A 226,123-nucleotide genomic window follows, 5' to 3' on the forward strand; every position below is an offset into this window, starting at 1 on the left:
AGCAGGCCACCGGCGAGAGCCCGGCCGACGTCCTGACCCAGAACATCCTGTCCAGCCGCGGCCGCACCATCCGGCCGAAGACGCTGAACCAGAAGCGCTACGTCGACGCCATCGACAAGAACACGATCGTGTTCGGGATCGGCCCGGCCGGTACCGGCAAGACCTACCTGGCGGTGGCCAAGGCGGTCCAGGCGCTGCAGGCCAAGGAGGTCAGCCGGATCATCCTGACCCGGCCGGCCGTCGAGGCCGGCGAGCGGCTCGGCTTCCTGCCCGGCACGCTGTCGGAGAAGATCGACCCGTACCTGCGCCCGCTGTACGACGCCCTGCACGACATGCTCGACCCGGAGTCCATCCCGCGGCTGCTGACCGCCGGCACGATCGAGATCGCGCCGCTGGCCTACATGCGCGGCCGGACGCTGAACGACGCCTACATCATCCTCGACGAGGCGCAGAACACCTCGCCGGAGCAGATGAAGATGTTCCTCACCCGGCTCGGCTTCGGCTCCAAGATGGTCGTCACCGGTGACGTCACCCAGGTCGACCTGCCGACCGGGACGAACTCGGGACTGCGGGTCGTCCAGGACATCCTCACCGGTGTCCAGGACCTGGAGTTCTGCCGGCTCACCGCGCACGACGTGGTCCGGCACAAACTGGTCGGCCGGATCGTGTCGGCGTACGAGAACTACGAAGGACAACGGGGCGCTGAGCACCAAAGATGAACGTTGAAGTGAACAACGAGTCCGGCGTCGAGATCGACGGTGGCGGACTGATGCGGCTGAGCCGGTTCGTGATGTCGTCGCTGCGGCTGCACCCCGAATGCGAGCTGTCGATCAAGCTGGTCGACGAGGACACGATGGCCAGGTACCACGTCGAGTTCCTGGATCTTCCGGGTCCGACCGACGTGATGTCCTGGCCGATGGACGAGCTGCGGCCCGGTTCGGACGGCGGTGACGACGCCGAGCTGCCCCTGGGGCATCTCGGCGACATCGCGTTGTGCCCGACCGTGGCCGCCGCCCAGGGCGCCAAGGCTGGGCACGGCACGTGGGCCGAGCTGGAGCTGCTGACGGTGCACGGCATCCTGCACCTGCTCGGCTACGACCACGCCGAACCGGCCGAGAAGGCCGAGATGTGGGACATCCAGGGCCGCCTGCTCGAGGCCTGGCGCGCGCCGGGAAACAGGTTAGAAGGCGTCTGACGTGAACTCTGACGACCTGATCCTGCTGGTCGTTGCTGCGGTGCTCGTGCTGCTCGCCGGTCTGTTCGCCGGCGTCGAGGCCGCGCTGTCGGCGTACTCGAAGGTGCGGGCGAACGAACAGGTCGAGCTGGGCAACCTGCGGGCGGTCCGGCTGCGCGACCTGCTGTCGGACGCGCCGCGCTACCTGAACTCGCTGCTGCTGCTCCGGCTCAGCTGCGAGATCACCGCGATCGTGCTCGTCACCCAGGCGCTGTCGGAGGTCTTCCAGGTCACCTGGGAGCACATCCTGATCACCGCCGTGGTGATGGTGCTGATCTCGTACGTGATCATCGGCGTCGCGCCGCGGACGCTCGGCCGGCAGCACTCGGACCGGTTCGCGATCGCCGCGGCCGGGCCGGTGATGGCACTGACCCGCATCCTCGGGCCGCTGCCGAAGCTGCTGATCCTGATCGGTAACGCGCTCACCCCCGGCAAGGGATTCGCGGCCGGCCCGTTCGCGACCGAGGCCGAGCTGCGCGCGCTGGTCGACTACGCGGAGAAGTCCGCGGTGATCGAGTCCGGGGAGCGGCAGATGATCCACTCGGTCTTCGAGCTCGGCGACACCATCGTCCGCGAGGTGATGGTGCCGCGGACCGACATGGTCTACATCGAGAAGCACAAGAAGCTCCGCCAGCTGATCTCGCTGGCGCTGCGCTCGGGCTACTCACGGATCCCGGTGATCGGCGAGTCCCTGGACGACATCCTCGGGGTGGTCTACCTCAAGGACGTGATGCGCCGCGTCTACGACAACGCCTCGGCCGAGTCGACCGAGCGGGTCGAGTCGGTGATGCGTCCGTGTATGTACGTCCCGGACTCCAAGCCGGTCGACGAACTGCTGCGCGAGATGCAGGCGGCCCGGATCCATCTGGCGATCGTCGTCGACGAGTACGGCGGCACCGCGGGCCTGGTCGCGATCGAGGACATTCTCGAGGAGATCGTCGGTGAGATCACCGATGAGTACGACGAAGATCCGGACTCGGTGCAGGAGCTGTCCGACGGCGCCTTCCGGGTCTCCAGCCGGTACCCGATCGACGAGCTCGGCGAACTGTTCGGCGTACCGCTGGACGACGACGACGTCGACACCGTCGGCGGTCTGATGGCCAAGCTGCTCGGCAAGGTGCCGATCCCGGGCGCCGAGGTCGAGATCGCCGGGCTGTCGCTCACCGCGGAGCGGCCGTCCGGCCGCCGCAACCAGGTCGGTACTGTGCTCGTGCGCCGCGAGGAACCCGTCGCCGGCCGCACCGACCAGAACCACCAGCACGCGTAGGAGCCATCACCTTGTCAGACCTTTCGGCGGAGGACGCCAAACTCGTCACGCTCGCGCGCGCGGCCCGGGCCCGGACCCGCGCGGCCGAGGGTGCCGCCGTGCGTGACTCCGACGGCCGCACCTACTCGGCGTGCACGGTCGCGCTCGACACCGTCGAGCTGACGGCGTTGCAGCTGGCCGTCGCGATGGCGCTGTCCTCCGGCGTGAAGGGCCTCGAAGCGGCTGCTGTCGTCACCGAGGCGGATACTGCTGACATCAACGTCGTCCGTCACTTCGCCGGCGCCGCCATCCCGGTCGTTCTGGCCGACGCCTCCGGAGAGGTCCGCAATGTCATCAACACCTGAGAGCAAGTCCAAGGGCAAGGGCCGCCCGGGCCAGGCCAAGGACGGCTCCGCCGGCCGGCCGGCTCCCGCCCCGGCTCAGGTCAGCACCCCGGACGGCTTCAAGTCCGGGTTCGCGTGCTTCGTCGGCCGCCCCAACGCGGGCAAGTCCACGCTGACCAACGCGCTCGTCGGGCAGAAGATCGTGATCACCTCGTCGAAGCCGCAGACCACGCGGCACGCCGTACGGGGGATCGTGCACCGGCCGGACGCGCAGCTGATCCTGGTCGACACCCCGGGGCTGCACAAGCCGCGCACGCTGCTCGGTCAGCGGCTGAACGACCTGGTGAAGAGCACCTGGGCCGAGGTCGACGTGATCGGCATCTGCCTGCCGGCCAGCGACAAGATCGGCCCGGGTGACCGTTTCCTGGTCGCCGAGGCGGCGAAGGTCGCGAAGACGCCGAAGGTCGCGCTCGCCACCAAGGCCGACCTGGTCGAGCCCGAGCGGATGATCGAGCACCTGACCGAGATCCAGGAGCTGGGCGAGGCCTCCGGCATCGAGTGGGCCGCGATCATCCCGGTCTCGGCGACCTCCGGCTTCCAGGTCGACCTGGTCACCGACGAGCTGATCCAGCTGCTGCCCGACGGCTTCCCGCTCTACCCCGACGGCGACATCACCGACGAGCCCGAGGAGACCCTGGTCGCGGAGCTGATCCGCGAGGCCGCGCTGGAGGGTGTCCGCGACGAGCTGCCGCACTCGATCGCCGTCACCATCGACGAGATGGGCCTGCGCGAGGACCGTCCCGAGGACAAGCCGCTGCTCGACATCTACGCGAACATCTTCCTCGAGCGCGACAGCCAGAAGGGCATCGTGATCGGCCACAAGGGCGCCCGCCTGCGGGAGGTCGGCGCCGAGGCCCGCCGCCAGATCGAGGCCCTGCTCGGTACGCCGGTCTACCTCGACCTGCACGTGAAGATCGCCAAGAACTGGCAGACCGACGCCAAGCACCTGCGCAAACTCGGGTTCTAGATCAGGACGCCCCGTCTCCAGGAGGGGTGAAGGCGGCGAGCAAGGTCGCGGTGATGTAGCCCGCGGCCTTGCCCGAGCTGAGCCGGCCGGCCTGGATCTCGCCCGCCGCGCCGTGCATCACGTTGTGCATCACGCTGACCAGCCAGGACACCGGCAGGTCCGACCGGAACACACCCTCGGACAGTCCGCGCTCGAGCAGCTTCTCCACCCGGGCCATCGGGTCGGCGTGCAGCTCCCGCACGCGACCGGGCGGCAGCGTGTCATGGGCTGCGACGAGCAATGCGGCGTACCGGTCCACCAAGTGCCAGCTCGACTCGACGAGCCGGGCCAGCGCATCCCGCGGGTCCCCGGTCAGGTCGACCAGCGACAGTGACCCTTCGCCGTCCTCGATCGCGTGCACGAAGACCGCGTCGACCAGCTCGGCCCGCGAGGGGAAGTGACCGTACAGGGTGACTCGCCCGACGCCGGCCGCCTTCGCGATCTCCGACGTACTCGCCGCCGGATCCCGGCTGAGGCAGTCCGTCGCCGCGGTGAGGATCGCGGCGATGCTGCGCTGCGCGTCGGCCCGCTTGGTGCCCGGCATCCGCATCCTCCTCTTGTCGAACACCACTGTACGAGTTACGGTACCAAACCTAACCCGTACAGCACTGTTCAATTTAAGACTGTGCAATGTTCAGGAGGCGTCATGACCGAACCCGACCCCCGGCGGTGGCAGCTGCTGGGGTTGCTTGCCGTCGCGCAGTTCATGCTGATCCTCGACGTCACCGTGGTGGCGATCGCGCTGCCCACCATCGAGACCGACCTCGGCCTTCGCCGGGAGACCCTGACCTGGGTGGTGAGTGCATACACGCTGATGTTCGGCGGCCTGATGCTGCTCGGCGGCCGCGCGGCCGACCTGTTCGGCTCCCGGCGCGTCGTCCTGACCGGCCTGCTGCTGTTCACCGCGGCGTCGCTGGCCACGGGTCTGGCGAACGGCCCCGAATTGCTGATCGCCGGGCGGATCGCGCAGGGCATCGGCGCCGCGCTCCTGTCCCCGGCCGCACTCTCGGTCGTCACCAAGACCTTCGACGGCGCGGAGCGCAACAAGGCCCTCGGCATCTGGTCCGCGATGGGCGGTGCGGGCTCGGCCATCGGCGTACTGCTCGGTGGTCTGCTCACCGCCGGCCCCGGCTGGCCGTGGGTCTTCTACATCAACGTGCCGATCGGCCTGGTCGTTTTCGCGCTGCTGCTCCGGAGGCTGCCGGCGGACCGCCCGACCGCCGAGCAGGGCCGCCTCGACGTACCGGGTGCGTTGCTCGTCACGGCCGGGACCGGCGCGGCCATCTACGCGCTGATCAACGCCGGCGACCGCGGCTGGCTGTCCGCCGCCACCCTCGGCACCCTCGGCGCCGCGATCGTCCTGTACGGCGTCTTTGCCGCGGTGCAGCGGTCGGTCCGGTCACCGCTGATGGACCTGCGCATCCTCACCCGCCGGACCGTCGCCGCGGGTGCCTTCATGATCCTGGTCGCGACCGCGCTGATGATCGCGATGTTCTTCCTCGGCTCGTTCTACCTCCAGCACTTCCAGCAGTACGGCGCCCTCCGGACCGGACTGCTGTTCCTCCCGGTCGCGGTCGCGGCGATCGTCGGCGCGCAGGCCGCCGGCCGGCTGGTGGGAACGACCGGCGCCAGGCCGATCGCGTGCGCCGGGTTCGTGATCGCCGCGCTCGGACTGGCTGCCCCCGCGATCTGGGACGGTGCTGCGGTGATCGTGATCGGTATGACGGTGGGAACGATCGGAGTCGGAGCGGCGTTCGTCGCCGCGTCGACGACGACCTTCGCCCAGGTCGACTATCGCGAGGCCGGCCTGGCCTCGGGGATTCTCAGTACCTTCCACGAGTTCGGCGCCTCGCTCGGTGTCGCCGTGGTGTCCAGCGTGGCGGCGGCCAGCTTGGCCGGGACCGTGAGTACGGGCTTCGCTCGTGGCTTCACGTTCGCCGCGATCACTGCCGTGGTGGCGGCCGTCCTCGCGCTGGTCGTCGTACCGGCGCTCAAGCCTTCGACCGGAGAGGTACACCATGCCCATTGAGATCAGGCGGGCCGCCGTCGCGGACGCCGAGACCGTGCTGACGCTGCTGCTGGAGCTCGCGGCGCACCAGGGCCAGCAGCAGTATGTGCACTCGACCGCAGGGGATTGGCGGCGCTTCTTGGGGCGCGAGGACGTGATCGTGCTGCTCGCCGAAGTCGACGGCGAGTCGGCGGGGTACGTCTCCTCGCTGCGGCGCCCGTATCTGTGGGGCGGCGGTGATCAATTGGCCCTCGATGACCTGTACGTCCGCGCGCAGCACCGCGACAGTGGTCTCGGACGGCGGCTGATGCTCGCGCTGGCCAAGGAAGCGTTGCCCGACCGGCTGCCGATCGCCTGGGGTCTGCAGCTCGAGAACACCGCCGGGTACCGGTTCTACGAGCGGCTCGGCGCCCGGCTGGTCACCAAGACCGCGGCCAGTTGGTCGCCGGATGTCTACGCTGGACTGCTGGAGCAGGACGGGTGATCGCGGCCGATATCCTTGGGTGTCCAGCGATTCGAAGGAGCCCCTGCATGTCGGCATCGGAGCTGCTCTACCCGGGGTACGCCGCCCTCACCGGTCCCAACGCGGTCTTCGCCGAGTCGCGCGGCAACGCCGTACGGTATCTGCCCGAGATCGCGCCGTTCCTGGCGGTCCCGCCGGAGCCGACCGAGCAGGACTGGGCCGACGCGGCCGCCCTGCTCGGCCCCGGTACGTCGGCGGCCCTGATGCGACCGGACTTCGCGCTGCCGGATTTCCTCAAGCTGGACAGGCAGTTCGACCTCGTCCAGTTCGTGGCGCCGGAGGACCTGGCGGCCGCTGACGATGAAGCGGTCGCGCTGACGGTGGACGACGTACCGGAGATGATCGCCCTGGTCGCGCTGACCGACCCGGGCCCGTTCCGGACCCGCACGATCGAGCTCGGCCCGTACCTCGGGATCCGCCGGGACGGCGAGCTGATCGCGATGGCGGGTGTCCGTCAGACGCTTCCGTCGTACGCCGAGATCAGTGCGGTCTGCACTCACCCTGACCGCCGCGGTCAGGGCCTTGCGCGCCGCTTGATCCGTGCGGTCGCGGCAGAGATCACCGCGACCGGCCGGACTCCGTTCCTGCACACGGGCGGCACGAATGTGACCGCCCAGCGCCTCTACACCGCGATGGGCTTCTCCATCAGCAACCGCATGAAGGTCACCATCATCGAGGCCGTCTAAAGCTTTTTCTGGCTAGAGCTTCTTCTGGAAATCCAGGAAGCGGCCGACGATCGTGTAGTTGAGTTGCTCGTTGATGCCGATCATGTGGTTGTTGGACTCGGCGTTCCAGGTGTCGACGCGGGCGAGCTGCGGCTCCTCCTCGCGCAGCCACAGCAGCATGCCGGCCTTGAGCAGCGCGCCGAGGCGGTGACCACGGTGGTCCCGGGAGACCGCGGTGTCGTGCTGCCAACCCTGCTCCGGACGCTCACGCTCGACCGCGATCACGGTGTGACCGGCCAGTGCACCGGTCTCCTTCTGCCGCGCGACCAGACGGTAGATCGTGTTGTCGGACTTCGCCTGCGCCTCTTCGTACGCACGGAACCGCTCGACGCTGTGGACGTCGTCCTCGATCTCGAGATCGTCGGTCGGGGCGTCGTTGATCGACTCGGCGACGGCGATCATGTCTTCGACCAGGTCGTCGGGCAGCGAACCCTTGATCCGGAGGAGTTCGTACTCGGCCGACTTGGCGACAGCGCCGTCGTACAGGCTCTGCACGAGTGACCAGTCGAGGCCCGCGAGGTCCTGCTTGCGGTTCACCTCGACGGCCTTCTGCTCGTAGCCGTGCTCGGCGGCGTGGGCGATGTCCTGCGGGGTGTCGAAGGTGTTCAGGCCCATCATCGTCCGGCCGGCCCCGACCGCCTCGGCCTCGGCGAACGCGGTGAGCTCGGCCCAGACCTTCCCGTCGCGATGGTCGGGATGGACCCAGACGTCGAACCACACCTGATCGGTGTTCTCGTATTTCGGGAAGTGCAGGCCGACGCTACCCACCAGCGTGCCGTCGGAATCGTGCGCCAGGTACTCCAGGCCGGGGTTCAGATCCCATCCGTAGCGCAGGGCGTTCGCCAGTCCCTTGGGCGTCCCCATCACCAGGTCGGGGCAGTCCAGCTTCGCGGCCGCAGTCTTCAGCGCGACGGCGGCGGCTACGCCGGCCTCGTCGTCGGGCGACAGTCTCGTGATGTCCACACCCACAGACTGACGCCCGTAGACCAGTTCGGCGACTGATTTATCGCCGAAGCATTTCTTCGCTCAGTTTCCACAGCCGATGGGCGTTGTCCGGATCGATCGCGTAGGGCATGACACCGAAGGTTCCCGGCGTCAACGCCAGTACGTCGGTGTCCGGCTCCGCGCCGCTGTGGACGACGGCGACCTCGACGTCCTCGCAGTACAGGCCGCCGAGTCCGTCGAGCTGCGGACCGGTCGCGCACCAGACCTGCGTCGCGGCGCCCTGCTCGGGCGTCTTCAGGCCGCGGCTGGGGTCGATGATGGGTTGGTAGTCGTCGTCAAGGAACCCGCCCCGCCGCAGCACTTCGCGGTCGGCGTTCTGCGCGAGGTTGGTCATGATGCTGCCGGGATGGATCGCGAAAGCTCGAATCCCGCTGTCCTGCTCGCGCTTGTCGAGTTCGACCGCGAACAGCACGTTCGCCGTCTTCGACTGCCCGTACGCCGCATAGGGCGCGTACTCGCGGTCCTCGAAGTTCGGGTCGTCGAACACGACCGGGCTGTAGCGATGGCCGCGCGACGACACGGCGACGACCCGCGCTCCCTGCGCGGCCCGCAGCGCGGGCAGGAGTCGAGTGGTGAGCTGGAAGTGCCCAAGGTGGTTGGTGGCGAACTGCGACTCGAAGCCACGCTTGTCACGCGCCAGCGGGGTGGCCATGATCCCGGCGCTGTTCACCAGCAGCTGGAGCGCGCGTCCGGTGGCGAGGAAACGATCGGCGAAGCCGTCGATGCTGCTGGGATCAAGGAGGTCTAGCTCCTCCACCACGACGCCGTCGATCTCGGCGAGCTGCCTGCTCGCCCGGGCGACATCGCGCGCCGGAACGATCACCTCGGCACCGGCCGCTCGGAAGGCCCGAACCGTCTCCAGGCCGAGTCCCGAGTAGCCGCCGGTGACGATCGCGGTCTGACCGGTGAGGTCGATCCCGGCCGTCACCTCGGCGGCGGTCGAGTACGCGGTGAAGCCGGATCCGATGGGTTGCTGTCTGCTCATACGTCGACCGTAAGTCCGCTGCGACGTACGCTGAATAACTGTGAGTCCCGAAAACATGCTCGATCGTACGGATGTGCTGGCCGAGGTGCTGACCCTGACCGAGGCGACCTGCCACGTCTCCCGGAGCTTCGTTGCGGAGGGCGAGTGGGCACTGCGGTATCCGGCGACCCAGCGGCTCAAGTTCTCCGCGCTGGTCGAGGGGACCTGCTGGATCGACTTCGACCACCTCGATCAGCGGATCGAGCTGCAGCCCGGCGACGTGGTGATGTTCGACGGTCGGCACCAGTTCGTGAAGGGCAACTCAGACGCCGTACCGGTCGGTGACGCGGTCGCCGCTTTCGGGGCCGAGGGATCGGTCGCCCGGTTCGGTACCGGGGTCGGGCCGCGGGTGCGCGGAGTCGGCGGCCATGTCTCGGTCAACCGGATCGGCGAGGAGTTGCTGTTCCGCGCGTTGCCGCCGGTGATCCATCTCCGCGGTGACGACGACAGGTCCGCCGTACTGCGGTGGTTGCTGGAACGGCTTGATCGCGAATCGGCCGGGGGTGAGCCAGGTGCCGGATTGGCCGCCGACAAGCTCGCGCATCTGCTGTTCGTGGAGGCGCTGCGGGCCTGCCTGGACGAGGCGACCGCGCTTCCGGTCGGCTGGTTGCGCGCGACCGCCGACGAGCGCATCGCGCCGGTGCTGCGGTTGATGCATGACGAGCCGGGGCGGGCTTGGCAGCTCGAGGAGCTGGCGAAGGCTGCGGCAATGTCGCGGACGACGTTCGCCGAACGGTTCCGCGCAGTGGCCGGCGTGCCGCCGGTGACCTACCTGCTCAACTGGCGAATGCGGCTTGCCGAGCGAGCGTTGCGCGACGAGGACGTTTCGCTCTCCGCCCTCGCGCACTCGCTCGGCTACACCTCTGACAGTGCCTTCAGTACGGCGTTCAAACGCGTGAACGGCCTTGCGCCGAAGCGCTACCGGGAGGCGTCACGCCGGTGAGGGCATGCCGTAGGCGTGGTCTACGGTCATCGAGAAGAGCAGTCGCTTGTCGCGGACCAGCACGGTGCGGTATTCGTCCCAGTCGGGGTGCTCGCCCGAACCCTTGCGGTAGTAGTCGACGAGCGCGTCCACGGTCTCGTCGTTCGGGTCGGCGGCGACCGGGCTGAGCTCCGCCTTGCCTTCCAGGACGATGTAGGCGCGGCCGCCGTTCTCGTTGATGTAGACGCTGGCGCGCGGGTCGCGGCGCAGGTTCTTCGTCTTGGCGCGATCGTCGGTCAGTGAGATGCGGACGTGCTCGCCGTCGTACACATAGGTGATGTTCGACAGCTGCGGCCGGCCGTCACGCTTGAGCGTGACGAGGACGCCGAGGCCGGTACTGCCGATCCGTTCGAGGAGAGAGGTCATGCCAAGAGCCTAGAGATTCAAGTGCTCTTGAAGGCAACAGACGCTGTGGGTTGGCTGAAGATCGGTCGCGCAGCCTGGTCCTGAGCCGTTCGGGTGGAAAGCATCGGGGACATGACCGAGATCAGCGAGCAGGCCGTCGTACGGCGGCTGAACGAGCGACTGGGGTTCGGGCCGCCGCCGGGGGAGCCGGCGGCGGGTTTCGACGAGACGGTACGGCGGTTGCTCGGACCGGCCACGGATGCCGCGGCCGCGGCGATCGCACCGCCGACCGGGCTGACCCCGCCACCGCGGACCGGGACCAAGGCCGACAAGCCGGACAAGGCGGCGAAGAAGGCCGAGCGGCAGGCGCGGACGGCGCAGGAGCGGAAGCTGACCATCTGGTGGCTGGACCGGATGGTGGCGAGCCGGACGGCCTCCGAGCGGCTGACGTGGTTCTGGCACGGGCATTTCGCGACGAGCAATCAGAAGGTCCGCAACGCGGCCTGGATGCTCGCCCAGAACCAGACGCAACGCCGGTACGCCGCGGCCGGCTTCGGCGACCTGGCCGCCGCGATGATCGTGGACAGCGCGACGATCCGCTGGCTCGACGGGCAGAAGAACCGCAAGGGCTCGCCGAACGAGAACCTGGCGCGCGAGTTCCTGGAGTTGTTCACCCTCGGCATCGGCCACTACGAGGAGAAGGATGTCGCCGAGGGCGCGCGCTGCCTGACCGGCTGGGTGCTCGGCAAGGACGGGCCCGGCGATCAAGGGGCGGCCGCGACGTTCAAACGGCAACGGTTCGACTCCGGCAGCAAGACCGTGCTCGGCAAGACGGGCAACTTCGATGCCAAGGCGTACGCCGGACTCGCACTGGCCCGGCCGGAGTCGGCACCGTTCGTCATCGGCCGGCTGTGGTTCCGACTGGTGTCGACCACGCCGCCGGATGCGGCGGCGATGACCCGGCTGGAAACGGCGTACGGGCCTGGACGGAACGTGAAGTCGTTGCTGACAGCAATGGTCGCTGAGGCGGCCTTCCGGGACCCGGCGGCCTCGCTGGTGAAGCAGCCGGTCGAGTGGGTAGTCGGTCTGATGCGCGCGTTGCGGATCACGCCGGGCAAGCTCGCGGAGAAGGAGCAGACCAAGCTGCTGGCCGGTCTGCGCGGGATGGGACAGCTGCCGTTCCGTCCGCCGAGTGTCGGCGGTTGGCCGTCCGGTGCGAGCTGGCTGACCACGTCGGCCGGTCTCACCCGGCTGCAGCTCGCGCAGCACCTGGCCGCGCACGCCGAGCTCAAGGCGATCGGCTCCGCGGACGACGTGGCCGAGCTGCTCGGCGTCGACGGCTGGTCGGCGCGGACCAAGGCCGCGCTCGGTGCAGTGAAGCAGCCGGCGCAACTGGTGGCGATCGCTGCCTGCGCCCCCGAGTACGTCGTGAGCGGATGAGTGGAGGACCGATGGACAACGTGACCAGAAGGCGATTCCTGACGCTGAGTGGCGTGACCGCTGCGGGCGCTCTGGCAGCCGGCGCGACCCAGGTGCACTGGTCCGACCTGCTCGCCGCCGCCGTCAACGATCCGCTGCCGAGCGATGAGTCCGTGCTCGTGGTGATCACCCTGTACGGCGGCAACGACGGCCTGAATACCGTGGTCCCGGCCGCGGACCCGGCGTACCAGCAGGCTCGGCCGGACCTGGCCTACCAGCCGAACGAGGTACTCGACCTGGGCGAAGGTCTCGGCCTCAATCCCGGGCTGAAGGGCTTGAAGGGGCTGTGGGACGACAAGCAACTCGCGATCGTCCGTGGGGTCGGCTATCCACAGCCGGACCGCAGTCACTTCCGATCGATGGCGATCTGGCAGACGGCCTCCCCGAAGTCGCCGATCCCGACCGGCTGGCTCGGTCGCTGGCTGGACGCGACCGGCGCCGACCCGCTGCGCGCGGTCTCCGTCGAGCCGACCCTGCCGCCGCTGCTGGCCGGTGCGAGCACCGCCGCGGCCTCGTTGCCGTTGCGCGGGCTGGCGCTACCGAAAGGCGCGATCGGTACGGCGTACGCCGCTCTCGGGAAGCCGAGTCCGGGGGAGGGGTTGTGGCAGGCGAAAGCAGCCAAGGCGGTCCTGGACCTCCAGGAGGCTACGCGCGTGCTGGGAACCGCCGTGAAGATGGGTCATGACGAGACGCCTGATGAAGACGAGCAGGGGACACAAGGTGCGTCTGCCGGTGGGACTTCGCAGCTCGGGGCGCAGTTGGACCTGATCGCGGGGCTGATCGAGGCCGGCGTACCGACTCGGGCCTACTCGGCGTCGCTCGGTGGGTTCGACACGCATGCGGATGAGCGCGGTACTCAGCAACGGTTGCTGAGCGAGCTGGACGCGGCGTTGACGCCGTTCGCCCAGCGACTGGCGAAGACCGATCGGGGCAAAAATGCGGTGGTGCTCGTCTACTCCGAGTTCGGCCGGCGGGTGCAGGCGAACGGCAGCGAGGGGACCGACCACGGTACGGCGGGTCCGGTGCTTGTCCTGGGCAACAAAGTGGCCGGTGGGTTCCATGGCGAACAGCCGAGTCTGACCGATCTGTCCAACGGCGATCTCAAGGCGACCACCGACTTCCGGGACGTCTACGCGAGTGTCCTGCAGCACGTGCTCGGCACCGACCCAGGGAAGATCCTCGACGGGCACACGACCACGATCGACGGACTGCTGCGTGCGTGAGTGCGAGGATGGCTGAATGGCGGCGCGGGTGCTGGTGGTCGAGGACGCGGAACCGATCCGGACCGCGGTCGGGATCGCGCTGACCGAGGCCGGGCACGAGGTCCGGACCCGCGCCGACGGGGACGGGCTGGAGCGGGAGCTGGCCGGGTTCCGGCCCGACCTGGTTCTGCTGGACGTGATGCTGCCTGGGCGGGACGGCTTCGAGTTGCTGGGCGTGACGCGGGAGACGTCGAACGCCGGCGTGATCCTGCTGACCGCCCGCGACGGCGTGGAGGACCGGCTGCACGGGTTGCGTACCGGTGCCGACGACTATGTGGTGAAGCCCTTCGTGCTGGCCGAGCTGATCGCTCGCGTCGAGGCGGTACTGCGCCGGATGGGGCGACTGCGGACGGTGCTCGAGGTCGGTGACCTGGTGATCGATGTCGAGGCCGGGGTCGCGACACGCGGTGGCGACGTGGTCGAGCTGACCGCGACGGAGTACAAGCTGTTGCTGTTCCTGGCCGGTCGCAGTGGCAAGGTGGTCGGGAAAACGCAGCTGCTGACCGCGGTCTGGGGGTATGACGACTATGCGCCGAACCTGGTCGAGGTCAACATCAGCGCACTGCGCCGCAAGCTCGGTGCAGGGTTGCTGCACACCGTGCGTGGATCGGGATACGTGCTGAAACCGGAGGAGTCGTGAGGCGGTTCCGCGGGGCGTCGCTGCGGATGCGCGTGACGCTGACGGCGATCGCCGTACTGCTCGTCGTGCTGCCGGTTACCGGGCTGGTGGTGAAGGCGGTCTTCGACGCGCAGGCGGAGCGCAGCCTGGACTCGCTGTTGTCGGGCCGCGCGCAGCTGGCTCAGCAGCTCGCCCGCCAAAACGTTGCTCCAGGCAACCTTGTACGGCGGATCGACGCGGATGGGGTCCGGGTCACGCTCATCCTGCGGAACGGTCAGCAGTTCGGCGCGCCGCCGATCGAGGCAGGCGGCACCGTCCGTCAGGTGAAAGCCACCCTGCAAGCCGGTCAACGCACCCGCGACGCAACGCTGCTGCTCACCGCCGACACCGCTCTGCTCGCCGACGCCGGTGCCCGCCTCCGCACTGTTCTCCTGCTCTCCGGTGCAGCCGCGGTCCTGATCACCGCGCTGGCCCTGATCGCCCTGATGCGCTTGGCGCTGAAGCCACTGGACAACATGACCACACTCGCCCGCTCTATCGTCGCGGGCCGCCGTGGTGACCGCCTCCATCTTGAACGCGCCGACACCGAACTCGGCCGCACCGCCGCCGCGTTCGACGAGATGCTCGATGCTCTCGAAGGAGCCGAACACACCGCCCACCGCTCCGAAGACCGGATGCGCGAGTTCGTCGCCGACGCGGCCCACGAACTCCGCACCCCGATCACCGGCATCCAGACCGCCGCCGAAACCCTCATTCACCTGGGCCCCGAAGCAGCGCCTGACCGCCGCGAGGAACTAGAGCTCCTCCTCGTCCGCGAGTCCCACCGAGCCGGTCGCCTGGTCGCCGACCTCCTCGAGCTGAGCCGCCTCGACGCCGGCCTCCAACTTCACCTCACCCCCGTCGACCTCAATGCCTTGGCCCAGACCGAAGCCGCCCACTCCCGTCTCCGCGCCCCCGACTTGGCCATCACCGTCGGCCCCGGCCCGGCCACCGTCGTACAGGGTGATGCCGAGCGGTTGGCGCAGGTGCTGGCCGGGTTGCTGGACAACGCGCGGCAGGCCGGAGCGCGGCGGGCGAACATCGTCGTACGGGCTGACGGGTTCGTGGTCGAGGACGACGGGCCAGGGGTGCCGCCGGGGCAGCGGGAGCGGATCTTCCAGCGGCTCGTGCACGGGCCGCACAGCAAGGGCGCCGGCCTCGGGCTGGCGATCGCCCGCGGGGTGGCGCGCGCGCACGGAGGGGACCTCATCGTCGGCGATCGGCCGGGCGGGCAGCGGGGAGCGTCGTTCCAGCTGCGGTTACCGACCTGAGTCGTCACGCTGCGTGTCTCGCCGAGTGAGACCCCGGGTTCGACGGGTCAAGTGGGTTGTGCATAGACTCTTCGTCACTATGCGGCACCAGCTTCTCCTCCTTCGCTGCCGCGGCGAGGCCTGACAAGGCCGGTTCCCTCGCCGCGGAGTCTCGTCGTATGCCGGTCGTCCTCTACACGACCCCGCTGACATCTCCCGAGGAGAACCCGTGGCACCGCAGAATCAGCCCCAGCCTGTACAGCAGCCGTCCGGCATGCCGATCCACCGCTACTCCGCGTTCCCGCCGATCGACCTGCCGGACCGCACCTGGCCGGCCAGGTCCGTCGCGAAGACCCCGCGCTGGCTGTCCACCGACCTCCGCGACGGCAACCAGGCGCTGGTCGAGCCGATGTCGCCGGCCCGCAAGCGGCGGATGTTCGACCTGCTGGTGAAGATGGGCTACAAGGAGATCGAGGTCGGTTTCCCGAGCGCCAGCCAGTACGACTTCGACTTCGTCCGCAGCCTGATCGAGGGCGACGCGATCCCCGAGGACGTGACGATCTCCGTCCTGACCCAGGCCCGCGAGGAGCTCATCGAGCGGACCGTGCAGTCGCTGCAGGGTTCGCCGAAGGCGACCATCCATCTCTACAACGCGACCGCGCCGCTGTTCCGCCGGGTCGTGTTCAACGTGGACAAGGCCGAGTGCCTGAACATCGCCGTGCGCGGTACCGAGATCGTGATGAAGTACGCCGACGACATCCTCGGCGACTGCCAGTTCGGCTACCAGTACAGCCCGGAGATCTTCACCGGTACCGAGCTGGAGTTCGCGCTCGAGGTCTGCGAGGCCGTCAGCGATGTGTGGCAGCCCGCCGAGGGCCGCGAGATCATCCTGAACCTGCCGGCCACCGTCGAGATGTCCACGCCGAACGTCTACGCCGACCAGATCGAGTGGTTCGGCCGCAACCTGACCCGGCGCGAGCACTCCGCGATCAGCCTGCACCCGCACAACGACCGCGGTACGGCGGTCGCCGCCACCGAACTGGGTCTGATGGCCGGTGCGGACCGGGTCGAGGGCTGCCTGTTCGGCCATGGTGAGCGGACCGGCAACGTCGACCTGGTGACGCTGGGGATGAACCTGTTCAGCCAGGGCATCGACCCGCAGATCGACTTCGCCGACATCGACGAGATCCGCCGGACGGTCGAGTACTGCACCCAGATGCGCGTCCCCGAGCGCCAGCCGTACGCCGGTGACCTCGTCTACACCGCCTTCTCCGGATCGCACCAGGACGCGATCAAGAAGGGCCTGGAGGCGCTGGAGAAGCAGGCTGCCGCCGAGGGGAAGCCGGTCGGCGAGATCCACTGGGAGGCGCCGTACCTGCCGATCGACCCGAAGGACGTCGGCCGCTCCTACGAGGCCGTCATCCGGGTGAACTCGCAGTCCGGCAAGGGCGGCATCGCCTACATGATGAAGTCGGAGCACCGGCTCGACCTGCCGCGCCGGCTGCAGATCGAGTTCAGCCGGGTCGTCCAGCAGCACACCGACGCCGAGGGCGGCGAGGTCGGCCCGCAGCAGCTGTGGGACATCTTCGCGGCCGAGTACCTGGCGCCGGGCAAGCTGTCGCTGCTGACGGTCAACTCGTCGTCCGGCGAGGCGGTCAACGACCAGCTCCGCGTTCAGGTCTATTCCAATGGTGTCCCGCACGAGCTGACCGGTGAGGGCAACGGCCCGGTCTCCGCTTTCGTCGACGCCATCAAGCCGCTGAAGTACGACGTACGGGTGCTGGACTACCACGAGCACGCGCTCTCGGCCGGTGGGGACGCCCTGGCCGCGGCGTACGTCGAGTGCGAGGTCGGCGACGACGTGTTCTGGGGTGTCGGTCGCGACGCCAACATTCTCACTGCTTCGCTGAAGGCGGTCGTCTCCGCGATCAACCGCGCAACGCGCTGACTATCAAACGGCGCCCGTGACCCGGAAGGGTTTGCGGGCGTCGTTTGCGTTGCGGTCCGGAGTGATCCAGCACACACCGTGGCAAGATCAGTGCACACGGCAATCGTCTGCTCACGATTCGGTGTCTCTGACTTCCGAACCTCTGAAACCGTTGACTTGATGCCTGCGGCTGCGCAAACTAGCGCCACTGTGCGCAGATCAATGCAAGAGATCGTGCATTAGGCAGTACTAAGTCCTAGTCAGCTCGTCGGCGGTCCTCGATGGAGGTGAGCAGTGAGCGGTGCGGTCGAGACACCTGCCCCCCAGCTGATCGAAGGGCCGGTGGACGAACCGAAGCCCTCGGCGGCGCGGCGCTTCTTCAGCGCCTGGCTGGTCCGGAGGCTGGCCAAGGCGATCCTGACGATCTTCCTGGTCTCCACCCTGACGTTCTTCCTGGTCCGGCTGCTGCCGGGCAACCCGGTCGACACGTACATCCAGACGCAGATCGCGCAGACCGGCATCTCCTACGCCGACGCGGCCGCGCAGGCGCGGAACCTGTTCTCGCTGGACCCGAACGAGCCGCTGATCCTGCAGTACCTGACCTACATGGGCAACCTGCTGCAGGGTGACTTCGGCACCTCACTGCTCTCGCCCGGTACGACGGTCGCCCAGGTGATCAAGACCTACCTGCCGTGGACGCTGTTCTCGGTCGGTATCGCGCAGATCCTGAGCTTCATCCTGGGGATCGTGGCGGGCATGATCATGGCCTACCGCCGGGAGAGCTGGATCGACCATCTGCTCACCTCGATCGGCTCGCTGCTGCACGCGATCCCGAACTACATCGTGGCGATCCTGATCGTGGTCTTCCTCGGCGTGAAGCTGCAGGTCTTCAACCTGACCGAGGCGCGCGGTTCCTACACGCCCGGTGTCACACCGTCGTTCAGCTTCAACTTCCTGAACGACATCCTGTACCACGCGACGCTGCCGATCCTGGCCTATCTGCTCACCACGGTCGGCTCCTGGGCCCTGGTGATGAAGTCGTCCACGGTCGAGACCCTGGGCGAGGACTACGTCACCGTCGCCCGCGCCCGCGGCCTGACCGACAACCGGATCCGCGCCGGGTACGTCGGCCGCAACGCGGTGCTGCCGTTGTTCAGCCAGCTGGCGGTGTCGCTCGGCTTCGTGGTCGGCGGCTCGATCTTCGTGGAGAAGATCTTCGGCTACCAGGGCATCGGCTTCAGCCTCTACAACGCCGTCTCGGGCCGCGACTACCCGGTCCTGCAAGGCATCTTCCTGGTCGTCACGATCTCCGTGGTGGTGGCCAACCTGCTCGCCGACGTCCTCTACAGCCGGCTGGATCCGCGGATCCGGGTCGGCGGGAAGGCCAAGGGGTAAGCGCGTGGCCACCGAGACTGTGACCAGCGGCGCCGTCGCCGCGATCGGTACGACGGGGGTCTCCCGGTTCGCCGGGATCCTGCGCTCGTTGCGCCGCAGCCCGGCCGGGTTCATCGGCTTCATCATCGTGGCGCTGCTGGTGCTGATCACCGCGATCGGGCCGATCTTCACCCCGACGCTCGAGCCGAACATCAAGGAGATCCTGCTGCCCTTCGGGTCGCCCGGGCATCTGCTCGGGACCGACAACGAGGGCAAGGACGTGCTGATCCAGATGATCGACGGCGGCCGGTCCGTCATCTTCATCGGGTTCGTCGCCGCCGCGATCTCGACCGCGCTCGCGATCGCGCTCGGATCCCTGGCCGCCTACCTCGGCGGCTGGGTGGACTCCGCGGTCGTGACGGCGGCCGACGTCGTCCTGACGGTGCCGCAGATCGTGCTGCTCGCCGTCCTGGGTGCGCTCTTCAAGCTGGACTCGCCGTTGCTGCTCGCGCTGCTGGTCGGTGGACTGTCCTGGCCGGTGCTGACCCGGGCGGTGCGTTCGCAGGTGCTGTCGCTGAAGGAACGGGAGTTCGTCGAAGCGGCCCGGCTGCTCGACCTCGGCACCGCGCGGGTGGTGTTCGTCGAGATCCTGCCGAACATGGCCAGCTTCATCCTGATGAACTTCATGATCGGGGTCACGAACGCGATCTACTCGCTCGTCGGCCTGTACCTGCTCGGCCTCGCGCCGCTGACCGGCTCGAACTGGGGGATCATGCTGAACCGGGCCTGGATCGCCGGCGCGATCTTCAACGACGCCAGCCTGGGGTTCATCCTCAGTCCGGTGGTCGCGATCACGCTGCTCCTGCTCGGTCTGGTGATGATGACCAGGTCGCTCGAGGAGATCCTCAACCCACGTCTCCGGGACCGGTGATCGCGATGACTGTTCCCACGGCAAGCGCGCGTGCGGTGCGCGGTGGTACCGGCAAGCCGCTGCTCTCGATCCGCGACTTCAAGGTCGAGTACCGAACCGGCTCCGGTACGACGGTGCAAGCGGTCCGCGGTGTCGACCTCGACCTGTTCCCGGGCGAGAGCCTGGCCCTGGTGGGGGAGAGCGGTTGCGGCAAGACCACGTTCGGGCTCGGCCTGTTGCGGCTGCTGCCGCGCCTGGGGCACGCGTCCGGCCAGGTCACCTTCAACCGCAGTGACGGCACGGAGATCGACGTACTGGGTCTCGACGGCCGGGACCTGCGCAAGTTCCGCTGGCGGGACGCCGCGATGGTGTTCCAGGGCGCGATGAACGCCTTCAACCCGGTGCTGAAGATCCGCGGCCACATGCACGACACGATGCGGGCGCACACCAAGGCGACCAAGCAGGAGATCGAGGAGCGGGCCGGCGAACTGCTCCGGCTGGTCCGGCTCGAACCCGAGCGGGTGATGGACTCGTACCCGCACGAGCTGTCCGGCGGGATGCGGCAGCGCGTGCTGATCGCGATGAGCCTGCTGCTCGAGCCCGAAGTGCTGATCCTCGACGAGCCGACCACGGCCCTCGACATCCTCACCCAGCGGTCGGTGGTCGACGTCCTGCACGAGGTGCGGGAGCGGCTCGGCTTCTCGATGATCTTCATCTCGCACGACCTGTCGCTGGCCGCCGAGCTGGCCGACCGGGTCGCCACCATGTACGCCGGCCGGATCATCGAGACCGGTGGCGTCCGGGACATGTTCTACCAGCCGCGGCACCCGTACACGCTCGGCCTGATCAAGGCCGTGCCGCCGATCGTCGGCGACCTGCCGGACCTCGAGTCGATCCCGGGCGGACCGCCGAGCCTGGCCAACCTGCCGAAGGGCTGCGCGTTCCACCCGCGCTGCAAGTTCGCCACCGACGAATGCCAGGAGGTGGATCCGCCGTTGATCCCGATCACCGACGAGGCCGGTAGCGCCCACGACGTCGCCTGCATCCACTCCGCCGACGTCCACCTCGAGCGGAAGGAGGCCGCCTCATGACCGCGGTCGACGAGACTCCCGCCGTACAGGAGTCCAGTGGCAAGCCGTTGATGACGCTGGACGGGGTCAGCCAGGTGTTCGACACCAAGGCGGGACCGATCCGCGCGGTCGATCATGCCAACCTGTCGATCAACCCCGGCGAGGTGCTCTGCCTGGTAGGGGAGAGCGGTTCGGGCAAGACGACCGCGGCCCGGATGGCGGCCGGCCTGACTCGCCCGAGTAGCGGGCAGGTGATGTTCGACGGGGCCGACATCTGGTCCCTGAAGAAGAACGAGTTCAAGGACTTCCGGCGCAGCGTGCAGTACGTGCACCAGGACCCGTACGCTTCGCTGAACCCGACCCGGACGATCCAGCAGACGCTCACCGCACCGCTGCTCAAGCACGGCGTGGTGAAGGGCGCCAAGGCCGCCGCCGAACGCGCGACCGAATTGCTGGCGAAGGTCGACCTGACGCCGCCGGAGAACTACCTCTCGAAGTACCCGCACCAGCTGTCCGGTGGCCAACGGCAACGAGTCGCCGTCGCCCGGGCGCTGACGCTGGACCCGAAGATCATCATCGCCGACGAATCGACCTCGATGCTCGACGTGTCGATCCGGATCAGCGTGCTGGCGATGCTCGGCCGGCTGCGCGACGAGCTCGGCGTGGGCTTCCTGTTCATCACCCACGACCTGGCGATCGCGAAGTACTTCGGCTGGCGCGGCCGGACCGCGGTGATGTACCTCGGCCGGATCGTCGAGTTCGGCCCGACCCCGCGGATCATCAACGCGCCGACGCACCCGTACACGCGGGCGCTGATCGACGCGATCCCGGAGCCGGATCCCGACCTGACCCGGACCAAGAACGCGGAATCCCTGCGCAGCCTGGAGATTCCGAGCCTGGCGCACCTGCCACCGGGCTGTGCGTTCCACCCGCGCTGCGGGCGGTTCGAGGACGGGCTGTGCGACGGCGAGGTACCGCAGCTGCTCCAGGTCCGGCCGGGACAGTCGGCCGCGTGTCACGTCGTCCAGCGCGACGGCGCCGATGAGCCGGCGGCCTGATGCCGCCGGAGCTGGGCCGGATGGCACTCGGCTGGGCGGCCTTCCTGGTCCTGGCCGCCGGTGTCCTGCTGCTCACGCTCACCCCCGGTACGCCGGAGTTCGTCGTCACGTTGTTCACCTTGTTCTTGGGCCTGTTCCTGGGCCTGATCGTCGTCGCCGCAGTCGTGTGGACCCGGCGCCGTACGAAGCGAGAAGACGGTCAGTAACACCCTTATCTGAGAAAGGTTAGGACCGAGGATGAGTCCCACCGGCAACAACGAGTCCGGGGCACGGGCCCGGACGAACGAGGTCTCCCGCCGCAACGTGCTCCAGCTGTTCGGCATCGCCGGTCTCGGCGCCGCCGGTCTCGGCTCGGCCGTGGCGTGCTCGCCCAGCAAGCCGAACGCCCAGGGCGGCGGTGGTGGCGGCGACAAGGAGTTCCACGGCGCCTACCCGTACCAGCTGCCCCCGAAGGGCCACTTCAACCTGGCTGCCGGTGTTCTCGACGGCGTGCAGCAGTCCAGCCCGTACCTCGACCTCATCTATCCCAGCTCCGGTCTGTACTACTGGGCCGACAAGAAGTGGGAATACATGATGGCCGAGTCCGGGACCCTGGACGAGAAGGCCAACACGTACACGCTCAAGCTCCGTTCCGGCCTGACCTGGAGCGACGGCTCGCCCGTGACCAGCAAGGACGTCGTCGCGACGTTCAACCTGCGCTGGCTGATGCGTCAGCAGGATTGGACCTTCCTGGCCGATGTCAAGGCGACCGACGACACCACCGCCGTCTTCACGATCGGTACGCCGTCCACGGTGCTCGAGCGCTACATCCTGCGCGCCCCGATCCTGCCCGCGGCCGTGTACGGCGAGTGGGCGACCAAGGCCGAGACGCTCCGCAAGGCGAAGGGCAGCCTCGACGAGGGCGAAGGCAAGACCTTGAACGGGGACTTCCAGAAGTTCCACCCGGAGAACCCGATCGTCTCCGGCCCGTTCAACTACGACGTCAAGAGCATGACGAACTCGCAGATGACGCTGGTCAAGAACGACAAGGGCCTGTTCGCCGACAAGATCGGCTTCACCAAGGTCGTGCTGTACAACGGTGAGACCTCCGACATCACCCCGACGGTGATGAACAAGGATGTCGACTACGCCACCCACGGCTTCGCGGTGGCCAGCGAGAAGACGTTCCAGCAGAACGGGTTCCGGATCCTGCGGCCGCCGGTGTACTCCGGTCCCGCGCTGGTCTTCAACTACACCACGCATCCCGAGTTCGCCGACGTCCGCGTCCGGCAGGCGATCGCCTACATCCTGGACCGCGGCGAGAACGGCACGATCGCGCTCGGCGAGTCCGGCAAGGCCTGCAAGTTCATGGCCGGGTTCTCCGACCAGGCGGTACCGGACTGGGTCTCCGACGCCGACCAGAAGAAGCTGAACGCCTACGACAAGGACTTCGACAAGGCCACCCAGCTGCTCACCGCGGCCGGCTGGAAGAAGGCCGGCGACAAGTGGCAGACGCCGGCCGGCAAGCCCGCGGCGTACGACATCAAGTTCCCGACCGAGTTCGCCGACTGGAACCCGGCCGCCACCAACGCGGCCGACCAGCTGACCAAGTTCGGGTTCAACATCACCAAGCGCGGGATCACCTTCACGCAGCTGAGCCCCGACGTCCTGGCCGGCAAGTTCGACCTGGCGATCCAGAGCTGGGGCGCGTCGTCGCACCCGCACCCGTACTTCTCGTTCGTGCAGGACCTCTACGCGTTCAACTACGTGACGGCCGCGAACTCCGGCGGCAAGGGGATGAACTTCCCGCTCAAGCAGAAGACCTCCGCGGGTGACATCGACCTCAAGTCCGTCGTCGACAAGTCCGCCCAGGGCCTCGACGTGGACGAGCAGAAGAAGAACGTGACCGCGGCCGCGCTCGCGTTCAACGAACTGCTGCCGATCATCCCGCTCTGGGAGCGCTACGGGAACAACCCGGCCCTCGAGGGCAAGCGGGTGGCCAAGTTCCCGGCCGACGACGACCCCATCCTGAAGAACGCCCCGTACGCCGACAACTTCGTCATCATGGGCATGTACGCCGGCAAGGTCGCGCCGGTTTAATCGTTCGCTTCTGACCCGTTTGTTTGGTTGGGTCGGCCGGGTGATCACCGTTCGCGAGATCGATCCGGCCGACCCTGTCCTGTTCGACGCCTGGTACGACGCGCTGCGCGCCGGCGTACTGGCTGGTCGTGAGGCCGCGCTGCTGGGGACCCGGGACGCGTTCGCCGTCTCGCTGCGCAACCCGTCACCGTTGAAGGCGCGGCTCGCCGTTGTGGCGCTCGAGGACGAGCGCGTGGTCGGCGCGATGCTCTTCGAGTACCGGTTGCAGGACAACCTGGACACGGTCGACGTCGAGATCGACGTACCGCCGGAGAACCGGCGCCGTGGTGTCGGTACGGCGTTGTGGCAGTGGGCGGAGACGCGGGCCGCGCAGCTCGGGCGGACGATCTTCCAGACCGAGCTCGGGGTTCCTTCCGAGCCGTGGGCCGGGTCTTTGTTCGCTGCGAAGCTCGGGTTCACGGTCGAGCACGTCGAGGACCACCTCGTCGTACCGCTGCCGTATGACGAGGCGCGGCTGGCCTCGCTGCGCGAGTCGGCGGGAGAGCTGGAGGGGTACACGCTGACGTCGTGGGCGGGTGTGTGTCCGCCGGAACACCAGCAGGCGTACGCCGATCTCCACACGGCGATGGACAACGACGTACCGATCGGCGGGATGACTCGTGAGACGGTGCCGTGGACGGTCGAGCGGCTCGCGGCCGGCGAGGAGCGCGTTGCCCGCAGCTACCTCGCCCTGGTGACGATGGCGCACACCTTGGATGGTGAGCCCGCCGGATACACGTTGCTCTATCTGTCGAAGGACGACCCGGAGTACGCGCAGCAGGATGACACGCTCGTGCTGCGTGATCACCGCGGTCACAACCTCGGCACCCATCTGAAGCTGGCGAACCTCGACCAGCTCGCCAAGCACCGCGTCGCTCAGCCCTACCTGCATACCTGGACGGCGCTGTCCAACACGGCGATGCAGAAGGTCAACGTCCGCTTCGGGTTCACCACCGTCGAGCAGAACCAGGAGCTGGAGCTCACCCGTCCCAACCTCCGCCCGGCGGCTCGGGCGGTGATCCTCGATCCTTCGGACCGCGTCCTGCTGGTCCGCTTCGAATTCGCCGACGGTCCCCTCTGGGCGACGCCGGGTGGTGGCTTGGAGGCCGACGAGTCCCTGCTCGAGGGACTACGCCGCGAGCTGGCCGAAGAGGTCGGCCTGGCAGTGGAGGCGGACCCGCCGCACGTCTGGCACCAGGAGGTAGTTGCCGAAGGCCACGCCACCGGGTACGACGGCGTCCTCAACGACTACTTCCTGATCCGTACGGCGGCCTTCGAGCCTGCAGGCACGATGAGTGTGGCTGAGTTGGCCGCCGAGAACCTGCACGAGCGTCGCTGGTGGACCCTCGACGAACTCCAAGCCCACGAAGGCCGTTTCGCCCCGAGCAACCTGCCTTCGCTGGTCGCGGAGCTGGTACGCACCGGACCACCCGGCATCCCGTTGTCGTTGGGTTTGTGAGAACGCTGTGCGAACCGTGTGAGAAAACCTCCGGCGGGGTCCGGACCGGCCTAACGTCGTTGGTGTGAAGCCTCGACATTGTGATGACTGGTACGTCCCCGTCCACCCCGCCGGCGGCGTCGGCTGCACCCTGCAGACCGGTCACCTCCCCGACGGACGGCGCGTGGGCATCGCCTTCACCACTCTCACCCATCTCCACACCGCCTGCGGCCCGCACCCCGAGTACCTCCGCATGACCGAGGCCGCCCTCCGCGAGTCCCTCCAACCCCTGGGCATCACCCGAATCCAGCTAGACCCGCTCCGCGTAACCCCCGCCCCCCACCTAGCCGCCACCGGCTAGAGGCGGCGGACCCAGGTGAGGTGGCCTTCGTCCATGACGGCGTGGCCGTCGGCGGCGTCGGCGACGGTCGGGTCGTGGGTGGCGATGACGACGGCGGTGCCTTGGTTGGCTTGAGATCGGAGGAGGTCGAGGACGCGCTCGCGGTTGGTGCTGTCGAGTTCGCTGGTGGACTCGTCGGCGAGGATGACACGGCCTTGCTGGGCGATGCCGCGGGCAACGGCTACCCGCTGCTGTTCACCACCGGAGAGTTCCTCGACCAGGTGGTCACCGCTCTCCTCGAGCCCGACCGCCTTCAGCGCGCTCTCCACCACGACGTAGGTCTCATCCGGGTCTTTGCCATTGGCAAGCAGTGGGATCGTCAGGTTCTCCCGAGCTGTCAGTACGCGCGCCAACCCGTTCCCCTGCGGAATCAGTACGACGCCATGCGCAGCGGCAGCGGGACGACCGCCGATCACCAGCCCGTCCACCTCAACCTTCCCGGTCCCTACCTCCACCGCACCAGCGATTGCCCACAGCAACGAGCTCTTCCCGGCTCCCGACGGTCCGCTGACCGCGAGCACGAATCCCGGCGGTACGTCGAACGACACATCGTCCACCGCGATCAGATCGCCGTACGCGACCGTGATGTTCTTGACCTGGATCACCGGGCTCCCTCCTGATCCACCGGACTGAGCCGAACCTGACCGTCCTCGATCGTCACCTGCACGAGCGTCCCCGCCGGCAACAGCTCGGCCACATGCGGTGGCAACGGCAACGACCCGTCGGTGGCCACCACGGCGTACTCCTCACCAGACCGTCCCTCAGCCGCGATCCGCCCGTCCCGAATCGTGATGGTCCGGGGGAGCGCCGCCGCGACCTCAGGGTCATGCGTGATCAGCAGCACCGTCATACCGGTCTGATGGTTGATTGTCCGGATCGCCTCCAGCACCTCGTCGCGCGCGTGGTGATCCAGCTGGCTGGTCGGCTCATCCGCCAGCAACAGCCCCGGCATCGTCGCGATCCCCACCGCGACTGCACACAACTGCACCTGGCCCGGCGTCAACGCACTCAGCGCAGTGGAGGCATGCTCTCGCAGGCCCACCAACTCCAGTACGTCGATCGCCGCCGGCAGCTCGCGATCCCGCGGGGCCGCCTGCTGCGCATACCGCACGTTGTCGAGCGGCGACAGGTAGGGGATGAGGTTGCGCCCAGCCCCTTGCAGCACGATCCCGACATCCCCGGACCGCATCCGATCCAGCTCGGCCTCGGTCATCGTCGCGAGGTTGTGCTCACCGATCTGCAACCGTCCGGCGCTCGGCGTCAGCAACCCGCCGCAGAGCTGTAGCAGCGTCGATTTCCCAGCCCCAGAAGGCCCGAGCAGCCCAACCAACTCACCCGGCCGTACGGTGATCCCGATCCCGGAGAGCGCAGCGACGTCGTGCCCGTGGGCACGATAGATGTGCACGAGCCCCGTCGTACTGATGGCCAGTCCGCTCATGTCAGCTCCTCCCGGATCCGGCTGTACGACGCTCGCCGGTTCACGCCGGTACCGAGCAGCAACGTCACCACCGCGAGCACGATCGTCCCGCCCGCCCACAACCCGAGCGCGACCGGCCAGTTCGTTGCCAGCTCCAACGGATACGGCCCACCGGAGTCGGCGAACAACGGGATCAGCGGCAACGCGATCTGCGCCCCGATCACTCCACACACCGATCCCAGCAACACGGCCAACGCGACCGGCCCGGTCTGCTCCCAGCGTGCAGCCCGCCCAGTCAGCGGAGCCGGTACGCCGGTGATCCGCAGGCTCGCGTAGTCCTGCGCGCGCGACCGCCACGACGTCACCACGGTCAGCAGCAGTACGACGATCGCCAGTGCCCACGACGCGATCCCGACCACCGGCGTCAGTTGCAGCGTCAGCGCACTAGCTGACCGCCCGTACGACGCGATCCGCTCGGACCGCACATCGCTCAGCTCCGCGTTGTATCCGGCCTTGCTGAGCGCCGTGGTGAGTTGATCGACCTGAGCGAGCCCGGCGTCGTTCAGCCACAGCTCGAAGTCCGTGGCGAACTCGTCCAGTCCGCCGCCCAGCCGCCGTACCGTCTCCAGATCGACGACCGCGGTCCGATCGGGGTACCGGTTCACCGGGCCGGTCATGGTGCCGAGCTTGCTGATGAACATCGGCGTACCGTCACTCGCCGGGCTGGTCGTGGTTCCAGCGGCGTACCGGAACTCGGGGGTGACCACGGCGGGGACCGACGCTGGCACGGTCGCGTACTGCATCAGTTGGTCGTCACTGAAGCTCTTCACCGACAACGTGAGCAGACCGCCGGCCTTCGTCGCGATGGTGCCCTGGTCGCCACCGAGGTGCTCGACGCCCTTCCAGTCCGGTGCCGTTCCGAGGGTGATCGATGGCTGGTCGTCGGTGGAGACCTTGCTGATGGCAACGTCCGCCTGGACGCCGCCCTGGTCCAGTACCTCGCGGCCGAAGCCGAGCTGCAGCAGCCGGCAGCCGCCGAGGCAATCGACCGCGGTGGTCAGCGCGACCGGCTGCTTTGTTGTCAACGGCAATGGTGGGAACGAGACCAGGAAGCGGCCGCCGTTGCGCTGGCTGACGAGGTAGGCCCGCAGCACGAGGGAGCGACCCGGCGCGTACTGCGGACCACCCGGGATCGGATTCGCCAGCTGCTTGACCGCACCGACGGCCGCGGTCATGGTCAGCTTCGAGCTGCGGAACTCGATCGGCTTGACCTTCGGTGCGGTCAGCGCCTGCCAGCCGGCCGCATCGGTCAGTTGGTCGCCGCGGAAGGCGATCCGCCGGAAGCTGTCCGGCTCGATCATCATCGTCTTCAGCGAGTCCGGGGCCGGCGGCCGGGACAGCACGACCGGGGTGGACCAGTTCCGCTGCGGGTCGATCTCGTTGATCGTCTTGGTGAAGTCGCCGAGCGAGAGCGCGTTCATCTTCAGCACCGCCTGCGCGCCGACCTCATACCCGGCGCGGGTCTCGCGGTTGTGGTCGCCCACCGACGAGGCCTGCCCGGCGAACGCGAGCAGTCCGCCCGCCACCGCGACAGCGGCCACGATGCGAGTGACGGCGGGCCGCCGGGAGATCTGCAGTGCACCGAGCGCCAGCCCCAGGTGTCCGCGGCGGGCAGCACGACGGCTGATCAACCCGGCAGCCGGGAGGAGTAAGTGAGCGAACGTGAGGCCGACCGCGAGGGAGAGCAACGCCGGCGTGAGCACGGGCAGCGGTCCGCGACCGTCACCGGTCACCGCGGCGGCGAGGCCGGCGACCGCGAACACGATGACGCAGAGGTCGACGATGCCGAGCCGCCAGCCGCGACCACGCGCGGCGACGCGGCGCAGCAGGCTGGAGATCGTCTGCCGGACCCCACCGCGGACCTGGAGGACCACGACCAGCAGGGCGACCACGACGGCCAGGGCCAGCGCCGCCGGGACGGTCCACGGCAGTTCGAGCGGAGCGCCGTACCGGAGCCAGGTCGCGCGGGCGATCAGTAAGAGGGCGAACCCGGTCGCGAGGCCGGCCAGCGTCCCGATCAGGACCGGGATGCCCAGTTCGACGATCAGACTGCGCGCCGTACGGCGGGTGGACGCGCCGCGGAGGCGGGCGAGAGCGATCTCCGGGCGGCGCTGGTCGACGACGGCACCGAGCGCGAGGGCCAGGACGACGACGCCGAAGAGCGCGACCTGGACCATCACCAGCGGGATGATCGTGCGGCCCTGGGAGCGCTGGTTCTGGATCTGGTCGACGACCGTGGCCAGGGACGAGGTGTTCTCGGCGTTGAGGCCGAGCTCGACGGCGTTCCCGTTCACCTTGTTCGAGGCGTCCTGGACGCGGAGCAGGTCCTTGATCCGGGCCACGCCCGGGAGGACGCGGGTGTCGGAGGTGAGCCGCGGTACCCAGGCCGTGCCGGTGAAGGTCGCGCGCTCGGCGTAGAAATCGTCCGTCGCGCCGGGATCCAGGTCGGACGGTGCCCGGGAGTGACCGGTCGGATACTGCCCGAACCAGTACTCGCCGCGCGGCTGGAGCGGCCGGTAGAAGCCGACCACCGTCAGCTGACCGCCGCCGTCAAATTTCTCCGACGGTCGCGCGGTGACCGTCGAACCGACCTTGAAGTCCCAGGTCGTCTTGTCCACGATCGAGGCGATCACCTCGTTCGGGCGCTGCGGGCAACGGCCTTCGAGCACGGTGAGCTGCGCGCAGTAACCGTCGCGCCAGGCCAGGCGTCCGGTGATCGACTTCTCGTCCCTGAGCATGGTCGGCCGCCGCCAGCTCAGAGTGCTGCGCATGCCGTGGACCGGGGGACTGAAGAGCGGCTTCAGATCGGCCGGGACCAGCGCGTCGAGGCTCGCCGGATCGCTGTCCGGGTTGGTGCCGACGCCCTCGACCCCGGTGCGCGACGACAGCTTCCAGGCGGCCGGCAAGGCCTGGCTGGTCAGCGTTTCGGTCATCACCGTTTGCTCGACGGCACGCGAGAACCACGGCGCGAACACCGCACACGTCCCGATCAGCAGACTGATCCCGGCCAGCACCAAGGCCTGGGCCCAGCGATACCGCAGCGCTTCGCGCAGGAACATTCCCCACTCACCCCTCTTACTCGCTGTGAAGATACGGAAAGCGACGGCCGGTACGGCGGATCGCGGCAAAATGTCACAGAGTCGTTGCCTGCGCAGGAATCGGGTCACCAGGTGGCTCGGGCGCCGCGGCTGCGGGGTAGGTTCGGATCATGAGTGAATCCCACCTCGGTGACCTGACCGTCTCCCGCCTCGGCCTCGGCTGCATGGGGATGTCCCAGTCGTACGGCGTGACCTCGGACGAGAACGAATCGATCGCGACCGTGCACGCGGCGATCGACGCCGGCTGCACCTTCCTGGACACCGCCGACATCTACGGCAACGGCGCCAACGAGGAGCTCCTCGGCCGCGCGCTGACCGGTCGGCGCGACGAGGTGGTGCTGGCGACGAAGTTCGGCTTCCGGCCGCAGACCGGCTCGTCGATGCCGAACAACGTCGACGGGAGCCCGGCGTACGCGGTGGAGGCTCTGGATGCGTCGTTGCGGCGGCTCGGGGTCGACCACGTGGACCTCTGGTACCTGCACCGGCGGGACCCGCAGGTGCCGATCGAGGAGACCGTGGGGGCGATGGCTTCCCAGGTGGCCGCCGGGAAGGTGCGTTACCTGGGGTTGTCCGAGGTGAACGGGGACACGGTGCGCGCGGCGCATGCGGTACACCCGATGACCGCCGTACAGAGTGAGTGGTCGTTGTGGACGCGGGACCCGGAGACCGTCGTACTGCCGACGCTGCGGGAGCTCGGGATCGGGTTCGTGCCGTTCAGCCCGCTCGGGCGCGGGTTCCTCACCGGGCAGCTGAAGTCACCGGAGGACTTCGAGCCCGACGACGCGCGGCGCGGCCTGCCGCGGTTCAGCGGCGAGAACTTCCAGCGCAACCTGGACCTGGTGGCGAAGGTCCAGGAGCTGGCCGCCGAGCGTGGCATCACGGCCGGGCAGCTCGCGCTGGCCTGGTTGCTGGCCCAGGGCAACGACATCGTCCCGATCCCGGGAACCAAGCGACGCAAGTACCTGGCCGAGAACCTCGGTGCGCTGGACGTGACCCTGACCGCCGACGAGTTGGCGGCGCTGGACGCGGCCTTCCCGCCGGACCTCGACGTGGCGGGGGAGCGCTACGCGGCTGGCGGTATGGACCTGGTGGGCAAGTGATCGCGCTGACCGGATCCACCGGCCAGCTCGGTTCGCGGATCGCCCGGTTGCTGGCGGACGCCGACGTACCGCAGCGGTTGCTCGTCCGGGACGCATCCCGGGCGCCTTCGTTGCCGGGGGCCTCGGTCGCGGTGGCGGCGTACGGCGAGCATGCCGCGCTGCTGAACGCGCTCGACGGGGTGGCCACCCTGATGTTGCTCAGTGCAACCGAATCCGCCGATCGGGTTTCATTGCACAAGGCAACCATTGATGCCGCGGTCGCGGCCGGTGTGCAGCGGATCGTGTACACGTCCTTCGCCGGTGCCGCTCCGGACGCGACGTTCACGTTCGCCCGGGACCACTGGCACACCGAACAGCACCTCCGTGCCGCGGGCATCGACTTCACCTTCCTGCGCGACAACCTGTACCTCGACTTCATCCCCGGCTTCGTCGGCGAGGACGGCGTCATCCGCGGACCCGCCGGTGATGGCAAGGTCGCCGCGGTCGCTCGTGACGACGTGGCCGCGTCGGCATTCGCCGTACTGACGTCTGATGGGCACGCGGAGGCGACGTACGACCTCACGGGCCCCACCGCGTTCACCATGGCCGATGCCGCCGCCGTACTGTCCGCCGCCTGGGACCGGCCGGTGCGCTATGAGCCCGAGACCCTCGACGAGGCCTACCGCTCCCGCGAGTCGTACGGTGCGCCTTCCTGGGAGGTGGCCGGCTGGGTCACGTCGTACGCCGCCATCGCCTCCGGCGAACTCAGCCACGTCTCCAGCGCCGTCCCCGATCTCACCGGTCGCCCGGCCCGCAGCCTCGAGCAGCTTGTCGGCGGCGAGTGAGACACTGATCAGGTGCCGCTGTACCGGGAAGAGGCGATCGTTCTGCGCACCCACAAACTGGGTGAAGCAGATCGCATCGCCACGCTCCTGACCCGCTCCCGCGGCAAGGTCCGCGCCGTCGTCAAGGGCGTCCGCCGTACGTCGTCCCGGTTCGGCGCCCGCCTCGAACCCTTCAGCCACGTGGATCTCCAGCTGGCCACCGGCCGCACCCTCGACGTCGTCACCCAAGCCGTCTCCATCGCCGCCTACGGCGAAGGCATCGTCAACGACTACGCCCGCTACACCACCGGCACCGTGCTCCTGGAAACCACCGACCGCCTGGTCGTCGAGGAAAAAGAACCCGCCACCCAGCACCACCTCCTCCTGGCCGGCGCCCTCCGGGTCCTCTCCACCGGCGAACGCGAACCCGCCCTGGTCCTGGACTCCTTCCTCCTCCGAGCCCTCGCCATCTCCGGCTACGCCCCCTCCTTCGGCGACTGCGCCCGCTGCGGCGAACCAGGCCCCCACCGAGCCTTCAACCCCGCCGCCGGCGGCGTAGTCTGCCCCACCTGCCGCCCCCCGGCCTCAGCCATGCCCGCCCCCACCACAGTCGCCCACCTGGCCGCCCTCCTCACCGGCGACTGGCCCACCGCCCTCCGCGCCGACCCCCGAACCCGTCGCGAAGCCACCGGCCTCATCTCAGCCTTCTTCACCTACCACCAAGACCACCAGCTCCGCTCCCTCCCCCACCTCGACTTCACCAAGTAGCGCCCTCGCCGGTGGGTGTGAACAGGAAATGGGGGGCCGTGAACAAGGCATAACCTGTTCAAGCCCCCGGGATGTTGTCCACGGACTTCTGGGGCGGACCCGCGCAGTCCTAGCCCCGCTCAGGCCACCCGGTCGGCCCTGCCCGGGCACTCCGCGGCTGCTCCCGCGCGACCGTCGCAGACCCGTCGCCCGACGCGCGCGCCGTACCCACCGCCAGCGGCCGCGACGACCGCAACGGCCGCTGCCCAGCCCACGCATGAGCCACAGCCCGCCGCGCATCCAGCTCCGCCTGGCGCGCCGCGCCGTTCCCGCCAGACACGCTTTCCCGTCCGAACCGATCCAACCCCGGCTGCCGATCGGTCACCTGCCGCCCGAGCCGCGCACAAACATGCGCGTAGACATTGTTGACCCCATGCCGACCCCGAATCGCCAACAGCTCCCGCCGAGCCGGACTACCCGGAACTTCCGGCGCCATCTCCCGGAACACCAACCGGAGATCGGCCTTGCGCTGCGGATCAGAGTGCACGTACTCCGTCACACAATCCCGCAGATCTCCCTTACCAGGCGCGTATCCGAGGGCGTGATGCCCATCCGACCTACCGTTCGCCACATCCAGCATCGCCCGCAGCACCTGCCGCCGCAGCACCGCCTCAGGCCCACCCGGATTCCGCTGCGCGGCCGCATCGATCCGCCGATAGTCGAGATCGAACTCCGGTCCCGCGATCAGCACATACCCGGCGGCGCCACTCACCGACCGTCACGGTCCTCGCGGCGCAACTCCTCCAGAATCTCCTGTGTCTCCGGCCCCATCCGAGCCGCCCACTCGTCCAGATCCAGCGGCCGGCTGCCCGGCAACGGCTCCGTCGCATAAACCCGCACCGTCGGGTCGTCCACCACCCCCGCCGGCGGCTGATCATCCCCCCGCAACTCCCGGTACTGCGCCGTAGACATCACCACCGCCTCCGGCTCCCCGTCCTCCCCCCAAACCACCGGTACGCCGTCCCCCCGCCGTACCGCCTCAACAACCGCCCCCAACCCCCCAGCCAACTCCCCAGGCCCCACCACCACATCCCCCACGACGAACTTGTGCTCACCCCCAAGATCCTCGAACTCGTCATACGTGAGCATCACCGCCTCAGGCCCCCCATCCCCAAAACTGAACGCCCGCGTCCGCCCACCTCGAAACCGCCCCAGCACCCCGACCAGTTCGCCCGCCATCTGCGCCACCGAAGCCATTCCACTCATACCCAGAATCTATTCCCTTCCGCCCCCACCCACCGCACTTATCCACAGGCCATCCGCATTCGCGCCGTTGCGTCAGAAGATTCTCGCGCCATCCCACGCCGTGCCGAACCACGCCGTACGACGTCAGCCGCGCCCGCGGTCCGTCGGATGCACCGGCCGCTCAGCCCCACGCTGAACGACCGCAGGCGCTCCAGCTCCACGTGCTCCATCCCCGAGTTCTGGCTTGAGCCGAGTTGCCTGAGCCGCGGGTGGTGATCCGCTGAGAAACCGGCTGTCATCTCCAGCAGTCGCACGCCCCGAATACTCCCCAGCCGCCCGTCCGACCGGCGGTCCCTCCACCCGACTGCCGGCGCTCGGCGGTGGCAGGCCTGCCAGGTCCAAGTCGCTGCCCTGAGTCGCAGCGCGTTCCTGCGAGTCGCTGAGGGTGCGTACCGCCTCCGCCTCCTGCTCCCTGGCGATCAGGAAGTTGGGTGTCGCCGCCGGGTACGGCGTACCAGGGTCTTGTGCGTAGTGATCCCGAATGTGTTGGGTGGATTGGTCCAGCGCGCGAGCGGTCCGCGCAGCGACCGCACCACCGATGTCGATGCGCGAATCGTCCAGACCCTGCCAACTGTCCGTCGTCATCGCGTTGATCAGCTCCGCACGAGCGGCTTGCTGGTGCTGCGGGCCCAGCGGAACGACGTCGGACAGCTTGTTTCTCACGATCTCGTCGGCGATGACGTCCCATCGCATGGTCACCGGGGCATCGATGGCGCGATCGGCAAGGGCGCTGGCCCCCTCCGGCCCGGCGGCGTACTCAAGCAGCGCCTCCGTCGCTCCGTAGGCCGACGGATAGGCAGGCTTGGGGTCGGGCAGATCGCCGTACCCTGCTCGATCGGCGTACTCCGCGACGTCGGCAACCGAGACCCACTCGGTGAGTCCTTCGTCGAGCGCCTTCGAGTGACTGGACAGGACGGCGTTCGGCTCCTCGAGAGCCTTGATCTCGACCCGCGCATGGTTGGCTTCATGCAGGACCGTTGTGAGTGCTTGGACCTGAGCCTGAGGTTCGGCGTCAGGACCGAGGTGATCGAAGACGAGCTCCTGCGACAGCTGCAGCGACCCGTCCCGTCGCAGACTGCCCCAGTTCTTGCCCTCGCCAACGGTGGCGTAGAGCTCGCCATTCCAGCGATCAAGTTCGCTCGGCCGCATCGATCGTGCGACCTCATACAGCCGGACGAACCGCTTGTACTCCTCCGACGACGGGTCGATCCGGATGAGTGCCATGGTCAGCTGGCGCCGTCGCGCGGCCTCTCCGGATCGTCAGGTCCGTCGAACGGCCAGTACGGATCGCGAAGGGTCTCCTCGAGGTGCTCCAGACCACGCGTCAGGCCCCGGATGCTGGGAGCATCGTCGGCGGGAGCCCGCTCCGCGATCTCGAAGATCCGTCGCCGAGCCTCGGCCATCACCGCAACGCGCTCCTCGGCAGTGCCTCGCGACTCGAATGCTGCACGCTCCACCGCCATCGCCTCGAGCATCAACGCACTCGGAGGCTCGGCCGGTACGGCGTATCGGGGCAGCCGCTTGATCAGGTTCGCACCGACCCGGCGGTCCTCATCGGACTCCAGTTCCGCGAGCATCGCCTGCAATTGCGTCTCGGCGGAACCCACCGCGTCGACACCCTCGCGCTGAATCCGCCGCTTAGCAGTATTGAACGCTGCGCTGAACTCCCTGAACTGCATCAGCCCTCCTCGCCACCCCGCGGGAGCGCCAACTCTGCCACACCGCGAGCGCCTGTCATTTCGCACTGCACCCGGCCTTCGGTGGGACCTTCACGTTGCTGTCCTCGGGATCGACGAGAACGGGAACCGCCTCACCGATCCGCAGTTGCGTGGCGGCGTCCTGTGTGAGGTTGATCTGCCCGGTATCGCCGAGCGTGCTCTGCCAGTTGATCGCCCACTGAGCGGTGGCGGTCACCGGGTACTTGCAGTCCTTGAGCTTGCTGGACGTCTTCGTGTAGCGGTGCCCACAGTCCGGCGAGTCCTTGATCCCCATCGACTTCGAGTACGGCGTACCGGCGGTCGTGCAACGGATGGTCTTTCCGTCACCCATCTTCCAGTCGATCGCCGTGACCTCCGCCTTGGCCGTCACCGTCAGCCCCGGCACACTGGCCTCCCGCTCGATCGGACCCCAGGTGTTCTCCGTCTTCGTAACCCACAACCACACCGGCATATTCACCAACCCCACCTGTCCAGCCCCAGGCGCCGACCTCACCACCGGCGGCGCCAAATGCATCTCCGCCACAGCCCGATAAGCCAACGTCACCGGATCAACCACCACCGTGTCCGGCTCCCCCGGAAGCCACACCCACTCAGTCACCAAATGCCGACCCTCGTCATACCCCTGCTCCCGAACACAAGCCCAGATGCTGCCATCGGTGTGCCCTTGCCAACGCGGATCGGTGAAGGGAGGCGACGGAGTTTCGTGATGCATGTAGCACTGGTGACCGTTGGACCAATTGCCTAATTGCGCGTCGACGCAAGCCTGGGCGGCGCCGTGATAGGTGCAGACCGGTTTGGTTTGGTTGACAGTATCGCCGTCATGTCCAGGCTTGTTCCCGGTCGGCTGCGGCGTCGTATAGCTGCTTGCAATCCACCTGCAGTCACCACGGATGCAGATCCAGTCATAGCCCGGTCCGGGTGGAGGCGGGCGGTTGCCGTCGGCCTGAGCGGTCGTCGCTGATAGCAGTACTGCGACGATCGCCGAGAGGATGATCCAGCGGCGTGTGCGCGGGCGGCTCAGCATTGTCCGGCCGCCTTGTCCGTCACCAGGAACCAGATCTTCTTACCGCCAGGTGCAGGCGGGGCGTAGACGAGCCGTGACGTGAACTTGTGGCGGTTGCCGTTCCCCGGGCCCACCGGAACCGGCTTGCCATCCTTCTGAAATCTGAGTACCAGCTTGGACGTATCGAGGCAGTTGGCGAGGTTGACCTCTGGCTGCTCGCCGTCGAGCTTCACCGAAGTGATCTGGGTGCTCGCGATCCGGGTGCTGCCGGTCTGGTACCAGCCACTTCGGGCGAGAGTTCGAGCCCCGTCGATCACGCTGATGATGAATTCACTGCCTGCGCCCGCCTTTTCGAGAGCAGGGCGGCTCAGCTCCGCGGGACGTCCGTAGGCCAGATCGACCGCTGCCGTAATCGCCGCATATCGCGCTTTCGCTGCGGTGATCGCGGTCTGCTCTTCGGGAGTCCAAGCAGGCGTCGAAGGAGCAGTCGGCGTCGGGCTGACTGACGGCGGGGCGGTGTTGGGGTGACCGGCTTCGGGGGAGCTTTGGCAGGCGGTTAGCGCTAGTAGGGCGCAGAGGGCTGCGGTGGCGGGTCCGAGGGCTGGTCGGCGGGGCATGGGGGCTCCGTTTCTGGGGGTGCGAGTGAGTTAAGGGTGTCATACGGAGGGTGACCGAGGGGTGAGTTATCCACAGGTTGCAGGTTTTGGCGGGCTAGCAGAGGGGGCGGTTGGGGGTGGGCGGTTGGGCGGTGTCGGGGTTGTCGGATTCGGTGGTGAGGGACCAGCCGGTGGGGAGGTGGGCTAGGTGGGCGTCGACTAGGCGGCGGTTGGTGGTGTGGTCGGCTACGGCGGAGTAGTCGAGGCAGGTTTTGAGGACTACTGCGGCGGGAGTGGCGGTGAGGTCCACCCAGATGGGTTCGGTGGAGAGGATCTTGACTGAGCCGACGCGGCGGGTCTTCTGGGTGCGGAGGGCGTCGGCGCGGCTGACGGCTTCGTCCAGCCAGGTGCCGGAGTTGCCGGCGGCCTCGAGGGCGGCTCGGGTGGCGGTTTCGGGGTGTTGGAGGGCGGCGTCGTAGGCGGCGCGGGCCTTCTTGTACTGCGCTGTGGCCTCGGTGACGGCGGTTTGCTCTTCGGGGTTCCATCGCGAGGACGGCGTCGGTTGGACCGGTGGAGAGGTGGGGCTGCAGGCACTGAGAGTGATCGCGACCAGGGCGACGAGGCCCAGCAGACGGGTAGGCATGGGTGGACTCCGGGGTCGGGATGGGGCGTTGTGAGGGTACGGGGTGGGATGGGAGAGGATTTGCGGTATGTCGCCATTGGGTCGTCGCCGGGGTCGTGGGTCGGAGCGGGTGGGGGAGAAGGTGGTGGTGGCTCCGGAGAGGCATCCGAGTGGGGCGGTGCCGCCGGCGGTGCCTCGGGAGTTGGTGCCGGAGCATGTGGCGATCGTGATGGATGGGAACGGGCGGTGGGCCAAGCAGCGGGGGCTGGCGCGGACCGAGGGGCACAAGGCGGGCGAGGCGAGTCTGCTGGATGTGATCAAGGGTGGGATCGAGATCGGGGTGAAGCACATCTCGGCGTACGCGTTCTCGACGGAGAACTGGGCGCGGTCGCCGGAGGAGGTGCGGTTCCTGATGGGGTTCAACCGGGACGTGATCCATCGGCGGCGGGACGAGCTGGACGCGATGGGGGTGCGGGTGGTGTGGTCGGGGCGCCGGCCGCGGTTGTGGAAGAGCGTGATCGACGAGCTGGAGTACGCGCAGGAGCGGACGAAGGACAACGACACGATCACGCTGCAGTTCTGCGTGAACTACGGCGGCCAGGCGGAGATCGCGGACGCGGCGCGGGAGATCGCCAAGGAGGTTGCCGCGGGCAAGCTGAATCCGGACCGGATCAGCGAGAAGACGATCGCGAAGCACCTGTACCACCCGGAGGTGCCGCCGGTGGATCTGTTCGTGCGGTCGTCGGGGGAGCAGCGGACGTCGAACTTCCTGGTCTGGCAGCTCGCGTATGCCGAGATGGTGTTCCTGGACACGCTCTGGCCGGACTTCGACCGGCGCGACCTGTGGCGTGCGATCGAGATCTACGCGCAGCGCGACCGCCGGTACGGCGGCGCCGTACCGAACGAGGTCAGGACCGAGGGTTAGGCAGCAGCCCGAGCTCCATCGCGACCGTGACCGCGCGGGTGCGGTCGTCGACGTCGAGTTTCGTGAACAGGCGCTGGAGATGCGTCTTCACGGTGGCCTCGCCGATGTACAGCTCGCGCCCGATCTCGGCGTTGCTCAACCCGCGCGCCACCGCGGCGAGGACCTGAAGCTCGCGCGGCGAAGGCTGCGCCGCCAGTGACGCAGCGGGCGTCCGCAGCCGCGACATCAGCCGGGCCGCGACGGGCGGCGCCAACACCGTCTCGCCGCGCGCAGCGGCCCGGATCCCGTCCAGGAGTTCAGCGTGCGGAGTGTCCTTCAGCAGATACCCGGTCGCACCCGCCTCAACGGCATGCAGGATGTCGGTGTCGGTGTCGTACGTCGTCAGCACGAGCACCTTCGTCGCCGGATACCCCGACGCGATCGCGCCCGTCGCGGTGACCCCGTCGGTGCGCGGCATCCGCAGATCCATCAGTACGACGTCCGGCCGCGTCGACTCGACCAGCGCCAGCGCCTCGGATCCGTCGCCGGCCTCGCCGACCACCGAGATGTCGTCGGTCACCGACAACATGCCGATCAGCCCGGACCGCACCACCGGGTGATCATCGACGACCAGTACGCGAATCACGAAGTCTCCTGAGTTGGGATCAGAACCTGTACGACGGTGCCGCCGCCGGGCGTGCTCTCGACCTGCACCGAGCCGCCCGACTCCTCGACCCGCCCACGCATCGCGGCGAGCCCGAACCCGGCCGACGGCTCGGTCACCGAGAACCCGGAGCCGTCGTCGCGGATCTCGATCGAGACCCGGCCGGCCGACAGACCGAGCGTGATGAGCACCGAGGTGGCACGTGCATGCTTGCGGACGTTCGCCAACGCCTCCTGCGCGGCCCGGAGCAGAACCACCTGCTGGGACTGGGGAAGCGCGACGACCTCCGACTCGTCCAGGTCCAGCAACACCCGGACGTCCAGGCCGGTCTCGGCGGCGAATCGTTCGCCCTGCCGCCGCAGTACTTCGGTCAATGTTGCCTCTGACAACGCCACCGGGGTGAACGCGGCAACCAGCGCCCGCGCCTCGGCGAGGTTCTCCCGGGCCGTCGCCTCGATCTGCGCGAACCGCGCCGCCACCCCGTCACCACCGCGCGCCAACTCGGCCGCACCGGTCTGCGACAGCATCACGATGCTCGTCATCCCCTGGGCGAGGGTGTCGTGGATCTCGCGCGCCATCCGCTCCCGCTCAGCCATCACGCCGGCGCTGTGGTGCGCCTCGGCGAGCTCGTCGCGGGCCGCATGCAGTTCCTCGATCAGGTGCGCCCGCTGCTGGCTCTGCGCGATGACTCGCTCGATCCAGATCCCGAACAGCAGACTGACGATCAGGCTGACCACCATCCAGGGCAGGATCGTCCAGAACGCGCGCCAGCCCCAGCCGGCGCCCCACAGCTGCGCGGTCCCACACCCGATCACCAGCGCCAGGCTGAACCCGATGCCGTCCCGCAGGTCCCGCGCCAGCAGCCAGACCTGCGCCGAGGCGATAAACATCAGGAACACCGACGCCGGGCTCAGTCCGACGAGGACCATCAGGCACAGGACCAGCACCACCCGGAACACGACCGACGGAACCCAGCGGCGGGACTGGATGGCCGGCATCCCGACGAACAGGTACGTCAACCCGAGCAGCACCGCCGCACCGATCGCGATCCCGCGCTGCGGTGTGGTCAGCGGCTCGGTGAATGACACCGCGAGGCTCATCGCGAGGACGACCCAGAAGACGATGTTCCAGCCGAGCAGGGTGCGGTCACCGATGACTCGGTCCGCCCGGGTGCCAGTCGCCTCCATGGCGACCATCTTCCTCCACACCAGGACCCAGGTACGCGAAGCGGGTCCGGTACGGCGCTCAGCGGTGGCCGGCGCCGTACCGGGGAGCCCCCTGTCGGTGGGCACTGGATCAGCCCGCGTCCCGGCGCGTCCAGCGAAACACCCGCTGGGCGATGACGAGGCCGACAACCAGCCAGACGCTGAGCACGATCGCTCCGGTCCCGAGCTGCCAGGAGCCGCCCGGCTCGGTGACCACGAAGTTGTCCGGCAGGAACACCGACCGCATGCCCTGGGCCAGCCACTTCAGGGGGAAGACCGACGCGATCGTCCGCATCCAGGCCGGCAGGTCGCTGTAGACGAAGTAGACCCCGGACATGAACTGCAGCAGCAGGACGACCGGTGTGACGACCGCCGACGCGGCCTTCCCTGACTTCGGTACGACGGAGAACGCGATCCCGAGGACGGAGCCGGACGCCGTACCGAGGATGAAGATCCAGAGGAACCGCAGCCACTTCTCCGGCTCGGTCGGGATGGCGACGTCGAGCAGCAGACCGGCGATCAGCAGCAGCAGCGCGAACTGGAGGATCGAGGTGGTCAGGACCAGCCCGATCTTCCCGGCGAAGTACGACTGCGGGGACATCGGCGTACCGCGGAGCCGCTTCAGCAGGTCCTGGTCGCGCTCGATCGCGATCGAGATCGCCAGCGACTGGAAGCTGGACAAGAAGATGCCGGAGGCAATCATCCCAGGGGTGAAGTAGGTGGCCGCGGTGACCCCGCCGCCGAAGTTCGAGCCGCCGAAGACGGCCGAGAAGATGCCGAGGAAGATGATCGGGAAGAAGAACGTGAAGATCAGCGCCTCGCGCTCGCGGAAGAACTCCTTCACCTCGAGCCTGGTCCGGGACAACCCGACCTTGAGCGGGGACGGCAGGCTGACCGTGGGGGTGCTCATCGAACCGCTCCTTCCAGCTCGGCGGCCGCGTCGGCCTTGCCGATCAGTTCCAGGTAGATGTCTTCCAGGCTGGGCCGACGGACCTGCAGCTCCGGGACCTCACCGCCGTACTGCGCAAGGAGCCGGGCCACCTCGGCGGTCGGGGTGTCGGTGCGGATCTCGCGCGGGCCGTCCGAGGCCAGCCAGGAGACGCGGGCCGTCCGGGCGCCGCGGCCGCCGAGCGTGTCCGGCGTCGCGACCTCGAGCATCTTGCCGTCGGTGATGACGCCGACCCGGTCGGCCAGCTCCTCGGCCTCGTCGAGGTAGTGGGTGGTGAGCAGGATCGTGGTGCCCTCGGTGCGCAGGTTCCGGATCAGCGTCCAGAACTGTCGCCGTGCCTCGGGGTCGAACCCGGTGGTCGGCTCGTCCAGGAACAGCAGCTCGGGGTTGCCGATCACGCCGAGCGCGACGTCGAGCCGGCGGCGCTGACCGCCGGACAGCTTCCGGGTCCGCGTCTTGCGCTTCTCGTCCAGCCCGACCGCGGCGATCACCTCGTCGGGGTCGCGCGGCGACGGGTAGTACCCGGCGAAGTGGTGGATCAGCTCGGCGACCGTCAGCTCGGCCTCGTCCCGCGAGGACTGCGCCACGATCCCGATCCGCGCCCGCCAGTGCCGGTCGGCGTGGGCCGGGTCGCTCCCCAGTACGGCGATCTCACCTTCGTCGGCGTGGCGATACCCCTCCAGAATCTCCACGCTCGTCGTCTTGCCCGCCCCGTTGGGCCCCAGCAGTGCGAACACCTCACCGCGGAAGATGTCCAGGTCGACACCCGCCACCGCCACCTTGTCCGGGTACCGCTTCACCAGCCCCCGCACCCTCACAGCCTTGTCTGTCTCCATGCCTCAACTCTCGCGGCCGGAGGACCTCCCCGGGGAGCGTCACCCGGCGGACCCCGTGTCCCCCGACCGGTGGACAGGGCCCGCCACGCCCGTCAACGCTGTCGGGACGGGAAAAAGTTGGTTAGCGTCGGGGGATGGGACAGACGGTGCGTGGTGTGGTGGCGATGGCCAAGGGTGCTCCGGTGACGATCGAGGAGATCAACATCCCGGATCCCGGTCCGGGCGAGGCCGTGGTGCAGATCCAGGCGTGCGGGGTCTGCCATACCGACCTGCACTACCGCGAAGGCGGCATCAACGACGAGTTCCCCTTCCTGCTAGGGCACGAGGCGGCCGGCATCGTCGAGAGCGTCGGTGACGGCGTCACCGAGGTGCAGCCCGGCGACTTCGTCGTACTGAACTGGCGGGCGGTCTGCGGCAACTGCCGTGCCTGTCTGCGCGGCCGCCCCTGGTACTGCTTCAACACGCACAACGCCAAGCAGAAGATGACGCTCAAGGACGGCACTGAGCTCAGCCCCGCGCTCGGCATCGGCGCGTTCGCCGAGAAGACCCTGGTCGCCGCCGGTCAGTGCACCAAGGTGGACCCGGCCGCCAAGGCCGAGGTCGCCGGGCTGCTCGGCTGCGGCGTGATGGCCGGCCTCGGCGCCGCCATCAACACCGGGAACGTCGGCCGCGGTGACACCGTCGCCGTGATCGGTTCCGGCGGAGTCGGTACGGCGGCAGTCGTCGGAGCCCGGTTGGCCGGGGCCGCGAAGGTGATCGCGATCGACCTCGACGAGCGCAAGCTCGCGACGGCCCGCGAGCTCGGCGCGACCCACGCGATCAACTCCAAGGACCTCGACCACGACGGGGTGGTCGGGGCGATCCAGGAGCTGACCGGCGGGTTCGGCGCCGATGTGGTGATCGATGCGGTCGGTCGTCCCGAGACCTGGAAGCAGGCCTTCTACGGCCGCGACCTGGCCGGCACGGTCGTCCTGGTCGGCGTACCGACACCGGACATGCGCCTCGACATGCCGCTGCTCGACTTCTTCGGCCGCGGCGGTTCGCTCAAGTCCAGCTGGTACGGCGATTGCCTGCCGAGCCGCGATTTCCCGCTGCTGATCGACCTGCACCTGCAAGGCCGGCTACCGCTCGACCGCTTCGTCTCCGAGACCATCGCCCTCGAAGACGTCGAAGCCGCCTTCACCAAGATGCATCACGGCGACGTACTGCGGTCGGTCGTCCTCTTCTAGACCGTAAACGAGATCCACGTGTCCTGAGGAGCATCCGGCTTGCCCTTGACCGGCCGGTGCTCCTCGGTCCACGCGTCGCCCGACATCTCCGTGGCGACTCGTCGCCAGAAGCTGACCGCGGTCGTGTTGTTGTCCTGGAACGCGACCTCACACGGCCCCGGGTGGTTGGCAAGCACTTCCTGGACCGCCCGCAGCCCGTGGCCGCCGCGACGCATCGGACGCACGATGAAGAAGCTGTTCAGCACATGCACCGGCTGCTGCAGTGCGCGCATCAGGCAGTACCCCACCGGGTGCTCACCGCTGTGGAAGATATACCCCGCCCACTCCGGGTCCCCGGTCAGAGCCGACTCCAGCCAGTCGCTCCGGTAGCTCCCGTCGGCAGCCGGCAACTGCCCTTGGAACTCCGACAGGTCGTGCCGGAACATCAGATACAGCCGCTCCATCACCACTCGGTCGTCGGCACCAAATCGCCGTACCACCAGGTCACTCATAGCTCTCCTCATAAGGCTCGGAACGCAGAAAAGCCTCCCGCCGGAATCGTCCGGTACGGAAGGCTTACTACGGTCAGTATAGCTAACTGAGCTTCTGGCAGTCGGCGCAGGTGCCGAAGATCTCCAGGGTGTGGCTGATGTCGGCGTAGCCGTGCTCGGCCGCGACCTTGTCGGCCCAGCGCTCGACGGCCGGTCCCTCGACCTCGACGGTGCGCCCGCAGTTGCGGCAGACCAGGTGGTGATGGTGACCCTTCGAACAACGCCGGTACGCCGTCTCGCCGTCGGCCGTTCGCAGGACGTCGACCTCGCGGGAATCGGCCAGCGCCTGCAGGGTCCGGTAGACGGTGGTGAGCCCGACGGCCTCCCCGGAGGTACGGAGCTGCGCGTGGATCTCCTGTGCAGTCCGGAAGTCGTCCAGCGTGTCAAGCGCCAAAGCGACCGCAGCGCGCTGACGGGTCGAGCGTGTTCCGATAGCCACCGTTCCTCCTGTCCTCACCGGCTTTTCCGCGGCATCGCCAGTAATTGTCTCAGAACTCAGCAAATCAGTGCTCATCCCAGTGATCCCCGTGCGCGGCGTGCAGGTGCCCGTCGTGGACGTAGTCGACGTGATCACCGTGCTCGACCTTCTTGTGACTGCACTCCTCGCCGTGCGCGTGCGGGTGCCCGGCGCTCACGACGTGCGGCACCGGACCCGGTACGCCGACCTCCGGCTCCTCGTCGTCCAGGGGTGCGACGCGGCCGGAGCGCCGCCGCAGCAGCGTGCCGACGGTCGCGGCCACCACGAACCCGGCCAGCGCCAGGACGACGATGGTCGCGCCCGGAGCGACGTTCGCGTTGTACGACGTGATGATGCCCGCCAGACACGCGGTCACACCGATCGCGCACGCGGTCACGAACGTACTGCGGAAGGACCGCGTGATCTGTTGCGCGGTCGCCACCGGTACCACCATCAGCGCGCTGACCAGCAGCAGGCCGACAGTCCGCATCGCCACGGTCACCGTCACTGCAGCCATCACGGCGATCAGCAGGTTCAGCAGCTGGACCCGCAGCCCGGTGACGCGGGCGAACTCCTCGTCCTGACAGACCGCGAACAGTTGCGGGCCCAGCCCGATCGCGATCACCAGGACAGTGACGGCCAGCCCGACAACGACGTACAGGTCGCTGGTGGAGACGGTGGTGAGTGAGCCGAACAGATAGGTGTTCAGGGTGGCTGCGCCTTGACCAGCTAGGCCGATCAGCAACACACCGCCCGCGATCCCGCCGTAGAAGAGCAGTGCGAGTGCGACATCGCCGGACGCCTTCCCGCGGGCCCGGACGAACTCGATCGCGGTCGCACCGACGATCGAAACGATGATCGCGGTCAGCACCGGCGCCGTACCGGTCAGCAGCCCCAGCGCGACCCCGGTGATCGCGATGTGGCCGATCCCGTCACCCATCAGCGACAGCCGTCGCTGCACCAGGTACGTACCGATGGCCGGCGCGGACAGCCCGGTCAGCAGCCCCGCGATCAACGCGCGCTGCATGAACTCCAGCTGGAACATAGTCATGAGGTCAGCCACCCCGAGTCGTCGGAAGCTTCGTGGGAGTGGTGGACGTGGGCACTGGTTTGCGAGGCGTGCGGGGGACCGTCGTACACGATCCGGCCGCGGCGCAGGATGACCGAACGGTCGATCAGCGCATCCATCGGGCCGAGATCGTGGCTGACCATCACCACGGTGGTTCCGCGCTTGACCCGCTCCCGGATCGCGTCGGCGAAGATCGCCTGACTCGCCAGGTCCACCCCGGCCGTCGGCTCGTCGAGGATCAGCAGCTCCGGATCGGACACCAGAGCCCGCGCGATCAGCACGCGCTGCTGCTGCCCACCGGACAACTCGGCGACCGCGTCCTTGCGCCGGTCAGCCATGTCCACGACCCGCAGCGCGTCCTCGATCGCAGCCTTCCCGGCCGCGCTCAGCGGTGCGAACAACCGCCGCCGCGACAACAGCCCGGACGACACCACTTCATACACAGTCGCCGGTACGCCGCCCGCTGCGGTGATCCGCTGCGGTACGTAACCGATCCGCTTCCACGCGCGGAACCGAGGAACCGGCGTACCGAACAACCGGACCTCACCACGCGCCGCCGGCAGCAGACCGACGACGGTCTTGATCAGGGTGGACTTGCCCGAGCCGTTGGTCCCCAGTACGGCGACCACCTCGCCCTGGCGGATCTGGAGATCGACGCCCCGCAACACCAGGCGACCGCCCAGGTCGACCGAGAGATCGGTGACCTGGACGGCTTTCGCGGCGGTGTCTGGTTCCGCGTTCTTGGGGACTGTCACGCGCAGCTGTTCGCCTTCCGGAGCTCGGAGAGGTTCTCCCGCATCAGGCTCAGGTAGGTCTCGGAGGAGTTGGCGTCCGACAGGCCCTCGATCGGGCTCAGTACGGCGGTCTTGACGCCGACGTCGCGGGCGATCGTCTCGGCCACCTTCGGGCTGACCAGTTCCTCGTAGAAGATCGTGGTGACGTGCTGGTTCTTCACGATCTTCTGCACCTCCTCGATGCGGGTCGGGGTCGGTTCGGCGTCCGGGGTGAATCCGGCGATCCCGACCATCGTCAGACCGTACCGCTTCGCGAGGTAGGCGAACGCCTCGTGACTCGTCACGAACGTCTTCAGTTTGCAGTTGGCCAGCCCGGTCTTGTACTCGGTGTCGAGCTTGCCGACCTCGCCCAGCAGCGTCTTGGCGCGGGCCTTGTAGCCGTCCGCGTTGGCGCTGTCGGCCGCGGCCAGCTTGTCGGTGACCGCGTTCACGACCGCGGTGTAGCGGATCGGGTCCAGCCAGAAGTGCGGGTCGAGCGCGCCGTCGGTGTGTGAAGCCGGCTTGACCGCGCCCTCCTCGTGCTCCTCGAAGTCCGCGCCGGTGGCCTCCAGCTGAGCGGCCGGAGCGACGTCGAACCCGGCGTCCTTCGCGTTCTGCTCGACGGCCTCGTCGACGGCCGGCTGCAGGCTCTTCTCGTAGACGACCAGCTTCGCGCTCGCGATCTGGCCGACCTGCTTCGGCGTCAGTTCGAGGTCGTGCGGCTCCACGCCCGGTGCGGTCAGTGTGGTGACATTGACCGCGTCACCCCCCACTGTGCGGGCGATGAACTCGAGCGGGTAGAACGAAGCAACGACGTCGAGCTTGCCACCGGAGCCACCGGCGGCCGGCGACCCGCCGCATCCGGCCAGGGCGACGGCCGCCAGGACGGCGGCACCGGCAACGACAGCGCGAGCACTAGATCTCATGACAATCATTTTCATTTAAGTGGAGATGATTGTCAAAACAGGGAGTTCAACCGATGAGCAGCCGACCCGTGGGGCGCCGCCGCGCCGACCGCCGGGGGACCCGTCGCCGTACCTTGGAAACACCGTCAGGACACGGCCACGGGCATGGTCACGGCCATGGCGATCACGTCGTCGACACCTCGGTGGTCGACCAGGATGCGGTCGTCGCCCGTCGGGTCCGGATCGTGGTCGCGGCGGTCCTGGCGCCGCTCATCACGGCTGCGGTGATCGCGATGATCGTGATGTGGCCGGGCGGCGGGGTCAAGGTCTCGACGTACCAGACCGACACGGCCCGGGGTTCGGTCACCAAGCTCGCGCCCTGCCCGGACAAGCGCGACCAGTGCGATCTCGCGACGATCAAGCTGTCGACCGGCCCGGACAAGGGCAAGGAGGCGCCGGTCCAGGTGCCGCAGGCGGGCAAGGTCCCGATCGCGGTCGAGGTCGGTCAGTCCCTCATGCTCGGCGTCCAGAGCGACGCCAAGGACATCGCGAGTCGCTATCAGTACGTCGATCATGACCGCACCAAGCCGCTGTTGATCCTGGCCCTGGTGTTCGCGGTCGCGGTGGTCGCGCTGTCCCGCTGGCGGGGCTTCGCGGCGCTGATCGCGCTGGCGGTGACCGCGGTGATGCTGACGCAGTTCATCCTGCCGGCGATTCTGAAGGGCTCGAATCCGCTACTGGTGGCCGTGGTCGGCGGCACGGTGATCATGGCGATCGCGCTCTTCCTGACCCATGGGATCAATGCCGAGAGTTCGATCGCGTTGTCCGGGACGATCGCCGCGCTCGGCATGACCGTCGTACTGGGGTGGTTCTTCACCAAGTTCTGCCAGTTGACCGGGCTTGCGTCGGATGGGGCGTCGGCGGCCAAGCAGTTCGCGCCGAACCTGAGTCTGACCGGCCTGCTGGTCGCCGGCATGGTGATCGGTGCGCTGGGCGTGCTCGACGACGTCACGGTCACCCAGGCGGCCGCGGTCTGGGAGTTGTCGGCCGCCAATCCGTCCGCTTCCCGCGCCGAGCTGATCAGCGCCGGGCTCCGGATCGGCCGGACTCACGTCGCCTCGGTCGTGAACACACTGGTTCTCGCGTACGCCGGTGCTGCGATGCCGGTGCTGATCACCTTCGCGATCCAGGGACTGCCCGGGCAGTACGTGCTGTCGACGGAAATGGTCGCGATGGAGGTCGTCCGCGGCCTGGTCGGCAGCCTCGGAATCATCGCCGCCGTACCGCTCACCACGACGCTGGCCGCGCTCGCGGTGGCCGACCGCAGCCGGGACCTGGTCAGCGCCCAGTAACCGCGACGGCAACAACTGACAACAACTGAAAATCAGCCCTTCCCCCGGGCGGCCAAGCCTCCTACAGTGCAATTAGGTCACGGAGAGTCCGCCCACGACTACCTTCTGTGGCCAATACGGGGTGAGGAGCGCTGATGAGATTCCGCCATCGGGACGGATCGATCGTCCACCTGGGGTACTCCGCCACAGTTCTGCCTGCCACCGACCTGGATGAGCTGATCAAGTGGCTGGACGGCTGCGCGGGCGTCGCCCGGGCCGAGCTCGGCGTACCGACGCTCGGCATCGGGCTGTGGCTGGTGAGTCCGCTCGCGGACCGGCTGGCCAACTCGCCGGTCGCGTTGCGCAAGCTGCAGCGGGCGCTGGCCAAACAGCAGTTGGAGGTCGTTTCGCTGAACGGCGTCGCCCACTCGGCGTTCGTCGACAAGGTCGTCGGTTCCAAGGTCTATTGCCCGGACTGGACCGACACCGAACGCCTTCGCTACACGGTCGACCTGGTCGACATTCTGGCCGAGTTGATGCCGCCGGACGCGTCGTACGGGTCGATCTCGACGCTGCCGTTGGCCTGGCGCGAGCCGTGGTCGAAACAGCGCAACGAGGCGACGCGGGTGGCCTTCGATCGGCTGGAATTCCACCTCGACCGGACTGAACGCCGTACCGGCCGGCGGATCCGGATCGCGGTCGAACCCGAGCCTGGCTGTGTGCTGGAGATGGTCGGGCAGGCGGCGGGCTGGCTGAGCAAGTACGTCAGCCCGGACGCCGGGAAATCGCGCATCGGGCTCGGGCTGGACACGTGCCATCTCGCCGTCCAGTTCGAGGAGCCGGCGCCGGCGTTCGAAACGCTCTGGCGTGCAGGTGTTGACGTGGTGAAGGGTCAGTTGTCGGTGGCGCCGCAGTTGGTCGACCCATCTGACGGATTGGGCCGGCAGGTGCTGAGCGACATCAGTGACCCGAGGTTTCTGCGGCAGGTGCGCGAGTGGTGTGGGCCTGGCGTCGACGACATCGACCTGGCGTACCAGCTGTCCGGTCACGCCTGCTGGCGGATGCATGCGCACATTGCTGCCCATGAGCCGCCGCCTCCGCCGCTCACCGCGACTACCGCCGTACTGGATGAGTGTCTGAACCGCTTGGTCGGCGGTGGGCATCCGATGACGCACCACCTGGAGTCGGAGACCTACACGTGGACGCGCCAGCCGCGGACCCGGGCGCAGCTCGCCAAGCGGATCGTCGGGGAGTTGCAGTGGCTCCGGGATCGCCTTACTGGACTGGGTTTGCGGGAGATACTGACCTGAGGAACTGCTCGACGAGTGGATTCGGATTGTCGCGACGCCACACCAGATACATGCGTGTCGACGTGCCTTTGATCGTTCGCGGTACGACGCCGTACCGGCCGAGCGCGCGGAAGGAGTCGGCCAGGATCGCGGCGCCGAATCCAGCCGAGGCGAGGGCGAGCAGGGTCTGCACGGTGCGTGCCTCGGCGCCGATCACCGGGGTCGCGTCGGCGGTCCGGAAGATCATCATGATCTCGTCGTAGGACTGCGACGACTCCTCGCGCGGCCAGATCACCAGCGGTACCTGGCCGAGCTCGGCGGCCTTGATCTCGCCGGTGGACTGGGCCAGCGCGTGGCCGGCCGGGAGGAAGGCGGTCATCGGCTCGTGCCACCACAAGCGAGTGACGAGCTGTACGTCGGCGGCGGGGAGCCGCTGTACGGCGATGTCCGCCTCCCCGTCGAGTACGGCGGTCGACATGGCGGCGTCGTTGAAACTCTCGACCAGGTTGAGGGTGACGTCGGGGAGCGTCGCGCGGAAGGCGGCGAGCGCGCCCGCCAGCGGGCCGTTGATGCCGGAGCCGGCGAAGGTCAGTGTGAGCCGGCCGCGGCGACCTGCAGCGATGTCGCGAACCTGCTGCTCGGCGGCGGCTGCGTTGGCTAGCAGGACGCGGGCTCGCTCGACGAGTGCTGCGCCGGCGGCTGTCGGGACGGTCCGGCGGTTCTCGCGGGTGAAGAGCTTCGCGCCGAGTCGACGCTCCAAGTCGCGCAGTTGCCGGCTCAGCGTGGGTTGGGTGATGTGTAGCGCGTCGGCGGCCTGAGCGACCGAACCGGCCTCAGCCACGGCAACGACGTACGAGAGTAACCGCAGTTCCATGTATGCCTTCCGGGCATGTCGAGTGAGCCTAAGAATGCCTTGAAGGCTACTCGATCCGCGACCATGCTTTTCGTATGACCAACAACGCCACGACTCGCCAGCAGCAGTTCGACCACGGCATGACCGTCCTGGATGCCGTCGACGGCGAGGGCGGCCAGCGCGTGATCGACGCGCTGGCCGACGTCTCGCCGGAACTCGGCCACCAGGTCGTCGCCTGGGCCTTCGGCCAGATGTACACGCGCACCGAGCTCACCCCGCGCGACCGCCAGCTCGTCACGCTCGGCATCCTGACCGCCCTGGGCGGCTGCGAACCGCAGCTCGACGTCCACGTCAACGCCTCGCTGAACGTCGGCCTCACCCGCTCCGAGATCGTCGAGGCGTTGCTGCACGCGTCCGTCTACTGCGGAATGCCGCGCGCGCTCAACGCCACGTTCGCCGCGAAGAAGGTCTTCATCGAGCGCGGCCTGATCCCCTCGGCTTGACCACACCTTTGTGGAGCGTCGTGGGCGTCGGATGGCACTTACCCTCCACAAAGCTGCTACCGCACAGGGCAGCACGGACCACAGGGCTTGGCGCTCACTGTTGGTCGGGCGCGACGAAGAACGCTCAGGACCTGTACGGCGGCCTCGCACGGCCGGCTCATGATGTCGAACCAGCCGTAGCGCAGCGTGGATTCGGCCCGCAAGGTGGCTCGGTTGTCCCGGTCGACATCTCGCAGGTGCCGAAGCTCCAGCAGCGAGTGCGAGCCGGCCGCAACGTCGTTCAGGATCGGGAGAAGTGCTCGTCGGTGGCGTAGCCGCGGATGATCGGTGAGCGCCTTCAGGATGTCCGCAGGCGTCACGCGGCCGCTTTGGCACGCTTGGGCGATTACCGCGGCCGCCTCATCCGGTGTACGGCTGATGCCGACGATGTCCAGTACGGCGTCCGCCGCGGTCCGCCGGGGCGGCACCACCGTGGCGAGCCGGTGGAGCCAATGCTCGTCGCGGACAATGACGAGTCCGGGTTGAGGATTCACCCGGCGCCGTTTCGGGATCACCACGTAGATGGGCCGGCTGCTGTCCGGCTTGAGTAAGCCAAGTTGCTCCGCAGCGGTGTAGTGACTCCACGCCGCCTCGGGTCCGGCGTAAAGGAGTGCGGCCAGCCGGCGCTCGTCGTACCCGATCGGTCCGATGTGTGTCGCATAGACAGTCGGGTGGACGGTTTGCCAGCGACGACTGCGCAATCCGCGGCGGATCTGGGAGGCGGACCAACCGGCTGCCTGTAGTTGGGCACGCGAAACGATCAGATTCTGGTCGTGGATCAGCGCCTCGATGCCGTTGTCCGCGAGGTGCCGCTGCCACCACCAATCCATCGCCTAAGCCTGACGGAATCGCGCGCTAGCCGTCCGAAGGCCTGTGGATAACCGCCACCTCGCGGTCGACCGCCATCTTTGTGGAACCGGAAGGCCACCCCGCGGCCACGACCTTCCACAAAGGCATCAGGCTGATTCGCGGAGCACTAGTTCGGTGGGGAGGGTGACCGGGTCGGCGGTGCCTTGGGTGAGGAGGTTGAGGAGGAGCTGGGTGGTGTGGACTGCTTGGTCGGTCATGGGGGAGCGGATGGTGGTGAGGGCGGGGGAGGTGTAGAGGGCGGCTTCGATGTCGTCGAAGCCGATGACCGCGACATCGTCGGGGACGCGACGACCGGCTTGGCGCAGGGTGCGGAGGGCGCCGATCGCCATCAGGTCGTTGGCGGCGAAGACGGCGTCGAGGTCGGGATCGTCGTCGAGGAGCTGGCGCATCGACTCGGCGCCGGAGATGCGGGTGAAGTCGCCGAGGGCAACGATCGAGCGGCGGCCGGTGTCCTTCAGGGCTTCGCGGTACGCCGCTAGTCGCTCCTGCGCGGCGGTCATGTCGAGGGGGCCGGAGATGGTGGCGATCCGGCGCCGGCCTTGGGCGAGCAGATGCTGGACGGCCTGGGTGGCGCCGCCGTGGTTGTCGTTGTCGACCCACGGCATCAGGCCGGGGGTGGCGAGGCGGCCGTGCGACACGATCGGGAGTCCGGTTCGCGACAGTACGGCGGGGAGTGGGTCGGAACCGTCCATCGAGACCAGGATCGCGCCGTCGACGTGACCTGCGGCGAGTGACTTCTCGACCCGGAGGCGGCTCTCGTCGGAGCCGGCCAGCATCAGGGAGACCTGCTTGCCCGCGCGCTCCAGTTCACGGCTCGCGGCGCGGACGACCATCGCGAACATCGGGTCGTCGGAGACCAGCCCGGCCGGGGGATCGGAGACGATGATCGCGATCGTGTTCGTCCGCTGGGTGACCAGGTTGCGGGCGGCGCCGTTCGGCACGTAGCCGAGCTCGGCGACCGCGGCCATCACGATCTCCCGGATCGCGGGCGCGACCGTCGGCTCCCCGTTGATGACGCGGGACACGCTCGACTTCGACACCCCGGCCCGGGCCGCCACGGCATGCAAGGTCGGCCGTCTCATGGTCTGAGGATGCCACGGTTCCGGAACCTGTCAACCCTTGACACCGTTCCCTCACGGGCACCAGTCTCCCTCTCAGGGAACGTTCCCTGATGTGCATAATCCGACTGCCCCGGAGACGCCCATGCCACATCTCACCCGCCCGAGATTTGCGGCGGCCCTCGCCGTACTCTCCCTCCTGATCGGCACGCTGGTCGCGCTCCCCGCGCGCGCCGCCGACGTACTGCTGTCCCAAGGCAAGACCGCCACCGCCTCCTCCTCCGAGAACGCCGTCTTCGGCGCCGCCTCCGCCGTCGACGGCGACCCCGGCACTCGTTGGTCGAGTGCGTTCGGCGACCCGCAATGGCTGCAGGTCGACCTCGGTACCTCGGCCACCATCAGTCAAGTGCAGCTGTCCTGGGAGGCCGCGTACGCGACCGCCTTCCAGATCCAGGTCTCCGCCGACGCGTCCAACTGGACGACCGTCAACACCACCACGAATGGTGCTGGAGGCAACCAAACTCTGAATGTCAGTGGTACCGGTCGCTACGTCCGCCTGGTGGGCACGCAGCGAGCGACGCAGTGGGGTTACTCGCTGTGGGAGTTCAAGGTCTTCGGCGCCGGTGGTACGGGCCCTGGCCCCGGCTCCGGTCTGCTGTCCTACAACAAGCCGGGCTTCGCCTCCACGCAGCAGAGTGACGGCAACTGCTTCGAGTGCACGCCGGCGCGCGCGTTCGACCTCGACCCGGCCAGCCGCTGGGCGACTGCGACCGACTCCGGTTGGGTCGACCCGGGCTGGATCTACGTCGACCTCGGCGCGACCGCGCAGATCGACAAGGTCGTCCTGCAATGGGATCCGGCCTCGGCCAAGTCCTACCAGCTGCAGGTCTCGAACGACGCCAACAACTGGACCACGATCTACTCGACCACGACCGGCCCCGGCTTCAAGCAGACGCTGACCGTGTCCGGCAGCGGTCGCTACGTCCGGATGTACGGTACGCAGCGCAACTCGCCGTACGGGTATTCGCTGTGGGAGTTCCAGGTCTACGGCACCGGGGGAGCGCCGAACACGCCGCCGACCCCGCCGGCCGACCCGGCGAACCCGCCGCAGCTGATCTTCCAGGACAACTTCGACACCCCGGCCGGCACCAAGCCCGACGCGAGCAAGTGGCGCGCCGACCCCGGCATCGGCCAGAACAACGAGTTGCAGGTGTACACCAACAACGACAACGTCCAGACCGACGGCCAAGGCCACCTCGTGATCGAGGCCCGTCGCCAGGAAACCCCCGGTACGGCGTGCCCGATCGACCCGGTCAGCGGTAAGGGGACGTGTCAGTACACGTCCGGCCGGATCAACACCGGCACGAAGTTCGACACGACGTACGGCAAGGTCGAGGCGCGGATCAAGGTGCCGAAGGGCAATGGTCTGTGGCCCGCGTTCTGGATGATGGGGAGCGACTTCCTCACCGGCCGGCCGTGGCCGTACAACGGCGAGATCGACATCATGGAGATCCTCGGCCGGGAGACCACCAAGGGTTACTCGACGTTGCACGCCCCGGCCTACAACGGCGCCGGCGGGTACGGCGGTTCCTACGGCCTACCGGGTGGCGCGGACTTCGCCAATGACTTCCACACCTGGACGATGCTCTGGAACTCCACCGGCATCACCTACCAGGTCGACGGCACCACGGTGTTCACGGTCGACAAGGCTCAACTCGAGGCGACACGCGGGCCGTGGATCTACGACCACCCGTTCTACCTGATCCTGAATCTGGCTGTGGGCGGCGACTTCCCCGGTCCGCCGAACGCGGCCACGCCGTTCCCGTCCCGGATGCTCGTCGACTACGTCCGCGTCTACCACTGAGAGGAGTCCGCTGATGAGAAGAGCTCTACTGACTGTGCTCGCCGTACTCGGCGCCTTCCTGGTGACCTCGGGCAACGCACAAGCCGCTGAAACCCTTTTGTCCCAAGGGCGTCCAGCCCTCGCCTCGTCGGTCGAGAACGCCGGTACGCCGGCTGCCGCGGCCGTCGACGGCGACAACGGCACCCGCTGGGCGAGCGCCTTCGCCGACAACCAGTGGCTGCGGATCGACCTCGGGTCCACCCAGTCGTTCAGTCGCGTGCTGCTGCGCTGGGAGGCGGCGTACGCGCGCGGGTTCCAGATCCAGACGTCCAACACCGGCAACGAATGGGTCACCGTCCAGACGACCACCAACGGCACCGGTGGTGAGCAGAGCCTCGCCGTGACCGGCTCCGGCCGTTATGTGCGAGTCCTGGTCACTGAGCGCGCAACCCAGTGGGGAGCGTCGCTCTGGGAGTTCCAGGTGTACGGCGGAACCGCCGGTGGGCCAATCGTCCGGGTCGCGGAGTTCCTCGCGGACTGCGCGTACACGCACCGGCTGCCGGACGACCCGATCGTGTTCCCGAACATGCCGGGTGCGTCACACATGCACAGCTTCTTCGGTGCCACGGTGACGAACGCGAACACAACCGTGGACGACCTCGCCACCTCACCAACCAGTTGCAATCCGTCGGTCGACAGGTCGTCGTACTGGGTGCCGACGTTCTACTCGAACAACCAGCCCGTCGAGCCCACCGGTACGACGTTCTATTACCTGGGGGAAGGTGTTCGGGACGATGTCATCGCGCGCACCCAACCGCTGCCTTACGGGCTGCGGATCGTGGCCGGCAACGCGAAAGCCACCGGGCCGAACGACAACACCATCTCGCGGTGGTCATGTCTGCACGCGGGTGACGCGGGTGCCGGTCACGACTTCATCAACTGTCCGGCGGGGTCGATGCTGGAGTCGTACCTCGATTTCCCGCAGTGCTGGAACGGTCGCGACCTCGACTCACCGGATCACAAGAGCCACATGGCGTACCCGGTGAACGGCGACTGCCCGGCGACGCATCCGATCCCGGTACCGAAACTGCGGCAGGTACTGCGCTACCCGGTGAACGGCCCGACCGCGGGCTTCCGGTTGGCAAGCGGCGGTGGGTTCACCATGCACGGCGACTTCTTCAACGCCTGGCCGGTGGACGAGATGGCTCGCCGCGTCAACGACTGCATCCGCCCGATCATCAAGTGCGGGGCGGACGGTCACCCGTGAGGCTGTTCCCCCTACTGGCGTTGGTCGCCGGAGTGCTCGGAGGGTGTGGCGCCCAGCCCCAGCCACAACCCCCAGCTCCGGCGGCCTCCGTCGACCCCGCCTTCAACCCCACGGACGCCGCCTGGCTCGGACTGATGATCCCGATGGACGAACAGTTCCTCAAGATCCTCGCCTTCGCGCCCACCAACTCCACAGACCCCGCCGTACGGCGCCTGGCCGCCAACCTGACCGTCAGCCACCAAGCGGAACTCAAACAACTGATCGCCCTCCGCGACCGCGCCCACCTACCCACCGAAAACGCCCACTTCGGCCACGACATGCCCGGCATGATGACCGAGGACGAGGTAACCGCACTACAGCAGCTACGCGGCCCCGCCTTCGACAAGGTCCTCCGCCGCGAGATCAAAGACCACCTCGACCAGTCCGCCCTCGTAACCCGCAGCGAAAAAGCCGCCGGCCAAGAGCCCGCCGTCAAACAGCTAGCCACCACAATCGAGAAAACCCGCACCACCCAATCCGCCCACCTCCGCTAGCTAGCCGCTGCACCCCGTTGAACGAGCCCGGGCTGGCCCGGTACGGCGGTGCGTGAGCTGGCCCGGTACGGCGGCTGGTTGGGAGTGCTTTGGGTGGTCGGGCGTGGCGGTTGGCGCGCGGGGTGGTCCGGTGCAGCGGTTGGTCGGGCGAGCTGGGGCTCGTCCGGCACGGCGGTTGGTTGGGCGTGCTGGGGTTGGTTCGGCACGGCGGTTGGTTGGGCGTGCTGGGGTTGGTTCGGCACGGCGGTTGGTTGGGCGTGCTGGGGTGGTCCGGCGTGGGTTTGGTTCGAGGTGCGTAGGTGGTTCGGCGCGGGGGTGGTTTGAGGGGGTGTGCGTTGATGGAGGGTGGTGAATGTCGAGGGGGTTGTCTGGTCGGGGTGGGGTGATGGCGTGCGGCGGCCTTGGGGAGGGTGGGTGGGGTAGCTTCGTGGTGTGCCAGCTGACGTGTTCGAACCGCCTGCCCATCGGGGTCTGCTCACCGAGAGCATCGCCCGGCGGCTGCAGAACGAGATCCGCTCCGGCGCGATCCCGGTCGGCGCGAAGTTGCCGTCGGAACGCGAACTCGCCGTACAGTTCGGCGCGAGCCGCAACGTCCTGCGCGAGGTACTCCGCCGCCTCGAAGCCCAGCACCTGATCGAGGTCGCGCCCGGCCGAGGCTCCTTCGTCATCGACCAGTCGACCGCCGACGCACGCAGCTATGACGCGCTCTACCGCGCCGGCCGCCCCACTGTCCGCCAACTGATCGAGGCCCGCATCCCGATCGAGGTCGAGATCGTCGGCCTCGCCACCGAACGCGCCACCGACGTGCAGATCGAAGCGATGCGAACCGCCAACGCCGCGATGATCGCCGCCACCGACCCGGTCGTGAAGTCCCGCGCCGACCTCGAGTTCCACGACACCATCGCGGCCGCCGCCGGCAACCCTGTCCTCCGCATCATGCTCTCGTCCATCGGCGGCATGATGTTCGAGATGATGCTCCGCTCCAACTCGGACCCCTCCATCGCCGAACCCGGCGTACCCCACCACCCCGAGATCCTCGAAGCCATCACCGCCCGCGACCCCGACCGCGCCCGCCACCACATGCGCGAACACCTGTCGCTGGCCCTCCGCACCTACGGCCCCGACCTGGACCTAAGCCTCGACGTCATGGCCGCCAACCACATAGAAACCCTCCTCCACCGCCGCCCCACCCCCTAACCCCTGGCCACCCCCAGCGGCAGGACAAACGAAGCGCTAGCCCGAGACCCATCACCAGAAGTACTCACCCCCGCACGCCGGCTCCGCCCCGCGCACCCGCACCCGCGCCCGCGCCCCGACGCCCGACGCCCGACGCCCGCGCCTGACGCCCGACGCCCCGCGCCCCGCACCCGCACCCGCACCCCGCGCAGCCTGTCCCCGGCCCCCGTCGGCTGCCTCCGCCCCGGTACCGCGGCCTGTCTCCGCCCCCGGGTACCGCGGCCCACTACCCCGCGCATTTCACTGGCTATCCCCTGAAGTTGCTGGTTCTCCCCTCAAATTTCGAGGGGAGAAGGGACAAGTTCAGGGGAGATCCGGTCAAATGGCCCTGGGGTGAGGCGGTACGGCGAGGCGGCGGTGAGGTTGACGAGAGGGCCGTGATCGGGCGACTGGCTGCCGCCGGCGGTGATGAGGCTTGCCAGCTGACCCCGGTAGTGGGTTTCGGCGAGTGGTTGATAAGGCTCGGCGTCTGGCCCGAGGTGGTGGGTTCCGCGCCGGGGTGATGAGGCTCGGCATCTGGCTCGAGGTGGTGGGCTCCGCTCCGGGGGTGATGAGGCTCGATAGCTGACCCGGCGTTGTGGGTTCGGCTGGGGTGGTGAGTGGGTTCAGTGGGTGGTTGACGAGGGCTGGCCGGTGACCCGGTGCACGCGTCGTACTGGCTTGGGTTTTGGGGCGCGGTGGGCGGAGGTCGGCGTAGGGGAACGGGTTGGGGCGCGAAACTGACCGGAATTGACCAGTTATGCGCCCCAGCCCGGCGACTCCGGTGGGAACCACAGTCCGCCGAGCGCACGGGCCACCAGATCGGCTCATCCCGAGGCTCCACCCCACGGCGGCGGTCGGGGCATTTGGTGGGTTGACCCATGAGGTGGTGGGTTCTGGACCCGCATGAGGGTGCGGAACCCACAAGCGGATGGGTCAACCCACCAGATGGCGTGAGGGTGGACCTGGGAAGAGGGGTTTGGTACGGTCCGACTGGTAGGACCAGTTGGACCGGAGGTGGTTGGGTGTGGATGGGGTGATCAGCCGGCGGGCGTTCGGGCGGTTGGGGGTGGGGGTTGCAGGCGGGTTGTTGGTTGGTGGGTGTTCGGCGGGGGCGCCTGGTGGGGACACGCGGTTGCGGGTGGCGGCCGTGAATCATGTGTGGACCCGGGCGATCCAGAAGCGGTTGCCGGAGTTCGAGGAGCGGATCGGGCGGCGGGTGTCGATGTCGCTGCTGACCGGCGACCAGCTGTCGAGTAGTTACAACGTGAAGCTGAACGCGTCGGCGACTGACATCGACGTGATGATGGTGCGGCCGTTGCAGGAGCAGTTGCTGTTCGCTCACAACAACTGGCTCGCTGACCTGTCCGGCCGCGCACAGGGTGACACCGCGTTCAACTGGGGTGACTTCCAGGCCGCACCTCGCGAAGCGTCGACCACGGCGGGCAAGGTGTTGAGCGTGCCGGTGGTGACTGAGCGACCGGTTCTCTATTACCGCAAGGATCTCGTCAACACGCCGCCGCGCACGCTCGACGAGCTGCAGCAGGCCGCCGCGCGCCTGACCACCAAAGACCACTTCGGGTACGTCGGCCGCGGCCAGCGCAGCGGCGCGGTGACCCAATGGTCGAGCTTCCTTTACTCGTACGGCGGTGACTTCACCCGCGACGGCCGTTCCGCGATCGCGACGCCGGAAGCGATCGCGGCGTACCAGTACTACGGCGATCTGCTGGGCAAGTCCGGTCCGCCGGGAGCGACCAACATGAGCCTTGAGCAGGCGATGCCGATCTTCGCGCAAGGCAAGGCGGCGTTCTACATCGACGCCGACGCGATCTACACCAGCCTGGTCGATCCGAAGGTCTCCACGATCGGGAAGACCATCGGGTACGCGCCGTTCCCCAGTGGTCCGGCCGGCTCGAAGCCGTACAACATCCCGTCCTGGAGCCTCGGCATCAACCGGTTCTCGAAACTCCAGGACCACGCGTGGGAGTTCATCCGCTGGGCCGCGAGCAGCGAGACTGTGACCGCGCTCCAGACAGCCGGCATCCCGGGTGCCCGCGAGTCGGTGTGGGCGGATGCCAACGCGGCAAAAGGTTTCCCGGCCGAGCTCGCTGCAGCGATGAAGGTCAATGCTCGCAACGGCGTTGGACACGATCGACCTGAGGTACTGCAGGTCGGCCGGGCGCGCGACATCGTCGGCCGGCCGCTGGTGTCCGCCGTACTGCAGGAGGACGTTGCTCCGGTCGCGCGGGACGCGGACCAAGAGTTCGAAGACTTCCTTGTTCGCGACAACCGGCACCGGGAGTCCTGATGGACAACCGTCACCTCAAATGGCTGATGCTGTCGCCCGCCCTGCTCTTCGTCGGCGCGATGATCATCTTCCCGTTGCTGTTCACGCTGAACCTCAGCACCACGGACGCATTCGGTGCTGTGAACGCCGGCGCCAAACACATCGGCCTGCAGAACTTCGCGGATGCGTTCAGCGACAACAGAAGGTTCTGGCCGGCTGTCTGGCGAACGATCGGGTTCACCGTCGGTGCCGTCGCGCTGGAGACCGTGTTCGGGCTGGCGTTGGCGATGCTGATGCGTAGGGCCTTCCGCGGCATCCGTTGGGTGCGGACCGTCCTGATCATCCCGCTGCTGGCGACGCCGGTCGCGATCGGCATCCTGTGGTTGCTCATCCTCGACCCAACCAACGGCGTCGCGAACCACCTGCTCGCCGTCGTCGGTATCCCGCCGCAAGAATTCCTCGGCTCGGTCTCCGGATCCCTTCCCACACTGGTGTTGATCGACGTCTGGCAGTGGACGCCGATGATGACGCTGCTGTTGCTGGCCGGCCTGTCGACACTGTCCGACGAGCCGGAAGAGGCCGCCAGCATGGACGGCGCCAACGCCTGGCAACGCTTCCGGTACGTCGTTCTGCCGATGCTCGGCCCGACCCTCACGACCGCGCTTGTCCTCCGAGCCGTCGACGGGCTGAAGACGTTCGACATCATCTACGCCACCAAGGGCGCAGGCGGTGGTTCGTCGTTCGAGGCGGAGACGCTCAACGTGTACGCGTACGGACTCACGTTCGACTACCAGGAGTACGGCCTCGCTGCCGCGGTACTGGTCCTGTTCACGCTGTTCATCATCGGCGTGGTCATGCTGCTTCGTCGGAGGACCGCATGAAGACACTCCGCGGAATCGCGATCACACTGGTGGCGCTGTTCTTCAGTCTGCCGATCGTCTGGATGTTCGCCGCCGCGTTCAAAACCAACGTGCAGGTCACCGACCCGTCCATCGGGCTGATCTTCGCCCCCACATTGGACAACTTCCGCGCGGTCCTGGCCGACGACCGGATCCTGCCGTCGATGCTGAACTCGCTGATCGTCGGCGTGACGTCCACGGTGCTATCGGCGATCATCGCCGTACCGGCTGCTTGGGCGGTCGGGCGGTTCCGGATGCACCGAGCCGGTTCGCTGGTACTGGTGGCGCGGATCGTGCCGGCCATCTCGCTGCTCGTGCCCTGGTACTACCTCTTCGCGCGGGCTGGGCTCGTCGGCAGCTACACCGTGCTGATCCTCAGCCACATGTTCGTCTCGGTGCCGTTGATCCTGTGGATCATGATCGGGTTCTTCGAAGGGCTGCCGATCGAGCTCGAGGAGGCGGCCCGCGTCGACGGACTCACCGCGTTCGGAGCGTTCCGCCGGATCGCGTTGCCGCTCGCAGCACCCGGTACGGCGACCGCTGCCGTACTGGCGTTCGTCGCGAGCTGGAACAACTTCATGTTCGCGTTGATCCTGTCCGACGAGCACACGATGACCGTGCCGGTCGCGTTGTTCTCGTTCATCTCGTACGCCGGGACGGACTGGGGCGGCCTGATGGCCGCCTCGACCGTGATGACCGTTCCGGTCGTTGTGGTCGCCGTACTGGCACAGAAACATCTCGTTGCCGGCCTCACGGCCGGCGCCACGAAAGGCTAAGCACATGAAGATCGTCGATGCGTCCGTCGTCGTCACCAGCCCGGGCCGCAACTTCGTCACGTTGCGGATCACCACCGACGACGGCGTGACCGGGCTGGGCGACGCGACCCTCAACGGTCGCGAGCTCGCCGTGGTCAGCTACCTGCGCGACCACGTCGCGCCGCTGCTGATCGGCCTCGATCCACACAAGATCGAGGACACCTGGCAGTCGCTCTATCGCGGTGCGTACTGGCGGCGCGGCCCGGTCACGATGGCGGCGATCGCGGCCGTGGACGTGGCGCTGTGGGACATCAAGGCCAAGGTGGCGAACCTGCCGCTCTACCAACTGCTCGGTGGCGCGAGCCGTGATCGCGTCCGCACGTACGGTCACGCGAACGGCCGCGACCTACCTGAGCTGTTCGACTCGGTCCGCGAGCGGATGGAGCAGGGATACCAGTCGATCCGGATCCAGACCGGCGTACCGGGATTGAAGCGCGTGTACGGCGTCCATGGCGAACCCGAGGTGAGTCCGGACGGGCACCCGCGGCCGCTCGTCGAGGACTGGGACACGGGCGCGTACCTGCGCCACATGCCGACCGTCTTCGAGGCCGTGCGGAACGAGTTCGGCCCCGACCTGCCGCTGCTGCACGACTCGCACCACCGGCTGACGCCGATTCAGGCGGCCCGGTTGGGTAAGGACCTGGAGCCGTATGACTTGTTCTGGCTGGAGGATTGCACCCCGGCCGAGAACCAGGAGGGTCTGCGGCTGGTCCGTAGCAAGACCACGACCCCGCTCGCGATCGGCGAGGTCTTCAACACCGTGTTCGATTTCCGCACGCTCGTCAACGAGCAGCTGATCGACTACGTCCGTGCCGCCGTCACACACTTCGGGGGCGTTTCACCCCTGAAGAAGCTGTTCGACTTCGCAGCGCAGCAACAGATCAAGAGCGCGATTCACGGACCGGAAGACATTTCGCCGGTTGGCATGGCGGCCGCGATCCACCTCGACCTGGCGATTCACAACTTCGGCATCCAGGAGTACGCCGGATACACCGCCGCGACCGAGGACGTGTTCCGGCATGCGTTCACGTTCGCGGACGGGCACCTGCACCCGGGCGACGCACCGGGCATCGGTGTGGAGCTGGACGACGAGCTGGCCGCCGCCCACCCCTACGCACCGGCCTACCTGCCGGTCAACCGGCTCGCGGACGGAACCGTCCACGACTGGTGAGCGCTTAGGCTCCCGCGATCCGGGAGACGGCGAACAGCAGGATCACCAGGATCGAGAAGATCCGCAGGAACTTCGGGCCGGTCGTGACGGCCGGCCAGGACAGGAACGCCAGCCAGCCGAGCACCAGGGCCAGCAGGATCAGGGCCGGTACGGCGGCCGGGACCGGAGCGAAGACTCCGACCAGCGCCAGCACACCGGTGATGATCGGCAGGGTCAGCTTCGGCATCCCGTGCAGCCGCGCGACGTACGGGTAACTGATCTTGGTGATCCGCTGCCGGAGCGGGCTCACCGGCTGACTGCTGGGGGAACTCATGGGCCCATTGTTCCAGGTCCGGCGAACTGCTCAGTACCGTGGAACCGATGATCCACCTGGTGCGCGTGTTCCCGGCCGGACCCGGCGGCGGCAACCCGGCCCCGATCGTGGTCGACGCCGACGAGATGTCCGACGACGAGATGCAGGCGGTCGCCCGATCCTCCGGGCACGAGAGCGGCTTCGTCGTCGGTACGCCGGAAGGCTTCGACCTCGGACTGCGGTTCTGGGTACCGAACCACGAGATGGAGATGTGCGGTCACGCCACGGTCGGCGCCGTCTGGCTGCTCGACCGCCTGGGCCGGCTGCCGCGTGACGAGGTGAGGGTGTGGACCCGCAGCGGCCCGGTCACCGCACGAGTGAGCGGGCCGAGCGACGACCGCCTGGTGGAGGTCACGCAGGACGAGGGCGTGGTCGAGCCAGTCCAGTACGACGGAGTGGCCGCCGTACTGGACGTCTTGGGCCTGTCGGCAGAGCAGCTCGCGGCCGCTCCGGTGCGGAATGCGCGGACCAGCCGGGTGAAGACGCTGGTGCCGGTCAGCAGCGTGGAGATCCTCGACGGCCTGCAGCCGGACTTCAGCCGGGTGGAGGAGGTCTGCAAACTGATCGGGTCGACCGGGCTCTACCCGTACGCCGTTGAATCCGCCGCCGGACAGGTGTTCCGGGCGCGGCAGTTCCCGCGGTCGTCGGGCTACCCCGAAGACGCGGCCACCGGGATCGCCGCGGCCGCGTTATGTTTCGGGCTGCGGGAGAACGGCTGGGTGGGGGACGGGCCGATCCGGGTCAAGCAGGGGCAGGCGATGGGGAGTCCGTCGGAGATCGTGTTGCGGTTCTCCGACGAGGGCGGGATCTGGCTGGGCGGGCGCGTGGACATAGGGTGAGCGCGTGTTCGTCGTGATCAGGTTCCGGGTGCCGGAGACCGAACAGGTGGAGTTCGCGGTCCGGCTGGACGCGGCCGTCGAGGTGCTGAGCCGGCAGAAGGGGTTCGTGGCGGCGCAGACTGGTCGGAACCTCGATGACCCGGAGCTGCTGGCGCTGAACCTGGAGTTCGTGAACGTCGGGAGTTACCGGCGCGCGCTCTCGCCGTACGAGGTGAAGCTGACCGCCGTACCGCTGCTGTCGCAGGCAATCGACGAGCCCACCGCCTACGAGGACCTGGCCGTCGACCGGACCGGGTTGCTGCCGTAGCAGTCACGCATCCACTGAATGCGACTTTGGCCACCCCGGACCGATAGCCTGGTCCTTTCCGTACCCGACCTGTGCCCGTTTCTGGAGTTCAAAAGTGCCCGTGGAAACCGTCGATGCCGTCGTCAGCCTCAGCAAGCGCAGAGGCTTCGTGTACCCCTGCGGCGAGATCTACGGTGGAACCAAGTCGGCCTGGGACTACGGTCCGCTCGGTGTCGAGCTGAAGAACAACGTCCGCACCCAGTGGTGGCGCTCGATGGTGACGAGCCGCGACGACATCGTCGGCCTGGACTCCTCGGTGATCCTGCCGACCAAGGTCTGGGAGGCCTCCGGTCACCTGCAGGAGTTCGTCGATCCGCTGACCGAGTGCCAGTCGTGTCACAAGCGGTTCCGTGACGACCACCTGCGCGAGGACTACGCCCGGCGCAAGAACAAGGATCCCGAGACCGTCGAGCTGGCCGAGATCGCCTGCCCGAACTGCGGGAACAAGGGCACCTTCACCGCGCCGCGGATGTTCAACGGCCTGCTGAAGACCTACCTCGGCCCGGTCGAGTCCGAGGAGGGCCTGCACTACCTGCGCCCGGAGACCGCCCAGGGCATCTTCGTGAACTTCGCCAACGTGATGGGCACCGCGCGCAAGAAGCCGCCGTTCGGCATCGCCCAGATCGGCAAGAGCTTCCGCAACGAGATCACCCCGGGCAACTTCATCTTCCGGACCCGCGAGTTCGAGCAGATGGAGATGGAGTTCTTCGTCGCGCCGGGCGCCGACGAGGAGTGGCACGAGTACTGGCTGAAGGCGCGCTGGGACTGGTACACCGGCCTCGGGCTGAACCCGGACAACATGCGCTTCTACGAGCACCCGAAGGAGAAGCTCAGCCACTACTCGAAGCGCACCGTCGACATCGAGTACCGGTTCAACTTCGGCGGCAAGGAGTTCGACGAGCTCGAGGGCATCGCGAACCGCACCGACTTCGACCTGTCCACGCACTCCAAGCACTCCGGCGCCGACCTGTCGTACTTCGACCAGGAGAAGGGCGAGCGCTGGACGCCGTACGTGATCGAGCCCGCGGCCGGCCTGACCCGCAACGTGCTCGCGTTCCTGCTCGACGCCTACACCGAGGACGAGGCGCCGAACGCGAAGGGCGGCGTCGACAAGCGGACCGTACTGCGCTTCGACCCGCGGATCGCGCCGGTCAAGGCCGCCGTGCTGCCGCTGTCGCGCAACACCGACCTGTCGCCGAAGGCTCGCGATCTGGCCACCGAGCTGCGGAAGAACTGGAACGTCGACTTCGACGACGCCGGTGCGATCGGCCGCCGTTACCGCCGCCAGGACGAGATCGGTACGCCGTACTGCATCACCGTGGACTTCGACACGCTCGAGGACCACGCGGTCACGATCCGTGAGCGCGACTCGATGAAGCAGGAGCGGGTCGCCCTGAGCGAGGTCACCGGGTACCTGGCCCAGGCGCTGGTGGGTTGCTGACGTGAAGGTGATGGGCGAGCGTCTGCGGTTCGGTCTGGCTGTGTTCGGGGTGTCGGCGCTGGCCGTCTTCCTGCTGGCCGCCTGCTCCGACACTGATCCCAAGGCGGGCTCGAACCCGTCCGCGCCGAACAGCTCCGGTCCTTCGGTGCCGTCGTCGGCGCCGATCCCGACCGCGTCGACGCCGACCCTCAAGCCGCTGCCGACGCCCTCGAAGCCGTGGCCGGCCCCGGTGGTCACGGGGGCGCCGGCTGACGACGCGCCGCTGGCCAACCGGATCCGCTTCGCGATCGCCAAGCAGACCCAGATCACCGCGGGCAAGGCGGCCAAGACCACCGTCAACTGCCCTGGCCTGGACGCCGCGGACAAGCCCGGGAAGCACACGCTGAAATGCACGGTCACGTACGCCGGTCAGTCGTTCACCGGCACGTTGACCGTCGACGCCGAGCCGTACAACGCGTCGTACAAGTTCACCTCCGAACAAGTTGCCGTGGTCAAGGAGAAGGTCGTCGACGCGGTGCTGCGCGCGGTCCCGGACGCCTCGAAGATCACCTGCACGATGAACCCGGTGGCCGTCGTACCATCGAGTGGTGACGGCATCCGCTGCGATGTCACCACCACCGCGAACGCGGTCGTACCCCACAACGCTCGAATCTCTGGCGACGGCAAGATCCTCGTCGCGAAGGCCTGAATCATGTTGAAGCTCGGCAATCTGACCATCGATACGCCCGTGGTGCTCGCGCCGATGGCCGGGATCACCAACGCGGCGTACCGGCGGTTGTGCGCTGAGCAGGGTGCCGGGCTGTACGTGTGCGAGATGATCACGTCGCGCGGGATCGTCGAGGGCGACCCCAAGTCGCTGGACATGCTCACGTTCGACGAGCGCGAGACGGTTCGGTCGGTGCAGCTGTACGGCGTCGATCCGGTCTACATCGGCAAGGCCGTGCAGCTGTTGTGTGACCAGTACGGCGTCGCTCACATCGACCTGAATTTCGGCTGCCCGGTTCCGAAGGTCACCCGCAAGGGTGGCGGCGGAGCGCTGCCGTGGAAGCGCAATCTGCTCGGCGCGATCCTGAAAGCGGCGGTCCAGGCGGCCACGCCGTACGGGATCCCGGTGACCATGAAGACCCGGATCGGCATCGACAGCGACCACCAGACCTACCTCGACGCCGGCCGGATCGCCGAGGAGTCGGGGGCGGCGGCGATCGGTCTGCACGGCCGGACGGTGGCGCAGGCGTACTCGGGTCAGGCGGACTGGACGAAGATCGCCGAGCTGGTCGAGCACGTGAACATCCCGGTCCTCGGCAACGGCGACATCTGGGAGGCCGGTGACGCGCTCCGGATGGTCGCCGAGACCGGCTGTGCAGGCGTGATCGTCGGCCGCGGCTGCCTCGGGCGCCCGTGGTTGTTCCGCGATCTCGCGGTGGCCTTCGCCGGTGGCGAGACGCTCAACCTGCCGAGCCTCGGTGAGGTCGCGACCGTCATGCGCCGGCACGGCGAGCTACTCGCCAGCCTGATGGGGGAGCAGCGTGGTCTGCGCGACTTCCGCAAGCACGTGCCCTGGTACCTCAAGGGCTTCCCGGCCGGCGGCGAGCTGCGCGCAGCCCTCGGCATGGTCGATACGCTCGCCCGCCTGGACGAGCTACTCGGTCAGCTCGATCCGACCGTTCCGTTCCCGACCGCGGAGCTCGGTGCTCCGCGCGGCCGCCAGGGCAGCCCGCGCGAGCGCGTCATCCTCCCGCACGGCTGGCTCGACAACACCGACGGCCTCACCGAGGATCTGGCCGACGCCGAGATCGGCGTCTCCGGCGGCTAAACCCCGCTGAGCTCGGCGCGCAGCCGTGCCGTGAACTCCGCACGCTGCGCGTCGCCGTTGGGGAGTTGGTCGCCAAGCTCCCATCGCCAGGCGATGATGATCGCGAGCATCAGCAGTCGGCACTGCCGCACCAGATCGCGATCGATTCCGGGATAGTGGTTCGCGATCTCTTCCGGTGCATGAGCGATGTCGAACTCGACCGGCCCACGGCACACCGTCTCCCAGTCGATGAACAGCGGGCCGTCCGTCGTACTGAGCAGGTTCCCCGGATGCGGTTCGCCGTGCAGCAGTTGCTCCGGGGCACCCGCCTTAAGGACCGCCTGGCTGGCTTTGGTCAGCGTCGTCACGAGAAACTCGCGATCGGCGTCAGGCGCGTTCGGCGAGAGGGCCGGATTCGCCAGCACATACGTCGCTTCCACCACCCGATCCATGAAATGCGGCGCCGGTACGTCGACCTCGCGCAGCCCCTCGTGGAGTCGGTGCAACGCGGCCGCGAACTCGTCTGGCGGAACGGGCGCCTGCGGTTCGTAGTACCGCCAGAAGCAGACCGAAATGCCGTCCTGCTCATAAACCTTCGGGTCAGCCGGCGCGACCGCCGGATAACCACCCATCGCCAGCCGCCGGCCGAGCTCCAACTCCCGCTCGAACCCGTGCTCATCCGCCAACGCGACCCGCGCAACCACGTCCTGCGGCAGCAACCGCAGGACCACCTTGTTCGACGCATTGAGCACGATCGCGTCATCCGCCGCCGCGATCGCCTTGGCCACTCTTACCGCCGGTTCAACCTCCACCCGCCGACCGTATCCGGCGAATCCCGGGCGAGCGACTCCTTAATCGTGTACCGACGAACGGGTAGAGGTGCCCCCATCCCTCGTCCCGCGAGCCTCCGCACGGCCCCTGACGACCCGTCGACCACCACCACTACCCGTCCTCCGGTACACAACCGACCCCACCACCGAGCCTCGCCCTCCACCCCAACCACCTCCCGCCACCGAAGCCACCGTGCCGCGCCACCGAAGCCACCGTGCGGGTGAAGGGGGTTGGCTGGGCGAGTGTGAGCAGTCGTCCGCCGAGTGTGAGGAGTGTGTTGTCGGCAAACGGTTGCGGGCGACCTGGTTGTCACACTCGGCGATCGAAGCCACCGTGTGGGACTTGCCCGGCGACCGAAGCCACCGTGCCTCGGCACTCGGGTTGGGGTTCGGGCTAGGGGGATGCTGCGTTGGGCGGGCTTGGCGAGTGTCGCGGGGCATTTGGGGCTGGCCTGAGGTGGGTGGGTGGGGTCAGCGGGGGTTGGTGGTGCGCCAGGTGACGTAGTCGGCTACGGCGGCGGGGATGTCGTAGGAGGGGGTGTAGCCGGTTTCGGCGGTGAGGCGGGAGATGTCCAGGTAGGGGTCTTCGCCGGGGCCGGATTGGCGGCCGGGGATGAGGTCGAGGTGGAGGCCGGGGGTGATGGCCTGTAGGGCTTCGGCGATCTGGCGGTTGGTGGAGCGGCTACCGCTGGAGACGTTGTAGATGCGGTGGTTCAGGGTCTTGGCGGTGGTCAGGAGTGCGATCGCGCGACCCGCGTCGGCCGCGTAACAGAAGTCGCCGCCGTCATCGGCGTACCGGGCCTCGGGGGTCTCGCCGCGCAGGATCGCGCTGACGTACGGCGCGATGGTGATGATCGGTGACTCCGGATCCATCAGGGGTCCCCAGATGCTGCCGATCCGGAGCAGGACGGGTTCGATCCCGGTGCCTTGCAGGCTTTGGGTGGTGATCGGTTCGACGGCCTTCTTGAGGGCGATGATCGCCAGCGGCAGGTCCGCGTCCGGGATGGCAAGCTCTTCGTGCCAAGGGATTTCGGGCCGGCCGATGTAGTTCCCGAGGCTGCTCGCCACTGCGAACCGGCGCACTCCCCAGGCGCGCGCCGCGTCGAGGGCGTTCAGCAGACCGGCGAGATCGTGACGGAAGAACGCGACCGGGTCATCGGCCGGAATGCTTCCGGCCAGGTGAACGATCTCGGTGATCTGATGTAGTTTGCCCAGGGCAAGGAAGGCGTCCCGGTCGGTGACGTCCAGGGACTCGACCGTGACCCGGCCGGCCAGGAACGACGGGGCTTCGCTGCGACGGTGTGCGGTGACGACCACCTCGTGGCCGAGGTCGACGAGGGCGCGGGCGGTCGCGGCGCCGATCATGCCCAGTCCGCCGGTGACGAGGATCATCGGATCACCTCGTAGTGCAGGTGTGTCACGCCCGGAGCCGGAACGGCGTCGATCAGCCGCAGCGAGATGTGTTCGGGAAGCTCCTGGAAGAACCGGCGACCGCCGCCGAGCAGGATCGGCACCTGATGCAGTACGAGCTCATCGACGAGTCCGGCCGCGAGCGCGGACGTCACAGCCCCGCCGCCCATGATCCCGACATCCTTGCCGTCGGCAAGTTTCCGCGCGACCTCGACCGCTTCCTCGATGCTCGAGGCAAGCGTCTGTTTTGGTCCGACCTCAAGAGGTTCGTGACTCAGCACCACCAGCGGTGCGGACGGATGCGGACTCCCACCACCGAAGTCGCTGGAGTGCGTGTACGTCGCGTGCCCGCAGATGACCGCACCATCTCGCGCGGCGAGTTCGTCGAAGATGCGTGCACTCGGCGCGCTCAGCTTGAACCCGTCGCCGAACACCTGGCTCGGGGTATCGCCGTTGAAGTACCAGTCGAACAGCATCCCGGCGTCGCCGAGCCCACGCCCGAACTCGTCCGCGCCGTCCGGTGTCCGGCCACTGATGTAGCCGTCCACCGAGACCGCGAGGGCAACGATGACCTTGCTCATGAAACGTCCTCTCACACTGCCTGGGGAAAATCGAAGAACCGATCCGGGTCATAGACCTGCTTGACCGCGCGCAGCCGGGCGAGATTCACGCCGTGGTACGCCGTCGGCCCGTCGGCCAACGTCAGATCGGGGAAATTCGGATACACATGGCCGGGGCCGTTCGCCAACGCGGTCGGCGCCTCCAGCAGGAACCGTTCGTTGCGATGGGCGAACGCCGTCGCCTCCGTGGCGACTCGGTTGTAGGCGCCACCCATCGCGGTGAACGCCATCCGCCCGGCAAGCTCGCCGGTGAACGGCTGGTCGAAGAACTCCGAATGGATCTCCACGGTCTCGGACGGCGTCTCGTCGGCGAAGCTCGCCTTGATCTCGGACAGCGGCACATCCGCGCGCAGCTCGAACGGAACCGCCGTACCGGCCAGGGATGTGAATTCGGCCAGCAGAGCGCGGGTCGGTTCGAGAGGGAGAAGGCTTGCGCCGATCAGCACGGCTTGCACCCCGTCGACGGTGAGGTTCAGCGTGAGCTCGTCGGGAGCATCCGGCGCCCACGCCTGCCAGGCCGTGACGAGGGCTTCTATCTCGGCGGCATACCAGTCAGCCGCGATGCGCGTCATCATCGGCTCCGCAATGGTGTCGAAGCGGAACTCCGTCACCACTCCGAACTGTCCACCACCCGCACCACGCAGCGCCCAGAACAGGTCAGGCTCGCGATCGGCATCGCACTCGACGACACTGCCGTCGGCGAGCACGACCTGCGCGCCGATCAGCCGATCGCACGTCAGCCCGTACTTGCGCCCGACCAGCCCGATCCCACCACCCAACGTCAGCCCGGCGATCCCGACCGTCGGTCCGCATCCGGCCGGCAGCGCCCGCCCGACGTCGTGCAGTTCGCGATAAACCTGCCCCAGCAACGCACCGGCACCGATCGTCGCGACTCCATCATGTGCGACCGCAACCGTGCGAAGCCCGCTCAGATCCAGCACCACCTCCGCGGCCGAGGTCCGGTCCACGAAGCAATGCCCACCGCCTCGCGGTACGAGTCGACGGCCGCTCTTGACCGCGCCAACCACGTCCGCGACCGAACGACAGTGCAGAAGCTCCATGCCGTCGAGACTAGGAGCGCCGTACCGGCTAGCTCTTGAACAAAACGTGCATCTTCAGGAAGGGCTGGTACGACGCCGTGTGGTCGTGGCCGCAGGCGCACCGGTCGAGTTCACCGCCGAGCAACTGAGTCGGCGTGACCCCCGTCAGCCGGAGGCACTCGCGACTGAGATGCGCCTGATCGGCGTAGCCGGCGTCGATCGCGAGGCTCGCCGTACCGTCGATTCCCCGACGACCAGACGGTGTTGCGCCGGCCTGAGCCAGCGCCAGGAACCCCTGAAAACGCAGCGTTCGCTGCAGCACCTTCGGGGTGGTCCCCACTGCCTGCAGACAGCGGCGGCGGAGCTGGCTCGGGGACAGCGCTAGCTCTGACGCCAGCCCGTCGATCGACGTCGACCGCCAAGGCATCAACGCCAGCACGGCCTCCTGAACGAGCGAATCCACGCGGGCGGTACGGCGGAACTCACGCAACAGATGCGCTTGCAGATAACGCAACGCGAGCTCAGGCGTCGCGGACTTCGCCATGGCCTCGACCAAGCGATCGGCCGTGTGCCCCCAGAGGTCGTTGAGGCTCAGGTGCTGGTCGATCAGTTCATCCAGTACGGCGGGCAGCGGTGGCGCCGTACCGGGATGGAACCGCACGCCGACGAGCGTCGTGTGCGCCGGGATCACCTCGATCGTCGGCCCGGTCAACGGTCCGAGCAGCCGCGGCCGGCCGCCGAGCGGGAAGTGAATCTCGACCCCGCCGGTCGGCAGATGGCGGTGGACATGGTCGGTCGCGCCGGTGCGCTGGATCCAGACCGTCCGGACCACACCAGCCAGTCCGGGGACCGGTAGCTGCTCGACGTACGACACCGGCTCAACGTAGCAACCCGGCGTGTTACCAGCAGATTTTCTTTGCTCCCATCCCTTGACCTGACCTGGCTGGACAGGGGACGTTGGTCCGCATCGGACTTACGAGTTACTTCCGAACATGGTTCGTAAAAGGAGTTCTGTGGCCATCGTGATCGGGGTTGTCACCCATGCGACGCACGGAGTGCTGTTCCGCGAGGCGGCCAGCACGTTGCGCGGCGTCGACCTGGAGTGGGTCAGCTACGACCACGAGGAGGACGTCCGCGAGAAGGTCGCGGAGTTCCTGAGCACGACCCGGCTCGACGGGTTTCTAGCCGGGCCGGTGCCGTACACGGCCAGCCGCGAGCTGCTGCCGCCCGGGCTGCCGGTCGGCGTGATCCGGCCGTCGGCGCTTGACCTGACGCTGGCGCTCTACCGGGCGCAGCAGCAGGGATGGGGCCGTACACCGGTCAGCATCGACACCTTCCCGGCCGAGGCGGTCGAGGCGGTGGCGAGTGCGCTCGAGCTCGATCAGGACCAGATCGCCTCCCTGCCGTATTCGCCGACCCAGTCGGTCGAGCAGATCCTCGACTTCCACCGGACGGCGTTCCACCGGTTCGGCGATCGCGGCTACGTGATCAGCGTGCGCGCCGCCGTACGGGAGCAGTTGGCCGACGACGCGATCGGGATCATGAGCGGAATGCCGGTGCCGACCACGATCCGGACCGAGCTGCACGAGCTCGCGCTGCGGATCGAGTCGGACCGGGCGAGTGCCCAGCGGTTCGCGGCCGGGGTTTTCCTGATCTCGCAGGCGGCCGACGAGGAGCGCGCCCGGGTCGGCCTGATGAACCTGTTGCTGAACACCCCCGAGTTCGCCGGCGCGTGGATCGAGGACCGGGGTCGCCGTGGCGTCGTCGTCTTCGCCCACAAGGCCCTGTTCGAACGCGTGACCCGCAACTGGGTCGCCGTGCCGGCTCTCGCCGAAGCCGGTACGGCGCTCGGTGCGCAGGTGTCGGCCGGATTCGGGGTCGGCGTCTCCGCCCGCAACTGCGTGCTGCTCGCCGAGCAGGCCGCGGCCCGGGCGGAGCAGGAGAACGAGCCGTGCGCCTACCTGATCGAGGACAGCGGGGTGATCATCGGGCCGATGGGTCCGCTGACCACCACTGACCGCGAGGCGCTCAGCTTCTCCTACCGCGAGCACGGCGAACACGTCGAGCAGCTCGCGAAGACCGTCGGTCTCAGCGCGGCCACCGTGTCGCGGCTGGCGGCACTCGACCACGAGCTGGAAGGCCGCGCGATCTCGCCTGGAGAGCTCGCCGACCGGCTCGGCATCACGGATCAGTCCGGACGCCGGCTGATCCGCACCCTCGACGCCGGCGGCCTGGTCAGCGACGAAGGAACCGCGCAGCACCACCCCAAAGGACGTCCCACACGTCTTTATCGGCTTCGCATCGCCCAAGAGTTAGCGAAGGGAACCACATCATGGAGCTCAACCGCCGCCAGGTCCTGAAGCTCGCAGGTCTCGCCACTGCGGGTCCCGCCCTGCTCGCCGCCTGTTCGAACGACAAGCAGGCAGCCGGAGACGGCAGTGTGAAGTTCGAAGGCTGGGACTACGAGGCGACTCTCGTCCAGCAGAACCTCGACCGCTTCACCCAGGCCAGCAACATCAAGGTGAACTACACGCCGATCACGAGCGCGCAGTACGTGCAGAAGGTCGTGGCCGAGTTCACCGGTGGCGGTGGGCCGGACGCCCTGTACGTCTATGACGACTCGCTCGCCGCCTGGGTCGAGGGCGAGTATCTGCAACCGATCGATGGGCTGCCCGGCGTCGACGAGGTGTACGCCTCGATCTTCCCCGGCAACGCGGAGGCGATGACGTACCAGGGCAAGCGCTATGGCCTGCCGTACTACACCGACTCGAACTGCCTGATCTACAACGCGGAGATCCTCTCCAAGGCCGGCTTCAGCAAGCCGCCGGCCAACCTGGAAGAGCTCGAGGCGCAGGCGGCCAAGATCAAGAGCCAAGGTCTGCTGGAGCACCCGATCGGGTTGCCGGCCCAGCTGTCCGACACCTGGTGGGCCTGGGTGTGGGGGCTCGTCTTCGCCAGTAACGGCAACCTGTTCGACGACCAGCAGGCGCCCATCATGAACACCACTGACACGGTGACGAAAGATGTGCTGACCTGGCTGCAGAACGCGGCGAACAAGTCGAAGGTGCTCGACCCGGCGTCGCTGCAGCTGCTGCCGGTTCCGGTCGACAACGCGATGAAGGCGAACCGGTACGCGTTCACGATCGGTGCCCGCTACGCGCTGCGTGACTACAACGACCCGCAGAAGTCCAAGGCCGCGGGCAAGATGAAGATGGCGCTGGTGCCGAGCCTGGACGGCAAGGTGCACGGGACCATCAGCAACACCCGGATGTACGGGCTGGCCAAGGACACCGAGGTCAAGGACGACGCGTTCAAGCTGCTGACCTACCTCGGCGGGCTGGACGCGAACAAGCAGCCGAACACGGCCAAGTTCTGGTTCCAGGAACGGGGACTCGGGTTCGCCTACAAGGACATGGCCAAGGATGCGGAGGTCAACGCCTCCCTGAAGAAGTTCGCCGACCCGGCGATCTACGCCCACCTGGCCGAGATCGCCCGGCCGCGCAACGTGCTGGGCGTTGCCTGGTACACCGAGTTCGAGACCGAGATGCACAAGGTGGTCCAGGGCGTGCTGAGCAACCAGGTTCAGCCTCCTGCCGCTGTGGCGAGCCTGGCGCAGACCGCCGAGACCCTCAAGAAGAAGTACTCCTGACGTGAGTGTCCTGACCGAACGACGGCCGCTCGGCGACACCGGGAAGGCCTGGGCACTGAACGCCCCGGCCATCACGGTGATCGCCCTGCTGGTCGCGTACCCGATCGGCTACTCGTTCTACGTCAGCCTGCAGCGCAACAACCTCAAGCGCCCGCGGGCGAAACGGTTCATCGGACTGGACAACTACAAGGCCCTGTTCAGCGACGACGCCTTCCTGTCGGCGCTGAAGGTGTCCGCGTTGTTCGTGCTGGTCGTCCTGGGCCTGACCGTGATCCTGGCGCTCATCCTGGCTCTGGTCCTGAACGAACGCTTCCGCGGTCGTGGCCTGCTGCTCAGCCTCGCCTTGTTGCCCTGGGCAATGCCCGGCGTCGTGAACGGCCTGATGTGGCGCACGATCTTCGACGCCAAGACCGGCGCTCTCAACGGCCTGATGATGCAACTGGGCCTGATCGACAGCTACCAGGCCTGGCTCACCTCGGGCACCGGTGCCTTCCTCTTCACCGCCCTGGCACAAGTCTGGAACACCCTGCCCTTCTCGGTGATCATCCTCCTGGCGGGCCTGTCCACCATCCCTTCTGAGCTGTACGACGCCGCAACCGTCGACCGCGCCGGAGCCTTCCGAAGGTTCACCCAGGTGACCGTCCCCTGGCTCCTGCACCCGCTCCTCATCGTGTTGATCCTCGAGACCATGAACGCCTTCCGTGCCTTCGACACGATCTACGTCCTCACCGGCGGCGGTCCCGGCGACGCGACCACCACGATCGCCCTGCTCGACGTCCAGACCGTGCTGACCTTCACCGACTTCGGCCTCGGCAGCGCCTACGCCTGGGTCATCACCGCGATCACCCTGATCATCTCCGTCGGCTACATCGGCCTCCTCTACCGGAAAGGCAATTTCGAGGTATGAGCACCGTCGTGCAAATTCCGCTCCGGTACCGGATTCCGTGGAAGAAGATCGCGTTGTATGTGCTGGCGATCGCGTTCGGGTTGTATCTGGTGCTGCCGTTCTACTGGATCGTGGCGATGAGCTTCATGCACGAGGCCGACGCGATCGCCGTACCGCCGCATTGGGTGCCGGTGCATCCGACGCTGGAGAACTATCTGGGGTTCGTGAATCCGGATGCGGCGCAGCAACTCGTCGGTGGGCGCGCGGTGTCGGAGACGCCGTACTCGTTGCGGAACAGCCTGATCGTGGCGTCGGCGACCGCCGTCCTGAATCTGGCGCTGGCGACGTTCGCGGCGTACTCGTTCAGCCGGCTGAAGTTCAAGGGCAGTCAGGTGTTGCTGGTGCTGTATCTGCTGACGCGGATGGTGCCGGGCATCGCGATCATCATCCCGTTCTATCTGCTGATGCGGCAGTTCGGGTTGCTGGACACGTATCTGGCGCTGATCCTGTCGTACACGACGTTCGCGCTGCCGATCACGATCTGGATCCTGAAGGACTTCTTCCGGTCGGTTCCGCGGGAGCTGGAGGAGGCGGCGCGGGTCGATCGGTGCGGCTGGTTCCGGACGATGTGGTCGGTGTTCCTGCCGGTCGCGGCGCCGGGGCTGGTCGCGGCGGCGGTGTTCGCGTTCATGACGGCGTGGAACGAGTTCATGTTCGCGTTGTTCCTGACCAGCACCAAGGCCGCGAAGACGATCCCCGTGGTGGCGGCGAACTTCGCCACCGACTTCAACACCCAGTTCACGGTGATGGCCGCAGCCGGGGTGCTGGCGGTCGTCCCACCACTCGTACTGGCCCTGCTCTTCCAGCGCAAGCTGGTTCAGGGGATGGCCGCCGGATCTGTGAAGGGCTGAGACGATGGCAGAGGTACGACTCGAAGGCATCACCAAGTCGTTCGGCAGCAAGCTGGTCGTCGACGACCTGAACCTGACCATCGAGGACCAGGAGTTCCTGACGCTCGTCGGTCCGTCCGGCTGCGGGAAGTCCACCACCCTGCGGATGATCTGCGGGCTGGAGCGCGCCACGAGTGGGAACGTGTTCTTCGACGGGAAGCCGGTCAGCTGGCTGCCGGCGAACAAGCGGGACGTCGCGATGGTGTTCCAGAGCTACGCGCTCTACCCGCACAAGACGGTCCGGCAGAACATCGGGTTCGCGCTGAAGATGATGCGGGTGCCCAAGGCAAAGATCGATGAGCAGGTCCTGCAGGCCGCGCGCACCCTCGACATCGAGGACCTGCTGGAACGGAAGCCGCGCGAGCTGTCCGGCGGGCAGCGGCAGCGGGTGGCGCTCGGCCGGGCGATCGTTCGCGATGCCGGCGCGTATCTGCTGGATGAACCGCTGTCCAACCTGGACGCGCAACTGCGGGTGCTGATGCGTGCGGAGATCAAGCGGCTGCATGTGGATGTCGCGCGGACGTTCATCTACGTGACGCACGACCAGGTCGAGGCGATGACGATGTCGGACCGGATCGCGGTGATGCGGGACGGCATCATCCAGCAGTGCGCGACCCCGGAGGAGATCTACGAGCGGCCGGCCAACCGGTTCGTCGCGTCGTTCATGGGCTCACCGCCGATGAACTTCATCAGCGGCTCACTGGCCGATGTCGACGGCGTCCGGATGTTCCGCAGCGAGGCGCTGACCCAGGAGATCACCCTGTACGGCGATCAGCCGGCTGATCCCGCGGTCGTCCTCGGGATCCGGCCCGAGGACGTGTCGCTGTCGCCGACCCCGGTCGCCGGGTATCGCCAGGGCCGGGTCTTCGTGTCCGAGCCGCTCGGTCCCGACGTACTGGTGACCGTGCGGATCGAGGGTGAGTTGCTGAAGGCACGCGTTCCCACGCCGTTCCGGCTCGGCCACGATGCGCCGGTCTACGTGGGATTCAATCCGCAGCGTCTGCACTTGTTCGGGGCTTCGGATGGCGCCGCCGTGCAGGCGCCGAGACAGGAGGTTGCGTCTTGAGAGACCTGGAGAACACACCCGTTCCGGTCGAACGGCCGGCCGACTTCGACGAGTTCTGGGCGGCCGGGCTGGCCGACTGCGCGTCGTACCCGCTGGATCCGGTGCTCGTCGAGATGCCGACGCTGTCCACCGAGCGCGTGGTCGTGTACGACGTTTCCTACGTGAGCTTCGGTGGGCTGCGGGTCAGCGGCTGGTACGCCGTCCCGCGGGCCGGCGCGGTGCCGTACCCGGGGCTGATCACGATCCCTGGGTATATCTCCGAGCCGACGATCCCGAAGGAATGGGCCGAGCTCGGGTACGCCGCGCTCGCGGTCGCGCCGCGCGGGAAGCTGCGGTCGAACGCGGTCTTCAACCCGGGCTACCCAGGCCTGCTGACGAACAACATCGTGGATCACAACACGTATGGGTATCGCGGCTTCTACCTGGACGTCGTTCGCGCGGTTGACCTTCTGCTGGAACGACCTGAGGTCGACGGCGAGCGGATCGGGCTGGCGGGGTCGAGTCAGGGTGGCGGACTCGGAATCAGTACGGCGGCACTCCGGCCCGACGTGATCAAGGCGGTCGCCTGCGGAGCGCCGTACCTGTGCGGGATCATGACGGCGCCGACCCTCACGCGTTCGTATCCGTATGAGGAGATCAACGAGTACCTGCGGCTGCATCCCAAGGACGTGGATCGCGTTCGGGAAACGGTCGCGTACTACGACGGGCTGAACTTTGCCCCGGCCGTGAAAGCGCCCACGATGATCTACCTCGGGCTGGAGGATGACGTCTGTCCACCGGAGACCGGGTTCGCACTCCATCGGGTGCTGACCTGCTCGAAGAGCCTGCACACCTATCCGAACTGCGCGCATCATGCCGGGTTGCCGGGAGTGATGCGGGTGGTCGAGAACTTCCTGGCCGACCACTTGAAGCCGGTGATCTGAATGGACTTCTCCGCCTATTGGCAAGCCCTCGACGACGAGCTGGCCGCGATCCCGGCTCGCCCGGTGCTCGACCTGGTCCCGCAGCGGACGAATGACGAGGCGACGACGTACGCGGTGCGGTTGACCAGCGTCGGGCCTTATCGCGTGTTCGGTTCGCTGAGCATCCCGGTGGGGGAGGGGCCGTTCCCGGCCCTGCTGCAGGTCCCGCGGTACGGGAGTGTCAACAACATGGCGCATCCCAACGACCGCAGCCGGTACGTCGTACTGACCCTGATGCATCGTGGTCAGCGGCTGGCCGACGAGTTCTTCCAGGCGGCGTATCCCGGGCTGTTGACGTTGGGGATCGATGATCCGGCGACGTACATCTACCGCGGGATCGCGGCCGACTGCGTGCGGGCGGCCGAGTTCCTGCTCGGGCTGTCCGAGGTTGATCCGGCCCGGGTCGCGGTGGTCGGGAACGAGCTGGCGATTCTGACCGCGGCACGGCGGCCGGCCATCCACGCAGTACGGGTTTCGGACCTGGTGCTGTACCGGGCGATGGAGGCGCGGCAGTTCTCCAGCCACTACCCGCTGGAAGAGTTGAACGATCACCTGCGGGCGGGGTCGTCGGCCGAGGTCGTGGGGCGGACGCTGTCCTACTTCGACCCGATCCGGCACGCGCCGGCGGTGACTGCGCGGACATTGGTCGGCGTCGAGGACGCGGACTGGTACGCGCCGTTGGTTGATGCGCTTCCGTTCGGTGAGCCGTACGCGGTGACGCATTTCGACGGGACCGACGCCGACTTCTACGACGCGTGGCTCGCGGGGTTGTCCGGCGTACCGGCGATGTCGAAGTTCATCCGATGAAGATCCGCCCGGTGATCAACGCGAACGCCACGGTCACGGTGCTCGGCGGTTCGGTGATGCCGCCGCCCGTCGTACAGGCGATGGTCGAGGCGGCGGCGCATTTCGTCGATCTGCCCGAGCTCTACGAGCAGGTCGGCGACCGCTTGGCCTCGTTGACCCGCAACGAAGCCGCGTGCGTGACGGCTGGAGCGGCCGCCGCGATCACGCTCGTGGTCGCGTCCTGCATCGGTGAGCCCGCGCAGGCGTTCCCGGTCGACGCCGAGGTGGTCATGTTCGCCTCCCAACGCAACGGCTACGACTACTCGGCCCGCCTCACCGGCGCACGCGTGATCGAGGTCGGCGCGGATGCGGCGGAGCTGGAGGCCGCGCTGGTACGGCGTCCTGCGTGTGTGCTGTGGTTCGCCGGCGCGCACTACGCGGCTGGCGCGCTCCCGATCGAGGACGTGGTGCGGATCGGTCGGGCGGCCGGTGTGCCGGTGATCGTGGACGCGGCCGCGCAGATTCCGCGGGTCGCCTCGCTGTGGCAGTTCACCACCGAGGTCGGCGCTGATGCGGTGATCGTGAGTGGTGGAAAGGGGCTGCGCGGCCCACAGACGACCGGCCTGGTACTGGGGAAACAATGGTTGGTAGATCGTTGCCGACAGCATGCATCGCCGCACCAGGAGATCGGTCGCGGGATGAAGGTGGGCAAGGAGGATCTCGCCGGCCTCCTGGCCGCAGTCGAATGGACCCTGGAGCAAGACGAGGACGCGATCATCGCCGGCTACGAACGCTCGGTGGACCTCTGGCTCACCGGGCTCCGAGGCGTGCCCGGCATCACGGCGTACCGGGGCTATCCGAGCGAGGCCGGCCAACCCCACGGCCGCTGCGTGATCCGGCTGCCCGATCGCCAACGCGTGATCGACGCCCTCTGGGACGGCGACCCCCGGATCGCCGTCGGTACCTTCCGCCTCCGCGACGACGAGATCGCCCTCAACCCCCAAACCCTCCAACCCGGAGAGGACCAGTTGGTCCTCGACGCGCTCCTCAGGATTCTCTGACTCGGTACACCTCGGCCGACGTAAGGTCGGGGGATGGCGAGCAAGGTGGATGAGACGCGGGACGGCGTTGATCTGACCAGTCTGGATCAGCCGTTGTTCGATGGGGCGGAGGCGACCAAGCGGGATCTGGTCGACTACCTGGACGCGGTGCGGGAGTGGATGCTGCCCGAGTTGCGGGAGCGGCCGTTGTCGGTGATGCGGATCCGGCCGGGGCAGCCGGCGTTCATGCAGAAGAACGTGCCCAAGTACACGCCGGAGTGGGTGAAGACGACCACGGTGTGGGCGGAGGCTTCGAAGCGCGAGGTGTCGTACGCGTTGTGCGACGACCGCCGCACGCTCTTGTGGTTCGCCAATCAGCGGGCGGTGGAGTACCACCCGACCTTGCGGCGCATCGACCGTCCTGACCACGTCACGCACCTGGTGCTGGATCTGGATCCGCCCGAAGGTGATGACACCTTCGCCAAGGCGGTGCAGGCGGCCTTCCTGGTGCGGCAGGCGCTGGCCGATGCCGGGCTGACCGGCGCGGTGAAGACGAGCGGGGCGAAGGGCGTGCACGTGATCGTCCCGATCGACGACGCGGTGTCGATCGAGGACGCGGCCGCGGCGACCCGAGCGATCGCCGCGCGAGCTGAGCGGATCGACCCCGAGGTGGCAACGACGGCGTACATCAAGGAGGACCGGCACGGGAAGGTGTTCGTCGACTCGACGCGGGCCGGCGGCGCGACCGTGGTCGCCGCCTACAGCCCGCGGATCAGGCCCGGTACGACGGTGTCGTTCCCGGTCGGCTGGGACGACCTCGACCGGGTGACGCCCCGCGACTTCACCGTCAAGACCGCGGTCGACCAGCTCGCCGGCACCGACCGCTGGGCCAGCCAACTCCCTGCACCGCAGTCCCTCCCCGAGGACGTACTGGAGGAAGGCCGCGCGATCCCGATCGCCCGCGTCGTTGCCATGCACGAAGGCAAGCGCCGCAAACGCGCCGCCCAGCAGCAAGCCGAGAAGAACGAGAGCTAGTCCTCTGTCGCAGTCACCGTCTCCAAGGCCGCCTGCCGTACGTCGGCCTCCGGGTGGTTGCGCAGGGCAACCAGCAACTCACGCCACACGGGAGCCCAGCCGGTACGGCGGCCGGCGTTGCCGATGATCGTCGCGGCGAGCAGACCGCCCATCAGCGTGTCGGAGTGCACTAGCTCGCGAGCCGTTGGTTCGAGCTGGTCCGGGGTCCAGTGCGGATGGGACTGGCCGAGCCGGGCGCCGAGCCGGAACGCGGTGTTGTAGGCAACGATCGGCCGACCGGCGACGGCGTCGATCAGGGTGGGGAGTTCGGCGGTGAGCTGGTCCCAGGCGATGTCGCGGACCAGCAGGTCCAGGCGCAGGTCAAGGAGCTCCGGGGTGTCCAGCTCGGCCGCGATCACCTTGAGCGCCTGCCGGGATTCCGCGGGCTTGTTCTGCAGCACCCCGATGAGGCGTTGGCCGAGCATGGCCAGGCGTTGGCGCGCCGGGTGATCACGGTCGGGCGTGGCGTTCGGCAGGTGGGGGTCGTTCTCGGCGCGGACGAGCAGCCGCACGGCCGATTGCAGATCGTCCAGACCGAGACCCGGATTGGTGGCCACGATGGAGACGAGTGCGAAGGTCGCCGCACTCCAGACCTTGGAGTTCAGGTCGGCGATGAAGCCGGCGCAGACGGGTGCCACCGACGGACTCCACGGGGCCCACCGCGGCAGCGCGAGCAGAGCACTCCGCACCACCTCGGTCTCGGGCCGGTTGGTGACCGCGACCACCAACTCGGCGTACCGGGTCCGGTACTTCGTCGCCATTCCGTACGCCGGTCGTTGCGTCAACACGGTCGCGGTGGCGTCGCTGTCGTGGACCGCGTCCTGGAGCAGCGCCCAGCTCGCGGGCTCGTGCAGCAGGTAAAGCGACGCGGCACCGGTGATCGCGGCTCGCACGTCCCGATGCGCCCCGGCCCAAGCATCAGCCAGTACGGCGCTCGCTCCGGGCGCGCGCAGTGAGCCAAGCAGTCGCGCGGCCTCCTTACGCGAGGTCACCTTCGCGCCATCACTGCTCAGGATCGGATGCAGCACGCCGGGCAACACGCTCGGCCGGACGAACCGAGCCGCCCGGCTGACGGTGTACATCGCCACCCGTGCGCGATCGTCACCGGCATGGGCGAGCAGGATGGGCAAGGCGTCCTGCGGTGAATCGGTCCAGGCCAAGCCGGCCAGTGCGGCTTCCTGGAGCAGGACATTGTCGTGCTCGAGGAACGGTTCGAGCGCGGCGCGACCGGCGCCGGGGATGCGACTGAGTGTGGACACGGCTTTCACCCGCACCCACTCGGGCATGCGCTGATCGGCGGCCGCTTGGGCGACAAGTTCGGCGTACCGGGTGCGTTGGCGGGGGAGCCAAGCCTGCAGCGCGCGACCGGGAACCTCCCAGCTGGGGTCATTGCGGTCGAAGCGATGGATGCGGTGCGGCGAGGCGAGAACTGCGTCGAGGAGGTCGGTGCGTAGTTCGGTGACGGCGCCCCACACGTGCGGCCACTGCGCCATGCCGACGTCCCGACTGATGATCTGTTCAACGCGTTCAGCGCGGGTGTCGCGGCGCCACAGCCAGAGTTCACACGCCTCGCCGACGGTGTACTCCTGGTTGGACCAGACGCCTTTCTCGAGTGCGTCCTGCAGGTGGTCAATCGTCCAGCCGCGCTTGTCGAACGCACGGGCGATCGCGAACGGCAGGCGGAACTCGTTGCGGGCCACGGCATCGTCGACGTACTTGCGCAGTACGTCGTACACCGGGAGTTCCTCGCCGCGAGGGAGGCCGTCGATCACGCCGTAGAGCATGAACGCGCCTTGGTTCTCGGTGATCCGGGCGTGGGCCTGCAGACCCCATTCGAGCAGCGCCGTTTGGTTGCGCGCGGCCCCTTGTTTGATCGCGGTCAAGGCGACCTTGGCGAACTCGTGGCGGGTGCCGTACGACGTGTCGCGGGCTTCCATGACTGCGGTCAACAGAGTCTGCAGCGGCTCGACGGCCTGGTCGGTCAAGATCGACGGCGGTATCCGACCAGCTGCCCACACCACCGCCTCGCGCACCGGATCACGGTCGTTGCGAACCCTGGTTGCCCAGGACAACGCGGAGACGACGGCGTCGGCCCGACGTGAGTAGCCTGCCGCGGCGAGCACCGAGCGGTACACCTCGGCGCGGTCGTTGGCCTCGGGGCGACGGATGTCCGGTTCGAGCAGGGCGAAGGCCTCGTCGTACGGGAGGAACGCGATGGTCTCCCAGCGCCTTCGGTCGTCGTCGGCGATGGGGCGCAGGGTGAGCATCCGGCGGGCCTGCTCGGACCGCACCTGGTGCGGGAGGAAATGGAGGAGCCAGGGAGGGAGGATGACTTGGCTCAGGTCGACGGACTTGGTGATGCCCGTGAAGACGGTGGCGCGGCGGCTTGGTGGCAGGTCCTTGAGAAGGTCAGTGGGGTTCGGCCACATCAGCTCGCCGAGGGCGATCAGGTCGTCGTCGGGGTAGCGATTGAGCCGACGACGGACGGCAGGGGTCAGCGCGTGCTGAAGGACAGACGCTCGCTCGGGCTCGAGGAGCAGTTCGAGGACGAGCGGGTCGATGTCGATCAGCCGGCCGAGGACACTGGTGATTGCCGTCGGCAACTGGTCGTCCGGGAGGGCGCGGATCAGCAGGTTGGTGGCCCGCTGCGGGTCCTCGTCGAGCATGCCGGCGAGGCCGAAGGCGGGTCCTTGCCACCACTCGTCTCGGTCCGGGCCGGTCGGGAGAGTGCTCAGCGCATAGTCGTAGACGGGCTTTGGCCGCCTTCCGCCCAACCGACGCCACTCGCCGCTGCCAAGGCAGTAGGCGAGTTCGGGGAGGAGGCGTGTGACGGTCTCGTCGTCGGTGGCGATGAGGAGGGACGCAGCGGCCTGGTCACCCCAGCGTTCGCGGTGCTCGTCGATCAGGCGGGTGGCGAGCAGGGTCCGGCCGGTCTTGCGGACCACCTGCAGGAGCTGACCGCGGAGGGATGCGGGAGTATCGTCGTACAGGATGCGGAGTTCGTCGTCCGAGACCGGTACGCCGTTGCCGACCGCGGCGAGGGCGCGGGACTGGACGGCCGGGATCGGGTCGTTGAGGAGCCGCGTCACGTAGGCGACGTCGCGAGTCGCTTGCGCGATGGTCAGGCCGAGGGTGCGTTCGAACGGGGTGCCGGTGGCGAGTTCATCGAGGAGGGACTGCCGATCAGCGGGGCTCAGGCCGCGGGACTCGGTGACGACTCGGCGCTGGCGCTCGCCGTACGGGAGGTTGTCGATCGACCGGAGCAGATCCTGGGCACGCATGCGGCCATCCTGCCAAACTCCGGGGCCGGAGCTCGGTGCGGGAGAGAGGCGTCCAGGATCATCGTCGCCGCTTCGCGGGCACGGACGGCGGGGTCGGAGCCGCCGGAGATGGCTGAGCGGGTGATCTCGACCGTGCGGAAGGCCCTCAACTGACGTGCTCGAGCTCGGCGAACGCGGCGGCGAGCTTCGGCAGGGTGTAGTGCGCGTTGAGTCCGCTCGGGTTGGGCAGGATCCAGACCCGAGTGGACCCGATGCGTCGTTCCTGAAGCCCCATCTTCGCGTCGCGCTCGGCGAAGGCGTCCCGGTAGGCCGTCACTCCGACGACGGCTAGCCACTCGGGCGCATACTCCAGCACCTTTTCGGTCAGCCGCTCGCCGCCGGCGACCAGCTCGGCTCGGCTCAACTCGTCAGCCTTGGCCGACGGCCGCTCGACCACGTTGGTGATCCCGAGCCGCCAATTGAGGAGCTCGTGCTGTTCCTCCGGCTTCAACTGCCGGGGCGTGAACCCACCCTGATGAAGCGCCGGCCAGAACCGGTTCCCCGGCCGGGCGAAGTGATGGCCGGTCTGTGCCGACATCAAGCCCGGATTGATCCCGCAGAACAAGACCCGCAGCCCGGGCGCGATCACATCCGGCAGAGGTTGCATGGGGGAGACCGTACCCAAGCATGCGCAAGGACAGGACGTACAGGTCTGATCCGGTCGCGGGAGCTCGGGGCGGAGGCTCCCGGCGGCGGGTAGCAGACGTATACGTCCTGTCCGTCGGCAGGTGGTTCAGTCGTTGTCGTTGTTGAGACCAGCGGGGAGCTGGGAGGCGATGCAGGAGCGGGCCACGAAGAGCCAGATGGTTTCGCCGAGGGCGTCGACGCGGATCATCGAGGCGCCGAGGTCGTTGGTGGAGTAGCGGTAGCCGCCGGTGGTGGGGAGGGCGAAGCCCACCGCATCGTGGAGACGGCCGGAGCTGTAGTTGCTGTCGACGAAGTAGTTGTAGTAGCCGGTGCAGGCCGACGGGTTGATCCGGACGATGATCGCGCCGTTGCCGGTGTGGGGTGCGGCGTCGAAGTCGCGGCCGAAGGAACGGCGGTGCGACAGCCGATCGCTGGTGTCGTCGCTGCAACTGGCCGCGACGGAGGTGGAGCTTGACGTGTCGAGGGCTCCAGGGACCAGGAAGGCGCAGAAGTTCGAGCCGTCACCGGCCCGCCAGCGGCCGAAGTGGAAGTTGTTCGCCGTCGTCGTGTGGACGTCGAAGCGGGTGCCCGCGATCGCCGTCCCCATGACGTATCCGCACGACTTGTTGGCCAGCCAACCGCCGGCGGGCATGATCCCGCTGTTGTTGCAGGCCGCGGGCTTGGTGACGTTCCCTTTGGTGACGTACTGATTGACCGCGTACGCCGGTGACGCCAGCGCGCACAGGACGGCGACGATGAGGGCGGCAAGAAGGCGCCTCATCAACAGAACCAGCCGTCTTGGACCCAGCCGTCGTGGTTGATGTCGCCGTAGGCGAAGCCGAAGACCCACTCGCCACTGATCTCCTTGACCAGGAAGGTCTGCGGCTTGTGCAGCGTGCCCATCCGGGCGCCGCCGGGCTTCACTCGCAGTTCGAGGTCGACGGCGCAGACGGTTTCGCGGACGCCGACGTGACCGTTGGCGGCGTTCGCCGGTACGGCGGTCAGTACCGCACCCGCGACGAGCAGTGCACCGGCCAGCGCGGTGCCGCGGACCATCTGCCGCGCGCTCACCAGCTGCCCCATCCGCCGAGGCACTCATAGCGGACGAAACCCCAATCGTTCGGGCCGAAGTCCTGGATCGAGGCCCAGCCGTTGTAGACCGGGTGCTTGCCACGCGTGTGGCCGACCTTGTTGCCGTACTCCAGGGTGCGCAGGGCGTGCACCGGACCCGGGATCGAGAAGTCGTAGTTCTCGTACATCGTCGCGTCCTGGCAAATGATCACCGCGTGCTCGGGGACCTCGACGGCGGCCGCGGCCTGGGTACCGACGAGCAGTACGGCGGTGCTCACCGCCGCTGCGGTCAAGAGGAAGGGGGCGGGCTTCCTTGTCATCAGAACCTCCAGAAGGTTGTTATCTGAGATGACGGTAAAACGTGTCATCCAAGATGGCAATACCTGTCATCAGTGGATACAGTGAGCCGATGGGAGCGGAGCGCAAGGCTTTCTACGGCATCGCCGAGATCGCGGACGCGCTCGGCCTGAACCGCCAGCTGGTCACGGCCTGGCGCCGCCGCCGCAGTCACGGCATCCCCGAACCTGACGGCGAGCTGTCGTCCGGGCCGATCTGGCGCGGTACGACGATCGAGCCCTGGATCGATGTGGTCCGGTCCCAACGGGATTCGCCGGCCGAGCCGATCAGCCCCGAACTCGCGCTGAAGGCGGGCCGGCGGATGTTGCGGGTCGCCGCGTTGTTGCTGGAGGAGCCGATCCGGCTCAAGCTGCTCAGCCAGTCGCTGGCCGAGGCGCGTGAGCTGCTCCCGGTTGTCGAGGATGCGGCCGACGATTCGCTCGGCCGCGCCGTCCGGCAACTGATGTCGCCACTGCGCACAACTGGTGATGATCCGGGCAATCTGCACCGTTTCCGTCGCAAAGTTCTCGCCGAGGTGGCACAGCTGGAGCCTCTCGTGGACCTGGCAGCAGAATCCCTTCCGGAAGCAGACAGTGCGGGTTAGTGTGCGTGCCGTGATCGTCGAAGTACCTGGCTACCGCCTGGCGGAGCCACTGGGTGCGGGTGCGACAGGGGTGGTGTACGCGGGGGTGCGGCTGGCCGATGGGGGGTCTGTCGCGGTCAAAGTCGTGCATCCGGAGCTGGTCGACCCGCAGTACCGAGACCGGCTGCGCCGTGAGGCCCGGCTGGCTGCTTCGGTTGTGCATCCGGGCGTTGTCCGGGTGTGCGAGGTGGGCGGTGAGCGCGACCAGGCGTGGCTGGTGATGGACCGGCTGAGTGGGCCGGATCTCCAGCAATTACTGGACTCTGAGGGTCCGTTAACGGTTGAGCGAGCGGTCGAACTCCTGGCCGACGTGGCCGACGCGGTCGACGCTGTTCATCGGGCTGGGGTCATCCATCGCGACCTGAAGCCGGCGAACATCATCCTGGATGAGGGTCGGCCGATGGTTGCCGACTTCGGGGTCGCGCGGCAGTTGGCGAGTCTGGAGTCGACCACTGGGCTGGATCTCAGTGGGGATGCCTGGTTGCACAGCGGTACGCCGTCCGGCCCGTCGCTCGGGTCGATGGCTGGAACCGTTGCCTACATGGCGCCTGAGCAATGGCGAGGCGATCCGGTCTCACCTGCCACGGATGTCTACGCCCTCGGTGGCACGCTCTGTGGGTTGCTCACCGGTCGCCGCCCCTACGAAGGTCGCACACTCCCCGAACTCGCGTATGCCGTCGCCATGCTCCCGCCGCCGACCACCTCCACGCCGTACGACGAGGTGATCGCCCGAGCAATGGCCAAATCACCGGCCGACCGCTACCCCACCGCCGCCGCCTTCGCCACCGCCCTCCGTGCGGTTGCGCAGGAAGGCGATGTGGGCGCAGACGGTGGGCGCCCGGGGCTGCGCGGTCGTTGGGGGCGCGGAGTGGGCGGCGCGCGGAGTGGCTGGGGCGCCGCGCAGGTGGATCCCGGGAGTGGGACTGGGCTTGGAGTCTCCGCCCCGAGGGCCGGCTGGAGCCGGCGGCGGGTTGTGGGGGTGGTGGCTGCTGGTGTTGTGGTGGTGGGGGTTGGGGTCGCTGGGGTGTTGGTGCAGGGGCGGTCGGGGGCTACTGAGCAGCTGACGGTTTGTGCTCAGGACGCGACGGTGCGGGATGCGCCGCGGAGCAAGACGGTGGTGGCGACCGTTTATCGGGGGGATCGGTTGACGCCGATTGCGGAGCGGGACGGGGAGCGGTGGGTGCATGTGCGGTTGCCGGACGGGCGGACCGGGTGGTCGTTGACGGACTACGTGCGGCACAACTGCTGATCGTCAACCCAGGGTTGACGAGACGAGGCTGTCAACCTACGGTTGACGCATGACTCCTGGACCTGACCTTCAGCAACTCATCAACACCATCAAGGACGACGCCGGTAGTGACGACGAGCTGGTTCAGCTCGGTACGGCGGCGTCCACCATCAACGAATTGACCAGTACCGGTGACGCGGCGCTCGGGTTCTTCGTGGACCGCGCTCGCGGGGCCGGCAAGTCGTGGGTCGAGATCAGCGCGGTGCTCGGCGTGAGCAAGCAGGCGGCGCACAAGCGGTTCGCGGACTCGTGGAGTGCGTCGCCGCAGTTCGACCGCTTCACCCAGCGCGCGGCGCACGTCGTACAGGCGGCGACCGAGGTTGCTCGCGCGCGTCACCACAACTTCGTCGGTACCGAGCACCTGCTGCTCGGGCTCTTCGCCGAGCCGGAGTCGATCGCGACCAAGGTTCTCGTCGGACACGGCATCACCGAGGAGACCGTGCGCGCGGCGGTCGACGAGCTGAGCCTGGCCGCCGAGCCGACCGACGAGGCCGCGCCGGAGGAGCCGCCGTACACGCGCCGGGCTGCCCATGTTCTTCACGGCGCTGTCGCGGAGGCGCTGACCCTCGGCCACAACTACGTCGGTACCGAACACCTGCTGCTTGCCTTCTATCGCGATGCCGGCACGGTCGCGGCCAAGGTGCTGCTCGGGCACGGCCTCGAGGAGCAGACCGCCTGGCAGGACGTTCGGACTTTGCTGGACCAGTACTCGAAGTAAGTTGGGCCGCATGCCTGACTGGTCTGCGCGATTGAGTGAGTTGGCGGCTTCGGCCCAGGTGCCGGGCGCGGTGCTCGGGATCTGGCACGACGGCGAGGTGACGATCACGCCGTACGGCGTTCTGAACGCGGCGACCGGGGTCGAGGCCACCGCCGACTCACTGTTCCACCTCGGGTCGATCAGCAAGGCGTGGACCGCGACGATGATCGTCCAGCTGGCCGACGAGGGCCGGCTGGACCTCGACGACGCCGTCGTCGAGTTGTTGCCAGAGGCACCGATCGACCGGCGGATCACCGTCCGTCACCTGCTCACGCACGCGAGCGGGATCGACGGCGACGTCTTCACCGACACCGGTCGCGGGGACGACTGCGTCGAGCGGTACGTCGCCCTCCTCGCCGAGGTGGAACTCCTCTTCGAGCCCGGTACGGCGTACTCCTACTGCAACGCCGGTTTCGTCGTACTCGGCCGCATCATCGAGGTCCTCGACGACCGCAGCTGGGACGAGTCACTGCGCGCCCGGCTGATCGAACCGCTCGAGCTGACCAAGACCGTCACGCTCCCCGAAGAGGCGATCCTGCACCGCGCGGCCGTCGGTCACCTCGACACGACCGGTGCGCCGGTCAAGACCTGGCAGCTCCCGCGCAGCCTCGGCCCGGCCGGCCTGATCGCCGCCAGCGCCGCCGACCTGATCACCTTTGCCCGCGAGCACCTGAGCCGGTACGAGTTGATGCGGGAACCGCAGGGCATCAGTACGGGGGACTCCGGCGGATTCGCGGACGTCGGTCTGACCTGGCGCCTGTACGACTGGGACGGCCACAAGTTGTTCGGCCACGACGGCGCGACCATCTCGCAGCTCGCCTACCTCCGCATCGACCCGGAGGCCGGCGTCATCATGTGCCTGCTGACCAACTCCGGCAACGGCAACGCACTCTTCGAGCCACTCGCCACCGAGGTCTTCACGCACTACACCGGCGCTGCCCATCCCGCTGCGCCGCAACCGATCGACGTACCGGTCGACGACCGGCACCTCGGCCGGTACGAACGAGCCTCGGTCCGGCTGGACGTCGTACGACGTGCCGACGGGCTGTGGGTGCAGTATCAGGCGACCGGTGACCGGCTCGCGTTCGCCGAACAGCCGGTGCTCGAGTACGAACTGCGACCGACCGAGCCTGCCGACGGCAACCATTTCGTGGTCCGGGACTCGCCGGACCATCCGTGGGTGCCGATGACGTTCACCGAGTCTCACGTTCTGACCTCGGGCCGGATTACTCCTCGACTTGTGGGCTCGACTTTTGGGATGGGCGAGCTAACGTCGTGACGTGACCAGTGCACCTGCTGAACTTCCTCGTACGGCTGGTGACCTTCGGGCCGCCGGCTATCTGCCTCGGTCAGTCAAGACCGAGCTTCGTGACAACCTGCTGAAAGAGCTCCGGGCGGGACGTGATCCCTGGCCCGGCATCGTCGGATTCACCCGGACGGTGATTCCGCAATTGGAGCGTGCCCTGATCGCGGGGCACGACGTCGTACTGCTGGGTGAGCGCGGCCAGGGCAAGACCCGGCTGCTGCGCACCATGGTGGGACTGCTGGACGAGTGGACCCCGGTGATCGAGGGGGCCGAGCTGCCCGAGCATCCGCTCGAGCCGATCACGCCTGCCTCGATCCGGCGCGCGGCCGAGCTCGGTGACGAGCTGCCGGTCGCGTGGCTGCACCGCAGCCTCCGGTACGCCGAGAAGCTGGCGACCCCCGACACGTCGGTGGGCGACCTGATCGGTGACGTGGACCCGGTGAAGGTTGCCGAGGGCCGCAGTCTCGGTGACCCGGAGACCATTCACTTCGGCCTGGTACCGCGGGCGCACCGCGGGATCGTGGCGATCAACGAGTTGCCGGACCTGGTCGAGCGCATCCAGGTCGCGTTGCTGAACGTGATGGAGGAGCGCGACATCCAGGTCCGTGGGTACACGCTGCGGCTGCCGCTGGACGTGTTGCTGGTGGCAACGGCCAACCCGGAGGACTACACCAACCGGGGCCGGATCATCACGCCGCTGAAGGACCGGTTCGGCGCGGAGGTGCGGACGCACTACCCGCTCGACATCGAGGCCGAGGTCGACGTGATCCGGCAGGAGGCCGAGCTCACGGCAGAGGTCGGGGAGCCGCTGCTCGAGGTGCTGGCGCGGTTCGTCCGGCACCTGCGCGAGTCGCCGGCCATCGACCAGCGGTCGGGGGTTTCGGCCCGGTTCGCGGTGGCGGCGGCGGAGACGATCGCCGCGGCGGCGCTGCGGCGGAGTGCGATCACCGGTGAGGATCCGGCGGTTGCCCGTCCGGTCGACCTCGACGCGGTTCCCGCCGTACTGCGGGGCAAGCTGGAGTTCGAGCCGGGTGAGGAGGGGCGCGAGATCGAGCTGCTCGAATACCTGATGCGCCGCTCGGTCGCCGACACGGCCCGGGAGCGGTTCGCCGGTCTCGACCTGGCTCCACTGGCCGATGCTGTTGCCAACGGCAACCTTGTCACCACGGGTGAGCGAGTGCCCGGCAAGGACGTCCTGGCCGCGCTGCCGGAGCTTCCGGTGCTGCACGATGTCGCGGCCCGGGCCGGAGTACACGCCGACGAGTCGCCAGGCCGGATCGCGGCTGCGGTCGAGCTCGCGCTGGAGGCGCTCTACCTGTCCAAGCGAGTGGCCAAGGACGCCGACGACGACACCACCATCTACGGAGTCTGATGACCGCTTCGATCCCGGAAGGCTGGTCCTACGGGCCGTGGCACGACGGGCCGGATCCACTGGCGGCGCCGGTGGACTTGCGTGACGCGCTCGACGAGATCGGCCGCGACGTGATGAACGGGTCCTCGCCGCGGTCCGCGCTGGAGGAGTTGCTCCGGCGCGGCACGCAGCGGACGCAGGGCCTGGATGATCTGACCCGCCGGTTGTGGGAGCGCCGGCGGGAGATCCAGCGACGGCACAACCTGGACGGCACCTTGCGTGACGTGCAGCGGCTGCTGGATGAGGCGTTGGAGGCCGAGCGGCGCGACCTGTTCCCCAACCCTTCCGACGATGCGCGGTTCCGCGAAGCACAGTTGGACGCACTTCCTTCGGGTACGGCGGCCGCCGTACGGGAGCTGGCGTCGTACGACTGGCAGTCGTCGGAGGGGCGCGCGAAGTACGAAGAGATCCGCGAACTGCTCGGGCGGGAGTTGCTCGGGTCGCGGTTCGAGGGCCTGAAGGATGCCTTGCAGCAGACGACGCCGGAGGACGTCGAGCGGATCAACGAGATGCTCGGCGATCTGAACGCGCTGCTGGCCGCGCACGCGCAAGGCCGGCCCGAGGTGCCTCAGTTGTTCGACCAGTTCATGGCCAAGCACGGGGAGTTCTTTCCGGAGAATCCGCGCACGGTCGAGGAGCTGATCGACGTACTGGCTGCCCGGGCGGCCGCGGCGCAGCGGATGATGAATTCGATGACGCCTGAGCAGCGGGCCGAGTTGGCCGAGTTGTCGCAGCAGGCGTTCGGGAGTCCGCAGCTGGCTCAGCAGTTGGCGCAGCTGGACTCCCAGCTGCAGTCGTTGCGGCCGGGTGAGGACTGGTCCGGGTCGGCGCAGATGAGTGGTGATGATCCGCTCGGTCTCGCCGAGGGTGCGCGGGCGATGTCGGATCTGGCCGAGCTGGATGCGCTGGCCGAGCAGTTGTCCCAGTCCTATCCGGGAGCTCGGCTGGAGGACATCGATCTGGATGCCTTAACCCGGCAGCTGGGTGATGAGGCGACGGTTGATGCTCGACGGTTGAGTGAGCTCGAACGGCAGCTTCGAGACCAGGGGCTGTTGGAGCGGGCGCCGGATGGTTCGCTGCAGTTGTCGCCGAAGGCGCTGCGGCAGTTGGGTCAGACGGCGTTGGCCGACGTACTGCGTTCGGCGCGTGGAAACGGTGAGCGGGACGCGGCGAATGCGGGTGCCGCTGGTGAGTTGAGTGGGTCGACGCGACCGTGGCAGTTCGGCGACACCCAGTCGTGGGACGTGTCGCGGACGGTGCGGAACGCCGTACTGCGGACTGCTGGTAGCTCTAGGCGTGGTTCGGTGCGGCTGGACGTGGCGGATGTGGAGATCGCCGAGACCGAACACCGGGCGCGTGCTGCTGTTGCGTTGCTGGTCGACACCTCGTGGTCGATGGTGCAGGAGAATCGCTGGCTGCCGATGAAGCGGACGGCACTCGCGTTGCACCAGCTGATCTCGACGCGGTACCGCAATGACGCGCTGCAGCTGATCACGTTCGGCCGGTACGCCGGGGTGGTCGAGTTGCCGCAGTTGATCGGCCTCGAAGGCACGTGGGAGCAAGGCACCAACGCCCACCACGCGCTGCTGCTGGCCGGTCGGCATCTCCGCCGGCATCCCGACGCCCAACCGGTCGTCCTGATGGTCACCGACGGCGAACCGACCGCTCACCTGGAACCAGACGGCACGGCGGAGTTCTCCTACCCGCCCGAACCGGCCACCCTCCGCAAGACGATCTTCGAGGTCGACCGGCTGGCCAAGCTCGGCGCCACCGTCAGCATCTTCCGCCTCGGCGACGACCCGCGCCTCAACGCCTTCGTCGACCTACTGGCCCGCCGCAGCGGCGGCCGAGTCCTGGCCCCCGACACCGACGGCCTAGGCGCCGCCGTAGTCGGCGACTACCTCCGAACCCGCCGCAAGCTCTAGCCCTCACCACCAACTGCGCCCGCCTCCCCAGGCGGGCGCAGCCATGGGGCATTCGGGCGATCAGCGCAGGCGGCGGGCTTGGGTGGGTTTGGGGGTGTGGCCGGCGAGGATGTCGGCTAGCAGTTCGATGCCGTCGACGAGTCGGGGGCCGGGGCGGGCGAAGTAGCTGTTGGAGTCGACGGCCCACACCTCGGCGTCCGGCGGCAGCTGATCGAGTTCCTTGGCCAGCTCGTACGACGCTTGTACGTCGAACCCGCAGGGTGCCACCACAACCACCTCGGCGCCGGCCAGCGCTGACCACTCCACGGGGTGCGACCGCGCTCCCGCCGTACCGAGGACGTTGACTCCGCCCGCCAGCTCCACCTGCTCGGGTAGCCAATGCCCAGGTGTATAAGGCGGATCCGTCCACTCCAGCAACCCCACGCGCCGACCGGTGGGTTCGCGCTTCGCGAGGTTCTGGAGACGATCGCGGAGGTCGTTCAGGAGGGGAGTGGGGTCTCGGTCGAGTGCTTTGGCGATCTGCTCGATGGAGGTGAGGACGTCGTACAGGGTGTGGGGATTCGTCGTGACTACCTCGGCTGTGCAGCCCAGGTAGTCCAGCGCGGACTCGACATCGGCGACGTCGAGGGCGCAGACCGCGCAGAGGTCTTGGGTGATGACGTGGGTCGGGTTGAGGTCGCGGAGGGCGCCGGCGTCCAACTTGTAGAGGTCTTCGCCGGCGGCAACGCGGGCGCGGACGACAGCGTCGATCTCGCCCGGAGTGAGGCCGTCCGGCAATGCCGAGGTGGAGACGATGCGGCGGGTACGGGCCGCGGCGGGGTGGTCGCACTCGAAGGTGACGCCGACTACTTCGTCACCGGCACCCAGCGCGAAGCAGATCTCGGTCGCGGACGGGAGCAGCGAGACGATGCGCACGCGGCCGACTGTAGCTGGAAACGTGGCAGGTACCCCGCGGAAACGTCATCGACACCTGTGGGCTGCGATTCATCGTTGAACAGGCCGATTGTCCTGCGTTGTCAAGCAGGTAAGGGCTTTCCGTCCGGAGGTCTGTGGGCAGCGTCACGTCAGCATTGTGAGACCAGTGTTCAACTGGACTGGTTTTCTGGCTTACTCTGAAGGAACGCCCACGCCAGTGAAGTCGAGGGGCCAGCGGGCCACCGCACCGCGTCTGAGCAGCATCACCCGCACCCCAGGGAGTGAACGTGCCGAAACTCGTCTACGACTTCGCCGAAGGCAACAAGACCATGAAGGAGCTCCTCGGCGGCAAGGGTGCGAACCTCGCCGAGATGACGAACCTCGGTCTGCCGGTGCCGCCCGGATTCACGATCAGCACCGAGGCGTGCAAGGCGTACCTGAGCACCGGCTCGGTCCCGCCGGAACTGGCCGACGAGATCGACCACCACGTCGACGTACTGCAGCAGAAGATGGGCAAGAAGCTCGGCCAGGCCGACGACCCGCTGCTGGTCTCGGTTCGCTCCGGTGCCGCGGTCTCGATGCCGGGCATGATGGAGACGGTCCTGAACGTCGGCCTGAACGACGACTCGGTCAACGGTCTCGCGCACCAGTCGGGTAACCCCCGCTTCGCGTGGGACGCCTACCGCCGGTTGATCCAGATGTTCGGCAAGACCGTGCTCGGCATGGAGGGCGATGTCTTCGATGACGCGATCGAGGCGGCCAAGCAGGCCAAGGGCACCCGCAACGACCTGGACCTCGACGCCGACGACCTGAAGGCGATCGTCGAGACCTTCAAGCAGGCGGTGCTCGACCACACCGGCCGCGAGTTCCCGCAGGACCCGCGGACCCAGATGGACCTCGCGATCGAGGCCGTCTTCGGCTCGTGGAACTCGGAGCGCGCGATCCTCTACCGCCGGCAGGAGCGGATCGCCACCGACCTCGGTACGGCGGTCAACATCTGCTCGATGGTCTTCGGCAACCTCGGCATGGACTCGGGAACGGGTGTCTGCTTCACCCGCGACCCCTCCACCGGCCAGCCCGGTGTGTACGGCGACTACCTGCAGAACGCGCAGGGCGAGGACGTCGTGGCCGGCATCCGCAACACGGTTCCGCTGGCTGATCTCGAGCAGATCGACAAGACGTCGTACGACGAGCTGCTGGCGATCATGGCCAAGCTCGAGGGGCACTACCGCGACCTGTGTGACATCGAGTTCACGGTCGAGCGCGGCAAGCTGTGGATGCTGCAGACTCGGGTCGGCAAGCGCACCGCGGCGGCTGCGTTCCGGATCGCGACCAGCCTGATCGACGAAGGTGTCATCGACACCGACGAGGCGCTGAAGCGGGTCAAGGGTGCGCAGCTCGCGCAGCTGATGTTCCCGCGGTTCGACGCGGACGCGGACACGGAGCTGCTCACCAAGGCGATCGGTGCATCGCCGGGTGCGGCCTCGGGCAGGGTCGTGCTGACCTCGGCCGCTGCGGTGGCGGCGGCCGAGAAGGGCGAGAAGGTCATCCTGGTCCGCCGCGAGACGAACCCGGACGACCTGCACGGCATGATCGCGGCGCAGGGCATCCTGACCAGCCGCGGCGGCAAGACGTCACACGCGGCCGTGGTAGCGCGCGGGATGGGCAAGACCTGTGTCTGCGGAGCCGAGGAGCTCGAGGTGAACGTTGCCGAGGGCACCATTTCGGTCAACGGCAAGGTGCTCGACGCCGACGCGACGATCTCGATCGACGGCACCACCGGCGAGGTCTTCGCCGGTGAGGTGCCGGTGGTCGCGTCGCCGGTCGTCCAGTACTTCGAGGGTTCGCTGGACGCCGAGGCCGGCGACGAACTGGTCGCCTCGGTCCACCGCCTGATCACGCACGCAGATGAGGTACGGCGTCTTGGTGTCCGCACCAACGCGGACACCGCAGACGACGCGGCCCGGGCCCGGCGGTTCGGTGCCGAGGGGATCGGGCTGTGCCGGACCGAGCACATGTTCCTCGGTGAGCGACGCGAGGCGGTCGAGCGGCTGATCCTCGCCGATGACGACGCCGAGCGTGAAGCCGCCCTGGCCGAGCTGGAGCCGCTGCAGCGCGGCGACTTCCTCGAGCTGCTGGGCGCGATGGACGGTCTGCCGGTGACGATCCGGCTGATCGACCCGCCGCTGCACGAGTTCCTGCCGTCGATGGAGGACCTCGCGGTCAAGGTCGCCCTCGCGAACGAGCGCGGTCAGGACCCCGGTCGCGACGCGACGCTGCTCGCCGCGGTCCAGCGGTTGCACGAACAGAACCCGATGCTCGGCCTGCGCGGTGTGCGGCTCGGTCTGGTCATCCCGGGCCTGTTCGCGATGCAGGTGCGCGCGATCGCGAGTGCGGCGGTCGAGTTGAAGCGCCAAGGCAAGGACCCGCAGCCCGAGATCATGATCCCGCTGGTCGGCGCCGTCCAGGAGCTGCACCTGGCGCGCGACGAGGTGACCAAGGTGCTGGCCGAGGTCGGCGTCGAGTGGAGCATCCCGATCGGCACGATGATCGAGCTGCCGCGCGCCGCGGTGATCGCGGACCAGATCGCCGAGGCGGCCGACTTCTTCTCGTTCGGTACCAACGACCTGACCCAGACCACCTGGGGCTTCAGCCGCGACGACGTCGAGGGCTCGTTCTTCTCGCGCTACCTGGAGAAGGGCATCTTCGCGGTCTCGCCGTTCGAGTCGATCGACGTCGAGGGTGTCGGCGCCCTCGTCCGGACGGGTGTCGATCGCGGCCGCGCCACCAAGCCCGATCTCAAACTCGGCATCTGCGGCGAGCACGGCGGCGACCCCGACAGCGTCCACTTCTTCCACGAGGCCGGCCTGGACTACGTCTCCTGCTCGCCCTTCCGGATCCCGATCGCTCGCCTCGAAGCGGGCCGCGCGGCGCTCGACTGAAACTCGGCTGACCGCGGTTCATCCCCGTACTACGGTGCGGGGATGAGCCGCGAGACGCTGCGCCTGACCTTCACCGAGGACGCCGAGCTGTACGACCGCGTGCGTCCGCACTATCCGCCGAGCCTGTACGACGAGCTCGGCGAACTGTTGACCGTCGCCAAGCCGAGGGTGCTGGAGATCGGGCCCGGGACCGGTCAGGCCACTCGGCCGATGATCGAGCGCGGGTGGTCGGTGCGTGCGGTCGAGCTGGGGGCGGAGCTAGCGGCCGTGGCCCAGCGGAACTTGCCGGCGGCCGAGATCACCGTCGCGGACTTCGACACGTGGGAGCTGCCGGAGCCGACGTTCGATCTCGTCCTGTCGGCGACCGCGTTCCACTGGCTCGACCCGGAGACGCGGGTACGGCGGTGTGCTCAGGTACTGCGGCCGGGTGGCGTGCTGGCGGTGGTGTCGACGCATCACGTGGCCGGCGGGAGTGAACAGTTCTTCGGCGATGTGCAGGACTGCTACGACCGGTTCACCGACGATCCGGAGAAGGGCGGGTTGCCGGCGGAGAGCGCCGTACCGGAGGACTCGACGGAGATCGACGCATCGGGTCTGTTCGGGCCGGTGACGTTCCGGCGGTACGGATGGGAAGTGGTCTACTCGGCCGACGAGTACCTCGAACTTCTGGCGTCGTATTCGGGGCACCGGGCCTTGACAGCACAGCGGCGTGACCGACTGTACGGCTGTGTCCGCGCTCTCATCAGGGCAAACGGTGGCGCGGTCACGAAGCGTTACCTCACTCAACTTTCTGCTGCAGTTTCTCTTAACCAACCCCTTGCGTAGCGGGTCTCCAGGTGGTGAAAATAGCCGGGCGGGAAGGGAGTGCACCGTCGACTTTCGGGTCTGACTCGAACCAGCCGCTGTGGCGGCTCGTGGCTCCCTCTCCCGCACCAAAACTTGTTGTGGACAAGGCCGTACCGCACCCTCGATGTAGGGTTTGGGGTATGGCCTTCTTCGTGGTGCAGCTGCAGTTCGACCTCGCCGAGACCGATGAGCGGCTGGCGGTTCGTCCGGCCCATCGGGAGTACCTGGACGAGCTCAAACAAGCCGGCAAGTTGGTAGCCGCCGGACCCTTCACCGACCAGACCGGCGCACTCCTGGTGTACAACGTCGCCGACGAGGCAGAGCTGCGCGACATCCTCGCCAAGGACCCCTACACCCCGGCCGACGTCTACCAGCTGGCACTCCTGACCGAGTGGCAGCCGGTGCACGGATTCCCTGAGGCCTAGACCTCAGCGCCTTCCAGGTTCAGGTGGTCGACGTAGGCCCAGAGCCAGACCAGCGGGGCGAGGACGAGCTCCGGATCGCCGTCCTCGTCACCGATGAAGATCATCGAGGCGTCGCCGTTCGCGATGTCTTGCAGAACCGCCTCGCAGGCCGCGACCGCGGCCTCGAAGATCAGCACCTCGGGCCCGTTCTCCCAGCGCGGCTGGGGGAGCGGGAGCACGGGAGCCTCGTCGGTGCCGTCGAGGTCGACCGAGACCTGCTGCAGCTCCTCGTACAGGTCGAAGGTGATCAGGCCGGCCAGCGGGCGTCCGTCGTACCCGATCAGGTAGGGGTCCTCGACGCCGCTGCGGAAGTTGTCGCGCAGCTCCGGTAGTGCGGCCGGCAGGTCTGGTGCTTCCAGGTACGGCGCTTCGTCCAGCTCGTCGTCTTCCTCGACCTCGGCCTGGCCGCTGCGCATCTCGTCGAACTGGTGCAGTAGTCCGTTCAGCTCGTCGTACGCGTCACTGCTGGGCGACTTCTGCGCCATCCCCTCCAGGGTGCGCAGGTGGTCGATCAGGTCGTCCTCGAAGTGCAGTTCGTACTTCGGCAGGCCGGGCTCGCGGCCGGCGTTGATCTGCGCGACGAGCTGGGTCGAGATCGGGCCGAGCCGCTCGGCCAGCACCTCGAGCGGGGTGGTCGGCCTCTCCTCGTCGTCGTGCGCGCAGGAGTCGTCCTCGACCGTGGTGCCGCCGTCCATCGCGAGCAGCACCTGGAACGCCGGGAACGCGAGCAGCGCCGCGGTCGCCATCATCCCGTCGCCGATCAGCATCAGCGGGTTCCCGCCGGCCTCGGTACGGCGCAGATGGTCCGGCATCAGGACCGCGGCCTGCTCGACGTTGACCTGGCTGGCAAGGGACGACAGGCCGTGGTCGGAGTCGACGCCGAGCAGCTCGATAAGCCGCTCCGAGCTCATGTCGAAGTTCGAGCGCAGGTAGTAGCGCAGCCAGCCCGCGTCCACCGGGTTGCCGAGCAGCTCGGCGATCCGGGAGCGGAAGTCGGCGAGGTCGGCGATCGCGAGCACGACCAGCACCGGCTGGTCGCCGTCGCCGATCACCAGCGGCCGGGTGTCGCCGTCCTGAAAACCGTCGATGACCTGGTGCAGACTGTCGGCCGCCGCATCCAGCGGCCAGGCCTCCGCCTCGAATTCGTTCACCACCGCGGAGGTGTCGTCATGCATGTGCTGGTCCTCTCCAGTGGCGGCGGGAGTTGGGCAAGTGTAGGCGGCGCGAGTGCCAGCGCGGGCGCGGGGGCGGCGAGCTGCTGTCGAGTGACATTGGCTACCCTGGCCACGGCGGGTCGGTGAAGGGGTATCTCACATGTGAGATATGGTCCGGCGCATGACTGATGACTACCTGAGCCGGATCGGCAATCTCATCCGGGACGCCCGCAAGCACCGCGGCTGGACCCAGTCGCAGCTCGCGGAAGTACTGAACACCAGCCAGAGCGCGGTGAACAGGATCGAAAAGGGTCATCAGAACCTCACCCTCGAGATGCTCGCCCGGATCGGCGAGGCCCTCGACTCCGAAATTGTCTCTCTCGGTGGCGGTCCGGTCCACCTCCGTGTCGTCGGTGGCCGCAGATTGTCGGGATCGATCGACGTCAAGTCGTCCAAGAACGCCGGGGTCGCACTTTTGTGCGCGAGTCTGCTCAACAAGGGACGCACCACGCTGCGCAAGGTGGCCCGGATCGAGGAGGTCAACCGGCTCCTCGAGGTACTGAACTCGATCGGTGTGAAGACCACCTGGCTGAACGACGCCGGTGACCTGGAGATCGTGCCGCCGGCCCATCTCGACCTCGGGGCGATGGATGCGGAAGCGGCACGCCGTACCCGCTCGATCATCATGTTCCTCGGCCCGCTGCTGCACCGCGAGGACACCTTCCAGCTCCCGTACGCCGGTGGTTGCGACCTCGGCACGCGGACCGTCGAACCGCACATGACCGCGCTGCGGCCGTTCGGCCTCGAGGTCAAGGCGACCGCCGGTGAGTACCACGCGATCGTGAACCGGGCGGTCACGCCGGCCAAGCCGATCGTGCTGACCGAACGTGGCGACACCGTCACCGAGAACGCGCTGATGGCGGCGGCCCGGATCGACGGCGTCACCGTGATCCGGAACGCGAGCTCGAACTACATGGTCCAGGACCTCTGCTTCTACCTCGAGCTGCTCGGCGTCCAGGTCGACGGCGTCGGCTCCACCACGCTGACCGTGCACGGCAAGGCCAACATCGACGTGGACGTCGACTACGCGCCGTCCGAGGATCCGATCGAGGCGATGAGCCTGCTCACCGCGGCGATCGTGACCGGCTCGGAGGTGACGATCCGGCGGGCGCCGATCGAGTTCCTCGAGATCGAGCTCGCGCTGCTCGAGGAGATGGGGCTGGACTACAGCCGCACCGACGAGTACCTGGCCGAGAACGGCCGGACCCGGCTGGTCGACCTGACCACCCGGCCGTCACAGCTGCACGCACCGATCGACAAGATCCACCCGATGCCGTTCCCGGGCCTGAACATCGACAACCTGCCGTTCTTCGCGGTCATCGCGGCGACGGCGACCGGTCAGACGCTGATCCACGACTGGGTCTACGAGAACCGCGCGATCTACCTGACCGACCTGAACAAGCTCGGTGGCCGGGTCAAGCTGCTCGACCCGCACCGGGTGATGGTCGAGGGCCCGACTCACTTCTCCGGCGCCGAGATCATGTGTCCGCCGGCGCTGCGGCCGGCAGTCGTCACGCTGATCGCGATGATGGCGGCCAAGGGCACGTCGGTGATGCGCAGCGTCTACGTGATCAACCGCGGCTACGAGGAGCTCGCGACCCGGCTCAACTCGCTGGGCGCGCAGATCGAGACGTTCCGCGACATCTGATCGGTCGGTAGGTCCCGCCGGTGCCGGATCGGTGAGAAGTAGAGCACCGATGCGGCCAGCGGGACCCCGGCCGTGGTGATCCAGAGCGCTGCCTCGATGCCGAGCCAGGAGGCGAGGCTGCCGCCCAGGAGCGCGCCGAGCGGGATCGTTCCGTAGTTCACGAACGACGCCGTCGCGCTCAGCCGGCCGCGCAGGTCGGGCGGGCAGTAGGCCTGCAGGAAGGTCGACTTGACCACGTTGCCGCCGACGACACCCGCGCCGACGCCGAAGCCGCCGATCACGTAGAGCGCGGGGCTGAGCTGGGCAAGCGGGATGAGCAGGGCGAGCGTCGGCAGGCCGAGCTCGCAGAGCAGTAGCGCCCGCGCGTCACCGAAGCGGGCGGCCAGGCGGCGGCCGACGAAGGCGCCGACGACTCCACCGCTTGCCGCAGCCGCGATCAGTACGCCGACGGTGCCGGGGGTCAGGCCGACCGTGCGGACCAGGAAGACCACGACGATCGCCTGGTAGCCCATCAGGGCCAGGTTCGAGATCGCGCCGAAGAGCGTGAGGGTTCGCAGCCAGACATCGTGCGCGACCAGGCGGATCCCCTCGCGAATCGCCCCGGGCTGTCGAGCGGTGGTCGGATGGTGTTCGCGGAATCGGATCGCGGTCAGGCAGAGAGCGGCGAGTGCGAAGGTCGCCGCGTCGACGTACAGGGCGTTGGTCGCGCCGGCGAACTGAACGATCAGACCGCCGCATCCCAGACCGACGATCTGCGCTGCGGACGCGCTGCCCTGCAGCTTCGCATTGCCTTCCGCGTGATCGGCGGGGTCGAGCAGCGTCGGGAGGTAAGCCCCGTAGGCGGTCTGGAAGACGACGCTGGATGCGCCGGTCAGCAGCGCGACCGTGAGTAGCAACTGCACCGACAGTAGGCCGGCGGAGGACGCGACCGGTACGGCGGCCAACAACATGAGCGAGATGACCGACGTACCGATCATGAGCGGGCGGCGGTGGCGGCGGTCGATCCAGGCGCCGACCGGCAACCCGATCAGCAGCCACGGTGCCCAGGCTGCCGCGGTCAGTACGCCGACCTCGAACGTGCTCGCCTCCAGCTCCGAGATCGCGATCAACGGGATCGCCACGCCCGAGATCGCCGTACCGAAGCGGTTGATCGTCTCGCCGGTCCAGAACAGGCGGAAGTCGCGGTGAGTGCGCAGCAGGCTCATGGCTTCTCCGGGCGTTGAGGGAAGGACTGGAACTGGATCAGGACGCGTTCGGCGTCGGGAGCCGGCTCCAGCTCCCGGTAGCGGTTGATGACGTCGCTGAGCTCGTCGTTGAGGTTCTGGAGCTGCGCCGGTGTGAGTTGCAGGTTGCGCCAGGCGGAGAGCGATGCGGCGGTCTGCCACTCGGCTGACCAGTCCTCGTCGAGGTACTTGCGGACGTGCCGGTGGTAGGTCTCGGCCAGGTGGCTCAGGTAGACGCGGAGCGCGCCTTTGGTCTCGGGGTCGGCGCTGAACTCGGCCGGGTCGAGGGTGGTGGTGCCCTTGGGGACGCGCCACCAGCGTTCGCGCTTGTTGCCGCGGGCGGTGTCCTCCTCGAGGTAGCCGTGCTCGGCGAGCAGGCGCAGATGCCAGCTGATCGTGCCGGTGCTCTCGCCCAGCCGGGCGGCGAGCGTGGTCGAGGTGGCCGGTCCGTCCACCTCGATCGCGTCGAGGATGTCCATCCGCAAGGGATGGGCGAGTCCGCGCAGGCTCTTGGCGTCGATGCGTCGCATGATTGCAGAGTAACCTTTGCAGAGAGTTCTCTGCAATCCTCGGAACTGTCGGTGGTGAGCTCTAGCGTTCGGGGTATGCGGCCTCATGTGGTGGCTCAGGTGGCGGTCTCGCTGGACGGGCGGACCGCCGGATTCGACGCGGACTTCGCCCGGTACTACGCGATGGCGACGCTCTGGCAGGAGGACGTCACGCTGGTTGGTGCGGACACCGTGCTGGCGCAGGAGAGCGTCGTACGGGCTGCTGAGTGTGTTGGGTCGCGTGAGGCTGGGCCGCTGCTGGCAGTGGTGGACAGCCGGGCGCGCGTGCGGGAGTGGGATGCGTTGCGGGCGCTCGGTCATTGGTCCGACGTGCTTGCCCTGTACGCCGATCAGACGCCGGCCCGACCGCCCGACGCGACCACTCGCGAACTCGTTACGGGGTATGAGCAGGTGGACTTCGACGAGGTGCTCGACGTGCTGGGGGAGCGCGGTGCGCGGGTGGTTCGGGTCGAGTCCGGTGGCGCGCTGATCGCCGTACTGCTGGAGCTTGGATTGGTCGACGAGTTGGCGCTTCTCGTGCATCCCGTGATCGTCGGTGCGGGCGCTCCCTGGTGCGGCACGACAGGGGTCCGGCTGGAGCATGCAGGCACCGAGGTGTTCAAGGGCGGGGTGGTCTGGTCGCGGTACTGCGTTACCTCTTGATCGAACTGGGTACACTGTACGAAGTTTCTTCGAGAGGGGAGTTCCGGCTTGTCCGAGGCGAGTGTGCGGGAGTGGTTCGAGCGGTACGACGCGTTGGCGGCGGCGTGCGACTACGAGGGGATGGCGGACCTGGCGCTGTTCCCGCTGAATGAGGTGACCGACGACGGCAAGGGGAACGGGAGCGCGACGCAGCTCGACCGGGCGGCGTACCTGGCGCAGATGGAACAGGTGATGGGCGGCGGTGGTGACGTCACCTTCGAGACGACGCGGACGCCGCACTTCCTGTCCGACGACCTGGTCTTCGTGATCACCGACGGCACGATGACCTACGACGGCAACACCCAACCGGTCCGGTACGGCGACCTGCTCGTGAAGGTGGGTGGGGACTGGAAGTTCCAGTCGATGGTGCAGGGCGGTTGGGGCTAGAACTGTCGGTGGCCGCCGTTACTGTGAGCGGTGATGAGGAAGCAGCACGAGTGGTATGACGAGCACGACGCCGAGCGGTGGGTCGCGGAACCGGTGAAGCGGCCGGGCCGGACGGCGTTCGCGCGCGACCGTGCCCGGGTGCTGCACAGTGCCGCGCTGCGGCGGTTGGCGGCCAAGACCCAGGTCGCCACCGCCGGCAGTGACGACTTCGTCCGGAACCGGCTGACGCACAGTCTCGAGGTCGCGCAGATCGGCCGTGAGTTGGCGTCGACGCTGGGCTGTGATCCCGACATCGTGGACGCGGCCTGCCTGGCGCACGACCTCGGGCATCCGCCGTTCGGGCACAACGGTGAGCGGGCGCTGGACACGCTGGCCGCCGACATCGGTGGCTTCGAGGGGAACGCGCAGACGCTGCGGTTGCTGACCCGGCTCGAGTCGAAGACGTTCTCCGCAGGACGCAGTGTCGGACTGAACCTGAGCCGGGCAACGCTCGACGCGTCCACCAAGTACCCGTGGCCCCGCCGCGCGGGCGTGCGCAAGTTCGGGGTGTACGACGACGATCTCGCCGTCTTCGAGTGGTTGCGGCAGGGCGTCGGTGAACGGCAGTGTCTCGAGGCGCAGGTGATGGACTTCGCCGACGACGTCGCCTACTCGGTGCACGACGTCGAGGACGGGATCGTCGCGCACCACATCGACCTGGCCGCGGTCGACGCGGACCGAGCGCCGTACTGGGAGACCGTCCGGCAGATGTACTTGCCGGAGGCAACCGATGCCGAGCTGGACGAGGGCTGGCGACGGCTGACCGGGCTGCACTACTGGCCGGGTGGCGCGTTCGACGACAGCCGGCGGGCGCTGGGTGGGTTGAAGGATCTGACCAGTCAGTTGATCGGCCGGTTCGTGACGTCGGCCGAGCAGGCGACGCATGCGGTCTTCGGGCGGTCCCGGCTGATTCGGTACGAGGCGGATCTCGTCGTACCGGATGGGGTTCGGGTGGAGATCGGGCTGCTCAAGGGGGTCGGCATGTTCCACGTGCTGAACTCACCCGAGCGGCAGGCCCGCCGAGCCATCCAGCGCGAGCTGCTCACCGAGCTCGCCGACGCCTTGTGGAAGACCGGGCCCACCCATCTCGACCCTGCGCTGCGAGCGGATTGGCACGAAGCGCCGGACGACAACGCACGTCTGCGCGTGATCGTCGACCAGGTCGCGTCGCTCACCGACCCGTCGGCCCTGGCCTGGCACGCGGAGTTCGTGACGCAGGGCTAAGGTCGGTGGCATGACTGCTGCAGAGCCCATCGTCATCGTTGGTGCGAGCCTCGCGGGAGCAACCGCGGCCAAGACCCTGCGAGAGGAGGGCTGGACCGGCGGGATCGTGCTGATCGGCAGTGAGACCGAACTGCCGTACGAGCGGCCTCCGCTGTCCAAGGACGTCCTGCTCGCCAAGAAGGGGCCGGAGTCCGCGCAGCTGCATGACCAGCAGTGGTACGACGACAACACCGTCGAGCTCCGGCTCGGGACGACCGTGACCGCGATCGACAGCGCGGCGCACACGGTCACGCTGGAAGACGGTTCGACGCAGTCCTACGCGAAGCTGCTGATCGCGACCGGGAGCAGGGTCCGGCGCCTCGACGTACCGGGCGGTGACCTGCCTGGGGTGCACTATCTGCGGACCGCGGCCGAGTCGCAGGCGCTGACCGAGGCGTACGCCGCCAAGCCGCGCGTGGTCGTGGTCGGCGCCGGCTGGATCGGACTGGAGGCCGCTTCGGCCGCCAAGGAACGCGGCTGCGAGGTGACCGTGGTCGAGCCGCAGTCGACCGCGCTGGCCTCGGTCATGGGTGAGCAGGTCGGCGAGCTGTACGCCGAGTTCCACCGTCAGCACGGAGTGGTGTTCCGCTTCAACACGACCGTCGAGGGTTTCGAGGGCACCGACAAGGTGACCGGCGTGCGCATCTCCGGCGACGAGGTGCTGCCGGCTGATCTCGTCGTGGTCGGCGTCGGCGTGCAGCCGAACTCGGAGCTCGCCTCGGACGCCGGGATCGAGGTCGCCACTCGCGAGGCCGGCTCGGGCATCGTCACCGGCGCCGACCTGAAGACCTCCGCCGACGACGTGTACGCGGCCGGTGACGTCGTACGGTGGGATCACCCGCTCTTCGGTCGTCCGGTCCGCGTCGAGCACTGGCAGAACGCGAAGGACACCGGCGCGGACGCCGCCAAGGCGATGCTCGGCCAGGACGTCTCCCACGACGCGATCCCATACTTCTTCACCGACCAGTTCGACCTCGGCATGGAGTACGTCGGCGACATCCCCCACGGCACGTCGTACCAGGTCGTCCTCCGCGGCGACCCCACGTCCGGCGCCTACTTCGCGTTCTGGCTGGACGACGACAACCACGTCCTCGCCGGCATGCACGTGAACATGTGGGACGACGGCGTCGGCGCCATCCGAGACCTCATCAAGTCCGGCAACCCAGTAGACCCCGCCAAGCTAGCCGACGCATCAATCCCGCTCACCGACGTCTAGGGCGCTCGAACCTCGCTAGCGTCCGAAAACACGCCGACTGTGTACGCGGATGCTTCGGACGTTAGGGGAGGGGGTAGGCGACGTAGGCGAAGGCGGTGCTGTCGGGGGACCAGCTGGGGACGTTCATGGTGCCTTGGCCGCCGAAGAGGGTGGTGAGGTCGCGGATGCCTTCGTCGGTGAGGAGGCGGATGCGGACGTCGTCGATGTCGGCGGGGTGGCCCTCGGTGCCGGGTGGGAAGCTGACGTAGGCGATCGACGAGCCGTCGGGGGCTGGGTGCGGGAACCAGTTCACGCGCTCGTCGTCGGTCAGCTGCTCGATCTCGCCGTCGCGGATTCGGAAGAGCTGGGCGTGACCGGCGCGCTCGGAGTTGATGTAGATCCACTGGCCGTCCGGTCCGTACTCCGAACCGTCGTCGGCGTGCTCGTCGTTCGTGATCTGTACGTCGGTCCCACCGGTGACCGGGATCGTCCACACGTTGGTGATCCCGGGCTCGAGGCCGATGTACGCCAGCGTCGCACCGTCGGGTGAAACGCCGTGCAGGTAGTGGTGGAAGCCGGGGCCGCGATCGTTCGTGACGCGACGACCAGGCCCGCCGGCGAGCGGTACGGCGTACAGGTGGCCGTCGTCGGCGGAGACGTAGACGGTGGTGCCGTCGGGGCTGACGACGTGGTCGTTGTTGATGTCCGGTACGCCGCCGAGCTCGATCTCGATCAGTCCGTCGGAGACGCGGAACAGCTTGCCGTTGCCGTTGACGATCAGGTCGCCGTCGGGGGTCCAGTTGGGTGCCTCGAAGAGCACCTCGTCCGAGGTGAACACCAAGCGGTGCTCACCGGTGCGGAGGTCGACGACGTACAGCTCGGAACGTTGGCCGGGGCGCAGGGTTCGGGGCACGCAGCCAACTTAGCTGGTGCAGCCCGGGGCCTGGAGGGCTAGTTCAGCCTGCAGGATGTCGAGGTAGCGGCAACCGTCGCGTTCGTTCGGCTCGATGATGCCGCCCTCGTGCCACTCGTTCCACGCGTAGAGGAAGAGGTAGTTGTCGACTGTGGACGGGCGAGTGGAGGCGGCCATGTCGGCGGTGGCGTTGCGGACCGCTTGGCGGAAGCCGTCGAAGGACTGGTCGGGCATCCAGCGGATCTTGCTCACGTCGGTGTTCTCGATCGGGTACCGCGGCCGCTCGTCGAAGTCGGACAGCACGCACCGGCCGTACGCTCCGGTCGGCGCCTGGTTGTAGAACTTGCGCTGATCCCGCAGGTACGTCGCGTACGAGCGCGCCTCGATACTCGGTCCGTCGGTCGTGCAGTACGGCGAGTTGGCGCCGGCGTTCGTGACCTGCTTGGGGTCGAATCCGGCTTGGTTGATCATCACGTACAGGTCCTGACCGGACTTCGCTCGGACCGCGTCGATGAACTGCTTGACCTGCGTGTTGCTGCCGTCGCCGAGTCCACGGGCGTCGCAGATGTTCAGGATCTTCCGGCCGTCGTTCGTGCGCAGCGTGTTGTCCTGCTGCAGGTACCGCGCCACGCTGGTCGCGACCGCGTCGTACTGGGTGGTCGGGATGTTGAGCGGTGCGTACGGGTGGGCGCAGACGCCGACGGCGAAGTCGATGCTGTCCTTGTTACCGGCCTGCAGAAACGCATCCAGCGCCTTGTCGGTGAGGTCCTGGCGCTGCTTGGTGTTGTCCCAGTAGTAGTAGAAGTTGAAGAAGCTCAGCCCGGCCGAGGTCGCCTGGGTGATCTGCTTCTCCAGCGTCGCCGGCTGCGAGTCGTCGTAGTACCCGATGGAGGGCTTGAGGTTCGACCAGTCCTCGCCCGGCCAGTTGTCGGTCGCGTAGTGCGTGCCGTCGTGGAAGTCGCGGACGCCGCCCCACCAGTCGTTGTCGCGGCCGTAGATCTCCTTGGTGCGCTGGATGATCGTCGGGTGACCGCCGGTGTGGAACATGCCGAAGTAGACCGCTCCGGCGCGGACATAGTTCTGGCGGACATAGCCGACCGGGCCGTCGAGGGTGTAGCCCGCGTTCAGCAGCTCGGTGGTGCGTGGTTCGAGCGCGAGCCGCCACTCGGATCCGTTGGTGAAGCGGCGGAGCTGGACCAGGCCGGCGCCGGGCTGCGTCGCGACGTATCCGGCCGTGCCTTCGCTGACCCAGCCCTGCTTGACCAGCGCGTCGCGCTCCTGGGTGGACGCGGTGAAGAGCCACTTCGAGGCGGTCGCGGACGGCTTCAGCCGGAACAACGGCGTCGAGCCGGAGGTCGCCGTACGGTCGATGAAACCCGTCGTACCGGGCTGGCGGCGGTAGCCCGCGGCCGTCGCGGCGTCGAGCTCGCGGGGGTCGGCGGTGTAGAGGCGGCCGACGCCGCTGGGGGAGACGAGCTCGACGAAGGGCACCGGCGGGACCGGCTTGTCGGCGGCCTGGCTTGGGCTTGCGGTGAGCAGAGCCGCGACGGTGGCCGCGCTCAGCGCGAGCAGCCCGATGATTCTTCTTCGCACGAGTTATCCCCAGATCGTCGTCCCGCGGGCAGAAGCACTTGCCGGAGATCGTAGACTCGCGGGGTGGCAGGCAGGATCAAGGACGAGGACATCGCGCTGGTGCGCGAGCGCGCGCGGATCGACGAGATCGTCGGCTCCTACGTGACCTTGAAGAACGCCGGGGGCGGCTCGCTGAAGGGGCTGTGCCCGTTCCACGACGAGAAGTCGCCGTCGTTCAACGTCACCCCGGCCCGCGGCTTCTTCTACTGCTTCGGCTGCCAAGAGGGCGGCGACGTGATCGACTTCATCCAGAAGATCGATCAGATCAGCTTCCACGAGGCGGTCGAGACACTCGCCTCGAAGGTCGGCATCCAGCTCCGGTACGACGAGTCCGGCGCCCCGATCCAGCGTGGTCCCGGCAACCAGCGGCCGCGGCTGGTCGAGGTGCACAAGGTCGCCGCCGAGTACTACGTCGAGCAGCTGTTCGGTGCGCCCGAGGCGGCGCCGGGCCGGCAGTTCCTGGACAAGCGCGGGTTCGACCGCGATGCCGCGGTGATGTTCGGGGTCGGGTTCTCGCCGCGCGGAGGTGAGGCGCTGACCAACCACCTGCGCCAACGCGGCTTCACCAACGCCGAGCTGGTCGCGGCCGGCGTCTCCGCCGAGGGGCAGCGCGGGCTGTACGACCGCTTCCGCGGCCGCCTGATGTGGCCGATCCGGGACGCGTCGTCGGACGTGATCGGCTTCGGCGCCCGGCGGCTCTTCGACGACGACAAGATCGAAGCGAAGTACCTGAACACCCCCGAGACCCCGATCTACAAGAAGTCCAAGGTCCTGTACGGCGTGGATCTCGCCCGCCGTGAGATCGCCAAGGGCCACCAGGCGGTGGTCGTCGAGGGCTATACCGACGTGATGGCCTGTCACCTGGCCGGTGTGCAGACCGCGGTTGCGACCTGTGGGACGTCGTTCGGTGACGACCACGCCCGGGTGCTGCGGCAGTTGCTACTCGACCACGACCAGTTCCGCGGCGAGGTGATCTTCACCTTCGACGGTGACGAGGCCGGTCAGCGGGCGGCGCTCAAGGCGTTCGCCGGGGACCAGGCGTTCGCCGCGCAGACCTATGTAGCCGTTGAGCCGGACGGGCTGGACCCGTGTGATGTGCGGCTGCAGAAGGGTGATGCGGCGGTCCGTGAGCTGATCGGGCGCCGGGTTCCGCTGTACCGCTTCGTCCTCGGGAACGTGCTGTCGAAGTACGACCTGGACCGGGCCGACACCCGGATCGACGCGCTGCGCGACGCGGCGAAGCTGGTGGTCAGCATTCGCGACCGCTCGAAGGTGGACGCGTTCACCCGCGAGCTGGCCGGGTTGCTCGGCATGGAGGTCGACCAGGTTCGGCCCGAGGTGCACCGCGCCGCGTCCCGGCCGGCCACGCCCGCGCAGACGCCGCAGGGCCGGACGCCGGTCACCACGACGACCGAGGCGCCGGCGCCACCACCACGCCAGGACCTGCCGTCGCCGCGTGATCAGCGGTTCGTGATCGAGTGGGACGTGCTGAAGATCGCGATGCAGCACCCGAACCTGGTCGGGGCCGCCTTCGACGAGTTGGACGACCAGGACTTCACGCATCCGTGGCTGGCCGCGGTCCGCGCCGGGATGGCGAAGATCGGTGGACCGGCCGCTGCGGCACCGGGCGAGGCCTGGGTGGTCGGCGTCCGCGATGCCATCGGCAACGATCCGGCCGCGGCCGTGGTCGGTGCGCTCGCGGTCGACCCGCTGCGGCTGGGCCGCGAGCCCGACGAGCTGTACGCGCTGGCCCTGGTGGCGCGGGTGCAGGAGCTGACCTGCGCGCGGCGGATCATGGACCTGAAGTCGAAGCTGCAGCGCACCAACCCGATCGACAAGGCCGACGACTACAACAAGATGTTCGGCGAGCTGATCGCCCTCGAGGCCTACCGCGCCGACCTCCGCAAGAAGGCGATCACCGGCGCGATCTGAGCCGGGTGATGTTCGGCGGGCCGGTCGCCTTGTGGGCTCACCGGGTTGACCTGCGCGAGAAGGCGATCACGGGCGCGATCTGAGGTGGGACACCAGTACGGCGGCCTGGTCGGCGTACTGGGTGGGGAAGTCGGGGTTGTCCGGGTCGAGGCCGAGGGCGCGGGCGATCTGGGGGAAGACGACCGGCGCCGCGGAGATGCCGAACAGGGCGAGGGCGGCGTACGCGGGATCAACGGTGTCGGGGAGTTCGCCTTCGGACTTGCGGCGGGCGAAGTCGGCGAGCATGCCCTGGAAGCGCTGGTACTGCGCCTCTTCGTCACCTCCGCCGTCGCGGTCGATGCCTTCGCGCACCAGGAGGCGGAGCAGGTCGGGCTGCTCCATCGTGGCGCGGGCGTAGGCGCCGACGACCTCTCCGAGGGTGCCCGCGTTCTCGGTGAGGGTGGGTTCGCCGGCTCGCCAGCGGTCGGCGACGGCTTGGTAGAGACCCTCCTTGCCGCCGAAGTAGTACGAGATCAGCTGCTTGTTGACCCCGGCCCGGTCGGCGATCGCACTGACCCGCGCGCCGCTGAACCCGTGCGCGCCGAACTCGGTCACGGCCGCGTCCAGCAACTGCTGCTTGGTCCGCTCGGCGTCGCGCTGCCGCTCGTCGGGCCCCGGTGATCTCCGCATGGCGTCGAGTCTACCCGTGTGCTACTTTAGTCATCCAGATGGATGATTAAAGTCGACGAGAGGGTGATTATGATGAAGGTGGCGATTGTCGGAGCCGGGATCGGCGGGCTGGCGCTGGCTCAGGGACTGCTGAAGGCAGGGATCGAGGTGCAGGTGTACGAGCGCGATCCGTCGCCGGCGTTCCGGCGCCAGGGGTACCGGATCCACATCAGCCCGGCGGGGGAGGAGGCGCTCGCGGCTGTCCTTCCGGCAGCGGTCCGGAGGCGGGTGATCGAGACGGCGACCCGGCCGGGAGATCTGCTCGCGGGGTTCGACACCCAGCTGAACAAGCAGTTCGAGCAGACCTTCCCGATCGGCGGCCCGGACAGCGTCACCTCGATCGACCGCTACGCGTTCCGGCGGGCGATGATGACCGGACTCGACGAGGTGATTGCCTTCGGCAAGGAGTTCGGCGCGTACGACGTTGCCGGTGACGGCGTGGAGATCCGGTTCACCGACGGTACGACGGAGCAGGCCGACGTACTGGTGGCTGCTGATGGGGTCGGGTCGCGCGTGCGGGCGCAGTTGCTGCCGGAGTTCGAGGTCCACGACAGCGGGATTCGGTGTATCTACGGGAAGATTCCGCTGACCGAAGGGCTCTCGGTCCCGCCGGAGTTCCTGCGGGGGTTCTGCTTCCTGAACGACGGTGCCGGGGTGGGCGCGGCCTTCGCGCCGGTGTTGTTCCGGACGCCGCCCGAGGAGTACGGCGACTATCTGATGGCGGTCATGACCGGGACGGAGGAACAGCTGGGGCGGACCGATGACGAGCTGTTCACCATGCCGGCCGAGGAGCTGTGGGCCCTTGTGGGCAAGCAGGTTGCCGACTGGAGCCCGGCCGTCCGCGAGCTGGTGGCTGCCGCGGACGCCTCGGCCGCATTCCCGATCACCTTGCGCACGTGTACGTCGGTGATGCCGTGGCCCGAGGGCCCGGTTGCGCTGCTGGGTGACGCCGTCCATCCCATGCTGCCGTCAGCCGGCGCTGGTGCGAACACCGCCCTGTGGGACGCGGCGCGGCTGACCGATGCGCTCACGGGCGGGAGCTCGCTGGCGTCGTACCAGGCGGACATGCTCGAGCACGGGATGGCGGCCGTGACCGAGTCGTTGGAGAACGGGAAGCGGATGATCGATCTGCGGCTTATGTGACCTTGTGCGGGTAGTCGGCGGAGCGGCCCTGGAAGTCGAGGATCGCCGGATTCTGAATCACTCCGTCGCTGATCTCGATCGCCCTGCGGACAGTCTCGTTCTCCTGCCAGGCCTTCGGCCCGGCGAGCAGGGTGGACAGGTACGGGATCAGGGCCTCGCTGATCTCCCAGGTCGCCGAGTCCCATAGGTATGACGGGCTGTGGTCGACGCCGTAGTACAGGATGTTGTCGCCGACGACGAACGTCGGATCGGTGAAGGTGGTCGGCTTCGCCCAGCTGAAGCCCATGCCCTCGTCGCACGAGACGTCGATGATCACACTGCCCGGACTGAACTGGTCGAGGTCTTCGTCGACCAGGAAGGTCAAGGGCGCGGCGGTGTCCTGGAGCACGCAGTTCACGACGATGTCGTGCTCGGCGAGGAAGCCGGCGAGCGGTACCCGGCCCTCCTCGGTCGAGGCGTAGCTGCGGCTGCGATCGGACTCGTCGGTCTCGCCGGGTTCGTCATGGTCGAGCTGCACGATCCGCGCGGAGTGGATCGGCGACGCGACCGCGGCCACCTCGCGATTCGTGAGGACGTCGACGTCGTGCACGCCCAGCGCACCCAGTGCGGTGACCGCACCCCGCGCCGACGCCCCGAAGCCGATCACGGCGGCAGTCATCCGGCGGCCGTAGTCGCCGGTCACCCCGGCGAGCGACAGCGCGTGCAGCACCGACGCATATCCGGCCAGCTCGTTGTTCTTGTGGAACACATGGAGGCTGAACGAGCCCTCCGCGGTCCAGTGGTTCATCGCCTCGAACGCGATCAGCGTCAGCTTCTTGTCGATCGCCAACTGGGTGAGCGCGTCGTCCTGCACACAGTGCGGCCACCCCCACAACACCTGACCGGTCCGCAGCTCCTCGAGATCTCGCGCGAGCGGCTTGGTCAGCAGGATCACGTCGCACTCCTCGATCAACTCCGCCCGCGAGCGCAGCCCACCGACCAACGGAGCGAGCTCGGCATCGGGAACCCCGAAGCGATCGCCGTACCCCTGCTCGAGAAAGATGCTCGACCTGAGCTCCGGTTCGATCCGCTCGAAGTGCCGAGGATGGATCGGCAGCCGGTGTTCGTTCTCTTTGTTCGTGTGCGCGATGATGCCGAGACTGAGCTGTTCCACAGGACCCCTTCGGTTTGGTCCCCCTGTCTAGCACACCCCAGTTGAGTAGTTCAGCGCATGCCGGGACGGCCCGCAGTCGCGACGATCTCGGTATGACGAAACCGATCCAGCCCTCGCAGACCACCGCCTACTACGTCCAGGCCGTCGTGTCGTTCGGCATCGCGCTGACCGCCATGACCGTCGCGGTCATCTACCTCCCCGCCGCCGGCTGGGTCCGCGCCTTCCTCGCCCTCGGCCTGATCTACCTGGTCACCTCCACCGTCACCCTCTCGAAGGTCGTCCGGGACCGCCAAGAGATGTCCGAGGTCAGCACCCGCGTCGACCAGGCCCGCCTCGACAAGCTCCTGTCCGAACACGACCCCTTCCGCGTCGACAGCTGAGGCCTGTCAAGGCTCCTCGTCGGCAATCGTCTAGTCCATTCGGTCCAGCTGGAAAACCTGGCCGTCGCATCCGCCGCAGCGAACCCTGAGCCTCGAACCGACCTTCATCTCAAGGGAGCTCCGATGAATCGCCTGCGCCGTATCGTCCTTGTCCTGGCCGCCACGGCTGCGCTGTGCTCGGCGCAGTCCATGGCCCACGGGGCCGACAAGTCACCGTTCGCCGAACAAGCAGCAAAGGCCGGCTACACCGGCGTTCAGACCGCAGCCCTGCAGGCGCAGGTGGATGATGTGGTGGCGCAGACCGGCGGGACACAGGTCGCGTTGAACCAGGTCGCCTGGAAAGGCGGGGTGACGACGCTGGTCCTTCCCGGGGAGACACGAGCCCGGCGGCTGGACCAGTCACCGGCTCAGGTGGAGGCCTGGCCGTACGGGTGCAGCTACCTGTACTTCTGCACCTATGCAAACCGCGACTACAGCGGCGCCCAGACCTTCCTCTACGACTGCGTGAGTACGGCGGTCCTGCCGTTCCGCTCGTATGTGAACAACCAGACGAGGGGCACCATCGCTCGCTGGGGTGGTCACGTCGTCGGCCAGAGCAAGCCGGCACCGTCAGGGTCGCCGTTCGACACGATCACCGACTACATCACGGTCAAACCCTGCTGAATTGATGTATTCCTTGACAAGAATATTCTCTGTGGGGAATACTTCGGGTCATGGAGCAGATCGCGGCGGTGCTGGGGGACGGGGCGCGGTGGCGGATCGTCGAGTTGCTGGCGGCGCGACCGCGCTCGGTCGGTGAGCTGGCCGAGCTGACCGGGCTGCGGCAGCCGCAGGCGTCGAAGCATCTGCAGACGCTGGCCAAGGCTGGCCTGGTGACGGTGTTTCCGCTGGGGCAGCGGCGGGTGTACGCACTCGAGGTCGGTCCGCTGGTCGCATTCGAGGGTCGGCTGCGTGGACTGGTCGAAACCGCCGAGGCGCATGCGGGGGAGCGGGATGTGCTGGCCCGCTACCGCGACGCGATCTCCTCGGAGACGGCGCTCGCGGAGAGCGATCACTGGGCTGACGGTCGAACGTTCTCGTTCGAGCGGTTGCTGCCGGCAACCACTGAGGTCGTCTGGCGGCATTGGGTCGAACCAGCCCTGCTCGCCTCGTGGTGGGTGCCGCCGTCGATGAGTGTCAGCGAGGCGTTGCTCGAACCGCGGTCGGGTGGTCGGGCGGTGCTCGAATACCGCTCTGCCGACGGCCGGTACCGGTCCGAAGGGACGGTTCGCGAGGCAACGCCGTACGGGCGCCTGGTCTTTGATCTCGCGGTGGTCGGCGAGTCCTTCCGTGCGAGCTATGACCTCACGCTGAAGGCCGTTGCCGAAGGCACCCAACTTCTGCTCCAGCTGCGGATCGACGACACCACCGTCGCTGCCGCGCCGTCCATTGCCGGCATCGAGCTCGGCTGGAACCAGGTACTCGACAATCTCACCCACGCGATCGACAAGGACTCCCCGACATGACCAACCGTTTGGTGACCGCCAACCTCGCCCTCAGCCTCGACGGGCACTACCACGGCGCAGGTGGCCCACAAGACTTCGCGCCGTTCATTCCCTTCGTCACAACGGATGTCGCCCGCGACCAGATGACCCGCGCCTGGGAGAACGCCACCACGGCGCTCCTCGGTCGCAACAGCGCCGAAGGCTTCATCGGCTTCTGGTCCACCGTCGTCGACAACGAAGAAGCCGACCCCCGCGACCGCGGCTACGCCAAGTGGCTCGTCGACGTCGAGAAGGTGGTCCTCTCCACCACTCTGAAAGACGCCCCCTGGGACCACGCCCGCATCGTCAACGCCCCCGCGGCCTCCGTCGTCGCCGACCTCAAGGCCACCGGTGAGGGCGAGATCCTCGTCAACAGCGCCCCCACCGTCATCAAAGCCCTCCTCGCCGAAGACCTCATCGACCGCCTCTACCTCACGGTCGTCCCCGTCGTCACCGGCGGCGGCTCCCGCCTCTTCGACACCGGAATCCCCAGCACCACCTGGACCCTGACCCACCAACAAGCCGGCCCCACCGGCGAACTCGCCCTCGTCTACACCCGGGTTCGCTGAACTGAGAATCTGTTCTACCAGTAAGTAAGAAAACTGATTGTGACCTGTTGACTACCTTTGGTGAGGGCTTTAGCGTCGGTGGCGGCAGCTGCTGCGACTCTAAACCGCCCCCCTCCCATGGAGGTCGCCATGCGCTTGCGTAACTCCGTCCTGTCCGCTCTCCTGGTGGCGTCGACCGTCGGCCTGGCCGCGGGTCCGGCGTACGCCCGGCCTGATGCGACCGGCTCCGGCACGATCACGTTCCAGGGCACGTCGTGCGCGTTCACGTTCACCTATGCCGGTGGTCCGCCGCCGGCCGCCGTACAGATCCAGTCGATCGACATCGCCGACAGTTGCTCCGCCGACGGTACGGCGTCCGGCACGCTGACCTTCGGTCCCGGCAACGCGGCCAGCCTCACACTGAACGTCTCCGTCACCAAGCCGATCGGCTGCGGCTACTCCGGCACGCTGGCGGGCACGTACTCCGGCAATGCCGGCACGTTCCCCGAGCAGAGCGTGCCCAAGAAGAGCGGTAGCTTCCTCTGCCCGAACCCGGCCAAGATCGCGATCACCGCAACTCTCTGATCGCACTCCGGGGAACACCATGACCGCCTTGGTGTTCCCCGGACCCTGCGACTAATTGCAGGTTGGTGCAAAGACACTTACATCTCCCGGCGCACACCCTCAAGCTGGGGTCCGTTGTCTTCTTCCCACCCGCCTGTGGAGGACCTGTGCGCCGCGGATTCCGCCTGCTCTCGTTATCGCTTGTGCTCTCCCTGCTCGTGCCAACTCAACTCGCCGGCGAGGCGAATGCGGCTCCCGCTTCGGCCGGCGCCGTACCGGCTGCTGCTGTTGCTCCGGGCGACGGCGGTGGGTTGTACGTACCGCTGGCGACCCAAGCCCGCCTGCTCGACACCGGTACGACGCCTGTTGCGGCCAACACGTCAGTGACCTCGACCCTCACCGGGCGCAGCGGTATTCCGGCGACCGGGGTCGCCGCGGTGTCGGTCAACATCATCGCTGTCAGTCCGACCGCCAACGGCAGCGTGGTTTCGTGGCCTGCCGGGCAGACCCGGCCCAGCGTCTCCGGCGTCCTGTTCGCGGCCGGTCAGACCTATGCCAGCGGTTCGTCCATCCTGCGGCTCAACGCCAGTGGTCAAGCGACCTTCGTCAACGCCAGCACTGGTACGGTGCACATCCTCGTCGACGTAGCCGGCTACTACACGACCGATGCCGCGACGACCGGTGGCTCGCGGTACGTGTCCTTGAAGCAGACCCGAATCCTCAACGACACAAAGGTCGCAGCGAAGACTCCGACCACCTTCACCGCAGCCGGTGTCGGCGGCCTGCCGGCGGCCAGCGCCATCACCTCGGTCGCACTCAGCCTGACCGCCGTCGTGCCGGCATCACCAGCTGGGCCGGCGGGCGGAATGATCGTCTATCCGGCAGGCGCGACCCAGCCCGGAGTCTCGCACGGCAGCTGGCCTGCCGGCCGCTCCAAGACCAGCACCGTGGTGACGCGCGTGGCGGCGAACGGGCAGGTGACGCTGCTGAACGCCTCGACCGGCCAGGTCACCTTCCGCGTCGACGTCGTCGGCTACTACACGCCCGCGACCAACAGCGCCGTGGCGTCGTCCCGGATCACTACGCTGCCGGTCGCTGCGCGCGTTCTCGATACCGGCGGTACGACGCTGATCCCGGCCGGCGGTAATCGGACCTTCAAGGTGGCGGGCCTCGGCGGTCTGCCGGCGACTGATCTGGCGGCCGTCTCGGCCAACCTGATCGTGGCCGGTGCAGCCACTACCGGCGACGTCGTCGCCTATCCGGCCGGTGATGCCGCGCCGACGGCCACCGACACGATCACGCTGCCGACGCACTACACGTTCAACCAGATCCTGGTCCGTCCCAACGCGGCCGGCGAGATCACCATCCTGAACCGCAGCAACGCCGGGCTGCGCTTCTATCTCGACGTGTCCGGTTACGCGCTCAAGGCGAAGCCTCCGGCCGCGCCCACCGACGTACAGGCGATCCCGGCCGACCAGAGCGTCAACCTGTCGTGGATCGCGCCGCAGGACACCGGCGACCTGGCGGTGAAGAACTACGAGATCACCAGGATGCCGGGCAACGTGGTCACCACCGCTACCGGTACGAGTACGACAATCACCGGCCTCACCAACGACACGACGTACACCTTCAAGATCGCCGCGGTGAACGCCGTCGGGCGCTCGGCCACCGTCCTCAGTCCGCCGGTGAGTCCGACGCCCCCAGCCCCTCCGGGCCCGCCGTTCATCACCTCGGTGACGTCGCGCGACAGTGCGGCCTACGTCTCGTGGGACGCACCCGCCGGGCTGCCCGAATCGATTACCGGCTACACCGTGACCGCGACCCCCGGTGGCACCACGACGACCGTGCCGGGTACGGCTCGCGAGGTGGTTCTGAAGGGCCTCACCAACGGTACGACGTACGCCATCACCGTGAAGGCCACCAACGCCAACGGCTCGGGAACCTCCGACCCGCGCCCGGCGAAACCAGTGCTCGCGAAGGTGCCGCTGGCGCCGCCGTTCAGCGCGGTGACCGCAGTGAACGCACGCGTCGACGTGCAGTGGGTCCGTCCCGCGGACGGCGGTGCGGAGATCGACAACTACGAGGTGACCGCGGATCCCGGCGGTATCACCCAGACCATCGCTGCCGATACGACAGTGACGGCCCTGACCGGGCTGACCAACGGGCAGAAGTACACGATCAAGATCCGTGCTCACAACAAGGCCGGCTACAGCGCGGTCACCACCACCACGAGCACTCCGCTGGCGGCTCGCGCACCGGCCGCGCCTGACGACGTACAGGCTGCTTCGTCGGCCAACGGCGTCGTGCAGCTCATGTGGAAGGCGCCGACCGATGTCGGCACCTCCGCGGTGACCGGCTATCGCGTGACCGTGACGCCGGGCGGTCAGATCCTCGACGTCACCAGCCCGTCGGCGACTGTGAGCGGTCTCGACAAGGCAACCGAGTACAGCTTCGCGGTTGCCGCGAAGAACGCTGCCGGTACTGGTGTCGCCAGCACTCCGACCACCGGGATCAAGCCCGCGCTGACCGAGAAGGTGGCGCCGATCGTCCTGACCCCGGCCTCGCTGCAGCAGATCAACTCGGTGACTCCGACCGCTGTCGTCGCGGCGACGCCTACCGCCCAGCTGTCCGGCTTACAGGCTGGGCAAACTGTCGTCGCCGATGCCAGCACGGCCACACCACAAGGCTTCCTGCGCAAGATCACCAAGGTTCAGACCGTCAGCGGCATGCTGGTGCTGAGCACCCAGGACGTCGCGCTGACCGACCTGTACGACGACAGCGCACTGGCCACGCGGTTCCGGCCCAAGGCCGATGAGGTGGAGTTCGTTCCGGCCGGACCAGGGATCCGGGTGGTGGAGCCCACGCTCGGCGGGAAGACTCGCAAACAAGGCGCTGCCGCCGACGACGAGCCCGGCGGCGGAACAGAAGGCAAGGTGTACCTGGACAGCGACGGCAAGCTCGTGGTCGAGGTGGAGAAGGAGCTCGCGCTCGGTCAGCGGGTCAGCGGCTCGGTGACCTTCGATCCGACGATCGACGCCAAGATCGGGGCCGGCCTGTTCTCCACCACCGAGTTCCGGCTCGCATCCGACACCGAGTTCGCGTTCCGGTACGACATGACGCTGGGCAAGACCTTCGAGTACCGCAAGCCGCTGGGCAAGGTACGGCTCGGGTGCCGCACCGTCATGGTCGGGGGACGGATCCCGGTGGTGATCTGTTTCGACGTGGACTTCGAGCTCGTCCTCGGGGCGGACGGCCGGGCGGGCCTGTCCTTCAACGTGAAGTACAAGCGCCGGCTCGGGCTCAAGATCAAGAGCGTGGGCCTGAATCCGGTACCGGAGTTCACTGGCATCAACGAGCCGCTGCCCGATGACTTCACGTTCGACCACGCCCAGCTGACCGGCGACATCGCGGCGTCGGTGGGAGTCGCCGCGAAGTTCATCGGGTCCGTCTACGGTCAGGGCGGGCCCGAGGCCGAGCTCACTCCCTATCTCGAGCACGAGGTCGACACCGCCGCGAACCCGGCGGAGAAGCTGGTCTTCGGGGTCGGGATCGGAGGCGGTCTGGAGCTCAAGTTCCTCGGCTCGAAGTCGCGGAAGTTCGTCGAGCCCGCTGTCCTCAAGACCGAGATCATCCTGTGGGACTCGGGCGGCCCGTTCATCGGAGTGCTGGTCGATCCGGGCTCGGCCGAACTCGGCCCCGGCGGATCGCAGCAGTTCACCGCCAAGCTGGTCGGATTTCCCGACGAGCCGGCCACCTGGCGAGTCGCCGAAGGCCCCGGGACCATCGATCAGACCACCGGCCTGTACCGGGCCACCGGCGACGGTGTGGCGACGATCGAGGCGGTCATCCCGCCGCTGCATCACGAGGAGCTGAAGAACAAGGCGACCGTCACCGTCGGCGGCTTCCGGCCGTCGGAGCCGCGCAACATCCGGGCGTCGGCCGGGATCCGGACCGCTGAGGTCACCTGGGATGCTCCGGAGCGGACCGGGCTGAAGCCGGTCACGCACTACGTCGTCACTACGTCACCGGCTACCGGGGCGAATATCGTCACGGTTGCTGACGGCAACCGGTTCACCTTGCGGGGACTCACGCCAGGCACCACGTACGTCGTACAGGTGACTGCTGTGAACGGTGACGGCGTCGGCGCGACGGGGTCGTCGGCCGAGATCACACCGCAGACGTCGATGTTGAGTGATCCCGGTGGTGGCACTCGCCTCCTCGACGGGATCGACGGCACGGATCCGGGGATCGACGGGGCCGTGTTCTCCGACTCCGGCCGCTACGTGTTCTTCGCCGCGGAGCGGGTCGACGCGCAGTACTACCTGATCCGCCGCGACCTGGCCGACGGTTCGGATCGCAACGTGTCGATCGACGCCGACGGTACGACGCCCGAGCCCGTCGCCAGAGGGTTCCGGTTGAACTCCGTCCTCACGGCGCCCAACTATGCGACAGCCGGCGAGGGCCGGTACATCGCCTACCGAACGGCAGCCGGCTCGGTCCGTGGCAGCGACCGGATCGCCGTCCGCGACCTCGAGACCGGCGAACGCTGGAGCACCCCGGCGACGCCGAGCAAGGTGAGCACCTTCCGGCTGTCGCAGGACGGGACCAAACTCACCTACATCACCGGTGATCCGTCGGCGCAGGACCGCCAGGTGTGGCAGGCGACGAAGGGCAGCCCGACCCCGGTCCGGCTGGACGGTTGTGTCGCCACGATTACTTGTGGCGCGGGATCGGCGACCAGCCTCGGAGTGTCACCCGACGGCAACGTGGTGATGTACGAATTCGACAGCCAGGATCCGGCCAGTCCCTACTACGCGGCGACCAACCGGACGATCTCGCTCGATGTCCGCACGGGCGTCGCATCGATGCCGTACCTGAACAAGGGCCTGTCGTACTTCGAACCGGTCTACAGCGAGGACGGGACCTGGATGGCGGTCAGTACCCGCATCGGCACCCAGGACGCACTCGCCGCGCGGCGGGTCGGCAGCGGTCCGTTCGCCACCACCGATGTCTTCGTCCGGGGCAAGGCCCGCCCCAAGGACATCAGCAACGACGGCCTTCGGATCGCGTGGCGCCCCACCGATGCCTACCCGGATCCCGCGCGGCTGTCGGTCTATTCACGCTCGACCAAGACCAACTGGACCGCCCCGGGTAATCCGCTGCCTGGCTACTACCAGGACGAGCACGTCGATCTGGCGCCCTCGGGAGGCGCCGTCACCTGGCACGAGACGGGTGAGGACGGTCACCCGTTCCTAACCAAACCCTGGGGTGCTGCACTGTCGTAGGACGGGAATCAGCTGTCGGCGGCGGTCACGTCGATCTCGACCATCAGGCCTGGTGCGAAGAGTCTTTGCACCTCGACGGTGGTCGAGGTCGGGAACGGGCCGTCGCCGTACATGCTTTTGCGGTAGGCCAGGTGCGGAAGCAGCGCTTCGATCGAGGTGACGGACATGTTCTCGCGGACGACGTTGCCGAAGCCAGCGCTCGATGGATCCGGGCGTGCAGCCCCATCAACTCACCCCACGACGGCGCGAGATCGGCCCCGCTGCCCGCAGTACAGGTCGTACTAAGGGCTGAAGGTGGGGCGGGTGGGGCTCGAACCCACGACCCAAGGATTATGAGAGCCACGCCACCTGCAACGCGGGTCAACTCCAGACTCCAGCGGTACCTGTACCGGAGGTTTCTAGAGGACTCTGGCATCTCTGCTAGACGCCACTTCATTGCACCAGCCATGGCACGCGGCGCACGCGCAACCTGCGAGGAACTGCGTCGTGGCAGCGCGGTGGCGGACCGCCTAACCCACGCCGGCGTTAGTCCTACAGCTGGGCAGTATCAGTCTCGACTGGGTCGGCGAAGCAGTCTGGTGATCGCGCTGTGGTACGTGGCCTGAACGTCAGGCAGAGCTGAAAGGTCAACCGATTCGTCGGTCCCATGGAGCCCGTAGATGGGCAAACCAAAGCCTGCGATAGCAGGTATTCCACGCGTCGCGAAAAGGTTGCCGATGTTCGACGGTCCGGCAACACGATTCGACGGTCCGGCAACACGAGGAGTGGGGTGCAGGCCAACCATGTCTGCACCTGCAAGTAGAGCGGCGGCAGGCTCGTCGGCAGGATCCAGACGGTACGGCGGCCACCGCAGAGCGGGCGTGACCCTAGTGGGCGCCGGGCCTGGCAGACGGGAGTCCAGGTCAGCCGCGGCTTGCTGGATCAGGCTTGCCGCCTCGTCGGCTTCGAGGACGTCTGTCAGCCGAACGTCTATTGCGACTTCGGCGCGATCCGGGACGGTTGTGTATCCCTCACCAGACGTGATCGCAGTCACGGTGATCTTGGCGGGAAGCGGGAAGCCTCCAGCTTTCACCGGCGGCAGCTCAATCGCGTCGAGTAGGGCAATCAGTGCGCAGCCCGGCTCGCAGCGTTCACTGTGTGTGCACGCGACGAGCCAGAATGCCCGCCTATGCCGTGAACGGTCAGCGAGGCGCGATAGACGCCTCGGCCCCCGACCACCAGCTCGTCCAGACCGGGATAGCCGATCATGACGCCGCCGACTTCTGCAAGGTCGAACTCGCGCATGAAGGCTTCCGCACCGCCGAAATTCCCGGTGTGCTCGTCTACGTCCAGAAGGAGTACTAGACGGCCGGCGAACTCGTCGTCGTCCTCGGCGATCGCAGCCGTGGTGTGGCTGAACACCGAAGCGGCTGTCTTGGAGTCGGCCGCCCCCGATCTCGCAGGCGGTTGCTGACCACGTCGCCAGCAGTCGGTGAGAAACTCCACGCGGTATCATTCCCAAACGGAGCCGTGTCTAGGCACGCATCGAGAACCCACGTTTTTCCGGGATGGCGGCTGACCACCTCAACCGCCAGACCGACAGAGTCTCCCGACGGTGAGGCCAGCCGGCGTGCCTGAGGGTGGTGCTCGCGAAGCCACTCCTCTTCGACCGACAGCACGGGTTCGTAGTCATCGATCCCCCCCGCGAGACTGGACCTGAATCATCTTGGCGGCGAGCGCGATGACGGACTCGGTCTCGCTTCTCGCGCGGCGAAGGCTCTCGGTAGTCACTCCACTGGTGGTGCCAGACAGCGTTGTGACGAGGGTGCAGCGGCCGACGCCTGCCGGAAGCCTATGAAATGCCGGCGGTCGCGAGCACGTAGAGTACCGCTACGTAGGTAGCGGTAGATGTACCGCAACGCCGAGTCGATCGACCAGGAGGACACGTAGTGTCAAGTCTTGAGCGCACCCTCGTGCTCTTCAAGCCGGATGCAGTCGCACGCGGACTGGTGGGCCGCCTCACGCAGCGGTTCGAGGATGCTGGCCTGAAGATCGTCGGTGTCAAGATGCAGCAGATCGACGCCGATCTGGCCCGGCGGCACTACTTCGACCTGGAAGAGCGGCATGGCAAGTCGGTCTTCGATGCGATCTCTGGGTTTATGCAGCAGGGACCCGTAATCGCCCTCGCTCTCGAAGGTGCGGAAGCCGTTGCCAACGTACGGCGCATCGTCGGACCGACGTTCCCCGATCAAGCGTCGCCCGGCACGATCCGTGGAGACTTCGCGCACCACTCGAAGGCGTATACCGAGGCGAACCACAAGGCAGTCGCTAACCTGGTGCATGCCTCCGGGAATCCCGAAGAGGCCAAGTATGAGGTCGAGCTGTGGTTCTCCGAGAGCGAGCTGTTCGACTACCAGACTCTCGCTGAAAGGTTCACGTTCTGATGTCGACCGCCGAAGATCTCCAGGTCTTTCCGTCGGACATGCAGCCGCCTGTTGACGAGGTCGTCGCGGTGTTCGAGCGCGAGTTCGTGGCAGGTCGCTCACGCGAGGCTGCTGAACTGGCCTACGCAGCCGCAACGCGTCTCCAGGCTCGTGGCCGGGTGGGCGACGCAAGTGTTTACGCCAGGCACGCGTTTGCGTTACTCGAGCAGCTTCCCGACTCCACGATTGAGCAGGTTACGTCGACCCGATCCAAGGTCGGCGGTGTGAACATCCCCGAGCTGCTTCACGTCGGTGTAATCAAGGCACGGTTAGGGCACCTGCTCGACTGACTGCGAGTCGGCGCGCCGCGTTAACCGTTCGTCCAGATACCGCTGCACCGGTTCGAAGAATCGTAGGGGACGTACTCCGCAAGCTCGCTGAGGTCGCATCACGCAACCTCAGCGAGTTCTTCTTTGTCAGCGACGTACGCCGAGCCGCTAAGCAGCTCGCAGCCGACGTATTGCATCGTCCTGCCGGTGGACGGATGTACCCGCTCGCCGAGTAACGCGGACGCTCGGACCCGCAGGCCAACCTCTTCCTGCGTCTCGCGGACCGCCGCCTCTTCGGCTGACTCGCCTTCTTCGACTGCGCCAGACGGGAATTGCCAACTCAGCGTGCCCTCCCCGACGCGCCGTCGCACCACTAAGGCGCGCTCGTCATGCGTGATCACTGCCGCGGCGATCGCCGGATTCTCGTCAGCTGACTGCTGAAACGGCGTTTCCACTCCATGCCGCGCTCGGCATTGAGCTGACCCAGACGCTCTTCGTAGGTCCAGACGTTCTACTTGTCGAGGGCCCCGCCGAGCTTGCGTACCTAGAGGTGCTCTCCAGCACACTCAAGGCGGCGGGGCGAACGGGTCTCCACGAACGGTGGGTCATCACGCCAGCTGGCGGGGCCGGGAGCTACCGGCATTCGTTACGTTGCTTGGGGCTAACAAGCTGAACACCGTTGTACTCGCAGATAGCTCCTTGAAGGACACGGCAACTGTCGAGCGCCTCCGGTTAGCCGGACAACTCGGTAGCGGCGGCCTCGTCTTGATCGGTGATCTGCTCGGCGTTCCTGAAGCCGACATAGAAGATCTGTTCCAGCCCGGGTTCTACGTCGACTTTGGTGAATAGGGCTTATACGGGCCTGCTAGCCGGCCAAAAACTCACTGTGAAGGAGTTGCCTGCTGATGCCCGACTCGTACGCCGGGTCGAGCGAGCCTTCGACGCTCGCGGTCTGATCAGCGGCAGGATGAATCACTACTCTCCAGCGAAGGCCCTGCTGCGACACCCTGAACTTCACGACAAGATCGCCGAGAGCACGCTAGCAAGCGCCGAAATCTTATTTACCCGGATCAACGCTTTCCATACCGGTGCCTAGCATGGCGAGGCAGCGTAGGCGTAGCCCTGAGTTCCCTCGCCATCCGATCCAGGCGTGGACTTTGCACTCCAATGACCGGCTCGCTGGTGCCTTGCTGGGAGCCCGCCGGGTGGCCTTTTCATGTGCGCACCCCGCAACTGGTTTCGCGGTGGCATGACGGGCGCTGCGCGAGTAGCCGTTGCTCGGAGGTCCCACTTCAGGATGCACGGAATCATCCAGGCGCCGTGGAAGTTATCCATAGGCCGTCAGTACGGCGGCTGGTGGCCGTTCTGCGGGCTTCAAACTTCAACCGACACGCCGTGTGCGCCCTACTGCTTCGAACGGCATGGCAGTCTCAGAAAATGAGAGTTGGTGGGCGATGAACCGCTTAATCGGGATTTGGCAGACGGCATTCGCGAGTTTCCGAAGTCGTCACTCACACGCACGACATGAGCGGAAGCTTATGCGATGCGACCGATGACTCGTGGCGCTACGGTCTGGCTGACCGGCTTGCCTAGCGCCGGCAAGTCGACGGTGGCAAATCACACGGCTGCGTGGCTGCGATCGGGAGGCTACAAGGTGGAGATCCTCGATGGCGACGAACTCCGAGCGAGGTTCGGCACAACCGGGCAGTTCGCCCGCGCCGACCGTGAGGCGCATGTCCTGCGGGTCGGTTGGTTGGCTCGACTCCTAGCGCGCAATGGCGTACTCGTGCTGGTACCTGTGATCGCGCCCTACGCCGACGTTCGCGCCGCGGTCCGAAAAGAGCACATCGAAGCTGCCTTGCCGTACCTAGAGGTTCACGTTGACGCGTCCCTGGAGGTCTGCGCCGCCCGCGACGTCAAGGGCCTGTACGCGAGACAGCGCGCGGGCCTACTCAGTGGCCTCACCGGCGTAGACGACCCGTATGAGGTTCCGACCCAGCCCGAGCTGCGGCTCGCCACCGAAGGCCGCAGCATCGCGGAGTCGGTCGACGAGTTGGTCGGTCTGCTGACCGCCCGGCGGCTCATATGAGCGGGCATCGACTTAGCCGGCTACGGCTGCTCAAGACTAAGGCGGTGCACGTCGCTCGGGAAGTGGCAGCAGTGCTTGAGTGGCCGGTTTTAGTCTTCTCTGGCGGCGGGCCTCTGCGGTGCTGCAGCACGTAGCGCAGGCACCTACAGCCGGAGCGGGTCTGCTAGGAGGGGAGCTGGTACAAGACGTCCAAATGGGATTCGAAAATGCAGATGGCATCCACGTTTCGACATTGCCGAAAGTACACTTTTGTAAGCCTGTCAACCTTGTATTCTGCGCCCGTCTGGACCTGGAGCGCATCCTTCAACTTCTTGGTGAGAAACTGGTTTGCCCAGAACGTTTCACCTGTTCGCTCGCGCAGCACAAGCGGGTGATGCGGTTGATTTGGCCTGGTATTTATGATTGCGGGATTAGGGTGGTAGAGCAACCGACCCGTATAATCCATCACCATTACGGCGACATCCCAGGGAAACCTCGTTCGCGCACCGTCTTCGAGTTCGCCTGCCATCAGCTTAGTCTGCTTTCTCTCAACCTCCAGCAGTAAGCTTGCAACATCAGTGGCAGCCGTGCACTCCTCGAGGAACGCTCTGACTGCGGTTTCCCGTTCTTTCCAGCGAAACTGGAGTTGGCTGATTATCTTGATGCTTACATTGTCCGCGCCTAGCGCGCGTACGATCTCATCGCGCTGCTTCTGAGACGCTTCGCTGAATGCATCCTGCAGCCTGCTCCCGTCGAAATAGAAACTGGATGCTATTAAACACATCGCCAATAGCGTCATTACTGGAATTCGATCTTTCAGCCACTGCACAGAGTCGAGCGCTCCCGAGAAATCTGCAATTGTGACCGCAATCGACAAGACTAGTACAGCCAGGACGATGACTCGATCTAAGGTCCAACGAATATTCATATCCTAGCTTCCCTACGCTTTCGTTCGACCGCCAAAGTCGCTCATTGTCGAATGCATCCTATCCAGTTCGGGCCACAAATCGACTCCGGGTGGGTCAACCGTTAAGTCGCCAATACGGCTTGACTTCAGCAACTTCCGATGAATCATCTGGCGGTGCGGATCGTCAATAGGGCGGCGAATACCATCCACGACGTTCGGTGCAGGCACTCCGAATGGATGCACCCATTCGATCATGTCTTCCGTGAAACTCAATCCGACAGAGCTGCAAATTTCTTGCATACGGCACGCGGCGAGATCGCGATCTACGATTTCATCGTAAAGAATCACGCGCGTTGATTCTGGAGCGATCTTACTTACATATAGGAAAGTCTGGTAAAAGTAGCGAAATGCAAGGTCGAAGAGCCCCGCATTTCCCCAATCGATATCGAATCCCTTATCTCGCTGGAGTTGGCGCCATGCTCGACGCATTTCTAGATCGTCGGATGTGTGGACCAACCTTGACATCGTCTGCCAGGACTGCCAAATATCACTTGGCCGACGAAGAAGAAAAACGTGGTGCACCTTTCGAATGAAGTCTGGACGTCGCTCCATCATCGGGTAGATAGGGATCGTGCAAAGCTCGGCAGTGTACTGGCCGATACTTTGCTTGATCACCCGAAGTTTTGAGGTTTCCCGAAGCCGTGGAGTGAAATAGTGTGAAAAGTCGACTATTCCCGTGGCCTCAAAAACATGCTTCCCCGGGTCTTTGAATACCTCGACCGCCGGGTGGTTCGAGAAACTGTGAGACAACGCGGTTGTGCCGCTGCGATTTAAGCCCACGATTACTAACGTAGGATCGACCGCAGGGAGCCTGAATGTCGAAGTCAAGTCTTTAACCATTTTTCCACCCGTGCGCTCAAGGCGATCAAGAAAATTCGACTGTTGCCGGTGAGTCGGGCGCGTGCCCTGCGAAGCCGGCCCGATCGGCCCACTTCAAGTGTGCGCCATCAAATGGCGCCTGTTGGGTTCGCATTTGACTGTAGATGCGGAGGCAAGTTTCCAAGGCGACGGCCGCGACGTCTGGCGGATATTGGAGATCGTCGCGGTTAGAAAAAAATTCTTCGACGTCATCTATTCGGATCTTGCCGTCCACTTGCCCAATGACATCGAGGTCAAGGTCGACAACTGAGAAAGTGCCACTCGCTTCATTCCACGGTGTCGAGATGTCGGCATAGGTGTAGTGCCTCGGCGGCTTCCCTGTGTCACTCTTTCCAAAATAGTGAACATACCACGGCTTCTTGCCGTTGGGCAGCAAGATGACCTGCGGAAAACCCGAATGAAATTCGTGATCAGGACGCCAGAAGTGTGTTCCCTGCGGAGCGCTCAGCCATGCTCCGTACTCGTCAACCCCAAGGAAGGTGGCATCATACTCGTAATGCCGCTTATTCCCCCATTTGGATGTTAGAACCCGACAGTTATCTCCTGCTGAGATCGAAGGCATTTCCATTTCCTTATGATATCGTGTGCGTAAATTGCATGCAATATGATATTGCGTCTTCGGCCGGAGCTCTTCTCTGCGTGAATGCGGGCTGGGTCGTTCAGCATTCCCGAACCAGATTCGTGCAGCGGAGGCAAATCATGACCTTCATTCTTCGGTTAGCCTAGCAATGCGCTCGCACCTTTACCTCGTCTGAGCGCATTGTTGCGACAATGTACGGCCGCCAAACCAACTTAGCGTATAAGTGACATCACCTCGCGCTGCTGCGATTGCTGTACTCGAATCGTGTTTGCTGTTGGCAGAAATGTCTCCTGACGGTTGGCGACGCCCGGAATCGGGCGGTCGTGCCATCGACCGTGGGGCGTCGTCCTTCTGGCCGATGCAGACGCAGGAAGTTGAGCTCGTGATGTCGACACAGCGAGCGGCGAGCTCGACGCATCCAATTGTTCATACTCATGAGCTTCCCCCCACAGGAATCGGCGCGACGGCAAGCGCTCAGCTCACCGGCCATCCAGGCACTATCCACTGATCACGCTCTGTTGCCAAGATCTCAATTGCGGTTTTTGACGAGATACCGGGAACCAAGACACCGCTACGACGTCCGCTCAACGCGGGGGAAGCCTGTGAATCTCTGCCACGACCATCTGTGCGAGCAAACCTGATCCCGTGCCCGCTACGCCCCCAGTAACGCAGATCCACCCGACGACCGGAGAGGTGCAAGTCCAGCCAGGATGGAGAGCTCACCGGCGGGCCTGGAACGCGAAGTCGACGGCAATCTAAATCGATTTAGAGAGTCCGGGCGATCAGGTCCCAACCCTCGCCAGCGGGCTCCTGACGTAGGACGCAGGCTTACTGGTGAGGTGAGTCTCGTCCGGGGGACCGACGTTCGCCCGGTGAGAACGGGTCCTGACAGCGATCCGGGGCGCGCGTGCTGACACCTGCATCCTCGGGGCTTCCCGCCCGCCAAATCTGATTGGGCGGAACCGGTGCTCCCGTGTCATCGTCTGACTGAGATAACTACTCGCAGGACCCGGTGACACATGGCCAGCAAGAAGCTCATCGAGGCGCGAATTGCCGAGACGGTCGCGCAGAAGCGCTACGACGCGAGTACGGTCATCGCATCGGCGTTCATCACGTTCGTCGCGATCGCCGTCCCGCTGCTCGCTGCGATCTTCGTGTACTACGACACGAAGGAGGATGAGCGGATCAAGGAGGCGCAACAGCGCTTCGATGCCTCGATGGCGGAGTTCAACACCTCGCTTCAGCTGTGCCTACAAGCTCCCTGAGAAGTCGGCGCTCGCGACGTTCTATTGCGGCAGAAGCGACTCATTCGAGGATCTGAAGAAGAAGGCCAAGCTCGCCGATGACCTCAGAGCGGATGACGCCGATCCCGTAATCCCCTACCTCGGAATCGGCATCATTGCCCTGAGCTCGGTGGGGGCGATCAGCTCTCTGGTCAAGCTCAAGTCGTACAACCTCGAGGTGGCCCCAGGCGATCCGCATCAAGCTGGAGTCCGACGCGGAGGAGGCGGCCAAGCCTCGGCCTCCCCGCCCTTCACGCCGGCTCGCTGGTCGACCGCGCTAGCCAGTGAACTAAGGAATCTGACGGGACCGAAACGTGAAGCGACTGCTCGAGCTCGCGCCCTACCTCGCACCCGCCGTAGTCACCGTTCTGCTCGGTGTCTTCGGGCCATCCATCCGGACGGCAGTTCGGCTCCGGCGAGACCTGAGCAGCGACGCCGAGGTTGTTGAGGCGTTGCCTGAGGACGCCAAAAACGCGATGCGGGAGGACATGGGCCGACGTGCCTTGGTTCTGATCGGCTACAGCCGTTACCCGGTCATGACGCTGTCAGACATCTTCGCCGGGATCGGCCTTTTACTCTGTTCGGGCTTCTGGTCCTACGCCTGCTGGGAGTATGTCCATCGCGGCTTCAATCCGGAGACGACCTACTTCTCTTTCGGCATGTCGGCGTTCGGTATCGCTCTCACCTACTCCACCGGTCATGCTCGCTGGACCGACCGGGCCGGCCATCGCATCCGGCACCTCGAACATACGGTCGATAGGGCGCAGGCGGTCGAGGCGGCCCGCCTTGCGCGAATCGCCCGGCACGCCTCCGGCGGCGTGGGGTTCCTGCTGTCCAGTGGCCTGCCGTTTTCCCTCGCCAGCACGATCATGAAGCGTCACAACATCGATCCGCTCACGGACAACAGGACCTGGTACTTCCTCCTGGGAACCCTTGCCGTAGCGGGCCTCAGCTTGTTCTTGCTCGCCCAAGTAGGCCGAGGATCTGAGCTGGACAGCGTGTTCTTCGACTACTTCCGGAAGGAAGAGTCCGACCGGATGACAGCGGTTGAGAAGATGCGGGCGGAGAAAAAGGCCGCACGTCAGGCGGCGCGAGCCGCCAAGAAGCAGCCCCGTACGCCGGACCCGTCTACGGAAGCGCAGCCTGATCCTCATGCAGACGCCTAGTTCAGCCGTTGTTGCCGCCGAGTCAGCGGCAGTCGGCTAACGCCCATCTGTTGCGATGGCCGTTACCGAGGCGAGCGAATCGCTGCCGCTCGCGTTAGTGTCCGTAACTCGCACCCAGTGCCCCAGGGTCGCGGTCGCGATGCCGGCTGACACGAGTAGCGCGATCGCACGATGGGCCGTGCTGGGTGCTACGCCGTAGCGTCTGGCGAGGGCCTTTTCGGTCGGCAGAGTGTCTCCTGGCGCCAGTACGCCGCAGTTGATGGCGCCGCGCAGATCTGCGGCGATCCGCTGGTAAAGCGTCAGATCCTCGTCCATCGGCGACGGAACGCGGACGGATTCGATATCCGCGGCGAGATGACTCTCAGGTTTCGCAGGCACCCGTGTGGGTGTGGCGCCGGCGGCTTTCTGTTCGGCCTCGGACCACCAGGCCGTGTAGACGCGCAGCGTTGTCGTTCCACCGCCGGAATGGCCAAGTTGGCCGGCCGCGGCCCGAACGTTGTATCCGGCGTTGATCAGTTCGGTCGCGTTGTAGTGCCGGTGATTCTTGAGGTTTGTGGTGATACCTAGCCGCTTCACGAGCTTCGCGTATTGCTTGGTCACCGTGTCAGGGTGCCGGGGGAGGCTCCCGTCAGGCAGCGGAGAATAGATGAAGCCGTTTGGGTCAAAGGGAATGCTGGCACACTCTGCTCGCGCCCTGGCGCGCTGTTCTTGATCGGCGAGGATCGCGTCCTCTTCAGGTTCCAGCACGACGTGCCGCTTTTGATGGGTTTTGGTGTCCTTCTCTTCGAGCCCGCCTCCGTGAAGAACGAAGATCGATCGTGCGATGCTCAGTACTGACTTCTCACCCGTCCGGCGGATCCAGTCACTCCAGCGAAGCGCGCACATTTCACCACGGCGAGCTCCCGTGGTGGTCTTCTGTGTGAGGAAGGAAACCCCAGCCTTCATCCTCCTCCCATGCAGCAGCAAGGATCCTCGCGACCTCGGCCACGGAGGGTGGCTGTGGATTCGGAGGGGGCAGGCTGGGCTTGTCTGCATGCTCGGCTGGATTGACAGCGATCCATTTCCAGACCACTGCCCGGTCGAGTGCACCACTGACGATCCAGTGAATTTGGCGGACGGTTGAGTCGGCGAGGCCCTTGCATACATGGACCTTGCACATCCGTCGGCAGCGCTGGCATCCGTTGGGGTTGTTGCGTGGGCACCGGTCGCCCTCATGCTCATCGCACTTGTGAGGTCGACTCGTGCGGTGCTCGATGTCCTTCTTTCGCCCGCGGCAGTGGATGCGACACCGGCGCAGCTCGGAGTAGAACGTGTCCAAGGTTTCGGTATCGAGTCGCGCAAGCTGCGTGTCCCCGATCAGCGGTTCGATGTGCGTTTTGTACTTCGACAGGTAGTTCCGCATCGTCAGTGCGTCGACGTCGAGCACATCGAAGTACTTCACCATCAGCTGGCTGACGGTTGCGCGAGTTTTCGGATTCGCTTCTCGTCTACTTGGCTAAGCAGCCGAGTGCGGACCTTCTCAGCGTCCTTGCCTGCCGCGGTCTCCGACTGGAACGATCTCGCTGAGGTACAGATCGTCCTTCGTTACAGGGTCGACGCCGACGTACACCCGTACCTGGAGAGAGCCGGACGGCAGCTTGCGGATGGAGCCCCGCGCCCGCTTGGCCTTCGTAGTTCGCGCCACCATGCCTAGACGGTAGCACTCGTCTCGTGGCACGAACCATGGCACGGCGTGAAAGAATCAGAGCCGGATGCCGAGCTAACCTCGCTCTGACCTGCACGTTCTTGTGTGGGGCGGGTGGGGCTCGAACCCACGACCCAAGGATTATGAGTCCTCTGCTCTGACCGGCTGAGCTACCGCCCCGTGCGGGGTGATCGTACCGGGTGTGGGGGTGGGGTGGGGGAAACCAGGGGTGGGTCAGGGGTTTGACGGAGTGGTTGCCGGCGTGGAGCGGGCATGATGGAGGTCAGGTCCGGAGAAGGCGGACCCGACGAAGGGAACGGCGATGGGCTGGTTCATTTTCCTGGTGCTCGTGGTCGGGGCGGTGGCGGCGTACAAGTACCGGGTGCCGCTGATCGCCAAGCTGACCGGGCAGCCGCAGCAGCGGATTCAGCGGGCGATCGACAAGCGCAAGCAGAAGTAGCTGCCGCGGCGGTGACGAGGAGGCGGGCCTCGGGTGAGGTCCGCCTTCGGTGTCGGCGGAGACCTCTGGGTACGACGAAGGCCGGTTCCTGGTGGAACCGGCCTTTGGTGGTGAAGCTCCCGCAACTGGACTCGAACCAGTAACCTGCCGATTAACAGTCGGCTGCTCTGCCAATTGAGCTATGCGGGATCGTATTTTTCTGTCCTCGATCCCCTGAGGACTTGAGTAGGTTAGCAGGCCTGGGGCGTCCTGCAAAAACGGGATTCCACCGGTGGGATTCCCCCTTCTGAGTCAGCTTTGCGGCGGCCGTGGGGTCAGAGGCCGAACTCGTCGCGGACCGCTGCCAGGGCCGCCTCGGCGGCGTCGACGATGCCGGGCTGGGTGGGCTCAAGGCCCTTGTCCAGCACGAAGTTCCAGGTGATCGGCGCCTCGGTGCTGGACGGGTTCCGGCGGCCGACGATCCGGACGCCGCGTTTGCCGGCCAGGGGGACGTGCCGCTGGACGACGATGCTCGCGTCGACGCGCTCGCGCAGGAGCTGCCCGAAACGGCCGGGGTCCTCCAGCTTCAGGTCGGTCGCGCGCAACGGCGTACCGAAGTCGGTGGTCTCGTAGACGTGCAGGACCGACGCCTCCGAATCCCATCCGGCACGCTCGATCCGCTCCCACCCAACGCGTCGTACCGACTCTGGTGTGGGCTTGCCCGGGGTGTCGGTCGGGACGTCCGCCGGGAGGTAGACGGCCGCTCGGGTGCCCGCGACCCAGTTTCCGTCGGCGAGCTGGGCTGCGGCCAGGATCGACTCCTTCCGCCCAGGGGTGGATCCACCCACGGCATCGGAAAGCTCACGGGGCCAGCTACTGCGCCTGAATCTCACCTCTCCATCATCCCAGCCCTACCAACCCGCCTCCTCTCCGCACCCCCGCGTGGTCAGGCGGCGTAGTCACGGAGCTGGTGAGTGGCTCGGCGGCGGAGGTGGCGGAGGGCTTCGCGTTCGAGGCTGCGGATGCGGTCGGGGGTGAGGCCCAGGTGGGCAGCGGTCTCTTCGATGGTGGCGGGGGAGTGGCCGTGCAGGCCGTAACGGTGGCGGATGACTTGCTCGTGGAGCTCGTCGAGGAACTGGAGTTGGTGGGCGATGTCACGGCGGAGTGCTGCTTGGAGGACGACGGCTTCGTCGTCGACCAGGGGTTCGGAGTCGCCGAACTCGAGGGCTTCGGGATGGACCTGCCAAGCCTGGGCGCGCTCCAGCCGGGCGATGGTGAGGGTCGTGTCGGCAGCGAGCTCGGTCGGGGTGGGCTCGCGGCCCAGGCGTTGCGTGAGCTCGTGACGGGCGGCTGCGACCCGGCAGGCGTCGGCGTACGCCTGGGCGGGCATCCGGATCAGCCGGGACCGGTCGGAGATCGCGCGCCCGAGCGACTGACGGATCCACCAGATCGCGTACGTCGAGAAGCGGTGCCCGAGGCGGTGATCGAACCGCTCGATCGCGCGGATCAGACCGATGTTGCCCTCCTGGATGAGGTCCAGGAGGGAGATGCCCTTGCCCGTGTAGCGGCGCGCGATCGTCACCACGAGCCGCAGATTGCTCTCGATCATCCGCCGCCACGAGCGTCGGCCGAGCCGGACGATCTCGTGCAGCTCGCTCGCGTCGGCCGGCGACGGGTCCGCGGCCAGCCGGTCGGCGGCCAGCACGCCGGCCTCGATCCACTGTGAGTGTTCGTTGACCTCCTCCAGCGTGAGTAGTTCGTGCCGCCCGATCTCGCGCAGGTACGCCACCAGCGCGGTCACGTCGGCCGGTTCGCAGTCCAGGTGTTCAGCCATCCGCTCCCTCTCTCCTGACAAGAGGATGCAGTCAAAGTCACCCCGCGTGACCGACCAATTTCAGATCGGTGGATAACTCGCTGACGCCGCAGGTAGTTCGCCGGAAAGCAGGCGGCGGAGAGGCGGGACGGATGGACTGGTGACGGGTACCTTTGGGCGGTGCGAGTCGCTACGTGGAACGTGAATTCGGTGAAGCAGCGGATGTCTCGGCTTCTGGACTGGCTGGACGAGCGGCAGCCCGACGTCGTGTGCCTGCAGGAGACCAAACTGGCCGACGACGCGTTCACCGCGTTGCTCGGTGGTGAGTTGACCGGCCGCGGCTACGAGACCGCCTTGTACGGCGAGGTGCAGTGGAACGGGGTCGCCATCCTGAGCAAGGTCGGGCTCGAGGACGTGGTGACCGGGGTGGCCGGTGCGCCGGGGTTCCCGCATCCGGAGGCGAGGGCGGTGGCGGCGACCTGTGGCGGGATTCGGATCCACGGGCTCTACGTGCCGAACGGCCGCACTCCTGACTCGGACCACTATCAGTACAAACTCGCCTGGCTGAAGGCACTCACCGACGTGGTCGCCAACGGCCCGGCGGACCAGATCGTCTGCGGTGACATGAACATCGCGCCGACCGACGTGGACGTCTTCGACCCCGCCGCGTACGTCGGTTCCACGCATGTGACACCGCCTGAGCGCGAGGCGCTCGCTGAGTTGATGGCGGCGAAGGGACTGCACGATGTGGTCCGCGAGCGCTGGCCGGACGACCAGGTGTTCAGCTACTGGGACTACCGCGCCGGCATGTTCCACCAGAACCTGGGGATGCGGATCGACCTGATGCTCGCGACGGAAGCCGTCACCAGCAGGGTGAAGGCGACCTGGATCGATCGGAAGGCCCGTAAGGGCACCGGACCGAGTGACCACGCCCCGGTGATCGTCGACCTCGACGTCGCACCGGACGGAGACATCGGGCCGATGGTGCCGCCGCCTTCGGCGCCGCGGGCGAAGAAGCGGCCCACGACCCTTCCGCAGAACCGCTGATGCGGCGGGTCATCGCGGCCACCATCGTGGCCGCCTCCGCTCTGACCGCCTGCAGCAGCAAGAACGACGACCAGCCGGCTCAACCGCAGGCCGTGAACTGGGAGAAGGTCGATGTCGGCGCCGAGCCGGTTGCCCTGGCCGAGCACGACGGTCAGATCCTGGTCGGCACCAAGCAGAAGGGGAAGGTCGTCCCCGGACTCGTGTTGCTGAACGGCTCCGAGCGGAAGACCGTCATCGCCAAGCCCTCCGCCGCCAGCCCGTACTCCTTCGAAGCGATCTGGCGCTCGATCGCCTGGGACGGCAAGCGGGTGCTCGGCCTCGGCGGTGCCTCGGGTGGCGCGCACGGCAACGTGCGGTGGACTGTCTGGACCGGCTCAACAGAGGCTGGTCTGCAGGAACACCCGCAGTCGTTCGACACCTTCAACGGCTTGTCCGCCGGTGAGATGAGCTCGGCCGTGCTGACCCCCGCCGGCGAGGCGCTCACCGGTTCGTGGGAAGGCGTCGTGACCGGGCTCGACGCTGCGGTCTGGTTGCCGCAGGCCAACAATAAGTGGCTCAGGCAGAACTCCGCGAAGACCCCGCTGCAGAACACGAAGAACCTGTTGGTCGGCACCGGCTATGCGACCGCGTACGGCGATGGTCTGTTGCTGGCCGGCTCGCAGGTCCGCCTCGAACCCAACGTCGTCCAGCAGGGTGCCGCCGTCTGGCGGTCGCAGAAGCTCGCCCAAGGCTGGACCCGCGTCGAGCTTCCGGACCCCGGCGACCGCAGCCAGGCGAACACCGCAACCTGTACGACGACCTGCGTGATCTCCGGGTTCGTGGAGAACAAGCTCGCGATCTGGCGGTACGACGGAACCAAGGCGCAGCGGCTGAGCGGCGTACCGGCAATCCCGGTCGGAGACAAGGACGTGCTGCCGCCACCGCTGTCCGATGGCACCCCGGATGGCAAGGTCACCCAGGTGATTGCCCAGGACAACAAAGTCAAGGTCGTCAACGGCCGGGACGGCAGCTGGCAGGTGTCCGAATCGACCGGTGGACTCCAGGGACCAGTGACCGCCCTGGTCCGGACCGCGGACCAGGAGGCCTACTTGATCGCCGGCGGCGCATTGTGGAAGGCGAAGCTCCCTAGCTGAGCAACCCCTTCAGGTACGCCGCCTGGCCGATGTGCTGGGCATCGTCGTCGACCACGCTGACCAGCCGCACGCCCAGCGTGACCGGCGGATCCCAGCGCTTGTCGACGACACGGTCGAAGTCCGCGTCGTCCAGTGTCTGCAGGAACTCCAGCGTCTTGGCATGCACGGCGTCGTAGTACCCGATCAGCAACTCCGCGGACACCTGCACCTGCCCGACCTGCTCGGCGGTGTGCGAGTAGCCGGTGTCAGCCGCGTCGAACGGTAGCCCGAGGCGCTCGTGCCATCCGTCCGCGGTGTGGGTCTGCTCGTGTCCGGCGACCTCCGAGACGTGGTCGTCCTGGATGCGTGTCAGATGCCAGACCAGCCAAGCTATCGAGTTCGCCGTGTCGGACGGTCGCGTGGTGAGGACCTTGTCGTCCAGCCCCTCCAGCACTGCGTGCACCTGCTCCTGCACCCGGCTGAAGCCGTCAATGAGAATCTCGTTGGCCTTCATGACAATCACCATAAACCCGGCCGCCGACAGAAAAATCAGCTCGGCAGGACGCCCGACCAGATCACGCCGAGCGCGAGGCAGGCCAGCGCCACCAGACCGAACACGCCCACCCACATCACGGCCGGTACGCCGGTCAGCCGCCGCAGCTGATCAGCGTCCGAACTCCGGCCCTGTCCGCCCCGCCGCGAGTGCTGCAGTTCGATCACCGCGCGTGGTGCGGCGAGCAGGAGGAACCAGGTCAGCAGATGCGCGAAGGACGACTGCACCGACGGTGAGCCCCACCAGGTGACCCCGAAGACCAGCGCACCGAACACGAGCACCGACCACAGCCCGTACAGGTTCCGGATCTGCAACAGCAGGATGACCAACGCGACCAACAATCCCCAGAGCAACGCAACGGCGTACCCGCGGCTGAGGACGAAAGCGGCGGCGAGCCCGAAGAGCGCCGGCCCGGGATAACCAGCCAGCAGTACGGCGATCATCCCCGCACCGGTCGGTTTCCCGCGGGACACGGTCACTCCGGACGTGTCGGAGTGCAGACGGATCCCAGCCAGCTGGCGACCCACCAGCAAGGCGATCAGACCATGCGCACCTTCATGCGCGATCGTCACCACGTTGCGGGTGAGCTTCCACAGTGGCCGCCACGCGATCAGGAGCAGCGCGACCACGCCGGTCCCGATGACTACGCGGATCGACGGCTCGGGCTGTGCTGACGTGATGCTGTCCCAGAACTCACTCACCCGCCCATCCTTGCAGTACTACGGAAACGCTACGTGCACGGTCACCCGTTCGCGCAGTTGCTCGTTCATCAGCCAGAGCTCGTTGGTCGCCGGCCAGTAGGACAGGTTCTCGGTGCTCTTGGGCGCTTTCGTCCACAGCGACGTGGAGACGCCACCAGTACCGCGGTGCAGACAGCTGGGGTAGTCGACGCCGTCACCGATGTTGTCGGCGTACTCGGGACAGACTCCGGTGATCACAAAGCTGTTGTTGTAGGACACCGCCCCCTGCATGCCCCACACCGGCGAGTTGAAGGCCTCCACGGCTCGCACCACGCCGTCGGTGCCGGCGGCAGGCAGACCGGTCGTCTTGTCGAGCGGCCAGCGCACGATCCGGCCGCCGCCCTTCGTGGTGTGCTCAGCCGCGACAAACGAGCCAGTGCCGGCGTGGTCGAGCGCGAGGCTGGCAAAACACGGCCGTACGCCGGTAGTCGACGCGCACCCGCCTCCGGCGTACCAATAGGCCCCGACCTGCGGCAGCGCGAAGGAATGCCAGAGCGCGTGGTACTTGCCGTCAGTACCGAGTCCTACCTCGCCAGTGCTCGTGTCGGTGCGCCAGATGTGTCGCAGGTCGAACACCCGCAGTACGGCGCCGCCCGTCGCGACCACGAGCATGTTGCCGGACCAGTACAGCCCGTGGCCGTGCCCGGCGATCGCCTGGAAGTTTCCGTCCGCAGTCGGCTCCACCAGCAGCACGTGCCGGTACTTGTTGGTCGCCACGTCCAGGAACGACACCCGGATCGCAGTGTCGCCACTGTTGTGCCAGCTCGCGACCACGACCCGTCGCGCACCACCTGCCGGCTGAGCGTCGCCAGAACCCGACAGGCCCTGAGGGATCCACACGTTCTCGTCGTCGTCCTCACCGTCCTGCCAGCAGAACCCCTGCGGGTTCAGAGAGGCTGTCAGGTACGTCGAATGGCACAGCGCGCGCCCGGTCCGGTTGGACGCGGCGAGGACCTCGGTGACCCCAACTGGTGCGAGGGCCGGCTTGGTCTCCAGTTGAGCCACGCGAGCGCCGTACGTGGCGAAGGTGTCGCCCGAGACGAGCTGGAACCCGCTCGCGTCGATGCGTGGGAAGGTGGCAGCGGCCTGCGCCTGCGGGGCGGTGAGCGTGGTGATCAGCAGGGCGGCGGTAAACAACATTCGACTGATCCGCATGGGACCGATAATCCTTGACATCATCTGCGTCCGCACCCCGAGCGTGGCGCGTCGTGGCAGCTTCCTGCAGCTCCCAGGTCGGGGAGCCGGTCGCCCCTACAGTCGTGCGCGTGAAGATCGTCGCTGCGGTGTGCGCAGCCCTGCTGCTGACGGGTTGTACGGCGAAGCCGGCCGAGGACCCTGCCGCCGCAGCTGCGTCGGAAGCAGCCAAGGCGCGACAGGCCGTGCCGACGACCGCGCCGTCAGCGGCCCCGCCGGGCAAGGTCACGGCACCGCCGCAGCCCGCCGAGCTCACCAAGAACCCGATCTACCACGTCGGCAAGCTGACCGCGCACTGTCAGGAACCAAAGATCAAGCCAACCTCGGTGGCGAACGTCCGCGCTTACTACACACATCTGACGGCCTGCCTGAATGCGGCCTGGGCGCCGGTGATCCGCAAGGCGGGCTTCACCTTCACCCCGCCGAAGCTGGATGTCGTGGCCGGTAAGTCGGCAGACCTGCCCTGCGACGAGGACGCCTACGGCATCTACTGCGGTGACACGATCTACATCAACGCGCAGATCGACCTGGACTACTTCCGCGAGGATCCCGAGCCGGCGGTGGGAACGATGGCCTTCGTGATCGGTCACGAGTACGGGCATCACGTGCAGGCACTCGCCGGGATCTCGGAGGCGGCCTATCAGCGGGGGCTCAAGCTCAACGGCGTGGATCTGGCACTCGAGGAGACCCGCCGCCACGAACTACAGGCGTCCTGCTTCGGTGGGGTGTACTTCGGTGCGAACCATGACTTCCGCAAGGGCCCGGACTGGCCGAAGACCTTCGGTGAGATCGTCGCATCGACCTCCGACCCGCAGTACGACCACGGAAGCGCCAAGAACCACGCTCGCTGGTCCATGGCCGGATTCGCGGCCGCGGATCCGGCGGCCTGCAATACCTACGCCGCGCCTTCGGGCCAGGTCGGCTGATGTGGCCCGGTGCCACCTGAGCTGGCGGCACCGGGCCGGGAGTCAGCGGATCGAACGACGGCCCGCGGTGGCGAGCTCCTCGTCGGCTCGCACCAGGTAGGGCTCGCGATCGAGCACCAACCGGGCCGCGGCCGCACCGATGTCGAACCACAGCCCGATCAGCTCGAGGCGACCTTCCGCCTCGGCCTTGCGAACGCACGGGAAGCTGCGCAGGTTCGACAGCTGTTCGCCGACATTGGCGACCGACAGTTTGTCCGCCGGAGACAGCTTCAGCCCGGTGGCCGGATCGACGATGTCGGGCATCCCGACCGCCCGTCGTACCGATGGCTCGAAGTGACGCAGCCAGTTCTGCAGGCCGGTGCCGGCCGGGGCGTTCGCCTCGAGCGTGGCCGCGGCCGCGCCACAGTGCGAATGACCGCAGACGACGATCGACCGGACGCCGAGCACCTCGACCGCGTACTCGATCGCGGCATCGACCGAGTTGCTGCCGGAACCGTTGGGCGGGACGAGGTTGCCGACGTTCCGCACGCAGAACTGATCGCCCGGACCGGTGGTGGTGATCATGTTCGGCACGATCCGCGAGTCGGCACAGGTGATGAACAGCTGCGTCGGCTTCTGGCCGTCCGCCGCGAGTTTGGCGAGGATCGGCCGGATCTGATCGGCCGACTCCTCGAAGGCACGGATGCCGTCGAGCACTCGCTCATCCGGCGCGGCGACTGCCTGGGGTTGCCAGGGCAGCAGTCGTCGGGTCGGCGTGGACTGCAGGGCAGCCCGGAAGGCCAACCTGTTCAGCTCGACCGAGCCGCCGCGCGCGACGTGACCGCGCCGCCAGTCCTCGATCGCCTCGTACGCCGCGTGGTCGAGATGATCGACCGAAAGATCCACCCGGACGCGAGCACCGGTCGGGATCGACCGCAGGGTCTTGATCAGTGACGAGACGCCCAGGAAGACGAGCGTGCCGCGGATCTGCACGGTCCACAGCCCGGCCTCCTCGGTCGCGGTGACCGTTGCCCTCGACAACCGATAGAGCACCCGCACGAGAGCGAGCACCAGACCGATCAGCACGCCTTCGGCCAGTCCCAGTACGGCGACGCCCGCCGCGGTGACGACGTACACGAGAAGTTCGTCGTGCCGTCGTAACGTGCGGATGTGGGCGAGCTGCACGAGACGCAGTCCGGTGACCAGCAGGACACCGGCCAGCGCGGCCATCGGGATCAGCTCGAGCATCGAGCCGGCCGCGAGGACGAACGCCGCGATCCAGAGCCCGTGCATGATCGCGGAGGCCCGGGATTTGGCGCCCGCGGCAACGTTCGTCGAACTGCGCACGATCACGCCGGTCACCGGCATCCCACCGAGAGCGCCGGAGATCGCGTTGGCCGCGCCCTGCCCGATCAGCTCTCGATCGAGGTTGCTGCGCCTGCCGTTGTGAAGCTTGTCGACGGCAACGGCCGAGAGCAAGGACTCGACGCTCGCGACCAGGGCAACGGTCAGCACGGCCGCGATGATCTGCCCCGGGGTGCCCTCGGGGATGGCCGGCAGGATGAGCTCCTGCAGCGGCTGGTCGGGCAGGTTCACCCGGGTCACATCGGGCATCCAGACAGCGGCCAGCGCCGTCGCGAAGACGACCGCGACCAGCGGCGCCGGAACCACTTTGACTTTGGGCAGGCGCGGCCAGGCGAGCAGGATCGCAACGGTCAGCACGCCGACCAGCACCGAGTGCGGATGATGAGCGACCAGGCGGCCGGGAAGCGCTGCCACGTTGGCGATCAGCGAACTCTGCGCCTGACCACCGAGCACCACATGAAGTTGCTGGACGGCGATGGTGACGCCGATCCCCGCGAGCATGCCGTGCACGACAGCGGGGGACAGCGAGAGGGCGAGCCGCCCGATCCGAGTGACTCCCAACAGGATCTGGACCACACCGGCAGCGCAGGTGATGCCGGCCGTGGCGGCCCACCCGAACTGGCCGACGAGGCCCGCGACGACAACGGTCAGGCCCGCGGCGGGGCCGCTGACCTGGAGTGCGGAACCGCCGAGCGCGCCGGCGACCACACCACCGACGACCGCGGCCACGAGGCCCGCGATCAAGGGAGCGCCCGATGCCGCGGCGATCCCCAGGGAGAGCGGTATTGCGATCAGGAAGACCACCAGCGAGGCCGGTAGGTCATGGTGAAGGATGGACCTCAAGGACGAAGCTCTTGAGGCCGGTGGTGAATGAGAGGTTGACATGGTCGGCACGGGTCCCTCCGGCGTCTGGTGCTCACGGCATCTGGCGTCGAAACAAAGAGTGTCGATCTAGTCACTTACTGTACGGGGCCGTTCAAGCCGACCCAAGCGAAAAGATCAATTCGTTGCCAGAAGCATCGAGGAGGAATGCAGTGGATCTGCAACTGTCCGGGAAAGTTGCCGTCGTCACCGGAGCGAGCAAGGGGATCGGCCTGGCCTGTGCCGAGGCGCTGGCGTGGGAAGGCGCCACGGTCTTCGGGATCTCGCGCAGTCCGGTCAACCTCGGGGTGGCCCGGGAGGAGCTCGCGGCCAAAGGGCTTGAGCTCCTCCCGGAGCTCGCCGACCTGACCGACGCGGACGCGACCGCCGAGGTGTTCGCGAAGATCGGCGTACCGGACATCCTGATCAACTGTGCGGGTGCCGCGCGGCAGATCCCGGTCGACGAACTCAGCAGTACGACGTTGCATGCGGCCATGGAAGCGAAGTACTTCACCTACATGCACGCCACCGAGGCGGTCATCCGCGGGATGGCCGAGCGCGGCAGCGGCTCAGTGGTGAACGTCGTCGGTTCGGGCGGCAAGGCAGCCAACCCGCTGCACATCGGCGGCGGGGCTGCGAATGCGGCGCTGATGCTCGCCTCGGTCGGCTATGCCAAGGCGTACGCCGGGCAGGGCGTCCGGGTGAACGTGATCAACCCGGGGCTGACGCTGACCGGTCGGGTGGACGACCGGCTCGACGCCGCGACCCGGGCCAGTGGCCGGCCGCGGGACGAACTGCTGACCGAGATGGTGGCCGACATCCCGCTGGGCCGCCCGGCCGATCCGGCCGAGGTCGCCAACGTCGCCGTCTTCCTCGCGTCGGCGAAGGCCAGCTATGTGACGGGTGCCGTCATCACGATGGACGGCGGCACCGCGTCGATCATCTGAACTACTTGACGGCCAGGGCCCGCTTCATTGTGTAAAAGAGGTCGGTCTGGTTGGTGACGCCGAGGACGTTGGCGGCCTGCGGGCCGCCGGCGGCGATCCGGACCTCGGTCCCGGTGTGCTGCTGGTCGGAGCCCAGCGGCGAGGTGGCGTAGCTGATCGTCATGTCCGCGCCGTCGTGCGTGCGCAGGGTGGCCGTGGCTCCGGTGGTGGTGGAGCCGGCGGCAACGATCTGGCTGGTGTGACCGTGGTCGGCGGTGACGACGACCAGGGTATCCGGGTGCGCCTTCTGGTATTTCAGTGCCTCCTTGACCGCGGCGTCGAAGCCGACGGTCTCACCGATCTGGCCGCACGGGTTCGCGGCGTGGTCCTGCTTGTCGATCGAGGCGCCCTCGATCTGCAGGAAGAAGCCCTGCTTGCTGTTCCGGGTCTGCTTGTCCAGGACGGTGATGGCCTTGGTGGCCATGTCGACCAGGTGCGGCTGGTTGCCGTCCCGGGCGATGTTCGGCTGGCAGGTGGTGGACGGCGTGTTCTGCGGCGTCGGCTTCGGACCGACCCACTCCAGGTCCATGTTGTTCTTCGCGAACGTGCCGAGGATCGGCTTGTTCGCCGGCGCCGCCGCGAGCCCGGCCGCGTCGGTGACGATGTGGTAGCCGCTGACCTGCGCCTGCTGCAGCACGGTCAGGGACTTGAACCGGCCCGCCTGCACGGTCTGGTCGAAGTACTGCTTGCCACCACCGAGCAGGACGTCGGGCTTGGTCTGCACGAGCTGCTCGGCGATCGAGCCGAGGCCGCCGTTCTCCTTGGCGTTGACCGGGCACGGCGTCATCGACTGCGGACCCTTGCAGTCGCGGCTGACCACGTGCGACCCCAGGACGGCCGGAGTCGCGTCCTGGAGCTCGGCCGTCGTCACGTCACCGGTCCGGTAGCCGGCCTTCTTGGCCAGCTCGAGGATCGTCGGCTGCGGCTTGCCGTTCGGCAGCACCGAGATCGCGCCGTTGTACGTCTTCTGGCCGGTCGCCCAGCCGGAACCGGAAGCAGCCGAGTCCGTCACGTAGTCCGGCAGCTTCGGGTTGCTCTTCTGTACGGCGTAGGTCGTGTACGCACCGGTCAGGGGCAGCGTGTCCATCGCCAGCCGGCCGGCCGCGCCGACCTGGTAGTTGCGCGCGATCGTGATCTCGCTGTCGCCCATGCCGTCACCGATCAGCAGGATGACGTTGCGGGCCTTACCGCCGACGACCGCCTTCTTCGCGGCCTGCGTCTTGTCCTCGTGCCCGTTCGTGGCGGTCGCCAGGGCCGGAACGCCGACCACCAGCGCGGCGGCGAGACCCGCCGCGGCGATCCGGCGCTTGGGTGTGAACTTCATACAGCACTGCCCCCATCTGATTGATCTGTCAGCGGGAGTATTGGCGGCAGAGGTGGATTTTCCCCGTCCTGCCGGTGAATTCCAGGGTCAGGCCGAGAAGGGTGTGACGGGTCTCTCAACCGGTACGCCGTCGAGGGTGAGGTCGACGTGTTCGTTGAGGAAGGCAACTAGTCCGGCGATCGGGAGGAGCGGCGCGGTCGGGAAGTCGTAGGACCATGCCAGATCGCGGCCGTCGATCGACCAGTAGCCGGTGGTGCGGCCCTTGTAGGGACAGGCAGTCCGGGTGTCGCTGGGGATGAGGTGTTCGAGGTTCACCGCGAGCCGCGGGAAGTAGTAGCGCGGTGGCAGTCCGGTCTCGAACACGATCACGGTCGAGGACGACTCGGCGAGCACCACGCCGTCCCGGGACACCTGGACGTGACGGTCCGAACGGATCGCGTCACACCGTGAGTACGGGTTGCGGGGATGGACGAAGACCTCCTCGTCCTCCTCGAACCAGTTGTCGAAAGCATCCCATTGGAAACGGGCTCGACCGAGCTCGTCGTACACCCAGGCCTTGCCGCGACCGGCGGTGTGCACGCGGGCGACGCCGTGCTCGAAGACCTTCGTGTCCCCGGTGTCGACCAGTACGCCGTCGGTCACGTCCCCGAGCGGGATGTAGTACTGCGGGTACGGCGGGAACTCCCACAGGTAGATGGCGTTCTGGGTGTCGACGACGACCTGGCCGTCGAGCAGCGCGCGGATCCGGCGGGGGACCGGCGCGCTGCCGCCAGGCGGAACGAAAGGCAGGGGGTAGTCGGTCATACCCCCAGTAAAGCTTGGTCAGACGGTGATCCAGTCGATGTCCGCGATATAGCCGGACGGATTGCTGATCTTGAGGGCATTGGAGCCGGCAGCGAGCTTCACCGGCAGGTACACCACCTGCGGCGTACCCCAGTCGTTGTCGCCGAGGCCGTGATAGTTCACCCAGTAGCTGTCATCGCCGTTCACGGTGAGCATGCTCTGCCGGCTGGTGTCCCCATCGGTGTAGGCGATCTTCACCAGGTAGGTCCCGGTCGTCGGCACGGTGATGCCGTTCAGGGTGACCGAGGCGTCGTACCCGATGTTGCCGATCTTCTTCCCGCCCGAGCACAGCGTGCAGTCGTTCGCACTCGCGTTGCCGGTGAGGGTGCTGGTCGCGGCCTCGGCTTCGTACCGCACCGGCCCGCCGTTCTTCGCCGTCGACATGGTGATCGGTGCGCTGGCGTCCGACGTACGGGCGCCGTTGACGCCCTTCACAGTGAACGTGTACTGCGTCTGCGGCAGTAGCCCAGTGACCACAGCACTCGTGGACGTGCTCGTCGCCACCTGCTTGCCGTTGGCAAAGATCTTGTACGACGCCGCGCCGGTGCTCGGCCTCCAGGTGAGCGAGGTGGTCGTGCGGCTGACGTCCGTCGCGGTCAGGTCGGCCGGGATGCCCACCGATGGGCGGTTGTTCGGAGTGATCTTGTACAGCTTCGACCCGTGCGCAGGCAGCGCCGCGCTGACCGAGCCGGCGACGTTCGTGGTGTTCTGGTTCGCCCAGATGTCGCGGACGGTCGCCTTGCCGTTGATGCCGAGCTGACCGAAGTCACCGGTCACCGTGGCCGGAGTCTCGGCCAGGTTGAACAGACCGACCGTGACGCTGCCGTCCGCGTTCTTCGCGTACCAGGTCTGCTGCAACTGGTCCTGGTTCAGCGGGCGGGCCGGGTTGCCGGACTGGTTGATCGCGATGACCTCGCGGTTGGTGAGCAGTTTCAGGCCGTAGGCGTCCAGCTTGGTCAGGTCGTCACCGGCGAACAGCGGCGCGGAGTTGATCGCCCAGAACGTCATGTAGCTCTGCCGCTCGGCCTCGGTGAGACCGTCCATCGCGCCGACGCCGACGTTGATCGCGTCGAGGTTGTTCCAGTGCCCGGGGCCGGCGTCGTCGATCCACTGCGCCACGTCCCACCAGCGCTGCTTCACCGAGCCGTCCCAGCGGACGATCGTGTCGCAGTAGCACTCGACATCGGTGTCGATCCGCCAGCCGTTCGAGTTCTGCTTCCACACCTCGGCGTACCGATGGCTGAGCGACCACGACAGCGTGTACTGCATCGGGCGGCCGGCGTTCTGCACCGAACGCCACCACGCCTCGACGTCCTCGGTGTTGTTGTGGTTCGGGTCGTCCGGAGCACCCTTCCAGGAGCCGGGGCCGACGCCGTCCATCTTGATGAAGTCGACGCCCCAGCTCGCGAAGAGCTTGGTGATCGAGTCGGCGTACTTCTGCGCGCAGGGGCTCGCGTAGTTGATCTTGTACGCCGCGTCCCAGCCGTTCGTCTTGCGCAGGTCCGGGTAGACGATGTCGCGGGTGAAGCAGCCGGGCGCGTTGTAGATCGGCGTGTTGCCGTCGCGGTAGACGTCCAGGCCGAGGCCGACCACGGTGTAGATGCCGAACTTCAGCCCGAGCTTGTGGATGTCGTCGCCGACCGCCTTCATCCCGCGCGGGAACCGCTTCGCGCTGGCGACCGGCCGGCCGTACTCGTCGCCACCGTCCTGCCAGCCCGCGTCCACGTTGATGTACTCGTAGCCGTACGGCTTGAGCTTGGTGGCCATCGCGTTGGCCTGGGCGAGGATGTTCTTCTCGCTGATGAAGCTGCCAGGACCATCCGGGTTCACACCGGGGTAGTTGGTCGACTGCAGGCTCCAGGAGCTCCAGCCCATGTACGGCGTGGCTGCGACCTGCCGGTACGTAGGGGGGACGGGCCGGGGGTGGGTTTGGGCAGCGGGGGGCTGGACGGCGTCGGCGGGGGCGTTCACGGCTGTCGTCGTCACCAGAGCGACGGCAGCCAGGACAGTGGTGACACGGCGTCTGTTCACCTGGCCGAGCGTAGGGTCGCTTAATTTACATCGTCAAGTATCAAGGCGCGATGACCGTCTGTGACGTGACTGGGACGTTAGCGTGATCAACCTTCTCCGTGGGCCGGGAGTCCTTAGACCTAGAGGCCGGTTCGTGAGGACCCGGCCCGATGTGGAGGGGGTTCCATCATCATTACGCCGAACAGAACCGTGCGAACGGCGATCGCAGCGGCTGGCGCCGCTGGTCTGGTCGTCTCGATGGCAGCGGTGAGTGCGTCAGCAGGAACGGCGGCGCCCGCCAGGCCCGCGCTGGCCCTGGTGTCGCCGGTCACCGATGTGACGGTGACGTCTGACGAGGACCGCGGTACCGACCTGAACCTCGGTGCCTACGTGGTCGCGGGCAACGCACCGATCGAGGTGCGCGCGACGCGGGCGAACTACAACTCGCCGGTGGTCGCCAAGCAGATCGTGAACGGCAAGGCCGTCGCACTGCCCAAGGGTCTGGTCACGGACTTCTCCGGCCTGGGGAAGTTCCTGCACGTGACCCTGACCGACGCGAGTGGCAAGAAGGCGCTCGACATCGACCAGTCCCTCTGCCTGAACGGCGAGGGATCACGCACCCGGCCGGACGCGCCGGCCACGTCGCCGTACCCGGACGGCTGCACCGCGAACCCGTTCACCCAGGGTGCGGTCTGGGGGCTGCAGACCGGCTGGTCTGCCAGCACCTACTCCTACGACCAGGCGCCGATCAAGCAGCTTGCCGATGGCAAGTACAAGGCCACGGTCACGGTGAACAAGGCCTACCGCGACTTCTTCAAGATCCCGGCCGCGCAGTCGACGCTCTCGCTGAACGTCACGGTCGTGAAGGGTGAGGGGTGCGACCCCGGGCACGGTATCCGGGGATGTTTCGCGGCCAAGGACGCGAAGAAGCCGGCACTGAAGGGCAAGGCGCTGGTGCCGCACGCCGCGCGGCCGACCGGCAAGGCGACGACGCCGAAGGGCCCGAAGCCGGACCTGGTCTCGGTGCCCGCATGGGGGATCCAGGTCGCCCCGGGCGAGGAAGGCACGCCGGACGCCGGCAAGGACTTCCTGGCGTTCTCCGCGACCGTGTGGAACGCCGGTCCGTCGCCGCTGGTACTGGACGGTTTCCGCCGTCAGGGCAAGGACCTGATGGACGCGTACCAGTACTTCTACGACGACAAGGGCAAGGAGATCGGGTACCAGAACACCGGCACGATGGAGTGGGACCCGCGCGAAGGCCACACCCACTGGCACTTCACCGACTTCGCCCGCTACAGCCTGCTGAACGCCAAGCAGTCCGAGGTCGTCCGCAGCCAGAAGGAAGCCTTCTGCCTGGCCGCGACCGACTCGATCGACTACACGGTGAAGAACGCCAACTGGCACCCGTTCAACACCGACCTGCACACCGCCTGCGGCGACCACACGTCGCTGTCGGTGCGTGAGGTTCTGGATGTCGGATCCGGCGACACCTACGAGCAGTTCCGGCCGGGTCAGTCCTTCGACATCACCAACCTGCCGAACGGCGAGTACTTCGTCGAGGTGAAGGCCAACCCGGAGGGCAAGCTGTTCGAGGGCAACACCAAGAACAACGTTGCCCTGCGCAAGGTGATCCTCGGTGGCGTCAAGGGCGCCCGGACCGTCAAGGTTCCGGCCGTCGGCGTGATCAACGTTCCGTAACAGCGTTACGGGTCCCGAAGACCGCCCTCGCCGGCGGTCTTCGGGACCTTTCGCTAGCTCCGGGTCGGGCGCAACCGCGATCGCCGCGGCCTGGCCCCCGTCGTACAGCGGGGTGGGCCTTGTGCACCGCTCGACCACTTTTCGTGCGATGTCGTGGTTGGCGGGTGCTCAACGTGGCTCGGCGTCGACAGTTGGATGGTCTGCTGCTGGAGCGTGAGCCGGATCGGGACCTGATGCCACGGGGATCGGGTGCGAATCAGTACGACGCGGAACCGGCCGTCGCGGCGCAGTCGGAGCCCGATCGCGATGGTGGCGATCGCCGGGACCAGGCCGGCCAGGGACAGGCTGACCCGGGCACCGAAGTGTTGCGCGATCAGTCCGACCAGCGGACCGCCGATCGCGCCACCGCCGATGAAGACCAGGTTGTAGAGCCCGGACACGCGGCCGCGCAGGCCGTCCGGAGTGGTCAGTTGCACCATCGACTGGCACGCGGTCAGGAACATCAGCGTGGCCATGCCCATCGCGGCGAGCACCGGGATGAAGGTCCACAGCGAGGGCTGGATCGCCGCGAGTACCTCAGTGATCGTCAGCAGACTCGCGATGCCCACCAGGTTGCGCAGCCGAGTCGGCCGCACCCTGCGCGCCGACAGCAACGCGCCGACCAGCGCCCCGACCGCGACCACCGAGTTCAGTACGCCGTACCCGGTGGCGCCGGTGTGGAAGACACGGTCGGCAAACGCCGTGAGCGTGACGGGCAGGCTGATCGCGAACATGCCGTAGATGCCGACCAGCGCGATCGCCCAGCGGACGGCCGGCTCGTGGAACGCGTACTGCAGGCCGTCGCGGAGTCCGTCGCGAAGGCGTAGGCCGGCTTGCCGCGCGGCCTTGCGGGCGGGCATCTCGCTCTCACGCATTCTGAGGAGTGCAGTGATCGAGGCGAAGAACGTGCAGGCGTTGATCGCGAACGCCCAGCCGGCGCCGAGCGTGCCGAGCAGTACGCCGCCGAGCGCCGGACCGATCATGCTGCCGAGCTGGAAGGTCGACGAGACCATGCTGATCGCGTTCCGGACGCGCTCGCGGCCGACGAGTTCGGTGACGAACGACTGCCGGGTCGGATTGTCGACGGCGGTGGCCAGTCCGAGGAACAGGGCCATCGCGTAGACCTGCCACACCTGCACCTGACCGGTGAAGGCGAGCAGTGCGAGGACGCCGGCGGCCGCACCCATCGTGAGTTGGGTGACGAGCAGGATCTTCCGCTTCGGGAAACGGTCGGCGATCACACCGCCGTACAGGCCGAGGAGGAGGGTGGGGAGGAACTGCAGGGCGGTGGTGATTCCGACCGCGGTGGCGCTGCCGGTGATCGTCAGCACCAGCCAGTCCTGGGCGATGCGCTGGATCCAGCCGCCGGTCGAACTGACCAGCAGGCCGCTGACCAGGAGGCGGAAGTTGCGCACCTGCAGGGCACTGAAAGTTTCGCGGAACCCTGGGCGGCGGAGGGTTTCGCCTTGTTTTGTTGGGGTGTGGGTGTGGTTGTCGGCTTCTCGGACAGGACCGCTGGTCCGGGTGGTCACAAGAGTTCCCTACGCGAGTGGGGTTGTCAGGGGAGGACAGGTCCATCCTTGTCTTTGGCCCTGAATTCCGACAGCGAATTACTCCTATTACTCTTATTGCGTCCCGTGATAGGAGGTCCATCGATGTACGACCCGGACCAGCTCCGGACGTTCCTCGCGGTCGCGCAGTCGCTGAGCTTCACCCAGGCGGCCGAGCGGCTCGGCATCCGGCAGCCGACGGTCAGCCAGCACGTCCGCAAGCTCGAGGCCGCGGTGGGGAGGCCGTTGTTCTTGCGCGACACCCGCACCGTGACCCTGACCGCCGACGGCGACGCCATGGCCGGCTTCGCGCGAACCATCCTGGCGGCGCATGAAGAGGCGGCCGGCTACTTCACCGGCTCCGAGCTCCGCGGCCGGCTGCGCTTCGGCGTCACCGACGACCTTGCGCTGACTCCGCTGCCTCGGATCCTGCGCGACTTCCGTCAGCTCTACCCGCGGATCGACCTGGAGCTGACCGTGGCCCAGAGCCCCAACCTGCTCCGCCGCGTCGAGTCCGGCCACCTGGACCTCGCCTACGTCAAACACTCAGTAGGCACGAGCTACGAACCTGACGGCCGCCTGGTCCGCCGCGACCCGCTGGTCTGGGCCGGCATCGCAGGCACCCGCATCGCGCCCGACGGGCCTGTCCCGCTGGTCGCGTACCAAGCCCCCAGCCTGAGCCGCTCACTCGGTGTGCAGACTCTGGAGCAGGCGGGTCGCTCCTGCCGGATCACCTGCATCGTCCGCGGCGTCAACGGCGTACTGGCTGCAGTTCGGGCCGGCCTCGGCATAGCCATCTTCGCGCGGTCCCTGATGCCTGTGGACCTCGTAGAGCCACCACCGAGCGCAGGCCTCCCAGAACTGCCCGCTATCGACCTGGTCCTCATTACCAACCCACGGGCTGCCAAAGAGCCTGCCGAAGCCCTGACCGCCGCAATCCTCGGTAGCAACGCCCCACTGAAGCCGGACGCTGCTTAGAGCGCGTCTCCCCGGAAGATGAGTGCGACCACGCTCACGCCGGCTATGGCGATCGTGACGAGGAACGGTGCCTCTTTCCACGCCACGATCACTACGAGGAGTCCGGCGACGACGGCGAGTGCGATCCACCCGATGACGCCTAGTGGTCCAGCCGGTGCGATCACCAGGGGCGCTGTGGCTGCGGCCAGGGGGAGTGGGGCGAGCAGTCTCGCGTTGGCGCCCAGCCGTTGCGGCCAGCCGCGTACACCCGTCGCTAGGTCGTCCTGAAGGTCCGGTACGACGTTTGCCAGGTGGGCACCGACTCCGAGGAGAGCGGTGGCTGTGGTGGCCCACCACGGCGCCCACGTGTGGGTGGTCCCGAGCGTCACGAACGAGGGCAGCCCGCCGAAGGCGACGGCGTACGGGAGCCAGGAGATGACGGTCGACTTCAAACCGAGGTTGTAGCCCCAGGCGCACGCCACGAAGAGCAGGTGAACCAGACCGGCCGCGATTCCGTTGGCCAGTGAGACGGGGATGGTGACCACCAGCATGAGACCGGCCGCGATCGCCAGCGTGCGGCGACTCACCAGTCCGCGCACCACAGGTTTGTCTTTCCGGTTCACAATGGTGTCCCGGGCGGCATCTATCGCGTCATTGCTCCAGCCGATCGAGAGGTGGCCGGTGAGGATCGTTGCTGCGACCAGGAGACACCCAGCCGGACTACGCCCTGCCGACCACGCCACGGCGGTCACCAGCGCCGTGACCGCGACAGTCGGTCCGAGATGGCAGGCGAGTACCAGTCCCTTCAGCGCTCTCACCGAGCCCACGATGCCACGATGACGCGGATATCAGCGGTCCGGCCCGCGTTGCCGCCGTACCGGTATCAGCAGGAGGAGCTCACCGACGCCTTCGCTGCGATCTGTCTGCCCGACGGTCGCGGCAATGCGCTGCTGCGGAGACTGCACGCCAACGCGGGCGTCTCCTCACGTCACTTGGCGCTTCCACTGGAGCAGTACGCCGAGCTGAAGGACTTCGGCGCCGCGAATGACGCGTGGATCGCCACTGCGGTCGATCTGGGCGCAGAGGCCGTCGCTGGTGCGGTAGCGGACGCGGGACTCGAGCTGTCCGACGTCGACGTACTGATGTTCACCACGGTGACCGGAGTGGCCGCCCCGTCCATCGATGCGCGCGTTGCGATGCGGCTGGGCCTGCGGGAAGACGTGAAGCGGCTACCGCTCTTCGGACTCGGCTGTGTGGGTGGTGCGGCCGGCATAGCCCGTCTGCACGACTACCTACTGGCCTGGCCGAAGCAGGTCGCCGTACTGCTGTCTGTGGAGCTCTGCTCGCTCACTCTGCAGCGCGACGACTCCTCCCTGCCCAATCTGGTCGGAGGAGCACTTTTCGGTGACGGTGCGGCCGCAGTGGTGCTGACCGGGTCCGAACACCCAGCCGCCGCCGGTCCGTCGGTGCTGGCGACCCGGAGCCGTCTCTACCCGGAATCCGAGCGCGTCATGGGCTGGGACGTCGGGTCAGGTGGTTTCCGGATCGTGCTGGGGGCGGATGTGCCGGAGGTGGTGCGGAAGTACCTCGGTGGCGACGTACGGGGCTTCCTGGACGACCATGGCCTGACTGTGCCCGAGATCGGTACGTGGGTGAGTCACCCCGGCGGACCGAAGGTTCTGGAGGCAGTGGCCGAAACACTCGAGCTGCGGCCCGGTGCGCTCGACCTGACCTGGAAGTCGCTCGATGCGGTCGGCAACTTGTCCTCGTCGTCGGTACTGCACGTGCTCGGTGACACGCTCGACCTGCATCCTTCGGGGATGGGCCTGCTCCTCGCCATGGGCCCGGGATTCTGTTCCGAGCTCGTCCTCCTGGAGTGGCAATGAACTGGTACATCGTTCTCGTGGTGCTCGTAGGACTCGAACGCGTGGCCGAGCTGGTGGTGTCGCTGCGCAACGCCAAGTGGAGCTTCGCCCAGGGCGGAGTGGAGTCCGGCAAGGGGCACTACCCGTTCATGGTGGTCCTGCACACCGGACTGCTGTTCGGGTGTCTGGCGGAGTCGTTCCACCGTTCGTTCATCCCAGCACTCGGCTGGCCCATGCTCGCGCTGGTGATCCTGTCGCAGGGATTGCGCTGGTGGTGCATCAGCGTGCTGGGACAACAGTGGAACACCCGGGTGATCGTCGTACCGGGTCTGCATCTCGTGGCGCGCGGACCGTACAAGTTCATCAAGCACCCGAACTATGTGGCCGTGGTGGTTGAGGGGATCGCACTGCCGCTCGTCCACACCGGCTGGATCACCGCTGTCGTCTTCACGCTGCTGAACATCCCGCTGCTCGCCGTACGCATCCGCTCCGAGGAAGCCGCGCTGAACGCAGCCCTGGTCAAGTGATCGACCTCCTGGTGGCCGGCTGCGGCCCTGCTGGAGCCGCGACCGCTATCCGGGCCGCTCTGGCCGGTCTGTCCGTTGTGGTGATCGAGCCTCGCCAGGGCCCGATCGACAAGGCCTGTGGCGAGGGGATCGCCCACAGCGCTGTCGACTACCTGGAACGCCTCGGCGTCACACTGCACGGACGTCCCTTCCACGGCATCCGCTACCTCGATGCAGACCACTGCGTCGACGCCCGCTTCACCGCCGGCCCCGGCCTAGGCGTCCGCCGTACAACTCTCCACCAAGCCCTGCTCGACCGCCTGGCGGACCTGAACGTTCCCATCGACCACACTCGTGTCGGACCGATCACCCAGAACGACACCTCCGTCAGCGCCGCCGGACACACCGCCCGCTATCTGGCCGCCGCCGACGGCCTCCACTCACCCATTCGCCGCCAACTGGACCTGGGCGGTACGACGGGAGCCGCGCGTCGGGGACTCCGGCAGCACTTCCACGTGTCTCCCTGGACAGAGCTGGTGGAGGTGTACTGGTCGGAGCTGGGCGAGGCCTATGTGACGCCGGTGGCCGAGGACCTCGTCGGCGTAGCCATCCTCACCACCGCCCGCGGCACCTTCGACTCACACCTGGACGCGTTCCCCGCACTCAAGCGCCGCCTCTCCGGAGCCACACCCGCATCGGCCGTCATGGGAGCCGGACCGCTCCGCCAGCACGTCCACCGTCGGGTGTCCGGCCGAGTGCTCCTCGTCGGCGACGCAGCCGGCTACATCGACGCGCTCACCGGCGAAGGCATCGCTGTAGCCCTCCGGACCTCAGCTGAACTCGTCGACTGCCTCAGCGACGACAGACCGGCCGACTACGAGGTCGCCTGGCGGCGGGTGTCGCGTGAGTGCCGTCTGCTGACCGCATCGTTGCTCTGGGCCCGCAATCGCCGCCTGCTCGCGCCGCGCATCGTCCCGGCCGCAGCGCGGCTTCCCGGCGTCTACGCGCAGATCGTCAATCGGCTGGCCTGAGCTGTCGGCTTTCCGCCACCCTCTGTACCTCCTCGACCACGCTCGGTACCCTCGCGGCAACCGCCCCCTCCTTCGCTTTCGAGGAGTCCGCCCATGAAAGCTCTCCCTGTCCTTGCCCTGCTGGCCGCCCTCACCGGTTGCGGATCCTCGGTCGCGGCCTCACCTCCTGCGCCGGCACCTAGCGCGTCCGCACCTAGCGCGTCCGCACCTAGCGCGTCCGCACCCAGCGCGTCCGCTCCCAGCGCGTCCGCGACCGAGTGGAAGATCGATCCGTCGTTCAACTCCGACGACCTGGCCTGGATCGAGCTGATGATCCCGATGGACGACCAGCTCCTGCGGGTGCTGGCCATGGCGGAGAAGCAGGCCGCCGACCCGGCCGTGCGGGCGTTCGCGACCGCGGTGGCCGCCGGACACCGCACCGAGGTGGCGCGGTTCAAGGCGACCCGGACCCGCTCGGGCCTGCCGGTCCGCAACCCGCACGAGGGCCACGACATGCCCGGCATGATGACCGAACCCGAGATCGTTGCCCTCGGCAAGACCTCCGGACCTGCCTTCGACCAGCTCTTCGTGACGAACCTGAAGGAGCATCTCGACGAATCGATCCTGCTGGCCGAGAACATCACCAAGACCGGCAAGGACGCCGCGACGAAGAAGCTGGCCGTTTCGATCATGAGCAGCCGGGCGGCACAGCTCAAACAGCTCGCGGCACTCTAGAAACATGTGTAGGCCCGGCGGTCGCTCAGACAACCGCCGGGCCCAGTGGGTTTGAGCTCCCTGGTGAAGAGCTCAACCCCGGTCACTCCTCGAGCTCCCTGGTGAAGAGCTCGATCAGCGACAAGGAAGACTCTGTCAGCCGGATGTTGCTCAACCATTGCCGGTAAATGAAGCCTTGTTACATGAGCCTGTGGCATAGATCTCAGTGCTCAATGCTCGGTGCGGACCGCCGCGATCTGCAATTGCAAGGCCAGTCGTGCTACTGGATCACCCAGATCGAGCGCGGTGATCTCGCCGATCCGCTTCATCCGGTGCCGCAAGGTGTTGGTGTGCAGGTGCAGCTCGCGGGCCGCGCGCTGCGGCTGCCCCGGAAACTCCAGCCACGCTTGCAAGGTTTCGACGAATCCGGTGTCGTGCTGGATGTCGTGCCGGAGCAGTGTCGCGAGCGGACCGTCCATCTTGTTCACGTCCAACGACATGACCGCTCGGTGAACAGTCAGCACGTGCCACGCCTCCTCCACCCGCAATACCGGTCCGGACGCGACCCCACGCCGTACAAGGCCTAGCAGTTCGACCGCCTCGGCCCGTGAGCTCGGAAGGTCGGCAGGACCGCGCGCAGGACCGCCGGCCGCAGCTATAGAGCCCTTCGCGTGGTCAGCCACCAGCTTGGCCAGCCACGTCCACGAACCAGGGCCTTCTCCATCCGTCACGACAGCTAGGACAGTCCCGTCCAGGTCGGCAAGGTGCGGGTCGCTCCAGCCGTGCCGCCGCCCGGTCGACTCCCACAGGTCGAGCTGCTGCGGTACGTCGTACCCCTCCGGCGACGCGAGCGCGACAACCCGCCAGGGCTGAGGTGGCAGCCGTACGTCGACCGGGTTGTCCGGAGAGAACTGGCGGAGCAGCGTCCGCAGCCGATCGATCGCACTGCGCCGCGCCACGTCGGCCTGAGCCCGCAGCCGCAGCATGTGTAGTGCCAGCACCGACGCGGCGTTGCTGAGCTCGGTCATCACCTCAGTACTCACCGCACCGTCCACCACAGCCCAGATGGACCCCAGCCACTCACCACCAGCCCGCACCGGTACGACGAGGCGCGGGCGGATGCCGTTGGGTCCGGCTGGAACCAGGAACGGCTCACTCGACCGGGCCAGCCGCCGGAAGATCCCTCTGGCCCGGAAGTGCGCGATCACCTCAGGCGGTACCCGGCGACCGACGATGGTGGAGACGCGGGCCGGGTCGGTGAAGTCCTGACCGGAGGAGTACGCCAGAACGCGCGACTGGTTGTCTTCGATCGTCACCGGCGCATCCACGATCGCCCGGGCGGCATCGGCCAGTGCGAAGAGTTCCTGGTGCACACCGGCGTCACCAGCGACGGGGGAGTCCGGGGCGGCCGCTCTGTCGATCACACCGCGCAGCAGCCAGACCACGTGGGCCCAGGTCACGCTCGGCTGCAGTGCGACCAGCGTGAGCAGCCACCGCTCGGCTGCTGCGACCACGGCCGGTTCGCGGGCGAGCGTCGTACGGAGGACGACTCCAGAGGCGTTGCCGGCCGCGCAGCGCTCCACGAGCTCCACTGCGTCCTCAGCGTCGCGTAGGCCGAGTCCGAGGACCAGATCGCCCGGGTGGCCGGTCGCAGGCTCCTGCGGGTCGGCGAGGAAGACATCCCGCACTTCGCTGTCGCCTTTGCCCGGCACCACCACCTCGAACAGGGCAGGACCGACAGCGGCGACCAGGTCAGGCGCGGTGATCATGAGGTTATTGTGCGCTGAGCACAGTCATTTGTCCCGCGAATGGTGTGATCGCACCATGACAGCCGTCTCCGGCGGACGCACCATCAATACATGGTCGCTGCAGACTCCACACACATCGTCCCCGATCGCGTCGCCGTCGTCGGCGCGGGCATGGTTGGTCTGGCCACCGCCTGGTTCCTCCAGGAGGCCGGCGTCGAGGTCACCGTGCTCGACCGCGAGGGTGTCGCCGCAGGTGCGTCCTGGGGCAACGCCGGCTGGCTGACGCCCGGCCTGGCCACCCCGCTGCCGGAGCCTGCCGTCCTCAAGTACGGCGTCCGTGCGGTGCTGAGCCCCTCCTCACCGGTGTATGTCCCACCGACCGCGAGCCCGCGGCTCCTCAATTTCCTCACCCGCTTCGCTCGCAACAGCACCGCCGGACGCTGGAAGACCGCGATGGAGTCGCTGGTCGGCATCAACCGGCAGGCCCTGCCGGCCTTCGACTTCCTGGCCAAGGCCGGGGTCGAGGCGCAGACCTACGAGGCCAAGTCCTTCCTGGCCGCCTACCGGACCGAGGCCGAGCGCAGTGTGCTGCTCGAGGAGATCGAGCAGATCCACGCCGCCGGCCAGGGCATCGAGTTCGAGGCGATCACCGGTGACGACGCCCGCGAGATCGAGCCCTCGCTGTCCGACGAGATCGGTGCCGCGATCCGGCTGCACGGTCAGCGCTTCATCAACCCCGGTGAGTACGTCCAGTTGCTGGCCGACTCCGTCGTCGCCCGCGGTGGGCAGATCATCACCGGCGTCGTGGTGAAGGACATCGTGGACGAGATCCGCGGCGTCCGCCTGGTCACCGGTGACGGTGAGACCGATCCGTTCGACGCAGTCGTGATGGCGACTGGCGCCTGGCTGACCGATCTGGCCAAGCGGTTCGGCGTACGGACCGTCGTACAGGCTGGTCGTGGCTACAGCTTCAGCGTGCCGATCGCGCACGTACCTGCCGGTCCGGTCTACTTCCCGGCCCAGCGCGTCGCCTGTACGCCGCTCGGCGACCGCCTGCGCGTGGCCGGGATGATGGAGTTCCGCAAGCCAGAGGCGAAGCTCGACCCGCGCCGGATCGACGCCATCGTGGAGGCGGCCCGGCCGCTGCTGCGCGACGCCGACCTGGACGCCCGCACCTTCGAGTGGGTCGGCCCGCGGCCCTGCACTCCGGACGGCCTGCCGATCATCGGTGCCACCGCGTCGCCGCGGGTGTTCGCCGCCGGCGGTCACGGCATGTGGGGCATCACGCTCGGCCCGATCACCGGCCAGTTGCTGGCCGAGGCCATCACCACCGGCCGTACCCCGGCCGAGCTCGCCCCGTTCGACCCCTTGCGCTGAATTCTTTCCAAGGAGGGACTGGCGTCGACCGGTCCCTCCGCCCGGTCCTGACCAAGCGGTCGAGTGAACCACCTCCGGACGGCAACCTCACCCGCCCGGCAACCACCAGGTTTCACTCCACCGCCACGGTCAGCACCCGGAGCGGGCCCTGGCGATGATCTCCTGCCCAGGGCCCGCTCCCATCAACGAAGAAGCCCCCGACATGCGCCGGGGGCTTCTTTGCGGTGTATCAGTGCGTGTGCGGCTCAGTGCCGTGCTCGGCCTCGTGCGCCGCGATCTGCGCCCGGACCTCTTCCATGTCCACGGCGCGCAGCTGCTTGATCAGGTCCTCGAGTGCGGCGCTCGGCAGGGCGCCCGGCTGCGAGTACAGGACGACGCCGTCGCGGACGGCCATCAGGGTCGGGATCGAGCGGATCTCGAACGCCTGGGCCAACTCGACCTGGGCTTCGGTGTCCACCTTCGCGAACTTGATGTCCGTGTGCTCCTCGGACGACTTCTCGAACACGGGCCCGAACATCTTGCACGGACCACACCACTCCGCCCAGAAGTCGACCAGGACGAGGCCTTCGCCCCCGACGACCGTGTCGAAGTTCTCCTGGGACAGCTCGACCGTTGCCACTACGACCTCCGAAGTTAGACGACTACACGCGCTTCAACACCGAACCACCCGCGAGTGTTCCCGGCGCTCAGATCGGCATGTCGATGAACGGGGAAGCGTAGTCCCGGACCTCCTGGAGGATCGACGCCGCGTCCTCGGCGGACAGCTCGGCCCGCTCCTGTTCGGCGGTGATCATCTGTTTGAGCAGCCGCGTCTCGCCGGCCGTGGCCAGTCCGGTGATCTCCGGATGCCCGTTCAGCAGCCAGGCTGTGGCCGCCGTCACATAGCGCTGTTCATCGAACGGGCGGTACCACGTGTCGTACGTCTTCTCCTCGCCGTCCCGCCAACCTCGCCGGGCGATCATCTTGATCGTCATCAGCGCGGCATCCGAGGCCTGTACGGCGTCCACCAGCTCGGCGTAGTCCGCGGCGTACTGGGGATCCGTGGAGAGGTGGTAGTTCAGCGGCGTGAGCACACTGTCGAAGTCGAACCGGCGCAGACCCTCACGGTGTACGGCGGGCGCCTGCGCGGTGTGGCCGGTGATCCCGATGGCCGAGACGAGGCCCTCCTCCTTGGCCCGGATCGCGGCCTCGAGCGAGCCGCCCTTGCCGGTCACGAGGTCGAGGTTCTCCAGATCACAGACCGCATGCATCTGGATCAGGTCGACGTGGTCGGTCTGCAACCGCTCCAGCGAACGATTGATCTCGCTCCAGGCCTCCTCGAAGGTCCGGCGGCCGGTCTTGGTGGCGAGGAAGATCCGGTCCCGGATCTCCGGCATCCGCGGGCCGAGCCGCAGCTCCGCGTCGCCGTAGTCGGCCGCGACGTCGAAGTGGTTGATCCCGGCGTCGAGCGCCTCCTGGATCGAGGCGTCGGCCCGGTCCTGGTCGACGCCGCCGAGCGAGGCCGCGCCGAAGATCAGCACCGAGCTCTGGTGGCCGAGCCGGCCGAGTCGGCGAGTTTCCATCCTGGTCCTCCAGGGGTAGCAGGGGGTACTGCGACCCTATGCCCGGTGCGGAGGGTTTTGACCCCTCGCCACGGGGAGAGTTTTCCACAGGGGAGTTCGCGGATCGGTTACTATGCGTGATCAGTTGGTGTGATCTTCTACCCTGTTGTTCGCACGGATTTTCGAATCTGTCCGCGGCGTGTGGCAGGGTGTGCGCTGCCCGATCGACACGGCGGGAATGAGAGAGGAGCTATGGCGACGGTACCGAAGGTGTCACGCTTGCGGTTCGAGGGTGATACTGCCCGCGAGTGGGGTAACAGTATGGCTGCGGGGAGCGATGGAGCATCCGGATCCTGGTCTCAGGTCTCCCGGTGGACAGTCGCTTGCCGTATTCTCCCGGCTACTGTCCGCGTAACTGCTGTCTGAGGGGCGGGTAGCGATGAGTTGGTGGCGAACGGTTCTGAATCTGCCGCCAAAAGGTGAACACTGGTCGGACCAGCGGCGGCCCAAGAAGGCCGCCCGGGGACGCCCACAGAACACCGCACCGGAGTGGTGGGCCCACCCCGATGGTCCGGTGTCACCCACCCCTCGCCAGGCACAGGGGGTAGCTGCGCAGTACGCGGCACCTCAGACTCCTCCGCCGCCTGGCGGAGTGATGGCTCCGCCTCGCCGTCCCGGTGCGCGTCCGCCCGAGCAGCCCGGTCCGCCGGTGCAAGGTCACCCGCAACCGGGTCAGCCGGTTCCGGGGGAGCAGGTCGGTCCTGGTCCCGGTCAGCGCCAGCCGGAGCGGTTGCGGCAGCGATCGCCGCATGGCGCCCACGCGGCACCCGGTCCGGCTCGGCAGGTGCTGGAGCCCGGTCAGACCCCGTGGGCGACCGAGCCCGAGTCGTCGTTCTCGACGTGGGCCCGGCGGTTCTTCCGCGGCCTGGTGGTCGCTGTTCTGCTGCTCGCGGCGATCAGCGGTATCCGGTCCTGGATCAGCCCGAACCGGACTCCCCAGACAGTGGTCGGCGGCCAGACCAGCTTCCCGGTCGACGAGGCGCGGGCCATCGCGACGCGGTACTCGATCTCGTACCTGACCTGGGACGAGGCGAACCCGGATGCCCGCCCGGCACAGGTCGGCCTCGACCTGGCCGCCGGTCTCGACGGTCGCGCCGGCTGGAACGGGCGCGGCAAGCAGGTCGCGCTGATCGCCTATCCGGGTGAGGTCAAGGTCGATCCCGGTGGTGTGGCCGCGACGGTCGACGTCCGCGTGCGCGTCCAGCAGTACTACCTCAAGGGTCGCGCCATGACTCCTGGGGCGATGGCCTGGCAGCGGGTGTCCGTGCCGGTCGCGCGGACGGCCGCGCGGGCGGTGGCCAGCGGGCCGCCGACGTTCGTCCCGGACGGCCGTGCACCGCTGCCGGACAACATGCCGGGAGCCGGCGTACCGGACGATGATCTGGCCGCTGCAACGATCAAGGACGCCGAAGCGTTCTTCAGCGCGTATGCGGAGTCCGACGACAAGGTGTCGGCGGTGGCTTCGCCCGGCTCGAGCATCCGCAGCCTGAACGGCGCCGTGAAGTTCGGGGAACTGAAGGACTGGCAGGTCTACACCGGTAACGACAACGAGCGGCGGGCGACCGCCGCCGTCACCTGGAAGGGCGTGGGAGACACCACGCTGGACCAGACGTACACGCTCACGTTGCGGCGTACTGTCGCGACGGACGGAGCACAGCGATGGCAAGTGGCTGCCGTCGGATGACCACAGCAACCCGCCGTCGGATGACCGAAGCACCAAGGGAGACACCGCAATGACGACGCACGAACTGGCTGCGAGCGTGGTTCAGCTCGTCGCGCCACTGGCCGACCCCAATGTCCCGACCGGCGCGGATTTCAAGGACTGGGTCCTGGTCATCGCGGGCAACATCTTCATCGCGATCCTGGTGCTGCGCGCGATCGGCCACTACTTCAAGCGCGAGTGGGGCGAGCTGTTCGGCCACATCGCCGCCGGTGTCCTGGTCGGGGGGCTGATCTATGCGAACAACCAGACCATCAATGTCCTGAAGGGCTTCTGGGGACTGCTCTCCGGGGGTAATTGATGCGCGTCGGCCGTACCCTTACCCACCACTTCGAGATCGAGACCCGGCAGTACGACCTGCTCGGGATCGACCTCGGTGAAGGCGCGCGCCGCCGGATGATCATCTTCGGTGCGGTGATCATCCTGGCCTGGATCGCGCTGCTGTTCCCGTTCGTCGGGGTGCCCCAGAAGGGCACCGTCAGCCTGTACGTCGTCCCGCCGTTCGTGATCACCGCGTTCGGCTGGCGGCCGGGCAAGTTCCACGAACGCCGCCGCCGCGTGACCGAATGGGCGCTCGCCGTCCGCTACGCGTTGCGCGCCCACCGCCCGATCATCGGACTCGGCGCGCGGGCCGCCGACAAGACGGAGTACCTGCCGTGGCGTGAGCGCGTCGCCACCCAGAAGGTGGCCAACCTGGCGAAGGCCCGGGTGACGCCGGAATGGGAACGCGAGGTCGTGGTGGAGCTGGATCCGATGGTCCGCGCGGGTGCGGACATCACCGTGAACCAGCGTGCCCGCCTGCTCGGGGCGGACCACGTGCAGAGGGTCAGTCGCAGGAATTCGTCAGGGAAGACGAGGCACGAATGAAGATCGCTGACAAGCTCCTGAACCTGGTCGGGGTCGGCCGCGAGCGCGGCCTGCCGCCGCCCCGGCTGGTGGCCATCGCCGACGGTCTGCTCGTCACCGAACGCAGCGCCGAGGCGTGGTTCCTGATCTCGGTGGCGAACACCGACCTGGCCACCGAGGCCGAGCAGGACGCCGCTCTGGACGCCGCGGTCAGCGCCGCCGCGACCATCCTCGGCGACCGGCTCAGCCACCTGAAGGTGGTCTGGGGCCGCTCGACCGGCCAGGACTACATCGACTCCGTGGCGGGCCACTACCGGCTCGGCGACCACGAGGCCTGGGCGCAGACCCGGGCCGACCGGATCGACGAGATGCGGATGCCCGAGCGGTACGTTGCTCTCGGCGTCCACCTCAGCGACCGCGACCCCCGTGCGACCGCCCAGGTCCGCGGGTCGATCAGCGACGCCCTCGGCACCACCTCCTGGCGTGTCAGCGCGCGCGAGCTCGCGCACCTGGACGAGCGGGTCCGCAAGCTCGGCCGACAGCTCGGTTCGACCGTCTGGCGTGCCCACACCGCCCCGGCCGAGGTCATCTCCTGGCTGATCAGCCGGGAAATGCACCGCGGCGCAGTGGCCGCCCCGCGCCGTGGCCTGATCACCGGCGCCTCGCTGGCCCGGCTCACCTCCGGCCGCGTCGTGCCCTACACCGATCACCTGCGCATCTATGACTCGCGCGGCCAGATCGCGGCGTACACGACCGTTCTCGCAATGACCGACTTCCCCGAAGAGCTCGAGACCCCGGGCCCGGGGGAGTGGCTGCGGACGCTGTCGGAGATCAAGGCGATCGACGACGACGGCGACGAGATCGACGTAACCGTCGAGGCCTCGGTCCGCTTCCGCGTCCTCACCAAGAAGACAGCGCGGCACCTCGTCGACGAGACCCGCAAGAGCGCCAAGGAACAGCGCCGCTCGGCCGCCAAGGGCACCGCGGAGGAGACCGCCGACGAGATCGTCGAGACCGAGCGCGTGATGCGGGAGGTCAAGCGCGACATCAACCGCAGCGGCCTCACCCTGGTCGAGGACCACCCCCGCCTGCTGGTCAGCGCGGACACCCGCGAAGACCTCGAGGCGTACGTCGACGCCGTCATCGCGCACTACGCCGACCGCGGCATCACCGTCGCCCCCGGCGCGGACGAGCAGCGCGACCTGTGGCTCGAGTCCCTGCCCGGCGACCAGCTCCGCGTCCCGGACCTCGGGCACGTCCGCGAGTCGACCGCCTTCTTCGGTTCCTGGTTCTGGGGCGGCGCCTCGATCGGCGACGCCACCGGTCCCGCCATCGGCTACCTGACCGGCTCGACCCCCGGCCTCGTCCGTTTCGACGCGGCCGCCGGTTCGGCCCTCGGTGACGCGACCACGACCCTCTTCCTCGGCCGTTCCGGTCGAGGCAAGACGACCGCCGCCATGCTCGGCGGCCTCGACTCCGCCTTCGCCGGCGCCTGGGTACCACTCCTCGACCTCAAAGGTGACGCCGCCGGTGTCTCCGCGGTCGCCGCGGAGTACGGCGTACCGACCGCTGTCATCGAGATCACCGCGCAGTTCTCCGGTGCCGCGGACCTGCTCCGCGTCCTCCCGGTCGACGACGCTCTCCTGCAGGCGCCGTCCCAGCTGATGCTCCTGCTCCCGCCGCACCTGCGCGGCGCGGCCGAGGCCCCGGTGATGGCCGCCACCCGCGCCGAGATCCAGTCACCCGACCCCTCGTCGTGGGGCGTCATCCAGCGCCTCTGCAACTCCGAGTCCGAAACCATCCGGACCGTCGGCTTCGCCCTCCGCGACCTCGTCGAAACCGGCCTCGGCTCCGTCGTCGCCGGCCCACCCTCCGGCCTGTCCTCCCTCACCACCAACCCGGGCCTCTGGGTCGTCCAGATGCCAGGCCTCACCCTGCCGTCCCCCGAGTCGGCCCCCGAGTCCTGGTCCCCGATCGAACGCGTCGGCATGGCCTGTCTCCGCGGCTGCCTCGCCTGGATGGTCCGCACCACCGGCCGCCGCGAGTTCCGCGGCCGCTCCAAGGTCGTCATCGTCCCCGAGGTCCACCTGCTGACGAAGACCCCCGACGGCGCCTCCTTCCTCGACTACATCGCCCGCGTCGGCCGCGCCCTCGGCGCCTCCCTGGTCCTCGACACCCAGGACCCCGCCTCGATCCTCAAGCTCCCCGGCCTCGTCGAGCAGATCACCACCCTCTTCGCCTTCAGCCTCCGCTCCCGCGAACAGGTCGACTCCCTCCTCGAACTCCTCGGCCGCCCGCAGACCCCGCCGTACCAAACCCTCGTCCGCGGCATCAACACCGCAGCCAACGGCAAGTCCATCCGCCACGGCCACTGCATCATGCGCGACCGCTGGGACGAAGTAGCCACCGTCCAGATCGACATCCCCAGCCAGCGCGTAGCCGCCCTCCTCCGCACCACCCCAGAATCCGAACACGCCAACACCCCGGCCCCGGCCCTCCCCGCCGACCCCACCCCCGCCGACCCCTTCGCCGACGACGAAGACCCCCAAGACCTCATCGAACCCGCCGCCACCGCCACCGCCCAATCCGAAGCCCACACCACCCACCCCCCCATCGACACCCCCGCCCCCACCCCACCCCCCGCCCCCACCAACGGCCACCACCCCCCAACCCGCCACGAGGCCCCCATCGGCCCCGACGACGTCTACGACCAAGAAGCCGACGCCCCCGACTACAACGAAGCCATGTACCCCGCCTACGCCGACTCCGAAGCCGACCCCCAGCACCCCCCCAAAGGCAACAAGGAGCACGTCGCATGACCTGGGCCCGCCGCCTCCGCACGGCGGTCACAGTCCTGTGCGTCTCCTTCGTGGTGACGGCTCAGCTAGCCCTGGCAGCAGACCCGGCCCCAGGCCCGACGAACCCCACCGGCTTCGGCGACCTCCTCCCCACCCCCGACCTGACCCACGGCGACACCAGAACCCTCTTCGAGCAGTACAGCCCCACCGTTTACGGCCTTGACTTCGAGACCAGCCTGCGCGACCCGATGGAGGCAGTCTTCAACGGCTACGCGCACATGGTGATGCTGTACATAGTCGCGATTACCCGCGCGGCGATCTCCGTTGGCTGGTGGCTGTTTTCATTCACCGACATCAAACCGCTAACCGACACTGCGTCGTCGGCGATCGGTCTGGTGAATACGCAGCTTGCAGGCTGGCTGCTGCCTTCGGCTCTTGCGTTCGGTGCGATTGCGGCGTACGCACAGCGGAAGGCAAGCGGCAGTGCACTGGGGCAACTGGTCTGGGTCTTCGCAGCTGGCCTCTTGGCGATCAGCTTTGCTGTGTCGCCGAACGTTTGGCTGAACGGTGTCGACGGCGCTCGGCAGGTTGGATCCGATGCCGTGGTGGGAACCTCGACCGAGGTGCTCGGAGGAACGTCGAAGGTACCGATCGAGTGGACTGAGCCCGCATTTTCGGGCACGAAGCGCGACACGCTCTTGCGGAAATCAGGTGACGCAACCTGGCGCGCATTTGCGGCGACACCGTGGTGCGTTGCCGAGTTCGGATCCCTTGCTGCCTGTCAGCGTTACGGTAAGGCCATCCTGGACAAGGGGACGGACGGCGATGCGCGCAAGAGTTACATCGACAATGAGATCAGCAAGGCCGAAGGCGGAGGCGATGCGCCGACGGTCAAATGGGCAAAGGGTGACAATCCGTTCGGCAGAGTCGGGGTACTTACCCTCGGGGCGATAGCCGCCACATTGTTTGCATTCCTCACTATCTCGCTGGCCTTTACGGCGCTGATGGCGTTCATCGGATGCATGATCCTCCTTGTCGTCGGAGTCCTTTTCACCTGTCTGTGGGCCATTCCCGGACGTACCCGGCAGTGGGGGATGAACTGGTTCGAGGCACTTCTGGGGCTGGTTCTTCAGTCGATTCTCGCGCTGCTGGTCTTCTCGACGTCCCTCGCTCTGGTCACAGCTGTCTTCAGCCTGACCGACACCCTTGGCTGGCTCCCTGTGAGCGGCCTTGCGATCGCGGTTCTCATCGCAGGATTCCGGCTGCGTCGAATGTTCGAGAGCATGAGTTCGATGATGCGCCCAGGAATGGGGAGTCTGGTCATGGGCGGGCTAGCTCGTCGAGGCGCGATGGGCGCCGTACGGCGCATCATGGGCGCAGTGGGAAGCCGAGCGGCAAGTCCGTCTCTCGGCGAGCGGGCAGGTCGGAGCGGAGCGCAGGAGGCGCAATCTCAGCGCGTGGCTTCTGTTCGGCTCTTCCGTCAGGCGCCGGCGCTCGGTTCCAATCTTCGAGAAATCGCCTCTAGGCAAGCCCCTGCTCATTCAATCGGTTCTTCCGAACGACGCGCCATCGAGCCTGCGTCGGGAAGTACCGCCGGGGCGTCTCGTAAGGATGGTCAGGCCGGCAATGTCAAGGATCAGGCTCGAGCCCTCGCTGCAGGACAAGTTCAAGCGACGCCGACCGCTGGGGCGTCGTCTGGCGGACGCAGAACGGTCACCGTAGGCGTAAGCGGAGCTCCCGCAGGCCAGGCCGGTGGTTCAGGTAGCGGTCCGAAGACCTCTGATTCGCGGCAGGCACGTCACGCGAAGCAGGATGCGAAGCCCGCTTCGCACAGCAGATTCGAGCCAAGGGTCCATACTCATTCCGCCAGCCTCCGCGATGGTCCTCCCAAGGTTGTCCGCGAACGGCGCAAGCCGCAGTCGACGGGAAGCCGCAGTTTCCGGGAGTACTCAACCGTCACCAAGGACGGTGTGACGGTCATGGTGCCGAACCGTAGGTGACGAGCCGATGAGACGAGACAAGGAGCCGTCGGATCGCGATCCTGACGACGGGAGCGGCCGACGTCAACCCGATCAGCCGGAAAGCTGGCGGGACGTCGTTCGGAGCAGTTATGAGTACCCAGACGAGATCGATGATCTGAATCGTCGGGAGCGCCGTAGAGCGAAGCGGACTTGGCGTCGGGACGACCAGGCGCAGCGGAATGCTTGGCTTCGGCAGCAACGTCAGGCCGAACCCACCAGCCCTGTGACAGTCATTGTCGCGATCGTGATCCTTGCGGTCGTCATCCTTGGTCTGGGAGGCGGGCTGCCGCGACTGCTGCGGGGGGATGAACCTTCAGGGGGAAACGTCGGGCTCCTTACTCCGCCGGTTGGGCCGGGCGCGAGTTCTGTGGCGCCGCCACAATCCACGCCTACTCCGTTGTCGCCGAGCACTTTGACGAACTCGACGCCGCCGATACTTACTGAGCGCCCCCCCGCGTCAGCAGGAGCCTCAGCAGAAGAAACTGTCAACGCCTGGGCCCGGCTGTTCTACCAGCGAGATCCCTCAACGGAGACCTATACGAATCTCATCGACAAGACTGCGCCGTACATCACGACGGAACTTGGTGACTCCCTCCTCGCCGAGGGGGACTCTACTTACGACGCACTCAAGGCTGATGGCGGCAAGTCGACGGTGGTGTCTGTTCAGATCGGATCTCCACGCCCGGATACGGCCCCTGTCGATACACCTACGCGGATCAGCCGACTGGTCTCGATCACGATTGACATTACTGGCAAGAGGTCGAATCGGATCGTTCTCCCTTTGCTCATCACTCTGGTTCCAGAAGGAACCAAATGGGTGATCAGCGATCTGAACGGCGGGACCGGGCCATGAGTAGAGGGGGGAACTGATGTTCGCGGGGCCAGGCACTGGCGGCATCTTCGGTGCCGCCGCTGGCAAGGGGCTGATTCTCAAGGCCTTGGGCGCGATGGGGCTTGTCGGCCTCATGAGCCTCGTGCTGATCGTCCCCTTCGGAGCGGGTGGCGACCACTATCTCTCAAGCTGTCCCATCGTCGGAAACTTCAGGGCAGACGATCCGCCGGCAGATGCACCGACTCGGGCGCGGCAAGTCGCTTTTGCAAAGATCATTGACGGCGTTGCTGTTGCCCGCGGGCTTCCTGGTCGCGCCACGCTCGTTGCGCTGATGACTGCGCTGCAAGAATCTCAGCTCGACAATATCGACTACGGCGACCGTGACTCGGTTGGCTTGTTCCAGCAGCGTCCTTCAGCGGGTTGGGGAACCATAGAGCAGATCGAGGATCCGACGTATGCTGCCGAGGCATTTTTCGGCGGTGCCAAGAAGCCTGATCCACCCGGCCTTGTCGATATCGACGGATGGCCGTCGATGTCCTATACCGAGGCAGCCCAGGCCGTCCAGGTCTCTGCGTTTCCGAATGCTTATGCCCGGCACGAGCGCACCGCGCGGCAAATTGCGACCGAGGCTGGGATCGACCTCGAGCGCTCCGGTGATCCGTATGCAGGCCGGGCGGGGACCAAGCCTGCGGTCGGTCCAGAGCAACAGGTAGCGCTGGACGACTGCGACCAAGGGGCGGGGCTCATCGCGGGCCGTCCGGTTAACGGCGTCTGGCCTCCCGAGACAGCAAGTGTCACTGACCCAACGGGCACAGGCGGAATGGTCACTCAGCGGACTGCAACGTGGGTTGCTCAAGCGCGCGCCGCCCTGCAAAATCCACCAATGAGTTGCTGGGACGCGCATCTGTGGAATCCCACCAGTGACCATCCAAAGGGCAAGGCCTGCGACGTGTTCGTGGGAGGCGATTCGCGGAGTTCAACTGCCGCACGGTCCAAGGGCGATCGGATCGCCAACTGGGCTATTCAGACCGCAGGCACGACCGGGGTTCGCTATCTGATCTGGTCCGGCAAGATTTGGAGCGCTCGCACCGGGCAATGGAAGCCTTACAACGGCGGTGGCGTCTACGATCCCAGCAGTGCGACAGGTGGTCACTATGATCACGTCCATGTGTCGCTTTACTGAGTCCAAACACCGAGGCGGTACATGAACAACGCGCAGGGCCCTGGCGAACCCGCGGGGGGCGACCCGCAATGGCGAGAGTCGGATGGGGCACAGCTACCGGTGCCTCGTGGCGACAACCCTCTGGGACAAGCGCCGAATCAGCAACCGGCCGTTCCCTGGGGAGCCGGAGAGCCGACGTCGGCGACCGGGGTTCCCGGAGGGGCTGGCCTGCTTGCTGCCGAAGTCCTGTCGATGGTCCTCTGGGCGGGTGCCAGTTTCCTCATTGTGTTTTGGCTTACGCAGACCTTCGACTGGCCAAGTTGGGGGTTGATCGCTGGCTGGCTTCTGACTGGGCTCGTCGTGATCTGGCCGGGGTCCGACGGTCTGTTGGCGAAATACCTTCTCGGACTGAGGCGGCCAACGATGGTCGAAGGTCAGCGCCTTGCACCCAGTTGGTACGCAGTCGCGAATCGCGCAGGAATTGACCCGAACAGCTACACGGTGTGGGTGCAGAACTCGGAGGCGGTCACAGGATTCGCCAGCGGAGGAAACACGGTTTCGGTAACGCGCTGGGCGCTCTACACATTGCCTCCAACGCACTTGGAAGCCGCTCTGGCGCATGATCTGCAGATGCACGCCAGGGGCAGTTCGTGGTTCGGCCGCCTCATGCACTGGTACTCGATTCCGGCGAGGCTGGTCGGGTTGGTCATTCGCCTGTTGCTCAAGCTGAGCCGGACCATCCCGGCGGTCGGGTGCACGCTGATCGGCTTCCTGTTGGTCGCGTATCTAGGCATCTTCCTGGCAGCCCTGGTCTTCTATGACAGCCTCTCAGTTCCTTTCTTGTTCTTATTGCCTCTCTTCTCTCCTTTGCTGTTCCTCGGTGCGGGGAAGCTGATGGAGCGGTTGGCCGATCGTGCGACCGTCGATCTGGGACTCGGCCGGAAACTCCTGGAGGTGTTCTATGGCTGGCAGGCGCAGCACGAGGGCGGGCATCGACGTGGGGGACTGCAGCCCGACTGGCTTGCCGGTCAGCCCTCGATTGCTGAGCGGATCCGGTCCGTCGAGGTGTATCTTCAGCGTCCCTGAGAATAACCACAGCGCCTCGCGGGCAGATCAGGCGAATGCAGCTCGACCCTCATGGGTCGGGCTGCTTTGTTTAGGGGGTTAGGAAGCGGATTTCGTGGGTGGCGGTGGGGTTGTGGAAGGTTAGGAGGGCTTGGGCTTCGGGTTCTAGGGCGGTGCGGGTGGATTTGGGGAGGGGGGTTAGGGGGGTTATTTCTAGGGTGGTTTGGGATTTGGTGGGTTTGGGGAGGCGCCAGGTGGCGGTGGGGTGGCCGTTGTGGAGGAGGGTGCCGGTGGTGTAGAGGGATTGGAGTTGTTTGGGGGTGGCGGACCAGCGGGAGCGGTCGGCGTGGGAGAGGTAGAGGTTGTCGTATTCGGGGAGGAAGCGGATGGGGGGTTCGGTGTCGGGGGAGGGGAGGGTGAGGGTGGGGAGGTCGTAGAGGGTGCGGTTGGAGTTGGCGTCGGTGTAGGTGCGGAGGTCGAGGCGGTCGAAGATTTCGGTGAGGTGGGTGAGGCCGGACCAGGTTTGGGCGTCTTGGACTGAGGCGGGGCCGTAGGCGGCGAGGTAGCGGAGGACGAGGGCTTCGGGGTTGGGGTGGGGGTCGAGGCCGGCGTTGAGCCAGAGGTGGGGGAGGGACATGGCGGGGTTGCCGCCTTTGCCCCAGATGCCTCGGGGTGGGGTTTGGATGGTGGGGAGGAGGCAGCGGACGGCGTGGGCGAGGGCGGCGGGGTCGCGCTCGGGCCAGAGCGGGGCCAGGTGTTCGCGGAGTTGTACGGCGGTGGCGGGGGACTGGGTGAGGCGGTCGGTGCCGGCTTGGAGTACGGCGGGCATGTCGAGGCCTTCGAGGCGGTGGCGGCCGTAGGTCATGTTCTGGAAGACCTCGCGGTCGAGGCGGGGCTGGATGAGGGGGCGGAAGGCGAGGAAGTCGCGGCTCGACATGAGGTGGATGGTGGCGCGCATCATGGAGCCACGGACCGCGTCGCGGTCTTCGAGGAGGGTGACCAGGTCGGCGGGCTGGAAGGTGGTGAGGCGGGTCCAGAGGCCGACGTACGGCGCGAGCGGTTGCTGGGCTTGCATGCCGACCAGGTGCTCGATGGCTTCGAGGGCGGTGGCGTCGTTGCGTTCGAGCAGCCATTGGCGCTGGAGGGTGGCGCGGTTCTGGGCCTGCAGGCTCAACTTCGACATGCCAGATCTTCTCCCGGCGGGCAGTTCGTTCGCCAGGAGCCTGGGGGCCGTTGACAAGGATTTCCCTTGCCGCCGCAGATTGACGCGAAGTTCTGCTTCCCTCGGGGTACCGAAGGCAACTAAGGTCTCGACGGATCGTAGTGGTTGCGTCACGCAACCTGAACGGATCGCCATCGTGGGAGGGAATGTATGTCGAACCGCCGTAAGGCGATTGTGGCCGTCACCGCCGGGCTGGCCACCATCTCGCTCGGTCTGTCCTTCACGAGCGCTGCGGGGGCCGCGCCGGAGGCCACCACTCTGGGCAGCCTGAAGCTCGTCAAGACCAAGACCTCACTGCTCGGCAAGCACTACTGGTACCAGCAGACCTTCAAGGGCCTGCCGGTCATCAACGGGTACTACGCGAAGCACGAGACCAAGGCCGGCGGTGTGCAGATCGCTGACGGGCGGGACGCCATCCCGGCGAACCTGGACGTCTCGGCGAAGCTGCCGGCAGCGAGCGCCACCACCAAGGCGACCGAGGCGATCAACGCCAAGGCTGCCCGGGCGCGGATCGCCGGTGCGGACAAGGAAGCCGAGAAGGTGCCGGCCGCCGGCAAGGGTACGGCGCAGCTGGCCGTCATCGGTGGTCCGAACGCCCGCCTGGTCTGGGCGGTCACCAGCCGGTCCAGCGAAGGCTCGAGCCGGAGCCTGGTCGACGCGGACAGCGGCGCGGTCGTCGAGTCCAAGGTGATCAGCGACAACGCCACCGGTCACGGCTCGGTCTTCGACCCGAACCCGGTGGTCAGCGAGCAGAACGAGAAGCTCGTCGACAACAACGACAAGAACAGCGACGAACTGTTCCTGGCGCAGAAGAACGTGATCCTGCGCAACCTGGACGGCTCCGGCAAGCTCAACGGTACTTACGTGAACATCGCGGAGGCCAAGGGCGGGGTCGCGCAGAACAAGAACAACAACTTCGTCTACCAGCGCGCGAACGACAAGTTCGAGCAGGTGGAGGCGTACTACCAGGTCAACCAGACCCAGGAGTACATCCACAAGCTGGGCTTCACCGAGGTGAACAACGAGTCCCAGGACTTCTCGATCAACACCTACGACGGGGACAACTCGTTCTACGACCCGTCGACCGATGTCATCACCATGGGTGAGGGTGGGGTCGACGACGCCGAGGACGCCGAGGTGATCTGGCACGAGTACGGTCACGCGATCCAGGACGACGTCGTACCGGGGTTCGGTGAGTCGCTGGAAGCCGGCTCGATCGGTGAGGGCTTCGGCGACTACTGGGCCGTCACCAACTCGATCCCGGTCAGCAAGGGCTTCAACCTGCCGTGCGTGATGGACTGGGACGCGACGTCGTACACGTCCACCGAGCCGCACTGCCTGCGTCGTACCGACACCGGCAAGACGACCGACGACATCGTCGGCGAGGTGCACGACGACGGTGAGATCTGGTCGAACGCGCTGTGGGACATCAGCCTGGCGCTCGGCCGGGAGAAGGCCAACAAGGCGATCCTCGAGGGCACGTTCTTCTACGCTCCCGACACGTCCTTCGCCGACGCCGCCCGCGTCACCGTGCAGGCCACCCGCCTGCTCTACGGCAAGGCCGACGCCCAGAAGGTCACCGACGCCTTCAAGGCCCGCAAGATCCTCTGATAGCCACTGCAGGTCATGCGCCCGCTACGGTGGGCGCATGACTTGGAGTACGGCGGACATCCCCGACCTGACCGGACGACGGGCACTCGTCACCGGTGCCACGAGCGGACTCGGCTACGAGACCGCCAAAGAGCTCCTCAGGCATGGTGCCGAGGTGCTGATCGCAGCACGCAATCCACAGAAGACCGCGGATGCTGCGCGCAAGCTGACGGCTGAGACGGGCAAGGAGCCGGTCAGCATCGAGCTGGACCTGGCTGACCTGTCGAGTGTGCAGCGAGCCGCCACCCAGGTGAGCGAGAGCTACGACCACATCGACGTCCTGGTCAACAACGCCGGCGTGATGGCGACGCCGTACCGGCAGACCATCGACGGGTTCGAGCTGCAGATCGGCACCAACCACCTGGGGCACTTCGCGCTCACCGGCCGTCTGATGCCGTTGCTGAGCAACGGACGGGTCGTCACCGTCAGCTCGTTCATGCACAAGTCGGCGAGCACGGTCCAGGAGTACGACCTGCGACTCCCGGAAGGCAGCTACTCGAAGTGGCCGCAGTACAGCCGGTCGAAGCTCGCCAATCTGCTCTTTATGTTCGAGCTCGGCCGTCGCGTGCCCAACGTGCTGAGCGTCGGCGCACACCCCGGCTACGCCTCGACGCACCTCCAGGCCGCAGGGCCGGAGCTGGCCGGCGCCAAGCTCACAGCCAAGCTCTGGTCCGGGTTCAACCTGTTCGCCCAGTCCGCTGCGGCAGGTGCTCAGCCAAGCCTGTACGCCGCCACCCGCGATGACCTGCACCAGGGCACGTACGTCGGCCCGAGCTTCTTCGAGTTCCGGGGATCTCCCAAGGTGGTGCACGCGACCCGGGCTGCGCAGGACCCCGAGCGAGCACAGCAGCTGTGGGACTGGTCGGTCGAGGCGACCGGCGTCGACCCAGCACTCTCAGTGCCGAGGTAGTGACAGAGCGGCAATCTTGTGGTTACCTTCCGGTAATTTCCCAGCCGGAGGTCGCCCCGTGCGCAGAATTGCCGCCGCCCTTGCCCTAACCCTCCTGGCCGCGCTCGCCCTCAGCCCTCCGGTGCAGGCGGCCCAGCCCGGCTTCGCCACCAAGTACGAACGCATCCAAGGTGCCGACGGCATCCAGATCGGTGCCGTCGTTCTCACGCCGACCGGCCAGGGCAGCGGCCCGTTCCCGCTCGTGGTGATGCCGTCCAGCTGGGGCGTCCCCAACCTCGAGTACGTCGGCCAGGGCGCCAAGCTGGCCAAATCCGGGTTCCAGGTGATCGCGTACTCGAGCCGCGGCTTCTGGGACACCGGCGGCGGCATCGACATCGCCGGCCCGCCCACGGTCGCCGACGTCTCCAAGGTGATCGACTGGGCCGCCCTCAATACCCCCGCCGACACCAGCAAGGTCGCCGCGGTAGGCATCTCGTACGGCGCCGGTACGTCGCTCCTCGCCAGCGCGGAGGACCCGCGGATCAAGGTGGTCGGCGCCCTCAGTGGTTGGGCCGACCTGGTTCGCTCGATCGACCCCAACGACACCGTCTCCCTCCAGGCCGTCGCCGGCCTGCTTGCCCTCGGCAACATCACCGGCCGTCCCGGCCCGGAGATGCAGTCCCTGCAGACCAAGTTCCTCACCGGCCGGTACGACGAAGCTGTCGCCGACGCCAAACTCCTGAGCCCCGTGCGGTCCGCGCAGACCGTGGTCGGCAAGATCAATGCCAACAAGCCCGCGGTGTTCCTCGCCAACGCCTTCGAGGACTCGATCTTCCCGCCGACCCAGTACACGGACTTCTTCACCGCGTTGACCGTCCCGAAGCGGCTCCAGTTCGCGCACGGCGATCACGCCACCCCTGAAGTACCCGGCGCGATCGGGCTGCCCAACGAGACCTGGGATGAGCTCGTGGCCTGGATGCGCCACTACCTCAACGGCGCGGACAACGGCGCCGACACCGAAGAGCCCGTCCAACTGAAGTCCCAGGCCGGCACGTGGCGTGGGTACGACAACTGGGCCGCAGTCGGTCAACCGCGGACGTCGTACCTGAGCAAAACCGGACTCCAGACCAGCCAGGCGACAGGCTGGCAGCGCGGCATCGCAGCCGGCGTCCCGACCGTCGCGGACAGCGGGATCGCGCTGGTTTCCGGCGCTCTCCAGGGACTGCTCTCGATCCCTACGGGCTTAGCGACGCCCTTGATCGATCGATCATTCGCCGGCGTGTGGACCGGAGAGGTCTATCCGGATCGCACACTGATCAACGGATCCCCGCGACTGCACTTTACGGCGACACCCTCCGTAAAGGACACTTCACTCTTCGCGTACCTCTACGACGTCAACGCGCTAGGAGTCGGATCCTTGATCTCGCATAAGCCGCTCACCTTGCGAGGGGCAACCCCCGGCAAAGCCGTCCCGATCGATCTGCGCCTGGAAGCCACCAGCTGGGAGGTCCCGGCCGGTCACCACCTCACCCTCGTCGTCGACACCGTCGACCCGCGCTACCTCGGCCGCAGCTCGGTCGGGAGCTCGGTCACCTTCAGTTCGCCGGCCGGCAGCCCGGCGTACCTGAGCGTCCCGGTGGCCTCGTGACCACCACGCGCCGGGGATTCCTCGGCCTCACCGCTGCCGCCATCGCCGCCGCGCCACTCAAGGCCAACGCCGCCGCCACCAAGTACCTCTACCACGGCCGGTACGGCGACGGTGTCGGCATCGCCTCGTACGACGCCGCCGGCAAGATCACGTCAACCGGCGTACTGACAGGTGTCGCCGACCCGTCCTTCGTGATCCGCTCGGGCAACTTCCTGTACGCCGTCAACGAGCAAGAGGCCGGCGCGGTCACCGCTATCGCGATCGATGCCCCCGGCAAGCTTCGGCGCATCAACAGCAAGTCCAACAAGGGTTCTGGCCCCTGTCACCTTGCAGTTGCCGGAAGCTACTTGCTGAGCGCGAACTACGGATCCGGTGACATCGCCGTCCACAAACTGAATGCCGACGGCAGCATCGGCACCCAGACCGATCTGGTCAAACATGCCGGTACCGCTCCGCACGCGCACCAGATCGTCGTCAAGGGCAACTACATCCTGGCTGTCGATCTGGGCACCGACTCGGTCTACACGTACACGCTGGCCAACGGGAAGCTCGCTCTCAAATACCAGCTCACACTCACCACCGGTTCCGGACCGCGGCACCTCGCGTTCCATCCGTCCGGAAACTTCGCCTACATAGCAAACGAGCTGAACAGCACGATCACCGTCTGCAGCTATGCCGACGGCAAGCTCACCGCCCTGAGCAGCCAGACCACAGTCCCGGCCGGCTCGCCGACGAACTACCCGGGCGAGGTGGTCGTCTCCGCGGACGGTCGCTACGTCTACCTGACCAACCGCGGTCACAACAGCGTGGCGGTCTTCGAGACTTCCGGCAGCACCCTCACGCTCAAGGCGACGCCGAGCGCCGGTGGGGTCTGGCCGCGGCACGCGATCATCGATCCGACCGGCACGCTGCTGTTCGTCTCCAATCAGAACTCGGGCAACATCGTCACCTTCGCGGTCGACCTCGCGTCCGGGAGCCTGACCCAGAAGAGTTCGTTCAGCACCCCGACTCCGGTGTGCGTAAATGTTTGAGGTCTTGCGTTTTTGAGCTGAAAACGTTTCCATGGGAGCGCCTTTCACCGCCCCGAAGGGAGCTTCCATGCTCAAGCTTGTCGCCGCGGCCGCCCTCGCGGCCGCGGCAACCCTCGTGCCGACGGCGCAAGCCGCCCCGGCCGAGTGGCACCGCGGTACCCCGCCGCTCAGCACCCCGTGGACGGACGACGTCACGCCGTCCAATGCACTCCCGGACTACCCGCGTCCGCAGCTCACCCGCCCGGAGTGGCGCAACCTCAACGGCCTGTGGGAGTTCGCTGCCGCAGCGCCGGGGGAGGCGCCTCCGATCGGTCGCACGCTCGCCGAGAAGGTCCTGGTGCCCTACCCGATCGAGTCTGCGCTGTCCGGCATCCAGCGGCACGAGGACCGGATGTTCTACCGCCGGACCTTCACCGTCCCGCCGCAGTGGAAGGGCCAGCGGCTCGTCCTGCACTTCGGTGCGGTCGACTACGACGCCAAGGTCTGGGTCAACGGCCGCCTGGCGACCACACACCGCGGCGGGTACGACGGTTTCGACGTCGACGTCACCAACTACCTCCACCGCAGCGGTCCGCAGGAGCTGATCGTCGGCGCGGAGGACCTCACCGACGAGACCTTCCAGCCGATCGGCAAGCAGCGTGAGGTTCCCGATCACGGGATCTTCTACCAAGGCAGCTCCGGCATCTGGCGCACGGTCTGGATGGAGCCGGTCAACACCGCCTCCATCGACCGCCTGCAGCTCACTCCGGACCTCCCGGGCAAGGCCCTCAAGGTCACCGCGGAGACCACCGGTCCGGCGAACCTGGATGTCGAGGTCACCGCGTACGACGGTCATCGGCAGGTGAGCCGGGTCCGCGGCAAGGCCGACACCGAACTCCGGGTCCCGATCCCGAACCCGAAGACGTGGTCGCCCGACAAACCCTTCCTGTACGACCTCAAGGTCCGCCTGATCGATCGCGGCAAGACCGTCGACCAGGTCGGTTCGTACGCCGGAATGCGGTCGGTCGGCCTGGTCAAGGGGGCCGACGGCAAGCTTCGGATGGGCCTGAACGGCAAGGTCCTGTTCAACCTCTCGACGCTGGACCAGGGCTTCTGGCCCGACGGTCTGAACACAGCCCCGACCGACGCCGCCCTGCGCTTCGACCTCGAGCAGCACAAGCGGCTCGGCTTCAACACTGTCCGCAAGCACATCAAGGTCGAGCCCGACCGCTGGTACTACTGGGCCGACAAGCTCGGCCTGATGGTCTGGCAGGACATGCCCGCGACCAAGACCGCGGAGATCCCGGAGCCGTGGCGCGCACAGTTCAAGTCCGAACTGCACGAGATGGTCGACGAGCACAAGAGCTTCACCTCGATCACCGTCTGGGTGCCGTTCAACGAGGGCTGGGGCGAGTGGGACAAGACCGAGACCGGCCAGATCGCCGACTCGGTCAAGGCCCAGGACCCGTCCCGGCTCGTCAACGCGCACAGCGGGATGAACTGCTGCGCCTCGAAGGGCGACTCGGGTCGCGGCGACCTGATCGACCATCACGCGTACCTCGGCCCGGGAACCCCGTCGCCGGCCGGCGAACGGGCCGCGGTCGACGGTGAGCACGGTGGATTCGGCCTGAAGACCCAGGACCACATGTGGTTCGGCGACGGGTTCGCGTACGAGATGACGCCGGACAAGGCCACGCTGACCAGACGGTACGTCGAGAACCAGCGCGACGTCCTGAAATCGGCGAACCAGTGTGGCATCAGCGGCTCGGTCTACACCCAGATCACCGATGTCGAGGGTGAGCTGAACGGCTTCTTCACCTACGACCGGCAGATCCCGAAGATGGACTTCGCCCAGGTCCGTACGGTCAATCAGCAGATCATCGCGGGCGCGGACGGTACCGGAACCGGCGGACCGCAACCCGGTCCCGGCACGCCAGGTGCCGACGGCATCCACTTCTACCCACTCGACGGCACCGGTGAAGATGCCGTCGGCAACAACGATGCCACGCTCGTCAACGGCGCGGCGTTTGCCCCGGGCAAGAACGGTCAAGGCGTTGCGGTCAACGGATCCAACCAGTACGTCGACACCGGTGCCGCGCTGCTCGACACCAGCGGCAACTACACCGCCAGCGCCTGGGTGAAGCTCAACAAGGTCGACGGTTTCCAGACCGTGGTCAGTCAGGACGGCGATCGCGACAGCGCGTTCTTCCTGCAGTACTCCGGTGCGGACCAGCGGTTCGCGATGAGCTTCCCGGGCGTCCGGGCACTCGCGCCGACCAAGCCGAACCCGGACCAGTGGTACCACCTCACCGGCGTCCGCGACGCGGCCAAGGGCGAGCTACGCCTGTACGTCGATGGTCAGCTGGCCGGTGCGAAATCCGCCTGCAGCCTGGACTCGACGTCGACCGGCAACACCGTGATCGGCCGGGCGAAGTTCGGCGGGAACCAGGTCGACTTCCTCGACGGCACGGTCGACCAGGTGCACGTCTTCGACCGCGCGCTGACCGATCAGGAGGTCAAGGCCCTGTACGACTCGGGTCGCTGACACTCGGGCTGAAGATGCGAGGCCGTCGCACACCACCGATCCTGGTAAGAACAAAAAGACTGCCAGAGGAGGTGGGGTGCGATGGCCGCGCCAAGTCACGTGCTCGCGCCTCATACCGTGCACAAGTTCCGGCCCCCGCGCTTCGGTCTGGGCGGCTCGCGCCTCGGTGATTCCCAAGGTGAGGCGACGATCGACGCGGCGTACCAGGCCGGGATCCGCTTCTTCGACACCTCACCGGCGTACGGCGACTCCGAAACCACCCTCGGTACGGCGCTCAGCCGTCGCCCGCGCGGTGAGTTCCTGGTCTCGACGAAGGTGGTCGGCGCGGACCCCGAGGAGTCGGTCCGGGGGAGTGTCCAGCGACTGGGCCTCGGGGCCGATCTCGTGCTGGTCGAGGACGCGATCGCAACGGCGTACCCGGTCCTCGACGGTCTCAAGCGCCAGGGTGTGATCAAGGCGATCGGCGCCGCCTCGACCGACTGGCAAGTGCTTGATCACCTCGTCCGCGATCACGAGTTCGACTGTGTCCTGCTCGCCGGCCAGTTCTCGCTGCTCGACCAGAGTGCGCGCCCGCTCCTGGATCGCTGTCTGGCGCGCGGCGTCTCGGTCATCGTGTCCGGCGTCCTCTCGCCGGAGGTGCTGCACAGCGACAGCGTGCAGGCGCGGCGGATCTCCGCGGTCTGCGAGCGGTACGGCGTCTCGCTGCCGCAGGCCGCGCTCGCGTTCCCGTCCCGGCACACCGCCGTCACCTCGGTACTGATCTCGGCCGCCAGCCCGGCGGAGATCCGGGCCGACGCGGCCCTGGTCCGGCAGCCCGTACCGGCAACGCTCTGGCGGGATCCCGAGTTGCTGCGTTTGCTAACGTAGACGTCAGGTCCTGCGCTACTGCAGGCCCCGGACGAGTGGCGTCGTACCCGGTCGGTGACAAGACGACGCCTGCCCCTTGGAGGGGCTTCTGCGATGCATGCTGTCGACGTTCTCGAAATCGTCGGTGCACTGGTCATCCTGATCGCCTTCGCGGCCGCCCAGGCCGGACGGCTGCGCCAGCGCACCCTGACCTACCAGCTGCTGAACCTCCTCGGCTCCGGCCTGCTGGCCGCGATCGCCCTCCAGGAGTCCTCCTGGGGCTTCCTGCTGCTCGAAGGCAGCTGGGCCGTGATCAGCCTGATCGGCCTGCTCACGCTACGAACCAAGCGTGAGCCGCAGCAGGTCTAGAACTTGTCGCCCGGGTTGGTCGAGCTCGGGGTCGGCGAGCCCGGCTCCGGCGTACCGGTCGGCATCGGCGTCGGGCTCGCGGTCGGATCCGGCGTCGTCTCGGTGCCCGGCGGCGGTGTGGTCGGCGTGATCGTCGTCGTGACCGTGTTCGTCGGCGTCGGGATGACCGGCGGCGGATCGAGCGGCGGTGAGTCCTTGAACAGCTGCCAGGCCAGGAAGACGGCCAGCGCCATGATCAGCAGCATCGTCGCCAGCGCGTACCAGATCGCGTTCCACGACGGTGGCCGCAGCGCGGTCGGCCACGGCAGCGGCCAGATCCGGAACAGACCGGGACGCCGCCGGTTCTCCCAGTAGTGCCGGAACTCGGGTCCACGCCGCCGGCCGTGCTGCGGGATCCGGTCCATCAGTACGGCGGACAGCACGTCCTCGCCGCGTCGTTCGGCCAGCAACCGCTCGTCCGACGCGGCGCTGGACCCGTCGTCCTCCCGGATCGGCCCGAAGGCCGCCCAGAGCGCGAGATCGTCGTCGTCCTCGTCGTTGTGCGCCAGTACGACGTCCTCGGGCAGCGAGTCGACCGCGACCACGAACCGGTCCCGGGCGGCCGCGTCGTCGGCCGAGCCCTCGGTCATCATCGCGACCACGGCGTTGCGCCCGTGTTCGTCACTGGCCGTGTACAGATAACCGGCGGCGTTCGCGCCCAGCCGGCCGCGCAGCCAGAACTCGCCGACCCGCGGCGGGTCCTCCGGCTGCAGCGGGAGCGCGGCAGGAATCAGCGACACCGGCGCTTCCACCGGCGGCTCGGCCGGTTGCACCTCGGTCTGTGATTCGGTCGCGGTCATCACCCCAATCCCACCACATCCCTGGTAGCACTGTCGCAACTCCCCAGGAAGTCCGCAGGATTTGAGTCGCCGGGGATGATGGGCGCGGTGGGCCGTGGAGCGGCGGACCCGCGGATCTGATGGAATGGCCGGTGTCGAACGCATCGGGGAGTGACAAGGTCCGCACTGTGGACCCCGGAAGGACAGGCATGACCGAAACCACTGTGCCGGCTGGATCGGTGGCGCAGCAGTCCCGGCTGATCAGCGAGGCACTCAGCGAGGTCAAGCGGGTGATCGTCGGCCAGGAGCACATGGTCGAGACGCTGATGGTCTCGCTGCTCGCCAAGGGTCACTGCCTGCTCGAGGGTGTGCCGGGCGTCGCCAAGACGCTCGCGGTGCGGACCTTCGCCTCCGTGGTCGGCGGCTCGTTCGCCCGGATCCAGTTCACCCCCGACCTGGTGCCGTCCGACATCGTCGGGACCCGGATCTACCGGCAGACCCGCGAGGCCTTCGACATCGAGCTCGGCCCGACCTTCGTGAACTTCGTGCTGGCCGACGAGGTGAACCGGGCCCCGGCCAAGGTGCAGTCGGCGATGCTTGAACTGATGGCCGAGCGGCAGGTCTCGATCGGCGGCCAGACCTTCCCGATGCCGAAGCCGTTCATCGTGATCGCCACCCAGAACCCGATCGAGTCCGAGGGCGTCTACCCGCTGCCGGAGGCGCAGCGGGACCGGTTCCTGGTCAAGATCGACGTCCCGCACCCGCGCGGGCACGAGGAGTTCGAGATCCTCCGCCGGATGAGCGTCGACCCGCCCGAGCCGCGGCCGGTGCTGCAGCCGGAGACGATCATGGAGCTGCAGCGGACCGCGGAGCAGGTCTTCGTGCACAACCTCGTCGCCGAGTACGCCGTCCGCCTGGTGATGGCGACCCGGACACCGACCGACTTCCACCTGCCCGACCTGGAGCCGATCATCGAGCTCGGCGTCAGCCCGCGGGCGACGCTCGGCCTGATCGCCGCCGGCCGCGCGCTGGCCCTGATCCACGGCCGCGACTACCTGCTGCCGAGTGACATCCAGACCGTCGCGCTCGACGTGATGGGGCACCGCCTCGGCCTCACCTTCGACGCGGTCGCCGACAACATCGACCCGCGCGCGGTGATCGAGCGCATCCTGGCCACCGTCCCACCGCCCCAGCCGGTCTGGCGCGACGGCAGTGACGGCCAGGGCCGCCCGGAGTTCGTCTAGTGGCCAACCGTCCCGACCCGCGAGCTGCGATGACGATCTCGCAGCTCGCGCCCGAGCGTGCGTTGCGACGGTTGGAGCTGACCGTCGTACGGCGTCTCGAGGGGTATCTGCACGGTGAGCACATGGGGCTGCTGCCTGGTCCCGGCACCGAGCTGGCCGAAGCACGGGAGTACCAGGTCGGCGACGACGTCCGGCGGATGGACTGGGCGGTGACCGCCCGGACGACGATCCCGCACGTGCGGGACCTGATCGCGGACCGTGAGCTGGAGACGTGGGCCCTGGTGGACCTGTCCGGCTCGATGAACTTCGGGACGTCGACGATGGAGAAGCGTGAGCTGGCCGTCGCGGCGGTGGCCACGATCGGGTTCCTGACCCATCGGCTCGGTGACCGCTTCGGCGGGCTGATGCTGCGGGACTCCGCACTGCGACGCTGGCCGGCGCGTTCCGGCCGCCTCGCCCTGTACGGGCTGCTCCGCGCTCTCCTGGCCGAGCAGTTCACGGCCGAGGCGTCCGCGCACCGCAGCGACCTTTCCGCGGCCCTGGAGTCGATGGCCCGGACACAACGCAAACGCGGCCTGCGCGTGGTGGTATCCGACTTTCTCACCCCTGAGGACGGCGAGATCGACAGCCGGTTCGAGCCGTCCTGGGAGCGGGCGATGCGCAAGCTGACCGCCCAGCACCAGGTGCTCGCCGTGGAGATTGTCGACCCGCGCGAACTCGAGCTGCCGAACATGGGCGTCGTGATGATCGGCGACCCCGAGACCGGCCAGGTCCGCGAGCTGGACACCCGCCGGCGCAAGGTCCGCGAGGCCTTCGCGACGGCGGCGCTGGCACAGCGGGAACGAACCCGGATCGCCCTGCGTAGGGTAGGTGCGGGCCATCTGGTCCTGCGCACCGATCGTGACTGGGTCGCCGACACCGTGCGGTTCGTGCTCGCCTACCGGCGGATGGCACCCCGCCTGCACCAACCGCCGAAGGGAGTGGCTCGCTGATGGAGTTCCTGTCTCCCAGCAGGTTGTGGTTCCTGCTGCTCATCCCGGCGGTCGTCGCGATCTACCTGTACCTGCAGCACCGCCGCGCGCAGTACGCGCTGCGCTTCACCAACATCGCCCTGCTCGACCGGGTCGCCCCGCGCCGGCCGCAGTGGCGCCGGCATCTCGCGGTCACCTTCGCGCTGCTGTCGGCGATCTCCTGCATCGTGGCGTTCGCGCAGCCCAAGGCCAAGGTCAAGGTGCCGCGCGAGCGGGCCACGATCGTGGTCGCGATCGACGTCTCGCTGTCGATGATGGCCACCGACATCGACCCGAACCGGCTCGAGGCGGCGAAGAAGTCGGCGAAGAACTTCGTCAACCAGCTGCCGGCCAAGTTCAACGTCGCGCTGGTCAACTTCGCCGGGTCGGCCTCGATCATCGTGCCGCCGACCACCGACCGGGCAACCGTGCTGCGGTCGATCGACGGTCTGGACCTGGCCGAGTCAACCGCGACCGGTGAAGGCATCTTCACCTCGCTACAGGCGCTCACCCAGGTCCCGCCGGACCCGGACCACCCGAACGACCCGGCTCCGGCCCGCATCGTGCTGCTGTCGGACGGCAAGCGGACGGTCGGGCGCACCGCGCAGGAAGGCGCCCAGGCGGCCAAGGCGAAGAAGACCCCGGTCTATTCGATCTGCTTCGGGACCGACTCGGGCTTCATCGAGATGGACGGGATCCGGCAGCGGGTGCCACCGGACCGGGCCGAGCTCCGCAGTGTCGCCGAGATCAGTGGCGGCAAGGCCTACACCGCGGAGTCGGCCGGTGAGCTGGAGGACGTCTACAAGGACATCGGCTCCTCGGTCGGGTACGACGAGGTGGACAAGGAAGTCACCTCCCGGTTCGCCGGCATCGCGATGCTGTTCACGCTGATGGCCGCCGGTGCTTGTGTCGCCATGGCTTCACGCTTTCCTTAACAACGCGGCCCTCAAGCCTCGTCCGCGTACGTCGTCAGCCAGGCCAGCGCCGAGTTCCAGTTGATCGCCACCTCGTTGGTCGAGTACGACCCGATCTCGTCGAGGTAGCACTTGGCCGGGGCACACCCGACGAGGTTGCGCTGGGCAACGGGATCCTGCAGGCCGGAGTTCGGACCACCGGCCAGGGATCCCGGGTACGGCGACGGCAGCGCCGGGTCCAGCGAGTGGGCCCAGAACCGGTGGTGCTGGTTGTGGCTGTTCCGCTCGCCGTACCCGGTCACGTAGGACTGGTTGATCGCGTTCCGCCCCAACAGGTAGTCCAGCGACTCCAGCGCCGCCGACTTGTACGACGATCGCCCGGTCAGGTCGGCCGCGATCGCGAGGATCATCGCGTTGTTCGCCGTACCGGAGTTGGATCCCCACACGTACTTGCCGTCGGCCGGCTTGTACGGGTTGGCGTAGCCCTGCGACCGCAGATCAGCGAGGTAGCTGTCGGCAACGGTCGCGATCCGGTGGATCAGCTTGAGCCGCTCGATGATCGGCAACCGCCAGGCGACGCGAGCCAGCGCCAGGTCCGCGAGCCCGCCGGTTTCCTGCCACGAGAATCCGTCCGATGCCTTCAGCACCGTCGTGATCTGCTTCTTGTACGACGCTTTGCCGGTCGCCGCGAAGAGTTCGGCCGCGGCCCAGGAGAACTCATCGGTCACCTTGACGTCGTCGTACGCCCCGCCGCCCACACCGCCGTCCGGCGCGTAGATCGCCGGGTGCTGCTGTGCGGCCTTCCACGCGGTCTGTGCGGCCGACAGGCAGCGTGACGCGAGCGCACGGTCCCAGCGGGCGTAGACACGAGCACAGCGCGCCCCGATGGCGGCAACGTTGAGGGTCGCGGCGGTCGACGGCGGGTAGAGGTACCGCTGCTGCGGGTCGGCGGCCGGTGCGAGTGCCAGCCCGGTCCAGGCGACGTCGTGGATCTTGTGGTGCACCATGCCGGCCAGCGGCTGACCCGCCGGGACCTGCATGCTGAGCAGGAAGTCGATCTGCCACTTCGCCTCGTCCAGCACGTCCGGCACCCGGTTCGTGTTCTCCGGGATCTTCAGGGTGGCGTTGTCGTCCGACTCCTCGTACAGGTCGAGCAGTTGCCAGGCCGCGAGCGCGCCGTTCACGACGTACTTACCGTGGTCGCCGGCGTCGTACCAGCCGCCGCGGACGTCGAGGCTGTAGTCGCAGGAGCCGGGGTAGCACGGGACCGAGGTGTCACCCTTGTTCGGCGCGACGCCGAGGTGACCGGCCGCGCGCGCCCACGCGGCGCCGACGTACTTGGCCTCGATCGGGATCCCGCTGCGGTTGTTGTAGAAGTACTCGAGCGAGTCCTGTCGCAGGGCGGAGTACAGGTTCTTCTCGATGTCGAACGGCTCGCTGACGTCGTCGCCGACCACCAGCGTGAAGCCAGTGCCAGAGCGCTTGTAGCTGCCGAAGTCGATCAGCTGCACGCTGTCACCCGACAGCGCATCCGGCCCGTACGGCGAAGTCTTGCCCGTGGCAACCGTCTTGTTGCCGGCGTCAACGAGCTTCCAAGGCAGGGGAGTGGTCGACGTCGTCACGTACGTCGCGCGGTGCGGACCGCTCGGCAGGTAGCCGAGCTGGTTGACCCGAACCGGTGAGCCGAAGTCCCGTACCCCACCAGGTGGCAGGACTCCGCCGGTGACCGAGATGTTGTCCAGACACAGCGTGTACGCCTCGTGCGGGCCACCGGCCTGGAACGACATCTGACCGTGCGTATCGGTGACGGGCGAGTTGCCCGTGAAGCTGAAGGTCTGCATCGTCGTACCGGCTGTGACGGTCTTGTTCATCACTGTGCCGTGCGGTGGCCCTTGCTGCTGCAGAACCGCCTGGAACTTGATCGGCTTGCTTGCCGACGCGTCGAACTTCAGCGTGTAGGGCTGCCCCTGCTCCAGCGGTACGTCGTCCTGGCCGATCATCGAGTCCCAGGGATTGACGGTGCCGGCCGGCACCTGGGCGCACAGCTGCCCGTCGGCGACCGTCGACGGCGTGGTCGAGCTGGTCCACCACGGCTCCTTCTCGGTGTCGAAGGTCCCGTTCAGGATGCGCTCGTACGGCGGATCGGCCGCGGTGGCCGTGGTCGGGACAAGGGTGGCGGCCAGGACGGTGAGGGCGGCGGCGACGGCGGATCGTCGTTCGGGCATGGAAGATGCCTCCGGAAGAAGCTGGGAGCGGTTGCAGGAACCGGACAAAATCTGCAGCCAGGGTGGCGCCATGCTCTCCAGGTGGAATCCTCGTGTCAAGACTGAGGCACAGGCGAAATGAGGGGTTCACAAATCTCTGGCAATCGCTTACCGTCTGCCTGGAAGCGCTCCCAGTTTCGACCAGTTTCGTGGAGGATCGGATGTCGGCAAAGTGGTGGGCAGCAATGGCCATAGGCCTGGTGGCGGTGGCCGGGTGTGGGGGCTCGGGCAGCGACGAGGCGGCCGACGGCACGATCACGCTGACCGTGAAGACGTTCAGCCAGTTCGGCTACGAGGACCTCTACACGCAGTACGAGGCGTCGCATCCGGGGATCAAGATCAAGGCCGACAACATCGCCAAGCTCGCCGACTACACGCCGAAGCTGCAGCAGTGGCTGACCGCGGGCAGCGGCGCCGGCGACGTGGTCGCGCTCGAGGAGGGCATCCTGGTCAAGCTGATGGCCAAGCCCGACCAGTTCGCGAACCTGCTCGACTACGGCGCCGCGAGCCTGAAGCCCAACTTCCTGGAGTGGAAGTGGAACCAGGCGCTGACCACGGACGGGTCGAAGCTCGTCGGTCTCGGCACCGATGTCGGTGCCCAGGGCATGTGTTACCGCACCGACCTGTTCGCCAAGGCCGGGCTGCCGACCGACCGCGAGAAGGTCGGTGCGCTGTGGCCGACCTGGGACGAGTACCTTGCCACCGGCAAGAAGTTCGTCGCCGCGAACACCGGTGCCGGCTACTTCGACAGCTCCGGCGCGATCTACCAGAACATGCTCATGCAGCAGGGCGACACGACGTACTTCGATCGCAGCAACAAGTTGATCGTCGACAGCAACCCGGGCGTCCGTAAGTCCTGGGACCAGACGATCCAGATGGTCGACGCAGGCCTGTCCGGCAAGCTGCAGATGTGGAGCCCGGCCTGGAACGCGGGCTTCAAGAAGGGGACGTTCGCCACGATCCCGTGCCCGGCGTGGATGCTCGGCATCATCAAGGATCAGGCCGGTCCCGAGAACGCCGGCAAGTGGGACGTCGCCCGGGTGCCCGGGCAGGGCGCGGTCCGCGGTGGCTCGTTCCTCGCCGTACCGGCGCAGAGCAAGCACCCGAAGGAGGCCGCCGAGCTGGCCAAGTTCCTGACCAGCCCGGAAGGCCAGACCGCGGCCTTCAAGGCCAAGAACAACTTCCCGTCGGCACCGAAGGCCATCGACGACCCGGCGGTCTCCGGCGCGAAGAACGAGTACTTCAACAACGCGCCGGTCGGCCAGATCTTCGGCAAGTCCGCCAAGGAGCTGAAGCCGGTCTACCTCGGCCCGGACAACCAGCAGGTCGGTGACGCGATCGGTGATGCGCTGACCGCGGTCGAGCAGGGCAAGCTCAAGCCGGACGAAGCCTGGGCCAAGGCACTGGCCGACTCTCAGCGAGCCGTCGGCAAGTGACCACCGAAACCCCTGTCCGTCCGGCGCGCGGGATCACCCCGGCGCCGGACGGCTATCGCCCCGGCCGGTGGAGCCGGTTCGATCTGCACGGTTCGCCGTACGTGTTCATCGCGCCGTTCTTCCTGCTGTTCACCGCGTTCGGTCTCTTCCCGCTGATCTACACCGCGTGGGTGTCGCTGCGGTCCTGGGACCTGACCGGTGACGCCGGGTTCGTCGGGCTGGACAACTACAGCCGGCTGCTCGGTGACCCGGACTTCTGGAACGCGCTCGTCAACACGCTCGGCCTGCTCGTCCTCGCGACCGTCCCGCAGTTGCTGCTCGCGTTGATCGTCGCGGCACTGCTCAACCGGCCGCTGCGAGCACTGCTCTTGTTTCGGCTCGGTGTTCTCGCACCGATCGTCACGTCGGTCGCCGCGGTGGCGATCGTCTTCGGTCAGCTCTACGGCCGCGACACCGGGCTGGTGAACGGCCTGCTCGGACTGGTCGGCGTCAGCCCGGTCGACTGGCAGGCGAGCAAGCTGACCTCCTGGATCGCGGTCTCGAGCATGGTCAACTGGCGGTGGACGGGGTACAACGCCTTGATCTACCTGGCCGCGATGCAGGCGATCCCGCGGGATCTCTACGAGGCCGCGCAGATCGACGGCGCCGGCGCGGTCCGGCAGTTCCGCAACATCACCGTGCCGCTGATCCGGCCCGCCCTGATCTTCACCGTGGTGATGTCGATCATCGGCGGGATGCAGTTGTTCACCGAGCCGCTGCTGTTCGGGCAGGGCGATGTGTCCGGTGGCAGCCTGCGGCAGTTCCAGACGATCGCGATGTACATGTTCGAGCAGAGCTTCCAGAACTTCGATTACGGGTACGGCTCCGCGGTCGCCTGGATGATCTTCCTGCTCACCGTGCTCGTCGGCGTCGTCAACCTGCTGATCGGCCGCCGGCTGCGGGGAGGCACCCAGTGAGGCAACAACGCAATCCGCTCGTCTACCTGACGCTGCTGGTCAGTCTGGTCCTGTCGATCTTCCCGCTCTACTGGCTGTTCGTGGTGGCGACCCGGTCCAATGATGTGGTCGGTCAGTTTCCGCCGCCGCTGGTCCCGGGCGGCAATCTCGGTGCCAACCTCCAGCGGCTGTTCGGCCCCGAGGCCGAGGAGGCGCACTTCGCCCGCGGCCTGCTCAACTCCGCGATCGCATCGGTCTGCGTCACGATCTCGGTCGTGTTCTTCTCCTCGCTGGCCGGTTTCGCGTTCGCCAAGCTACGGTTCCGCGGCCGCAACGCGCTGCTCATCTCGGTGCTCGCCACGATGATGGTGCCGGTGCAGATGGGCATCGTCCCGCTCTACATGGTGATGGTGAAGCTCGGCTGGCAGAACCACCTGCAGGCGGTCATCGTCCCGTTCCTGGTGTCGGCCTTCGGCGTCTTCCTGATGCGCCAGTACGCCGAACGCGCGATCCCGGACGAGTTGATCGAAGCGGCCCGGCTGGACGGCTGTACGACGTTCGGTCTGTTCGTGCGAGTGGTGTCACCGGCCCTGCGGCCGGGCGCCGCCGTACTGGGGCTGTTCACGTTCATGGGGACCTGGAACGAGTTCCTCTGGCCGCTGGCGGTGATGGAGGCGGACAACCCGACCGTCCAGTTCTCGCTCAGCCAGCTCGCCACGCAGTACTACACCGACTACACGCTGATGTTCACCGGGACGCTGATCGCGACCGTGCCGTTGCTGCTCGTCTTCATCCTCTTCGGACGGCAGCTGATCAGCGGCATCATGGACGGCGCTGTTCGGTCTTGATGCCATACCCTCTATCCACTCCATCAACGAAGGATCGCCCGTGACCCAGCAGGCCAGACGGCAAGTGACACTCGACGAGGTCGCCGAGCGTGCCGGGGTGTCCCGGTCGGCGGCGTCCCGGGTGATCAACAACGCGCCGCATGTCAGCCGGGCGAAGCGAGAGGCCGTGCAGCGCGCGGTGAGCGACCTCGGTTATGTGCCGAACGCAACGGCTCGCGCGCTGGCCACACAGCAGGTGGGCGCCGTCGTACTGGCGATCTCCAGCGACAACCCGCAGGTCTTCGCCGACCCGTTCTTCGCCGAGGTCGCGGTTGGCGTGAACTCGGTGCTCGAGGAGACCGAGCTGGAGTTGGTGCTGCAGTTGGCGACGTCGACGCGCGGTCAGACCCGGCTCGAGCAGGTGCTGCGCACCCGGCAGGCCGACGGCGTGATGCTGATGTCGATGCACGGTGACGATCCGATCGCACGGCTCGCCGAGGAGTCCGACCTGCCAGTCGTCTTCGGTGGTTCGCCGGTGAGCTTCGAGCCCAGGTACTACGTCGATGCGGACAACCGTGGTGGTGCGCGGCTGGCCACTGAGCATCTCGTCGCGACCGGCCGGACCCGGATCGCCACGATCACCGGCCGGATGGACGAGGGTGCGGGGACGGCGCGCTACAAGGGTTACCAGGAGGCGCTCGCGATGGCCGGGCTGGCGGCGAGCCGTGTCGCGTACGGCGACTTCAGCGAGGAGAGCGGTGGGCGCGCGATGGAGCAGTTGCTGGCCGAGCACCCGGATCTGGACGCGGTCTTCATCGCTTCGGACCAGATGGCGATCGGCGCGATGCGGGCGCTGAAGGACGTGGGCAAGTCGATTCCGGGCGATGTCGCGCTGGTCGGCTTCAACGACGTCATCCTGGCGCGGCACACCGATCCGCCGTTGAGCACGGTCAGCCAGCCGATCCAGTCGCTCGGCCGGGAGATGGCGCGGATGCTGCTCGCGCTGATCGCGGGGGAGGCGCCGACCCCGCTGATCCTGCCCACCCGCCTGGTTCATCGGGCCACCAGCTAAGGGTCCCCACACGCACGAAGGGCGCGGATCCTGTCCCGAGGATCCGCGCCCTTCACGTGGTGCGGCCGCTGTTTGTAACCACCGGGGGTGTCCCGACACCCGGTGGCCCAGCGGCCACGGCCCCTCCACCCTTGTGGAATGTCTGATGCTCACTCTGCCCGAAAAGTTCGGGGTTTGTCTGTGCCTTTCAAAGCTTTCTTCTCAAGTTCTCAGGAACCGTTTAGACGACCTGGTGCAGCCAACGCACCGGAGCGCCGTCTCCGGCGTACCGGAAGGGTTCGAGCTCGTCGTCCCACGGCCGGCCGAGCAAACGCTCGACCTCCTCGGTCAGGTCCGCTTCGCCGGTCGCGGCCTTCAGCATCGCTGCCTTCAGCCGCTCCTCGGGCACCATGATGTCGCCGTGCACCCCGGTGGTCGCGTGGAAGATTCCGAGCGTCGGCGTGAACGAGTAACGCTCGCCCTCGACGCCGTTCGTCGGCTCCTCGGTCACCTCGAAGCGCAGCTTCTGCCAACCGCGCAGAGCCGATGCGAGCTTCGCCGCCGTGCCGGCCTCGGCCTGCCAGGACAGTTCGGCCCGATACGTGCCTTGAGCCGCGGGCTGCGGCGTCCAGTCGAGTTTCACAGGCACACCAAGTACGCCGCCAGCGGCCCACTCGACATGCGGACACAACGCTGACGGCACCGTGTGGACGTACAAAACGCCACGAGTCGTCGCCACCGGGACCTCCTGTGTTCGAGGGGCGCCTTCCCCAGCGATCTCGAGCACAACTCTGGCCATCCCAGCAGAGCAACTGGGTCCATCTTGCACCACGACCCCCTCCAACACCAGTAACCTCGCCATGTCAACCACATCACTGCTGTGTCGCAGGCTTCGTGCAGGCTCGAAATGGTGGCGGGGTTTCGGGCACTTTGTCAGGGTGCGGGGCATGAGACGCCTCGGAGTACTGGCTCTGCTTGTCGTATCCGCCCTGCTCGTGCCCACGTCGGCCAACGCGGCTGCGGCGACCACCTACTACGTGGACCCGGCGGGCAACGACGCCGCGGCCGGCACCAGCACGGACACTGCGTGGCGGAGTCTGGCCAAGGTGAACGGGACGACGTTCGGACCGGGCGACCGCATCCTCTTCAAGGCGGGCGCGCGCTGGACCGGGCAGTTGTGGCCCAAGGGCTCGGGTTCGGCCACCGCGCCGATCACGATCGCGTCGTACGGCGGGTCCGGGCGACCGGGGATCGACGGCGCGGGCCAGGTGGGCGACACGGTCTATCTGGAGAACCAGCAGTACTGGGACATCACGAGGCTCGAGGTCACCAACGACTCGCCGGCGCAGGCCGAGCGGCGGGGGATCCGGGTCCGCAACAACACGGGTGGACGGCTGACCGGCATCCACATCTCCGATGTCGACGTCCACAACGTGAAGAGCGAACTCGGCCGGTACTACGGCCTGAACGCCGGGATCGCGGTCGTCGCCGACGTGCCGTCGTCCGCGTGGAACGACGTACGGGTCACTGGGAACACGGTGCGTACCGTCGAGCGGATCGGCATCTTCGTCGGGCCGACGGAACAGACCGGTGACCTGGGCAACTATCCGAACTTCCCGAAGTCCAACGGGGTCGAGATCGACCACAACGTGCTGAGCGACATCGGGATGGACGCCATCCTCACCTTCGTGACGCAGTCACCGCTGATCCATCACAACAAGGTGAGCGGACACTCGCAGCGTCGGTCGGTGTGCGGAGGTGACGGGCGGTACTGCAACGGCGCCTCGGTGGCGATCTGGATGGCCGAGTCCGATGGGGCGCGGGTCGAGTACAACGAGGTCTCGGGTGGCGGGGTCCGCGGCGCCGAGGGGCGCGACGGGCAGGCGTACGACGTCGACTGGGGATCGGACGACGTGACGCTGCAGTACAACTACAGCCACGACAACCGGGCCGGCTTCCTGCTCGTCACCAAGGGCGCGGTGACCGGGACGAGCATGCCGGACGGCAACAACGTCGTGGTCCGGTACAACGTCAGCGAGAACGACGGCTACTGCTTCGTCTGCTTCGGCCTCGACGCGTTCATCGCACCGAAGCCGCTGCGCTTCGAGAACAACGTCGACTTCGTCGGCTCGGCGACGGAACGCACGCAGCTGGTCTCCGACTTGAAGAACCCGGACGGATTCATCGAAGGCCCGTTCACGATGACCAACAACATCTTCGTCAAGCTCGGAGCGGCTCTGAAACACCCGCCGACCCAAGGGGGCGTCTTCCGCGGCAACGTCTACGCAGGCAACCACGACCGGCCGCCGTTCGACCCCGACGCGCTCACCACGCCACCGCTGTTCGTTGCCCCCGGCACCCTTGACGGCTACCGCGTCCACACCGGTTCCCCGGTGCTCGGCAGCGGCGTACCGGTCCCTGATCAGCCACCTGTCGACCTCTACGGCAACCCCATCGGTACGACGCCGCGCGGGGTCGACGCCGGTCCCGGAGTCGGCCCGTCGGTGGCGGGGAACCTGGTGTCGAAGGCTTCGTTGGTTCCGTCCAGCACGTTGGAGAACTACCAATGGTCGTCGTACGCGGCGCAGGACGGTACCCATGGCTCGACCCCGGTCACCCTCGGCTGGACGAGCAACAACACGCTGGCCACTGACCACTCCGAGTCGCTCGAGGTCCGGTTCCCGAGCCGGCGCTACTTCGACACGATCAACCTGTTCCCGCGCACCGACCCCGGTCACGAAGGCCAGGGCTTCCCGAAGGCCTACGGCGTGGAAGTCTGGGACGGCTCCCGCTGGATCTCCGTTGCCGAGCGCAACGACCAGCCCGACCCGGGCACCGCAGTACAGCAGGTGACCTTCCCGACCCAGTGGACCGACCGCGTCCGTGTCGTCGGTCGCTCGCTTCGCCCCAACCCCACCGAGAACAACGTTTACCGGATGCAACTCGCCGAACTGGAGGTCCGCAACCAGTCAGGCCCGCAGCTGACGGCCTCCAGCTCCTACGAAGCCCCCGGCTCCGGCTGGGACCTCCTCAACCTGCTCGACGGCGCTCCCACCGGCTGGTCCTCCAACAACCAACTCACGGTCGACCACGCGGAGTCCGTCGAGCTGTCCTACCCCACCGCTCGCACCCTCAGCACCATCACCCTGACCCCGCGCACCGACGCCCCCAACACCGGCTACGGCTACCCGACCGACCTCACCCTCGAGTCCTGGACCGGCAGCGCCTGGCAACCCCTCCTCACCAAAACCGCACTCCCACGCCCCACCACTCCCCAGACCTACACCTTCACCCCCACCACAACCACCCGCCTCCGCCTCACCGGCACCCACCTCCGCCCCAACCCCAACGACCACAACACTTACCGCCTCCAACTAGCCGAACTGACCACCAACTGAGCCGGCAAGAGATAAGGGATGGTCGCCGTGTCTCGCCCCTCCTCCCGACCTGGGCCGAGGGAAATGGCAACGCCCGCTCCTCCCGGGATGGGGGGAGCGGGCGTGGGGTGGTGCTGGGTCAGACTGTTTTGAAGGCGATGGCGGCGTTGTGACCGCCGAAGCCGAAGGAGTTGTTGAGGGCCGCGAGGTCGCCGTCGGCGAGTTTGCGGGGCTCGGTGGCGATGTCGAGGTCGATCTGGTCGTCGAGCTTGTCGAGGTTGATCGTCGGCGGGACGATGCGGTGGTGCAGGGCGAGCACGGTCGCGATCGACTCGACCGCGCCGGCGGCGCCGAGCAGGTGCCCGATCATCGACTTCGGCGCGGTGGCGACCGCGTGGTCGGCCTCCTTGCCGAGGGCGAGGCGGATGGCCAGGGACTCGGCGATGTCGCCCTGCGGGGTGGAGGTGGCGTGGGCGTTGATGTGCATGACGTCGGCCGGGGTCAGGTCACCCTCGATCAGCGCCCGCTCCATCGCGCGCCGCGCCCCGGAACCGGTCGGGTCGGGCTGCGCGATGTCGTGGCCGTCGGCGGAGATGCCGGCGCCGGCGAGCTCGGCGTAGATCTTCGCGCCGCGGGCGACGGCGTGCTCGTAGGACTCCAGCACCAGGATGCCGGCGCCCTCACCGAGCAGGAATCCGTCGCGGTCGGTGTCCCACGGCCGGGAGGCGCGCTCGGGCTCGTCGTTGCGCTTGCTGAGCGCCATCATCTGGCTGAAGGCGGCCAGCGGCAGCGGCATGATCGTGCCCTCGGTACCACCGGCCAGTACGACGTCAGCGCGGCCGAGCCGGATCTGGTCCAGGCCGAGCGCGATCGCCTCGTTGCCGGAGGCGCAGGCCGAGACCGGGGTGTGCACACCGGACTTGGCTCCGAACTCGAGACCGACGTACGCGGCCGACGAGTTCGGCATCAGCATCGGGATCGCCAGCGGCGAGACGCGGCGCGGGTTCTTCAGCAGCGCGTCGTAGTTGTTCAGGGTGGTGTGCAGGCCACCGATGCCGGTGGCGACAGCGACTCCGAGCCGTTCCTTGTCGAGCCCGGCGTCCTCGAGGCCGGCGTCGGCCCAGGCTTCGCGGGCCGCGACCACGGCGAGCTGTGCGTTGCGGTCGAGGCGGCGGGCCTTCACGCGCTCGATGATCTCGGTCGGCTCGACCGCCACCGGGGCTGCGATCTGCACGGGCAGGTTCTGCACCCACTCGTCGGTCAGCAGGCGGGCGCCGGAGCGACCGGCCAGCAGGCCTTCCCAGGAGCTGGCCACATCGCCGCCGAGCGGGGTGGTGGCTCCGAGCCCGGTGATCACGACTCGGGTCTTCGACATCTGTACCTCATCCTTCACGAGATCGGGGAACGGGAGGGCCGGCCGGTGGTGCTCATCGGTTCTGAGCCCGATGAGCACCGGCCAGCACGGTGACGGCTCGGATCAGCCGTTCTGGGCGCGCTCGATGAACGCGACGGCGTCGCCGACGGTCTTCAGGTTCTTGACCTCGTCGTCGGGGATCTTCACGTCGAACTTCTCCTCGGCGGCCACGACGACCTCCACCATGGAGAGCGAGTCGACGTCGAGGTCGTCGGTGAAGGACTTGTCCAGCTGGACGTCCTCGACCGGGATACCGGCGATCTCGTTCACGATCTCGGCGAGGTCGGAGCGGATCTCTTCGGTGCTGGCCATTGCAGTAGTTCCCTTCGAATGGTTGATTCAGCCGGTGCGGCCACCTGAGCCGCCCCGGACAACTATGGCTTACGGAAGCCTGATCACCTGAGCGGCGAAGACGAGGCCGGCGCCGAAGCCGATGACGAGCGCGAGATCGCCGCTCTTGGCCTCGCCGGATTCGCGCATCGCGGTGATCGCGAGCGGGATCGAGGCGGCGGACGTGTTGCCCTGCCGTTCGATGTCGCGGGCAACCTTCACGTGCTCGGGCAGTTTCAGGGCGCGGCGCATCGCGTCGGTGATCCGCATGTTCGCCTGGTGCGGCACGAACAGGTCGAGCTCGTCGGCCGGTACGCCGGCCACGTCGAGCGCCTGCTGCGCGGTCTTGGCCATCTCGTACGACGCCCAGCGGAAGACCGGGTTGCCCTCCATCGTGAGGTGCGGCCAGTTCTGGCTGCCGGCCGCCTCCTGCCAGGACTCCTTCTGGCTGATCACCGCGTGCTGCGTGCCGTCGGAACCCCACACGACCGGGCCGATCCCCGGCTCGTCGGTCGGGCCCACGACGGCGGCACCAGCGCCGTCGGCGAAGATGAACGCCGTACCGCGGTCGTTGCGGTCGGTCAGGTCGCTGAGTCGCTCGACCCCGATCGCCAGCACGTACTTCGCGCTGCCGCCGCGGACCATGTCACTGGCCAGCGCGAGGCCGTAGCAGAACCCGGCGCAGGCCGCGGAGACGTCGAACGCGGCCGCGGTCGGGGCGCCCACCTCGACGGCGATCCGGGTCGCGATCGCGGGGGTCTGGTAGAGGTGCGTGACGGTGGAGACCACGACGCAGCCGATCTGGGCCGGATCGATCCCCGACTCCTTCAGCGCGTCCTTGGCCGCCGCGACCGACATCATCAGCACGGTCTCGTCGTCGGAGGCCCAGCGGCGCTCCTTGATCCCGGACCGGGTCTGGATCCACTCGTCACTGGAGTCGATCTGCTCGACGATCTCCGAGTTCGGTACGACGCGCCGCGGCCGGTACGACCCGATCCCGAGGACTCCGGCGTACCGGGCACCCTGCGGTGCCGCGATGGCCGTCATGCCGAGTGCTTCTGGACGAAGGCGCGGGCGTCGTCGAGCTGGTCCGGGGTCTTCAGGGCGAAGGTCTCGACGCCCTTCAGGTTGCGCTTGGCGATCCCGACCAGGGTGCCGGCCGGCGGCAGTTCGAGGATGCCGGTCACACCGAGGTCGGTGAAGGTCTGCATGCACAGGTCCCAGCGGACGGGGGAATTCACCTGGGCGACGATCCGCTCCAGCGCGTCGTTGCCGTCGGCCACGACCTGGCCGTCGCGGTTCGAGAGCAGCTTGGTCGTCGGCTCACCGGTGGTGATGGCGGCCGCATACTTCGCCAGGGTCTGTACGGCGGGCTCCATGTGCTTGGTGTGGAACGCGCCGGCCACCGACAGCGGGATCAAGCGGGCCTTGGCGGGCGGGTCCTCGGCGAACGCGGCCAGCTCCTCGGCCGTGCCGGCCGCGACGATCTGGCCGGGGCCGTTGTCGTTGGCGGGGGTCAGCCCGTACTCCGCGAGCTTGGCGAGCACCTCGTCGCGGTCGCCACCGAGCACCGCGGTCATCGAGGTCGGGGTCAGCGCGGCCGCATCGGCCATCGCCTTGCCGCGCTCGCGGACCAGCACCATCGCCTGCTCGACGGTCAACGCACCGGACAGGGCCGCGGCGGCGAGCTCACCGACGCTGTGGCCGGCGAGCGCGCCCGGGGTCACGTCACCGTCGAACAGTGCGGGCGCGGCGGCCAGGCCGGCCGCGACCAGCAGCGGCTGCGCGATCGCGGTGTCGCGGATCGTGTCGGCATCCGCCTGGGTGCCGTAGTGGGCGAGGTCGAGACCGGCGACCGCGGAGAGCCAGTTCAGCCGGCTCTCGAACGCGGGATCGGCGAGCCACGGCTCGAGGAAACCTGGGGTCTGGGCACCCTGACCGGGCGCGACGATGACGAGCACGTGACCACTCTCCCTGTTCCGAGCCGTTCGCGGACCGGAAAGCAGCACGAATTCTGACCGGCCCTGTTTGTGGAGATCCTACAAAACGGTGGTTCCCGGCTCCGGATTGAGCAGGCGGCCGAGGGCGAGTGCGACACGCAAGGTGAAAGCGTCGCGGGGATTCAGCGGCTGGTACCCCGTGAGTTCGGCCACACGCTTCAGCCGGTACCGGACGGTATTGGCGTGGATGAACATCGTCCGGGCCGTCGCCTCGATCGAACCACCGGAGTCCAGGTACGCCGAAACGGTGTCGAGCAGCACGCCTTCGCCCAGAGTGAGCGGGCCATAGACCTCAGTGGCGAGCTGACGGCGGGCATGACCGTCTCCGGAGAGTGATCGCTCCGGCAGCAGTTCGTCGGCCTGCACCGGCCGCGGCGCCCCGGGCCAGGCCGGTACGGCGCGGAGCCCGGCGACCGCCGCCCGGGCCGACGTCACGGCCGCCATCAGGTCTTTCACCACCGGTCCGACCACGATCGGACCGGGACCGAACCAGTGGGCCAGCCTTTGTACGATCTCCACAGGTTTGCCGGTACCGCCGAGTACCACCACCAGTCGGTCGCCCTGGATCGCACACAGAGCGTCAGCACCCGCCTCACGCGCCGCATGCCGGACGGCGTCCGCCACGTTCGCGTTGCCCTCCGCCACCGGCGCGCGCCCGACGACCACGGCCACCTCGGCCGATCCCGTCGTACCGGCTGCTCCGGTCCAGCCCAGGGCGGAGGCGCGGGAGCGGACCGAGTCGTCGGCCTCGCCGCGGATCACGGAGTCGACCACGAGCGCCTCGAGCCGGGCATCCCACGCACCGCGCATCTCGGCGGCCTGCGCGTAGACCGTCGCGGCCGCGAACGCGACCTCCCGGGCATACCGCTGCATCGCCCGCTGCACAGCCGGTACGTCGTCCGGCGGCAGCAGGTCGTCGATCGCGTTCTCCATCATCTCGATGGTCGTCCGCACCAGATCGACGGTCTGGTGCAGCGAGATCACCCGGGTGAACTCCCGCGGCGCGGACCCGAAGATCCTCGTCGGCATCGAGGAGTTCTCCTCCGGATCGCGGAACCAGTCGACGAACGCGGTGATCCCCGACTGCGCCACCAGCCCGATCCACGACCGGTCCTGCGCCGACAACCCCCGGAACCACGGCAGGTTCTCCTCCATCGCCGCAGTAGCCGCAGTCGCCATCGCCCCCGTCTGCGCCTGCAGCCGCTCCGTCCGCGCCAGATGCGCCCTGGTCTCCGCCTTACCCACCCCCCGACCCTAGCCCGCGCCGTCCGTTTGGTGGGTTCACTCACCAAACGGGAGGTTCCCGCCCCGGAATTCCGGGTGGGAACCTCCCACCTGATGGGTGCACCCACCAAATGGCGGGATGATGGGGGGATGACGGACAAGGCGGGTGTGGATGCCGCGGTGGAGGCGTTGCGCGCGATCGGGTACTACCTGGAGCGCGACCGGCAGCCGACCCATCGGGTGAAGGCGTACCGGCGGGCGGCCGACACGATCGAGGCGCTGCCGGCGGCGGAGGTCCGGGCACGGCGCCGGGCCGGGACGCTGACCGAACTGCCGGGGATCGGGCCGAAGACCGAGGCCGTGATCCTGGAGGCGATGGACGGCGCGACCCCGGCGTACCTGATCAAGCTGGAGGGGTCGGCCGGTGAGCTGACCGACGAGGGTACGGCGATGCGCGCAGCGCTGCAGGCCGACCTGCATCTGCACTCGGAGTGGTCCGACGGCGGCAGCCCGATCGAGGAGATGGCCCGGACGGCGCACCGGCTCGGCCACAAGTACATGGCCCTGACCGATCACTCGCCACGGCTCACGGTCGCCAACGGCCTGTCCCGGGAACGCCGGTTGCAACAGATCGAGGTCGTTGCCGAGCTCAACAAGAAGCTGGCCAAGGAGCTCGACGGGTTCACGATCCTGAACGGGATCGAGGTCGACATCCTCGACGACGGTTCGCTCGACTGCGACTCCGAGATCCTGGCGCGGCTCGACCTCGTCGTCGCCAGCGTGCACTCCAAACTCCGGATGGCCTCCGAGCCGATGACCGAGCGGATGGTCAAGGCGATCGCCAACCCGCACGTCGACGTACTGGGGCACTGCACCGGCCGCCTGATCACCGGCAACCGCGGCACCCGCCCCGAGTCCGAGTTCGACGCCGAGGTGGTCTTCGAGGCGTGTCGTCAGTTCAACACGGCCGTCGAGATCAACTCCCGCCCCGAACGCCTCGACCCGCCCAAACGCCTGCTCGCCCTGGCCGCCGAGATGGACTGCGTCTTCTCCATCGACACCGACGCCCACGCACCCGGCCAACTCGACTGGCAGGTCTACGGCTGCGAACGCGCCGAAGGCGCCGACATCACCCCCGACCGCGTCATCAACACCTGGACCCGCGACGAACTCCTCGAATGGACGGCGTGATGAGCGACTTGGAGAAGGACCCGGCCGAGGTCGTCTGTAGCGGGTCTGAGCAGGGGCCGGTGTTCGAGCTGTTGGAGCCGCGTGAGGTGGTGCTAGGACGGTCGACGAAGGTACGGCGGTTGCTGCCGAACAAGGACCGTCGGATGGTTGGTGCGTGGTGCTTCGTCGATCATTACGGGCCTGATGATCTGACGCAGCGGGTCGATTCGTACGACGCGCCGGGGGAGCGCGGCATGCTGGTTCCGCCGCATCCGCATACGAGTCTGCAGACGGTGAGCTGGTTGTTCGAGGGCGAGATCGAGCACCGCGACAGCGTCGGCTCACACGCGTTCGTGCGTCCGGGCGAGCTGAACATCATGACTGCCGGCAATGGCATCGCTCACTCCGAAGTCTCTACGCCGGACGCACCACCGCGCCTGCATGGCGCGCAACTCTGGGTCGCGCTACCCGACTCCGTCCGTACGACGACCCCACCCGCCTTCAACGCGTACGCCGATCTCCGCAACTCGACCTGGACGGCGCCCACCTCACGGTGATGATCGGCACCGTGGCCGGCGTGACCTCCCCGGCTCCCGCCTACACCCCGCTGGTCGGCGCCGACCTCACCATCCAGCCGGGCCGATCCCTCACGCTCCCACTCACACCTTCCAACGAGTACGCCGTACTGGTGGTCGAGGGTTCACTCGAAGTCGGGGACCTGACGCCGTCCTTCGGCGAACTCGCCTACCTCGGTGCGGGCCGCGAGTCGGTTGATCTGGTTGCCTCCAGCAACGGAGTTCGTTGCCTTCTGCTCGGCGGCGAACCTTTCACCGAAGAGCTCGTGATGTGGTGGAACTTCATCGGCCGCACCCACGAGGACATCGTCGAGGCCCGTGACTCCTGGCAGTCCGCCATCGCCGCCGCCGGCAACGACCGCTTCCCGATGGTCCCCGGCTACGAAGGCGACCCCCTCCCGGCCCCGCCCCTCCCCGGCACCACCCTCAAACCCCGCCCTCGCTCCCGCTGAGGAGTTATCCACAGGTAGGACGAACACCGGTTGCGGTACGTCGCGCCGAGCGGCGAGAGTTGCCGCATGACCGACAACGACGGCAACGAATCGATCCTCGGCCAGATCCAGCCGTACGAGTGGGACGACCAGCAGGCCATCAGCTTCGAGGTCGCCCAGGACACCATCAGCCTCTTCATCGCCCACTGCACCGACCGCTACTGGACCGAACGCCGCAAGGAAACCCCCGACCAGTCCGTGATGGACCACTGGGACGAGCAGAGCCGCCTTGCCTCGATAGATCGCCATGCCCTTCGCGCCGACGATCCGGAGGCCATCCGGGCGGTTCGGGACAGCTACGGCCAACGGTTGCGCGAGCTCAATGGACGCGCCGATGGCTGAGGTCGCGGATCTCGGCCGCTACCGGCTGAACGAGGAGCTGCACGCGGAGATCTTCAGCTCCCGGATCGTCCCGCGCGAGCTCGCGGGAGCGATGCGGCAGGAACGGCCGGCGGTGGTGTTCATCGGTGGGCAGCCGGGCGCGGGGAAGACGGCGACCACGGACATGATCAAGCGCACGATGGGTCTGCGTGGCCAGGCAGCCCATGTCTGCGGTGATTTCTACAAGCCGTACCACCCCGACTACGTCCGCCTGCAGGCCGAGGACGAGCGGACGGCGGGCGCCTATACGCGGCTGGACACGCGCCTGTGGCACGCAGCGGCCGAGGACTGGGCGCGAGCCCGTGGTTGTCACACCGTCGTGGAGACGGCGCTGGCTGATCCCGAGGAGTTCGCGCGGGCGGCGGCGAACTTCGGGGCCGCGGGATTCCGCGTGGAGGTCGCGGTGCTGGCGGTCCCGGAGGCGCTGAGCCGGCTGGGCATCGTGGCGCGATACCTCGATCAGATCGCCTTGCACGGGCGTGGTCGGTTCGTTGCCCGGTCCAACCACGACGGCTGCTATCGCGGGATCCCGGCAACGATCGCCGCGGTCCAGGCCAATCAGCTGGCCGACAACGTGATCGTGTTCCGGCGCGGAGCCGCGGTTGTGACTGCGGCACAGCGTGCCGAGAACGGCAGTTGGTCCGGTTCGCAGCATCTCGCCGAGGATGTTGCGGGCGAACGCTCCAGGCCCTGGGGCACGACCGCGTCGCTCAAGTTCTGCACGAGCCTGAACCGGATTGCCCAGCAGGGTGGTCCGACCTGGCACCCGGAGCTGCGCGAGATCGCCCAACTCGCAGCCCCACTGGCGACCGCGTTAGATGGGGGCTTTGACGCGGGGGTGAAGGGCGTGGCGGCGGTGGTAGGACCAGGTGAGGAGTAGGAGGGCGGGGCCCCAGAGGTGGAGGAGGCTGTAGCTGCCGACCATGAGGTACTGCCAGAAGTCGTTGGTGAAGTAGAGGAAGCCGTCGGTGTAGGCGTTGCGCATCGCGAAGGTCCAGAGGGCGATCAGCGACAGGCCGCCGAGGGTGGCGGGGATGATGGCGGCGTACGGCGCGACGCGGCGACCGCCGATCAGGGGGATCCAGCGGGGGACGATCTCGCCCCAGCGGTGGACCAGGCCGAGGCCGGTCAGGGCCAGTGCCTCGGAGACGAGGGACAGGCCGACGACGTACAGCTTGAGGCCGAAGCCGTGGATGTACGTCGGTTGGCCGGTGGCGTCGAGCATGCCCATGGACGAGCCGAAGACCAGGCCGAGCCGCCACAGGCTTGAGGGCAGGACGAAGAACGGGATCGCGTGGGCGAGGCGGTAGGCCCAGCGCGGGGCGGTTGACTGCATGGTTCGAGCATGCGACGAGATGGCCGGCGATGCCTCACTCGCGTGGGGGACGTGGTTCCGTCTCGGGGGTGAGCGGGCTGGGCATCAGGTCGGGGCCGTCGGCTTCGGCGGCGAGGACGACTTTGCGGAGCAGCTTGGTCAGGGACTGGCGTTCGCGCTCCGAGAGTGGCGCGAGGAGTTCTTGCTCGGCGTCGCCTTGGGAGCCGATGGCGGATTCCCAGGCCTGGTGGCCCGCGTCGGTGAGGACGACGACCACGCTGCGGCGGTCGGTGGCGGCGCGGCTGCGGGCGACGAGGCCGGCCTGGGTGAGCCGGTCGAGGCGGTTGGTGAGGGTGGCCGGATGGGTGTCGAGGGCAACGGCCAGCATCGTCGGCGTCACGCTGTACGGCGGCCCCGCGGCGCGTAGCCGCCAGAGGATGTCGTACTCCCAGCTGCGCAGGCCGAGCTCCTGCAAGGCCGCGGCCCGGCGCGTCTGCAGGTGCCGCACGAGCATCTGCATCCGGGTGACGATGCCTTCGACCTCGGCATCGAGCTCAGCCACCTCGTGCTGCCAGTAGTCGATGTGCCGATCGATCGAGTCGCGCATGACCCCGATGGTACTACGATTCAATATATTATGATTTCGTAGTATCAACGTGAGGAGCGCCCATGCTCGACCTGATCGGCCGGCTCGACGAACACACCCTCGACAGCCGCTTGCTGCGCGGAAACCCCCTCGGCGATCCGTCCAGCCGTCCGCTGTGGGTCTACACACCGCCCGGGTACGACGAGGGCTGCCGCCGCTACCCAACCGTCTACATGTTGCTCGGCTTCGGCGGCACACTGCCGATCTGGCGCAACCGCATCCCGTACCGCCGCCCGGTCCCCGAACTCATCGACGGCCTGTTCGCGCGGGGCGAGGCGCCGGGCATGATCGTCGTCTTCGTCGACGCCTTCACCAAGTACGGCGGCAGCCAGTACGTCGATTCGCCCGGTACCGGCCCGTATCACTCCTACCTGTGCGACGAGGTGGTTCCGTGGGTCGACGCTCACTACCGGACCATCTCGGATCGCGACCACCGGGCGATCGCCGGGAAGTCGAGTGGTGGTCTCGGCGCGATGATCACGCCGATGCTGCGCCCTGACCTGTTCGGCGCCTTCGCCACGCACTCCGGTGACGCGTTGTCGGAAGCGCAGTACATCCCGCACTTCCTCTGGGCGGCACGTCACCTGCGCCAGTACGACGGCGACATCTTCGCGTGGTGGGCGGACTTCACCACTCGAACCGCCTTCACCAAGCCCGAAGACGAGCGCCTGCTCGAACTACTCGGGGTCTCGGCCTGCTTCTCACCGGACGCCGACGGGCGGCCGGAGCTCCCGTTCGATCCGGTGACCGGGGCGCTCAGGCCAGCGGTCTGGGAACGCTGGCTGCGCTGGGATCCGGTGCGGATGTCACCGGATCATGCCGAGGCGCTGAGATCCCAGCGAGCGATCTGGATCGACGCCGGGACCAGCGACGAGTGGTTCCTCGACCTCGGTGCGCAAGCGTTCCGCCGCAGCCTCGCCGAGGTCGGCGTACCGGATGGTTTAGTCCGGTTCGAGCTGTTCGACGGGGGTCACCGCGCGGTCGAGTACCGCCAGCCACTGGCGATCGCGTGGCTGGCGGAACGACTCGCCGCTTAGGCCTCCTGCTCCTGCTTGGTGTGGCGCTTGATCCAGGGAGCCAGCGTGTAGAGCACGAGCGCGAAGACGATCGTGACGATGGCCAGGCCGCCGAAGTACGCCGTGTCGGAGGCGCCTTCGGTGGCCTGGACGAGCTGGGCGGTGATCGCCTGACCGGCCGACGGTGCGAGGAACCAGAGCGCCATCATCTGGCTGAGGAATGCCCGCGGCGCCAGCAGGGTGGTGGCGGCCAGGCCGACGGGGGAGAGGAAGAGCTCGCCGAGGGTCTGGATGACATAAACGACGACCAGCCAGAACGGCGACGCGAGCTTCTCGCCGGCGACGTGGGAGGCGAGAGCCATCACAGCGAAGGAGATGCCGGCCAGCAGCAGTCCGGTCGCGAACTTCTGGCCGATGCTCGGCCCACGCTCACCGAGCTTGATCCAGATCAGCGCGAAGATCGGAGCCAGGATGATGATCGAGAACGGGTTCACCGACGCGAAGAACTCCGGCGAGATCGTGATGCCGAACAGGTGCAGCTCGGTCCGGTCGGCGGCGAACGTGGTGAGCGTGGTCGCTGCCTGCTCGAACACCATGAAGAACAGCATCGCCGCGATGAACAACGGGATGTACGCGCGCACCCGCTGCCGCTCCACCGGAGTGACCAGCGGGCTGCGCAGCAGCATCGTGAAATAGGCGATCGGAGCCAGGAAGCACAGGTACGAGATCGCGTCGACGACCGGCTTCGGTCCGAACCCACCGGACAGCGCGGCGGAGAGGAAGAAGACCACCGCGAGCACCGCCAGTACGGCGACGCTCACCTTGATCATGGTCGGCCGGTCCTCGGCGGTGAGCGGGTTCGGCGGGGTGTCGCCGCGACCGTGCAGGGTGCGCCGGCCGAGTACGTAGGCGATCAGCGCCAGCGTCATGCCGACCGCGGCGGCCGCGAACGCGACGTGGAAGCCGAACTCGCGGCGCAGGAACCCGACCACGAACGGCGCCGAGAACGAACCGATGTTGATCCCCATGTAGAAGATCGAGAACGCCGAGTCGCGTCGCGCGTCGCCCTTCTCGTAGAGCGTCCCGACCATCGTCGACACGTTCGGCTTCAGCAGACCGGTGCCGAGGGCAACGAGCGCGATCCCGAAGTACGCCGGGCCGGTCGCCGGGAGCGCGAGCAGCAGGTGACCGGCGACGATCACGACACCGCCGTACAGGACGGTCCGGCGGGCACCGAAGACGCGGTCGGCGAACCAGCCGCCGAGCACCGAGAGCAGGTAGACCGACGCGCCGTAGATCGAGACCACGGCCTGGCCGAGCGACTCACCCAGGCCGAGACCGTGCGCCTTGTCGGTCAGGTAGAGCAGCAGGATGGCGCGCATCCCGTAGTAGCTGAACCGCTCCCACAGTTCGGTCGTGAACAGCGTCATCAACCCACGCGGATGCCCGAAGAAGGTCTTCTCCGGGCTCTCGGCCGACTGCGATACCGACACGGTCCACTACTCCCTGTAGATCTGGTTGAGAAACGCACCGACCGTAACGCGTCAGTACGACCCCTCGCCAGCCGGAGCGCGGTCGGGTGCGACCGAAGTCACTGGAAGGCGGCGAGATTGCGCGCCGTCCACTCGGCGAACGACCGCGGTGCCCGCCCGAGGACGCGCTGAACGTCGGGGCTGACGCGCAGCTCGGCGTCGTTGGGAGCGCCCAGGATGTCCAGCGTGTCGTCGGCGACCTCGGGCGGCATGTTGTGCGTCAGCGCGGCCTTGGCCTCATCACGGCTCAGCTCGTGGAACCGCACCGGCGAGCCCAACGCGGCTGCGATCGCCGCTGCCTGCTGCCGCGGCGTGATCACCTCCGGACCGGTCAGCTCGTACACGGCGCGGGAGTGCTGGTCGTCCACCAAGCAGGCGGCGGCAACCTCGGCGATGTCGGCCGGGTCGACGATCGGTACCCCGACATCGCCGAAAGGCGCGGCGACGACCTGCTGGGTGCGGATCGACTCGGCCCACCACAAGGCGTTGGAGGCAAAGCCTCCCGGCCGCAGAATCGCCCAGTCCAGTCCGGACTCCCGCAGTACGTCCTCCAATCCCCGCAGCGCGATCCTCGTCGTACCGAATGGCCGCGTGGACACGCCCTGCGAAGAGAGCAGCACCAGCCGCCGAACCCCATGCTCCGCGGCCAAGCTGATGAGGTCGGCCGGGTTCGCGCCAGTCGCCTGCAGATCGCCGGACAGCAGCAGGAACAAGGCTTTGGCTCCAGCCAGCGCCGGCTCCAGGCTGGCCGGGTCGGCCAGATCGGCCGTCACATAACGAACCCCATCCGGTACGGCGGTTGCGTGTCGCGACACCGCGGTCACTTGGTGCCCGGCCGCGGCCAGGGTCTGCGTCAACGGCCGGCCGATGTTTCCGGTCGCCCCGGTTACTACGATCATTGTGTGCTCCTTGGTCGATGGGTGACCGACGCTAGGAGGACGGGCTTACCTTTCGTAAGGACGTACCTGAAGGTAAGCTCCACACGTGGATGAAGGCGTGCAGGTCACAGCAGCCGAGGCTCCCCCTCGGTATGAGGTGTTTCACACCGACTGCCTGGCGCGCAACGTGGTCGATCATGTCACCAGCCGCTGGGGCGTGTGGGTGCTGATCTCCTTGCGTACCAACGCGTTGCGGTTCTACGAGCTGCGCGAGAGCATCCACGGCATCAGCGAGAAGATGCTGTCCCAGACCCTGCGGGTGCTCGTGCAGGACGGCCTGGTCTGGCGCGAGGTCGAGCCGACCGTCCCGCCCCAGGTGACCTACGGACTGACCGAGTTCGGCCGCGAGATCGGCGAACCCTTGCGCGAACTGTTCGACCGCATCACCCAACACCTTCCCGCAGAGTTCAAGCCAACCCGCTGACCCGCCTGGCTTTGCGGAGGCGGGGGTCGGGGATGGGGACCGAGGCGAGCAGGGTCTGGGTGTAGGTGTGTTGCGGTTGCTCGAAGAGGTCTTCGGTGCTGGCCTCCTCGACGAGCTTGCCGCGGTACATCACCGCCACGCGGTCGCAGAGGTGCTGGACGACTGACAGGTCGTGCGAGATGAAGACGTAGGTCAGTTCGAACTCGTCCTGCAGGTCCTCGAGCAGGTTCAGGATCTGACTGCGTACGGAGACGTCGAGCGCGCTCACCGCCTCGTCCGCCACCACCAGCCGCGGTTGCGTGACGAGCGCTCGAGCGATCCCGATCCGCTGCCGCTCGCCACCTGAGAATGCATGCGGGTACCGCCGCATCAGCTCCGGCCGCAGTCCACAGCGTCGGAGCGCGTCGGCGACCCGATCAACCACTGCGCTCCCGCTCGCGAGCTTGTTCACGATCAGCGGCTCGGCGACGATCTGCTGCACGGTCATCCGCGGATTGAGCGACGAGTTCGGGTCCTGGAACACGGTCCGGATCTCCGTCCGCAACGGCCGCAGCTCCGCCCGCGACAGTACGGAGAGATCGACGTCGGACCCGTCGGTACGGCGATAGCGCAGCTGCCCACTCGTCGGTTGATACGCGCGCAGGATGCACCGACCGAGTGTCGTCTTGCCCGAGCCGGACTCACCAACGAGCCCGAGCGTCTCACCCCGCCGTACGGCGAGACTCACGTCGTCGACCGCCTGCACCGTCGTCCGCCGGCCGAACAAGCCCGACCCGCTCGAGAACCGCATCGACAGGTTCTCCACGCGCAGAATCTCGTCAGCCGACATGAGTCGGCTCCGCGAGATCGTGTCCGCTGCGAATGCTCTCGGCGGTCGGATAGTGCACACACCGCACTTCGCGACCTCCGTCGGTGACCGCCGGCGGGGCCTCGGTCTCACACAGCCCCGGTACGACGTGATCGCAGCGAGTCCGGTAGGGACAGCCGCTCGGCCGTTGCTGGGGATGCGGGACCTGACCACGGATCGTCGGCAGCCGCCGTCGTACCCGGCGCTCGATCCGGGGCACGGACCGCAGCAACGCGCGCGTGTACGGATGCCGGGGATCGTGGAACAACGAATCGACGTCGCACTCCTCGACGACCGTCCCGAGGTACATGACCGCGACCCGATCAGCCAGCTCGGCCACCACCCCGAGATCGTGGGTGATGAAGAGCATCGCCATCCCGCGGTCCTCCTGCAGCGACCGCAGCAGGTCGAGGATCTGGGCCTGCGTGGTCACGTCGAGCGCGGTGGTCGGTTCGTCGGCGATCAGTAGTTGCGGTCGGCAAGCAAGCGCCATCGCGATCATCGCGCGCTGCCGCATCCCACCGGAGAGCTGGAACGAGTAGGCGTCGATGCGCTGCTCGGGTTGCGGGATGCCGACGCTGCGCAGTTCGTCGATCGCCCGCTCTCGCGCCTCGCGCTTGGTCAGCCGCTCGTGCAGCAACAATGTCTCCATCAGCTGCCGCCCGATCGTGTGCACCGGACTGAGCGCGGCCATCGGCTCCTGGAAGACCATGCCGATCTCCTTGCCGCGGATCGCGCGCATCGCGGACCCGCCCGGATCGAGAGCGGCCAGATCGACCGACGTGTCTCCCGATCGATAGTGGATGCTCCCGGCAACGATCCGTCCCGGCGGGTCGACCAGGCGCAGGATCGACCGTGCGGTGACGCTCTTCCCGCACCCGGACTCGCCGACCACGCACACCGTCTGCCCCGGCTCGACGCGCAGGCTGACGTCGTCGACCGCGCGCACCAGGCCGTCGGCGGTGTCGAAATGGGTGCTCAACCCGGAGATCTCCAGCAGGCTCATCGGTGCACCCTCACGACTCGTAGGGATCGGCGGCGTCGCGCAGCCCGTCGCCGACGAAGTTGAGCGCCATCACCGCGATCACCACCGCGACTCCGGCCGACAGCAGCCACGGTGCCGCGGACAGGACCCGGATGCTCTGCGCGCCGCCGAGCAGGACGCCCCAGCTGACCACCGGCGCCTGCAGGCCGAGTCCGAGAAACGAGAGAGCGGTCTCTCCGAGGATCATCCCCGGTACGGCGAGCGTCAGCGACGCGATGATGTGGCTGGTGAACGCCGGCAGCATGTGCCGACCGATCACCCGATGCCAGCGCGCGCCGTCGAGCTCGGCGGCCAGGACGAAATCCTCACCCCGGATCTGCAGGAACCGGCTGCGAATCACCCGTGCCAATCCCGTCCAGCCGATCAGCGACAGGATCAGCGTGATCGCGAAGTACGTCTTCAACGGACTCCACCCCGGCGGTACGGCGGCGGCCAGGCCGAGCCAGAGCGGCAGCGTCGGGATCGACATGAAGAACTCGATCACCCGCTGCACGATCCCGTCGGTCAACCCACCGAAGTACCCCGAGATCCCACCGAGCAGCAGGCCGAGCACCAGCGCCGCGGCAACGCCGATCAGGCCGACCGACATCGAGATCCGTGTTCCGTAGATCAACCGGGAGAACTGATCCCGGCCCTGCTCATCCGTCCCGAGCAGCTGGAACGGCGCGTCCGCACGGCTCGTGCTGAGCAGATGCCGGTCGGAGGGGATCAGCCCCCACAGTTTGTACGGATCACCTTTCGCGAACAGGCGAACGCCGTACCGCTGGGTCTTGTCGACGGTGTAGTCGCGCAGCAGCGTCTCCGGGTTCGGGGTGCCTTGGTAGCCGTTGACGTACAGATGGGGACTCGAGGTGAGCGAGACCTTGAGTAGTTGTGGTGGGGCGAAGGCGCGGTCGGCGGCGTAGGTGTCTTGGGCATGCGGAGCGAGGAACTCGCAGAACACCGCGACGAAGTAGATGAAGCCGACGATCCACAACGACACCACGGCGAGCTTGTTGCGCTTGAAGCGCCGCCAGACCAGGGTGCGCTGCGAGGCCAACGCCAGAGTGGGCTCGCTCATCCGGCGTACCCGACTCGAACGCGTGGATCGACGGCAGCCAGCAGGAGATCGGACAGGAGCGTGCCGATCACGGTCAGGATGCAGGCGATCAGGATGATGCCGCCGGCCAGGTACATGTCCTGGCTCTTCAGCGCGTTGAGCAGCAGCGGTCCGGTGGTTTCAAGACCGAGCACGGTCGCGACCAGCACCTCGCCGTCGAAGAGCGCCGGGATCGTCCAGCCGATGGTGGCGATGAACGGATTCAGCGCGACGCGCGTCGGGTAGCGCAGCAGCAGTTTGCGTTCGGTGAGTCCGCGAGCGCGGGCGGCGGTCACGTAGGGCTTGTGCAGTTCGTCGAGGAGGTTCGCGCGCAGGACTCGGACCGTCCCCGCGACACCGCCCGACGCCAGCACGAGCACGGGCAGCCAGAGATGGCTGAACAGGTCGAGCAGCTTGCCGAGATTCCAGGCCGCGTCGTCGAACTCCGGGGAGAACAGGCCGGAGACCGTACGCCCGAACAGCTTGAACTGCAGGTAGACCGCGGTCAGTGCGATCAGGAAGCCGGGGATCGCGAGGCCGAGGAAGCTCAGCGTGGTGATGACGTAGTCGAGCTTCGAGTACCGCCGAGCCGCCGAGTAGACCCCGGCCACCAGCGCGATGCTCCACCCGATGATCCACGTAAGCAGGCCGAGCCCCAACGTCAGCGGCAGCCGTTCCCCGAGCAGGGTCGACACGGGCTTGTTGTACTCGAACGACGTACCGAAGTCACCGTGCAGCACGATGTTGGTGATCCATCGCCAGTATTGCTCCAGGGGCGAAGCGTCCAACGCGTACTGCTGCCGCAGCGCGATCAGCTGCTCGGGTGGTAGCGATTGCCCCTGAGCCTGCAGCTTGGCGACCACCGTGGTCAGGTAGTCGCCAGGCGGCAGTTGGATGATCAGGAACGACACCAGCGAGATCAGTACGACGGTGGGCAGCATCGCGAGTAGTCGCCGTACCAGATAGCCACCCATGTCAGACGTGCTTGTCCGGGTTGTCGAAGTACATCTGTTCCGGTGCGGAGGCGTTCTCGTAGTGGGTGCGGAAGCTCGCGATCGCGTCCGGCCGGACGTTGCGGAGGTCGCCGGCTGAGATCAACGGCTGGAACGGCGTTGCGACAGTACCGATGATCCAGACGTTCTGATCGTGCAGGCGCAGGATCTGCCGCCCGAGGTCGAGGCGTTTGGTGTCGTCGGCCGTGATCAGCAGTTCGTCGTACGTCGTCTGCAGCGTGCGGATGTCGCCGGTGGGTTCGAGCGCGAACTTGTCCTTCGGATCGCCGTACCAGTTGCCGTACTTCGGCGCCCAGTAGGTGAGCCCGCTCGTCGGGATGTACCAGAGCGAGTCGATGTCCCACAGGATCGTGGCCGGGGGATAGGCGACCAGATCGTAGTCGCCGTGCGGGATCTCCTCGTACCAGAGGTCCAGCGACATCGGCTTCGCGACCAGGTCGATCCCGACCGCCTTCCAGTACCGGCGGGCGTACTCGAGCACGGTGATCGCGGCGATCCCGACACCGACCTCGAAGCAGCGGCCGACCAGCTGGAGCTTCTTCCCGTCCGGCCGGAGTCGCATGCCATCGGCACCGCGGCGGGTCAGACCGGCCGCGTCCAGACGTTTGTTGGCCTCGGCAACGTCGTACTCGATGAAGCGCCGGCCCATGCCGTCTTCCCAGTACTCGTCCTCGGGCTGGGCACACGGGTGCCGGACGAACCCCTGCCCGGCCAGCAGCGCGTCGTTCATCTCCTTGCGGTTGATCGCGTGCGACAGACCGGCGCGGAAGTCGAGCTTCTGGAACAGTTCGCGCAGGACCGGGTCGGGGTGGCTCTGGTTGAGGTTGAGCGACGTGTTCGGCTCCGCGACCCAGCGGTTGACCTTGTAGCCCTTGGCCTGCTGGTTGCGGATCAGGAGCGGGAGTTGCTCGGCCTGGATGTCGGTCACCTGCAGGTCGAGCTGGCCGTTGGCCGCGCGCAGCCCGAGCGTCTCGGCCGGCATCACCGTGTACTGCTGGCTGTCGATGTACGGCAGCTGGCGGCCTTGTTCGTCGACCTTCCAGTAGTACGGATTGCGCTCCAGCCGCGCGGTCACGCCCGACCCCTTCAAGGGTGCGACGAGTTTCCACGGGCCGAGGACCGGGATGTCGGCGTTCTTCCAGATGTTGCGCCGGGCGGTGAAGAACTCGGCCCAGGACGGTGCCGGATCCTTCTTCATCGCGGCCTGGATCTGGGCCGGCGTCGCGAAGTCCTTGTGGAACTGCTTGAGGTAGTGGGCCGGGAGCAACAACGCCGAGCTGGAGCCGAAGCCGGTCAGCCCGATGAAGCACAGGTACCGCAGCAACAGACCGTGCGGTACGGCGAACTCCATCCGCAGCGTGTGGTCGTCGACCTTCACGAACTTGCCGGGCTTGCCTCCTGGACTCAGCCAGCCGGGGAAGACCGGGTTCAGCTCCTTGTTCAGGAACGACTTCTCGTACGCGAACATCAGGTCGTCGGTGGTGAACGGCTGGCCGTCGGACCACTTCAGGCCTTCGCGGAGATGGAAGACGTAGACCTTGCCGCCGTCCAGGACCTCCCACTTCTCGGCCAGCCCCGGGCCGACCTTGGCCGGGGTCGTCGGCGTCCATTCGACCAGCCCGGCGAACTCGACGTACTGGTTCTGGGACGCGTTGCGGTCGATCGACCCGCGCTGCAGGACGCCGCCGTACTTGCCGGGGGACTGGATCGGCTTGAGCACCATCGGGTTCTTCGGCAGCCGCTGCTCGAGCGGTGGCAGCTTGCCGTTCTTGACCAGGCCGGACAGGGCCGGCGACTCCTTGGCGCCCGCGTCGGCGGTCGCGCCGGAGGCCGTGGTCTTCTTGGCGTCGGTGGAGAAGAACGAGCAGCCCGCGACGGCCGCGACGGACAGGGACAGGCCGGACACCCGGAGGAAGGCCCGGCGGTTCAGGGGTTCGGACATCGATTTCCTCCTTTCGTGGGAAGGTGACACGATTCCGGGAGAACTTCAAGATCTCGGGTTCATCTCCGGAATTTCGTATATACCAATTGGTGCCGACGGCTTCCACACAGCGGGTTACACTGCGAGCCAGTTTTCAATGGGGAGGTTGGGTATGGACGGCTCTGAAGAGCGGTCGCCGTCGCCGGCGGTGGCGCGGACGCTGACCGTGCTCGAAACACTCGTCACCTCCGACGAGGAGCTGACCCTGACCGCGCTGGCGAAGAAGGCGAAGATCCCGCTCGCCACCTGCGCCTCGATCGTCTACACCCTCGAGCAGCGCGACTACGCGAGTCGCCGAGTGGTCGGGCGCAGTCATTTCTGGCGGCCGACCCTGCGCCTGTATGGGCTGGCCACGCAGCTGATCCGCAAAGTCGACCTGTCCTCGGTCGCGAACCGCGAACTGCGCGAGGTCGCCGACCGGCTCGGCATGCCGGTGCACATCGGCGTGCTGACCGGCACCTCGATCGTGTACGTCGCCAAGGCCGCGCTGCCCGGCTTCATCCAGTTCGACACCTACCCGGGCAAGGTCTCGCACTTCAACCTGACCGCCCTCGGCAAGGCGATCGCGGCGTACCTGCCGGACGACGAACTGACCCCGCTGCTCGGCCATCTCGAGCAGGGCTACGGGCCGAAGGCCAAGCCGGTCACCGAGGAGACCTTCCGCGCCGAGTTGGCGAAGGTGCACAAGCAGGGCTTCGCGCTCGAGGACCAGGAGGAGCAGGCCGACATCGCCTGCATCGCCGCACCGTTCTTCGCGGCCGGTGAGCACGTCGCCGGCGCGGTCGGCGTGACCTCGTTCGCTCGCGATCTGACCCGCGACAAGCGCAAGCAGGCGCAGACCGCGCTGGTCCAGCTCGCCGCCACGATCTCGGAGCGCCTCGGCGCCGAAGTGGTCTAACCCGATTCCGCGGCCCCTCGCCAGGGGTTGCCCGCCGTCTTCGGCTGTGCCTACGCTTCGGGAATCTGAAATCGATTTCCCCTTCTCGAAGATGGTGGTCCTCGATGGGTACTTATCCCGTCCCGGCCGGTGGTATCAAGGCAACCCTGACCGGCGGTAACACCGTCGGTGCGACACTGCGCGAACGCGCGCCGCGCGCGGACGGCTACCGGCACCTCGACACCCCGGCGCTGATCAACCGCCTGCTGCAGCTGCGGGTGAACACCTACCTGTTCTGCATCTGGGACTGCGCGACCGACTTCGACGATCTGCGCGACGAGTTCCTGCCTGCCGCCGCGGTCGCCGGGATCGACGTGATCCCGTACATCGTCCCGCCGAGCGAGACCTCGTCGTACGGGCGGGCCTCGCGTCCTTATCGGCTCGACTACGTCGGCTGGGCGAGGGCGTTCGCGGAGTTGGCGACGAAGTACCCCAACCTGACGGCGTGGGCGATCGACGACTTCGAGGTCGGCGAGAACGCCGAGCTGTTCACGCCGACGTACATGCGGGAGTTCCTGGACGTCGCGGCCGCGATCAGGCCGGAGCTGCGGTTCTACACCTGCGCCTACTTCGGCAAGGCGACCGATCCGGAGTTCCTCGACAAGTACGCGCCGTACGTCGACGGGATCATCTACCCGTTCCTCGACGGCCGCAACGAGAACACCACGGTCGCTGACTCGCTCGGTGCCTGCCTGGACGAGATCCTCGAGCTGACCGAACCGCGCGGGCTCGAACTCATCCCGCTGATCTACACCGGCCGCTTCCTCGACGCACCGCTGCACGCGACGCCTGCCTATTGCACGGCGACCCTCACCACGACCGCCCAGTACGTCGCTGCCGGCCGCATCCCCGGCGTCATCGCGTACGGCACCCAGCTCGACGACGGGCCAGCGCCGTCGGCAGACAACAAGGCCCTGTACGGCGTTGGGCGGCTCGCGCTGATCAACAACCGGGCGCAGACCCCGGCCAGGTCGTCGGCGTCCGCCTCGCAGCGCGTCCGGGTGGACCCGCGGCTGAACCGGTACGAGGTGTCGTTCTGGTACCACCGCTGGTTCCTTGCGCCGGGCATCGATCCGGGCGTCTATCAGCTCGAGATGCTGATCGACGGAGCGGTCGTCTGGACGATGGATCTGCACGAACAACGGTGGCCTGTGTGGACCAATGGCGACGGGATGGAAGGCCCGGTCGACGTCACCAAATACGTTGCTGATCGCAACGATGTCGAGCTGACCTTCCGGCTGCGCGTGCTGCAAGCCACGGCCGGGCGCTATATCGACGTCGGCGTCGACCACGTCGAAGGGATCGGCCTGGACATCCGGAACGGCGGATTCGAGGAGAGCGGCGACTGGACGCTGCGGACCAGTGGTCCACTCGTGTCCGTCATCGACCATTACCTCGCCGACCGTCCGGCGCGTATCTTCGCGGCGATCGCCCGCTGTTTCGACCTGCCTGCTGTTTGACTTGGAGGAGAACGATGGCTGAGCACCTCAAGACCGGTTGGCCGCAGAAGGTCGAGCGGCAGCAGGAGGTGATCGACACCGTCAGCCGGATCCTGCGCGAGGTCGAGCGCGAGGGTGAGCCCGCGATCCGCCGGTGGTCGGCGCAACTCGACGGGTGGGAGCCGCCCGCGTTCGTCGTACCGGCGGACCGGATCAAGGCCGCGGCCGAGACGGTCGATGACGAGCTTGCCGAGCAGTTGGAGTTCGCCCGGAGCCAGGTCGAGCGGTTTGCACGGGCGCAGCGGGAGACGTTGCAGGACCTGGAGATCGAGACCCTGCCCGGCGTCGTCCTGGGGCATCGGCATCTGCCCGTGTCCAAGGTCGGCTCGTATTCGCCGGGTGGCCGGTATCCGTTGATCGCGTCCTCGATCATGACCGTGACCGTGCCGAAGGTCGCCGGGGTGGACACCGTGGTCGCGGTCGCGCCGCCGCGGGACGGACAGGGTATCTACGGGCCGCAGCTCTACACGATGAACCTGGCCGGTGCCGACGTGATCCTCTGTCTGGGCGGCGTGCAGGCCTTTGCTGCGCTCGCCTTTGGCGTTGAGGATGTTGCGCCGGTTGACCTGGTCGTCGGTGCTGGGAACGCGTACGTCGCGGAGGCGAAGCGGCAACTGTTCGGCACGGTCGGGATCGACCTGCTGGCCGGACCGACCGAGGTCGCCGTGATCGCCGACGAGACCGCTGACCCGCGCCTGGTCGCCGCCGACCTGCTCGGCCAGGCCGAGCACGGCTTCAACAGCCCGGCGTTGCTGGTGACGACGTCGCGCGACTTCGGTACGGCGGTGATCGCGGAGGTGGAGCGTTGGTTGGCCGGGGACTGGCCGACCGTCGAGGTCGCCGGCGGTGCCTGGCGGGATCACGGCACGGTCGTGGTCTGCGAGTCGCGGGAGGAGGCCGTCGAGGTGTCGGACGCCTACGCGCCCGAGCACCTGGAGGTCCAGACCAGCGACGACGACTGGTACGCCACCAATCTGCGGAACTACGGCTCGCTCTTCATCGGCCCCGAGTCGACGGTCGCCTTCTCCGACAAGTCGATCGGTACCAACCACGTCCTGCCCACCGGCCGCGCCGCGCGCTACACCGGCGGTCTCTGGGTCGGCAAGTTCCTCAAGACCGTCACCTACCAGCGCCTAACCCCAGGAGGCGCAGGCATAGTCGCGCCCTCGACGGCTGCCATCGCCGATGCGGAGCTCATGTACGGTCACGCGCTCACGGCGCGTCTCCGGATGGAGTGAACGGGCTCTTCAACCCAACGGCGGGAGGAGGTCCGCGAACTCGGCCAACGCTCGGTCGACCATGCGGACCTCTTCGGCGTCGAGGTGGTGGGCGGGTTCGCGGCAGTAGGGGCTCGCGAAGAGGCCGCGGCGGACGGAGATCAGCTTCTCAGCGGCGATGATGCGTTCGGTGTCGAGCATCCAGTAGGAGATGTAGGGGAGCAGGCGGCGGTGCAGGTCGACCCCGCCGGCCTCGTCGCCAGCGGCGAAGCGGCGCCAGATCTCGACGTACACCTCAGTGAGCGAGCAGCCCGGCTGGGTGCCGACTGCGCCGCGCCGGATCGCATCGGGCAGCTGGACCCCGGCATACCCCTCCAGCGCAGCAAGAGACGGCGTACCGGCCGCGAGCTCGCCGATCAGCGGGCCGGGCGGGCTCGACTCGACCTTGACCAGCCTGAGGTTCGGGTGGTCCTGCGCGATCGACCGCAGCAGGTCGGCGTCGAGGCTGGTGCCGGTCTCGCTCGGTGCGTACTGCAGGACCATCGGGATGGGGTCGATCGCTGTCAGCACTGTCCGGACGTGATCCGCCAGCGCGTTGCGCGACGGCGACAGGAAGTGCGGCGGCAACAAGTTGATGAGGTCCGCCCCGGCCTCCACCGACTCCATCGCGCGCGAAGCCGCCAGCCGCGTTGCATGATCCTGTACGGCGATCACCGCGGCCACGTCGTCGCGATCGCGCGTGTGTGACAGCAGAAGCGCGGTCAGCCGGCGGCGTTCGACCTCGGACAGCTTGTGGAACTCCGACGCGAAGCCGGGAAACATCACGCTGGTCACCCCGGTCGACAGCACATGCTCGACGACCCGCTCGAACCCGGCGTAGTCGACCTCGCCGTCGGCGGTGAACGGGACCTCGAGCACGGGCGAGACCCCGCGCACGAGCAGGGACGCGTCGGTGGACCCGACCTCGGTGGTGGTGGTCATGCCGTTCTCCTCAGGGGTCATGGGGCCAGCAGCCGGGCGAGGTTGCCGCCGAGGACAGCGGCCTTCTGGTCGGGGTCGATCGGCCAGTCACGGATCCGGTCGACCTCGGCGACCGGCACCGTGTACGGCGCATCGGTCGAGAACATCAAGCGGCCGGCCCCGATCTCGGGCTCGGCCAGGAAGCCCGTGAGGACGGTGTCCCACGGTGCGTAGGACGTATCGCCGTACAGGTTGGGGGCGTGCAGCAGAGCGGGGATCGCGTCGATCCAGAAGTCGGTCGCGCCGCTCTTGCCCATCAGGACGGGCAGCTCGGGACGGCGCCGGGCGAGGGTTGCGAGGGGGAGCGGAAGCGCGGTGGCCGGCGTACCGGTGCGGACGTAGACGAACCAGCCGGCGGTCGCGGCGAAGTCGAGTAGCGGGTCGAGGAGCCCGTCGAGCAGGTCGAAGCCTTGCAGGATGGAGTCGACTGCCAGGGCGACGGCACCGGCATCGCGGGCGCGGTCGAGTTCGTCGACGGCTGCCCGGCCGCGCCAGGGGTTGGCGACGGCGTAGGCGAGCAGGCGGCCGTTCGATTGCGCGGCGGCCGCGGTGGTGCTCTCGTTGCCTTCGCGGTTGTCGTAGGCGATGCAGCGCTCGCCGGGGGAGACCAGCGCCTGATCGATGCCGAGGGCATCCATCGTGGCGATCAGGTCGGCCGGTTTGAGCTCGACCTCGCGGCCGTCGCCGATCCGGGTGTGTGCGTCGATGATCACTGGGGCACCTTCAGACCGAGCGCGCCGAGGGCATCGGCGTGGATGATGCCGTCGATCACCTCGTCGGGAACCCTTGGCAGCTTGGTTCCTTCGAGCATGTCGTTCACCGTGCGCAGGCCCGCGATCGCCTCACCGGTGTTGGCGATCGGGAAGTCCGACCCGAGCAGTAGCTTGCCGGCCGCGCCCCACTCGACCGCGTTGATCAGGGACTGGTACAGCACCCACGGACGCAGGTAGATCGACGACACATCGGCGTACACATGCGGGTGCTTGCGGATCGTCACGACGGTTTCGCGGCTCCATGGGTGACCCATGTGCGCCATCACGATCCGCAGCTCCGGGTACCGCAACGCGATCTCGTCGGTGACCAGCGGGTAGGTGTAACGCAGCGGTGCTTCGCGGATAGGTGAGGCGCCGGAGTGGAAGAGGATCGGCAGCGCGTGCTGCTGGCAGTAGTCGTAGAACGCCAGTGCGGGTTCACCGAGCGGGTCGAAGTTCTGATAGTTCGGACCGAGCTTGACCCCGACCAGCCCTTGCTCACGGCAACGATCGGCCTCCTCAAGTGCACCGGGTGCCGTCGGGTTGACCGACAGGAAGCCGATCCGCTTCGCCGGATTGTCCCGGACGAACTCGATCGTGTTGTCGTTGCAGCGCTCCGGCAGATACGGGAGGCCGGTCGCGGCCAGCGGGTCGTCGACCGCGATGTTGAACACGATCGACACATCGGCCGCGGCCATCGCCTCGTCGTACTCTGCCCAGGTGTTCGTGGTCACCACCGGCCGGTCGTTGCGCCAGCTCGTGTACACCTGCCGCTCGTCGTCCGGGACCGTATCGCGATGGGTCGGGGTGTGCGCGTGGACGTCGACGATCATCGGAACTCCCGCAACAAGTCGGCTCGCAAGGTCACTCCCAGGCCGGGTTCACCGCTCAACCGGACCACCCGGCCGTCACTGTCCAGCGGCTTCGCCAGCACGTCTTCGGTGTAGTAGTGGGCGCCGATGATGTCACTCGGGTACGCCGACAACCGGGGCAGCGCGGCCGCGACGTGCAACTGGGCGGCGGCGCCGATGCCGAGTTCACCGTTCGAGCCGATCAGTACGTCGAGACCGTGCGCGGCGGCGAGTTGACCCATCTGTACGGCGCGACCCGGGCCGGCGGACTTACCGACGTACAGGCTGATCACGTCGGCGGCGCGGGCGTCGATCACGTCGAGGAGATCGTGGAGCCCGAAGACCGACTCGTCGGCGATCACCGGGAGACCCAGCTGCCGGAGCTCGCGGAGACCGGTGAGATCACGGGGTTCGAGTGGTTGCTCGACGAAGTCGATGTGGAGGGCGGCCAGTTCGGGGATGATGCGGGTCGCGTCGGCGCGGGACCAGCCGCCGTTCGCGTCGGTCCCGAGGAACGCGTCCCCGACCAGTTGGCGCGCACGCCGTACCCGCTGCAGGTCGTTGCCTACGCCAACCTTCACCTTGAAGGCACCGAAGCCCGCGGCGGTGGCGGCCCGGTAGGCGCGTTCGAGCTGCTGGCCGTCGCCGGAGAGCGAGAGCTTGATCGGGATCTCGGTGCGATAGGGACCGCCGAGGGCAACAGCCAGCGGTACGCCGAGGGTGCGCGCGAACGCGTCCCACAGGGCGATCGAGACGCCGGCCTTGGTGAACGGATTGCCGTGCAGGACCTTGTCCATCAGGTCGTCGGCCGCACCGACCGGAGTCAGAGGCTTGTTTTTCAGAGCCGGTGCGATGACCGTGCGGATGAAATGGTCGGCCGAAGTGCCGTCCTCACCGGACCACAGCGGGGTCGCGCTGACTTCGCCGTACCCCTCGATGCCGTCGCTGGTGATGACGCGGACGAGCAGGAAGTCCGACCGGTCATGCGCGCCCTTGGCCCCGCGGACGAGTAGCTCGGGGTCGGCCTCGAGACTGATCGCGGCCGTTTGGATCGCTGCGATCGTGCTCATGGTTTGTCCAGGAGGCGGCGCGGATTGTCGATCAGCATGGCTTGGCGTTGGGCGTCGGTGATGCCCCAGCCGTCGATCTCCTTGACCCGGGCGACCGCGTAGTCCTGGCTGGCCTTCTCGGACAGACCGGCGTCGGTACCGAAGAGGACCTTGTGCGGCGGTGCTTCGGCGAGGATGCGGCGGGCGGCGTACGGCGGGGTTCCGCACAGGCAGAGGTAGAGGTTCTCCGTCTCCTGGGTCATCGCGAGCGACTCGCGCCAGAGGTCGTGCAGGCCGCCGTGGCCGAGGACGACGCGCAGCTTGGGATGGCGCCGGGCGAGGGCGGCGATCTGGCCGGCCGTCGAGTACGGCGGAGTGCCGTCATGGCTGAGCAGGACCCCGCCGACCGCGGTGATGACCTCGCAGATGGGATCCAGCGAGCGCTCGTGCATGCTGAAGCCCTGCAGCCACGGATGGAGTTTCAGGCCGCGCAGGCCGAGCTCGCCGACCATCCGCTCGGCCTCTTGTACGGCGGTCTTGCGGCGAACGGCGACAGTGCCGAAGCCGGTGAGGCGGTCGGGGTACTGGTTCACGAACTCGGCGAGACGATCGTTGGATTCCGGGGTCGGGTCGAAGAGACCGTCGTGGCTGAGGACGACCGCTTGTTCGATCCCGGCCGAGTCCATGAACGTGACGAACTCGTCCGCGCCGAACGCGGCACCGCCGAGCCAGGTCGCGGTCTCCCACGCTGGGGTGTGGGTGTGGAAGTCGATCACAACGCCTCCGCGAGTTCGAGTAACCGGTCGCCGAGCGCGACCGCGAGCTGGTCGAACCAGACGCGGCCGGTCTCGGCATCGGCGCGCTCCGGCTGATCGGTGTAGCCGTCGATCCGTCGCCAGCTCTCAGCCGTGTGCAGCTGTA

216 protein-coding genes, 2 tRNA genes and 1 riboswitch (2 of these 219 only partly in view) are annotated in these 226,123 nt (G+C 67.5%); of the genes, 124 read left to right on the plus strand and 94 right to left on the minus strand.

Features of this window, described 5'->3' with window-relative positions; all coding sequences use genetic code 11:
* The 5 genes in view from ACIA49_RS12465 to era are tightly spaced (at most 11 nt apart) and all read left to right on the plus strand, a layout consistent with a single transcriptional unit that may run on beyond the window.
* Nucleotides 1-719: the 3' portion of a PhoH family protein gene (locus ACIA49_RS12465; protein WP_396377837.1), read on the plus strand. It extends 214 nt beyond the left edge of the window; 719 of the gene's 933 nt are visible here — the last part of the coding sequence; its start codon lies off the left edge, out of view; it ends in the stop codon at nt 717-719.
* Nucleotides 716-1,195 (plus strand): rRNA maturation RNase YbeY, encoded by a 480-nt coding sequence (gene ybeY, locus ACIA49_RS12470; RefSeq protein ID WP_391545461.1) that lies wholly within the window; start codon nt 716-718, stop codon nt 1,193-1,195. The genes ACIA49_RS12465 and ybeY overlap by 4 nt, the downstream gene beginning before the upstream one ends.
* 1 nt (nt 1,196) lies before the next feature.
* On the plus strand, nt 1,197-2,501 hold the full coding sequence (locus tag ACIA49_RS12475; protein ID WP_396377236.1) for a hemolysin family protein: 1,305 nt from the start codon (nt 1,197-1,199) through the stop codon (nt 2,499-2,501).
* An 11-nt stretch (nt 2,502-2,512) separates the two neighbouring features.
* A complete protein-coding gene (locus ACIA49_RS12480; RefSeq protein ID WP_396377237.1) occupies nt 2,513-2,845 on the plus strand; it encodes a cytidine deaminase in 333 nt (110 codons plus the stop codon).
* The gene (era, locus tag ACIA49_RS12485) at nt 2,829-3,851 is read left to right on the plus strand and encodes a GTPase Era (protein WP_396377238.1); all 1,023 of its coding nucleotides are present in this window, start codon (nt 2,829-2,831) and stop codon (nt 3,849-3,851) included. The genes ACIA49_RS12480 and era overlap by 17 nt, the downstream gene beginning before the upstream one ends.
* A gap of 1 nt (nt 3,852) precedes the next feature.
* On the opposite strand, the gene ACIA49_RS12490 is transcribed toward era, so the two are convergent.
* Complete coding sequence (locus ACIA49_RS12490; protein ID WP_396377239.1) at nt 3,853-4,434, minus strand: TetR/AcrR family transcriptional regulator; 582 nt, start codon at nt 4,432-4,434, stop codon at nt 3,853-3,855.
* 102 nt (nt 4,435-4,536) lie between these two features.
* Here ACIA49_RS12490 and ACIA49_RS12495 point away from each other — a divergent pair, with 102 nt between their 5' ends.
* Genes ACIA49_RS12495 through ACIA49_RS12505 form a run of 3 tightly spaced genes read left to right on the plus strand, consistent with a single transcriptional unit; the run spans nt 4,537 to nt 7,107 of the window.
* Nucleotides 4,537-5,919 carry an MFS transporter gene (locus ACIA49_RS12495; protein ID WP_396377240.1) on the plus strand — a complete coding sequence of 461 codons (1,383 nt, stop codon included), beginning with the start codon at nt 4,537-4,539 and terminating at the stop codon, nt 5,917-5,919.
* Complete coding sequence (locus ACIA49_RS12500; protein WP_396377241.1) at nt 5,909-6,382, plus strand: GNAT family N-acetyltransferase; 474 nt, start codon at nt 5,909-5,911, stop codon at nt 6,380-6,382. The genes ACIA49_RS12495 and ACIA49_RS12500 overlap by 11 nt, the downstream gene beginning before the upstream one ends.
* Before the next feature lie 47 nt (nt 6,383-6,429).
* Entirely contained in the window at nt 6,430-7,107 is a 678-nt protein-coding gene (locus ACIA49_RS12505) for a GNAT family N-acetyltransferase (RefSeq protein ID WP_396377242.1), read from the plus strand.
* Between the two features lie 12 nt (nt 7,108-7,119).
* Here the strand turns inward: ACIA49_RS12505 and ACIA49_RS12510 are convergent, their stop codons facing one another.
* Together ACIA49_RS12510 and ACIA49_RS12515 are read right to left on the minus strand one after the other, a co-directional pair.
* A complete protein-coding gene (locus ACIA49_RS12510) occupies nt 7,120-8,109 on the minus strand; it encodes a GNAT family N-acetyltransferase (protein WP_396377243.1) in 990 nt (329 codons plus the stop codon).
* Between the two features lie 40 nt (nt 8,110-8,149).
* On the minus strand, nt 8,150-9,136 hold the full coding sequence (locus ACIA49_RS12515; protein WP_396377244.1) for an oxidoreductase: 987 nt from the start codon (nt 9,134-9,136) through the stop codon (nt 8,150-8,152).
* A 55-nt stretch (nt 9,137-9,191) separates the two neighbouring features.
* On the opposite strand from ACIA49_RS12515, the gene ACIA49_RS12520 reads away from it, so the two are divergent.
* On the plus strand, nt 9,192-10,118 hold the full coding sequence (locus ACIA49_RS12520; RefSeq protein WP_396377245.1) for an AraC family transcriptional regulator: 927 nt from the start codon (nt 9,192-9,194) through the stop codon (nt 10,116-10,118).
* Here the strand turns inward: ACIA49_RS12520 and ACIA49_RS12525 are convergent.
* Complete coding sequence (locus tag ACIA49_RS12525) at nt 10,107-10,523, minus strand: PPOX class F420-dependent oxidoreductase (RefSeq protein WP_396377246.1); 417 nt, start codon at nt 10,521-10,523, stop codon at nt 10,107-10,109. The two genes, ACIA49_RS12520 and ACIA49_RS12525, sit on opposite strands and share 12 nt — an antisense overlap.
* Before the next feature lie 111 nt (nt 10,524-10,634).
* On the opposite strand from ACIA49_RS12525, the gene ACIA49_RS12530 reads away from it, so the two are divergent.
* The 13 genes from ACIA49_RS12530 to ACIA49_RS12590 all read left to right on the plus strand — a co-directional run bounded on the left by ACIA49_RS12530 (nt 10,635) and on the right by ACIA49_RS12590 (nt 25,407).
* Entirely contained in the window at nt 10,635-11,942 is a 1,308-nt protein-coding gene (locus ACIA49_RS12530) for a DUF1800 family protein (RefSeq protein ID WP_396377247.1), read from the plus strand.
* Between the two features lie 11 nt (nt 11,943-11,953).
* Nucleotides 11,954-13,204: a DUF1501 domain-containing protein gene (locus ACIA49_RS12535; RefSeq protein ID WP_396377248.1), complete on the plus strand. Its 1,251-nt coding sequence runs from the start codon at nt 11,954-11,956 to the stop codon at nt 13,202-13,204.
* A 16-nt stretch (nt 13,205-13,220) separates the two neighbouring features.
* Entirely contained in the window at nt 13,221-13,883 is a 663-nt protein-coding gene (locus ACIA49_RS12540) for a response regulator transcription factor (RefSeq protein ID WP_396377249.1), read from the plus strand.
* Nucleotides 13,880-15,172 carry an ATP-binding protein gene (locus ACIA49_RS12545; RefSeq protein ID WP_396377250.1) on the plus strand — a complete coding sequence of 431 codons (1,293 nt, stop codon included), beginning with the start codon at nt 13,880-13,882 and terminating at the stop codon, nt 15,170-15,172. Before ACIA49_RS12540 ends, ACIA49_RS12545 begins: the two co-directional genes overlap by 4 nt.
* A 253-nt stretch (nt 15,173-15,425) precedes the next feature.
* Nucleotides 15,426-17,099 (plus strand): 2-isopropylmalate synthase, encoded by a 1,674-nt coding sequence (gene leuA / locus ACIA49_RS12550; RefSeq protein WP_396377838.1) that lies wholly within the window; start codon nt 15,426-15,428, stop codon nt 17,097-17,099.
* Nucleotides 17,100-17,372: 273 nt separating this feature from the next.
* On the plus strand, nt 17,373-18,473 hold the full coding sequence (locus ACIA49_RS12555; protein ID WP_396377251.1) for an ABC transporter permease: 1,101 nt from the start codon (nt 17,373-17,375) through the stop codon (nt 18,471-18,473).
* Between the two features lie 4 nt (nt 18,474-18,477).
* Nucleotides 18,478-19,383, plus strand: coding sequence for an ABC transporter permease (locus tag ACIA49_RS12560; RefSeq protein ID WP_391545477.1), 906 nt, complete (start codon nt 18,478-18,480; stop codon nt 19,381-19,383).
* A gap of 5 nt (nt 19,384-19,388) precedes the next feature.
* Nucleotides 19,389-20,453, plus strand: a complete 1,065-nt coding sequence (locus ACIA49_RS12565) for an ABC transporter ATP-binding protein (protein WP_396377252.1) — start codon at nt 19,389-19,391, stop codon at nt 20,451-20,453.
* Entirely contained in the window at nt 20,450-21,490 is a 1,041-nt protein-coding gene (locus tag ACIA49_RS12570) for an ABC transporter ATP-binding protein (protein WP_396377253.1), read from the plus strand. Before ACIA49_RS12565 ends, ACIA49_RS12570 begins: the two co-directional genes overlap by 4 nt.
* Nucleotides 21,490-21,696, plus strand: a complete 207-nt coding sequence (locus tag ACIA49_RS12575) for a hypothetical protein (RefSeq protein ID WP_396377254.1) — start codon at nt 21,490-21,492, stop codon at nt 21,694-21,696. The genes ACIA49_RS12570 and ACIA49_RS12575 overlap by 1 nt, the downstream gene beginning before the upstream one ends.
* A gap of 31 nt (nt 21,697-21,727) precedes the next feature.
* Nucleotides 21,728-23,569 (plus strand): ABC transporter substrate-binding protein, encoded by a 1,842-nt coding sequence (locus tag ACIA49_RS12580; RefSeq protein ID WP_396377255.1) that lies wholly within the window; start codon nt 21,728-21,730, stop codon nt 23,567-23,569.
* Nucleotides 23,570-23,609: 40 nt separating this feature from the next.
* Nucleotides 23,610-25,067, plus strand: coding sequence for a GNAT family N-acetyltransferase (locus tag ACIA49_RS12585; RefSeq protein WP_396377256.1), 1,458 nt, complete (start codon nt 23,610-23,612; stop codon nt 25,065-25,067).
* Nucleotides 25,068-25,131: 64 nt separating this feature from the next.
* A complete protein-coding gene (locus ACIA49_RS12590; RefSeq protein ID WP_396377257.1) occupies nt 25,132-25,407 on the plus strand; it encodes an SAV_915 family protein in 276 nt (91 codons plus the stop codon).
* Here ACIA49_RS12590 and ACIA49_RS12595 read toward each other — a convergent pair.
* From ACIA49_RS12595 to ACIA49_RS12605, 3 genes are read right to left on the minus strand one after another with little or no spacing between them, the layout of a single operon-like run.
* The gene (locus ACIA49_RS12595; RefSeq protein ID WP_396377258.1) at nt 25,404-26,051 is read right to left on the minus strand and encodes an ATP-binding cassette domain-containing protein; all 648 of its coding nucleotides are present in this window, start codon (nt 26,049-26,051) and stop codon (nt 25,404-25,406) included. The two genes, ACIA49_RS12590 and ACIA49_RS12595, sit on opposite strands and share 4 nt — an antisense overlap.
* Nucleotides 26,048-26,884 carry an ABC transporter ATP-binding protein gene (locus ACIA49_RS12600; RefSeq protein WP_396377259.1) on the minus strand — a complete coding sequence of 279 codons (837 nt, stop codon included), beginning with the start codon at nt 26,882-26,884 and terminating at the stop codon, nt 26,048-26,050. The genes ACIA49_RS12595 and ACIA49_RS12600 overlap by 4 nt, the downstream gene beginning before the upstream one ends.
* Complete coding sequence (locus ACIA49_RS12605; RefSeq protein ID WP_396377260.1) at nt 26,881-29,982, minus strand: FtsX-like permease family protein; 3,102 nt, start codon at nt 29,980-29,982, stop codon at nt 26,881-26,883. Before ACIA49_RS12605 ends, ACIA49_RS12600 begins: the two co-directional genes overlap by 4 nt.
* 149 nt (nt 29,983-30,131) lie before the next feature.
* On the opposite strand from ACIA49_RS12605, the gene ACIA49_RS12610 reads away from it, so the two are divergent.
* Genes ACIA49_RS12610 through recO form a run of 3 tightly spaced genes read left to right on the plus strand, consistent with a single transcriptional unit; the run spans nt 30,132 to nt 32,692 of the window.
* Nucleotides 30,132-31,121: an aldo/keto reductase gene (locus ACIA49_RS12610; RefSeq protein WP_396377261.1), complete on the plus strand. Its 990-nt coding sequence runs from the start codon at nt 30,132-30,134 to the stop codon at nt 31,119-31,121.
* Complete coding sequence (locus tag ACIA49_RS12615) at nt 31,118-31,945, plus strand: SDR family oxidoreductase (RefSeq protein WP_396377262.1); 828 nt, start codon at nt 31,118-31,120, stop codon at nt 31,943-31,945. Before ACIA49_RS12610 ends, ACIA49_RS12615 begins: the two co-directional genes overlap by 4 nt.
* A 12-nt stretch (nt 31,946-31,957) precedes the next feature.
* Nucleotides 31,958-32,692 carry a DNA repair protein RecO gene (recO, locus tag ACIA49_RS12620; protein ID WP_396377263.1) on the plus strand — a complete coding sequence of 245 codons (735 nt, stop codon included), beginning with the start codon at nt 31,958-31,960 and terminating at the stop codon, nt 32,690-32,692.
* 109 nt (nt 32,693-32,801) lie between these two features.
* Here the strand turns inward: recO and ACIA49_RS12625 are convergent, their stop codons facing one another.
* From ACIA49_RS12625 to ACIA49_RS12655, 7 genes are all read right to left on the minus strand, one after another.
* On the minus strand, nt 32,802-33,443 hold the full coding sequence (locus ACIA49_RS12625; RefSeq protein WP_396377264.1) for a hypothetical protein: 642 nt from the start codon (nt 33,441-33,443) through the stop codon (nt 32,802-32,804).
* Nucleotides 33,440-33,937: a hypothetical protein gene (locus ACIA49_RS12630; RefSeq protein ID WP_396377265.1), complete on the minus strand. Its 498-nt coding sequence runs from the start codon at nt 33,935-33,937 to the stop codon at nt 33,440-33,442. The genes ACIA49_RS12625 and ACIA49_RS12630 overlap by 4 nt, the downstream gene beginning before the upstream one ends.
* 123 nt (nt 33,938-34,060) lie before the next feature.
* Nucleotides 34,061-35,200, minus strand: coding sequence for a hypothetical protein (locus ACIA49_RS12635; RefSeq protein WP_396377266.1), 1,140 nt, complete (start codon nt 35,198-35,200; stop codon nt 34,061-34,063).
* 2 nt (nt 35,201-35,202) lie between these two features.
* Nucleotides 35,203-35,655 carry a hypothetical protein gene (locus ACIA49_RS12640; protein WP_396377267.1) on the minus strand — a complete coding sequence of 151 codons (453 nt, stop codon included), beginning with the start codon at nt 35,653-35,655 and terminating at the stop codon, nt 35,203-35,205.
* A 55-nt stretch (nt 35,656-35,710) separates the two neighbouring features.
* A complete protein-coding gene (locus ACIA49_RS12645; RefSeq protein WP_396377268.1) occupies nt 35,711-36,292 on the minus strand; it encodes a hypothetical protein in 582 nt (193 codons plus the stop codon).
* A 419-nt stretch (nt 36,293-36,711) separates the two neighbouring features.
* Nucleotides 36,712-37,314: a hypothetical protein gene (locus ACIA49_RS12650; RefSeq protein WP_396377269.1), complete on the minus strand. Its 603-nt coding sequence runs from the start codon at nt 37,312-37,314 to the stop codon at nt 36,712-36,714.
* Between the two features lie 94 nt (nt 37,315-37,408).
* Nucleotides 37,409-37,936 carry a hypothetical protein gene (locus tag ACIA49_RS12655; RefSeq protein WP_396377270.1) on the minus strand — a complete coding sequence of 176 codons (528 nt, stop codon included), beginning with the start codon at nt 37,934-37,936 and terminating at the stop codon, nt 37,409-37,411.
* Between the two features lie 67 nt (nt 37,937-38,003).
* Between ACIA49_RS12655 and ACIA49_RS12660 the strand changes: the two genes are divergently transcribed.
* Complete coding sequence (locus tag ACIA49_RS12660) at nt 38,004-38,840, plus strand: isoprenyl transferase (protein WP_396377271.1); 837 nt, start codon at nt 38,004-38,006, stop codon at nt 38,838-38,840.
* Here ACIA49_RS12660 and ACIA49_RS12665 read toward each other — a convergent pair.
* The 4 genes from ACIA49_RS12665 to ACIA49_RS12680 are packed head-to-tail and all read right to left on the minus strand — an operon-like array spanning nt 38,824 to nt 42,473.
* Nucleotides 38,824-39,465, minus strand: a complete 642-nt coding sequence (locus tag ACIA49_RS12665; protein ID WP_396377272.1) for a response regulator — start codon at nt 39,463-39,465, stop codon at nt 38,824-38,826. The two genes, ACIA49_RS12660 and ACIA49_RS12665, sit on opposite strands and share 17 nt — an antisense overlap.
* Nucleotides 39,462-40,775, minus strand: coding sequence for a sensor histidine kinase (locus tag ACIA49_RS12670; protein WP_396377273.1), 1,314 nt, complete (start codon nt 40,773-40,775; stop codon nt 39,462-39,464). The genes ACIA49_RS12665 and ACIA49_RS12670 overlap by 4 nt, the downstream gene beginning before the upstream one ends.
* A gap of 4 nt (nt 40,776-40,779) precedes the next feature.
* Nucleotides 40,780-41,598 carry an ABC transporter permease gene (locus tag ACIA49_RS12675; RefSeq protein WP_396377274.1) on the minus strand — a complete coding sequence of 273 codons (819 nt, stop codon included), beginning with the start codon at nt 41,596-41,598 and terminating at the stop codon, nt 40,780-40,782.
* A complete protein-coding gene (locus tag ACIA49_RS12680; protein WP_396377275.1) occupies nt 41,595-42,473 on the minus strand; it encodes an ABC transporter ATP-binding protein in 879 nt (292 codons plus the stop codon). Before ACIA49_RS12680 ends, ACIA49_RS12675 begins: the two co-directional genes overlap by 4 nt.
* Nucleotides 42,474-42,607: 134 nt before the next feature.
* Here ACIA49_RS12680 and ACIA49_RS12685 point away from each other — a divergent pair, with 134 nt between their 5' ends.
* Nucleotides 42,608-43,702 carry an S-(hydroxymethyl)mycothiol dehydrogenase gene (locus ACIA49_RS12685; protein ID WP_396377276.1) on the plus strand — a complete coding sequence of 365 codons (1,095 nt, stop codon included), beginning with the start codon at nt 42,608-42,610 and terminating at the stop codon, nt 43,700-43,702.
* Here the strand turns inward: ACIA49_RS12685 and ACIA49_RS12690 are convergent.
* The 5 genes from ACIA49_RS12690 to ACIA49_RS12710 all read right to left on the minus strand — a co-directional run bounded on the left by ACIA49_RS12690 (nt 43,699) and on the right by ACIA49_RS12710 (nt 47,457).
* Complete coding sequence (locus ACIA49_RS12690; RefSeq protein ID WP_396377277.1) at nt 43,699-44,193, minus strand: GNAT family N-acetyltransferase; 495 nt, start codon at nt 44,191-44,193, stop codon at nt 43,699-43,701. The two genes, ACIA49_RS12685 and ACIA49_RS12690, sit on opposite strands and share 4 nt — an antisense overlap.
* A gap of 82 nt (nt 44,194-44,275) precedes the next feature.
* Complete coding sequence (locus ACIA49_RS12695; RefSeq protein ID WP_396377278.1) at nt 44,276-44,671, minus strand: Fur family transcriptional regulator; 396 nt, start codon at nt 44,669-44,671, stop codon at nt 44,276-44,278.
* Nucleotides 44,672-44,735: 64 nt separating this feature from the next.
* Nucleotides 44,736-45,740, minus strand: coding sequence for a metal ABC transporter permease (locus tag ACIA49_RS12700; RefSeq protein ID WP_396377279.1), 1,005 nt, complete (start codon nt 45,738-45,740; stop codon nt 44,736-44,738).
* Nucleotides 45,737-46,513 (minus strand): metal ABC transporter ATP-binding protein, encoded by a 777-nt coding sequence (locus tag ACIA49_RS12705; protein ID WP_396377280.1) that lies wholly within the window; start codon nt 46,511-46,513, stop codon nt 45,737-45,739. The genes ACIA49_RS12700 and ACIA49_RS12705 overlap by 4 nt, the downstream gene beginning before the upstream one ends.
* The gene (locus ACIA49_RS12710) at nt 46,510-47,457 is read right to left on the minus strand and encodes a metal ABC transporter substrate-binding protein (protein WP_396377281.1); all 948 of its coding nucleotides are present in this window, start codon (nt 47,455-47,457) and stop codon (nt 46,510-46,512) included. The genes ACIA49_RS12705 and ACIA49_RS12710 overlap by 4 nt, the downstream gene beginning before the upstream one ends.
* 53 nt (nt 47,458-47,510) lie before the next feature.
* Between ACIA49_RS12710 and ACIA49_RS12715 the strand changes: the two genes are divergently transcribed.
* Both ACIA49_RS12715 and eboE read left to right on the plus strand, forming a co-directional pair.
* Nucleotides 47,511-48,788, plus strand: coding sequence for a YibE/F family protein (locus ACIA49_RS12715; protein ID WP_396377282.1), 1,278 nt, complete (start codon nt 47,511-47,513; stop codon nt 48,786-48,788).
* Between the two features lie 134 nt (nt 48,789-48,922).
* On the plus strand, nt 48,923-50,077 hold the full coding sequence (gene eboE / locus ACIA49_RS12720; RefSeq protein WP_396377283.1) for a metabolite traffic protein EboE: 1,155 nt from the start codon (nt 48,923-48,925) through the stop codon (nt 50,075-50,077).
* On the opposite strand, the gene ACIA49_RS12725 is transcribed toward eboE, so the two are convergent.
* Nucleotides 50,043-50,930: a LysR family transcriptional regulator gene (locus ACIA49_RS12725; protein ID WP_396377284.1), complete on the minus strand. Its 888-nt coding sequence runs from the start codon at nt 50,928-50,930 to the stop codon at nt 50,043-50,045. The genes eboE and ACIA49_RS12725 overlap by 35 nt on opposite strands.
* Nucleotides 50,931-51,004: 74 nt before the next feature.
* Here ACIA49_RS12725 and ACIA49_RS12730 point away from each other — a divergent pair, with 74 nt between their 5' ends.
* Complete coding sequence (locus tag ACIA49_RS12730) at nt 51,005-51,412, plus strand: carboxymuconolactone decarboxylase family protein (RefSeq protein WP_396377285.1); 408 nt, start codon at nt 51,005-51,007, stop codon at nt 51,410-51,412.
* A 56-nt stretch (nt 51,413-51,468) separates the two neighbouring features.
* On the opposite strand, the gene ACIA49_RS12735 is transcribed toward ACIA49_RS12730, so the two are convergent.
* Together ACIA49_RS12735 and ACIA49_RS12740 are read right to left on the minus strand one after the other, a co-directional pair.
* The gene (locus ACIA49_RS12735; protein ID WP_396377286.1) at nt 51,469-52,281 is read right to left on the minus strand and encodes a hypothetical protein; all 813 of its coding nucleotides are present in this window, start codon (nt 52,279-52,281) and stop codon (nt 51,469-51,471) included.
* Between the two features lie 126 nt (nt 52,282-52,407).
* Nucleotides 52,408-53,403 carry a LacI family DNA-binding transcriptional regulator gene (locus ACIA49_RS12740; protein WP_396377287.1) on the minus strand — a complete coding sequence of 332 codons (996 nt, stop codon included), beginning with the start codon at nt 53,401-53,403 and terminating at the stop codon, nt 52,408-52,410.
* Nucleotides 53,404-53,524: 121 nt separating this feature from the next.
* Here ACIA49_RS12740 and ACIA49_RS12745 point away from each other — a divergent pair, with 121 nt between their 5' ends.
* From ACIA49_RS12745 to manD, 8 genes are all read left to right on the plus strand, one after another.
* Nucleotides 53,525-55,243: a discoidin domain-containing protein gene (locus ACIA49_RS12745; RefSeq protein WP_396377288.1), complete on the plus strand. Its 1,719-nt coding sequence runs from the start codon at nt 53,525-53,527 to the stop codon at nt 55,241-55,243.
* 13 nt (nt 55,244-55,256) lie between these two features.
* Nucleotides 55,257-56,489 carry a DUF1996 domain-containing protein gene (locus ACIA49_RS12750; protein ID WP_396377289.1) on the plus strand — a complete coding sequence of 411 codons (1,233 nt, stop codon included), beginning with the start codon at nt 55,257-55,259 and terminating at the stop codon, nt 56,487-56,489.
* Nucleotides 56,486-57,022, plus strand: coding sequence for a DUF305 domain-containing protein (locus tag ACIA49_RS12755; protein ID WP_396377290.1), 537 nt, complete (start codon nt 56,486-56,488; stop codon nt 57,020-57,022). The genes ACIA49_RS12750 and ACIA49_RS12755 overlap by 4 nt, the downstream gene beginning before the upstream one ends.
* 432 nt (nt 57,023-57,454) lie before the next feature.
* Entirely contained in the window at nt 57,455-58,219 is a 765-nt protein-coding gene (locus tag ACIA49_RS12760; protein ID WP_396377291.1) for a FadR/GntR family transcriptional regulator, read from the plus strand.
* Between the two features lie 1,168 nt (nt 58,220-59,387).
* Nucleotides 59,388-60,545, plus strand: a complete 1,158-nt coding sequence (locus ACIA49_RS12765; protein WP_396377292.1) for an ABC transporter substrate-binding protein — start codon at nt 59,388-59,390, stop codon at nt 60,543-60,545.
* Nucleotides 60,545-61,405: a carbohydrate ABC transporter permease gene (locus ACIA49_RS12770; protein ID WP_396377293.1), complete on the plus strand. Its 861-nt coding sequence runs from the start codon at nt 60,545-60,547 to the stop codon at nt 61,403-61,405. The genes ACIA49_RS12765 and ACIA49_RS12770 overlap by 1 nt, the downstream gene beginning before the upstream one ends.
* Nucleotides 61,402-62,199 carry a carbohydrate ABC transporter permease gene (locus ACIA49_RS12775; protein ID WP_396377294.1) on the plus strand — a complete coding sequence of 266 codons (798 nt, stop codon included), beginning with the start codon at nt 61,402-61,404 and terminating at the stop codon, nt 62,197-62,199. The genes ACIA49_RS12770 and ACIA49_RS12775 overlap by 4 nt, the downstream gene beginning before the upstream one ends.
* Nucleotides 62,200-62,203: 4 nt before the next feature.
* Nucleotides 62,204-63,409, plus strand: a complete 1,206-nt coding sequence (manD, locus tag ACIA49_RS12780; protein WP_396377295.1) for a D-mannonate dehydratase ManD — start codon at nt 62,204-62,206, stop codon at nt 63,407-63,409.
* Between the two features lie 4 nt (nt 63,410-63,413).
* Here manD and ACIA49_RS12785 read toward each other — a convergent pair whose 3' ends face one another.
* On the minus strand, nt 63,414-63,722 hold the full coding sequence (locus ACIA49_RS12785; protein ID WP_396377296.1) for a DUF6703 family protein: 309 nt from the start codon (nt 63,720-63,722) through the stop codon (nt 63,414-63,416).
* Nucleotides 63,723-63,769: 47 nt separating this feature from the next.
* Here ACIA49_RS12785 and ACIA49_RS12790 point away from each other — a divergent pair, with 47 nt between their 5' ends.
* The 5 genes from ACIA49_RS12790 (at nt 63,770) to dusB (ending at nt 68,200) form a co-directional block, all read left to right on the plus strand.
* Nucleotides 63,770-64,600 carry a PhzF family phenazine biosynthesis protein gene (locus tag ACIA49_RS12790; protein WP_396377297.1) on the plus strand — a complete coding sequence of 277 codons (831 nt, stop codon included), beginning with the start codon at nt 63,770-63,772 and terminating at the stop codon, nt 64,598-64,600.
* Nucleotides 64,601-64,604: 4 nt separating this feature from the next.
* On the plus strand, nt 64,605-64,907 hold the full coding sequence (locus ACIA49_RS12795; RefSeq protein WP_396377298.1) for an antibiotic biosynthesis monooxygenase family protein: 303 nt from the start codon (nt 64,605-64,607) through the stop codon (nt 64,905-64,907).
* Nucleotides 64,908-65,001: 94 nt separating this feature from the next.
* Nucleotides 65,002-66,387, plus strand: a complete 1,386-nt coding sequence (locus tag ACIA49_RS12800; RefSeq protein ID WP_391545524.1) for a glycine--tRNA ligase — start codon at nt 65,002-65,004, stop codon at nt 66,385-66,387.
* Between the two features lie 10 nt (nt 66,388-66,397).
* Nucleotides 66,398-67,075 (plus strand): hypothetical protein, encoded by a 678-nt coding sequence (locus ACIA49_RS12805; RefSeq protein ID WP_396377299.1) that lies wholly within the window; start codon nt 66,398-66,400, stop codon nt 67,073-67,075.
* A gap of 3 nt (nt 67,076-67,078) precedes the next feature.
* Nucleotides 67,079-68,200, plus strand: coding sequence for a tRNA dihydrouridine synthase DusB (gene dusB, locus ACIA49_RS12810; RefSeq protein ID WP_396377300.1), 1,122 nt, complete (start codon nt 67,079-67,081; stop codon nt 68,198-68,200).
* Here dusB and ACIA49_RS12815 read toward each other — a convergent pair.
* The 5 genes from ACIA49_RS12815 to ACIA49_RS12835 all read right to left on the minus strand — a co-directional run bounded on the left by ACIA49_RS12815 (nt 68,197) and on the right by ACIA49_RS12835 (nt 72,953).
* Nucleotides 68,197-68,991 carry a phosphotransferase family protein gene (locus tag ACIA49_RS12815; protein ID WP_396377301.1) on the minus strand — a complete coding sequence of 265 codons (795 nt, stop codon included), beginning with the start codon at nt 68,989-68,991 and terminating at the stop codon, nt 68,197-68,199. The two genes, dusB and ACIA49_RS12815, sit on opposite strands and share 4 nt — an antisense overlap.
* Nucleotides 68,992-69,480: 489 nt before the next feature.
* Nucleotides 69,481-70,401 (minus strand): NAD-dependent epimerase/dehydratase family protein, encoded by a 921-nt coding sequence (locus ACIA49_RS12820; protein WP_396377302.1) that lies wholly within the window; start codon nt 70,399-70,401, stop codon nt 69,481-69,483.
* Nucleotides 70,398-71,000, minus strand: coding sequence for a dihydrofolate reductase family protein (locus ACIA49_RS12825; protein ID WP_396377303.1), 603 nt, complete (start codon nt 70,998-71,000; stop codon nt 70,398-70,400). The genes ACIA49_RS12820 and ACIA49_RS12825 overlap by 4 nt, the downstream gene beginning before the upstream one ends.
* Nucleotides 71,001-71,011: 11 nt before the next feature.
* A complete protein-coding gene (locus ACIA49_RS12830) occupies nt 71,012-72,100 on the minus strand; it encodes an FAD-binding oxidoreductase (protein ID WP_396377304.1) in 1,089 nt (362 codons plus the stop codon).
* Between the two features lie 28 nt (nt 72,101-72,128).
* Nucleotides 72,129-72,953, minus strand: a complete 825-nt coding sequence (locus ACIA49_RS12835; protein ID WP_396377305.1) for a helix-turn-helix domain-containing protein — start codon at nt 72,951-72,953, stop codon at nt 72,129-72,131.
* 139 nt (nt 72,954-73,092) lie between these two features.
* On the opposite strand from ACIA49_RS12835, the gene ACIA49_RS12840 reads away from it, so the two are divergent.
* Genes ACIA49_RS12840 through ligD form a run of 9 tightly spaced genes read left to right on the plus strand, consistent with a single transcriptional unit; the run spans nt 73,093 to nt 82,453 of the window.
* Nucleotides 73,093-74,439 (plus strand): hypothetical protein, encoded by a 1,347-nt coding sequence (locus ACIA49_RS12840; RefSeq protein WP_396377306.1) that lies wholly within the window; start codon nt 73,093-73,095, stop codon nt 74,437-74,439.
* Nucleotides 74,412-75,728 (plus strand): extracellular solute-binding protein, encoded by a 1,317-nt coding sequence (locus tag ACIA49_RS12845; RefSeq protein ID WP_396377307.1) that lies wholly within the window; start codon nt 74,412-74,414, stop codon nt 75,726-75,728. Before ACIA49_RS12840 ends, ACIA49_RS12845 begins: the two co-directional genes overlap by 28 nt.
* A gap of 1 nt (nt 75,729) precedes the next feature.
* Nucleotides 75,730-76,635, plus strand: coding sequence for a carbohydrate ABC transporter permease (locus tag ACIA49_RS12850; protein ID WP_396377308.1), 906 nt, complete (start codon nt 75,730-75,732; stop codon nt 76,633-76,635).
* The gene (locus ACIA49_RS12855; RefSeq protein WP_396377309.1) at nt 76,632-77,525 is read left to right on the plus strand and encodes a carbohydrate ABC transporter permease; all 894 of its coding nucleotides are present in this window, start codon (nt 76,632-76,634) and stop codon (nt 77,523-77,525) included. The genes ACIA49_RS12850 and ACIA49_RS12855 overlap by 4 nt, the downstream gene beginning before the upstream one ends.
* A gap of 4 nt (nt 77,526-77,529) precedes the next feature.
* Nucleotides 77,530-78,630 carry an ABC transporter ATP-binding protein gene (locus ACIA49_RS12860; RefSeq protein WP_396377310.1) on the plus strand — a complete coding sequence of 367 codons (1,101 nt, stop codon included), beginning with the start codon at nt 77,530-77,532 and terminating at the stop codon, nt 78,628-78,630.
* Nucleotides 78,627-79,553, plus strand: a complete 927-nt coding sequence (locus ACIA49_RS12865; RefSeq protein WP_396377311.1) for an acetylxylan esterase — start codon at nt 78,627-78,629, stop codon at nt 79,551-79,553. The genes ACIA49_RS12860 and ACIA49_RS12865 overlap by 4 nt, the downstream gene beginning before the upstream one ends.
* Nucleotides 79,554-80,399: an acetylxylan esterase gene (locus ACIA49_RS12870; protein ID WP_396377312.1), complete on the plus strand. Its 846-nt coding sequence runs from the start codon at nt 79,554-79,556 to the stop codon at nt 80,397-80,399.
* On the plus strand, nt 80,396-81,439 hold the full coding sequence (locus ACIA49_RS12875; RefSeq protein WP_396377313.1) for a hypothetical protein: 1,044 nt from the start codon (nt 80,396-80,398) through the stop codon (nt 81,437-81,439). The genes ACIA49_RS12870 and ACIA49_RS12875 overlap by 4 nt, the downstream gene beginning before the upstream one ends.
* Nucleotides 81,440-81,472: 33 nt before the next feature.
* Nucleotides 81,473-82,453, plus strand: coding sequence for a non-homologous end-joining DNA ligase (ligD, locus tag ACIA49_RS12880; RefSeq protein WP_396377314.1), 981 nt, complete (start codon nt 81,473-81,475; stop codon nt 82,451-82,453).
* Here ligD and ACIA49_RS12885 read toward each other — a convergent pair.
* The 5 genes from ACIA49_RS12885 to ACIA49_RS12905 all read right to left on the minus strand — a co-directional run bounded on the left by ACIA49_RS12885 (nt 82,450) and on the right by ACIA49_RS12905 (nt 87,830).
* On the minus strand, nt 82,450-85,773 hold the full coding sequence (locus ACIA49_RS12885; RefSeq protein WP_396377315.1) for a hypothetical protein: 3,324 nt from the start codon (nt 85,771-85,773) through the stop codon (nt 82,450-82,452). The two genes, ligD and ACIA49_RS12885, sit on opposite strands and share 4 nt — an antisense overlap.
* Nucleotides 85,774-85,918: 145 nt before the next feature.
* On the minus strand, nt 85,919-86,419 hold the full coding sequence (gene mug / locus ACIA49_RS12890; protein ID WP_396377316.1) for a G/U mismatch-specific DNA glycosylase: 501 nt from the start codon (nt 86,417-86,419) through the stop codon (nt 85,919-85,921).
* Between the two features lie 126 nt (nt 86,420-86,545).
* Nucleotides 86,546-87,220 (minus strand): hypothetical protein, encoded by a 675-nt coding sequence (locus ACIA49_RS12895; protein WP_396377317.1) that lies wholly within the window; start codon nt 87,218-87,220, stop codon nt 86,546-86,548.
* Entirely contained in the window at nt 87,220-87,510 is a 291-nt protein-coding gene (locus ACIA49_RS12900) for a hypothetical protein (protein WP_396377318.1), read from the minus strand. The genes ACIA49_RS12895 and ACIA49_RS12900 overlap by 1 nt, the downstream gene beginning before the upstream one ends.
* A complete protein-coding gene (locus ACIA49_RS12905) occupies nt 87,507-87,830 on the minus strand; it encodes a hypothetical protein (RefSeq protein WP_396377319.1) in 324 nt (107 codons plus the stop codon). Before ACIA49_RS12905 ends, ACIA49_RS12900 begins: the two co-directional genes overlap by 4 nt.
* A gap of 89 nt (nt 87,831-87,919) precedes the next feature.
* Between ACIA49_RS12905 and ACIA49_RS12910 the strand changes: the two genes are divergently transcribed.
* The 6 genes from ACIA49_RS12910 to ACIA49_RS12935 are packed head-to-tail and all read left to right on the plus strand — an operon-like array spanning nt 87,920 to nt 95,176.
* A complete protein-coding gene (locus ACIA49_RS12910) occupies nt 87,920-88,450 on the plus strand; it encodes a hypothetical protein (RefSeq protein WP_396377320.1) in 531 nt (176 codons plus the stop codon).
* Nucleotides 88,451-88,460: 10 nt separating this feature from the next.
* Nucleotides 88,461-89,738 (plus strand): serine/threonine protein kinase, encoded by a 1,278-nt coding sequence (locus ACIA49_RS12915; protein WP_396377321.1) that lies wholly within the window; start codon nt 88,461-88,463, stop codon nt 89,736-89,738.
* 49 nt (nt 89,739-89,787) lie between these two features.
* The gene (locus ACIA49_RS12920) at nt 89,788-90,495 is read left to right on the plus strand and encodes a Clp protease N-terminal domain-containing protein (protein WP_396377322.1); all 708 of its coding nucleotides are present in this window, start codon (nt 89,788-89,790) and stop codon (nt 90,493-90,495) included.
* Between the two features lie 10 nt (nt 90,496-90,505).
* A complete protein-coding gene (locus tag ACIA49_RS12925; RefSeq protein ID WP_396377323.1) occupies nt 90,506-91,813 on the plus strand; it encodes a serine hydrolase domain-containing protein in 1,308 nt (435 codons plus the stop codon).
* 1 nt (nt 91,814) lies between these two features.
* On the plus strand, nt 91,815-93,212 hold the full coding sequence (locus tag ACIA49_RS12930; protein ID WP_396377324.1) for a sigma 54-interacting transcriptional regulator: 1,398 nt from the start codon (nt 91,815-91,817) through the stop codon (nt 93,210-93,212).
* The gene (locus tag ACIA49_RS12935) at nt 93,212-95,176 is read left to right on the plus strand and encodes a VWA domain-containing protein (RefSeq protein WP_396377325.1); all 1,965 of its coding nucleotides are present in this window, start codon (nt 93,212-93,214) and stop codon (nt 95,174-95,176) included. The genes ACIA49_RS12930 and ACIA49_RS12935 overlap by 1 nt, the downstream gene beginning before the upstream one ends.
* A 60-nt stretch (nt 95,177-95,236) precedes the next feature.
* On the opposite strand, the gene ACIA49_RS12940 is transcribed toward ACIA49_RS12935, so the two are convergent.
* Nucleotides 95,237-96,091, minus strand: a complete 855-nt coding sequence (locus ACIA49_RS12940) for a cobalamin-binding protein (RefSeq protein WP_396377326.1) — start codon at nt 96,089-96,091, stop codon at nt 95,237-95,239.
* A gap of 287 nt (nt 96,092-96,378) precedes the next feature.
* On the opposite strand from ACIA49_RS12940, the gene ppdK reads away from it, so the two are divergent.
* From ppdK to ACIA49_RS12955, 3 genes are all read left to right on the plus strand, one after another.
* The gene (gene ppdK, locus ACIA49_RS12945; protein ID WP_396377327.1) at nt 96,379-99,033 is read left to right on the plus strand and encodes a pyruvate, phosphate dikinase; all 2,655 of its coding nucleotides are present in this window, start codon (nt 96,379-96,381) and stop codon (nt 99,031-99,033) included.
* 42 nt (nt 99,034-99,075) lie between these two features.
* Nucleotides 99,076-99,858 (plus strand): class I SAM-dependent methyltransferase, encoded by a 783-nt coding sequence (locus ACIA49_RS12950; RefSeq protein WP_396377328.1) that lies wholly within the window; start codon nt 99,076-99,078, stop codon nt 99,856-99,858.
* A gap of 161 nt (nt 99,859-100,019) precedes the next feature.
* The gene (locus ACIA49_RS12955) at nt 100,020-100,304 is read left to right on the plus strand and encodes a YciI family protein (protein ID WP_396377329.1); all 285 of its coding nucleotides are present in this window, start codon (nt 100,020-100,022) and stop codon (nt 100,302-100,304) included.
* Here ACIA49_RS12955 and ACIA49_RS12960 read toward each other — a convergent pair.
* Nucleotides 100,301-101,518 carry a hypothetical protein gene (locus ACIA49_RS12960; RefSeq protein ID WP_396377330.1) on the minus strand — a complete coding sequence of 406 codons (1,218 nt, stop codon included), beginning with the start codon at nt 101,516-101,518 and terminating at the stop codon, nt 100,301-100,303. The two genes, ACIA49_RS12955 and ACIA49_RS12960, sit on opposite strands and share 4 nt — an antisense overlap.
* Nucleotides 101,519-101,678: 160 nt before the next feature.
* On the opposite strand from ACIA49_RS12960, the gene ACIA49_RS12965 reads away from it, so the two are divergent.
* The gene (locus tag ACIA49_RS12965; RefSeq protein ID WP_396377331.1) at nt 101,679-103,205 is read left to right on the plus strand and encodes a helix-turn-helix domain-containing protein; all 1,527 of its coding nucleotides are present in this window, start codon (nt 101,679-101,681) and stop codon (nt 103,203-103,205) included.
* Here the strand turns inward: ACIA49_RS12965 and ACIA49_RS12970 are convergent.
* Nucleotides 103,139-104,410 carry an MFS transporter gene (locus ACIA49_RS12970; RefSeq protein ID WP_396377332.1) on the minus strand — a complete coding sequence of 424 codons (1,272 nt, stop codon included), beginning with the start codon at nt 104,408-104,410 and terminating at the stop codon, nt 103,139-103,141. The genes ACIA49_RS12965 and ACIA49_RS12970 overlap by 67 nt on opposite strands.
* The gene (locus tag ACIA49_RS12975) at nt 104,407-104,958 is read right to left on the minus strand and encodes a winged helix-turn-helix domain-containing protein (RefSeq protein WP_396377333.1); all 552 of its coding nucleotides are present in this window, start codon (nt 104,956-104,958) and stop codon (nt 104,407-104,409) included. The genes ACIA49_RS12970 and ACIA49_RS12975 overlap by 4 nt, the downstream gene beginning before the upstream one ends.
* Before the next feature lie 75 nt (nt 104,959-105,033).
* On the opposite strand from ACIA49_RS12975, the gene ACIA49_RS12980 reads away from it, so the two are divergent.
* Genes ACIA49_RS12980 through ACIA49_RS12995 form a run of 4 tightly spaced genes read left to right on the plus strand, consistent with a single transcriptional unit; the run spans nt 105,034 to nt 108,583 of the window.
* Nucleotides 105,034-105,639, plus strand: coding sequence for a RibD family protein (locus ACIA49_RS12980; RefSeq protein ID WP_396377334.1), 606 nt, complete (start codon nt 105,034-105,036; stop codon nt 105,637-105,639).
* Between the two features lie 48 nt (nt 105,640-105,687).
* Nucleotides 105,688-106,065 (plus strand): nuclear transport factor 2 family protein, encoded by a 378-nt coding sequence (locus ACIA49_RS12985; RefSeq protein ID WP_396377335.1) that lies wholly within the window; start codon nt 105,688-105,690, stop codon nt 106,063-106,065.
* A 33-nt stretch (nt 106,066-106,098) separates the two neighbouring features.
* Entirely contained in the window at nt 106,099-107,328 is a 1,230-nt protein-coding gene (locus ACIA49_RS12990) for a deoxyguanosinetriphosphate triphosphohydrolase (protein ID WP_396377336.1), read from the plus strand.
* Nucleotides 107,329-107,338: 10 nt separating this feature from the next.
* The gene (locus ACIA49_RS12995; RefSeq protein ID WP_396377337.1) at nt 107,339-108,583 is read left to right on the plus strand and encodes an NAD(P)/FAD-dependent oxidoreductase; all 1,245 of its coding nucleotides are present in this window, start codon (nt 107,339-107,341) and stop codon (nt 108,581-108,583) included.
* 61 nt (nt 108,584-108,644) lie between these two features.
* On the opposite strand, the gene ACIA49_RS13000 is transcribed toward ACIA49_RS12995, so the two are convergent.
* Nucleotides 108,645-109,475, minus strand: coding sequence for a TolB family protein (locus ACIA49_RS13000; RefSeq protein ID WP_396377338.1), 831 nt, complete (start codon nt 109,473-109,475; stop codon nt 108,645-108,647).
* 9 nt (nt 109,476-109,484) lie between these two features.
* The gene (locus tag ACIA49_RS13005; RefSeq protein WP_396377339.1) at nt 109,485-111,068 is read right to left on the minus strand and encodes a glycoside hydrolase family 99-like domain-containing protein; all 1,584 of its coding nucleotides are present in this window, start codon (nt 111,066-111,068) and stop codon (nt 109,485-109,487) included.
* Nucleotides 111,069-111,131: 63 nt separating this feature from the next.
* Here ACIA49_RS13005 and dnaG point away from each other — a divergent pair, with 63 nt between their 5' ends.
* Nucleotides 111,132-113,039 carry a DNA primase gene (dnaG, locus tag ACIA49_RS13010; protein ID WP_396377340.1) on the plus strand — a complete coding sequence of 636 codons (1,908 nt, stop codon included), beginning with the start codon at nt 111,132-111,134 and terminating at the stop codon, nt 113,037-113,039.
* Between the two features lie 66 nt (nt 113,040-113,105).
* Here the strand turns inward: dnaG and ACIA49_RS13015 are convergent, their stop codons facing one another.
* Nucleotides 113,106-113,708, minus strand: a complete 603-nt coding sequence (locus ACIA49_RS13015; RefSeq protein WP_396377341.1) for a TetR/AcrR family transcriptional regulator — start codon at nt 113,706-113,708, stop codon at nt 113,106-113,108.
* 72 nt (nt 113,709-113,780) lie between these two features.
* Between ACIA49_RS13015 and ACIA49_RS13020 the strand changes: the two genes are divergently transcribed.
* Complete coding sequence (locus ACIA49_RS13020; RefSeq protein ID WP_396377342.1) at nt 113,781-114,890, plus strand: FAD-dependent oxidoreductase; 1,110 nt, start codon at nt 113,781-113,783, stop codon at nt 114,888-114,890.
* Here ACIA49_RS13020 and ACIA49_RS13025 read toward each other — a convergent pair.
* Nucleotides 114,883-116,043 (minus strand): N(5)-(carboxyethyl)ornithine synthase, encoded by a 1,161-nt coding sequence (locus ACIA49_RS13025; protein WP_396377343.1) that lies wholly within the window; start codon nt 116,041-116,043, stop codon nt 114,883-114,885. The two genes, ACIA49_RS13020 and ACIA49_RS13025, sit on opposite strands and share 8 nt — an antisense overlap.
* Nucleotides 116,044-116,135: 92 nt before the next feature.
* Here ACIA49_RS13025 and ACIA49_RS13030 point away from each other — a divergent pair, with 92 nt between their 5' ends.
* The 6 genes from ACIA49_RS13030 to ACIA49_RS13055 all read left to right on the plus strand — a co-directional run bounded on the left by ACIA49_RS13030 (nt 116,136) and on the right by ACIA49_RS13055 (nt 124,343).
* On the plus strand, nt 116,136-116,423 hold the full coding sequence (locus ACIA49_RS13030; protein WP_396377344.1) for a YiaA/YiaB family inner membrane protein: 288 nt from the start codon (nt 116,136-116,138) through the stop codon (nt 116,421-116,423).
* 123 nt (nt 116,424-116,546) lie between these two features.
* Nucleotides 116,547-117,086 carry a hypothetical protein gene (locus ACIA49_RS13035; protein ID WP_396377345.1) on the plus strand — a complete coding sequence of 180 codons (540 nt, stop codon included), beginning with the start codon at nt 116,547-116,549 and terminating at the stop codon, nt 117,084-117,086.
* Nucleotides 117,087-117,136: 50 nt separating this feature from the next.
* Nucleotides 117,137-117,928 (plus strand): metalloregulator ArsR/SmtB family transcription factor, encoded by a 792-nt coding sequence (locus ACIA49_RS13040; protein ID WP_396377346.1) that lies wholly within the window; start codon nt 117,137-117,139, stop codon nt 117,926-117,928.
* The gene (locus ACIA49_RS13045; RefSeq protein WP_396377347.1) at nt 117,925-118,515 is read left to right on the plus strand and encodes a dihydrofolate reductase family protein; all 591 of its coding nucleotides are present in this window, start codon (nt 117,925-117,927) and stop codon (nt 118,513-118,515) included. The genes ACIA49_RS13040 and ACIA49_RS13045 overlap by 4 nt, the downstream gene beginning before the upstream one ends.
* A 129-nt stretch (nt 118,516-118,644) precedes the next feature.
* On the plus strand, nt 118,645-119,079 hold the full coding sequence (locus ACIA49_RS13050) for a hypothetical protein (RefSeq protein WP_396377348.1): 435 nt from the start codon (nt 118,645-118,647) through the stop codon (nt 119,077-119,079).
* Between the two features lie 197 nt (nt 119,080-119,276).
* Nucleotides 119,277-124,343 (plus strand): fibronectin type III domain-containing protein, encoded by a 5,067-nt coding sequence (locus ACIA49_RS13055; RefSeq protein ID WP_396377349.1) that lies wholly within the window; start codon nt 119,277-119,279, stop codon nt 124,341-124,343.
* A gap of 8 nt (nt 124,344-124,351) precedes the next feature.
* Here the strand turns inward: ACIA49_RS13055 and ACIA49_RS13060 are convergent, their stop codons facing one another.
* Entirely contained in the window at nt 124,352-124,510 is a 159-nt protein-coding gene (locus ACIA49_RS13060) for a RidA family protein (protein WP_396377350.1), read from the minus strand.
* A 937-nt stretch (nt 124,511-125,447) separates the two neighbouring features.
* Nucleotides 125,448-125,828: a hypothetical protein gene (locus ACIA49_RS13065; protein ID WP_396377351.1), complete on the minus strand. Its 381-nt coding sequence runs from the start codon at nt 125,826-125,828 to the stop codon at nt 125,448-125,450.
* A 443-nt stretch (nt 125,829-126,271) separates the two neighbouring features.
* Here ACIA49_RS13065 and ACIA49_RS13070 point away from each other — a divergent pair, with 443 nt between their 5' ends.
* Together ACIA49_RS13070 and ACIA49_RS13075 are read left to right on the plus strand one after the other, a co-directional pair.
* Nucleotides 126,272-126,766, plus strand: coding sequence for a nucleoside-diphosphate kinase (locus ACIA49_RS13070; protein ID WP_396377352.1), 495 nt, complete (start codon nt 126,272-126,274; stop codon nt 126,764-126,766).
* Nucleotides 126,766-127,095 carry a hypothetical protein gene (locus ACIA49_RS13075; RefSeq protein WP_396377353.1) on the plus strand — a complete coding sequence of 110 codons (330 nt, stop codon included), beginning with the start codon at nt 126,766-126,768 and terminating at the stop codon, nt 127,093-127,095. Before ACIA49_RS13070 ends, ACIA49_RS13075 begins: the two co-directional genes overlap by 1 nt.
* A gap of 98 nt (nt 127,096-127,193) precedes the next feature.
* Here ACIA49_RS13075 and ACIA49_RS13080 read toward each other — a convergent pair whose 3' ends face one another.
* Nucleotides 127,194-127,529 (minus strand): NUDIX hydrolase, encoded by a 336-nt coding sequence (locus ACIA49_RS13080; RefSeq protein ID WP_396377354.1) that lies wholly within the window; start codon nt 127,527-127,529, stop codon nt 127,194-127,196.
* Nucleotides 127,530-128,626: 1,097 nt separating this feature from the next.
* Between ACIA49_RS13080 and cysC the strand changes: the two genes are divergently transcribed.
* Nucleotides 128,627-129,163 carry an adenylyl-sulfate kinase gene (gene cysC, locus ACIA49_RS13085; protein WP_396377355.1) on the plus strand — a complete coding sequence of 179 codons (537 nt, stop codon included), beginning with the start codon at nt 128,627-128,629 and terminating at the stop codon, nt 129,161-129,163.
* Between the two features lie 163 nt (nt 129,164-129,326).
* On the opposite strand, the gene ACIA49_RS13090 is transcribed toward cysC, so the two are convergent.
* Genes ACIA49_RS13090 through ACIA49_RS13100 form a run of 3 tightly spaced genes read right to left on the minus strand, consistent with a single transcriptional unit; the run spans nt 129,327 to nt 131,556 of the window.
* A complete protein-coding gene (locus tag ACIA49_RS13090; protein ID WP_396377356.1) occupies nt 129,327-130,070 on the minus strand; it encodes a hypothetical protein in 744 nt (247 codons plus the stop codon).
* Between the two features lie 12 nt (nt 130,071-130,082).
* Nucleotides 130,083-130,949, minus strand: coding sequence for a hypothetical protein (locus tag ACIA49_RS13095; RefSeq protein WP_396377357.1), 867 nt, complete (start codon nt 130,947-130,949; stop codon nt 130,083-130,085).
* 25 nt (nt 130,950-130,974) lie between these two features.
* The gene (locus ACIA49_RS13100) at nt 130,975-131,556 is read right to left on the minus strand and encodes a DUF402 domain-containing protein (RefSeq protein WP_396377358.1); all 582 of its coding nucleotides are present in this window, start codon (nt 131,554-131,556) and stop codon (nt 130,975-130,977) included.
* Nucleotides 131,557-132,587: 1,031 nt separating this feature from the next.
* On the opposite strand from ACIA49_RS13100, the gene ACIA49_RS13105 reads away from it, so the two are divergent.
* Both ACIA49_RS13105 and ACIA49_RS13110 read left to right on the plus strand, forming a co-directional pair.
* A complete protein-coding gene (locus ACIA49_RS13105) occupies nt 132,588-132,833 on the plus strand; it encodes a hypothetical protein (protein WP_396377359.1) in 246 nt (81 codons plus the stop codon).
* A 332-nt stretch (nt 132,834-133,165) separates the two neighbouring features.
* Entirely contained in the window at nt 133,166-134,017 is an 852-nt protein-coding gene (locus ACIA49_RS13110; protein ID WP_396377360.1) for a hypothetical protein, read from the plus strand.
* Between the two features lie 36 nt (nt 134,018-134,053).
* On the opposite strand, the gene ACIA49_RS13115 is transcribed toward ACIA49_RS13110, so the two are convergent.
* The 4 genes from ACIA49_RS13115 to ACIA49_RS13130 form a co-directional block, all read right to left on the minus strand.
* A complete protein-coding gene (locus ACIA49_RS13115) occupies nt 134,054-134,962 on the minus strand; it encodes a GntR family transcriptional regulator (RefSeq protein WP_396377361.1) in 909 nt (302 codons plus the stop codon).
* Nucleotides 134,904-135,458: a hypothetical protein gene (locus ACIA49_RS13120; RefSeq protein WP_396377362.1), complete on the minus strand. Its 555-nt coding sequence runs from the start codon at nt 135,456-135,458 to the stop codon at nt 134,904-134,906. Before ACIA49_RS13120 ends, ACIA49_RS13115 begins: the two co-directional genes overlap by 59 nt.
* A gap of 78 nt (nt 135,459-135,536) precedes the next feature.
* On the minus strand, nt 135,537-135,704 hold the full coding sequence (locus ACIA49_RS13125; RefSeq protein WP_396377363.1) for a hypothetical protein: 168 nt from the start codon (nt 135,702-135,704) through the stop codon (nt 135,537-135,539).
* A 103-nt stretch (nt 135,705-135,807) separates the two neighbouring features.
* Nucleotides 135,808-135,881 (minus strand) — tRNA-Ile (locus tag ACIA49_RS13130).
* A gap of 142 nt (nt 135,882-136,023) precedes the next feature.
* Here ACIA49_RS13130 and ACIA49_RS13135 point away from each other — a divergent pair.
* A complete protein-coding gene (locus ACIA49_RS13135) occupies nt 136,024-136,161 on the plus strand; it encodes a hypothetical protein (protein ID WP_391545647.1) in 138 nt (45 codons plus the stop codon).
* A gap of 116 nt (nt 136,162-136,277) precedes the next feature.
* Here ACIA49_RS13135 and ACIA49_RS13140 read toward each other — a convergent pair.
* From ACIA49_RS13140 to ACIA49_RS13150, 3 genes are all read right to left on the minus strand, one after another.
* Nucleotides 136,278-136,350, minus strand: a tRNA-Asn gene (locus tag ACIA49_RS13140).
* Nucleotides 136,351-136,475: 125 nt separating this feature from the next.
* On the minus strand, nt 136,476-137,033 hold the full coding sequence (locus ACIA49_RS13145; RefSeq protein WP_396377364.1) for a hypothetical protein: 558 nt from the start codon (nt 137,031-137,033) through the stop codon (nt 136,476-136,478).
* A gap of 53 nt (nt 137,034-137,086) precedes the next feature.
* Nucleotides 137,087-137,974 carry an RNA polymerase sigma factor RpoD/SigA gene (locus ACIA49_RS13150; RefSeq protein ID WP_396377365.1) on the minus strand — a complete coding sequence of 296 codons (888 nt, stop codon included), beginning with the start codon at nt 137,972-137,974 and terminating at the stop codon, nt 137,087-137,089.
* 159 nt (nt 137,975-138,133) lie between these two features.
* Here ACIA49_RS13150 and ACIA49_RS13155 point away from each other — a divergent pair, with 159 nt between their 5' ends.
* Together ACIA49_RS13155 and ACIA49_RS13160 are read left to right on the plus strand one after the other, a co-directional pair.
* Nucleotides 138,134-139,000 (plus strand): exodeoxyribonuclease III, encoded by an 867-nt coding sequence (locus ACIA49_RS13155; protein ID WP_396377366.1) that lies wholly within the window; start codon nt 138,134-138,136, stop codon nt 138,998-139,000.
* Nucleotides 139,000-140,133, plus strand: a complete 1,134-nt coding sequence (locus tag ACIA49_RS13160) for a hypothetical protein (protein WP_396377367.1) — start codon at nt 139,000-139,002, stop codon at nt 140,131-140,133. Before ACIA49_RS13155 ends, ACIA49_RS13160 begins: the two co-directional genes overlap by 1 nt.
* Here the strand turns inward: ACIA49_RS13160 and ACIA49_RS13165 are convergent.
* Genes ACIA49_RS13165 through ACIA49_RS13175 form a run of 3 tightly spaced genes read right to left on the minus strand, consistent with a single transcriptional unit; the run spans nt 140,126 to nt 142,560 of the window.
* Nucleotides 140,126-140,626 (minus strand): DinB family protein, encoded by a 501-nt coding sequence (locus tag ACIA49_RS13165; protein ID WP_396377368.1) that lies wholly within the window; start codon nt 140,624-140,626, stop codon nt 140,126-140,128. The two genes, ACIA49_RS13160 and ACIA49_RS13165, sit on opposite strands and share 8 nt — an antisense overlap.
* A 35-nt stretch (nt 140,627-140,661) precedes the next feature.
* On the minus strand, nt 140,662-141,366 hold the full coding sequence (locus tag ACIA49_RS13170; protein ID WP_396377369.1) for a M50 family metallopeptidase: 705 nt from the start codon (nt 141,364-141,366) through the stop codon (nt 140,662-140,664).
* Nucleotides 141,367-141,384: 18 nt separating this feature from the next.
* A complete protein-coding gene (locus ACIA49_RS13175) occupies nt 141,385-142,560 on the minus strand; it encodes a hypothetical protein (protein WP_396377370.1) in 1,176 nt (391 codons plus the stop codon).
* A gap of 110 nt (nt 142,561-142,670) precedes the next feature.
* On the opposite strand from ACIA49_RS13175, the gene ACIA49_RS13180 reads away from it, so the two are divergent.
* On the plus strand, nt 142,671-143,525 hold the full coding sequence (locus tag ACIA49_RS13180; protein ID WP_396377371.1) for a neutral zinc metallopeptidase: 855 nt from the start codon (nt 142,671-142,673) through the stop codon (nt 143,523-143,525).
* Nucleotides 143,526-143,567: 42 nt separating this feature from the next.
* On the opposite strand, the gene ACIA49_RS13185 is transcribed toward ACIA49_RS13180, so the two are convergent.
* Nucleotides 143,568-145,712 carry a bifunctional SulP family inorganic anion transporter/carbonic anhydrase gene (locus ACIA49_RS13185; protein ID WP_396377372.1) on the minus strand — a complete coding sequence of 715 codons (2,145 nt, stop codon included), beginning with the start codon at nt 145,710-145,712 and terminating at the stop codon, nt 143,568-143,570.
* Nucleotides 145,713-145,903: 191 nt separating this feature from the next.
* On the opposite strand from ACIA49_RS13185, the gene ACIA49_RS13190 reads away from it, so the two are divergent.
* The gene (locus ACIA49_RS13190) at nt 145,904-146,677 is read left to right on the plus strand and encodes an SDR family NAD(P)-dependent oxidoreductase (RefSeq protein WP_396377373.1); all 774 of its coding nucleotides are present in this window, start codon (nt 145,904-145,906) and stop codon (nt 146,675-146,677) included.
* A 1-nt stretch (nt 146,678) separates the two neighbouring features.
* Here ACIA49_RS13190 and phoA read toward each other — a convergent pair whose 3' ends face one another.
* The 3 genes from phoA to ACIA49_RS13205 form a co-directional block, all read right to left on the minus strand.
* Nucleotides 146,679-148,040: an alkaline phosphatase gene (phoA, locus tag ACIA49_RS13195; RefSeq protein ID WP_396377374.1), complete on the minus strand. Its 1,362-nt coding sequence runs from the start codon at nt 148,038-148,040 to the stop codon at nt 146,679-146,681.
* Between the two features lie 87 nt (nt 148,041-148,127).
* On the minus strand, nt 148,128-148,844 hold the full coding sequence (locus ACIA49_RS13200) for a DUF427 domain-containing protein (protein ID WP_396377375.1): 717 nt from the start codon (nt 148,842-148,844) through the stop codon (nt 148,128-148,130).
* Nucleotides 148,845-148,862: 18 nt separating this feature from the next.
* A complete protein-coding gene (locus ACIA49_RS13205; RefSeq protein ID WP_396377376.1) occupies nt 148,863-150,914 on the minus strand; it encodes a fibronectin type III domain-containing protein in 2,052 nt (683 codons plus the stop codon).
* A 189-nt stretch (nt 150,915-151,103) separates the two neighbouring features.
* On the opposite strand from ACIA49_RS13205, the gene ACIA49_RS13210 reads away from it, so the two are divergent.
* The gene (locus ACIA49_RS13210; RefSeq protein WP_396377377.1) at nt 151,104-152,591 is read left to right on the plus strand and encodes a lysyl oxidase family protein; all 1,488 of its coding nucleotides are present in this window, start codon (nt 151,104-151,106) and stop codon (nt 152,589-152,591) included.
* A gap of 53 nt (nt 152,592-152,644) precedes the next feature.
* Here ACIA49_RS13210 and ACIA49_RS13215 read toward each other — a convergent pair whose 3' ends face one another.
* Nucleotides 152,645-154,162, minus strand: coding sequence for an MFS transporter (locus ACIA49_RS13215; RefSeq protein WP_396377378.1), 1,518 nt, complete (start codon nt 154,160-154,162; stop codon nt 152,645-152,647).
* Between the two features lie 123 nt (nt 154,163-154,285).
* Here ACIA49_RS13215 and ACIA49_RS13220 point away from each other — a divergent pair, with 123 nt between their 5' ends.
* Nucleotides 154,286-155,158, plus strand: coding sequence for a LysR substrate-binding domain-containing protein (locus ACIA49_RS13220; RefSeq protein ID WP_391545664.1), 873 nt, complete (start codon nt 154,286-154,288; stop codon nt 155,156-155,158).
* Here the strand turns inward: ACIA49_RS13220 and ACIA49_RS13225 are convergent.
* Nucleotides 155,155-155,955 carry a UbiA family prenyltransferase gene (locus ACIA49_RS13225; protein WP_396377379.1) on the minus strand — a complete coding sequence of 267 codons (801 nt, stop codon included), beginning with the start codon at nt 155,953-155,955 and terminating at the stop codon, nt 155,155-155,157. The genes ACIA49_RS13220 and ACIA49_RS13225 overlap by 4 nt on opposite strands.
* An 18-nt stretch (nt 155,956-155,973) precedes the next feature.
* Between ACIA49_RS13225 and ACIA49_RS13230 the strand changes: the two genes are divergently transcribed.
* The 4 genes from ACIA49_RS13230 to ACIA49_RS13245 all read left to right on the plus strand — a co-directional run bounded on the left by ACIA49_RS13230 (nt 155,974) and on the right by ACIA49_RS13245 (nt 159,253).
* Entirely contained in the window at nt 155,974-157,023 is a 1,050-nt protein-coding gene (locus ACIA49_RS13230) for a type III polyketide synthase (RefSeq protein WP_396377380.1), read from the plus strand.
* The gene (locus ACIA49_RS13235; protein ID WP_396377381.1) at nt 157,020-157,529 is read left to right on the plus strand and encodes an isoprenylcysteine carboxyl methyltransferase family protein; all 510 of its coding nucleotides are present in this window, start codon (nt 157,020-157,022) and stop codon (nt 157,527-157,529) included. Before ACIA49_RS13230 ends, ACIA49_RS13235 begins: the two co-directional genes overlap by 4 nt.
* On the plus strand, nt 157,526-158,539 hold the full coding sequence (locus ACIA49_RS13240; RefSeq protein ID WP_396377382.1) for an NAD(P)/FAD-dependent oxidoreductase: 1,014 nt from the start codon (nt 157,526-157,528) through the stop codon (nt 158,537-158,539). The genes ACIA49_RS13235 and ACIA49_RS13240 overlap by 4 nt, the downstream gene beginning before the upstream one ends.
* A 93-nt stretch (nt 158,540-158,632) precedes the next feature.
* On the plus strand, nt 158,633-159,253 hold the full coding sequence (locus ACIA49_RS13245; RefSeq protein ID WP_396377383.1) for a DUF305 domain-containing protein: 621 nt from the start codon (nt 158,633-158,635) through the stop codon (nt 159,251-159,253).
* A 209-nt stretch (nt 159,254-159,462) separates the two neighbouring features.
* Here ACIA49_RS13245 and ACIA49_RS13250 read toward each other — a convergent pair whose 3' ends face one another.
* A complete protein-coding gene (locus ACIA49_RS13250; protein WP_396377384.1) occupies nt 159,463-161,001 on the minus strand; it encodes a PucR family transcriptional regulator in 1,539 nt (512 codons plus the stop codon).
* 90 nt (nt 161,002-161,091) lie between these two features.
* Between ACIA49_RS13250 and ACIA49_RS13255 the strand changes: the two genes are divergently transcribed.
* The gene (locus ACIA49_RS13255; RefSeq protein WP_396377385.1) at nt 161,092-162,357 is read left to right on the plus strand and encodes an NAD(P)/FAD-dependent oxidoreductase; all 1,266 of its coding nucleotides are present in this window, start codon (nt 161,092-161,094) and stop codon (nt 162,355-162,357) included.
* A gap of 229 nt (nt 162,358-162,586) precedes the next feature.
* Here ACIA49_RS13255 and trxA read toward each other — a convergent pair whose 3' ends face one another.
* Complete coding sequence (gene trxA, locus ACIA49_RS13260) at nt 162,587-162,976, minus strand: thioredoxin (protein ID WP_396377386.1); 390 nt, start codon at nt 162,974-162,976, stop codon at nt 162,587-162,589.
* Nucleotides 162,977-163,043: 67 nt separating this feature from the next.
* Nucleotides 163,044-163,919 carry an aldo/keto reductase gene (locus tag ACIA49_RS13265; RefSeq protein WP_396377387.1) on the minus strand — a complete coding sequence of 292 codons (876 nt, stop codon included), beginning with the start codon at nt 163,917-163,919 and terminating at the stop codon, nt 163,044-163,046.
* A 634-nt stretch (nt 163,920-164,553) separates the two neighbouring features.
* Here ACIA49_RS13265 and ACIA49_RS13270 point away from each other — a divergent pair.
* Genes ACIA49_RS13270 through ACIA49_RS13305 form a run of 8 tightly spaced genes read left to right on the plus strand, consistent with a single transcriptional unit; the run spans nt 164,554 to nt 174,423 of the window.
* Nucleotides 164,554-165,642: a conjugal transfer protein gene (locus ACIA49_RS13270; RefSeq protein WP_396377388.1), complete on the plus strand. Its 1,089-nt coding sequence runs from the start codon at nt 164,554-164,556 to the stop codon at nt 165,640-165,642.
* 49 nt (nt 165,643-165,691) lie between these two features.
* Nucleotides 165,692-165,979 (plus strand): hypothetical protein, encoded by a 288-nt coding sequence (locus ACIA49_RS13275; RefSeq protein WP_391545675.1) that lies wholly within the window; start codon nt 165,692-165,694, stop codon nt 165,977-165,979.
* Nucleotides 165,979-166,545 (plus strand): hypothetical protein, encoded by a 567-nt coding sequence (locus ACIA49_RS13280; RefSeq protein ID WP_396377389.1) that lies wholly within the window; start codon nt 165,979-165,981, stop codon nt 166,543-166,545. The genes ACIA49_RS13275 and ACIA49_RS13280 overlap by 1 nt, the downstream gene beginning before the upstream one ends.
* The gene (locus ACIA49_RS13285; protein WP_396377390.1) at nt 166,542-169,343 is read left to right on the plus strand and encodes an ATP-binding protein; all 2,802 of its coding nucleotides are present in this window, start codon (nt 166,542-166,544) and stop codon (nt 169,341-169,343) included. Before ACIA49_RS13280 ends, ACIA49_RS13285 begins: the two co-directional genes overlap by 4 nt.
* The gene (locus ACIA49_RS13290; protein ID WP_396377391.1) at nt 169,340-171,322 is read left to right on the plus strand and encodes a hypothetical protein; all 1,983 of its coding nucleotides are present in this window, start codon (nt 169,340-169,342) and stop codon (nt 171,320-171,322) included. Before ACIA49_RS13285 ends, ACIA49_RS13290 begins: the two co-directional genes overlap by 4 nt.
* Before the next feature lie 7 nt (nt 171,323-171,329).
* Nucleotides 171,330-172,196, plus strand: coding sequence for a hypothetical protein (locus tag ACIA49_RS13295; RefSeq protein WP_396377392.1), 867 nt, complete (start codon nt 171,330-171,332; stop codon nt 172,194-172,196).
* A gap of 16 nt (nt 172,197-172,212) precedes the next feature.
* Nucleotides 172,213-173,358, plus strand: a complete 1,146-nt coding sequence (locus tag ACIA49_RS13300) for a hypothetical protein (protein WP_396377393.1) — start codon at nt 172,213-172,215, stop codon at nt 173,356-173,358.
* A 21-nt stretch (nt 173,359-173,379) separates the two neighbouring features.
* Entirely contained in the window at nt 173,380-174,423 is a 1,044-nt protein-coding gene (locus tag ACIA49_RS13305) for a hypothetical protein (protein ID WP_396377394.1), read from the plus strand.
* Nucleotides 174,424-174,493: 70 nt separating this feature from the next.
* Here ACIA49_RS13305 and ACIA49_RS13310 read toward each other — a convergent pair whose 3' ends face one another.
* Nucleotides 174,494-175,585, minus strand: coding sequence for a winged helix DNA-binding domain-containing protein (locus ACIA49_RS13310; RefSeq protein WP_396377395.1), 1,092 nt, complete (start codon nt 175,583-175,585; stop codon nt 174,494-174,496).
* 189 nt (nt 175,586-175,774) lie between these two features.
* Here ACIA49_RS13310 and ACIA49_RS13315 point away from each other — a divergent pair, with 189 nt between their 5' ends.
* From ACIA49_RS13315 to ACIA49_RS13345, 7 genes are all read left to right on the plus strand, one after another.
* On the plus strand, nt 175,775-177,235 hold the full coding sequence (locus tag ACIA49_RS13315) for a M36 family metallopeptidase (protein ID WP_396377396.1): 1,461 nt from the start codon (nt 175,775-175,777) through the stop codon (nt 177,233-177,235).
* A gap of 37 nt (nt 177,236-177,272) precedes the next feature.
* Nucleotides 177,273-178,184 (plus strand): oxidoreductase, encoded by a 912-nt coding sequence (locus ACIA49_RS13320; RefSeq protein ID WP_396377397.1) that lies wholly within the window; start codon nt 177,273-177,275, stop codon nt 178,182-178,184.
* A gap of 58 nt (nt 178,185-178,242) precedes the next feature.
* Nucleotides 178,243-179,811 carry a CocE/NonD family hydrolase gene (locus ACIA49_RS13325; protein ID WP_396377398.1) on the plus strand — a complete coding sequence of 523 codons (1,569 nt, stop codon included), beginning with the start codon at nt 178,243-178,245 and terminating at the stop codon, nt 179,809-179,811.
* A complete protein-coding gene (locus tag ACIA49_RS13330) occupies nt 179,808-180,842 on the plus strand; it encodes a lactonase family protein (protein ID WP_396377399.1) in 1,035 nt (344 codons plus the stop codon). The genes ACIA49_RS13325 and ACIA49_RS13330 overlap by 4 nt, the downstream gene beginning before the upstream one ends.
* Nucleotides 180,843-180,909: 67 nt before the next feature.
* Nucleotides 180,910-183,366, plus strand: a complete 2,457-nt coding sequence (locus ACIA49_RS13335) for a LamG-like jellyroll fold domain-containing protein (RefSeq protein WP_396377400.1) — start codon at nt 180,910-180,912, stop codon at nt 183,364-183,366.
* An 81-nt stretch (nt 183,367-183,447) separates the two neighbouring features.
* Entirely contained in the window at nt 183,448-184,233 is a 786-nt protein-coding gene (locus tag ACIA49_RS13340; protein ID WP_396377401.1) for an aldo/keto reductase, read from the plus strand.
* A gap of 4 nt (nt 184,234-184,237) precedes the next feature.
* Nucleotides 184,238-184,305, plus strand: a riboswitch (guanidine-III (ykkC-III) riboswitch).
* Between the two features lie 21 nt (nt 184,306-184,326).
* Nucleotides 184,327-184,581, plus strand: a complete 255-nt coding sequence (locus tag ACIA49_RS13345; RefSeq protein ID WP_396377402.1) for a hypothetical protein — start codon at nt 184,327-184,329, stop codon at nt 184,579-184,581.
* On the opposite strand, the gene ACIA49_RS13350 is transcribed toward ACIA49_RS13345, so the two are convergent.
* A complete protein-coding gene (locus ACIA49_RS13350) occupies nt 184,578-185,420 on the minus strand; it encodes a hypothetical protein (RefSeq protein ID WP_396377403.1) in 843 nt (280 codons plus the stop codon). The two genes, ACIA49_RS13345 and ACIA49_RS13350, sit on opposite strands and share 4 nt — an antisense overlap.
* A gap of 188 nt (nt 185,421-185,608) precedes the next feature.
* Between ACIA49_RS13350 and ACIA49_RS13355 the strand changes: the two genes are divergently transcribed.
* Genes ACIA49_RS13355 through ACIA49_RS13365 form a run of 3 tightly spaced genes read left to right on the plus strand, consistent with a single transcriptional unit; the run spans nt 185,609 to nt 188,588 of the window.
* Nucleotides 185,609-186,643 (plus strand): AAA family ATPase, encoded by a 1,035-nt coding sequence (locus ACIA49_RS13355; protein ID WP_396377404.1) that lies wholly within the window; start codon nt 185,609-185,611, stop codon nt 186,641-186,643.
* A 29-nt stretch (nt 186,644-186,672) separates the two neighbouring features.
* Complete coding sequence (locus ACIA49_RS13360) at nt 186,673-187,635, plus strand: DUF58 domain-containing protein (RefSeq protein ID WP_396377405.1); 963 nt, start codon at nt 186,673-186,675, stop codon at nt 187,633-187,635.
* Nucleotides 187,635-188,588 (plus strand): VWA domain-containing protein, encoded by a 954-nt coding sequence (locus ACIA49_RS13365; protein ID WP_396377406.1) that lies wholly within the window; start codon nt 187,635-187,637, stop codon nt 188,586-188,588. Before ACIA49_RS13360 ends, ACIA49_RS13365 begins: the two co-directional genes overlap by 1 nt.
* An 11-nt stretch (nt 188,589-188,599) precedes the next feature.
* Here the strand turns inward: ACIA49_RS13365 and ACIA49_RS13370 are convergent, their stop codons facing one another.
* The gene (locus ACIA49_RS13370; protein ID WP_396377407.1) at nt 188,600-190,792 is read right to left on the minus strand and encodes a glycoside hydrolase family 9 protein; all 2,193 of its coding nucleotides are present in this window, start codon (nt 190,790-190,792) and stop codon (nt 188,600-188,602) included.
* Between the two features lie 200 nt (nt 190,793-190,992).
* Here ACIA49_RS13370 and ACIA49_RS13375 point away from each other — a divergent pair, with 200 nt between their 5' ends.
* The 4 genes from ACIA49_RS13375 to ACIA49_RS13390 are packed head-to-tail and all read left to right on the plus strand — an operon-like array spanning nt 190,993 to nt 195,101.
* Nucleotides 190,993-192,267: an extracellular solute-binding protein gene (locus ACIA49_RS13375; RefSeq protein WP_396377408.1), complete on the plus strand. Its 1,275-nt coding sequence runs from the start codon at nt 190,993-190,995 to the stop codon at nt 192,265-192,267.
* Complete coding sequence (locus ACIA49_RS13380; RefSeq protein WP_396377409.1) at nt 192,264-193,223, plus strand: carbohydrate ABC transporter permease; 960 nt, start codon at nt 192,264-192,266, stop codon at nt 193,221-193,223. The genes ACIA49_RS13375 and ACIA49_RS13380 overlap by 4 nt, the downstream gene beginning before the upstream one ends.
* Complete coding sequence (locus ACIA49_RS13385; protein WP_396377410.1) at nt 193,220-194,050, plus strand: carbohydrate ABC transporter permease; 831 nt, start codon at nt 193,220-193,222, stop codon at nt 194,048-194,050. The genes ACIA49_RS13380 and ACIA49_RS13385 overlap by 4 nt, the downstream gene beginning before the upstream one ends.
* A 40-nt stretch (nt 194,051-194,090) precedes the next feature.
* Nucleotides 194,091-195,101, plus strand: coding sequence for a LacI family DNA-binding transcriptional regulator (locus ACIA49_RS13390; protein ID WP_396377411.1), 1,011 nt, complete (start codon nt 194,091-194,093; stop codon nt 195,099-195,101).
* A gap of 220 nt (nt 195,102-195,321) precedes the next feature.
* Here ACIA49_RS13390 and ACIA49_RS13395 read toward each other — a convergent pair whose 3' ends face one another.
* Entirely contained in the window at nt 195,322-195,819 is a 498-nt protein-coding gene (locus ACIA49_RS13395; protein WP_132174216.1) for a DUF3145 domain-containing protein, read from the minus strand.
* A gap of 208 nt (nt 195,820-196,027) precedes the next feature.
* On the opposite strand from ACIA49_RS13395, the gene ACIA49_RS13400 reads away from it, so the two are divergent.
* Nucleotides 196,028-198,478, plus strand: coding sequence for a right-handed parallel beta-helix repeat-containing protein (locus ACIA49_RS13400; RefSeq protein ID WP_396377412.1), 2,451 nt, complete (start codon nt 196,028-196,030; stop codon nt 198,476-198,478).
* 118 nt (nt 198,479-198,596) lie between these two features.
* Here the strand turns inward: ACIA49_RS13400 and fabF are convergent, their stop codons facing one another.
* The 5 genes from fabF to ACIA49_RS13425 all read right to left on the minus strand — a co-directional run bounded on the left by fabF (nt 198,597) and on the right by ACIA49_RS13425 (nt 203,380).
* Nucleotides 198,597-199,832, minus strand: coding sequence for a beta-ketoacyl-ACP synthase II (gene fabF, locus ACIA49_RS13405; RefSeq protein WP_396377413.1), 1,236 nt, complete (start codon nt 199,830-199,832; stop codon nt 198,597-198,599).
* Between the two features lie 102 nt (nt 199,833-199,934).
* Nucleotides 199,935-200,183 carry an acyl carrier protein gene (locus tag ACIA49_RS13410; protein WP_171670712.1) on the minus strand — a complete coding sequence of 83 codons (249 nt, stop codon included), beginning with the start codon at nt 200,181-200,183 and terminating at the stop codon, nt 199,935-199,937.
* A gap of 69 nt (nt 200,184-200,252) precedes the next feature.
* Complete coding sequence (locus ACIA49_RS13415) at nt 200,253-201,248, minus strand: beta-ketoacyl-ACP synthase III (protein WP_396377414.1); 996 nt, start codon at nt 201,246-201,248, stop codon at nt 200,253-200,255.
* Entirely contained in the window at nt 201,245-202,162 is a 918-nt protein-coding gene (locus tag ACIA49_RS13420) for an ACP S-malonyltransferase (RefSeq protein ID WP_396377415.1), read from the minus strand. The genes ACIA49_RS13415 and ACIA49_RS13420 overlap by 4 nt, the downstream gene beginning before the upstream one ends.
* A 78-nt stretch (nt 202,163-202,240) precedes the next feature.
* Entirely contained in the window at nt 202,241-203,380 is a 1,140-nt protein-coding gene (locus ACIA49_RS13425; protein ID WP_396377839.1) for a PucR family transcriptional regulator, read from the minus strand.
* A gap of 195 nt (nt 203,381-203,575) precedes the next feature.
* Here ACIA49_RS13425 and ACIA49_RS13430 point away from each other — a divergent pair, with 195 nt between their 5' ends.
* From ACIA49_RS13430 to ACIA49_RS13450, 5 genes are all read left to right on the plus strand, one after another.
* Complete coding sequence (locus ACIA49_RS13430; protein WP_396377416.1) at nt 203,576-204,616, plus strand: PHP domain-containing protein; 1,041 nt, start codon at nt 203,576-203,578, stop codon at nt 204,614-204,616.
* A complete protein-coding gene (locus tag ACIA49_RS13435; protein ID WP_396377417.1) occupies nt 204,616-205,152 on the plus strand; it encodes a pirin family protein in 537 nt (178 codons plus the stop codon). Before ACIA49_RS13430 ends, ACIA49_RS13435 begins: the two co-directional genes overlap by 1 nt.
* Nucleotides 205,152-205,622 carry a pirin-like C-terminal cupin domain-containing protein gene (locus tag ACIA49_RS13440; RefSeq protein WP_396377418.1) on the plus strand — a complete coding sequence of 157 codons (471 nt, stop codon included), beginning with the start codon at nt 205,152-205,154 and terminating at the stop codon, nt 205,620-205,622. The genes ACIA49_RS13435 and ACIA49_RS13440 overlap by 1 nt, the downstream gene beginning before the upstream one ends.
* Before the next feature lie 66 nt (nt 205,623-205,688).
* On the plus strand, nt 205,689-206,003 hold the full coding sequence (locus tag ACIA49_RS13445; protein ID WP_396377419.1) for a hypothetical protein: 315 nt from the start codon (nt 205,689-205,691) through the stop codon (nt 206,001-206,003).
* Complete coding sequence (locus ACIA49_RS13450; RefSeq protein WP_396377420.1) at nt 205,996-206,922, plus strand: zeta toxin family protein; 927 nt, start codon at nt 205,996-205,998, stop codon at nt 206,920-206,922. The genes ACIA49_RS13445 and ACIA49_RS13450 overlap by 8 nt, the downstream gene beginning before the upstream one ends.
* On the opposite strand, the gene ACIA49_RS13455 is transcribed toward ACIA49_RS13450, so the two are convergent.
* Both ACIA49_RS13455 and ACIA49_RS13460 read right to left on the minus strand, forming a co-directional pair.
* On the minus strand, nt 206,857-207,378 hold the full coding sequence (locus ACIA49_RS13455; protein WP_396377421.1) for a hypothetical protein: 522 nt from the start codon (nt 207,376-207,378) through the stop codon (nt 206,857-206,859). The two genes, ACIA49_RS13450 and ACIA49_RS13455, sit on opposite strands and share 66 nt — an antisense overlap.
* 34 nt (nt 207,379-207,412) lie before the next feature.
* Complete coding sequence (locus tag ACIA49_RS13460; RefSeq protein WP_396377422.1) at nt 207,413-207,964, minus strand: MarR family winged helix-turn-helix transcriptional regulator; 552 nt, start codon at nt 207,962-207,964, stop codon at nt 207,413-207,415.
* 62 nt (nt 207,965-208,026) lie between these two features.
* On the opposite strand from ACIA49_RS13460, the gene ACIA49_RS13465 reads away from it, so the two are divergent.
* Complete coding sequence (locus ACIA49_RS13465; protein ID WP_396377423.1) at nt 208,027-209,040, plus strand: alpha/beta hydrolase; 1,014 nt, start codon at nt 208,027-208,029, stop codon at nt 209,038-209,040.
* Here ACIA49_RS13465 and ACIA49_RS13470 read toward each other — a convergent pair.
* Both ACIA49_RS13470 and ACIA49_RS13475 read right to left on the minus strand, forming a co-directional pair.
* Complete coding sequence (locus ACIA49_RS13470; protein WP_396377424.1) at nt 209,037-210,512, minus strand: peptide MFS transporter; 1,476 nt, start codon at nt 210,510-210,512, stop codon at nt 209,037-209,039. The two genes, ACIA49_RS13465 and ACIA49_RS13470, sit on opposite strands and share 4 nt — an antisense overlap.
* Before the next feature lie 98 nt (nt 210,513-210,610).
* The gene (locus tag ACIA49_RS13475) at nt 210,611-211,450 is read right to left on the minus strand and encodes an SDR family oxidoreductase (protein ID WP_396377425.1); all 840 of its coding nucleotides are present in this window, start codon (nt 211,448-211,450) and stop codon (nt 210,611-210,613) included.
* A gap of 85 nt (nt 211,451-211,535) precedes the next feature.
* Between ACIA49_RS13475 and ACIA49_RS13480 the strand changes: the two genes are divergently transcribed.
* Complete coding sequence (locus ACIA49_RS13480) at nt 211,536-211,913, plus strand: winged helix-turn-helix transcriptional regulator (protein ID WP_396377426.1); 378 nt, start codon at nt 211,536-211,538, stop codon at nt 211,911-211,913.
* On the opposite strand, the gene ACIA49_RS13485 is transcribed toward ACIA49_RS13480, so the two are convergent.
* From ACIA49_RS13485 to ACIA49_RS13505, 5 genes are read right to left on the minus strand one after another with little or no spacing between them, the layout of a single operon-like run.
* Nucleotides 211,897-212,742, minus strand: coding sequence for an ABC transporter ATP-binding protein (locus ACIA49_RS13485; RefSeq protein WP_396377427.1), 846 nt, complete (start codon nt 212,740-212,742; stop codon nt 211,897-211,899). The genes ACIA49_RS13480 and ACIA49_RS13485 overlap by 17 nt on opposite strands.
* Nucleotides 212,732-213,766 (minus strand): ABC transporter ATP-binding protein, encoded by a 1,035-nt coding sequence (locus ACIA49_RS13490; RefSeq protein ID WP_396377428.1) that lies wholly within the window; start codon nt 213,764-213,766, stop codon nt 212,732-212,734. Before ACIA49_RS13490 ends, ACIA49_RS13485 begins: the two co-directional genes overlap by 11 nt.
* 10 nt (nt 213,767-213,776) lie before the next feature.
* The gene (locus ACIA49_RS13495) at nt 213,777-214,865 is read right to left on the minus strand and encodes an ABC transporter permease (protein WP_396377429.1); all 1,089 of its coding nucleotides are present in this window, start codon (nt 214,863-214,865) and stop codon (nt 213,777-213,779) included.
* Nucleotides 214,862-215,857: an ABC transporter permease gene (locus ACIA49_RS13500; RefSeq protein WP_396377430.1), complete on the minus strand. Its 996-nt coding sequence runs from the start codon at nt 215,855-215,857 to the stop codon at nt 214,862-214,864. Before ACIA49_RS13500 ends, ACIA49_RS13495 begins: the two co-directional genes overlap by 4 nt.
* Before the next feature lies 1 nt (nt 215,858).
* A complete protein-coding gene (locus ACIA49_RS13505; RefSeq protein ID WP_396377431.1) occupies nt 215,859-217,838 on the minus strand; it encodes an ABC transporter substrate-binding protein in 1,980 nt (659 codons plus the stop codon).
* A 151-nt stretch (nt 217,839-217,989) separates the two neighbouring features.
* Between ACIA49_RS13505 and ACIA49_RS13510 the strand changes: the two genes are divergently transcribed.
* The 3 genes from ACIA49_RS13510 to hisD all read left to right on the plus strand — a co-directional run bounded on the left by ACIA49_RS13510 (nt 217,990) and on the right by hisD (nt 221,551).
* The gene (locus ACIA49_RS13510; protein WP_396377432.1) at nt 217,990-218,775 is read left to right on the plus strand and encodes an IclR family transcriptional regulator; all 786 of its coding nucleotides are present in this window, start codon (nt 217,990-217,992) and stop codon (nt 218,773-218,775) included.
* A 104-nt stretch (nt 218,776-218,879) separates the two neighbouring features.
* Nucleotides 218,880-220,274 carry a hypothetical protein gene (locus ACIA49_RS13515; protein ID WP_396377433.1) on the plus strand — a complete coding sequence of 465 codons (1,395 nt, stop codon included), beginning with the start codon at nt 218,880-218,882 and terminating at the stop codon, nt 220,272-220,274.
* A 14-nt stretch (nt 220,275-220,288) separates the two neighbouring features.
* Nucleotides 220,289-221,551, plus strand: a complete 1,263-nt coding sequence (gene hisD / locus ACIA49_RS13520) for a histidinol dehydrogenase (RefSeq protein ID WP_396377434.1) — start codon at nt 220,289-220,291, stop codon at nt 221,549-221,551.
* A 9-nt stretch (nt 221,552-221,560) separates the two neighbouring features.
* Here hisD and ACIA49_RS13525 read toward each other — a convergent pair whose 3' ends face one another.
* The 6 genes in view from ACIA49_RS13525 to ACIA49_RS13550 are tightly spaced (at most 17 nt apart) and all read right to left on the minus strand, a layout consistent with a single transcriptional unit that may run on beyond the window.
* Entirely contained in the window at nt 221,561-222,511 is a 951-nt protein-coding gene (locus ACIA49_RS13525) for a dihydrodipicolinate synthase family protein (RefSeq protein ID WP_396377435.1), read from the minus strand.
* 17 nt (nt 222,512-222,528) lie between these two features.
* Complete coding sequence (locus ACIA49_RS13530; RefSeq protein ID WP_396377436.1) at nt 222,529-223,263, minus strand: amidohydrolase family protein; 735 nt, start codon at nt 223,261-223,263, stop codon at nt 222,529-222,531.
* A complete protein-coding gene (locus tag ACIA49_RS13535) occupies nt 223,260-224,135 on the minus strand; it encodes an amidohydrolase family protein (protein WP_396377437.1) in 876 nt (291 codons plus the stop codon). Before ACIA49_RS13535 ends, ACIA49_RS13530 begins: the two co-directional genes overlap by 4 nt.
* Nucleotides 224,132-225,223 carry a mandelate racemase/muconate lactonizing enzyme family protein gene (locus ACIA49_RS13540; RefSeq protein ID WP_396377438.1) on the minus strand — a complete coding sequence of 364 codons (1,092 nt, stop codon included), beginning with the start codon at nt 225,221-225,223 and terminating at the stop codon, nt 224,132-224,134. The genes ACIA49_RS13535 and ACIA49_RS13540 overlap by 4 nt, the downstream gene beginning before the upstream one ends.
* On the minus strand, nt 225,220-225,978 hold the full coding sequence (locus tag ACIA49_RS13545) for an amidohydrolase family protein (protein ID WP_396377439.1): 759 nt from the start codon (nt 225,976-225,978) through the stop codon (nt 225,220-225,222). Before ACIA49_RS13545 ends, ACIA49_RS13540 begins: the two co-directional genes overlap by 4 nt.
* On the minus strand, nt 225,975-226,123 hold the 3' end of the coding sequence (locus ACIA49_RS13550) for a creatininase family protein (protein WP_396377440.1). The gene runs 577 nt beyond the window's last position; the window shows 149 of its 726 coding nt (coding positions 578-726); its start codon lies beyond the right edge, outside the window — the gene reads right to left on this strand; it ends in the stop codon at nt 225,975-225,977. Before ACIA49_RS13550 ends, ACIA49_RS13545 begins: the two co-directional genes overlap by 4 nt.

This window comes from Kribbella sp. NPDC051587 (genome assembly GCF_044453945.1).
Lineage (GTDB): Bacteria > Actinomycetota > Actinomycetes > Propionibacteriales > Kribbellaceae > Kribbella.

What these genes read in the sequence shown, in the direction of transcription:
- ACIA49_RS12740 (WP_396377287.1), bottom strand. Translation starts at nt 53,403, where the DNA reads ATGAGACGGCCGACCTTGCATGCCGTGGCGGCCCGGGCCGGGGTGTCG.
- ACIA49_RS12785 (WP_396377296.1), bottom strand. Translation starts at nt 63,722, where the DNA reads ATGAGTTCCCCCAGCAGTCAGCCGGTGAGCCCGCTCCGGCAGCGGATC.
- ACIA49_RS12730 (WP_396377285.1), top strand. Translation starts at nt 51,005, where the DNA reads ATGACCAACAACGCCACGACTCGCCAGCAGCAGTTCGACCACGGCATG.
- ACIA49_RS12715 (WP_396377282.1), top strand. Translation starts at nt 47,511, where the DNA reads ATGAGCAGCCGACCCGTGGGGCGCCGCCGCGCCGACCGCCGGGGGACC.
- ACIA49_RS12710 (WP_396377281.1), bottom strand. Translation starts at nt 47,457, where the DNA reads ATGAGATCTAGTGCTCGCGCTGTCGTTGCCGGTGCCGCCGTCCTGGCG.
- ACIA49_RS12575 (WP_396377254.1), top strand. Translation starts at nt 21,490, where the DNA reads ATGCCGCCGGAGCTGGGCCGGATGGCACTCGGCTGGGCGGCCTTCCTG.
- ACIA49_RS13255 (WP_396377385.1), top strand. Translation starts at nt 161,092, where the DNA reads ATGGTCGCTGCAGACTCCACACACATCGTCCCCGATCGCGTCGCCGTC.
- ACIA49_RS12895 (WP_396377317.1), bottom strand. Translation starts at nt 87,220, where the DNA reads ATGAGGCGCCTTCTTGCCGCCCTCATCGTCGCCGTCCTGTGCGCGCTG.
- ACIA49_RS13050 (WP_396377348.1), top strand. Translation starts at nt 118,645, where the DNA reads ATGCGCTTGCGTAACTCCGTCCTGTCCGCTCTCCTGGTGGCGTCGACC.
- ACIA49_RS12675 (WP_396377274.1), bottom strand. Translation starts at nt 41,598, where the DNA reads ATGAGCACCCCCACGGTCAGCCTGCCGTCCCCGCTCAAGGTCGGGTTG.
- ACIA49_RS12530 (WP_396377247.1), top strand. Translation starts at nt 10,635, where the DNA reads ATGACCGAGATCAGCGAGCAGGCCGTCGTACGGCGGCTGAACGAGCGA.
- ACIA49_RS13295 (WP_396377392.1), top strand. Translation starts at nt 171,330, where the DNA reads ATGAGACGAGACAAGGAGCCGTCGGATCGCGATCCTGACGACGGGAGC.
- ACIA49_RS13490 (WP_396377428.1), bottom strand. Translation starts at nt 213,766, where the DNA reads ATGAGCCTGCTGGAGATCTCCGGGTTGAGCACCCATTTCGACACCGCC.
- ACIA49_RS13015 (WP_396377341.1), bottom strand. Translation starts at nt 113,708, where the DNA reads ATGCGGAGATCACCGGGGCCCGACGAGCGGCAGCGCGACGCCGAGCGG.
- ACIA49_RS13105 (WP_396377359.1), top strand. Translation starts at nt 132,588, where the DNA reads ATGGCCAGCAAGAAGCTCATCGAGGCGCGAATTGCCGAGACGGTCGCG.
- ACIA49_RS12515 (WP_396377244.1), bottom strand. Translation starts at nt 9,136, where the DNA reads ATGAGCAGACAGCAACCCATCGGATCCGGCTTCACCGCGTACTCGACC.
- ACIA49_RS13095 (WP_396377357.1), bottom strand. Translation starts at nt 130,949, where the DNA reads ATGGTTAAAGACTTGACTTCGACATTCAGGCTCCCTGCGGTCGATCCT.
- ACIA49_RS12565 (WP_396377252.1), top strand. Translation starts at nt 19,389, where the DNA reads ATGACTGTTCCCACGGCAAGCGCGCGTGCGGTGCGCGGTGGTACCGGC.
- ACIA49_RS13370 (WP_396377407.1), bottom strand. Translation starts at nt 190,792, where the DNA reads ATGCCCGAACGACGATCCGCCGTCGCCGCCGCCCTCACCGTCCTGGCC.
- ACIA49_RS12745 (WP_396377288.1), top strand. Translation starts at nt 53,525, where the DNA reads ATGCCACATCTCACCCGCCCGAGATTTGCGGCGGCCCTCGCCGTACTC.
- ACIA49_RS12600 (WP_396377259.1), bottom strand. Translation starts at nt 26,884, where the DNA reads ATGAGCGGACTGGCCATCAGTACGACGGGGCTCGTGCACATCTATCGT.
- ACIA49_RS13040 (WP_396377346.1), top strand. Translation starts at nt 117,137, where the DNA reads ATGGAGCAGATCGCGGCGGTGCTGGGGGACGGGGCGCGGTGGCGGATC.
- ACIA49_RS12700 (WP_396377279.1), bottom strand. Translation starts at nt 45,740, where the DNA reads ATGACTATGTTCCAGCTGGAGTTCATGCAGCGCGCGTTGATCGCGGGG.
- ACIA49_RS13300 (WP_396377393.1), top strand. Translation starts at nt 172,213, where the DNA reads ATGTTCGCGGGGCCAGGCACTGGCGGCATCTTCGGTGCCGCCGCTGGC.
- ACIA49_RS12875 (WP_396377313.1), top strand. Translation starts at nt 80,396, where the DNA reads ATGAAGATCCGCCCGGTGATCAACGCGAACGCCACGGTCACGGTGCTC.
- ACIA49_RS13045 (WP_396377347.1), top strand. Translation starts at nt 117,925, where the DNA reads ATGACCAACCGTTTGGTGACCGCCAACCTCGCCCTCAGCCTCGACGGG.
- ACIA49_RS13100 (WP_396377358.1), bottom strand. Translation starts at nt 131,556, where the DNA reads ATGGAAATGCCTTCGATCTCAGCAGGAGATAACTGTCGGGTTCTAACA.
- ACIA49_RS12610 (WP_396377261.1), top strand. Translation starts at nt 30,132, where the DNA reads ATGAGTGAATCCCACCTCGGTGACCTGACCGTCTCCCGCCTCGGCCTC.
- ACIA49_RS12995 (WP_396377337.1), top strand. Translation starts at nt 107,339, where the DNA reads ATGACTGCTGCAGAGCCCATCGTCATCGTTGGTGCGAGCCTCGCGGGA.
- ACIA49_RS12635 (WP_396377266.1), bottom strand. Translation starts at nt 35,200, where the DNA reads ATGGCACTCATCCGGATCGACCCGTCGTCGGAGGAGTACAAGCGGTTC.
- ACIA49_RS12690 (WP_396377277.1), bottom strand. Translation starts at nt 44,193, where the DNA reads ATGAGTGACCTGGTGGTACGGCGATTTGGTGCCGACGACCGAGTGGTG.
- ACIA49_RS13440 (WP_396377418.1), top strand. Translation starts at nt 205,152, where the DNA reads ATGATCGGCACCGTGGCCGGCGTGACCTCCCCGGCTCCCGCCTACACC.
- ACIA49_RS13245 (WP_396377383.1), top strand. Translation starts at nt 158,633, where the DNA reads ATGAAAGCTCTCCCTGTCCTTGCCCTGCTGGCCGCCCTCACCGGTTGC.
- ACIA49_RS13030 (WP_396377344.1), top strand. Translation starts at nt 116,136, where the DNA reads ATGACGAAACCGATCCAGCCCTCGCAGACCACCGCCTACTACGTCCAG.
- ACIA49_RS12655 (WP_396377270.1), bottom strand. Translation starts at nt 37,936, where the DNA reads ATGCCTACCCGTCTGCTGGGCCTCGTCGCCCTGGTCGCGATCACTCTC.
- ACIA49_RS13060 (WP_396377350.1), bottom strand. Translation starts at nt 124,510, where the DNA reads ATGTCCGTCACCTCGATCGAAGCGCTGCTTCCGCACCTGGCCTACCGC.
- ACIA49_RS13200 (WP_396377375.1), bottom strand. Translation starts at nt 148,844, where the DNA reads ATGACCGACTACCCCCTGCCTTTCGTTCCGCCTGGCGGCAGCGCGCCG.
- ACIA49_RS12580 (WP_396377255.1), top strand. Translation starts at nt 21,728, where the DNA reads ATGAGTCCCACCGGCAACAACGAGTCCGGGGCACGGGCCCGGACGAAC.
- manD (WP_396377295.1), top strand. Translation starts at nt 62,204, where the DNA reads ATGAAGATCGTCGATGCGTCCGTCGTCGTCACCAGCCCGGGCCGCAAC.
- ACIA49_RS12970 (WP_396377332.1), bottom strand. Translation starts at nt 104,410, where the DNA reads ATGAGCCTGCTGCGCACTCACCGCGACTTCCGCCTGTTCTGGACCGGC.
- ACIA49_RS12820 (WP_396377302.1), bottom strand. Translation starts at nt 70,401, where the DNA reads ATGATCCTCGTCACCGGCGGACTGGGCATGATCGGCGCCGCGACCGCC.
- ACIA49_RS13090 (WP_396377356.1), bottom strand. Translation starts at nt 130,070, where the DNA reads ATGAATATTCGTTGGACCTTAGATCGAGTCATCGTCCTGGCTGTACTA.
- ACIA49_RS13075 (WP_396377353.1), top strand. Translation starts at nt 126,766, where the DNA reads ATGTCGACCGCCGAAGATCTCCAGGTCTTTCCGTCGGACATGCAGCCG.
- dusB (WP_396377300.1), top strand. Translation starts at nt 67,079, where the DNA reads ATGTTGAAGCTCGGCAATCTGACCATCGATACGCCCGTGGTGCTCGCG.
- ybeY (WP_391545461.1), top strand. Translation starts at nt 716, where the DNA reads ATGAACGTTGAAGTGAACAACGAGTCCGGCGTCGAGATCGACGGTGGC.
- ACIA49_RS13035 (WP_396377345.1), top strand. Translation starts at nt 116,547, where the DNA reads ATGAATCGCCTGCGCCGTATCGTCCTTGTCCTGGCCGCCACGGCTGCG.
- phoA (WP_396377374.1), bottom strand. Translation starts at nt 148,040, where the DNA reads ATGAAGTTCACACCCAAGCGCCGGATCGCCGCGGCGGGTCTCGCCGCC.
- ACIA49_RS12860 (WP_396377310.1), top strand. Translation starts at nt 77,530, where the DNA reads ATGGCAGAGGTACGACTCGAAGGCATCACCAAGTCGTTCGGCAGCAAG.
- ACIA49_RS12685 (WP_396377276.1), top strand. Translation starts at nt 42,608, where the DNA reads ATGGGACAGACGGTGCGTGGTGTGGTGGCGATGGCCAAGGGTGCTCCG.
- ACIA49_RS13275 (WP_391545675.1), top strand. Translation starts at nt 165,692, where the DNA reads ATGACGACGCACGAACTGGCTGCGAGCGTGGTTCAGCTCGTCGCGCCA.
- mug (WP_396377316.1), bottom strand. Translation starts at nt 86,419, where the DNA reads ATGCAACCTCTGCCGGATGTGATCGCGCCCGGGCTGCGGGTCTTGTTC.
- ACIA49_RS13500 (WP_396377430.1), bottom strand. Translation starts at nt 215,857, where the DNA reads ATGGGTGGCTATCTGGTACGGCGACTACTCGCGATGCTGCCCACCGTC.
- ACIA49_RS13505 (WP_396377431.1), bottom strand. Translation starts at nt 217,838, where the DNA reads ATGTCCGAACCCCTGAACCGCCGGGCCTTCCTCCGGGTGTCCGGCCTG.
- ACIA49_RS12775 (WP_396377294.1), top strand. Translation starts at nt 61,402, where the DNA reads ATGAAGACACTCCGCGGAATCGCGATCACACTGGTGGCGCTGTTCTTC.
- ACIA49_RS12735 (WP_396377286.1), bottom strand. Translation starts at nt 52,281, where the DNA reads ATGGATTGGTGGTGGCAGCGGCACCTCGCGGACAACGGCATCGAGGCG.
- ACIA49_RS12955 (WP_396377329.1), top strand. Translation starts at nt 100,020, where the DNA reads ATGGCCTTCTTCGTGGTGCAGCTGCAGTTCGACCTCGCCGAGACCGAT.
- ACIA49_RS13455 (WP_396377421.1), bottom strand. Translation starts at nt 207,378, where the DNA reads ATGCAGTCAACCGCCCCGCGCTGGGCCTACCGCCTCGCCCACGCGATC.
- ACIA49_RS13355 (WP_396377404.1), top strand. Translation starts at nt 185,609, where the DNA reads ATGACCGAAACCACTGTGCCGGCTGGATCGGTGGCGCAGCAGTCCCGG.
- ACIA49_RS13415 (WP_396377414.1), bottom strand. Translation starts at nt 201,248, where the DNA reads ATGACGGCCATCGCGGCACCGCAGGGTGCCCGGTACGCCGGAGTCCTC.
- ACIA49_RS13135 (WP_391545647.1), top strand. Translation starts at nt 136,024, where the DNA reads ATGGGCTGGTTCATTTTCCTGGTGCTCGTGGTCGGGGCGGTGGCGGCG.
- ACIA49_RS13510 (WP_396377432.1), top strand. Translation starts at nt 217,990, where the DNA reads ATGGACGGCTCTGAAGAGCGGTCGCCGTCGCCGGCGGTGGCGCGGACG.
- ACIA49_RS12920 (WP_396377322.1), top strand. Translation starts at nt 89,788, where the DNA reads ATGACTCCTGGACCTGACCTTCAGCAACTCATCAACACCATCAAGGAC.
- ACIA49_RS13460 (WP_396377422.1), bottom strand. Translation starts at nt 207,964, where the DNA reads ATGCGCGACTCGATCGATCGGCACATCGACTACTGGCAGCACGAGGTG.
- ACIA49_RS13540 (WP_396377438.1), bottom strand. Translation starts at nt 225,223, where the DNA reads ATGAGCACGATCGCAGCGATCCAAACGGCCGCGATCAGTCTCGAGGCC.
- ACIA49_RS13350 (WP_396377403.1), bottom strand. Translation starts at nt 185,420, where the DNA reads ATGACCGCGACCGAATCACAGACCGAGGTGCAACCGGCCGAGCCGCCG.
- ACIA49_RS13320 (WP_396377397.1), top strand. Translation starts at nt 177,273, where the DNA reads ATGACTTGGAGTACGGCGGACATCCCCGACCTGACCGGACGACGGGCA.
- ACIA49_RS12630 (WP_396377265.1), bottom strand. Translation starts at nt 33,937, where the DNA reads ATGAGTGGAATGGCTTCGGTGGCGCAGATGGCGGGCGAACTGGTCGGG.
- ACIA49_RS13435 (WP_396377417.1), top strand. Translation starts at nt 204,616, where the DNA reads ATGAGCGACTTGGAGAAGGACCCGGCCGAGGTCGTCTGTAGCGGGTCT.
- ACIA49_RS12790 (WP_396377297.1), top strand. Translation starts at nt 63,770, where the DNA reads ATGATCCACCTGGTGCGCGTGTTCCCGGCCGGACCCGGCGGCGGCAAC.
- ACIA49_RS12605 (WP_396377260.1), bottom strand. Translation starts at nt 29,982, where the DNA reads ATGTTCCTGCGCGAAGCGCTGCGGTATCGCTGGGCCCAGGCCTTGGTG.
- ACIA49_RS12960 (WP_396377330.1), bottom strand. Translation starts at nt 101,518, where the DNA reads ATGCATGACGACACCTCCGCGGTGGTGAACGAATTCGAGGCGGAGGCC.
- ACIA49_RS13310 (WP_396377395.1), bottom strand. Translation starts at nt 175,585, where the DNA reads ATGTCGAAGTTGAGCCTGCAGGCCCAGAACCGCGCCACCCTCCAGCGC.
- ACIA49_RS12910 (WP_396377320.1), top strand. Translation starts at nt 87,920, where the DNA reads ATGGGAGCGGAGCGCAAGGCTTTCTACGGCATCGCCGAGATCGCGGAC.
- ACIA49_RS12925 (WP_396377323.1), top strand. Translation starts at nt 90,506, where the DNA reads ATGCCTGACTGGTCTGCGCGATTGAGTGAGTTGGCGGCTTCGGCCCAG.
- ACIA49_RS12540 (WP_396377249.1), top strand. Translation starts at nt 13,221, where the DNA reads ATGGCGGCGCGGGTGCTGGTGGTCGAGGACGCGGAACCGATCCGGACC.
- ACIA49_RS12770 (WP_396377293.1), top strand. Translation starts at nt 60,545, where the DNA reads ATGGACAACCGTCACCTCAAATGGCTGATGCTGTCGCCCGCCCTGCTC.
- ACIA49_RS13425 (WP_396377839.1), bottom strand. Translation starts at nt 203,380, where the DNA reads ATGGCGACTGCGGCTACTGCGGCGATGGAGGAGAACCTGCCGTGGTTC.
- ACIA49_RS13160 (WP_396377367.1), top strand. Translation starts at nt 139,000, where the DNA reads ATGCGGCGGGTCATCGCGGCCACCATCGTGGCCGCCTCCGCTCTGACC.
- ACIA49_RS13290 (WP_396377391.1), top strand. Translation starts at nt 169,340, where the DNA reads ATGACCTGGGCCCGCCGCCTCCGCACGGCGGTCACAGTCCTGTGCGTC.
- ACIA49_RS13450 (WP_396377420.1), top strand. Translation starts at nt 205,996, where the DNA reads ATGGCTGAGGTCGCGGATCTCGGCCGCTACCGGCTGAACGAGGAGCTG.
- leuA (WP_396377838.1), top strand. Translation starts at nt 15,426, where the DNA reads ATGCCGATCCACCGCTACTCCGCGTTCCCGCCGATCGACCTGCCGGAC.
- ACIA49_RS12535 (WP_396377248.1), top strand. Translation starts at nt 11,954, where the DNA reads ATGGACAACGTGACCAGAAGGCGATTCCTGACGCTGAGTGGCGTGACC.
- ACIA49_RS12725 (WP_396377284.1), bottom strand. Translation starts at nt 50,930, where the DNA reads ATGGAACTGCGGTTACTCTCGTACGTCGTTGCCGTGGCTGAGGCCGGT.
- ACIA49_RS12990 (WP_396377336.1), top strand. Translation starts at nt 106,099, where the DNA reads ATGAGGAAGCAGCACGAGTGGTATGACGAGCACGACGCCGAGCGGTGG.
- ACIA49_RS13220 (WP_391545664.1), top strand. Translation starts at nt 154,286, where the DNA reads ATGTACGACCCGGACCAGCTCCGGACGTTCCTCGCGGTCGCGCAGTCG.
- ACIA49_RS13175 (WP_396377370.1), bottom strand. Translation starts at nt 142,560, where the DNA reads ATGCGGATCAGTCGAATGTTGTTTACCGCCGCCCTGCTGATCACCACG.
- ACIA49_RS13165 (WP_396377368.1), bottom strand. Translation starts at nt 140,626, where the DNA reads ATGAAGGCCAACGAGATTCTCATTGACGGCTTCAGCCGGGTGCAGGAG.
- ACIA49_RS12905 (WP_396377319.1), bottom strand. Translation starts at nt 87,830, where the DNA reads ATGACAAGGAAGCCCGCCCCCTTCCTCTTGACCGCAGCGGCGGTGAGC.
- ACIA49_RS13365 (WP_396377406.1), top strand. Translation starts at nt 187,635, where the DNA reads ATGGAGTTCCTGTCTCCCAGCAGGTTGTGGTTCCTGCTGCTCATCCCG.
- ACIA49_RS12870 (WP_396377312.1), top strand. Translation starts at nt 79,554, where the DNA reads ATGGACTTCTCCGCCTATTGGCAAGCCCTCGACGACGAGCTGGCCGCG.
- ACIA49_RS13475 (WP_396377425.1), bottom strand. Translation starts at nt 211,450, where the DNA reads ATGATCGTAGTAACCGGGGCGACCGGAAACATCGGCCGGCCGTTGACG.
- ACIA49_RS12640 (WP_396377267.1), bottom strand. Translation starts at nt 35,655, where the DNA reads ATGCAGTTCAGGGAGTTCAGCGCAGCGTTCAATACTGCTAAGCGGCGG.
- ACIA49_RS12570 (WP_396377253.1), top strand. Translation starts at nt 20,450, where the DNA reads ATGACCGCGGTCGACGAGACTCCCGCCGTACAGGAGTCCAGTGGCAAG.
- ACIA49_RS12975 (WP_396377333.1), bottom strand. Translation starts at nt 104,958, where the DNA reads ATGCGACGCATCGACGCCAAGAGCCTGCGCGGACTCGCCCATCCCTTG.
- ACIA49_RS13515 (WP_396377433.1), top strand. Translation starts at nt 218,880, where the DNA reads ATGGGTACTTATCCCGTCCCGGCCGGTGGTATCAAGGCAACCCTGACC.
- ACIA49_RS13375 (WP_396377408.1), top strand. Translation starts at nt 190,993, where the DNA reads ATGTCGGCAAAGTGGTGGGCAGCAATGGCCATAGGCCTGGTGGCGGTG.
- ACIA49_RS13525 (WP_396377435.1), bottom strand. Translation starts at nt 222,511, where the DNA reads ATGACCACCACCACCGAGGTCGGGTCCACCGACGCGTCCCTGCTCGTG.
- ACIA49_RS13305 (WP_396377394.1), top strand. Translation starts at nt 173,380, where the DNA reads ATGAACAACGCGCAGGGCCCTGGCGAACCCGCGGGGGGCGACCCGCAA.
- ACIA49_RS13150 (WP_396377365.1), bottom strand. Translation starts at nt 137,974, where the DNA reads ATGGCTGAACACCTGGACTGCGAACCGGCCGACGTGACCGCGCTGGTG.
- ACIA49_RS13485 (WP_396377427.1), bottom strand. Translation starts at nt 212,742, where the DNA reads ATGTCGGCTGACGAGATTCTGCGCGTGGAGAACCTGTCGATGCGGTTC.
- ACIA49_RS12805 (WP_396377299.1), top strand. Translation starts at nt 66,398, where the DNA reads ATGGGCGAGCGTCTGCGGTTCGGTCTGGCTGTGTTCGGGGTGTCGGCG.
- ACIA49_RS12980 (WP_396377334.1), top strand. Translation starts at nt 105,034, where the DNA reads ATGCGGCCTCATGTGGTGGCTCAGGTGGCGGTCTCGCTGGACGGGCGG.
- ACIA49_RS13400 (WP_396377412.1), top strand. Translation starts at nt 196,028, where the DNA reads ATGAGACGCCTCGGAGTACTGGCTCTGCTTGTCGTATCCGCCCTGCTC.
- ACIA49_RS12855 (WP_396377309.1), top strand. Translation starts at nt 76,632, where the DNA reads ATGAGCACCGTCGTGCAAATTCCGCTCCGGTACCGGATTCCGTGGAAG.
- ACIA49_RS12525 (WP_396377246.1), bottom strand. Translation starts at nt 10,523, where the DNA reads ATGACCTCTCTCCTCGAACGGATCGGCAGTACCGGCCTCGGCGTCCTC.
- ACIA49_RS12965 (WP_396377331.1), top strand. Translation starts at nt 101,679, where the DNA reads ATGACTGATGACTACCTGAGCCGGATCGGCAATCTCATCCGGGACGCC.
- ACIA49_RS12825 (WP_396377303.1), bottom strand. Translation starts at nt 71,000, where the DNA reads ATGAGCAAGGTCATCGTTGCCCTCGCGGTCTCGGTGGACGGCTACATC.
- ACIA49_RS13250 (WP_396377384.1), bottom strand. Translation starts at nt 161,001, where the DNA reads ATGATCACCGCGCCTGACCTGGTCGCCGCTGTCGGTCCTGCCCTGTTC.
- ACIA49_RS13465 (WP_396377423.1), top strand. Translation starts at nt 208,027, where the DNA reads ATGCTCGACCTGATCGGCCGGCTCGACGAACACACCCTCGACAGCCGC.
- ACIA49_RS12935 (WP_396377325.1), top strand. Translation starts at nt 93,212, where the DNA reads ATGACCGCTTCGATCCCGGAAGGCTGGTCCTACGGGCCGTGGCACGAC.
- ACIA49_RS13125 (WP_396377363.1), bottom strand. Translation starts at nt 135,704, where the DNA reads ATGGTGGCGCGAACTACGAAGGCCAAGCGGGCGCGGGGCTCCATCCGC.
- cysC (WP_396377355.1), top strand. Translation starts at nt 128,627, where the DNA reads ATGACTCGTGGCGCTACGGTCTGGCTGACCGGCTTGCCTAGCGCCGGC.
- ACIA49_RS13445 (WP_396377419.1), top strand. Translation starts at nt 205,689, where the DNA reads ATGACCGACAACGACGGCAACGAATCGATCCTCGGCCAGATCCAGCCG.
- ACIA49_RS12845 (WP_396377307.1), top strand. Translation starts at nt 74,412, where the DNA reads ATGGAGCTCAACCGCCGCCAGGTCCTGAAGCTCGCAGGTCTCGCCACT.
- ACIA49_RS13535 (WP_396377437.1), bottom strand. Translation starts at nt 224,135, where the DNA reads ATGATCGTCGACGTCCACGCGCACACCCCGACCCATCGCGATACGGTC.
- ACIA49_RS13230 (WP_396377380.1), top strand. Translation starts at nt 155,974, where the DNA reads ATGACGCGGATATCAGCGGTCCGGCCCGCGTTGCCGCCGTACCGGTAT.
- ACIA49_RS12950 (WP_396377328.1), top strand. Translation starts at nt 99,076, where the DNA reads ATGAGCCGCGAGACGCTGCGCCTGACCTTCACCGAGGACGCCGAGCTG.
- ACIA49_RS13115 (WP_396377361.1), bottom strand. Translation starts at nt 134,962, where the DNA reads ATGAAGGCTGGGGTTTCCTTCCTCACACAGAAGACCACCACGGGAGCT.
- ACIA49_RS12885 (WP_396377315.1), bottom strand. Translation starts at nt 85,773, where the DNA reads ATGCGTGCCCAGGATCTGCTCCGGTCGATCGACAACCTCCCGTACGGC.
- ACIA49_RS12660 (WP_396377271.1), top strand. Translation starts at nt 38,004, where the DNA reads ATGTCGCCATTGGGTCGTCGCCGGGGTCGTGGGTCGGAGCGGGTGGGG.
- ACIA49_RS13315 (WP_396377396.1), top strand. Translation starts at nt 175,775, where the DNA reads ATGTCGAACCGCCGTAAGGCGATTGTGGCCGTCACCGCCGGGCTGGCC.
- eboE (WP_396377283.1), top strand. Translation starts at nt 48,923, where the DNA reads ATGAGATTCCGCCATCGGGACGGATCGATCGTCCACCTGGGGTACTCC.
- fabF (WP_396377413.1), bottom strand. Translation starts at nt 199,832, where the DNA reads ATGTCGAAGACCCGAGTCGTGATCACCGGGCTCGGAGCCACCACCCCG.
- ACIA49_RS12490 (WP_396377239.1), bottom strand. Translation starts at nt 4,434, where the DNA reads ATGCCGGGCACCAAGCGGGCCGACGCGCAGCGCAGCATCGCCGCGATC.
- ACIA49_RS12500 (WP_396377241.1), top strand. Translation starts at nt 5,909, where the DNA reads ATGCCCATTGAGATCAGGCGGGCCGCCGTCGCGGACGCCGAGACCGTG.
- ACIA49_RS12495 (WP_396377240.1), top strand. Translation starts at nt 4,537, where the DNA reads ATGACCGAACCCGACCCCCGGCGGTGGCAGCTGCTGGGGTTGCTTGCC.
- ACIA49_RS13235 (WP_396377381.1), top strand. Translation starts at nt 157,020, where the DNA reads ATGAACTGGTACATCGTTCTCGTGGTGCTCGTAGGACTCGAACGCGTG.
- ACIA49_RS13285 (WP_396377390.1), top strand. Translation starts at nt 166,542, where the DNA reads ATGAAGATCGCTGACAAGCTCCTGAACCTGGTCGGGGTCGGCCGCGAG.
- hisD (WP_396377434.1), top strand. Translation starts at nt 220,289, where the DNA reads ATGGCTGAGCACCTCAAGACCGGTTGGCCGCAGAAGGTCGAGCGGCAG.
- ACIA49_RS13410 (WP_171670712.1), bottom strand. Translation starts at nt 200,183, where the DNA reads ATGGCCAGCACCGAAGAGATCCGCTCCGACCTCGCCGAGATCGTGAAC.
- ACIA49_RS12830 (WP_396377304.1), bottom strand. Translation starts at nt 72,100, where the DNA reads ATGGAGCTTCTGCACTGTCGTTCGGTCGCGGACGTGGTTGGCGCGGTC.
- ACIA49_RS13335 (WP_396377400.1), top strand. Translation starts at nt 180,910, where the DNA reads ATGCTCAAGCTTGTCGCCGCGGCCGCCCTCGCGGCCGCGGCAACCCTC.
- ACIA49_RS12650 (WP_396377269.1), bottom strand. Translation starts at nt 37,314, where the DNA reads ATGCCCCGCCGACCAGCCCTCGGACCCGCCACCGCAGCCCTCTGCGCC.
- ACIA49_RS12750 (WP_396377289.1), top strand. Translation starts at nt 55,257, where the DNA reads ATGAGAAGAGCTCTACTGACTGTGCTCGCCGTACTCGGCGCCTTCCTG.
- ACIA49_RS12505 (WP_396377242.1), top strand. Translation starts at nt 6,430, where the DNA reads ATGTCGGCATCGGAGCTGCTCTACCCGGGGTACGCCGCCCTCACCGGT.
- ACIA49_RS13270 (WP_396377388.1), top strand. Translation starts at nt 164,554, where the DNA reads ATGGCTCCGCCTCGCCGTCCCGGTGCGCGTCCGCCCGAGCAGCCCGGT.
- ACIA49_RS12520 (WP_396377245.1), top strand. Translation starts at nt 9,192, where the DNA reads ATGCTCGATCGTACGGATGTGCTGGCCGAGGTGCTGACCCTGACCGAG.
- ACIA49_RS13360 (WP_396377405.1), top strand. Translation starts at nt 186,673, where the DNA reads ATGACGATCTCGCAGCTCGCGCCCGAGCGTGCGTTGCGACGGTTGGAG.
- ACIA49_RS13265 (WP_396377387.1), bottom strand. Translation starts at nt 163,919, where the DNA reads ATGGAAACTCGCCGACTCGGCCGGCTCGGCCACCAGAGCTCGGTGCTG.
- ACIA49_RS13495 (WP_396377429.1), bottom strand. Translation starts at nt 214,865, where the DNA reads ATGAGCGAGCCCACTCTGGCGTTGGCCTCGCAGCGCACCCTGGTCTGG.
- ACIA49_RS13430 (WP_396377416.1), top strand. Translation starts at nt 203,576, where the DNA reads ATGACGGACAAGGCGGGTGTGGATGCCGCGGTGGAGGCGTTGCGCGCG.
- ACIA49_RS13020 (WP_396377342.1), top strand. Translation starts at nt 113,781, where the DNA reads ATGAAGGTGGCGATTGTCGGAGCCGGGATCGGCGGGCTGGCGCTGGCT.
- era (WP_396377238.1), top strand. Translation starts at nt 2,829, where the DNA reads ATGTCATCAACACCTGAGAGCAAGTCCAAGGGCAAGGGCCGCCCGGGC.
- ACIA49_RS13340 (WP_396377401.1), top strand. Translation starts at nt 183,448, where the DNA reads ATGGCCGCGCCAAGTCACGTGCTCGCGCCTCATACCGTGCACAAGTTC.
- ligD (WP_396377314.1), top strand. Translation starts at nt 81,473, where the DNA reads ATGGCGAGCAAGGTGGATGAGACGCGGGACGGCGTTGATCTGACCAGT.
- ACIA49_RS13280 (WP_396377389.1), top strand. Translation starts at nt 165,979, where the DNA reads ATGCGCGTCGGCCGTACCCTTACCCACCACTTCGAGATCGAGACCCGG.
- ACIA49_RS13345 (WP_396377402.1), top strand. Translation starts at nt 184,327, where the DNA reads ATGCATGCTGTCGACGTTCTCGAAATCGTCGGTGCACTGGTCATCCTG.
- ACIA49_RS12680 (WP_396377275.1), bottom strand. Translation starts at nt 42,473, where the DNA reads ATGGAGACAGACAAGGCTGTGAGGGTGCGGGGGCTGGTGAAGCGGTAC.